This window comes from Acinetobacter geminorum, from assembly GCF_013009345.1.
Taxonomy (GTDB): Bacteria; Pseudomonadota; Gammaproteobacteria; order Pseudomonadales; family Moraxellaceae; genus Acinetobacter; species Acinetobacter geminorum.
On record NZ_JABELE010000007.1, the window covers coordinates 1 to 178,614 of the forward strand.

At 37.1% G+C, this 178,614-nt stretch carries 168 protein-coding genes and 4 pseudogenes; 109 read left to right on the forward strand and 63 right to left on the reverse strand.

All coding sequences use genetic code 11. From position 1 onward, the window contains the following. Positions 1–113 precede the first annotated feature (113 nt). A complete protein-coding gene (locus HJG58_RS07825; protein WP_170248489.1) occupies positions 114–1,661 on the reverse strand; it encodes a flavin-containing monooxygenase in 1,548 nt (515 codons plus the stop codon). Positions 1,662–1,782: 121 nt separating this feature from the next. On the opposite strand from HJG58_RS07825, the gene HJG58_RS07830 reads away from it, so the two are divergent. The 4 genes from HJG58_RS07830 to HJG58_RS07845 all read left to right on the forward strand — a co-directional run bounded on the left by HJG58_RS07830 (position 1,783) and on the right by HJG58_RS07845 (position 7,107). Continuing rightward, the gene (locus HJG58_RS07830; RefSeq protein WP_216076539.1) at positions 1,783–2,805 is read left to right on the forward strand and encodes an AraC family transcriptional regulator; all 1,023 of its coding nucleotides are present in this window, start codon (positions 1,783–1,785) and stop codon (positions 2,803–2,805) included. A gap of 77 nt (positions 2,806–2,882) precedes the next feature. Continuing rightward, the gene (gene zapE, locus HJG58_RS07835) at positions 2,883–4,025 is read left to right on the forward strand and encodes a cell division protein ZapE (protein ID WP_002117902.1); all 1,143 of its coding nucleotides are present in this window, start codon (positions 2,883–2,885) and stop codon (positions 4,023–4,025) included. Positions 4,026–4,393: 368 nt separating this feature from the next. Further along, positions 4,394–6,559: a malate synthase G gene (locus tag HJG58_RS07840; protein ID WP_170248490.1), complete on the forward strand. Its 2,166-nt coding sequence runs from the start codon at positions 4,394–4,396 to the stop codon at positions 6,557–6,559. A 98-nt stretch (positions 6,560–6,657) separates the two neighbouring features. Further along, positions 6,658–7,107 (forward strand): GNAT family N-acetyltransferase, encoded by a 450-nt coding sequence (locus HJG58_RS07845; protein WP_170248491.1) that lies wholly within the window; start codon positions 6,658–6,660, stop codon positions 7,105–7,107. 68 nt (positions 7,108–7,175) lie between these two features. On the opposite strand, the gene HJG58_RS07850 is transcribed toward HJG58_RS07845, so the two are convergent. The 6 genes from HJG58_RS07850 to HJG58_RS07875 all read right to left on the reverse strand — a co-directional run bounded on the left by HJG58_RS07850 (position 7,176) and on the right by HJG58_RS07875 (position 13,107). Then, entirely contained in the window at positions 7,176–7,589 is a 414-nt protein-coding gene (locus HJG58_RS07850; RefSeq protein ID WP_032057008.1) for an ExbD/TolR family protein, read from the reverse strand. A gap of 19 nt (positions 7,590–7,608) precedes the next feature. Beyond that, positions 7,609–8,031: an ExbD/TolR family protein gene (locus tag HJG58_RS07855; RefSeq protein WP_002118000.1), complete on the reverse strand. Its 423-nt coding sequence runs from the start codon at positions 8,029–8,031 to the stop codon at positions 7,609–7,611. Positions 8,032–8,046: 15 nt separating this feature from the next. Beyond that, positions 8,047–8,925, reverse strand: a complete 879-nt coding sequence (locus HJG58_RS07860) for a MotA/TolQ/ExbB proton channel family protein (protein ID WP_081309901.1) — start codon at positions 8,923–8,925, stop codon at positions 8,047–8,049. Between the two features lie 40 nt (positions 8,926–8,965). After that, on the reverse strand, positions 8,966–9,676 hold the full coding sequence (locus tag HJG58_RS07865; protein WP_170248492.1) for an energy transducer TonB: 711 nt from the start codon (positions 9,674–9,676) through the stop codon (positions 8,966–8,968). A 109-nt stretch (positions 9,677–9,785) separates the two neighbouring features. Further along, positions 9,786–12,473 (reverse strand): TonB-dependent receptor, encoded by a 2,688-nt coding sequence (locus HJG58_RS07870; protein ID WP_216076540.1) that lies wholly within the window; start codon positions 12,471–12,473, stop codon positions 9,786–9,788. Positions 12,474–12,993: 520 nt separating this feature from the next. Further along, positions 12,994–13,107, reverse strand: a complete 114-nt coding sequence (locus tag HJG58_RS07875; RefSeq protein WP_170248605.1) for a hypothetical protein — start codon at positions 13,105–13,107, stop codon at positions 12,994–12,996. Between the two features lie 139 nt (positions 13,108–13,246). Here HJG58_RS07875 and HJG58_RS07880 point away from each other — a divergent pair, with 139 nt between their 5' ends. The 7 genes from HJG58_RS07880 (at position 13,247) to HJG58_RS07910 (ending at position 23,526) form a co-directional block, all read left to right on the forward strand. Beyond that, positions 13,247–15,037, forward strand: a complete 1,791-nt coding sequence (locus tag HJG58_RS07880) for an ABC transporter substrate-binding protein (protein WP_170248494.1) — start codon at positions 13,247–13,249, stop codon at positions 15,035–15,037. A 15-nt stretch (positions 15,038–15,052) separates the two neighbouring features. Then, the gene (locus HJG58_RS07885) at positions 15,053–16,876 is read left to right on the forward strand and encodes an ABC transporter substrate-binding protein (protein ID WP_170248495.1); all 1,824 of its coding nucleotides are present in this window, start codon (positions 15,053–15,055) and stop codon (positions 16,874–16,876) included. Continuing rightward, entirely contained in the window at positions 16,877–18,910 is a 2,034-nt protein-coding gene (locus tag HJG58_RS07890; RefSeq protein ID WP_170248496.1) for a M3 family metallopeptidase, read from the forward strand. It abuts the gene before it with no gap. Between the two features lie 12 nt (positions 18,911–18,922). Next, complete coding sequence (locus HJG58_RS07895; protein WP_000881922.1) at positions 18,923–19,861, forward strand: ABC transporter permease; 939 nt, start codon at positions 18,923–18,925, stop codon at positions 19,859–19,861. A gap of 7 nt (positions 19,862–19,868) precedes the next feature. Continuing rightward, the gene (locus HJG58_RS07900) at positions 19,869–21,011 is read left to right on the forward strand and encodes an ABC transporter permease (protein ID WP_086264575.1); all 1,143 of its coding nucleotides are present in this window, start codon (positions 19,869–19,871) and stop codon (positions 21,009–21,011) included. 12 nt (positions 21,012–21,023) lie between these two features. Then, positions 21,024–22,757: an ABC transporter ATP-binding protein gene (locus tag HJG58_RS07905; protein ID WP_170248497.1), complete on the forward strand. Its 1,734-nt coding sequence runs from the start codon at positions 21,024–21,026 to the stop codon at positions 22,755–22,757. Between the two features lie 109 nt (positions 22,758–22,866). Beyond that, positions 22,867–23,526 carry an SOS response-associated peptidase family protein gene (locus HJG58_RS07910; RefSeq protein WP_170248498.1) on the forward strand — a complete coding sequence of 220 codons (660 nt, stop codon included), beginning with the start codon at positions 22,867–22,869 and terminating at the stop codon, positions 23,524–23,526. Between the two features lie 59 nt (positions 23,527–23,585). Here the strand turns inward: HJG58_RS07910 and HJG58_RS07915 are convergent, their stop codons facing one another. Beyond that, positions 23,586–23,954 carry a hypothetical protein gene (locus HJG58_RS07915; protein ID WP_005069482.1) on the reverse strand — a complete coding sequence of 123 codons (369 nt, stop codon included), beginning with the start codon at positions 23,952–23,954 and terminating at the stop codon, positions 23,586–23,588. Positions 23,955–24,249: 295 nt separating this feature from the next. On the opposite strand from HJG58_RS07915, the gene HJG58_RS07920 reads away from it, so the two are divergent. Then, on the forward strand, positions 24,250–25,107 hold the full coding sequence (locus tag HJG58_RS07920; protein ID WP_170248499.1) for a 3'(2'),5'-bisphosphate nucleotidase CysQ family protein: 858 nt from the start codon (positions 24,250–24,252) through the stop codon (positions 25,105–25,107). A gap of 57 nt (positions 25,108–25,164) precedes the next feature. Further along, the gene (locus HJG58_RS07925) at positions 25,165–25,899 is read left to right on the forward strand and encodes a histidine phosphatase family protein (RefSeq protein ID WP_002117975.1); all 735 of its coding nucleotides are present in this window, start codon (positions 25,165–25,167) and stop codon (positions 25,897–25,899) included. A 57-nt stretch (positions 25,900–25,956) separates the two neighbouring features. Here HJG58_RS07925 and rpsT read toward each other — a convergent pair whose 3' ends face one another. Beyond that, complete coding sequence (gene rpsT, locus HJG58_RS07930; protein WP_002117906.1) at positions 25,957–26,223, reverse strand: 30S ribosomal protein S20; 267 nt, start codon at positions 26,221–26,223, stop codon at positions 25,957–25,959. Positions 26,224–26,435: 212 nt separating this feature from the next. Here rpsT and HJG58_RS07935 point away from each other — a divergent pair, with 212 nt between their 5' ends. From HJG58_RS07935 to HJG58_RS07970, 8 genes are all read left to right on the forward strand, one after another. After that, positions 26,436–27,101 (forward strand): NAD(P)H-binding protein, encoded by a 666-nt coding sequence (locus HJG58_RS07935; RefSeq protein WP_032034910.1) that lies wholly within the window; start codon positions 26,436–26,438, stop codon positions 27,099–27,101. 12 nt (positions 27,102–27,113) lie between these two features. After that, entirely contained in the window at positions 27,114–27,620 is a 507-nt protein-coding gene (rraA, locus tag HJG58_RS07940) for a ribonuclease E activity regulator RraA (protein WP_060465720.1), read from the forward strand. Between the two features lie 24 nt (positions 27,621–27,644). Continuing rightward, on the forward strand, positions 27,645–28,424 hold the full coding sequence (locus tag HJG58_RS07945) for a glutathione S-transferase N-terminal domain-containing protein (RefSeq protein ID WP_170248500.1): 780 nt from the start codon (positions 27,645–27,647) through the stop codon (positions 28,422–28,424). A gap of 143 nt (positions 28,425–28,567) precedes the next feature. Further along, positions 28,568–29,500: a Dyp-type peroxidase gene (locus HJG58_RS07950; protein WP_170248606.1), complete on the forward strand. Its 933-nt coding sequence runs from the start codon at positions 28,568–28,570 to the stop codon at positions 29,498–29,500. Positions 29,501–29,580: 80 nt separating this feature from the next. Beyond that, complete coding sequence (locus HJG58_RS07955) at positions 29,581–29,937, forward strand: hypothetical protein (protein WP_086264580.1); 357 nt, start codon at positions 29,581–29,583, stop codon at positions 29,935–29,937. A 134-nt stretch (positions 29,938–30,071) separates the two neighbouring features. Further along, on the forward strand, positions 30,072–33,533 hold the full coding sequence (gene mfd, locus HJG58_RS07960) for a transcription-repair coupling factor (RefSeq protein ID WP_170248501.1): 3,462 nt from the start codon (positions 30,072–30,074) through the stop codon (positions 33,531–33,533). A gap of 201 nt (positions 33,534–33,734) precedes the next feature. Further along, positions 33,735–34,169: an HIT domain-containing protein gene (locus HJG58_RS07965; RefSeq protein WP_170248502.1), complete on the forward strand. Its 435-nt coding sequence runs from the start codon at positions 33,735–33,737 to the stop codon at positions 34,167–34,169. Between the two features lie 56 nt (positions 34,170–34,225). Further along, the gene (locus HJG58_RS07970) at positions 34,226–35,686 is read left to right on the forward strand and encodes an adenylate/guanylate cyclase domain-containing protein (protein ID WP_170248503.1); all 1,461 of its coding nucleotides are present in this window, start codon (positions 34,226–34,228) and stop codon (positions 35,684–35,686) included. 59 nt (positions 35,687–35,745) lie between these two features. On the opposite strand, the gene fdx is transcribed toward HJG58_RS07970, so the two are convergent. The 8 genes from fdx to HJG58_RS08010 form a co-directional block, all read right to left on the reverse strand. Beyond that, positions 35,746–36,084, reverse strand: coding sequence for an ISC system 2Fe-2S type ferredoxin (fdx, locus tag HJG58_RS07975; protein ID WP_002117947.1), 339 nt, complete (start codon positions 36,082–36,084; stop codon positions 35,746–35,748). 17 nt (positions 36,085–36,101) lie between these two features. After that, positions 36,102–37,961 carry a Fe-S protein assembly chaperone HscA gene (hscA, locus tag HJG58_RS07980; protein ID WP_170248504.1) on the reverse strand — a complete coding sequence of 620 codons (1,860 nt, stop codon included), beginning with the start codon at positions 37,959–37,961 and terminating at the stop codon, positions 36,102–36,104. A 37-nt stretch (positions 37,962–37,998) separates the two neighbouring features. After that, positions 37,999–38,517, reverse strand: coding sequence for a Fe-S protein assembly co-chaperone HscB (gene hscB, locus HJG58_RS07985; RefSeq protein WP_170248505.1), 519 nt, complete (start codon positions 38,515–38,517; stop codon positions 37,999–38,001). An 89-nt stretch (positions 38,518–38,606) separates the two neighbouring features. Beyond that, positions 38,607–38,927, reverse strand: a complete 321-nt coding sequence (gene iscA, locus HJG58_RS07990) for an iron-sulfur cluster assembly protein IscA (RefSeq protein ID WP_017386859.1) — start codon at positions 38,925–38,927, stop codon at positions 38,607–38,609. A gap of 30 nt (positions 38,928–38,957) precedes the next feature. Further along, positions 38,958–39,344, reverse strand: coding sequence for a Fe-S cluster assembly scaffold IscU (iscU, locus tag HJG58_RS07995; protein WP_002117907.1), 387 nt, complete (start codon positions 39,342–39,344; stop codon positions 38,958–38,960). 66 nt (positions 39,345–39,410) lie between these two features. Then, positions 39,411–40,628 carry an IscS subfamily cysteine desulfurase gene (locus tag HJG58_RS08000; RefSeq protein ID WP_170248506.1) on the reverse strand — a complete coding sequence of 406 codons (1,218 nt, stop codon included), beginning with the start codon at positions 40,626–40,628 and terminating at the stop codon, positions 39,411–39,413. 1 nt (position 40,629) lies between these two features. After that, a complete protein-coding gene (locus HJG58_RS08005) occupies positions 40,630–41,103 on the reverse strand; it encodes an Rrf2 family transcriptional regulator (RefSeq protein ID WP_002117915.1) in 474 nt (157 codons plus the stop codon). A gap of 109 nt (positions 41,104–41,212) precedes the next feature. After that, entirely contained in the window at positions 41,213–41,860 is a 648-nt protein-coding gene (locus HJG58_RS08010) for a hypothetical protein (RefSeq protein ID WP_170248507.1), read from the reverse strand. 208 nt (positions 41,861–42,068) lie between these two features. On the opposite strand from HJG58_RS08010, the gene HJG58_RS08015 reads away from it, so the two are divergent. The 3 genes from HJG58_RS08015 (at position 42,069) to HJG58_RS08025 (ending at position 44,963) form a co-directional block, all read left to right on the forward strand. Further along, positions 42,069–42,524, forward strand: a complete 456-nt coding sequence (locus HJG58_RS08015; protein ID WP_086264586.1) for a phasin family protein — start codon at positions 42,069–42,071, stop codon at positions 42,522–42,524. A 169-nt stretch (positions 42,525–42,693) separates the two neighbouring features. Beyond that, positions 42,694–42,966 carry an HU family DNA-binding protein gene (locus HJG58_RS08020; RefSeq protein WP_001043034.1) on the forward strand — a complete coding sequence of 91 codons (273 nt, stop codon included), beginning with the start codon at positions 42,694–42,696 and terminating at the stop codon, positions 42,964–42,966. Between the two features lie 131 nt (positions 42,967–43,097). Beyond that, positions 43,098–44,963: a SurA N-terminal domain-containing protein gene (locus tag HJG58_RS08025; RefSeq protein ID WP_086264587.1), complete on the forward strand. Its 1,866-nt coding sequence runs from the start codon at positions 43,098–43,100 to the stop codon at positions 44,961–44,963. Positions 44,964–45,011: 48 nt separating this feature from the next. Here HJG58_RS08025 and HJG58_RS08030 read toward each other — a convergent pair whose 3' ends face one another. Further along, the gene (locus HJG58_RS08030) at positions 45,012–45,956 is read right to left on the reverse strand and encodes a cupin domain-containing protein (protein WP_046812626.1); all 945 of its coding nucleotides are present in this window, start codon (positions 45,954–45,956) and stop codon (positions 45,012–45,014) included. 189 nt (positions 45,957–46,145) lie between these two features. Between HJG58_RS08030 and HJG58_RS08035 the strand changes: the two genes are divergently transcribed. Beyond that, complete coding sequence (locus HJG58_RS08035; RefSeq protein WP_170248508.1) at positions 46,146–47,369, forward strand: alkane 1-monooxygenase; 1,224 nt, start codon at positions 46,146–46,148, stop codon at positions 47,367–47,369. 111 nt (positions 47,370–47,480) lie between these two features. On the opposite strand, the gene HJG58_RS08040 is transcribed toward HJG58_RS08035, so the two are convergent. The 4 genes from HJG58_RS08040 to HJG58_RS08055 form a co-directional block, all read right to left on the reverse strand. After that, on the reverse strand, positions 47,481–48,686 hold the full coding sequence (locus HJG58_RS08040; RefSeq protein ID WP_033849928.1) for an acyl-CoA dehydrogenase family protein: 1,206 nt from the start codon (positions 48,684–48,686) through the stop codon (positions 47,481–47,483). A 23-nt stretch (positions 48,687–48,709) separates the two neighbouring features. After that, on the reverse strand, positions 48,710–49,993 hold the full coding sequence (locus HJG58_RS08045; RefSeq protein WP_170248607.1) for an acyl-CoA dehydrogenase family protein: 1,284 nt from the start codon (positions 49,991–49,993) through the stop codon (positions 48,710–48,712). A gap of 229 nt (positions 49,994–50,222) precedes the next feature. Beyond that, positions 50,223–51,596: an ABC1 kinase family protein gene (locus HJG58_RS08050; RefSeq protein WP_170248509.1), complete on the reverse strand. Its 1,374-nt coding sequence runs from the start codon at positions 51,594–51,596 to the stop codon at positions 50,223–50,225. A gap of 235 nt (positions 51,597–51,831) precedes the next feature. Then, positions 51,832–52,134 carry a hypothetical protein gene (locus HJG58_RS08055; RefSeq protein ID WP_005076193.1) on the reverse strand — a complete coding sequence of 101 codons (303 nt, stop codon included), beginning with the start codon at positions 52,132–52,134 and terminating at the stop codon, positions 51,832–51,834. Between the two features lie 189 nt (positions 52,135–52,323). On the opposite strand from HJG58_RS08055, the gene ybaK reads away from it, so the two are divergent. The 9 genes from ybaK to HJG58_RS08100 all read left to right on the forward strand — a co-directional run bounded on the left by ybaK (position 52,324) and on the right by HJG58_RS08100 (position 63,324). Beyond that, positions 52,324–52,788, forward strand: coding sequence for a Cys-tRNA(Pro) deacylase (gene ybaK / locus HJG58_RS08060; protein WP_046812631.1), 465 nt, complete (start codon positions 52,324–52,326; stop codon positions 52,786–52,788). Between the two features lie 160 nt (positions 52,789–52,948). Beyond that, a complete protein-coding gene (locus tag HJG58_RS08065) occupies positions 52,949–55,180 on the forward strand; it encodes a TonB-dependent receptor (RefSeq protein WP_170248510.1) in 2,232 nt (743 codons plus the stop codon). 566 nt (positions 55,181–55,746) lie between these two features. After that, positions 55,747–57,894 (forward strand): bifunctional mannitol-1-phosphate dehydrogenase/phosphatase, encoded by a 2,148-nt coding sequence (mtlD, locus tag HJG58_RS08070; RefSeq protein WP_328704527.1) that lies wholly within the window; start codon positions 55,747–55,749, stop codon positions 57,892–57,894. 104 nt (positions 57,895–57,998) lie between these two features. Then, entirely contained in the window at positions 57,999–58,625 is a 627-nt protein-coding gene (locus HJG58_RS08075; protein WP_170248511.1) for a 2'-5' RNA ligase family protein, read from the forward strand. Then, on the forward strand, positions 58,613–59,131 hold the full coding sequence (gene cobU, locus HJG58_RS08080; RefSeq protein WP_170248512.1) for a bifunctional adenosylcobinamide kinase/adenosylcobinamide-phosphate guanylyltransferase: 519 nt from the start codon (positions 58,613–58,615) through the stop codon (positions 59,129–59,131). Before HJG58_RS08075 ends, cobU begins: the two co-directional genes overlap by 13 nt. 2 nt (positions 59,132–59,133) lie before the next feature. Next, positions 59,134–60,189 (forward strand): nicotinate-nucleotide--dimethylbenzimidazole phosphoribosyltransferase, encoded by a 1,056-nt coding sequence (cobT, locus tag HJG58_RS08085; protein WP_170248513.1) that lies wholly within the window; start codon positions 59,134–59,136, stop codon positions 60,187–60,189. Continuing rightward, positions 60,182–60,781 (forward strand): histidine phosphatase family protein, encoded by a 600-nt coding sequence (locus tag HJG58_RS08090; protein ID WP_170248514.1) that lies wholly within the window; start codon positions 60,182–60,184, stop codon positions 60,779–60,781. The genes cobT and HJG58_RS08090 overlap by 8 nt, the downstream gene beginning before the upstream one ends. A 124-nt stretch (positions 60,782–60,905) precedes the next feature. Next, on the forward strand, positions 60,906–62,474 hold the full coding sequence (locus HJG58_RS08095) for a histidine-type phosphatase (RefSeq protein ID WP_170248515.1): 1,569 nt from the start codon (positions 60,906–60,908) through the stop codon (positions 62,472–62,474). Positions 62,475–62,580: 106 nt separating this feature from the next. Beyond that, positions 62,581–63,324: an adenosylcobinamide-GDP ribazoletransferase gene (locus tag HJG58_RS08100; RefSeq protein WP_108010442.1), complete on the forward strand. Its 744-nt coding sequence runs from the start codon at positions 62,581–62,583 to the stop codon at positions 63,322–63,324. A 74-nt stretch (positions 63,325–63,398) separates the two neighbouring features. On the opposite strand, the gene HJG58_RS08105 is transcribed toward HJG58_RS08100, so the two are convergent. Together HJG58_RS08105 and HJG58_RS08110 are read right to left on the reverse strand one after the other, a co-directional pair. Continuing rightward, complete coding sequence (locus HJG58_RS08105; RefSeq protein ID WP_081404725.1) at positions 63,399–64,508, reverse strand: 3-deoxy-7-phosphoheptulonate synthase; 1,110 nt, start codon at positions 64,506–64,508, stop codon at positions 63,399–63,401. A 96-nt stretch (positions 64,509–64,604) separates the two neighbouring features. Then, complete coding sequence (locus HJG58_RS08110) at positions 64,605–65,492, reverse strand: sulfite exporter TauE/SafE family protein (RefSeq protein ID WP_033849945.1); 888 nt, start codon at positions 65,490–65,492, stop codon at positions 64,605–64,607. Positions 65,493–65,553: 61 nt separating this feature from the next. Here HJG58_RS08110 and HJG58_RS08115 point away from each other — a divergent pair, with 61 nt between their 5' ends. Further along, positions 65,554–65,670: a hypothetical protein gene (locus HJG58_RS08115; protein WP_170248516.1), complete on the forward strand. Its 117-nt coding sequence runs from the start codon at positions 65,554–65,556 to the stop codon at positions 65,668–65,670. Here the strand turns inward: HJG58_RS08115 and HJG58_RS08120 are convergent. The 4 genes from HJG58_RS08120 to HJG58_RS08135 all read right to left on the reverse strand — a co-directional run bounded on the left by HJG58_RS08120 (position 65,645) and on the right by HJG58_RS08135 (position 69,997). Then, positions 65,645–65,926, reverse strand: a complete 282-nt coding sequence (locus HJG58_RS08120) for a hypothetical protein (RefSeq protein ID WP_033849947.1) — start codon at positions 65,924–65,926, stop codon at positions 65,645–65,647. The genes HJG58_RS08115 and HJG58_RS08120 overlap by 26 nt on opposite strands. Continuing rightward, entirely contained in the window at positions 65,923–67,479 is a 1,557-nt protein-coding gene (locus tag HJG58_RS08125) for a PepSY-associated TM helix domain-containing protein (protein WP_216076542.1), read from the reverse strand. Before HJG58_RS08125 ends, HJG58_RS08120 begins: the two co-directional genes overlap by 4 nt. Continuing rightward, positions 67,472–67,771, reverse strand: a complete 300-nt coding sequence (locus HJG58_RS19010; protein ID WP_174730491.1) for a hypothetical protein — start codon at positions 67,769–67,771, stop codon at positions 67,472–67,474. The genes HJG58_RS08125 and HJG58_RS19010 overlap by 8 nt, the downstream gene beginning before the upstream one ends. Before the next feature lie 66 nt (positions 67,772–67,837). After that, the gene (locus HJG58_RS08135; RefSeq protein ID WP_170248517.1) at positions 67,838–69,997 is read right to left on the reverse strand and encodes a TonB-dependent siderophore receptor; all 2,160 of its coding nucleotides are present in this window, start codon (positions 69,995–69,997) and stop codon (positions 67,838–67,840) included. 220 nt (positions 69,998–70,217) lie between these two features. Here HJG58_RS08135 and lpxB point away from each other — a divergent pair, with 220 nt between their 5' ends. Beyond that, positions 70,218–71,393, forward strand: coding sequence for a lipid-A-disaccharide synthase (lpxB, locus tag HJG58_RS08140; protein WP_170248518.1), 1,176 nt, complete (start codon positions 70,218–70,220; stop codon positions 71,391–71,393). Positions 71,394–71,428: 35 nt separating this feature from the next. Here lpxB and HJG58_RS08145 read toward each other — a convergent pair whose 3' ends face one another. Next, a complete protein-coding gene (locus tag HJG58_RS08145) occupies positions 71,429–72,298 on the reverse strand; it encodes a DUF2797 domain-containing protein (protein ID WP_216076543.1) in 870 nt (289 codons plus the stop codon). 39 nt (positions 72,299–72,337) lie between these two features. On the opposite strand from HJG58_RS08145, the gene HJG58_RS08150 reads away from it, so the two are divergent. Both HJG58_RS08150 and HJG58_RS08155 read left to right on the forward strand, forming a co-directional pair. Then, positions 72,338–72,799, forward strand: coding sequence for a DUF6231 family protein (locus tag HJG58_RS08150; protein ID WP_005069394.1), 462 nt, complete (start codon positions 72,338–72,340; stop codon positions 72,797–72,799). A gap of 99 nt (positions 72,800–72,898) precedes the next feature. Beyond that, entirely contained in the window at positions 72,899–73,492 is a 594-nt protein-coding gene (locus tag HJG58_RS08155) for a YidB family protein (protein ID WP_170248520.1), read from the forward strand. A 108-nt stretch (positions 73,493–73,600) separates the two neighbouring features. On the opposite strand, the gene HJG58_RS08160 is transcribed toward HJG58_RS08155, so the two are convergent. The 3 genes from HJG58_RS08160 to HJG58_RS08170 form a co-directional block, all read right to left on the reverse strand. Then, positions 73,601–74,719 (reverse strand): porin, encoded by a 1,119-nt coding sequence (locus tag HJG58_RS08160; RefSeq protein ID WP_170248521.1) that lies wholly within the window; start codon positions 74,717–74,719, stop codon positions 73,601–73,603. A gap of 255 nt (positions 74,720–74,974) precedes the next feature. Then, positions 74,975–75,388 carry an HIT family protein gene (locus HJG58_RS08165; RefSeq protein ID WP_005069390.1) on the reverse strand — a complete coding sequence of 138 codons (414 nt, stop codon included), beginning with the start codon at positions 75,386–75,388 and terminating at the stop codon, positions 74,975–74,977. Positions 75,389–75,405: 17 nt separating this feature from the next. Continuing rightward, complete coding sequence (locus HJG58_RS08170) at positions 75,406–75,675, reverse strand: YARHG domain-containing protein (protein ID WP_002122146.1); 270 nt, start codon at positions 75,673–75,675, stop codon at positions 75,406–75,408. Between the two features lie 738 nt (positions 75,676–76,413). On the opposite strand from HJG58_RS08170, the gene HJG58_RS08175 reads away from it, so the two are divergent. Further along, positions 76,414–76,878 carry a hypothetical protein gene (locus HJG58_RS08175; RefSeq protein ID WP_170248522.1) on the forward strand — a complete coding sequence of 155 codons (465 nt, stop codon included), beginning with the start codon at positions 76,414–76,416 and terminating at the stop codon, positions 76,876–76,878. Between the two features lie 113 nt (positions 76,879–76,991). On the opposite strand, the gene HJG58_RS08180 is transcribed toward HJG58_RS08175, so the two are convergent. Further along, a complete protein-coding gene (locus tag HJG58_RS08180) occupies positions 76,992–78,077 on the reverse strand; it encodes an alpha/beta fold hydrolase (protein WP_170248523.1) in 1,086 nt (361 codons plus the stop codon). Positions 78,078–78,214: 137 nt separating this feature from the next. Here HJG58_RS08180 and HJG58_RS08185 point away from each other — a divergent pair, with 137 nt between their 5' ends. The 7 genes from HJG58_RS08185 to HJG58_RS08215 all read left to right on the forward strand — a co-directional run bounded on the left by HJG58_RS08185 (position 78,215) and on the right by HJG58_RS08215 (position 83,811). Next, positions 78,215–79,402, forward strand: a complete 1,188-nt coding sequence (locus HJG58_RS08185; protein ID WP_216076544.1) for an O-succinylhomoserine sulfhydrylase — start codon at positions 78,215–78,217, stop codon at positions 79,400–79,402. Positions 79,403–79,570: 168 nt separating this feature from the next. After that, entirely contained in the window at positions 79,571–79,807 is a 237-nt protein-coding gene (locus HJG58_RS08190) for a hypothetical protein (protein ID WP_086398986.1), read from the forward strand. 263 nt (positions 79,808–80,070) lie between these two features. Further along, on the forward strand, positions 80,071–80,400 hold the full coding sequence (locus HJG58_RS08195) for a YbaB/EbfC family nucleoid-associated protein (RefSeq protein ID WP_002113538.1): 330 nt from the start codon (positions 80,071–80,073) through the stop codon (positions 80,398–80,400). Between the two features lie 9 nt (positions 80,401–80,409). Beyond that, positions 80,410–81,006, forward strand: a complete 597-nt coding sequence (gene recR, locus HJG58_RS08200; protein ID WP_130119142.1) for a recombination mediator RecR — start codon at positions 80,410–80,412, stop codon at positions 81,004–81,006. A gap of 332 nt (positions 81,007–81,338) precedes the next feature. Beyond that, the gene (locus HJG58_RS08205) at positions 81,339–82,469 is read left to right on the forward strand and encodes a ribonuclease D (RefSeq protein ID WP_170248525.1); all 1,131 of its coding nucleotides are present in this window, start codon (positions 81,339–81,341) and stop codon (positions 82,467–82,469) included. Positions 82,470–83,030: 561 nt separating this feature from the next. After that, positions 83,031–83,297: a hypothetical protein gene (locus tag HJG58_RS08210; protein WP_014206661.1), complete on the forward strand. Its 267-nt coding sequence runs from the start codon at positions 83,031–83,033 to the stop codon at positions 83,295–83,297. Positions 83,298–83,475: 178 nt separating this feature from the next. Then, positions 83,476–83,811: a hypothetical protein gene (locus HJG58_RS08215; protein ID WP_170248526.1), complete on the forward strand. Its 336-nt coding sequence runs from the start codon at positions 83,476–83,478 to the stop codon at positions 83,809–83,811. Positions 83,812–83,883: 72 nt separating this feature from the next. Here HJG58_RS08215 and HJG58_RS08220 read toward each other — a convergent pair. Next, positions 83,884–84,047: pseudogene (locus tag HJG58_RS08220) on the reverse strand (hypothetical protein). Positions 84,048–84,518: 471 nt separating this feature from the next. On the opposite strand from HJG58_RS08220, the gene HJG58_RS08225 reads away from it, so the two are divergent. The 8 genes from HJG58_RS08225 to HJG58_RS08260 all read left to right on the forward strand — a co-directional run bounded on the left by HJG58_RS08225 (position 84,519) and on the right by HJG58_RS08260 (position 91,929). Next, the gene (locus tag HJG58_RS08225; protein WP_032062314.1) at positions 84,519–84,824 is read left to right on the forward strand and encodes a YcgL domain-containing protein; all 306 of its coding nucleotides are present in this window, start codon (positions 84,519–84,521) and stop codon (positions 84,822–84,824) included. Further along, positions 84,817–85,203, forward strand: coding sequence for a hypothetical protein (locus HJG58_RS08230; protein ID WP_170248611.1), 387 nt, complete (start codon positions 84,817–84,819; stop codon positions 85,201–85,203). The genes HJG58_RS08225 and HJG58_RS08230 overlap by 8 nt, the downstream gene beginning before the upstream one ends. Before the next feature lie 29 nt (positions 85,204–85,232). Next, complete coding sequence (locus HJG58_RS08235) at positions 85,233–86,084, forward strand: AAA family ATPase (protein WP_002113662.1); 852 nt, start codon at positions 85,233–85,235, stop codon at positions 86,082–86,084. Positions 86,085–86,099: 15 nt separating this feature from the next. Then, a complete protein-coding gene (locus HJG58_RS08240; RefSeq protein WP_170248527.1) occupies positions 86,100–87,287 on the forward strand; it encodes a vWA domain-containing protein in 1,188 nt (395 codons plus the stop codon). A 36-nt stretch (positions 87,288–87,323) separates the two neighbouring features. Next, complete coding sequence (gene trpB / locus HJG58_RS08245) at positions 87,324–88,529, forward strand: tryptophan synthase subunit beta (RefSeq protein WP_170248528.1); 1,206 nt, start codon at positions 87,324–87,326, stop codon at positions 88,527–88,529. A gap of 237 nt (positions 88,530–88,766) precedes the next feature. Further along, a complete protein-coding gene (gene prmB, locus HJG58_RS08250; protein ID WP_002113580.1) occupies positions 88,767–89,774 on the forward strand; it encodes a 50S ribosomal protein L3 N(5)-glutamine methyltransferase in 1,008 nt (335 codons plus the stop codon). Between the two features lie 12 nt (positions 89,775–89,786). Next, complete coding sequence (aroC, locus tag HJG58_RS08255; protein ID WP_170248529.1) at positions 89,787–90,878, forward strand: chorismate synthase; 1,092 nt, start codon at positions 89,787–89,789, stop codon at positions 90,876–90,878. A 331-nt stretch (positions 90,879–91,209) separates the two neighbouring features. Further along, a complete protein-coding gene (locus tag HJG58_RS08260; RefSeq protein ID WP_170248530.1) occupies positions 91,210–91,929 on the forward strand; it encodes a hypothetical protein in 720 nt (239 codons plus the stop codon). Positions 91,930–92,244: 315 nt separating this feature from the next. Here the strand turns inward: HJG58_RS08260 and HJG58_RS08265 are convergent, their stop codons facing one another. Then, entirely contained in the window at positions 92,245–93,474 is a 1,230-nt protein-coding gene (locus tag HJG58_RS08265; RefSeq protein WP_086264619.1) for a GGDEF domain-containing protein, read from the reverse strand. Positions 93,475–93,794: 320 nt separating this feature from the next. On the opposite strand from HJG58_RS08265, the gene HJG58_RS08270 reads away from it, so the two are divergent. Beyond that, positions 93,795–94,547, forward strand: a complete 753-nt coding sequence (locus HJG58_RS08270; RefSeq protein ID WP_170248531.1) for an iron-containing redox enzyme family protein — start codon at positions 93,795–93,797, stop codon at positions 94,545–94,547. A gap of 50 nt (positions 94,548–94,597) precedes the next feature. Here the strand turns inward: HJG58_RS08270 and HJG58_RS08275 are convergent, their stop codons facing one another. Both HJG58_RS08275 and lipA read right to left on the reverse strand, forming a co-directional pair. After that, complete coding sequence (locus HJG58_RS08275) at positions 94,598–95,737, reverse strand: transcriptional regulator (RefSeq protein ID WP_170248532.1); 1,140 nt, start codon at positions 95,735–95,737, stop codon at positions 94,598–94,600. A gap of 156 nt (positions 95,738–95,893) precedes the next feature. After that, on the reverse strand, positions 95,894–96,880 hold the full coding sequence (gene lipA / locus HJG58_RS08280) for a lipoyl synthase (protein ID WP_170248533.1): 987 nt from the start codon (positions 96,878–96,880) through the stop codon (positions 95,894–95,896). A gap of 362 nt (positions 96,881–97,242) precedes the next feature. Between lipA and HJG58_RS08285 the strand changes: the two genes are divergently transcribed. Genes HJG58_RS08285 through HJG58_RS08310 form a run of 6 tightly spaced genes read left to right on the forward strand, consistent with a single transcriptional unit; the run spans position 97,243 to position 104,089 of the window. Continuing rightward, on the forward strand, positions 97,243–98,205 hold the full coding sequence (locus HJG58_RS08285; protein ID WP_170248534.1) for a thiamine pyrophosphate-dependent dehydrogenase E1 component subunit alpha: 963 nt from the start codon (positions 97,243–97,245) through the stop codon (positions 98,203–98,205). Between the two features lie 13 nt (positions 98,206–98,218). Then, the gene (locus tag HJG58_RS08290; RefSeq protein ID WP_170248535.1) at positions 98,219–99,238 is read left to right on the forward strand and encodes an alpha-ketoacid dehydrogenase subunit beta; all 1,020 of its coding nucleotides are present in this window, start codon (positions 98,219–98,221) and stop codon (positions 99,236–99,238) included. Between the two features lies 1 nt (position 99,239). Continuing rightward, complete coding sequence (locus HJG58_RS08295; protein ID WP_170248536.1) at positions 99,240–100,775, forward strand: 2-oxo acid dehydrogenase subunit E2; 1,536 nt, start codon at positions 99,240–99,242, stop codon at positions 100,773–100,775. A 10-nt stretch (positions 100,776–100,785) separates the two neighbouring features. Then, positions 100,786–102,189, forward strand: coding sequence for a dihydrolipoyl dehydrogenase (gene lpdA / locus HJG58_RS08300; RefSeq protein WP_170248537.1), 1,404 nt, complete (start codon positions 100,786–100,788; stop codon positions 102,187–102,189). 26 nt (positions 102,190–102,215) lie between these two features. Continuing rightward, positions 102,216–103,001: an acetoin reductase gene (locus tag HJG58_RS08305; protein WP_170248538.1), complete on the forward strand. Its 786-nt coding sequence runs from the start codon at positions 102,216–102,218 to the stop codon at positions 102,999–103,001. A 29-nt stretch (positions 103,002–103,030) separates the two neighbouring features. Beyond that, positions 103,031–104,089, forward strand: coding sequence for a 2,3-butanediol dehydrogenase (locus HJG58_RS08310; RefSeq protein ID WP_170248539.1), 1,059 nt, complete (start codon positions 103,031–103,033; stop codon positions 104,087–104,089). Between the two features lie 47 nt (positions 104,090–104,136). On the opposite strand, the gene HJG58_RS08315 is transcribed toward HJG58_RS08310, so the two are convergent. Then, positions 104,137–105,048 (reverse strand): bestrophin family protein, encoded by a 912-nt coding sequence (locus HJG58_RS08315; RefSeq protein ID WP_170248540.1) that lies wholly within the window; start codon positions 105,046–105,048, stop codon positions 104,137–104,139. Between the two features lie 69 nt (positions 105,049–105,117). Next, positions 105,118–106,389 (reverse strand): sigma-54 interaction domain-containing protein, encoded by a 1,272-nt coding sequence (locus HJG58_RS08320; RefSeq protein ID WP_170248541.1) that lies wholly within the window; start codon positions 106,387–106,389, stop codon positions 105,118–105,120. Positions 106,390–106,581: 192 nt separating this feature from the next. On the opposite strand from HJG58_RS08320, the gene HJG58_RS08325 reads away from it, so the two are divergent. The 4 genes from HJG58_RS08325 to HJG58_RS08340 all read left to right on the forward strand — a co-directional run bounded on the left by HJG58_RS08325 (position 106,582) and on the right by HJG58_RS08340 (position 110,935). After that, positions 106,582–107,277, forward strand: a complete 696-nt coding sequence (locus HJG58_RS08325; RefSeq protein ID WP_170248542.1) for an MBL fold metallo-hydrolase — start codon at positions 106,582–106,584, stop codon at positions 107,275–107,277. A gap of 9 nt (positions 107,278–107,286) precedes the next feature. Further along, the gene (locus HJG58_RS08330; RefSeq protein ID WP_170248543.1) at positions 107,287–108,942 is read left to right on the forward strand and encodes a bifunctional protein tyrosine phosphatase family protein/NAD(P)/FAD-dependent oxidoreductase; all 1,656 of its coding nucleotides are present in this window, start codon (positions 107,287–107,289) and stop codon (positions 108,940–108,942) included. 120 nt (positions 108,943–109,062) lie between these two features. Further along, the gene (locus HJG58_RS08335) at positions 109,063–109,854 is read left to right on the forward strand and encodes a sulfite exporter TauE/SafE family protein (RefSeq protein WP_086264631.1); all 792 of its coding nucleotides are present in this window, start codon (positions 109,063–109,065) and stop codon (positions 109,852–109,854) included. 109 nt (positions 109,855–109,963) lie between these two features. After that, entirely contained in the window at positions 109,964–110,935 is a 972-nt protein-coding gene (locus tag HJG58_RS08340) for a homoserine dehydrogenase (protein WP_170248544.1), read from the forward strand. Positions 110,936–110,998: 63 nt separating this feature from the next. On the opposite strand, the gene HJG58_RS08345 is transcribed toward HJG58_RS08340, so the two are convergent. Continuing rightward, the gene (locus HJG58_RS08345) at positions 110,999–111,916 is read right to left on the reverse strand and encodes a DMT family transporter (RefSeq protein ID WP_170248545.1); all 918 of its coding nucleotides are present in this window, start codon (positions 111,914–111,916) and stop codon (positions 110,999–111,001) included. Between the two features lie 166 nt (positions 111,917–112,082). Here HJG58_RS08345 and HJG58_RS08350 point away from each other — a divergent pair, with 166 nt between their 5' ends. Beyond that, complete coding sequence (locus HJG58_RS08350; protein WP_170248546.1) at positions 112,083–112,937, forward strand: helix-turn-helix domain-containing protein; 855 nt, start codon at positions 112,083–112,085, stop codon at positions 112,935–112,937. On the opposite strand, the gene HJG58_RS08355 is transcribed toward HJG58_RS08350, so the two are convergent. Continuing rightward, on the reverse strand, positions 112,934–113,329 hold the full coding sequence (locus HJG58_RS08355) for a winged helix-turn-helix transcriptional regulator (protein ID WP_086264635.1): 396 nt from the start codon (positions 113,327–113,329) through the stop codon (positions 112,934–112,936). The two genes, HJG58_RS08350 and HJG58_RS08355, sit on opposite strands and share 4 nt — an antisense overlap. A gap of 95 nt (positions 113,330–113,424) precedes the next feature. Here HJG58_RS08355 and HJG58_RS08360 point away from each other — a divergent pair, with 95 nt between their 5' ends. Continuing rightward, positions 113,425–114,033 (forward strand): FMN-dependent NADH-azoreductase, encoded by a 609-nt coding sequence (locus HJG58_RS08360; RefSeq protein ID WP_170248547.1) that lies wholly within the window; start codon positions 113,425–113,427, stop codon positions 114,031–114,033. A 320-nt stretch (positions 114,034–114,353) separates the two neighbouring features. Here HJG58_RS08360 and HJG58_RS08365 read toward each other — a convergent pair whose 3' ends face one another. Beyond that, positions 114,354–115,640 (reverse strand): MFS transporter, encoded by a 1,287-nt coding sequence (locus HJG58_RS08365; RefSeq protein ID WP_170248548.1) that lies wholly within the window; start codon positions 115,638–115,640, stop codon positions 114,354–114,356. A 516-nt stretch (positions 115,641–116,156) separates the two neighbouring features. Here HJG58_RS08365 and HJG58_RS08370 point away from each other — a divergent pair. Continuing rightward, on the forward strand, positions 116,157–118,373 hold the full coding sequence (locus HJG58_RS08370; protein WP_170248549.1) for a TonB-dependent siderophore receptor: 2,217 nt from the start codon (positions 116,157–116,159) through the stop codon (positions 118,371–118,373). 56 nt (positions 118,374–118,429) lie between these two features. On the opposite strand, the gene HJG58_RS08375 is transcribed toward HJG58_RS08370, so the two are convergent. Beyond that, the gene (locus tag HJG58_RS08375; RefSeq protein WP_170248550.1) at positions 118,430–119,848 is read right to left on the reverse strand and encodes an aspartate ammonia-lyase; all 1,419 of its coding nucleotides are present in this window, start codon (positions 119,846–119,848) and stop codon (positions 118,430–118,432) included. A 416-nt stretch (positions 119,849–120,264) separates the two neighbouring features. Here HJG58_RS08375 and HJG58_RS08380 point away from each other — a divergent pair, with 416 nt between their 5' ends. The 4 genes from HJG58_RS08380 (at position 120,265) to HJG58_RS08395 (ending at position 123,344) form a co-directional block, all read left to right on the forward strand. Beyond that, positions 120,265–120,447, forward strand: coding sequence for a hypothetical protein (locus HJG58_RS08380; protein WP_002113649.1), 183 nt, complete (start codon positions 120,265–120,267; stop codon positions 120,445–120,447). Between the two features lie 108 nt (positions 120,448–120,555). Continuing rightward, positions 120,556–120,777, forward strand: coding sequence for a hypothetical protein (locus HJG58_RS08385; RefSeq protein ID WP_080649678.1), 222 nt, complete (start codon positions 120,556–120,558; stop codon positions 120,775–120,777). Between the two features lie 546 nt (positions 120,778–121,323). Further along, positions 121,324–122,217: a LysR substrate-binding domain-containing protein gene (locus HJG58_RS08390; protein ID WP_170248551.1), complete on the forward strand. Its 894-nt coding sequence runs from the start codon at positions 121,324–121,326 to the stop codon at positions 122,215–122,217. 233 nt (positions 122,218–122,450) lie between these two features. Next, on the forward strand, positions 122,451–123,344 hold the full coding sequence (locus tag HJG58_RS08395; RefSeq protein ID WP_003651675.1) for a LysR family transcriptional regulator: 894 nt from the start codon (positions 122,451–122,453) through the stop codon (positions 123,342–123,344). Between the two features lie 49 nt (positions 123,345–123,393). On the opposite strand, the gene HJG58_RS08400 is transcribed toward HJG58_RS08395, so the two are convergent. From HJG58_RS08400 to HJG58_RS08420, 5 genes are all read right to left on the reverse strand, one after another. Then, entirely contained in the window at positions 123,394–124,566 is a 1,173-nt protein-coding gene (locus tag HJG58_RS08400; RefSeq protein WP_170248552.1) for a thiolase family protein, read from the reverse strand. Positions 124,567–124,631: 65 nt separating this feature from the next. After that, positions 124,632–126,041, reverse strand: coding sequence for a short-chain fatty acid transporter (locus HJG58_RS08405; RefSeq protein WP_170248553.1), 1,410 nt, complete (start codon positions 126,039–126,041; stop codon positions 124,632–124,634). A gap of 116 nt (positions 126,042–126,157) precedes the next feature. Then, positions 126,158–126,799, reverse strand: a complete 642-nt coding sequence (locus HJG58_RS08410; protein WP_014206696.1) for a 3-oxoacid CoA-transferase subunit B — start codon at positions 126,797–126,799, stop codon at positions 126,158–126,160. Between the two features lies 1 nt (position 126,800). After that, positions 126,801–127,505 carry a CoA transferase subunit A gene (locus HJG58_RS08415; protein WP_170248554.1) on the reverse strand — a complete coding sequence of 235 codons (705 nt, stop codon included), beginning with the start codon at positions 127,503–127,505 and terminating at the stop codon, positions 126,801–126,803. A gap of 245 nt (positions 127,506–127,750) precedes the next feature. Next, positions 127,751–128,632: a LysR family transcriptional regulator gene (locus HJG58_RS08420; RefSeq protein WP_170248555.1), complete on the reverse strand. Its 882-nt coding sequence runs from the start codon at positions 128,630–128,632 to the stop codon at positions 127,751–127,753. 560 nt (positions 128,633–129,192) lie between these two features. Here HJG58_RS08420 and HJG58_RS08425 point away from each other — a divergent pair. The 7 genes and pseudogenes from HJG58_RS08425 (at position 129,193) to HJG58_RS08455 (ending at position 134,393) form a co-directional block, all read left to right on the forward strand. Next, positions 129,193–129,546 carry a hypothetical protein gene (locus HJG58_RS08425; RefSeq protein ID WP_081037755.1) on the forward strand — a complete coding sequence of 118 codons (354 nt, stop codon included), beginning with the start codon at positions 129,193–129,195 and terminating at the stop codon, positions 129,544–129,546. 103 nt (positions 129,547–129,649) lie between these two features. After that, complete coding sequence (locus HJG58_RS08430) at positions 129,650–129,763, forward strand: hypothetical protein (RefSeq protein WP_170248556.1); 114 nt, start codon at positions 129,650–129,652, stop codon at positions 129,761–129,763. Between the two features lie 56 nt (positions 129,764–129,819). Continuing rightward, positions 129,820–130,221 (forward strand): J517_1871 family lipoprotein, encoded by a 402-nt coding sequence (locus HJG58_RS19165; protein WP_328704528.1) that lies wholly within the window; start codon positions 129,820–129,822, stop codon positions 130,219–130,221. Between the two features lie 109 nt (positions 130,222–130,330). Further along, positions 130,331–130,439: pseudogene (locus HJG58_RS08440) on the forward strand (hypothetical protein). Positions 130,440–130,837: 398 nt separating this feature from the next. Further along, entirely contained in the window at positions 130,838–132,259 is a 1,422-nt protein-coding gene (locus HJG58_RS08445; RefSeq protein WP_216076545.1) for a GntP family permease, read from the forward strand. A gap of 33 nt (positions 132,260–132,292) precedes the next feature. After that, positions 132,293–133,078, forward strand: a complete 786-nt coding sequence (locus HJG58_RS08450; protein ID WP_170248557.1) for a 3-hydroxybutyrate dehydrogenase — start codon at positions 132,293–132,295, stop codon at positions 133,076–133,078. 328 nt (positions 133,079–133,406) lie between these two features. Continuing rightward, positions 133,407–134,393: an AraC family transcriptional regulator gene (locus HJG58_RS08455; protein ID WP_170248558.1), complete on the forward strand. Its 987-nt coding sequence runs from the start codon at positions 133,407–133,409 to the stop codon at positions 134,391–134,393. A gap of 68 nt (positions 134,394–134,461) precedes the next feature. Here HJG58_RS08455 and HJG58_RS08460 read toward each other — a convergent pair whose 3' ends face one another. After that, positions 134,462–135,805: an MFS transporter gene (locus HJG58_RS08460; protein WP_170248559.1), complete on the reverse strand. Its 1,344-nt coding sequence runs from the start codon at positions 135,803–135,805 to the stop codon at positions 134,462–134,464. A 328-nt stretch (positions 135,806–136,133) separates the two neighbouring features. Between HJG58_RS08460 and HJG58_RS08465 the strand changes: the two genes are divergently transcribed. From HJG58_RS08465 to HJG58_RS08485, 5 genes are read left to right on the forward strand one after another with little or no spacing between them, the layout of a single operon-like run. Next, on the forward strand, positions 136,134–137,384 hold the full coding sequence (locus tag HJG58_RS08465) for a dienelactone hydrolase family protein (RefSeq protein ID WP_170248560.1): 1,251 nt from the start codon (positions 136,134–136,136) through the stop codon (positions 137,382–137,384). 12 nt (positions 137,385–137,396) lie between these two features. Next, positions 137,397–138,182: an SDR family oxidoreductase gene (locus HJG58_RS08470; RefSeq protein WP_170248561.1), complete on the forward strand. Its 786-nt coding sequence runs from the start codon at positions 137,397–137,399 to the stop codon at positions 138,180–138,182. A 40-nt stretch (positions 138,183–138,222) separates the two neighbouring features. Beyond that, positions 138,223–139,461, forward strand: a complete 1,239-nt coding sequence (locus HJG58_RS08475; RefSeq protein ID WP_216076546.1) for a styrene monooxygenase/indole monooxygenase family protein — start codon at positions 138,223–138,225, stop codon at positions 139,459–139,461. 28 nt (positions 139,462–139,489) lie between these two features. Next, a complete protein-coding gene (locus tag HJG58_RS08480; RefSeq protein ID WP_170248563.1) occupies positions 139,490–140,020 on the forward strand; it encodes a flavin reductase family protein in 531 nt (176 codons plus the stop codon). A 52-nt stretch (positions 140,021–140,072) separates the two neighbouring features. After that, positions 140,073–141,020 carry a SphA family protein gene (locus HJG58_RS08485; RefSeq protein ID WP_170248564.1) on the forward strand — a complete coding sequence of 316 codons (948 nt, stop codon included), beginning with the start codon at positions 140,073–140,075 and terminating at the stop codon, positions 141,018–141,020. A gap of 55 nt (positions 141,021–141,075) precedes the next feature. Here HJG58_RS08485 and HJG58_RS08490 read toward each other — a convergent pair whose 3' ends face one another. The 4 genes from HJG58_RS08490 to antA all read right to left on the reverse strand — a co-directional run bounded on the left by HJG58_RS08490 (position 141,076) and on the right by antA (position 145,549). Further along, positions 141,076–142,134 (reverse strand): AraC family transcriptional regulator, encoded by a 1,059-nt coding sequence (locus tag HJG58_RS08490; RefSeq protein WP_170248565.1) that lies wholly within the window; start codon positions 142,132–142,134, stop codon positions 141,076–141,078. 465 nt (positions 142,135–142,599) lie between these two features. Then, positions 142,600–143,634: an anthranilate 1,2-dioxygenase electron transfer component AntC gene (gene antC, locus HJG58_RS08495; RefSeq protein ID WP_170248566.1), complete on the reverse strand. Its 1,035-nt coding sequence runs from the start codon at positions 143,632–143,634 to the stop codon at positions 142,600–142,602. Between the two features lie 5 nt (positions 143,635–143,639). Continuing rightward, the gene (gene antB, locus HJG58_RS08500) at positions 143,640–144,131 is read right to left on the reverse strand and encodes an anthranilate 1,2-dioxygenase small subunit (protein WP_170248567.1); all 492 of its coding nucleotides are present in this window, start codon (positions 144,129–144,131) and stop codon (positions 143,640–143,642) included. 2 nt (positions 144,132–144,133) lie between these two features. Continuing rightward, the gene (gene antA / locus HJG58_RS08505) at positions 144,134–145,549 is read right to left on the reverse strand and encodes an anthranilate 1,2-dioxygenase large subunit (protein ID WP_170248568.1); all 1,416 of its coding nucleotides are present in this window, start codon (positions 145,547–145,549) and stop codon (positions 144,134–144,136) included. Between the two features lie 221 nt (positions 145,550–145,770). Here antA and HJG58_RS08510 point away from each other — a divergent pair, with 221 nt between their 5' ends. The 7 genes from HJG58_RS08510 to HJG58_RS08540 all read left to right on the forward strand — a co-directional run bounded on the left by HJG58_RS08510 (position 145,771) and on the right by HJG58_RS08540 (position 151,175). Continuing rightward, positions 145,771–146,121, forward strand: a complete 351-nt coding sequence (locus HJG58_RS08510; RefSeq protein WP_000664122.1) for a winged helix-turn-helix domain-containing protein — start codon at positions 145,771–145,773, stop codon at positions 146,119–146,121. Positions 146,122–146,309: 188 nt separating this feature from the next. Beyond that, positions 146,310–147,095, forward strand: coding sequence for a molybdate ABC transporter substrate-binding protein (gene modA / locus HJG58_RS08515; RefSeq protein WP_170248569.1), 786 nt, complete (start codon positions 146,310–146,312; stop codon positions 147,093–147,095). Further along, positions 147,092–147,784: a molybdate ABC transporter permease subunit gene (modB, locus tag HJG58_RS08520; protein WP_000971585.1), complete on the forward strand. Its 693-nt coding sequence runs from the start codon at positions 147,092–147,094 to the stop codon at positions 147,782–147,784. The genes modA and modB overlap by 4 nt, the downstream gene beginning before the upstream one ends. A gap of 4 nt (positions 147,785–147,788) precedes the next feature. Further along, entirely contained in the window at positions 147,789–148,409 is a 621-nt protein-coding gene (locus HJG58_RS08525) for an ATP-binding cassette domain-containing protein (RefSeq protein WP_170248570.1), read from the forward strand. Positions 148,410–148,768: 359 nt separating this feature from the next. Next, positions 148,769–149,539 (forward strand): SDR family oxidoreductase, encoded by a 771-nt coding sequence (locus HJG58_RS08530; protein ID WP_170248571.1) that lies wholly within the window; start codon positions 148,769–148,771, stop codon positions 149,537–149,539. Positions 149,540–149,606: 67 nt separating this feature from the next. Next, entirely contained in the window at positions 149,607–150,269 is a 663-nt protein-coding gene (locus tag HJG58_RS08535; RefSeq protein WP_032006183.1) for an isochorismatase family protein, read from the forward strand. A 504-nt stretch (positions 150,270–150,773) separates the two neighbouring features. Beyond that, positions 150,774–151,175, forward strand: a complete 402-nt coding sequence (locus tag HJG58_RS08540; RefSeq protein WP_005069251.1) for a transcriptional repressor — start codon at positions 150,774–150,776, stop codon at positions 151,173–151,175. A 67-nt stretch (positions 151,176–151,242) separates the two neighbouring features. Here HJG58_RS08540 and HJG58_RS08545 read toward each other — a convergent pair whose 3' ends face one another. Continuing rightward, a complete protein-coding gene (locus tag HJG58_RS08545; RefSeq protein ID WP_170248572.1) occupies positions 151,243–153,024 on the reverse strand; it encodes a bifunctional metallophosphatase/5'-nucleotidase in 1,782 nt (593 codons plus the stop codon). Between the two features lie 248 nt (positions 153,025–153,272). On the opposite strand from HJG58_RS08545, the gene pqqA reads away from it, so the two are divergent. The 9 genes from pqqA (at position 153,273) to HJG58_RS08590 (ending at position 159,611) form a co-directional block, all read left to right on the forward strand. Beyond that, positions 153,273–153,347 (forward strand): pyrroloquinoline quinone precursor peptide PqqA, encoded by a 75-nt coding sequence (gene pqqA / locus HJG58_RS08550; protein WP_001982218.1) that lies wholly within the window; start codon positions 153,273–153,275, stop codon positions 153,345–153,347. Between the two features lie 74 nt (positions 153,348–153,421). Further along, positions 153,422–154,333 carry a pyrroloquinoline quinone biosynthesis protein PqqB gene (gene pqqB, locus HJG58_RS08555; RefSeq protein ID WP_170248573.1) on the forward strand — a complete coding sequence of 304 codons (912 nt, stop codon included), beginning with the start codon at positions 153,422–153,424 and terminating at the stop codon, positions 154,331–154,333. A gap of 8 nt (positions 154,334–154,341) precedes the next feature. After that, positions 154,342–155,100, forward strand: coding sequence for a pyrroloquinoline-quinone synthase PqqC (gene pqqC / locus HJG58_RS08560; protein WP_060465641.1), 759 nt, complete (start codon positions 154,342–154,344; stop codon positions 155,098–155,100). After that, a complete protein-coding gene (gene pqqD, locus HJG58_RS08565; protein WP_004792407.1) occupies positions 155,097–155,381 on the forward strand; it encodes a pyrroloquinoline quinone biosynthesis peptide chaperone PqqD in 285 nt (94 codons plus the stop codon). Before pqqC ends, pqqD begins: the two co-directional genes overlap by 4 nt. Continuing rightward, positions 155,378–156,532 (forward strand): pyrroloquinoline quinone biosynthesis protein PqqE, encoded by a 1,155-nt coding sequence (gene pqqE, locus HJG58_RS08570; RefSeq protein WP_170248574.1) that lies wholly within the window; start codon positions 155,378–155,380, stop codon positions 156,530–156,532. Before pqqD ends, pqqE begins: the two co-directional genes overlap by 4 nt. Positions 156,533–156,547: 15 nt before the next feature. Then, on the forward strand, positions 156,548–157,600 hold the full coding sequence (locus tag HJG58_RS08575) for a dipeptidase (RefSeq protein WP_170248575.1): 1,053 nt from the start codon (positions 156,548–156,550) through the stop codon (positions 157,598–157,600). 577 nt (positions 157,601–158,177) lie between these two features. Further along, positions 158,178–158,354, forward strand: coding sequence for a hypothetical protein (locus HJG58_RS08580; protein ID WP_170248576.1), 177 nt, complete (start codon positions 158,178–158,180; stop codon positions 158,352–158,354). Positions 158,355–158,597: 243 nt separating this feature from the next. Next, positions 158,598–158,822, forward strand: coding sequence for a hypothetical protein (locus HJG58_RS08585; RefSeq protein ID WP_170248577.1), 225 nt, complete (start codon positions 158,598–158,600; stop codon positions 158,820–158,822). Positions 158,823–159,023: 201 nt separating this feature from the next. Beyond that, positions 159,024–159,611, forward strand: coding sequence for a uracil-DNA glycosylase family protein (locus HJG58_RS08590; RefSeq protein WP_170248578.1), 588 nt, complete (start codon positions 159,024–159,026; stop codon positions 159,609–159,611). 17 nt (positions 159,612–159,628) lie between these two features. Here the strand turns inward: HJG58_RS08590 and HJG58_RS08595 are convergent, their stop codons facing one another. Beyond that, on the reverse strand, positions 159,629–161,194 hold the full coding sequence (locus HJG58_RS08595; protein WP_170248579.1) for a phospholipase D family protein: 1,566 nt from the start codon (positions 161,192–161,194) through the stop codon (positions 159,629–159,631). Positions 161,195–161,419: 225 nt separating this feature from the next. Here HJG58_RS08595 and HJG58_RS08600 point away from each other — a divergent pair, with 225 nt between their 5' ends. From HJG58_RS08600 to HJG58_RS08610, 3 genes and pseudogenes are all read left to right on the forward strand, one after another. Then, positions 161,420–161,854: a GFA family protein gene (locus HJG58_RS08600; protein WP_170248580.1), complete on the forward strand. Its 435-nt coding sequence runs from the start codon at positions 161,420–161,422 to the stop codon at positions 161,852–161,854. Between the two features lie 193 nt (positions 161,855–162,047). After that, positions 162,048–162,503 (forward strand): hypothetical protein, encoded by a 456-nt coding sequence (locus HJG58_RS08605; RefSeq protein ID WP_170248581.1) that lies wholly within the window; start codon positions 162,048–162,050, stop codon positions 162,501–162,503. An 89-nt stretch (positions 162,504–162,592) separates the two neighbouring features. After that, positions 162,593–162,823 (forward strand): annotated as a pseudogene (locus HJG58_RS08610) (hypothetical protein); the annotation flags it as partial. Positions 162,824–162,908: 85 nt separating this feature from the next. Here HJG58_RS08610 and HJG58_RS08615 read toward each other — a convergent pair. Next, positions 162,909–164,066 carry a catalase family protein gene (locus tag HJG58_RS08615; RefSeq protein WP_170248582.1) on the reverse strand — a complete coding sequence of 386 codons (1,158 nt, stop codon included), beginning with the start codon at positions 164,064–164,066 and terminating at the stop codon, positions 162,909–162,911. 180 nt (positions 164,067–164,246) lie between these two features. Here HJG58_RS08615 and HJG58_RS08620 point away from each other — a divergent pair, with 180 nt between their 5' ends. Together HJG58_RS08620 and HJG58_RS08625 are read left to right on the forward strand one after the other, a co-directional pair. Next, entirely contained in the window at positions 164,247–166,118 is a 1,872-nt protein-coding gene (locus tag HJG58_RS08620) for a non-contractile tail sheath protein (protein WP_216076547.1), read from the forward strand. A gap of 229 nt (positions 166,119–166,347) precedes the next feature. Next, the gene (locus HJG58_RS08625; RefSeq protein ID WP_004792384.1) at positions 166,348–167,457 is read left to right on the forward strand and encodes an S-(hydroxymethyl)glutathione dehydrogenase/class III alcohol dehydrogenase; all 1,110 of its coding nucleotides are present in this window, start codon (positions 166,348–166,350) and stop codon (positions 167,455–167,457) included. 53 nt (positions 167,458–167,510) lie between these two features. Here the strand turns inward: HJG58_RS08625 and HJG58_RS08630 are convergent, their stop codons facing one another. The 7 genes from HJG58_RS08630 to HJG58_RS08660 all read right to left on the reverse strand — a co-directional run bounded on the left by HJG58_RS08630 (position 167,511) and on the right by HJG58_RS08660 (position 175,489). Continuing rightward, a complete protein-coding gene (locus tag HJG58_RS08630) occupies positions 167,511–168,485 on the reverse strand; it encodes a DUF4882 family protein (protein ID WP_087400653.1) in 975 nt (324 codons plus the stop codon). A gap of 112 nt (positions 168,486–168,597) precedes the next feature. Further along, on the reverse strand, positions 168,598–169,608 hold the full coding sequence (locus HJG58_RS08635) for a fimbrial protein (protein WP_087400655.1): 1,011 nt from the start codon (positions 169,606–169,608) through the stop codon (positions 168,598–168,600). Further along, a complete protein-coding gene (locus tag HJG58_RS08640; RefSeq protein WP_125518585.1) occupies positions 169,605–172,163 on the reverse strand; it encodes a fimbria/pilus outer membrane usher protein in 2,559 nt (852 codons plus the stop codon). Before HJG58_RS08640 ends, HJG58_RS08635 begins: the two co-directional genes overlap by 4 nt. Positions 172,164–172,221: 58 nt before the next feature. Continuing rightward, entirely contained in the window at positions 172,222–172,956 is a 735-nt protein-coding gene (locus HJG58_RS08645) for a fimbrial biogenesis chaperone (RefSeq protein ID WP_144618939.1), read from the reverse strand. 88 nt (positions 172,957–173,044) lie between these two features. Next, complete coding sequence (locus HJG58_RS08650) at positions 173,045–173,578, reverse strand: fimbrial protein (protein WP_170248583.1); 534 nt, start codon at positions 173,576–173,578, stop codon at positions 173,045–173,047. A 491-nt stretch (positions 173,579–174,069) separates the two neighbouring features. Further along, positions 174,070–174,360: a hypothetical protein gene (locus HJG58_RS08655; protein ID WP_170248584.1), complete on the reverse strand. Its 291-nt coding sequence runs from the start codon at positions 174,358–174,360 to the stop codon at positions 174,070–174,072. 925 nt (positions 174,361–175,285) lie between these two features. After that, entirely contained in the window at positions 175,286–175,489 is a 204-nt protein-coding gene (locus tag HJG58_RS08660) for a hypothetical protein (RefSeq protein ID WP_023188345.1), read from the reverse strand. Positions 175,490–175,618: 129 nt separating this feature from the next. Here HJG58_RS08660 and HJG58_RS08665 point away from each other — a divergent pair. From HJG58_RS08665 to HJG58_RS08675, 4 genes and pseudogenes are all read left to right on the forward strand, one after another. Further along, positions 175,619–176,386, forward strand: a pseudogene (locus HJG58_RS08665) (phage/plasmid replication protein, II/X family); the annotation flags it as partial. Then, a complete protein-coding gene (locus tag HJG58_RS19200; RefSeq protein ID WP_407925777.1) occupies positions 176,372–176,503 on the forward strand; it encodes a virulence factor TspB C-terminal domain-related protein in 132 nt (43 codons plus the stop codon). The pseudogene HJG58_RS08665 and the gene HJG58_RS19200, both read left to right, overlap by 15 nt. Next, positions 176,496–176,786, forward strand: a complete 291-nt coding sequence (locus HJG58_RS08670) for a DUF2523 family protein (RefSeq protein ID WP_170248586.1) — start codon at positions 176,496–176,498, stop codon at positions 176,784–176,786. Before HJG58_RS19200 ends, HJG58_RS08670 begins: the two co-directional genes overlap by 8 nt. Further along, positions 176,786–178,270: a P-loop NTPase family protein gene (locus tag HJG58_RS08675; RefSeq protein ID WP_170248587.1), complete on the forward strand. Its 1,485-nt coding sequence runs from the start codon at positions 176,786–176,788 to the stop codon at positions 178,268–178,270. The genes HJG58_RS08670 and HJG58_RS08675 overlap by 1 nt, the downstream gene beginning before the upstream one ends. The last annotated feature ends 344 nt before the right edge of the window (positions 178,271–178,614 follow it).

Consider the following 178,614-nt stretch of genomic DNA (forward strand, 5'->3'; position numbering starts at 1 on the left):
TTACGATTCAGTTCGATGATCGATTAAAAGATCATTTATAAAAAATGGAACTTACACAAAATAATTTACAGGCTCTAGATTGTTATTAACCTACCTATTATGTCTTGAACATTTTAAGCTGCATAGCTCTGTGAGCTTTTATTTAAAAGTAAGTAGTCATTGGGCTTAACTTTACGAGTTTCTAACCAATACTTCCATGTGTAAGTTGGCCATAGTGAAAAGTTTCTACCATCGGTAGATTGATACCAGCTACTACACCCACCAGCTTGCCATACAGTTCCTTGAAGCTGCTTTTGAACACGTTCGTTAAAAGCATCTTGAACATCTGGTTTGATCTCAATTGCTTTTTGACCAGACTCTTCTACTAACTGAATAAGCTGTAAAATGTAATTTACTTGAGATTCAATCATAAAAATAATCGAATTATGGCCTAGAACTGTATTAGGACCTACCAATTGGAATAGGTTAGGAAAGTTTTTGGTCATAATGCCGTAATAGCTTTCAGCACCATCTTTCCATGCTTGTTTTAACTCGATTTGATTACGTCCGATACATGTGAAATGTTTTAAATAAATACGTGGGTCAGTAATAAAACCTGTACCGTAAATTAAACAATCAATAGGGCGTTCTCGTCCATCTTTGGTAACAATACTGTTTTCTTTAATCTCTTGAATACTATCAGTGACTAGCTCAACATTTTTTCGGTTAAAAGTAGGAAAGTATTTATTTGAGATAAGAATACGTTTACATCCCATAACGAAATCAGGTGTAAGTTTTTTTGCTAAATCTTTATCTTTAACTTGAAAACGTATGAATGCTTCTGCCAATTTTTGGCCATACTTCATGATTTGAGGTTGAACAATGGGTACAACGCGAGATTCATTACTCCAGTAAAGTCGACTACGATGAAGCTGGCGATAAATATTAGAAGATTTGAATAATGCTTTACTTAAGCTTGAATATTTACGCTCATCTCGTGGTATTACCCATGCGGCTGTTCTTTGAAATACATAGAGCTGTTTAACATCTTTGGCTATTTCAGGAATATATTGAATTGCGCTACCACCTGTACCAATAGATGCGACTGACTTTCCGTTTAAGTCATAGTCATGTGCCCATTGTGAGGAATGAAATACTTTTCCTTTGAATTTCTCTATCCCCTTGATAGGAGGAATTTGTGGGATGTGTAGGGGGCCAGATGCAAAAACTATAAATTGCGCTTCTATAGAAGGTTGGTTGTTAAAATCTAGAGTCCACACATGACGTGTTTCATCATATTCGACATGAGTTACGTCATGGTTAAACTTGCAGTAATCTTTAATTTTATATTTCTGTGTAATGTCTTGAATATAATTAAAGATCTCTGGCCCCTCAGCATAGCGTTTTGTCCAATCTGTTTTTGGTGCAAAAGATAATGAATACATATGAGATTGAACATCACATGCTGCACCTGGATAACGATTTTCTCGCCAAGTTCCGCCGACATCGTTTGATTTTTCTAAAATAACAAAATCTTGCTGTTGATTTTGTAGTAAACGGATTGCCATTGCTAGGCCACCAAAGCCAGCACCAATAATAGCGATTTTAGTTTTTTGAATAGCATCTTGCTTTGTGTTTAGCATTGGAAACCCTGCATAAGCTGAAAAGAGGATTGCTCGCAAGACTAACGCTTTTTAATCAGTTTAAACATGATTGTAACGACGTGAAAATTGATAGATTCGGCAATTAATTTTCTTGCTTCTTTATAGTAAAACATTTCAGTCTAGGGAAATTGATAGAAGAATGAAACGGTCGATACTTGGTTTAATTTATTTAATTCAAGGAATGCGGAATGCTGGCATTGATGTCGACTCACGTTTGGCTGATATAGGTATTAAAGTTGATGCTTTAGACCCGAGTTCTACAATTCATGATCGCCTTGAATGGGACATTCAACAAATAATTAGTAAAAATGTAGAGCCTGAAAAGGGTTTATTTATTGGACAGCATTATGCTTTAGCCGGTTACGGCCCATTGCTTATGCTACTTGTCACAAGTAATGATATTCAAACTGCTTTAAATAAGGGTATAAAATATCAAAAGCTTACGCATTTATTTGGTAGCTTAGCTTTATACGAAACTGATGAGCGGACGATTTTAAATTATTTGCCTGTTGATTTAAAAACGGAAATTGGGCAGTTACGGGCACAATGTGAAGTCTCTGGAACTTATAAGTTTATTCAAGATATTTATACGATGATGGGATTACAAATGCCTACGATGCGTATAGAACTTCCATTTGAAAAACCTACTGATATAGAAACTTTGTCACGCTATTTTGCATATTATGGCGAAGATGTGCATTTTAATGGTAAATATGCGGCATTTAGCCTAAGTAAGGATGTACTTGAAATTCAAATTCCTTCTGCCGATATCATTACACATCGTATTTATGAATCAAAATGTATTGCAGAAATAACAAGATTAAATCAACAAGATCATCAAACTCCACATATCATACAATGTGTGCAAGATTATCTTGAATTGCAACAAGGAATTATCCCGAGCATGGCGGAAACGGCTTTTGCATTGAAAATGCCTGAAAGGACATTAAGGCATCAACTGCAACAGCTAAATACGAGTTATAAGCAAATTCGTGAACAAATTATCAAGAATAAGGCATTGAAGCTTATGGAATATAGGGAATACTCAATAGAAGTTGTTGCCGAATTACTCGGCTATTCTGAACCAGCGGCATTTAATCATGCATTTAAACGATGGTTTGGACAGAGTCCTCGACAATATGCAAAAGAGTCATCGTCGTAACTCTTGATGCTAAAAGCTAATGTGGTTGAACAAAATGTTCGCTATACTCTCATCAGTTAAAATTGAAATAAAACGATATGTTAAATTTAAAATCTTCTCATAGTACTGCATTCACACCTTCTTCCCCAGCAGAACGCTATGCTGAGGCTTTAGCTTCAGGTCAATTTATGGCAGATGAAGCGCAAGCACAGGCAGTGCAAGAATTAGATCGCGTATGGAAAGAACTTTTAAACCGTTATAAAGCTTCAAAAAAAGCTTTCCGTCGTTTTCGTCGCCAAACTTCACCTAAAGGTGTATATATGTGGGGCGGAGTAGGCCGTGGTAAAACTTGGCTTATGGATCAATTTTACGAGTCTGTGCCATTTCGCCGTAAAACGCGTATGCATTTTCATCATTTCATGCAACATGTTCATAAAGAACTAAATAAGCTTTCGGGCCAACGTAATCCACTTGAAATCGTAGCTGACCAAATCTATAAAGATGCTGTCGTTATTTGTTTTGATGAATTCTTTGTCTCAAACGTAACAGATGCAATGATTTTGAGCGATTTATTCCAAAAATTATTTGTGCGTGGTGTGACATTAATTGCAACATCAAACATTGCACCCGATGGCTTATATAAAAACGGTATTCACCGTGATCGTTTCTTGCCAACCATCGAAATGGTTAAAAAGAACTGTGCTGTTTTAAATGTAGATGCAGGTGTGGATTATCGTTTGCGTGTACTAAAACAAGCTCAATTATTCAAATCGCCATTAACGAATGAAGCACAAAGCTGGATGGCCGAACGTTTTAGTGCATTAACTCATACACAAGCTCATTCTCAAGAGCCGATTGTGATTAATAATCGTGTTGTCGAAACTCTGGGGCATACAGAAGATGTGTTGTGGTGTGAGTTTTCTGAACTCTGCTTTAAACCACGTAGCCCAGCAGATTTCATTGAAATTGCAAATATTTATAATACGGTTCTAGTCAGTAATGTTCCTCATTTGACAGATTTCTTGTCAGAAGGTACTCGTCGCTTTATTTATCTAGTCGATGAATTCTATGATCGTGGAGTGAAATTACTTTTAACGTCTCAAGATAGTATTATTGATATCTATCAAGGTGAAAAATTAGCATTTGAAATTGAACGTACGCGCTCACGTTTGCTAGAAATGCAATCTGATGAATATTTACACTCTGAACATCGTCATATTGATGCTACTAAAACTTCTTAAGAAAGTGGATATGAAAAGCGCTCTAAATTGGGCGCTTTTTTTACAACAAAAATTGATAAATTTAGTTAAATAGTGCTTTTTCACGCTGTAAAGTTTGATATAACTAAATACGCTTTAGAAAAACAAGATAGTGAAATTTTTTTGTCTGTTAACAAAAAGTCTAGTTTCGGTATCTTTAAATATTGAATAAATTGTTGGGAATCCTAGTTAGAATTATAATATTTCCTATATAGAAAACTTTATCTTTGTCAATAGTTTTGCAAGGGAAAATGCTTACTATTTAGGAATGTGATATTAGTATTCAGCTTAATTTAAATCGGTATACTAGGATTCTCTTGGTATAAAAAGTAGCAACTTCAGGAAAGACAATGACTGCACGTATTCAAAAAGGCAAGTTAGCGATTGCTAAAGAACTTTACGATTTTATCGAAAATGAAGCTTTACCAGGTTCTGGTTTAGATAGTGAAACTTACTGGAAGAACTTTGAGCAAGTTGTTGTCGATCTTAGCCCAAAAAATAAAGCATTATTGGCTAAGCGTGATGAATTACAAGCAAAAATTGATGAATGGCACCGTAACAACAAATTTGAATTAGGTGCTTATAAAGCGTTCTTAACTGAAATTGGTTATTTATTGCCAGAAGTTGAAGATTTTCAAATTACTACTGAAAACGTAGACGAAGAAATTGCGTTGTTGGCAGGACCACAGTTAGTTGTACCTGTACGTAATGCACGTTATTGCTTAAATGCAGCAAATGCCCGTTGGGGTTCTTTATATGATGCACTTTATGGCTTCGATGTAATTTCTGAAGAAGGTGGAGCTGAAAAGGGTAAAGGATATAATCCTGTTCGTGGTGCAAAAGTTATTGAGTTCGCTAAGAATTTCTTAAATGAAGTTTTCCCGCTTGCTCAAGGTTCACATGCAGATGCAACAAAATATGCAATTGAGCAAAATAAACTTGTTGTAACTTTGAAAGATGGTTCAAAAACAGGTTTAGCCCATGAAGCTCAGTTCGTTGGTTTTAATGGTGAAGAAGCAAATCCTTCAGAAGTTGTACTTTTAAGTAATGGTCTTCATGTCATTATCGAAATTGATGCAAATAGCCCAATTGGACAAACTGATTCAGCGGGTGTTAAAGATTTAACATTTGAAGCGGCAGTTACCACAATTCAAGATTTGGAAGATTCTGTTGCTGCTGTTGATGCAGAAGAAAAAGTTGAAGGTTACCGTAACTGGTTGGGTTTAATGAAGGGTACACTTCAAGAATCTATTGAAAAGAACGGTAAAACGATTGTTCGTGATCTAAATAAAGATCGCGAAATTAAAAACTTAATTGGTGGTACAACAAAACTTCATGGTCGTTCACTTATGTTACTTCGTAACGTAGGTCACTTAATGACTAACCCAGCTATTTTGGTAGACGGCGAAGAAATTTTTGAAGGTATTATGGATGCATTGGTAACTCCATTGTTATCAATTGCTGATATCCGTAGTACAAACGAAAATAAAAACTCTCGTAAAGGTTCTATGTATATTGTTAAGCCAAAAATGCATGGTCCTGAAGAAGTTGCATTTGCTGTAGAGTTATTTGAGCGTGCTGAAAAGGCGATTGGATTACCAACTAAATCGTTAAAAATCGGTATTATGGATGAAGAGCGCCGTACGTCTGTAAACTTGAAGAACTGTATTGCTGCTGCAAAAGACCGTACGATCTTTATTAATACTGGCTTTATGGACCGTACGGGTGACGAAATCCATACTTCTATGGAAGCTGCGCCAGTTGTTCGTAAAGAAGCGGTTAAAACACAAAAATGGATTGCTGCTTACGAAAACCGTAACGTTGCAATTGGTTTGAAATGTGGTTTACAAGGTAAAGCACAGATTGGTAAAGGCATGTGGCCAAAACCAGATAGCATGAAAGATATGTTAGCAACTAAAGCTGCACATCCAAATGCTGGTGCTTCATGTGCTTGGGTTCCATCTCCAACTGGTGCGGTACTTCACGCCATGCATTATCATCAAGTGAATGTAAAAGCACGTCAAGATCAGTTAAAAGCTGAAGAAATGTTGTCATTAGATGACTTGTTAACCCCGCCGTTTGCACCAGAAACAAACTGGTCAGCAGAAGAGATTAATAATGAGCTTGAAAATAACTGCCAAGGTATTTTAGGTTATGTTGTTCGTTGGGTTGACTTAGGTGTAGGTTGTTCGAAAGTCCCTGATATTAACAACGTGGGCTTAATGGAAGACCGTGCAACATTACGTATTTCTTCTCAACACGTTGCGAACTGGTTACGTCACGGTATTGTGACTCGTGAACAAGTTGAAGAAGTGCTTAAACGCATGGCAAAAATTGTTGATGAGCAAAATGCGAATGATCCATTGTATAAACCAATGGCAGCTAACTTTGAAACAAATATTGCTTTCCAAGCAGCTTCTGATCTTATCTTCAAAGGTTGTGAACAGCCTTCTGGTTATACTGAGCCTTTACTTCATGCTGCTCGTTTGAAGTTAAAGGGTTATACAGGTGATTAATTTCATCCTGTTTTGAAAAAAGCCTCTTCGGAGGCTTTTTTATTTTCGGTATATTTTGTGCTTATAGAAATGGAATTTATAGCTAAAAGGTTTTGAATTTGATTAGTCTAAAAGATCTCGATCGTGAGAATTGGCTTCTATGCGCAAAATTATCATTAGATGATTCTCAAAAGGACTATGTCGCATCAAATGTATATTCTATTGCTGAGTCTAAAGTCGAGGAACACTATTGCCCAAGAGTGATCTGTTTTAATGATGAGGTGGTTGGGTTCTTAATGTATTGTGTGGAAATTGATCCCCCTGATGAGACATTATTTTGGTTGTTTCGATTTATGATTGGCAAAGATCATCAAGCTAAAGGTTATGGTACCTTAGCGTTGCAAATGGCAATTGATGAAATGGCTGCAAAAGGAGCTAAGCGTATTCGAACAATGTATAAATCATCCAACTATGTGGCTGGAAAACTTTATAAAAGAAAGGGTTTTCAAGAAACTGGAGAATATGATGAGTGTGGAGATATTATTTTAGAGTTGAATATTTATAATTAAAAAAAACGCTAACTGAAGATTCAAGTTAGCGCAGGAGTTAATAGAATTAAATATATTGAAAAGCAATATTAGTTACTGCTCACAATTCCAATTTTAGTGACACCTAAACGTTGTGCTGTAGCCATGACCATCGCTACATTCTTATATTCAGCCATCTGGTCTGGTTTGAGTTTGATCTGGTCTTGATCTTTTTTAGCAACAACACCTTGAAATAAAGTCTCTAGTGCCTTTCGGTCAGAAACCTCTTGGTTATTCCAAAATACTTTGCCTACTGCATCAATTCTTACATCAATCACTTCAGGTGGCTTTTCATTTGTTGGTGGCGGTGTGCCATTTGGCAAATTAATATTAATCGCGTTGTTTGGTGTAGGTATGGTAATAATAAACATAATAATGAGTACCAGCATGACATCAATAAGGGGTGTCATGTTGACTTCCAACATCACATCATCATCATTATTTGAACCGACATTCATACCCATAAAATTCTCCTTAAGTTAATTACGGGGAAGCTGGAGGGGTAGTAACAAAAGCAATTTTGCCAATACCAGCTTCTTTGGTCGTACTAATGACCTGATCTATCGCTTCAAAATGGGTAAGCTGATCACCCCGGATATGAACTTCTGGCTGAGGTCGTTTTTGTGCAACTGCTTGAAGTTTTGCCAGCAATATTTCTTTACTAGGCACATAACTTTCGTTCCAGAAAATATCGCCTTTCTTATTTACTGACAGTTGAATATTTTCAGGCGTGGTTGCATATGGAGTATTTTTTTCTTCTGGTAGTTTCACTGGAACCGTATGTGTGACTACCGGAATAGTAATAAGAAAAATAATAAGTAAAACCAACATGACATCAACTAAAGGTGTCGTGTTAATTGTGCCAATCATTTCGTCATCATCTTCAGAACCAACACTCATACCCATAATGTTTGCTCCTGATTATTTAATACTGCGATTAACTGAATTATTGGTATTAATTTCACCGCTTAATAAAACCGCGTGTAAATCTGAACCAAATGAACGGACATTTTCCATAACTGCTTTATTGCGGCGAGTAAGCCAGTTGTAACCAAGTACAGCAGGTACTGCGACTGCAAGACCAATCGCTGTCATAATAAGAGCTTCACCAACGGGCCCTGCAACTTTATCGATAGATGCTTGACCTGAGATACCGATGGCTGTTAATGCATGATAAATTCCCCAGACCGTACCAAAAAGACCAACAAATGGTGCGGTAGAACCTACTGTTGCTAAAAAGGCTAAACCACCACCTAAATGATTTTGTATTTTCTCAATTGCGCGTTGAATTGAAATGCTCACCCATGTATTAAAATCGATTCGTTCAAGTAAAGAACCGCCATGTGATTTAGTTGAATTAATGCCTTTTTCTGCAATAAAGCGATAAGCGCTACTTTGTTCTAAACCTTCTGCAGCATTATCAAGGGAAGTCGCTTCCCAGAAATGTTTTTCAGCTTCTTTGCCTTGGCGTTTGACTTTACCTTGCTGCAATAGTTTAGAGATGATGATGTACCAAGTTCCAATCGACATGAGTACTAATATAAATAAAGTAGACTTAGCAACTAAATCACCTTCACGCCAAAGCGCTTCTAGGCCATATGGGTTTTTAACAGTTTCACTCGTTGCTGGCTTTGGTGGTGGAGTAGGAGTTGCAGCATTTGAAGTTGTCTCAGCGGTTGCTGTTGCAACTGGAGTATTAGTTTCTTCTGCAAAAACCGAGCTTAATGGAAGTAAAGAGCATGCTGCTATTAAACTTGCAGAAGCGAAACGAACTAAGGGTTGAGTTGATTTTTTCATCATATATCTCCAATATTTTTTAATTTCTTGCTAATTCAATTGTTTATTCAATTACAAATGGATATTCAATTTCATACCAGTCTTGCTGAGGTACGCCATCTTTCATTGCTGGTTTAAACGTACATAAGCTGTAAGCTTTAGTGGCCGTCTTATCTAAAATTTTGCTACCACTCGATTTTTTTACTTTGGCATCAATAACTTTGCCGGATGTATCAACTAAAACACGTATGCGCACCGTACCTTGTTCTTCATTCATAAGTGCTTCGCGTGGATATTCTGGTTTTTCACAGCCAGCTGAACCCTCTGAAACACCACGACTCACACCAGCTGGTTTTGGTGCCGGCGCAGCAGCCACTGGAGCAGGTGCAGCAACAGGGCTTGGAGATGGGGTACTAGGTGCCGCGGGAGCTGGGGTAGCCACTTTAGTTGGTTGAGTTACTGGAGTTGTTTTTTGTACAGGTATCACTTTTTCGACCTGTTTCACTGGCTCAGGAACCTTGGCAACTTTTTCTACCATTTTTGGTGGCTCAGGTGGTTTTTCCTTAGGTTTTGTCTCTTCCGGCTTTGGTGGAGGAGGTGGCTTAATATCCTGAATAATTTGTAATTCCACAGGTTTTTCTGCTGGTTTTTGAATATTGTTTGCTAAACCTGACATCAGAATATAGGCAACAAGAAGATGCAGAAAAATGACTGCAGCAATACCAATTAAGCGTTTGGCAGATTTATTTTCTATGTCTGTAAAAGTCATGCCCATAGTTACTCCTGAAACTGTAGACAAACAATTTTTAAAATGACTGTTTGGCTAAGAGTGAGTATTTGTTCTGCAAACTAACCGTTGAGAGTTATATTTGCAGAACAACCATTTAGAACTTATATGTACCTCGTACAAAGTAAGTACGTCCTAAAGGATCGGCATAACGTGGGTCATATCCCATTTGGAAGTTGTCACCAACATTTGACGCAGGAGGGTCTTCATCAAAGATATTCTTAATGCCTGCTGTAACTTCTAGATTTTTGAAACCTTTGTAGGTGCCTGAAATATTATAGGTTGTATAGTCGCTCACTTTGTGATTTCGATAGTCTGCCTTAACTGAAGAACTTGAATTTTGATCCTCATAACCGCGTGAAAAATTTTGTTGTAGGTTTAAAGCCCAATTCTCATAATTCCAATTTAGGTTTGCAGTATGTTTCCAGCGAAGAATAATAGCTTGGTAGTCTAGACCGCTATAAGTGCCTGCAACACTTTTCCATTCACCATTTTGCTCGGCTTGATATTTGTAATCCGTAATATATGTTCCATCGATATTGAAACCAAAACGACCTGTAGCAGTCATTGGAGAAACCCAACTTAAGCCCACATCGAAACCAGATGTTTTAATTCCACCTAAATTTTGTTGTGTTGTAATAATATAATCTAATGAACCATCAGGATTACGTACAAATTTGTCTGCATATTTCACAGGGTCATCAAAAATAGCAGTTTCTGAAAGCGTAGCAATTTGCTTGTCTACTTCAATATTGAAATAGTCGAGAGTCAAGGCTAAATTTTTAATTGGTTCAAATACTAAGCCAGCAGTAAAAGACTTTGACTCTTCCGGATCAAGACTTTTATTTCCCCCATTTTGTCTATCAAATTGCATATTACAATCACGTTCTCTTACACCACCTGGTTTTAATACATTACCTGGGCAGAGTACGGGATCATAATAGTATCCACCTGTATTGGTTACTGAGTTTGGTCCATTCACTTCCCAAAGTGTGGGAGCTCTGAAGCCCGTGCTATAAGTCGTACGGAACATTAACTGTTTAATAGGTTCCCAACGAAGTGCAAATTTTGGATTAAACGTATCGCCAAAATCGTTGTAGTCATCATAACGAGCAGCGATTTGAGCTTCTAAAGTTTTATGAAGGGGGATATGAAATTCGGTAAATACCGATTTAATATTACGATCGCCAGTATTTACTGGTTCATCAGGATCTACGCCTGTACTAGGTGCAACTCGGGCAACATCAGTAACGACTTTTGAGGTCCAATCTTCATAACGATAGCTTGCTCCAACTGCAAAAGCCACTTCTCCTGCTGGTAATTTAAATATAGGTCTACTTGCAGTGAAATCGACAGTAGTTGTATCTAGGTTAGCTTTTAAGTATTTACCTTCAACTCCTAACTCATTCCATACATTAGCATCTTCAGGGTTTTGTGGTCCGAATGGGTTTAAAATACCATTGTTTAAAGCTTCTTGTGTTTTATCAAAATTTAAATAGCCACTTACGATAGCATCCGATGCACTACTATGAGCATAGGTAACCCCGGAGTTAATATCCCAACCATGAGTTTCACCCTCAATACCCGCAAATAATCTATGTGATTGATTAATACTATTACTTACACGATTACCCGATTGTGAACGTAGATATAGAGGGATAGTTCCAGTAGCGCCTGCTAAAGCTGGAGTGATTCCTTTACCTGGATAATATTTACTACTAGGATCAAGCGTCAAATCAAAAAATACATCTGGTGCGACTGACGTTGTAACTTCATTTCTTGCATATAAATATTCTGCAATCGCATTAAAGTTATCGTTCAGTTTAAATGTAGCTCGGCCCATAGCTGAGATGTCTTCTGTCTCTGGAACAATACCAATTACTGCTTGGCTGTTATATTTACAAATTTGACCATCAGTCTCTACTAGAGGGTTATTACCACAACCTGTAGATGCATAGGGATTACCTAATCCAGGTACATTGGCAGGGAATGAACCACTACTAGTTTTATGGATTCCTAATTCAGGTAATATGCCTCCACGTCGACTAACTTTACGGTCTTTGGCCATGACATCACCGCCTTTGCGATAGTCCACAACACCAAAAACATTGTAGCCATTTTCATCTAAATCACCGAAGCCGCCAAAGATACTGTAGTCTTGTTGCTCACCGCCTTTTTGTTCTGGTTTTTGATAGCCAGCAGTCAGATTAAGTCCTGTAAACTGTTTTTTGGTAATGAAGTTAATTACCCCGCCAATTGCATCAGTACCATAAATGGAAGAGGCACCATCTCGTAAAACCTCAATACGGTCTAACATTGCGAGTGGAATAATATTTAAGTTGGTAACGCCACTGTCATAGGCGTTTGCAGCCAATCGACGGCCATTAAGTAAAACAAGTGTCTTATTGGCACCTAAGGCTCTAAGGTTCGCTGCTGAACCCACCGTCTTACTTGCGCCTACATTACTTGCAGTCACAAAGTTCGATTGGTTTGCACTGATCTTTGCTAATGCTTCCTCTGTTGTTGTTACCCCTTGTTTTAAGATTTCATCAACTTTTACGATGGTAATGGGGGAAGCACTTTGTGCTGCAACTCCTTTGATTGAAGAACCTGTAACGGCAACTTTTACGACTTTTGTTGGTTTTTCATCAGTATTTGATTGTTCAGTTTCTGCTGCCTGTGCCAGGGTAAGACACATCATACTTAAACTAAGGGTGCTTAATTTAAGAATTGTTTTGCTGATCTTGGGGGTTGCCTGAGATCGAACATTGTATTTTTTTTTCATCGTGGATTTGATCCCTTTTTGTTGTCGTTAGCGATATTGCTGGAAAGTTTTTAAGCAAAGCAAGTGCCAACTATATATTTTTCTTTTTTTAGTTTATGCAAGATATTGATATATATTGATTTTATTATGGTTTGGTAAGTCGATTCATCTTTTATTAAACAAAAATAAATTTTCCGTTTGGAAAATTTTTTAATGTTGGCTAAAAGTTTCAAATTTATTTGTGTAAAAAATATACATTACTAGACTCTTCACATGCTTATTAAATAAAAATGTATCGTTTTAGAGCCTTTTAAGATGTAATGTTATAATATTTATTGCTATGTCTTTGAGTTATATTTTTATTATAAATCAATATATTGAATGGTGGTTATGTATGGGGTTAGCTTGATCTAATGTGGAACATAATTAATTTTTAATGTATTTTATTTGTGCATTTAAGGTATTAGATGATTAACATATGCAAAGATAATTTTTGGCAAAAAGTTACTTTTATTTATATAGTTCAAACCATTTTAAGTACCTAATAAAAATATGAATTTCTAATATTATTAATTATTTTGTGATGAATATTAATAAATGGCATGAAATTCGCTTTATTTGCAGTAGTTACAAAAGATTGGGTTTCTGACTTTATTTTTCCATTTGTTCAAATAAAAAGGCTCATAGAAAAGTAAAGAATTAAGCCCAAATAGGCTTATCTGTTGAAAAAGAACTTTTCTTATGCAGATTTAGATGTTACTCAAAAGGATAATATCTTTTAAAAAACTAATTACGTGGGTATGAACTTGAAATTAAAATTTTTTAAGCTCGCCATTTTAAGTCTGGCTATTACATCAGTTCCTTGTGCTTACGCAATTACGCCAGCGCAACTAAACAAAATTTTGCATGTTGCCTATGAAGCCCCAGATGATGGCTTTGATATGGTTAAAACCACCAATTTCTATAGTGCTAATATTGCTGAAGCAATTTTTGAGCCTTTACTTAAATATGACTATCTAGCACGTCCATTACAGTTAGCTCCCTATACAGTAGAGAGCCTGCCTAAAGTGGAACAAGACGGTAAAGTTTATACTTTTAGAATTAAGCCAGGGATCTATTTTACCAATGATCCCGCTTTTAAAGGTAAACGCCGTGAGTTAGTGGCTGAAGACTATGTTTATACAATTAAACGTATTCTAGATCCTAAAAATAGAGCGCCGTCTGTTTCATTCATTGATGGTAAGTTACTAGGTGCTGATGCGGTTGTAGCCCAAGCAAAGAAAACTGGAAAATTTGATTATGCTGCTCCAATTGCAGGAGTTAAAGCGCTTGATCGATATACGCTACAATTTACCTTAACTCGCCAAGACTATAATTTTCCTTATATTCTTGCCTATATTACTTTTGGCGGAGTTGCTAAAGAGGTTGTTGATTATTACGGTGACCGTATTGGTATGCATCCCGTAGGCACAGGCCCATACATGTTAAGTAAATATGTACCAAGAAGTAAGGTCGAGTTGGTTGCCAATCCTGATTATCGTGGTTTCGTCTGGAACTTTAAGTCGACAGGAACACCGTGGGATAACGAGCTTGTTAAGGAAATGTCTGGAAAGAAAATGCCACAAATTGGAAAGGTGGTGGTCAGTATTATTGAAGAACAACAGTCAAGATGGTTAGCGTTTCAGTCGGGTCAACTAGACTTTGACAGACTTACCGCAGATGCTGTTCCTCAAGCTTTAGATGGAAATCAGCTTAAAGCTTCTTTTAAGAAGAGAGGAATTAAACACTTCCCATATAAGGAACCTGAAATTACCTATACGATGATGAACATGCGTGATCCGGTCATTGGTGGTTTTAGCCCAGAAAAGATAGCTCTTCGTAGAGCAATTACTTTGTCGTACAACCAAAAAGAAAGTATAAAACAGGCTTATAAAGGGCAAGCTGTTCGGGCTGAAATGTTTATACCTGAAGGTGTGAATGGCTATAATCCGAAATATAAAAGTAGCGTAGGATATAACCCGCTGCTAGCAAATAAATTACTTGATTATTATGGTTATAAAAAAGGTGCTGATGGTTATAGAACCCAGCCAAACGGGAAACCTTTGATTTTAAAAATCAATACAGAAAATAGCTCGGCCTCAGTTATTCACTCTGAACTCTGGAAAAAGAATCTGGATGCAATTGGCATTCGAGTTGACTTTAAGGTAAGTAATTTTGCAGATAACTTAAAAGCCGCAACTCAATGTAAATATATGATTTGGAGTGGGGCATGGATTGCTGACTATCCTGAAGGAGATAATTTTGCACAGTTGCTTTATGGACCAAATGCTGGGCAGGGGAACCATGCTTGTTATCAATCCAAAACGTATGATGCCCTTTATACTCAGGCCATTCATTTACCACCGCAACAACGCCTGCCATATTATGAAAAACTTAATCGCCAGATTGAAGCTGATAATCCATGGATCGTTCATCTAACCCGTATTCGTAACTGGTTAGTACGGCCACAAGTTCAGGGTTTTAAACCCCATCCTATGATGAATACAAACTGGCAATATCTTGATATTACTCCTATTAAAAAATAATTTTAGATAAAGATCATGATGACTGAAAATTTAATACAAAAGCTCAAGCACTGTAGTATCAGCTTGCTATTCGCTAGTATGGCCTTAACGGGATCTACAAGTATTTTTGCGAAAAGCCCAGCCGATCCGAATAAAGTTTTACGTTATGTATTTCCAACAGCTGAAACAGGTTTCGACCCGGCTTATATCCATGATTTATATTCTGCGCATGTAACCACATCGATATTTGAAACTCTATATACCTATGATTATTTAGCAAGGCCGGCAAAACTTATTCCGCAAATAGCAACCGCTATGCCAGAAGTCAGTGCCGATGGTTTGACCTATACCATTCGTATTAAGAAGGGAATTTATTTTACACCAGACCCTGTTTTTAAAGGCAAACCTAGAGAATTAACAGCCAATGATTATGCGTACTCTTTTAAGCGTTTATTGGACCCGAATCTGCGCTCTCCAAATAGCTGGTTATTAGAAAACAAAATTGAAGGTATGGATGCTTTAGTGAAAGCAGCCAATAAGTCCGGAAAATTTAACTATGATCAAAAGGTTAGTGGTTTACAAACACCTGATAAATACACTTTGGTGATTCGTTTAGTTAAACCAGACTATAACTTTCCTTTATTACTGGCCCATGACCCGACAGGTGCAGTGGCACGTGAAGTCATCGAAAAGTATAAAGACAAAGCTGGTTATGTAATGGGCCATCCTGTAGGTACGGGTCCTTATGTGCTGAGCAAGTGGGTACCAGCATCTCGTATTGTTTTAAAAGCGAATCCTGATTATCGCGGCTTTACTTGGAACTTTACTGCCAGCAGCCCTGAAGATCAGGCAATAGTAAAACGCCTTAAAGGTAAAAAAATGCCTCAAATCGGCACAATTGATATTCAGGTGATGGAAGAAAACCAATCGCGGTGGCTAGCATTTCAGCGTGGTGAGGTTGATATATTTCAGCTTGAAGGTCAATTGGTCGCAAAAGCGATTAAAGACGGCAAACTAAGACCTGAACTTGCTAAAGATGGTGTGCAGTTGTCTCGCATTGTTGACCCCGAAATTAGCTATATTTATTGGAATCTTAAAAATCCAGTTGTTGGGGGAATGAGTAAAGAAAAAATTGCTTTACGCCGTGCGATTGCGATGTCTCGTTCGATAGATCAAGAAATTAAACTAGTAAGAAATGATGATGCACAGCGTCTACATTTTCCAATTCCACCAGGTGTAGTGGGTAATGACCCTCAATACAGAACCAGTACCCCATATTCGGTGAAAGCAGCAAATTTACTATTAGATAGATATCACTATAAAAAAGATGCCTCAGGTTGGCGTACGCAACCAGACGGAAAACCTCTGGTCATTGAATATATGGCGCGTAGTGACAGTATTGGGCAGCAAAGCGCTGAGCTCTGGAAGAAAAATTTTGATAGCTTGAATATCCGTATGGTCTTTAAACCCATGCTCTTTGCAGATCTTATTCGTGCGCAAAAACAATGCGACGGTATGTTCGGGTCTTCTGCATGGATAGCCGATTATCCAGATGGGGATAATTTTATGCAGAATTTTTATGGACCTAATACACATATGACGAACTGGTCTTGTGGTTCTATTCCAGAGTTTGATCAGTTGTATCGCCAAACGCAACAAATGCAAGCAGGTCCTGAGAGAGATGCACTTTATCGAAAAATGACACGGTTGTTAGAAGTTTATATGCCTGTACAAATCGCTTATGCACGCTACCGGAATATGCTGGCTCAACCAAAAATCATTGGATATAAGAAGCATCCAATTTTACATGCAGAGTGGATGTATTTCGATATTGATACAAATACTAAATCTAATCATTAAATGAAAAAAATTGGAGATACGATGAAAAATAACGCACTGAAAATGACAACCTTATGTGTGTTGACCATGGGTATAAGTCAATTTGCAACGGCAGAGACAACACGTCCTACTTTGCCATTACTTAAAGCACAGCAACTTCCAGCATGGTGTGATGCGAATTTAAAAAATATTGAGAAAGAGATTTCAAATTTAGAAAAAACACCTGTGAAAGATAATGCAGCAGCGGCATTTATATTGGCAAAGTGGGATAAAATTTTTGCGCATTTTGAAGATTTCTCAGGTCCTATAAGTCTATATAGTAACGTAGACCCAGATGCAAAGTTACGTAAAGCAGCAGAAGACTGTGAAATCAAAATTAATCAGTTTCACACTGATATATTTCAGAACCCGAAGCTATATAATTTAATTAAAAATACACAAGCAACAGACCCAATTGACCAAAAATACCGTCAAGATATCTTAGATCAGTTTGAAGACACAGGGGTTCAACTTGAGCCAGTAAAGCGTGCAAGAATGAAGGCTATTCTGGATGAGCTGACTAAAATCGAACAAGAATATGCTCGTAACGTCCGTGATAATCCGGAGAAACTTGAGTTTACTCCTGAAGAGATGAAAGGCTTACCTCAAAGTTATATTTCAGCATTAAAGAAAAATGCTAAAGGCAATTATTTATTAGGTTTTGAGTATCCAGAGTATCGTCCTTTTATGGAGTTGGCAGATAATGATGATGCTCGAAAAAGATATCAAATTGCCTTTACTCGACGGGGTACTGAACAAAATTTAAAACTACTTAAACAGGCAATTGATTTGCGCTATGAGCTTGCACAGTTATTTGGAAAAGCAAGTTATGCAGATTGGGTTTTAAAAGACCGCATGGCAAAAACGCCCGAAGCTGTAAATCAGTTTTTGGCAGAAGTACAAAAAACAGTAGCACCACTAGAGCGTAAAGAAGTAGAAGAACTCCGAGCATTTAAAGCACAAACATTAAAAACGCCGTTAGAAAAAACTGAGATAACACGTTGGAGTGAAGCTTATTGGAGTGAAAAACTTCGTAAGAGCAAATATCAAATTGATCAGGAAAAGCTTCGTGATTATTTTCCAACTTTAGCTGCTCAAAAATGGTTGTTTGCCATTTCATCTGACCTTTATGGTATTGATTTTAAACCTGCCAAAGTTAAAGCATGGCAGGATGAAGTTGAATATTACGATGTAGTTGATAAGAAAACAGGAAAACTCCTTGGTGGCTTATATATGGATAAATTCCCTCGTGAAGGGAAGTATGGCCATGCTGCCGTTTGGGGAGTGTACGGTGGTAGTACATTAACAAACCGCTTACCAGTTTCAGCCCTAGTCACAAACTTTAATCGAAAAGGGCTAAACAGTGACGAGCTTGAAACTTTTGTCCATGAGTTTGGTCATGCTTTACACGGCATTTTGTCAAATACACGTTATGCGAGTCAGTCTGGAACCTCTGTAGAGCGTGATTTCGTAGAGGCACCCTCTCAAATGTATGAGGAGTGGGCTCGCCGTAAAGAAACCTTATCTAAAGTGGCCGATTATTGCGATCCAGCCTGCCCACGTGTTGACGATGAGTTAATTGCCCGTTTAAAAGCTGTACATAACTATGGTCGTGGCTTGCGTTATGCGCGTCAGACCCTTTATGCACAGTACGACATGTCATTGCATACTGCCGATGCATTAAAAGTAAAACCTTTAGAAAATTGGCAAAAAATGGAAGCTGCTACAGCTTTAGGTTATGTACCAACAACCGAATTTCCGGGACAGTTTGGGCATTTGATGGGGGGATATCAAGCCGGTTATTACGGCTATATGTGGTCTGAGGTTTTAGCTTTAGACATGCTTTCTGCTTATGGGGACAACCTTAATAACCCACAAGTAGGGCAACGTTACCGTCAAACGATCTTATCGCAAGGTAGCCAAAAACCAGCAGCTGAATTAGTTAAAGATTTCCTCGGTCGTGATCCTGACAATAAAGCATTCTTTAACGAAATTACCGGACAACGGGTTAAATAAGGAATTATCACTATGCTGGCATATGTTATTCGGCGTTTATGGCAGATGATTCCAACTATGTTGGGGGTAGTCTTACTTATTTTTATTCTTTTTAACTGGGTAGGTGGAGATCCTGCTTATATTTTAGCGGGCAAGATGTCTAATCCTGAGCAGATCGAAAACATTCGTAAGCAGTTAGGTGTCGATCAGCCTTATTACGTTCAGCTCTGGATTTTCATTAAACAAATACTGACTTTTGATTATGGTGCGAGTTGGAGTACTGGCGAACCTGTTTCTCAAATTATTTTAACCCGATTAGGACCCTCACTCACGCTTCTAATTCCACTGACTATTTTACAGACGGTTATTTCAATTATTTTGGCATTGGCTGTTGCTGCGGTGCGTGGATCTCTAACTGACCGCATGGTCATGATGCTATGCACTATCGGCATGTCGATCAGCATCTTAGTTTACATTATCGTTTTTCAATATGTTCTTGCGTATCAGCTAAGTTGGTTTCCTGTGCAAGGCTGGAGCGACACGTTTACTGATAATTTATTTAAGTTTGCTTTACTACCAATTCTAATCATGCTGGTGGTGAGTATTGCCCCGACTTTACGTTTATATCGTAGTTTTGTGCTTGATGAAATTAATCAGGACTATGTTCGAACAGCACGTGCTAAAGGTGTAGGTGAAAGCCGAATTTTAGGTGTACATGTACTGCGTAATGCTTCAATTCCTATTATTACCGACGTGATGTCAACTTTACCTGCATTGCTCATAGGCGCATTTTTAATTGAACGTTTTTTTGGTATTCCCGGGATTGGTCGAGAGGTGATTATTGCAGTTGAGCGAAGTGATTTTCCTGTTATTAAGGCAATTACAGTTTACATCGCCGCAGCAACTATGATTTTTAATCTGATTGCCGATTTGGTCTACAAAGTGGTTGATCCACGTGTACAGTTGAAGTAGGTGGGCTATGCTGAGCGTTTTATCAAAAAGAAAACAACAAACAAAAGCTGAAGCTCATTCATCTGGTTTGTGGAAACTTGCCATGCGACGTCTTCGGGCAGACAAGATCGCGATGTCATCACTAGTGATTGTATTGCTTTATTTTATTATCTTGCTTCTATCAATGACTGGTGTGATTGCATCTGACTGGAATAAAGAGGTTGCAGTCAGTTATGCACCACCGACATTTATAGGAGCTGATAAGACAACAGAAGCTGGACAAAATTCAGCAGCAATTGAGGAGGAATTACCAGAAAACCCAGTTGATCCTTTAAAAGATGTAATTAACAAGCTTAAGGCTGAAATTAAACAAGAAAAGAGTGCTGGAAGTGCAATTGATTATTATGGTGTAGTTGACCCATTAGCCGATGATATGAAAGCTATCGATCAGCAACTGGGCGGACATTTACTTGATCAGCAAGCAGAGCTTAAAAGTACCCTTGTCTTTGGAGCTGATAAATGGGGACAGGACGTTTTAAAGAAAACTATTAAAGGTGCTGAAACTTCAATTATTGTTGGGGTGATATCGGCTTTACTTGCAGTAGGGATTGGTACACTTTTAGGCGCAATTTCTGGATATTTCGGTGGTTGGGTGGATGATATTCTCAACTGGTTTTATAACATTTTTACCTCAATCCCATATTTATTATTAGTTCTCGCTATTGCTGCCGTACTTCAACAAAAAGGCATTTTATCCATTGTTCTGATTTTAGGTTTAACGGGCTGGACGGGTGTTTATCGTTTAATTCGTGCAGAATATATGAAGCATACTGCACGTGAGTACGTTCTGGCTGCTAAAGCAATTGGTGTTGGACATTTCCGTCGTATGTTCATTCATATTTTCCCTAATGTCAGCCATATTGCTTTGGTTCAGATGTCAATTTTGGTGGTGTCTTTTATTAAATCTGAAGTCATTTTGAGTTTCTTAGGCTTCGGTGTACCGGTAGGCGTAGTGTCTTGGGGGAGCATGTTAAATGAGGCACAAAGTGAACTTCTTTTAGGCAAATGGTGGCAGCTTGTAGCAGCCTCTGTCGCAATGGCTGTTTTAGTTACTGCATTCTCTATGTTTACTGATGCTCTTCGTGATGCATTAGATCCAAAACTAAAATAAGAGGAAACCCTAATGTCAAAACAAGAAAATAAGAATGTGCCATTACTTCACATTGAAAATTTACGTGTAAGCTTTAAAGGTGAAGACAAAAAGTATATCGAAACTGTAAAAGGAATCTCCTTTGATATTCCAGCAAATACCACAGTTGCTTTAGTTGGCGAGTCGGGTAGCGGCAAATCGGTTACTTCTTTGGCAACTATGGGATTACTTCCTGTCGGTCAGAGCAAAATTGATGAGCAAAGTAAAATTATATTTGAAGGAAAAGATTTACTGAGCTTATCCCGTAAAGAGATGCGACAAATCTGTGGTAAAGACATAGCCATGATTTTTCAGGAGCCGATGTCATCATTAAATCCTGTTTTTACGGTTGGCAATCAAATTGCAGAAGTTTTGTGTTTACACATGGGGTTGAGCCGTAAACAGGCTCGACAACGTGTTTTAGAGTTGCTTAAAGAAGTAGGTATTCCTTCACCTGAAACTAAAATTGATGCTTATCCAAATCAACTTTCGGGTGGTCAACAGCAACGTGTCATGATTGCTATGGCGATTGCTTGTGAACCTAAACTGCTGATTGCTGATGAGCCTACCACTGCACTTGATGTCACAATTCAAAAGCAAATTATTGATTTGCTCGAGTCATTGCGTAAGCGCCGTCAAATGTCGATGCTTTTTATTACCCACGATTTAGCATTGGTTGGTGAAATTGCAGATAAAGTCATTGTAATGCGTCATGGCGAGATTAGAGAGCAAGGTGCTGCTGATCAGGTCCTTGAACAGCCTAAAGATGTATATACGAGAGCTTTGTTATATTGCCGCCCGCAAATGTCACAACGACCTTATCGTTTGCCTGTGACGAGCGATTTTATGCGTCAAGAAGAAGATGTATTGGTCGAACAAAGTTTTGACGTTTCAGAAATTCCCGAGCGCAAACGTGGTTTAAATGGTGATGAGCAAATCATCTTAGAAGTAAAAGACCTGAAAAAAAGTTTTTATAGCCGTAAAGGCCTATTTGGCAAAGAAGAGTTTCAGGCCGTTAAAGGAGTTTCTTTTAAACTTGCTAAAGGAAAAACCTTGGGTTTAGTCGGTGAGTCAGGTTCAGGTAAAACGACCATTGGGCTATTACTCATGCGCTTACATCAGGCATCTGGTGGGCAGGCTTTTATCGAAGGTAAAGATATTCTTTCATTAACTGAAAAAGAGTTTGCTAAATATCAACGGAAAATCCAGATCATCTTTCAAAATCCTTATGCGTCTCTTAATCCACGCTTTACCATCGGGCAGATATTACTAGAGCCTATGCAAATTCATGGTATTGGTAAAGATGATGCTGAGCGCAAACAAATTGCGCTTAGTTTGCTTGAGCGAGTCAATTTACCTGAACAAGCTTACTACCGATATCCACATGAGTTTTCAGGTGGACAACGTCAACGTATTGCCATTGCACGCTGTTTAACGCTAAAGCCTGAAATTTTAATTTGTGATGAATCTGTTTCTGCGCTCGATGTTTCAGTTCAGGCACAAGTACTTAATTTATTGCAAGACTTACAAGATGAGTTTGGGCTGAGTTATATCTTTATTTCACATGATTTATCGGTCGTGAAATATATCTCTGATCAGGTTATGGTCATGAATCATGGCGAGGTTGTTGAAATAGCTAATTCAGATGAACTCTATGCACATCCTCAACATGATTATACTAAACGACTATTACAGGCGATTCCTCAAGGGATTCAACACGTTTCATAAGCGTAAAGTTATGTCGTTAAGGGCACTTTCGAGTGCCTTTTTATTTGGTTTATGTGGTAAATGCTTATAAAATAAAAAAGAAGTAAATGTAGAGTATTTTATTCTTGTTATGTGCGCTAATTTTAAACCTTCAACGCTTGCCCAATTACAGCAACTTCAGTTGCCTGTGGTCGGCTTTAGCTATGCCGAAGAGGTTTATCCTGCTGGAACAATGCCACTATTATTCAAATCATCACAAGGGCTTGAGTGGCGCGAAGTGATGTTTGGATTGGTTCCAAAATGGGCTGAAGATACAAACATAGCAAAACATACCTACAATGCCCGTCATGAGACTATTTTTCAAAAACCTAGCTTTCAAGAAGCCGCACTTAAATGTAAATTCGGTGTGATTCCAGTGAACGAATTTTATGAAAGTAAGTATATAAATGATAAACCTGAGCGGTGGGGTGTTCGCCGTAAAGATGGGCAGGCTTTTTTCATCGCAGCAATCTATGAAATTTGCAAAATTAATGAGACGGTTATTCGTTCTGCAAGCATGTTAACTATGGACGGCATAGACCATCCCATGATGAAAGACTTTCACGAACCAGGCGATGTTAAACGATCAGTTATTGTGATTCCACATGATCGACTAGAAGAGTGGTTAAGTTTAGAAACACCAGATATTTCCAGCTTCATTGAAGGTTTTCCAGTTGAAGAGTTTGAATGCTCTCATGTCCCAAAAGAAAAAGTTATAAAACCGACACCACAGTTAAGTATGTTTGACTAATCTATCTAAAATTAAGATGAGGTTATTGATGTCAAATTTGAATCAATAACCTATATCACTTATTCAATATTTTTACTTAATGTTTGTACTTCAGAATCTTCAGCTAAATAGCTCAATTCAATCGGTGAAATCACAAAAGTTGTATTATCTGAGGTCTGTTTAAATACAAAGCCATATTCAAAAGATTGGCTATTTTTACTTGGTAACCAGAATAGATAAGGGCAGCCTGTATAACTACCATCCCAACCCATTTCTCTAGCGAGAGCCAAAGCTGTATCAGATTTCGCTATGATTTCTTTGAGAGATTCTTTATCTCGTGTTGAAACATCACCATCATCATCTGCAAATGTTTGTAGAAACTCATTTAAGGGCTTAAGGTCTTCCCAGTTATGTTCTATTGTTGAGAAATGATATCCATATAGCATCATGTGCACTTTCTTCCATCTTGTTATTGTGTCCTTGAACATACCAAGAAATATATGAAAAGGAAATGGATAAATCTGATTTAAGTTGTTTATTTTTCATAACTTATAGATTGTTTTTTGTACGGAATAAAGACTTTTATAAATATTAAAATTATTCATATTACCTCAATAGCATAGGCGGAAAGTAACGATGCTAATGATTAGGATAAATGACTATTTTAGTAAATCAAACTGTTGGCGAATATAGAATTGTTCATAATTCACCTATAATAGAAATGAAACTATGTAGAGCATATTTATGTTTATAACAACTACGCGCCCACAAGATAATTTAATTAATCAACTTCTGCCGATTTTGGAACAGGCGAGTCAGATTTTACTAGAAGAATATCAAAACTATTCAGCGGGTTATGAGTTTACTATTCATGAAAAGCAAGATGATTCACCTGTAACCCAAGCAGATCTAAAGGTAAATAGATTTTTATTAAAGCATCTGGCCGAGATTACTCCAGATTTGCCTGTATTGTCTGAAGAAAGTGATTATAGTGCCCGTCATGACTGGTCTACTTGTTGGATGTTAGATCCGCTTGATGGTACGAAAGAGTTTATACATGAACGTGATGAATTTACGATCAATCTAAGCTTGATCAACGGCAAAGAAACAGTTTTCTCCGTTATTGCTGTGCCATGTGAACAAGTTGTGTACTTAGGATATCTGCAAGATTTACCTTTTAAATATAGCTTTAGCCAACAACAATGGTATCAATATCAGGTTAGTTCAACTTCGCTAGATGCACCTATACAAATAGGACTTAGTCACGGTAGTAAAAATCCAAAATACCAAAAATTTATTCAACCTATTGAAAAAGAACATCGTATTATTCGACGAGAAGCTGGGAGTGCCTATAAGTTTTGTATGATGTTAGAAGGTGAAATTGATATTTACCCACGCTTTCATCCTACTTCTGAATGGGATACCAGTTCTGGTCAAGGTCTGTTAGAAAGTATAGGCGGTGGTTTACTTACTCTTGATGGAAAACCTTTTGAATATAACCAAAGAAGCACGGTTTTAAATAAGGGCTTTATCGCTTTTCGTGATCAGGAAAGCAAAAAAATAGCATTTGAAGCATTAGCCCAATCAGGTGTTATCGATTGAGAGTTATGCCAGACATGTTATAGTGGCAAAGTATTGAAAAAAGATGACAAGATAAAGATGGCACTCGATTTATTGCCTAAAAGTATGTTTGAAGCAATTGATTTATTGCCCGATGCTTCAACTCCTGTAACCTTATTTACGCGCCATTCTTTAAGAGAACTTGTAGATGGGCAGGGCTTGGCTGGTTATGATCTCCAACTTACTCCTCAAGGACGTGAGCTTGCGCAGGCATGGGGTAATTACTTAATCAAAAATACAGATCGTGTTATTCAGCATTGTATTTCAAGTCCAATACAACGCTGTGTCGATACGGCGGCACTCATGATTGAAGGGGCTGACGATGTAAGTCCTCAATCAAATACTCATACGATTGAAATTATTGAGCAAGGGCTACTTGTTGAACCGGGTAGCTTTGTGTTGGATATACAACAAGCTGCTCCTTATTTTAAAAAGCAGGGCGCTTTAGGTTTTATTAATAGTTTTGTAAATAATGCATTACCTGGTATGAAACATCCCATTACTGGTGTTTTAGATGTACTAGAGCTTATTTACCGGACTCATCCAAAAACTAAAGGCGGTCTTAGTTTAGCCGTGAGTCATGACACGATTATTGCAGCAATTGTTGCTGTAATTTCTGGCGAGAATAAAATTAAGAAAGAAGACTGGCCGGAAATGATGGAAGGATTATTTGTCTGGTTTGAAGGTGAAGAGTTTCCAAATTGTAAATTAAAGTGGATTTGGAGAGGAAAGGCCTATGAGCTGAATGTAGCTAAATTTCATAAAGTGCTATAAGCTCAAAAACGATAGATAATAAAAAAAGCCCTATTGGGCTTTTTTTACATGTTCAAATTAGTTAGCTAACGCTTTAACTTGAGCATTTAAACGGCTCTTATGACGAGCAGCTTTATTTTTGTGGATGATGCCTTTATCAGCCATGCGGTCGATTACAGGAACAGCTTTTTTGTAAGCTTCTGTAGCAACAGCATAATCACCACCAGCGATTGCACTTAAAGTACGTTTGATGTAGGTACGAACCATAGAACGCAAGCTTGCGTTGTGTTTACGCGCTGTAACGTTTTGACGCGCACGTTTTTTAGCTTGAGCAGAGTTTGCCACTCTTGCACTCCTTGAAAATAAGTTGGTCTGGGCGGGCTGTGGTCAATTCAGTAAACTGGTGTAACCATCACCAGCCCGTAAACAAGTGCCATATTGTGATGAATCAACACCGTGAAGTCAAGCCTTGCGAGCATTTTAAGCGGTTTTAGGGGCTGCTAAAACGGTAAGAAAAGGTTAAATTTGATACAAACTTAAAGAGGGTTGGATAAAAAATGACTATAAGTACTAAAAAAGCAATTGTGATAGGTGCTACGGGGCTTGTGGGTTTAGCGCTTGTCGAACAGCTTGAGCAAACACCAGAATTTGAAGCGATTACTGTTGTGGTGAGAAAAGAATCACAACTACTTAATACATATAAAAAAGTTACTCAACTCGTTATAGAGGATTTTTTATTGCTCAATGATGAAGATGTGAATGGCCATACCCATGCATTTAGCTGTCTTGGAACGACATTAAAATTGGCAGGCTCAAAACAGGCTTTTTACGCTGTGGATTATGAAATCAATGCTCATTTAGCAGATTTAGTACAAGATAAACATATTCATCTATTGCTAGTGAGTGCCCTTGGAGCAAATGCAAATTCTCCAATTTTCTATAATAAAGTGAAAGGACAGTTAGAAGATTATATTGAGAGTTTAGAACTCGAAAAACTATCAATTTTTAGACCGTCTTTACTGATTGGTAAACGCAGCGATGTACGGTTTATTGAAGACTTAGGACAAAGTCTATTTAAACTTATCGAGAATAAATTTCAAAAGCCATTCAAATATAAGCCAGTAACTGCGGAGCAATTGGCTCATACGATGGTCGTAGCGGCGCTAACGCAAATTGAAGCCTTTAAACGATATGATAATCTGAGCATACAACAAACTCGATAAGGGAGTATTAAAGTGTCAACAGTACCATTTGTAACATGTGATTTATTAGATGATAACCCTGAAAAAGACTTACAGGTTGTAATCCCATCAATGGATGGCAAGTTCTTTCAAAGTTATGGAGCACGTAAAACTTTTGGGGGGCAGGTTGTAACAGTAAAGTGCTTTGAAGATAACTCACGTGTAAAAGAGTTATTGGCAACAGATGGTACAGGTAAAGTATTAGTTGTTGATGGTGGTGCATCTATGCGCTGTGCACTTATGGGTGATTTGATTGCTGAGTCAGCAGTTAAAAACAACTGGAATGGTGTAGTGATTTACGGTTGTGTACGAGATGTTGATGCAATTGCGACCTTAGATTTGGGAGTACATGCATTGGCTGCAATTCCGCAAAAAAGTAATCGTAAGGGCATTGGTGAGGTAGATATTAATTTGTATTTTGGTGGAGTCACAATTCAATCTGGTGATTTTATCTATGCTGATAATAATGGGATTGTGATAGCAAAAGAAAAATTAGTCTAATTCTCTAATATAAAGGAAGGCACGATGGTGATTCATCAAATTAAAGTACTTCAAGCAGTTGTATCTGCAATTGCTGAAGGTGGTAGAGGTGTTTCAGGAACAGCATTTCCGCAACAGCCTGTAAAGGCTTTGAAATTATATGAATTTGAAGGTTCACCATTTTGTCGTCGCGTTCGTGAAGTGATTACACTTTTGAATCTGGACGTTGAAATTTATCCATGTCCTAAAGGTGGAACAAAGTATCGTTCAGTTGTAAAAGAAAAAGGCGGTAAATTACAGTTTCCATTTTTAATTGATGAAAATACTGGCGATCAGCTATATGAATCACAGGATATTATTCATCATTTATTTAAACATTATGGTAAGACCGGGAAAACACCGCAGAAATTTTCGAGTTACCCAAACATGCCTTATGTTGCAGTTGCAGGAACTATATTAAATGGAGCTCGTGGAATATGGATAAATAAAAAAATTGTTAATAGAGCTTCACCTGAACAAAAACTTGAGTTATGGAGTTTTGAAGCAAGTCCGTATTCACGAATTGTAAGAAGTCTACTCTCTGAACTTGAGCTACCATATATTTTGCATAATGTGGCAAAAGAGAGATGGCAAGATATGGGACCTGCTATTCTTCGCTTAAAACCGGGTAAATATATACCTTTAGAAGGTGGAAAAAGGGAAAAGCTATTACCGATTATGCAGGATAAAATGCAGGTGCCGTATTTGGTAGATCCAAATACGGGAGTGAAGATGTTTGAGTCAGCTCAAATCGTAAAGTATTTAAAAAAGCAATATGGACGTTGAGTGAGGTTAATTTGAGTAAGAGTTTAAGGCGTTTTACTTAAACTCTTATTAACATCAGATTTCTTAACAGCTTGTATGAAAAAAATATGAGTATGCTAAATTAATAAGCTTAAATACCTAACAAGGCATATTTTATGGAATGTATGAGAATTCAACCTGTAACGAGTGCTGCTGGTGAAAATGCATTATTTATTGTATTGGGACTAGCTCAAGGTGATTCTGTAATAGAAGAAGTAAAAGATTTTGCTGCTAATTTTTCAGCACTAACCAGAAGTTTAACTAACCGTTATCCAGATAGTAAATTTAATGCTACTTTAGGTTTTAGCTCCAATGCATGGGATATATTATTTCCAGAGCAATCCAAGCCTCAAGAGTTACAACCATTTCAAGAAATTAGAGGTCCGAAATACACGGCTGTCTCAACTCCAGGTGATTTATTTTTTCATATACGTGCTGATCGTCAGACTTTATGTTACGAGCTGGGCAATATAATTAATCAACAGCTTGGTAAGGTAACTTATCCAATTGATGAAGTTCATGGTTTTCGTTATTTTGATGGGCGTGCAATTATTGGCTTTGTGGATGGGACTGAGAATCCTGAACCTGTTATTGCAGCGCAGTGGGCGTTAGTAGGCGATGAAGATCCTGATTTTATCGGGGGAAGTTATGCTTTTATCCAGAAATATACACACGATATGGACAAATGGCGTTCATTAACTGACGAAGAGCAAGAAAAAGTGATTGGCCGTAAAAAGTTCAATGATGTTGAGCTCGGCGATGATGAAAAACCTTTAACTGCTCATAATGTGGTTAGTAAAGCTCATGATGCGGAAGGTAATGAACTTAAAATTATGCGAGCTAATATGCCTTTTTCAAATCCTTCTAGAAATGAATATGGCACATTCTTTATTGGCTACTCGCGTAAATTTAGTACAACCCGACAAATGCTTGAGAACATGTTTCTAGGCAACGAGCATGGTAACCTAGATCGGTTACTTGACTTTAGTACTGCTCAAACAGGTACTTTATTTTTTGTACCGACTGTAGATTTTCTTGATGATTTGGGCGATGAATAGTCGTTAATTTAGAAGACTTAAATGATGGAAGGGACTAGATACTTCCATCATTTAAATTGAAATAAATATGATGTGATGAAATGTTTAAAAAGATAACGCAGCTTTTTCAAGGCTCGAAAGAGACACCTGAACAAATTTACTTGCAAGAGAACCAATTAAAATTTGATTCTGAACGTGGGCCTATCATTAATGATGTATTGATTAATCAGAAATGGTCAGAGCATCTGGAATATTTCTCAAACCGTAAATTACAGAATTTTGATAATCTTCAAAAGTTATTTCAAATTACGCCACAAATTAATGAAAAGATTGATCTAGAAATTGCAACACAGCGTTATGTTGCAAGATTAGAAAATACTCAAGAAAAACTACTTCAACTCAAAGCGATTATACAAATATTGAATCAATATTACGTTTTGTTTTTGCGTGATAAATAATCATAGTTGATTGATTAAAAAATATAAAAAGTAGGGCCAACTAGTAGTTTGATTTTCAAAAAAATAACTCATTTCACTAAAAACATCATGCTACTATTGAGCTCATATCTTCTTAGCTGATAAAAGCCATATACATGTTTCAACAAGAAATCTCTCAATTGAATTTACAACAGCTCAAAGCCGGTGAAAAGCGTTGGGTAGGGTCGTTATTAGGTTCATCTGCTGCATTATTATTCAAAGAAATTGCAATTCAGCATTCATCTTTGCTCGTTATAGTAGCTCGAAATAACCAACATGTTGCTCAGTTAGAAAGTGAACTTGAATTTTATGGCATAAAACCGACAATTTTCCCTGATTGGGAGATTTTGCCGTATGACCGTTTGTCACCTCATCAAGATATTGTTTCAGAACGTCTCGCGATTTTATCCAATATGCCGCAAAAAGGTGTATTGCTCATTTCAGCAAGTACTTTAGCTCAAAGAGTTGCACCCTATTCTTGGGTTTTAGGTGAGCATTTTGATATACGTGTGGGGCAAAAATTTGATTTAGAACAACAGAAGCTACGTTTAGTACAAGCTGGGTATCATTTAGTAGATACAGTTTACGACCATGGTGAGTTTGCTGTACGTGGCAGCATTATGGATATTTTTTCATCTGGTCAGGATGCACCTATCCGTATTGACCTGTTTGATGATGAAATTGATACATTAAAATTCTTTGATCCAGAAACACAAAGAACCACCACAACTTTAAAAAGTTTTACAGTTCTTCCCGCGAAAGAGTTCCCATTAAAAGAAGCTCGTTCCATTTTCAGAGATCGTTATTCTGAACTTTTTCCGACCGCAAATCCTAAGAAAAACCCAATTTACCAAGATGTTCTTGATGGAATCGCATCTCCGGGAATCGAGTTTTATTTACCGTTATTTTTTGATAAAACTCAAATGCAATCTCAAAGTACACTTACAACGTACTTTCCAAAGAATTGCATTGTAATTACAAATAATGATGTGGATACTGATTTAACCAGTTTTTGGAAAGAAGTTTTTCGTCGCTATGAAGATAGGCGCCATAACGCAGACCAGCCAATTCTCCCTCCTGATGAGTTATTTATTGCACCAAATAACTTACTAAGTGCCTTAAATCAGTTCCCACGTATGCTTGTGAGCGCTGAAGCAGTTGAAGAAAAAGTTGGGGCTCTAAATCTTAAGGTTGAGCAACCACCTAAGTTGCCAGTTGATCCGAAAAAAGACAAACCATTTGCGGTAGTTAAAAAATATATTGATGAAGCAAATCATCCTGTTTTATTGGTTGCAGAAAGTGCTGGTCGACGAGAAAGTTTAAGAGATGGTTTGCGTGCCAGTCTGGGAGATATTCCTAGTGTAGATAGTTTTGAGCAATTCCAGAAAAGTCAGTTTGCGATTGCGATTACGAATGCGCCATTAGACCGTGGTTTGCTTTTAACCGATCAATTGTCGGTTATTTCGGAAAATCAGTTATATGAGCATCGCGTAGTTCAACGTCGTCGTAAACGTCAGCAAGAAGTTTCAGAAGAGTTTCTAATTCGTAGTTTGACCGAATTAAGTATAGGCGCTCCTGTTGTTCATATCGATCATGGTGTTGGGCGTTATGCTGGATTAATTACTTTGGCAATTGAAGGCCAAGATTATGAATTCTTGCAACTAGACTATGCTGAAGAGGCAAAAGTTTATGTGCCTGTGACCAACTTGCATCTGATTAGCCGCTATAGTGGCGGGGATCCAGATTTAGCTCCATTACATAAAATTGGAACTGACGCATGGAGTAAGGCTAAACGTAAAGCTTTAGAACAAATTCATGATGTTGCAGCAGAGTTGCTACATATACAAGCACGTCGTCAGTCGAAACCTGGTTTTGGCTTTGAAGTCGATCAGTCGCTTTATATGCAATTTGCGAGTGGATTTGCGTACGAAGAAACACTTGATCAAGCCAATGCTATTGAAGCGACGCTTTATGATATGCAACAAGCTAAACCGATGGATCGACTTGTTTGTGGGGACGTTGGTTTTGGTAAAACAGAAGTTGCGATGCGTGCGGCATTTGTTGCGGTGCAAAATGGTAAGCAAGTCGCTGTATTAGTACCGACGACATTACTTGCTCAACAGCATTATGAATCTTTTAAAGACCGTTTTGCCGATTGGCCTGTTCGTATCGAAGTACTATCACGCTTTGGTTCAAATAAAACCCATACGAAAAATATTGAAGACCTTGCTGAAGGCAAAGTCGATATTGTGGTGGGCACCCATAAACTTTTACAAGAAAATGTACAGTTTAAAGATTTAGGCTTAATGGTGGTCGACGAAGAGCACCGTTTTGGGGTGCGTGATAAAGAGCGTATTAAAGCATTACGTGCAGATGTAGATATGTTAACGCTTACAGCTACACCAATTCCACGTACGCTTAATATGGCTTTTTCGGGAATGCGTGATTTATCTATCATTGCTACACCGCCAGCCCGTCGTTTAGCTGTTAAAACCTTTGTACAAGAACATACCGAAGCATCTATTAAAGAAGCGATCTTGCGTGAGTTACTACGTGGTGGTCAAGTATACTTCTTGCACAATGAAGTTGATACGATTGAGAGAGCAGCTGAAAATATTCGTGTGCTTGTCCCTGAAGCTCGTGTAGCCGTCGCACATGGACAAATGAGGGAAAGAGAACTTGAGCAAGTCATGCAACAGTTCTACCACAAAGAATACAATGTATTGGTATGCTCAACCATTATTGAAACCGGAATTGATGTTCCAAATGCCAACACTATTTTGATAGAAAGGGCTGACAAACTTGGTTTAGCTCAATTACACCAACTACGTGGCCGTGTAGGACGTTCACACCACCAAGCTTATGCCTACTTATTGGTTCCTTCCATAAAGCATTTAAAAGGTGATGCTGAAAAACGTCTAGATGCAATTCAACGTGCTTCAACTCTTGGTGCTGGTTTCATGCTGGCTACAGAAGATTTAGAAATTCGAGGCGCAGGTGAGCTTTTAGGTGAGCAGCAAAGTGGCTCAATGCAGGCAATTGGATATAGCCTATATATGGAAATGCTGGAAAAAGCTACTAAAGCGATTCAGCAAGGTAAAACACCGAATTTTGATGCGCCTTTATCATTAACTGCAGAAATTAATTTACACATTCCTGCACTGATTCCAGATGAGTATCTAGGTGACGTGCATCAGCGTTTATTATTCTATAAGCGTATTAGTAATACAGATACCCAAGAAAAGCTCGACAATATCCGTATGGAGCTTATTGACCGTTTTGGAGTTCCACCGCAATCAGTTAAACACTTATTTAGTGTTCACCAAATTCGACTGAAAGCTGAACAGCTAGGGATTACTAAGATCGATATTAATACGCAAGGTGGCAATATTGAATTCTCGCCTGATACACCTGTTCAGGCCATTAGTATTATTCAACTCATGCAAAAGCATCCAACCTATTATCGTATGGAAGGTGGTCAACGTTTAAAGGTTATGGTTCAGCTTGAAGAACAGGAAAAACGGATCCAATTTATTAATGATTTGTTAGCGAAATTATTGAATGAATTACATGCTTAAATAGTGTTTTAAAGTGATTTTCATTCCATATAAATTCTTTGTATGTTGATAACAGAGTTTTATGCACGATTTCTCGGTCTGTTGGGGTAATAAGTGCATAAAATCATTGTTATTTGTAATCAAACCAGACACTAGCAATACTCACATCAAAACTGATGTGATAGTATTAGCCATTATTGTTTATTGTCATTTATAAAAGATATGTTTAGTTTGCATCCACAACTTGCTCAAGATACTTTTTTTGTAGGCGATTTCCCGCTTTCAACATGTCGTTTAATGAATGATATGCAATTCCCTTGGCTGATTTTAATCCCTCGTGTGCCGGGAATCACAGAATTATATGAGTTGAGCCAAGCTGACCAAGAACAGTTTTTACGTGAATCAAGTTGGTTATCTAGCCAGCTATCTCGTGTATTCCGCGCTGATAAAATGAATGTTGCCGCTTTGGGAAATATGGTGCCTCAATTGCATTTCCATCATGTGGTACGTTATCAGAATGATGTTGCATGGCCTAAACCAGTATGGGGTACACCTGTGGTTCCTTATACAAATGATGTGCTGGCTCATATGCGTCAAACTCTTATGCTTGCGTTACGTGGTCAAGGTGATATGCCATTTGATTGGCGCATGGACTAAATCAATGCAATGCCACATTTATATGAATGTGGCTACATTGAGGTGTGGAGGATAGGGTGCAATTAGAGAGGTTTATCGATAGAGAGCCCAAGCAGTTTGCATATTTTCATCGTTTGATGGGATATTCAATTCTGTCCTTAATTTTAGTGATCTATGCTTTTACCTCACCTAATACAAATTATCAGATCTATGTTCCACCTTTTTTCCTATTCTTGCTTTTTATTAGTTCGAAGTTAGAACATTGGCTTCAGTACCAATTCGATAAAAAAACTCAAAAAAGTGTTTTCTTTGCAATCGATGCAATTGTTGTAGCTGTTACCTTAGCAGGTCTGCATCTCAATTTGGTGCCTACATTTATTGCACTTTTTGCATTATTTTATTCAGCAATTAATAGCCGTATTTCTTTCGCAGTCATTTGTTTGACCAGCTTGTTAGGCGCGATTATTTTTTATTTAAGTACATTCTTTTTATTTGGTTTTTATACATATTTTGAGCCTACTAGCCAAGAGTTGACTGTAATTACACTTCTTGGCTTGGTTATGTTTATTACCATCGGAAACTACTACCAGCATCGTTGGGTAAAAAAAATCAGTCAGCAGCGTCAACATTACTATGACCAAATGACCCGCTATATTGCTTTTGCTAATCAATTAAGCCGTTATGCGCCATTACAGTTATGGCAGTCTATTATGCGCGGTGAGGCTGAAGCAAAGATTGAATATAAGCGTAAAAAAATGACAGTGTTTTTTTCTGATATTCAGGGTTTTACAGAGTTATCAGAAACTTTAATTCCAGATGATTTAGCATTCTTGCTTAATGATTATTTAAGTCATATGACGGAAATCGCTAAACAGTATGAAGCCACAGTCGATAAATTTATGGGAGATGCCATCCTGATATTTTTTGGTGATCCAAATTCACAAGGTGTGGAACAAGATGCCAAAGCATGTGTAGAAATGGCAATCGCTATGCGTCAGCAAATGAAATTGTTGCGCGAGCGCTGGAAAAAGATGGGTTACTCAGCATTGCATATCCGAATGGGTATTAGTACTGGTTATTGCCACGTAGGAAATTATGGGGCAACCCATCGTATGGCTTATACGATTGTGGGTCGTGATGTAAATTTAGCGGCTCGTCTGCAATATGCTGCTGAAATAGATGAAATCTTAATTTCAGACGATACTTATCAATTAATCAAAAGTGATTTCCTCTGTGCTCCAAAAACACCGATTTATCTAAAAGGTATTCAAGGTGCGGTAAAGACATGGCAAGTGATGGAGAAATATACAGGGAATAAGTCAGATCATCAGCAATGGTTTGATTATGAGTATAAAGGCTTTCATTTGGTACTTAACTTAGAAGAAGTACAAAACTATGAATATCCTGAATTAGTAGAAGTGCTTGAGAAAATGATTCAACGAATTAAAGTTCAACAAACTTTAGTGAATACTCAAGGTATAGCGCAGTTAAGACTTGAAGATGAAGTTAAGCCTTTACAAATAGACCAACAAGATTAAGTTTAGAGTTTATAAAATATAAAAAAGCTGCTTTTAAAGCAGCTTTTTTATTAACACGATTAATGATTTTCTGAAGCATGGTTAATTGTATATTTAGGAATCTCAATTTCTAAATCTTCATCCACAACTTTTACTTGGCATGAAAGGCGAGAATCTGGTTCAAGACCCCAAGCTCGATCTAAAAGATCTGCTTCAACATCATCCATTTCTTCTAGGCTATCAAAACCTTTACGAACTACTACGTGACATGTTGTACAAGCGCATGACATGTCACATGCATGTTCGATTTTAATTCCTCGATCCAGCAAACTTTGACAAAGATTTGCATTCTGTTCAACTTCAAATTCTGCACCTTCAGGACAAAATTGAGCGTGAGGAAGTACTTTAATGCGGGGCATATTGATCACCTATACCTTTAGTTTGAATTTGACCAATCTTCAAGTTTTGTACCTTTTAAGGCGTGGTCAATATGTCGATTCATACGTAGTGCAGCAAAAGCATCACTATGTACTTTAAGTTGTTCTACAGATTTTTCAATCGCTTGAATATCATTGCCATCAAGTTGTACTTTAAGCATATTTTCAGCGGTTTTAAGTGCTTCGAGCTGCTCAGCATTGAGTAAATCAGCATCAACTTTCAAAGCTTGTTCTAATGCTTCAAGCTCACGTTGAGCTTCAACTTTGGTTTCTTTTAAATGACGCAGATTTTTGTCTTCTTCTGCGTGTTGGAAACCTTCAATTAATAAGCGTTCAGTGTCAGACTCTGATAAACCATAAGATGGTTTAATATCAATTTGAGCTTGTACACCTGAAGTTGTTTCACGAGCTGAAACGGTAAGCAAGCCGTCTGCATCTACCTGAAAGGTAACTTCAATACGTGCTTGACCAGCAGTCATTGGGGGAATGCCATGAAGAACGAATCTTCCTAACGATCGACAGTGTTCGACTAAATCTCTTTCACCTTGAACTACATGAATCAGCATGGCAGTTTGGCCATCTTGATAAGTAGTAAACTCTTGGCGGCGAGCAACCGGAATAGCTGTATTACGAGAAATAAGACGCTCTACTAATCCACCCATGGTTTCTAAGCCAAGGGAAAGAGGAGTAACATCTAAAAGTAGCGAACCGTCTTGGCTGTTTCCAATTAATTGATTTGCTGTAATAGAAGCACCAATTGCAACTACTTCATCAGGATTAATCGTGCAAAGTGGTTCTTGGTTAAACACATTACGAACTGCTTGCTGAACAGCATACGAACGGGTAGAGCCACCAACTAAAACAACATTTTGAATATCTGATAATTCAAGTTTTGCATCACGTAAAACACGTTTGCAAACACTGATTGTTTTGTCTAAAGCAACTTGAATAATGCTCTCAAAGGTTGAGCGATCAAGTGTTAGTACATTTTCAACTAGTTTTAATTGAACTGATTCTTGTGTAGAAAGTTGTTCTTTCGCTTGGCGAGCAGCAACAATAAATACTGCATAGCTCTCATCACTTAGCGTATCAATATTTAATTGTTTTTTAGCCCATTTAACAATGAGACGATCTAAATCATCACCACCTAAAGCAGTATGACCACCTGTAGCTAATACTTCAAAGACACCTTGTGAAAAACGTAGGATTGATACGTCGAAAGTACCACCACCTAGATCATAAATCACATAGTTATGATCTGTAGCTAAATTTGTTTCTTGATCTAAACCATAAGCCACAGCAGCAGCAGTTGGCTCATTTAATAGGCGTAATACATTCAAACCAGCCAGCTGTGCAGCATCGCGTGTTGCTTGACGTTGTGCTTCATCAAAATAGGCTGGAACAGTAATTACCGCTCCATTTACTGGGTTTTGTAAGCTTGATTCAGCACGTTCTTTTAGTTGTTTTAAAATTTCAGCTGAAATTTCAACAGGTGTTTTGCGGCCAGAGCGTGTCTCGAAAGCTGGCATCTCATTTTCAGAACCCACTAATTCATACGGGTGTTGAAATTTGATATCTGCTTTTGAGCGTCCCATAAAACGCTTTACAGAAACAATTGTATTTTTTGGATCAGCAATAATGAAAGGTTTCGCTTCTTCACCATAATGAGTGACATCATTTCCATAATGCACAATAGAAGGAAGAAGTCTTCTTTCTTTTTCGTCGTTAAGGACTTTTGGTTTGCCTGATAACACTGTCGCAACTAAAGAATGTGTTGTTCCTAGGTCGATACCAATCGCAATGCGGTGTTCATGTGGGGCACTGGATTGACCCGGTTCAGCAATTTGCAAAAGTGCCATGAGTTAAATCCTTTGAATATAAATTGGAAAAAGCAAATTAAAAATCATCATCTAAATCAAAGTTGTCTTCATCATCCAACATTTGATCTTCTGCTTTTTCAATATCGTTAAGAACGCGCTGAAAGAAACGTAATTTACGTACAGTATCTCGAGCTTCGCCCCAATCTTCATCTGAGTAGTCAATTTTAAATTCGCGAACTAAGCCCTCAATCCACTGAAAAACTTCTTGCTTAAGAGTACTTAAATGCTCTTGTGAAGTTGCTTCATCAAGTTGCTCACGAAGCTCTAGAGCTGATTGTAGGAACTCAAAATCGCTAATGGATTGATCAAGGTGGTGATCTTGCTTTTTTAACGCTAATAGATAAGCAGCGCGGCTATCTACTTGCGAAAGTATTTTAAAAGCTTGATTGATTTCACTTGATTTGATCAATGCCTGATCTTTATCTTCTGCTTTATCTGGGTGATATTGCTGCTGCAAACTTAAGAAACTAGATTTTAAGCTCGCCAAATCGATATCGAGTTCTACGGGTAAATTGAACAACTCAAAATGATTCATTAGAAAGGAGGTCCACATTAATTAAATACATTAAAACAGTGCTATAAAAAGTCACTGTTTTAATGAAAAGGATGTAAGGAGAGAGGGAGTTATACAGTGAAAGACTCACCGCAACCACATTCACCTTTTTTGTTGGGATTGTTAAATTCGAACCCTTCGTTAAGGCCATTCTTTACGTAATCCATTTCTAAGCCTTCTAAATAGACAAGACTTTTTGGATCTACAAAAACCTTAACGCCAAATTGTTCGAAAACTTGGTCATGTTCATCGACAGAATCAACAAATTCGAGAACATAAGCCAACCCAGAACAACCAGAAGTTTTCACACCCACGCGAATGCCTTCACCCTTACCTCGATTTTTAAGGTAATTGTTAATATGAGTCGCAGCATTTTCAGTTAAATGAATCATGAAAACTCCAACGTTTACAATGGTAACAAATTAAGCTTTAGATTTTTTACTGCGGTAATCATCAATCGCAGCTTTAATTGCATCTTCAGCTAGTACAGAGCAGTGAACTTTTACTGGAGGAAGAGCAAGCTCAGTTGCGATATCAATATTTTTGATCGCTTGAGCTTCATCAAGAGTCTTACCTTTTAACCATTCAGTTACAAGTGAGCTTGATGCAATTGCAGAACCACAACCATAAGTTTTGAAGCGTGCTTCTTCAATCACACCACTATCATTTACCTGAATTTGCAAACGCATCACGTCGCCACATGCAGGTGCACCCACCATGCCTGTACCAACATTTTCAGAGTTTTTATCTAAAACACCAACATTACGTGGGTTTTCGTAATGATCAATTACCTTTTCGCTATAAGCCATTTCGCTTCTCCAAACCTCGGGGTCAGCCTAATATTAATATGAGGGTTAAAACACTAATTTCAATAATTAGTGTTCTGCCCATTCAACTGTAGAAAGATCGATACCTTCTTTGTACATATCCCAAAGCGGAGAAAGTTCACGTAATTTCTCAACAGCGGCTTTGGTAATTGTAAGCACGTGGTCAATGTCTTCTTCAGTTGTGTATTTACCAAAACTAAAGCGGATTGAGCTGTGTGCTAGCTCATCAGATAAACCTAATGCGCGAAGAACATATGAAGGCTCTAAAGTTGCAGAAGTACAAGCAGAACCACTTGATACTGCAGCATCTTTAAGCGACATCATTAAAGATTCACCTTCAACAAAGTTGAAGCTAACATTTAAATAGTTTGCAACGTTTTGAGTTGGGTGACCATTTAAGAACACTTGTTCAAGGTCTTGTAAACCGTTCCAAAGTTTGTCACGAAGTTTACGGAGACGCTCTTGTTCTGCATGCATTGTTTTGCCTGCAATCTCAAAAGCTTCACCCATACCAACGATTTGGTGAGTAGCCAAAGTACCAGAACGCATACCACGTTCATGACCACCACCATGGATTTGTGCTTTTAGGCGAACACGTGGGCTACGACGTACATATAATGCGCCGATACCTTTTGGACCATAAATTTTATGAGCAGAGAAACTCATAAGGTCAATTTTCATCGTAGATAAGTCGATATCAACTTTACCAGCTGCTTGCGCTGCATCTACGTGGAAAAATGTTTTGTTGGCACGTGTTAATTCACCAATCGCCGCTACATCTGTAACTGTACCAATTTCATTGTTTACCATCATAAGAGAAACAAGAATAGTATCTGGGCGAAGGGAAGCCTTAACCATTTCAGGAGTAATTAAACCTGTTTGTGGTTCTGGCTCTAAATAAGTAATTTCAAAACCTTGTTCTTCTAATTCACGACAAGGATCCAGAACAGCTTTGTGTTCAATTTTACTTGTAATAATATGTTTGCCTTTAGATGCATAGAATTGAGCTACACCTTTAAGGGCAAGGTTATCTGATTCAGTTGCACCAGAAGTCCAAACGATTTCACGTGGATCAGCTTTAATTAAATTTGCTACTTGCTCACGTGCATATTCAACTTTTTCTTCTGCCTGCCAGCCATAAGCGTGTGAACGAGACGCAGCATTACCAAAGGTACCGTCGAAAGTTAAACACTCCATCATACGTTCTGCAACTTGCGGATCTACTGGAGTGGTTGCTGCGTAATCAAGATAAATTGGACGTTTCATATCAAATACCTGTACCCGATAAAAGAGCTGAATCTGTGCCAGTTACATTTTGGCGTAATGCAACAGTTTGAACGTTGTCTCGGCTAATGAGGTCGGCAAGAGAGATTTTTGCTAAATAGTCGGCAATATGATGAGAGAGTTCTTGCCATAAATCATGAGTGAGACACATTGCACCATTTTGGCAATTACCTTTATGGTCACAACGTGTTGCATCAACCGTTTCATTTACAGCTTCAATAATTTCTAACACAGTAATTTCATCAGCATTTCGAGCCAAATGGTAACCACCATTTGCACCACGAACACTAGAAACTAACCCATGACGCTTAAGTTTTGCGAATAACTGTTCTAAATAAGCAACTGAAATGGATTGGCGTGCGGCAATTTCGGCGAGCGTGATCGTTTGTTCAGTTGGCTGCAAAGCTAAATCAAGTAGAGCAGTCACTGCGTAGCGACCGCGAGTTGTAAGGCGCATGATTCGATACACATGTTAAGACTAGATAATAGGATTTTATGAATCCCGACTAAAATAGTCAAGTTTTTTTATTTTTAATTCAAGTGTAGGAACAAAATAGAAAAATAAATTAGGCAACCCACAAATTATATATGAAATAAACAATAAATATTAGGCTAATTATACCAAAGGAGAAGTTAATATTTCGTTGACGTCGTTGTAAGCGATTAATTCGATTTTGATATTGTTTAATTTCCACGTGAAGGGAGTTGATCTCTGATCTTTGTTGATCAATTTTCTCAAGTAATGGGGCGATTCGTTTACGTGAAGCAAGGGTTTCAGCTTCATCATCTGGGGTGTTAAACCACTGCTTCCAGTCAACTAGCAATTTTGGAAGAGTCACATGAGAAATTAAATCTAAAAGTTCCTTTTTCGTTTCCTCATCACCATCAATACGCATATTTTTTAGACTGCGTTGATTAGAAAATCCGAAAATTTTAATTAGATCAATAAGCGTACTATTGATCTCAAGATCAATACGTCTATCAAAAGAGTGAATATCGAATAACAAACCTTTTTCTGTAAATTGAACATAGAAATCAAAGAAAGGTAAATAGCTATTAATACGAATCGTTGTTTTGTTCAAAATAAACTTTTTCGCTTGCAAGCGAAGGGCACCATCGTGGGTGAGAATAAATGAAAAAAAAGTTTCTAAGATAATTAGAACAATATTTAGCAACAGACGCGGATGTTTTTGTCTTTGTTGCGTTTCACTCATAAAAGTTTATCCTTAGAAATAGCAATTAACTGAAGAATGGGACATCCTATCCCAAACTTAACACAATGTCGTGTTAAATATATTTACATGACTTATTTGCTTTGTAGAACAGTTTTGTAAATGGATCAAGTCTTTACTTTGATATTATAGAAATATTTTGTGGTCAAATCAGTCATCATTTCTCTCATCTGATTAGGAGTTTAGATTAATGGATAATGCAAATATAGATACCCAGATAGAAGAGTCGGAAGAAAAAAATAAATTAAAATCAAAAAGTTCAAGAAAATCAGCTTTGGATTTTAGGAAGTATACTAAGCAAATTTGGTTAGCTGGATTAGGCGCTTTTTCTCGTGCGGAAGAAGAAGGAAATAAGCTGTTTGATTCCTTAGTTAAAGTAGGTGAGGAGCTAGAATCAAAAACTGGAGACTTAGCAGACAATACTGTCGGTAAGGTCACAGAAAAGGCAAAAGAGTCTGTATCTGAAACAAAAGACAGAGTAGAAAAGATTCTTGATACGAGTGTTAATCACTCTTTAAATCGTATTGGATTGGTGACACCGAAGGATTTACAACATATCGAACAGTTGCTTGTACAACTGCATATTAAGGTGGATGCTTTAATAGAAGAAAATCAACAGTTGAAAGCAAAATTGAATAAAAAGTAAAAAAATGTTGGGATTTAGCAAATATATAACAGTTTTTTAGCATTTATTTTTGCTAAAAGCCCTGCTCTAGTATTGCGTTTTCCCCTAAAGCATTGCTATAAAGGCGTCATGGCCTTTTAAACTATAGCCTTGGACCTTAAACAAACGATATTAAGAGGATGTTTTATTCATGAATAAATCAGAATTAATCGATGCAATTGCTGAAAAAGGGGGAGTATCTAAGACTGATGCAGGCAAGGCACTCGATGCGACAATTGCGTCAATTACTGAAGCACTTAAAAAAGGTGACACAGTAACTTTAGTTGGTTTTGGTACTTTCAGTGTTAAAGAACGTGCTGCACGTACTGGTCGTAACCCAAAAACTGGTGAAGAGCTTCAAATTAAAGCAACAAAAGTACCTAGCTTTAAAGCTGGTAAAGGTCTTAAAGATTCAGTAGCTTAATCTTTTAAGATGAATAAACGCGCCAGAATAGGCGCGTTTTTTATTAAATATCTGAATTGACCAATATTGCTCATTCATTGATTGTGGTTTTTCAGTTAAAATTCTCCTCGAAATAAAATATTGGAATACTTATGGAATCGTTTCGTACAGTCATTAAGGGTTGGCTCGGCAAAGTCCTTCTAATTTTGTTTTTGACCCCTTTAGCACTTGTAGGTATTGAAGGATATTTTAATAGGGGAAACAAGGCTGATGTTGCTAAGACAGTAAATGGCCAAGAAATATCTAAAAAAGACCTTGAAACTTTAACTCAGTCTTACAAAGAACAATATTTAGCTGCTGTTAAAGGGGATGAGAGTTTACTCAATTTGCCTGTTATTCAGGCTAAGGCACTCGATATTTTAGTGTCACGTAATTTATTGATACAGCAAGCTGAAAAATTAGGTATCTCTCTGAGTGATGCTCAAATTGAGCAAATGTTAGCTCAACAGCCTAGTTTGCAAGAGAATGGTCAATTTTCACAAAAACTTTATGAAAACTACTTACGTTCGATTGGCATGACGAGTCAGGGGTTGATATCAAGCCTACGTCAAGATCATGCTTTGAAAATGTTAACATCAACATTTACTGACTACTCATTAGTAAGCAAAGTTGATCTCATGCAAATTGCGAATTTGCAAACTGAACAACGTACATTACATTTAGCTAGCATTAAATTAGATGCTTACAAAACAGGTTTAACTGCTTCTAATCAAGAAGCTACAGATTATTATAACAAGCATCAAGGTGAGTTTAAGCAACAGGCTTCGGTTGATGTTGATTATGTTGTATTGTCTCCTTCAATGATAGCGAAACCAGCCCCTGCAACTGAGGCTGAACTTCAGCAAGCATATGCTAAGTTTGTTGAAACTCAGAAAAAAGATGCTAAGCGAACTGTGAAGCATATTTTAATTACTACTGATGCTCGTGATGATGCAGCGGCTCAAAAACTGGCAAAAGAAGTTTATGCGAAAATTCAGGGTGGTCTTTCATTTGCACAAGCTGCGGCACAGTTCTCTGAAGATCCTAGTTCAAAAGCAAAAGGCGGTTTAGTTGAAGCATATGCACCAGGTGTTTTCTCGGATGCATTTGATAAAACTGTTTTAAGTTTGAAAAATGGACAAGTTTCACAGCCAGTAAAAACACAATATGGTTATCATATTATTGAAGCAGAAACTCAAGCTAACCAAATCCCTTCATTTGAAGCTGAGAAGGCTCGTTTAACTGCTGAGGTTGAGAAGAATAAAGTTGCGACCGTTTATTCAGATACCGTAAATAGTTTGAATGAAACGATTGTTGGCAATGATTCTTTAGAAGCTGTTGTCCAAGAAGTAAAAGGTACAAAAGTTGAATCATTAAATGGTGTAACTTTAGCTACTCAAAATCCATATTTAAGTGATCCAAGCGTCAAAATTAAATTATTTAATGATGATGTGAAGAATGGTGACCGTAATACTTCCTCTAATATTCAGTTAGCGAATGGTGATACGGTATGGGTTAAAGTACGTGATTACCACGCAGCTGGTGTAAAACCATTAGCGCAAGCGATGAATGAAGCAAAAGCAAAAGTTATCGATGAAAAAGCGCGTAAGGCTGCTCAAGCAAAAATTGCTACTATGTTGACTGAGTTTAAAACTCAACCTGCAGACCAGGTGGTTGCTAAAAACAAAGTCGCATTTGAGTCAGCTGGTGTGTTTACTCGATCACAAGGTTTAAAACGCGAAATTGAACGTGCTGCATTTAGTTTGGCTACACCTAAGCCAGGTATGTGGTCTGTTACAACAGCAAACTTACCAAATGAGCTTGTAGTAGTTGCAGTTTCAAATGTAAATTCATCAGCTGTAAATGCCATTCCTGCCGATCAGTTACAACAGTTAAAACAACTTTATCGCCAATCACGTGGTCAACAAATATTGGAAGATTACAGCCAATATTTAAAATCACATGCAAAAATTAAATAATAATTTGATCAAATAAAAAAAGCGCTTCGGCGCTTTTTTTATTTTCTATTAATCGAGATGATGTTCGATATATTGCTGTCGATATTGTTTAGGTGATAAATCAAAAATTCTTTTAAAGGCCTGACTAAAAGCAGTCTCGGATGAATAGCCGACTTTGTTTGATATTTGCTGAATTGAAAAATTACTTGTGCGTAGATATTGGCTAGCTAAGCGGAAACGGTAATGTTGCAAATAAGTGAGAGGTGGTTCCCCAATAATACTATTAAATAGATTTGCAAATTTTGAACGGGACATACAGCATTGTTCTGCTAAAGACTCAACTGTCCAAGCAACTTCTGGTTGGCTGTGAATAGCAGATAGGGCATTACTCAATTCAGGGTGGGTTAATGCACTTAGCCAGTTTTGTTGATCTGTCATTTGTTGAACATGATCACGAATGCATTCAATGAGAAGAATACTGACTAAATGATCAATAATTTTGTCATGTCCCGGCCTGATTTTTTGAGTTTCAATCGCTAAAAAATAAAGCCCAATTTGTAGCCATTCGGGTGGGTTGGTTTGATTTTCATGTTGAATATGCATGATAGAAGGCAATGCATTAATCAAAGGGCCTGCCATATGAGTATCAATCTGACAGCGCAAACAGAGCAATAAGGTTGTATCTTGAGAGGAGGTGCCAAACTCAATAGCGTCTTGTCTATGACCATTAAAAAACGAAGTAATATCTATTGAATCTACTAGTTTATTCGCTGTTGATTTTGAGTCAGTGGCACTATGTGCTTTTCCAGAAGGTATTAAAATAATATCTCCTGCTGTCGCAATTATTTTTTCTGAAGCATTAAGTTGAATATATACTGAACCAGTTAAAACAATATAGGCAAGTAAAGCAGATTGATCTTGTGTTTTAAAAGCCCATTCTCCTTGAGCTTTTAAATAGATGTATTCAGACTTATTGAGGTGAATATCATCAAAAAACTTACTTAGTGCATCCATGTTTATATGATCAATCATTATTTTATTAAAATTATAGTGAGCTATAAGAATAGATCAACATGTGTTTTTAGGACAAAAAAGTGGAAGAAAATGCCAAAGACTTTGAAATAGGTTTTTTGGACGGTTACTACTGTTAAGTAATTAGTATTTCTTTAACTATATAGATATATAGAAAAAGGAAATATGACTATGAATGCACCAGTAAATGTTCAGCAAGAACTTATGCCAGTGCTAGCGTCTATGCGTGAGATAGATCGTAAGCGCTATTTATGGATGATTAGTCCAGCTCTACCTGTAATTGGTTTAGGTATTTTAGCTGGTTACCATTTTGGTCCACGCCCATTAAAAAAAGTTTTCGCTTTAGGTGGTCCACTATTATTACATGTGGTGATTCCAGCAATTGATACGATTATTGGGAAGGATGCACGTAATCCAACTGATGAAGAAATTAAACTCCTTGAAAAAGATCCGTATTACTCACGTCTTGTGAAGAGTTTTATTCCACTGCAATATGCTGCAAATGTTTATGCATGTTATTTAACAAGCCGCAAAAGCACGTCATTTATTGATAAAATTTTGCTCGGTGTTTCGATGGGGGCGATTAATGGTATTGCGATTAATACAGCCCATGAATTAAGCCACAAACATGATCGTATTGATCATATTTTATCTCATCTTGCTTTGGTTCCTACTGGTTATAACCATTTCCGTATCGAACATCCTTATGGACACCATAAACGTGCAGCAACTCCTGAAGATCCTGCTTCTTCACGTATGGGCGAAACATTTTATGAGTTCTGGCCACGTACAGTTGTAGGGTCTTTTAAATCTGCAATTGAAATCGAGAAAAATCGTTTAAAACGTAAAGGAAAAGAGTTCTGGTCAGCAGATAATGAATTATTACAGGGCTGGGGAATGAGCGCTGCTTTCCATGCTTCTATGGTGGGAATTTTTGGTAAAAGCACAATTCCATATTTAGCGACACAAGCATTTTATGGCATTAGTCTTTTTGAAATTATTAACTACATTGAACATTATGGTTTACTACGTCAGAAAAAAGAAAATGGTCAATATGAACGTACAATGCCAGAGCATAGCTGGAATAATAACAACGTTGTAACAAACTTATTCTTGTACCAATTGCAACGTCACTCAGATCATCATGCTTATCCGACTCGTCCATTCCAAGCATTGCGTCATTTTGATGAGGCGCCAGAATTACCAAGTGGTTATGCAAGTATGTTACTGCCTGCGTTAATTCCTTCGTTGTGGTTCAAAATGATGGATAAACGAGTTTTTGATCACTATAAAGGTGATTTGAACAAAGCGAATATTTCATCAAAACGACGTGCAAAAATTTTTAAGAAATTTGGTGTGGTTGATAAATCATTAGAATCAACATCTACTGAATAAATAGAAAGTTTATTTCTTAAAAGTAAAAGCCCTTTAGTATTTTGACTAGAGGGCTTTTTAAATTTTGACTTATATAGAAAATAAAGGGAGCTTTGAAACTCCCTTTAGCTATTATTTTAACTCACTCGATGATTTGCCAAGCTCACGACGTGCAATAATCAATTGTTGAATCTGCTGAGTACCTTCAAAAATATCAAGGATTTTTGAATCACGTGCCCATTTTTCAAGTAACTCATCTTCGTTATAGCCAACACTTGCTGCTAACTCGACACATTTTAAAGTGATCTCGTTACCAACACGACCTGCTTTTGCTTTTGCAATAGAAGCTTCTTTAGAGTTTGGCTTTTTGTTATCAGCCATCCATGTTGCTTTTAACATGAGTAGGCGAGCAGCTTCCCATTCAGCTTCCATGCGATAGATTTGTGCTGCAAGGTTAGAAGCATGCAGATAGGGGGTAGAATAGTCAGGGTCAAGCTGATCTTTAAAGATCTCTTTAATACGTTCTAGTGAAGCTTTAGCGCAACCGATTGCCATTGCTGCGACCAAAGGACGAGTATTGTCAAAAGTTTCCATTACTCCAGCAAAACCTTTAGCAACATCTACTTCAGCATTGCCCAAAAGGTTCTCTGCAGGTACACGGCAGTCAATAAAACTAATCACAGCCGTATCTGATGCTTTAATTCCTAATTTATGTTCAAGGCGCTCAACCTTCATTCCAGGCGTACCTTTGGGTACGACAAATGATTTAATAGCTGCTCGCCCAAGTTTACGATCAAGCGTGGCCCAAACAACAACAGAATCAGCACGTTCACCAGAGGTCACAAAAATCTTTTCACCATTTAGAATGTAGTCATTACCATCTTTGGTTGCAGTGGTGCGGATCGCGGCAGAGTCAGAGCCGCATCCTGGTTCAGTAATTGCCATTGCTGCCCATGTTCCGTTGAACCGCTCTAATTGCTCATCATTTGCAACAGCAGCAATAGCTGAGTTTCCAAGACCCTGACGAGGCATACTCAGTAATAAGCCTGTATCGCCATAACACATCTCAATAATTCCAAGAGCGGTCGACATGTTGGTTCCGTTACGAATACCTTCATTGTCGGTATCACCGCGCTTTCCAGCTCCTGCAGCTCCAGCATTAATACCTTCGCCACCTTCATTCATGCCATCAATGAGAGAGGCAAGCATATCAAGTTCTTTTGGATATGCATGCTCAGCTTTATCATATTTACGAGAAATAGGGCGTAAAACATTGATCGCAACATCATGTGCTTGATCAATCATCATTTTGAATTTTTTAGGATTTTGTAAATTCATTAAAGTATCCTCTGATTGATCATTTAAGCATGTAAGCCAGATTGTAAAATTGCAGTAGCCCGTAAATCGCGGTACCAACGTTCAACTGGATGCTCTTTTGTGAAGCCATGTCCACCAAGAATTTGTACACCATCTGTACCAATTTTCATGGATTTTTCAGCACAAAGTATCTGTGCTAAGTAAGCTTCGCGGTGAAATGGTTTGCCTGACTCAGCAAGGCTTGCGGCATTTAAAACCAACATACGCATTGCATCAATTTCAATAGCCATATCTGCAATCATGAAAGCGACACTTTGTCGATGAGAAATAGGTTCACCGAACGCAGTTCGTTCATTGGCATATTTAATACAGTAAGCTTTTACAGCTTCACATGTACCTACAGCCATTGCACACCACATTAAGTTGCCTAAATCTACAAAGGCTGTGTAATCAAAGTCTGTTGCACCTAATCGTAGAGCAGGTGTGTGATTAAAGTGAAGTGTTGCTGTTTCTGTGGCTTTAAGCCCCATGGCTGAAGTGTTTTTAATAGAAATAGTTTCGTTGCTCTGCACGACAAATACATCTGGCTTACCATTAAAGTCTGCACTTACTAAAAATACATCAGCTAAATCACCTAAAATCACTAATGTTTTTTCACCATCAATAAAAAATTGATTATTTTCAAGTGATGCTTTGGTTTTTAAAGTGTAAGGATTAAATGCTGGAGTTGCTTCTTGTACAGCAAAGGTTGCTGTAATGTCGGAGTCTTCCGCAAAACATGCTAGATACATCGACTGAACTTCGGCAGACCCCCAACGTGTGATTGCATTGATAACGCTAAACGTACTGAGTAATCCTGCTGTAAGGCTAAAATCACCTTCAGCTAGTTTCTCAGCAATTAATAAGTTACTAACAATATTTTGTTCGGTTGCGACACCACCTAATGCCTCTGGAAGTGCATAGTAGTTAAGTCCTAAATCTTCAACATATTGCCAAAGACTTTCAGGAAATTGAGCTTCCTGATCAGCATCATGAGCCAACCCTAATAAAACTTCTTTAGCAAATTGAGACATTGCCTCAGCAGTCATTTGTTGTTCTTCAGTTAGACTTAAATCAAATAAATTTTTTTGTTGGCGAGGTAAACGTTGTTGTGAAATTTGCTTGGGCTTAAATGCTTTTTGAGTCTGCGTTAATGCTCTAAAGCCAGCTTTTGAACCTTGATAAAGAGATTTTTCAACAAATTTACGCAACTTGAGTTGATCAAGTACATCGCTTCCAGCCAATCTTGTAATCAGCGATAAACCCAAACCCTGAGCTTTATTGATCATACTTGTCATGATTATGGTGTCCTAACACATTGTTATTGTTTTATGCTGACACGCCTTATATTAAAAAACTATGTCGTTACTGACATTAGAAAAATGAGTAGATAAATGGTAAATACAAAATAATAAAAATATAAGTTTTTGATTTTATTTATTTAAAGTAATTTCAATATTGGGCGAGTCGAGAAGGATTGACTAGAATGACATGGAATCATTCTAGTCATTCATTAAATCAAGCAAAGTTACGAATCATACGTCGCACATTGGTTTTTGCATCAATAACCGTCATAAATGTGTAGGCTCCAATGAATTTACGGCTAATAAACATAAATTCTTTTGGCGGGACTGAAAAATAACGTGAAGCCATTGATTTACTGGCTTGTTGCATAACACGGCTATGGAGCTGGCTTTTCTTCCAGTCATAACGTTCGTGTTCATCCATAAGACCAGCAGGCATATCTGGGTTATTTCCAGGAGTACTGAATGCTTCCGTCGCAAGTAAAAAGACATCAGCCATACCTGGTTTAATACTTTCAGGCATTGCATCAAAGAACTCGTAACCAGTCATGGCCTTTACCATCGCATCTTTATTATGTTGATAACCTGCCTGAATGAGTTGACGGGCAACTGATAGCAAGTGTTCATCAAACTGGCGAATAGCACCAAAATCTAATAATACAATTTTGTCCTGAATATCTTGGCCATTACCTAAACGCACAAGGTAATTACCAAAGTTAGGGTCAGTCTGCATTTCGCCCCATTCAAAAATTTCACGAACCGCAATCTCTAATGATGCTTCACCGAGTTGATTACGACGTTCTTGAGGTAATGACAACATCACAGGGCTATTAATTGGCACACCACGTTCAAAAGTCATGCAGAGTACTTGATTTGTGCAATATTCATCTACAATTGTAGGAACAATATAGCGCTCATCATCTTTTAAGCGTTCACCAAAGCGACGAGTAGTGGCAGCTTCTACATCATAGTCAACTTCGCGATGCATCATTTCACGTACTTCATCAAACCACTGATCAAATTCACGAGTTTGTGGAACCATACGCGTCAGTTTAAGCATGTTTTTAAACAAGCTCATATCGGAGTCAATAGCATTTGCAACGCCCGGATATTGAATCTTTAAAACTAACTCTAAACCATCTGATTTACGCGTTGCACGGTGTACTTGTGCGAGAGAGGCCGTACCAATTGGCTCATGATCAATTGTTAAATCATTTAATTTAGCGCCCAATTGCTCTTGAAGGTGCGGCTTAATTGCAGGCCAATCTAAAGCAACTGTCTGGTTATTTAAGGTGTTTAATGCTTGTGTAATTTCTTCAGGTAAAAAATGTTCACCATAAAGGGCCATCATTTGGCCAATCTTAACAATAGAACCCTTAAGTTTACCTATTTCAGAAACCAGATAATTAGCTTGCTCGCTCATCGCTTTTTTGCGTTTCTTTTCTTTTTCTTCCTCATTAGAAAATAAAGAAGAGGCACTTGCAGTTGCCCAACGTGTTCCTGCAAGTAAAGAAGCTTTCGCGATTGATAAGCGTCGATCCATGGAAGAAGTTTTTAAACTCTTAAGCTTATCTTTCTGATTTGACATGAAAATAGAATCCTATGCGCATCATGCAGCCAAACGCTGGTGATCTAAAATTGTAACGAATATTACATGTTTTGAGCGTATTAAAATAGTTCTCTCAGACTGAATGATCAGTCGAAATGGCTATCTTTATTTCATTAACTTTAAAATAGCCTAAGCAATTTTAAAATTTAAGAAACTTACAGCGTTCAGGTGAGTAAAACTAGGGTAAAAAACGGATCTTTCACAAAAACTTAAATTACATTTTAAATTGGATCTTTAATTCAGACTTCTGCATTAAGTGAAGGCGATTGGACTGAATATGCTGTAATAACATTTGTTTGACTGAATCATGCATAAAACCAAGTGCATGAGCTTTTACAATAATAATGCTGGGTAAGGTATAGAAAAAATACTTAACATCCTCGAGTGTTGCGTTATTAAAGATGCCTTGTTCAATTAACGTCTGCTGTAAAAACTGCTTTTCATTTAAGACATAATCTGAAGATTCATCCCAAAAACGGTGACGCATAGCCATCAGATTGTTGTGTTTATAACTCATAAAATTGTCAGCTCAGACTTAAATTTAAATAAAATATATGGAGTCGAGCCATGAATATCAAGTTGAGATTATTTTTTATTCAGTTGCTGTTTGATTTTTTATGTAATTCTTGTAAATAGCCTAAGCAAATTTAAAAATTTTTCTAAAAAAACTATAATCCAAATAATTTCATCTATAACACTACTTATTATGACTCCTGCATGTAGACTGTTAAAAAGTAATAAAATCGAATTTTCTATTCATGAATATGAACATGATTCAAATGCCAAAAGTTTTGGATTAGAGGCAGCTGAAAAACTAAATTTAGATGTAAGGGAAGTATTCAAAACCTTAATGGTGAGTGATGATAAGAATTTTTTTGTTGCAGTATTGCCAGTTAATCACCAATTAAATTTAAAAAAAGTGGCTACGGCGTTTGGCTGTAAAAAATTGCAAATGGCCAATCCAAAAGACGCAGAACGTTTAACAGGGTATTTGGTTGGAGGGATTAGTCCGTTAGGTCAAAAGAAGCGCTTAAAAACCGTTATTGATGCATCTGCACAAGAGTTCAGCAAAATCTATGTGAGTGGAGGGAAACGGGGACTAGATATTGGCTTAAACCCTAAAGATCTAGCTCAACTCTTAAATGCTCAATTTGTTGATGTACTAGATTAGTAAAATAAATCTCTTTCTTATGTCATTAAATTAACTAATTTTAAGATAGGTAGTATTAAATCAAATTTTTTAATAAAAACAATTCTCATTATTATTTATATTTAGTATTATTCCGAGCCTTATAACTATCTAATAACTTTTGGGTTTGGAGAAAGGGAAAATGCATCACTACAAAAAGGTTGGGGTTAACTCGAATCATCTGATGTGTGCTGAATCACGGTATTTTAAATTAAAACCTTGTTGTATTGCTCTTGCAGCAGTATTTGCGCAGCAGGGTTATGCAAATACAAATATTGAAAAGGCAGCCCTTAATGATCAACCGGCACAAAAGCCTGTAGCTCAATTGCAAAAAATTATAGTGACGGCGACAAGGACGCCAAAAAATATTGCTGAAATTGCAGGCACAGTTCAAACGATTGAAAAGCGGCAAATTGAACAACAGGCAACTGCTGGACGGAAAATTGCCGATATACTGGCTCAGTTGGTTCCATCACTCGGGGTGAGTAGTGGAACGACTACCAACTATGGGCAAACAATGCGTGGTCGTGATGTCATGATTATGATTGACGGCGTATCACAAAATGGATCACGCGATGTTGCTCGGCAGCTAAATAGTATTAGTCCAGGCATGATTGAACGTATTGAAGTTCTTTCAGGAGCTACAAGTATTTATGGATCAGGTTCTACCGGCGGGATTATTAATATTATTACGAAACGTGCTGATTCGACTAAACCAGTAAGTTTTGAAACTAAACTTGGTATTACGTCTTCCGATACATTTCGGAGTGATAGTCTAGCTTATGAAATTGGCCAATCTATTTCATTTAATAAAGATAATGTAAATGGTTTCTTAGGGGCTAATTTCACTAGTCGCGGATCTCAGTTCGATAGCCATGATGATCGTATTGCTATAGCACCTATGCAAGGTAGCCGTCCTGATACTGATACAATTGATATTAATAGTCGTATAAATATAGGTTTAACTGATAACCAATCACTAAGTTTGGGTGCGCAATATTATAAAGATGAACAAGATACGAGTTATGGTCCTGATTATGGGAAAAATTATATTTATGGAGGAGCGCCTAACTCATATATTGGGAAGAAGGGTTTAGAAATACCTAATCAGCCTTTTACAGAGCGCTATGCATTCAACACTCAATACCAAAATAAAGATATTTTAGGTCAGGTCTTAAATTTAGAAGGATATTACCGTAAAGAAGATGCTCGTTTCTTTCCAGTCTTTTTAGGAGGAGAAGGTACAGAAGCAAAACAATCTCAATCTGAAATCGAAGTTGCTGGTCTGCGTTCAACAATACAAAGTGATTTAAATATTATGAATCGTGATCTTAATCTAACTTATGGCTTAGATTATGAACATGAAAAAGATCAACAACACTACGAGCATTTCACAGCATTTAATACAGGTTTGACCTATAAACCTACAGGTAAAACTTCCGATGCCGGTCCAAATACAACAATTCAAAGTGCTGGCGTTTTTATACAAGGTGATTACGCTTTAACAGACCGTATGAATGTCCAGGCTGGTACTCGTTATCAATATATTAAAGCTGAAACAGAACAGTACTCGACTAAAAATGGGATACAGCCAAGCGGATCTGTAAATGACGATGCTGTTTTATTTAATTTGGGAGCGATATATAAATTAACAGATGAGCAGCAAATATTTGCTAATTTCTCTCAAGGTTTTAGTTTTCCAGATGTACAACGGATGATGCGAGATGCATTTAATATCTCAACAGCGAATATCCAACCTATTAGTGTAAACAGCTATGAATTAGGCTGGCGTTTACAAGGAGAGCAGAGTCTAAATCTAGGTATAACAGGTTTCTATAATACCTCAGACAAAGTTGTTCAATTCTACAAGAACAGTAATAAAGAAACTGTTGCTGAGGTTATGGACAAAGACCAGCGTGTATATGGTGCTGAACTAACGGCGACCTACCCATTTATGGAAGAGTTTAAAGTTGGGGGAACACTGGGTTATACGCGTGGTCAATATAAAGATACGGATGGTAAATGGAAAGAGTTGAATGCTTTTCAAGTCTCACCAATTAAAGGTACGATTTTTGCCGAGTGGAACAGTGATGAAGGATATGGTGCTCGTGTGCAAATGCTTGCTATAAAAGGTACAAATGAAGCCGTAAAAGATGGCTCACTTTCAGCTGTAAAAATTAAAGGCTATAGCACGATGGATGTTTTGGCACATTTTCCAGCTTGGAAAGGACGTATAGATTTTGGTGTATATAATGTTTGGAATAGAGATTATCGAACTGTCTATAGTCAACAAGCAGAAAAAGTATACGGTCTTGTAGAAAGCATACCAGCCGAAGGACGTACTTACGGCCTCAGTTATACATTTAATTATTAATGTGAAGTGAGATAGGGAATATCTATAAATCATAGGTATTCCTTAATAGATTTTGAAAAATAATAAAATATGCTTGCATCAACAAATGAAAATGATTATCATTATACATATTGAAAGTTGAGGAACGTTCTAGTAATTAAATTTAACGCCTACTACTGTAAGACTAAGTTTTAAGACGATTTAAAGTTATACCAGAGACTCCAATAACAATGATGTTGAAAAAGATGAGTTGATTTCTGGTATGTGAGCGCCTGCAGGACATTATAAAAATAGGCAGGTTCAACTAGCGGTAAATGGAACAAAGAAAAATAAACATGATCAGCGCAACAAAAAGAACTAATCAAAAGCAGTAGGCGAGGATGGCCTGCTGCTTTTGTAGTTAAAATTAATTTCACAGTTATTTATATATTTCAACTCTTTTAGTTATTTAACTCGCCACAGTCACAGATCAAATGTGTTTTTTGATTAAAAAATAACCACTAATGTTTCATTTATTAACATTCTGTCTTTTTAGCTATTTTTTTGTATACCCTGAATAAAACATGATCAAAAAAAGAGGTAAAAACGTGCTTATTTTTCATGGAAAACCTGTTCACGGAGCTATCTTCGATATGGATGGGACAATGTTTGATACTGAGCGCTTGCGGTTTCAAACATTGCAACAGGCATCTCAAGAACTCATTGGACAGGAATTTTCACACGAATATTTAATGCAATGTCTAGGTTTAAGTGCAACTACTGCTGAGCAATTAGCGCAACGTCTATATGGCGTAAATGTTCCATATAAAGAAATTCGAAAAAAAGCTGATGAGATGGAACTCGAATATATTCGAAAACACGGCGTGCCTATTAAAAAAGGTTTGGTTCAAGTTCTAGAGCGTTTGCGAAAATCTGGTTTAAGAATGGCTGTTGCGACTTCAAGCCGTAGGGCAATTGCCGAAGAATATTTAATTAATGCGAATGTTTATAAATTTTTTGATGTGATTACCTGTGGTGATGAAGTAGAACAAGGTAAACCGCATCCAGAAATCTTTTTAAAAGCTGCTAGTCAACTTCACTTGGACGCTAACCAATGTTTAATGTTTGAAGATTCTGAAAATGGTTTAACTTCAGCTCACACTTCAAAAGGTTTAACGATTTTATTAAAAGATATTAAAGAACCAAATGACGAAATGTTGGAAAAAGCACATTTTTATTATGAACAAATGTATGACTTTTTAACCGATCTCGATCAATTTATCCCTGTTATGGACATGCCGGAAATGCAGGAACCTTTTCCACAAAGTCTCAACCAATTAACAGTTGGAATACATGGTTTCGGTGCGATTGGCGGTGGTTACATAGCGCAAATTTTGTCACATTGGGATGGATATACAAAACCAAAACGTATTATTGCATCAACACGAAATAGTCTTTTCCGCGAAGCTGTAAATGCGTTTGGAACCTATAGTATTCGCTATGGGCAATTTTCTTATGATGAACGTATTGAGAATATGACCATTGTTGATTCTGACAATGAACAACAAATGTTAGAGATGTATACTCATTCAAGTTTGATTGCATTATGTTTGCCTGAGCAAGCGATCGAACCTGAATCAAAGATAATTGCAAAAGGGTTATATGCGCGTTTTAATTCGCAACTTGAAACATGTATAAAACCTTTAACCTTTCTAATTATTTTAAATAAGGTTGGTGCGAAATATTTGGTTATGAAGCATCTTAAAGAAGCTCTACTAGAGTTAACCAACGATGAAGATGTAACCGAGCATATTTTAAAAGAGCATTACTTTTGCGACACCGTTGTAAACCGTATGGTTTCAAAACTTTCTAATCAGAATTTATATCGTCAACTTCGTATTAAGCATAATTTTCTTGAACAGCATTTAGAAGATGTGGAGCAAGAAGACCAAATCGAAATTGAAGACTGTAATAAACTAACTCCAGATCAACTAAATCAGGCTTCTATCTATGTTGATAACATGCGCCGTAAATTCCAGCCGGGACATATCTTACAAAGCATGGATTTAATCTTGTTCCATAGTGAAACTGATATGCCAATCTATGTAGAGAAAGGCAGTCCTTTACTTGAAAAGTTGCGTCAGGTGGTATTGGTTGACCAAATTACTGACATTCAACTCATTAAAAATCGTTTATGGAATGGTGTACATGCGATGCTTGCTTGGTATGCATCTTTAATGGGTTATGAATCTATTGGTGTTGCCATGGGTGATCATTCAGTTAAAGCATTTGCAGAGAACTTAATTGCAGAAGTGAAACAGGGACTTGCTATTGTATTACCTAACTATGCAAAAGATCTGGATCGAATGTCACAAAGTTTTCTAGACTCATGTGAATATGCATTTAAAGATCCTTGTCAACGCGTAGCTAGAGATCCACTACGCAAACTCAATCATAATGAACGTGTCATGGCTTCAATTGCTGTGAATATTCGTCATGATTTGCCTTATAAAAACTTATTAAAAGGCGCTGCTTTAGGTTATGCCTATGCGATTCAATTCTTAGAAGTTGAAGAGACTAAAGCAGTTGAACATCTGCAGCAGCAAATTCAGAACCTAGACTTGAGTACAACTCAAAGAAGACAGTTTGAAGCTGAATTGGTTCAACTTATCCAATATTTGTTTTCTGAACAAGGTAAACAACCTTTGGACATTAAGCTGAACAATACCAAAACTACATCAAATCAATATGTTTGAGTTTGCTTATTGAATTAACCTCAACAATTGAAAGACAAACATGTTTTAATACAAAATTTGAATAATTTTGAATTAAAACTGTGCTGTTAAAACCCTCCACACTCATGGTGCCAACACCTATACGGGATTATCCCGAATGGCACCTTGGGCGTCAAAATTACGCATTGTGGTATCTAGAAATTAATGATCAGAAATTAGTTCATTATCTAGATCAATTGCGTGCGCATTTTTCAGAATATCTAGTAGAACCTAATCACCGTCAATATCATGTCACGCTGTTTATATGTGGATTCTTGACCCATGAAAATAAAGTTCATGATGATGACTTTTGTTTTAGTGGCTTTGTGCAGCAAAGGGAAATTTTAAGAAAAGAAGATATTGCACCATTTCAATTAAAAATTGGTTCAGTTGATAGCTTTAGTAGCGCTTTATTTGTAGAAGTCCAAGACACCGAAAATAACTTATCTCTCATACGGCAAAAATTAGGTATAGTTTCTAATGAAATTGCCGCTTTAGATTATTGCCCGCACATTACATTGGGTTTGTATAAGAAAGACTATAGTAGTAATTTGATTTTACAAAAAATTTCTCAATTACCTGTACAATACACACAGGCTGAATTTGATCTTAAAGTTGAGCATTTAAGCTTTGGCTATTATCAAGCTCAAATTTTACAAGGTAAGTTATATCCATCTCAGCATTTGTTTTTAGGTGATTCATGTTGCAATTGATTTTAGGTGGTGCCCGTTCTGGCAAAAGCCGACTGGCTGAACAAACGGCAATAGATAGGCAATTAGCTGTCACTTATGTTGCAACGGCGCAAGCACTTGATCCTGAAATGCAAAGTCGAATAGCCCATCATCAAAAGCAGCGTCCTTCTCACTGGTCTTTGGTTGAAGAACCTTTATATTTAGCAAAAACTTTGCAAAAAATTGATCGACCTAATCAAATTATTCTGGTGGATTGTTTAACGCTATGGCTAACCAATTTGTTACTGTTAGAAGATCAGAGTGTTCAACAACTTGAGTGTGAACAACTATTAAAAGTTTTACCTACACTTCAGTCCGAAATTATTTTAGTAAGTAATGAAACAGGGTTAGGCGTTGTGCCACTCGGTGAGATTAGTCGCCGTTTTGTCGATGAAGCAGGCAGATTACATCAGGCTTTAGGACAAATTGCAGATAAGGTTGTGTTTTGTGTGGCTGGTTTTCCAATGATTTTAAAGGGTGAGAAGTAAAAATGAAATGGTGGTTAGAATCTGTACAGCAACCTGATTTGGAGGCAAAACAACAAGCTGAGCAACACCAACTCCAACTCACCAAACCTACAGGTGCTTTAGGTGATTTAGAACTGATAGCAGTTAAACTTGCCAGTTTACAGTCAAATGCTCACCCACAAGTTAACCATCCATGGATCACAGTTTTTGCTGGAGATCATGGCGTAGTTGAAGAAAATATCTCTGCGTATCCTCAAGCTGTTACCCGTCAAATGTTGCAAAACTTCACGACTGGTGGTGCAGCAATTAGTGTACTTGCTAAATATCATCAAGCTCATTTGCAAGTGATTGATTGCGGTACCGTAGGTGAAGCATACGAATATACCGGAGTTGAACGTCATTGTATTCGTGCCGGCACTGCAAATTTTGCCAAACAAGCCGCAATGAATGCAGATGAATGTCGTGCTGCTTTAGAGTTAGGAAAAAACAGTGTAGACACGGCCAAATCTAAAGGTGCAGATATTTATATTGCGGGTGAAATGGGAATTGGAAATACCTGTTCTGCTTCTGCCTTAGCATGTCTTTTATTAAATGATACTGCCGAGCAATTAACTGGCGTTGGTACGGGAATTGGTGCCGATCAGTTAAGACATAAAATTGAAGTGATTGAAAAGGCAATTGAACTTCACCATAAACATGTCATTGGTGATGTATTCAAAACACTTTGTGTTGTAGGTGGTTTGGAAATTGCAGCAATTGTCGGTGCTTACATTCGCTGTGCGCAAGTGGGCTTACCTATCATTGTCGATGGTTTTATTAGTTCGGTCGCTGCTTTATGCGCAGTACGAATGAATCCTAAAGTACGTGACTGGATGCTTTTTGGCCATCAATCGGCAGAATATGGCCACCAACGTATTTTGCAAGAACTCAATGCTGAGCCAATTTTAAAAATGAATTTGCGTTTAGGTGAAGGTAGTGGGGCTGGCGCTGCCTTAGCATTGGTTAAAATGGCTTGCGCTTTACATAACCAAATGGCTACCTTCGCTCAAGCTGCTGTAAGCGGGGATAAAATTGGGTAAATTTAGAATTGATTTACTCAGACATGGCGAAAGTCAATATAGCCATACTCTGCGTGGTCATTTAGATGATGAGTTAACAGCAAAAGGTTGGCAGCAAATGCAGTCAACCTTTGAGCAAGTGGCTAATCAGACATGGGATGTGATTATAAGTTCATCATTAAAGCGTTGTGCTTGTTTTGCTGAGCAACTTGCGAAGACAACTCAGCTGCCTTTAATTCTGAATCATGACTTAAAGGAAATGTATTTTGGTGATTGGGAAGGCGTCTCAACTCAGCAAATTTATGGAACTTCACCCGAATTACTTGCAAACTTTTGGCAAAAACCGAGTCAATATTGTCCACCTCGCGCAGAAACATTAAACCAGTTTCAAATAAGGGTTCTTAAAGGCTTTCAGGATTTGCTAGAACATATGCAAAAGCAAAACTTACAGCATGCTTTAGTTGTTACTCATGGTGGTGTAATTAAGCTATTGACTTGTTTAGCCAGACAACAGCCTCTAGATGACTTACTTAAAATGCCAGCAGAGCTTGGAAAATTATATTCACTCGAATTTTCTGAAACAGATGGTCAATTAACTTTTAAGTTAAGATAGTAGTTTTATATTTTTATACACTTGTAAGTTATTATTTTTAAAATGTTATTTTAGCCTGTGTAATAGAACTGTCATTGCTAGTATCTAAGCTATTGGCATTTCTTATTAATCACACATCTGGCTTATGAATATTTTATTTAAAACAACTGTGCTTGCAGCATCATTATTGCTCGCGGCTTGTAATAACAATGATGATCAAGAAGCTCAAACTGCACCATCTACAAACCAATCAAAATATTATCAAACAAAAACACCTTACCAACCTCAACAAGAAATAAAAAACTATGAACAAGTACCGAATGGATTCCAGCCAGTTTTTACAGAGCTAGTGGCGCGTCACGGTTCAAGAGGCCTCTCAAGTCTGAAATATGATTTGGCACTTTATAATTTATGGAAACAGGCAAAATCAGAAAATGCCTTAACACCTTTAGGTGAGCAATTAGGTGCTGATTTAGAAGCCATGATGAAGGCAAATATCTTATTAGGTTATGGCGTGGAAGGGATCCGCCAGTACGGTTATGGAAACGAAACCATGACTGGTATCTTAGAACACCGTGGCATTGCAGATCGCTTATTACAGCGCTTACCAACTCTTTTAAATACGCAGGCCTCTATATTGGTACAAAGTTCTGGGGTGGATCGTGCGGTAGATAGTGCTAAATTTTTCACTGCTGAACTTATAAAACAACAACCGCAACTGAAAGATAAAATTTTTCCATTGTCTTATACCAATTTATCAAGTGAGAGCGTGGCGAGTGTTGAAGATGGCGGCGTAGATCGTTTCAAACTCTATTTTCATAGTTTGAATGCAGACGAAGACTTAGCTCAACCCCTGAGTGCTAGCCAACAAAAAATTTATGATGCTAGTCAGGCCTATCAAGATTTTGAAGAAAATAATAAAGATTTAGCACAAAAGTTAGATGAGTTATCAAAAAATACTGAGGCTGAAAAAACAGCTCAAACAGTGCTCAGTCCGATTTTTAAAGCAGACTTTATTAAAAAACTGGGTACAACAGGTTATAGCTTTAGCAATACCGGATCTTTCACGGTAACCTCACCTAAAGGTGAGCAAATTACAGAAAAAGGTAAGGGTAAAAACACAATTGCCAGCGCAGTTGATGCAGCAGCTTATATTTATGAACTCTATTCAATTTCTGGTGGTATGAAAGATGAGTTAAAAGGTGTCGATTTTGATAAATATATGCCATTAGATGCTGCGAAATTCTACGCTGAATTTAATGATGCAAACGATTTTTACGAAAAAGGTCCAAGTTTTACAGAGTCAAATCAAGTCACAAGTGAAATTGCCCAAGGACTCAAACAGGATCTGTTCCAACAAGTTGACGCTGTGGTGAATAAAGCTCAGCCTTACAAAGCAGTTTTACGGTTTGCCCATGCTGAAATTATTATTCCTCTGGCAACTAGCTTAGATTTGCATAATATGATGCAGCCGTTACCACTACGCCAGACTTATAATTACTCGACAAGTGCATGGCGTGGTGAAGTAGTTTCACCTATGGCGGCAAATGTACAGTGGGATATTTACCAAAATAGTCAAGGCTCTACTTTGGTAAAAATGCTTTATAACGAAAAGGAAACTTTATTTAAATCTGCATGTGATTATGCACGTTACACACCAACCAGTTTTTACTATGACTACATGAAATTGAAACAGTGCTATCAAATGCAATAGATTTTCAGTTTTTGAAGTCTTTAATGGGAATAGGGATTGCTATTCCCATTTTTATTTCTTCATAATTCAATTTGTTTTTAGATATAGATCAGTTAGAGACTTGGATATGACACCTTTTTGGATAGCATTGCAATTTTTAACTGTTCTGCCTATTGAGTTAAAGACAATACCAACGGCGCAACAAAATGGTCGAGCTATTTTGTTTTATCCTTTGGTCGGGCTGATTATTGGCGGCATTCTTTTTCTTATCTCATGTCTTTTAGCTAAATTACCCGTTCTTTTGCTTGCTGCCATCATAATGACTTTATGGATTTGGCTGACAGGCGGATTACATTTAGATGGGCTAGCAGATACTGCAGATGCGTGGGTAGGTGGTTTTGGAGACAAACTACGTACTTTACAAATCATGAAGGATCCAAGTTGTGGCCCAATTGGAGTCCTCAGCTTAGTTATTATTTGTTTGCTCAAATTTGCACTGGTTTATGTATTGATTGAACAGCATCAATCTTTATTTTTAGTCTTTGTTCCTATCCTTGGACGTATTGTGCCATCTATTTTGTTTTTAACTACACTATATGTCCGTGAAAAAGGCTTAGGCCGTTCTTTGACAGACCATTTACCCAAAACTGCTTCATGGATAATAGCTGCGGTAGTTTTGTTATTGGCTTTATATTGGGAATGGCAAGGGCTCATCGCCATTATTGGCTTTTTAATCAGTCTGGTTTATTTAAGATATCTGTTTATTAAAAGAATTGGCGGTATTACAGGTGATACAGTCGGGGCAGCGATTGAGCTTAGTGAAACTGTACTGCTTTTTAGTTTTGTCGTAAGTTATTTTTATTTAGTTTGATATTGAATTTCACCCAAAAAAATAAAAAAACCCTCAAAAAATGAGGGCTTAATTTTCAATCTTAAAAAGATGAATTAACGGTTTGGTAAAACATCTTTTAAAGCTTCATGCATTTCAAGCAATGTCTTTTCAGTAGTTTCCCAATCGATACAACCATCAGTTACTGATTTACCATATTCTAAATCACAAAGATTATCCGGAATATCTTGGCGGCCGCCTTTCAGGTGACTTTCAACCATAATACCTACGATTGACTTATTACCATCTAAAATTTGTTCAGTAATATTTTTAAGAACAAGTGGTTGTAAGTACGGGTCTTTATTTGAATTAGCATGGCTCGCATCAATCATGATTTTGTTGCTCACTTTAGCTTTTGCTAAAGCATTTTCTGCTTCTGCAACCGAGCCTGCGTCATAGTTCGGTTTACCGTTACCACCACGTAATACAACGTGTGCATAAGGGTTACCATTTGTATTAATAATTGAAACTTGGCCGTCTTCATTTAGACCTAAGAAACTATGGCCATATTTAACAGATTGCATCGCATTGGTTGCAACAGTTAAACCACCATCTGTACCATTTTTAAAACCAACTGGTGATGATAAACCAGAAGACATTTCACGGTGAGTTTGGCTCTCTGTTGTACGTGCACCAATCGCAGACCATGAAATTAAGTCTTGGTAGTACTGTGGAGAGTTCGGGTCGAGTGCTTCAGTTGCACATGGCAAACCTTTTTCATTTAACTCAAGCAAGAGTTTACGGCCAATACGTAAACCTTTTTCGATATTAAATGAGTCATTCATATCAGGGTCATTGATTAGGCCTTTCCAACCAATAGTTGTACGTGGTTTTTCAAAATAAACGCGCATAACTAAATACAATGAATCTTTAACTTTTTCACTAAGTACTTTTAAGCGATCAGCATATTCGTGAGCAGCTTTGGGGTCGTGAATAGAGCAAGGACCAATAACGACAAACAAACGTTTATCTGAACCATCTAAAATATTACGGATAGTTTCGCGGCCTTTTAGAACAGTTTGCGAAGCAACGTCAGATAAAGGAAGTTCTGACTTAAGCTCAGCTGGTGTTACAAGAGTTTGAATGCTTTTAATATTAACGTCGTCGATATCTGGCTTTGAAACGGAATTTGAATGTGTAGTCATTGCTGTCACTGGTTCGATCATACTAAAGGTTGTTTTGTGTACTGAATATACCATGAAATAATTATGAAAATACTACATCTCATAGTATTTCAGATTGGAAAAATCCTATTGATTTTACTATCTTTCAGTCGAGTTGCCTGTTTTTTCGGCAACTACTGCTTGTTGTTGTACCACAGGTGCTTTCGGTTTTGCTTTGACTGGATGAACCATAAAGTTAACACCGAGGGCAAATAGGGTAATCCCTAGAATTTTTCGGATTAAACGTTCAGGCATACGAGAGCTAATTAATGTTCCAATAATAATTGCTGGAATCGAACCCACCAATAACCACATCAGAAGGGTAAAGTCGACGTTACCAGCACTCATGTGCCCAAGGCCAGCTACTAAGGTAAGTAATACTGCATGTACAACATCCGACCCAATAATTCGGATCATTGGCAAGTTCGGGAACATAATCACAAGTGCCATGATCCCAAATGCACCCGCACCAACTGATGAAAGGGTTACGAATACACCTAAAATGATGCCCATAATCACGATAAAGCTACGTTTTTTATGGATTGCCAACTGTTCATTTTCAGTTTGAGCGACTTCTTTATTCCTGAATTTATTAAAGAATTTCTCAATACGAGTACGGAAAATGATGGAAACACCAGTTAAGGTCAACATAAAGCCTAGTACCATAGTTAATACAGCTTTATAGTGTGTTGACTGGCTTAAATAATGCTCAAGTACCCATGCGGTGCCAAAAGATGCAGGAATACTACCTACAGCCAACCATAAAACAATTGGCCAGACAATATTGAGCTTTCTTGCGTGAACCATTGATCCACAAAATTTTGAGATTGCAGCATAAAGTAAATCGGTACCAATCGCGATATGAGGTTCAATTCTAAAAAGACCAATTAAAATTGGTGTCATTAATGATCCACCACCAACTCCTGTAATCCCTACACAGAAACCAACTAACATACCCGCTAAGATAAATTCAAAAGCACCAGACATCTTTATCGCCACTTATCACGAAACGCAGATATCTTATTCCTTTTAGAGATAAACAGTTGTCATGAATAATGATTTACTTATGCAAAAAAAAGCTAAGCAACGAAAATTTTGCTTAGCTTGTACTATTTTTCATCATTTTTTTAAGAAAATGATTATTTTGATGACTTTAGTGGGTTAATTAAAAGTATAAGAAGAAAAGTTAATGGCGTTGCAAAGATCCACCAACTGACAAAACCAATTGAAAATTTATATTGTTGAATAAGAATAAATGCACACAAACCAAATAATATAAATGCGGCTATTTTGAAATGTCGGTAATACTTTTGTGCTAACGATTTGAAATGACCTGTCGATTTCGGCGATCGATATTTTTCGCTCGCCATAAATAACAAGTACATACCTAATAAAATTAAGATGAACGCTATAAGAATCATGAGCTCACCTCAGTATTTAGTTTATTCAGCTTTTTTTGAATTTTTGCGACAGCTTTATGCTGGATAGGTTGAATTTTGCAGAATATAAAAATGGCTAAAGTTGCAAAGACCCACAAAAATACATCTACACGTGCAAACGTCCAATAATCTCTGAGGCTTTGAACATACTCATGTTTAAGTAAATAACTTAGATTTAAGATTGGAAGTGCAATACATAGCATAATAAAAACGCTAAGTTGAGTTCGCCACAAATGCTGTTTTTTAGTGATTAATGCAATGATTAAGCTGATTAGCCAAACGAAGAAAAAACTATAAATTTCATAATTGATTGTGCTTGAAGTGATTGTAAATAATCGATTAGCGCTTAAGTAGGCGACAGTTGCACAAGGTAAGCCAACAAACGTTGCAATATTTAAACGGTCAACTAAATAGTGTCCAAAGTGAAACTTACTGTTCTTATTTTGAATTTGGCGTTTAAGGCTCCAGAGTAGTAAACCAGAGGCAATCATGACGCAGCCTAAAATGCCAGAAAAGAACAAACCTAAGCGAAGTAAAGGCTGGGCAAATGTTGCCATGTGTAGACCGTAAACTCCTGCATTCAGCATTGCAATAGCACTATTATTACGTGTGTCTGCTAAGACTTTGCCTGTTGAAGCATTCAATGTAATTTGAGCCTGATTCCGGGTAATAGAGTGATCTTCTTTTTGAATAAAGGTAATTTGAGCTTGGTTCGTATTTGGATTTTTTACACTCATTGTTGATAAAGGTTGGTTACCCCAACTTTGTTGAACTTGGCTCAGCATCTTCTCAATAGCTAAGTTTTGAGCAGGTTGAATCGATTGATTCTCAAGCACAGTCTTTGTGCGGATTTCGGTAAAATATTGATAAGGGTTTTCAGGGTAAAGCTTTTGCATTCCCCAAGGCAGATATAAATAAGAGAAAATAGCTAAGCCTGTAAATGTAATAGTTAAAAAGAAGGGCAGAGCAACGACTGAAGAAATATTATGAAAGTCTAACCATGAACGCTGAGACTTAAATGTACGTAAAGTAAAAAAGTCAGTGAATATTTTTTTATGAGTAATAATGCCTGAAACCAAAGCAATCAGCATAATAAATGCGGCAAGACATACGACTAATCGCCCAACTATGATTGGAATTCCAAAAAGTTGGTAATGGAAGCGGTAAAAAAAATCGCCGCCTAGGGTCGCCGAAAGTTGAAGCTCTTTTCCCGTGTTAGCATCAAGTGTGGCATTGCCATAACTGCCGTCAGCTTTTTCCCAATACATGGTGTTGACCGGACTTTCTGGCGTTGCAACAGTTAAATACCAAGATTTAGCGTCTGGAGCGTTTTCTTGTAAATATTGATAGGCTGTTTTAATAGCAATATCTTGCTTTACTTCATATTGCGCAAGCGCCGGTTGCATCCATAAATTAATTTCATGGCGGTAGTAGGACAAACTTCCCATTAAGAAAATGGCAAACACAAGCCATCCAAAAATTAAGCCAGTCCATGAGTGTAGCCATGCCATAGATTGACGTATACCTTTATGCATAACCTACCGTCCGTGTCACAATAAAGAAAAGGGCTAATAGCGCGATTGATAGAATGGTCAGTCGCAATAATGATTGAATGCAGAACCCAACAATCACAAAGACTACGTAAAATAAAATCGCTATAAATGCTGAAAGATAGATAGCCTCAGCTTTGTCCAGATTCAAAAGGAAAATTCCAGTGAGTCCAAGACTTAAATACGTCATACAGGCAAAGCCCATACCGAAAACTAGCAAGAAACGATAGAAAACTTTTATACGATATGACACTGGGAGATTTACAGTTTTGGACATCTTTATTGGCACATAAACAAAGAATAATAAGTAAAGCCAATCCCTAAATTGAGATTGGCTACAGTATTAATATTTAAATTTTACAGCAACTGTATAGTTGGCTGGAGCTCCATAAAAAGCTTGCCCATCGGGGAAACTATTTAAATATTTCTTGTCAAAAATATTATTACCATTTGCTTGAAGCGTAATATGATCATTGACTTCATAGCTCGCCATTAAATTGACTAAAGCATATGCATCTTGTTTGATCGTACTGTTTACATTTGAATCATATAACTTTATCCCATCTTGCCATTGTAAACCTGCACCAACTTTCAGCTTAGGTAAAGCTGGCAGAGTGTAGGTGGTTAGCAAATTAAGCGTCTGGTTTGGATTATAAGTTCTTGCCTCGCCACCATTTTTGGTATCTTTAATACTAAATTGAGCATAACCGAAAGAAAGATTCACATTATCTGTGATTTGACCTGATAGACCAACTTCTACACCTTGTGACTCTAAATCACTAGTTGGTACTTTTCGATTAAGTGGATTTCCATCTGAACTGCGTAGTGGGTAATTATTTTGTTCAGTTTTAAATACTGAAAGTGTTCCTGTTAAACGGTCATCTAGCCATGAGCTTTTTACGCCCATTTCATAGCTTTTACCATCAATAGGTTTTAAAGCTTGATTGGTATTTTTATCAATACCAGTTTGAGGACGGAAAATTGAGGTATAACTCATATAACCTGTATATTCAGGTGTAAAGTTATAGGTTAGTCCAACATATGGTGAGACTTTACTTTCACTATATGACATTGGAGAACCATAACTTTCACCTTTACTTTCAGCCTGTACATAGTTTGCACCAAGTAAAAGTTTTAAATCTTCATTAAGATGTAAGCGCGTCGCAGCATAGATGGAGTTAATATTCTGTTTATAGTTTGCAGCTTCTGTAAAATCTGACCAAGTTATAGATTGCGGTGTCCAGCTTGCCCAATTTGTCGTGAGCTGGCGTAAATATCCTTGAGAGTAATCATTCAAAATATCAGCATCGTTAATAAAACCTGAAGATTGTTTATCTTGCTGATGGTTACGTACGTAGCTGTAGCCTAAAGTTGCCTCATGTTCTTGGTTAAAAAGCTTATAGCTCCCTTCAAGATTAAAATCGACAGCATGTTTTTCTTGATGTTCTTGTCCTCCCCAAGCTGTTAAAGCAACATCAGAACCATCAGCTTTGGGATATCCATAATAATAAAGAAGACGACTATTATGCTTGGTATCAAGATAGTTATAAGTCAGTTTAGCCGTCCATAGGTCATTAATTTTTTGTTTTAATTCAACAAAAGCATTTTGTGTCTCATTATCCCAGTGCGCCCAGTCAGGGTTTGGATTATATGAGCGGTCATATGAAATTTGTTTGCCATTTGCATCGAGTAAGGGCAGAGCACCCCAGTTATTCGCATTCGGTTTATTTTGTTCTTGGTTATAGCCTGCGGTGAGTAAAGTAGTATCTGTTAAGTCAGCTTCAACAATACCTGCGAAACCATTTTTTTCTGAAGAATATCGGTCAATGTAAGAATCACCCGTTTGCTCATAGCCCATAATACGGCCACGTACTTTTCCACTCGGTATAATTGCGCCAGAGACATCAGCTTCATAACGCTGCGTATCCCAAGAGCCATAACTTAGGCCGCCACTTGCCTGGAATTCTTGAGTTGGACGTTTTCGAATATTATTGATGGTTGCACTTGGGTCGCCGAAGGCGTTAGTTAAAGAATCAGCACCTTTAACAACTTCTACACGATCATAAAAGTAAGTATCAGGATTCGTATTGTTATAGTTATAACCTGAGAGGGGAAAGCCTACGCCGTCAGTTAAAATATTTGAAATCTCAAAGCCACGAGCCATATAAGTAGTTCGCTCGGTTTCTTGACTAGAGACGGTTACACCTGGGGTGTTTTTTAAAACATCGCGAGTACTAGTAAGACCAAAATCTTCTATTTGCTGACGAGTAACGACATTAATGGTTTGAGGAGTTTCTTTAGCCTCAATATTAAGCTTGGTTGCGCTACTCGAATTTTTAACATTATATGCTTTGGTTTGTTCAGAAGCCTGTTCAGCATTTGATGCTTTAACTTGAATCGTCTGTAAAGCTTGTACCTCTGAGTCTTGAGCATAAGAGAGGTTTGCATAACAAATCGCGCAGGCGATTACGGTAAGCTTAAATGGTCGAGGTGGGATATTCATAAGATTAAAGATAATGTAAATAATTCTCATTTATTTTATTGTTTGTAAATGTAAGCTACAATTCAAATTGCATTGTTAATTTAGATTAAAAGATGGTGAATGAGTGTAATTTTAGATAGCCTGTGCTGTGGCTGCTCTTGGTAAGTACATATAGATCAAGTTCAAGATTGATAAATCTCTATGCTAGAATGCATTATTTCAAATTCTTGGGTAAATCACCTTGGCAAACCGAAAACTTAAAATAGGCATTGTAGTTGGGGAAGTTTCTGGAGATACGCTTGGTGTGAAGCTTATGCGTAGTTTTCGAGAACAGGGAATCGATGCCGAATTTGAAGGAATCGGTGGTCCTCAAATGATTGCTGAAGGTTTTAACGGTTATTACCCAATGGAAACTCTGTCTGTGATGGGCATTGTTGAGGTCTTAAAAGACTTAAAAAAATTATTCGCCGTGAGGGATGGTTTAATCAGTCAATGGACTCAAAAACCAGTTGATATTTTTATTGGAATTGATGCACCAGACTTTAACCTCAGACTTTCTAAAAGTATTAAAGAAAAGAATCTTCCAATAAAAACAGTTCAATATGTGAGCCCATCGGTTTGGGCATGGCGTCAAGGGCGAGTACATGGCATCAAGCAAAGTATAGATTTAGTACTTTGCTTATTTCCTTTTGAAAAAGTTTTTTATGAACAATATGAAGTTCCAGCAGCATTTGTAGGCCACCCATTAGCTAAACAATTGCCACTTGAGAACCCAATTCAAATTGCTAAGCAACAATTGGGTATTAATGAAAATCAGAAACATATTGCCTTGTTGCCAGGGAGTCGAAAGGGTGAAGTAGAGAGACTTCTTCCTATGCTGTTGGGTGCTGCTAATATTTTGCATACCAAATATCCTGACATTCAATTTTTAATTCCGGCAATTAATGATGCTCGTAAACAACAGATTGAGCAGGGTGTTGAACAATTAGCGCCTCAGTTAAAAGCAAAAATTCATATTTTAGAAAATACGGATAGTGAATCAAAAATCGGTCGTATGGTCATGAACGCAAGTGATATTATCGCTTTAGCTTCTGGGACTGCAACATTAGAAGCAATGCTGATGCATCGACCAATGGTCACTTTCTATAAATTGCACTGGTTAACTTATTTAATTGCTAAATTCTTGGTGAAAATTCCTTATTATTCTTTGCCTAATATTATTGCGGGTAAAAAAGTGATTCAGGAGCTGATTCAAGCTGATGCAACACCTGAAAATTTAGCAGCTGAAATAGAAAAATTGATGAATGTAGAAACCGCTCAAATTCAAGTGATGCAACATTTAACCATGCATAAACAGCTTATTTCTGGAAATACAGAAGATCCAGTTCAAGCAATCCTAAAAGTACTTGGAAAGTAAAAAAAACCCCATTTTTAGGGGCTTTTTAGATCTACTTAAGCACGTACAATCAGCTCGTAACCCGTATATTTACGAATGTTGATAACACCAATATCAAAAATTAGATATTGACCTTTAATACCTTGTAAAACACCGCGAATTTTCGGTGTTTTATCGAGGTTTAGAGACTTAATTTTTTCAGGATATTGTTCAACTGGATAAACAAACTCACGTGGCAATTCACTTTCTAATAGCTCAACCGTTTCGTTAAATTCAAGGTTTTGACTAAATTCTTCACGAATAGATTGAATTTTAGGGGCGAACTCTTTGATTAACTGATCACGTTGTTCAACCATATTTAAAGGTTCAGCTTCACCCTTGAGGAGTTTACGCCAATCTGTTTTATCAGCAATTAAAGAACCAAACATGGTTTCAAGCTGACCAGATAAACGGCGTGATCCAACTTTTAAAATAGGTAAGGCTTGAGTTGCACCTTGATCTAACCAACGACCTGGCATATGGCTAACACGAGTAATACCCACTTTTAAAGCACTTGAATTTGCCAAATATACAATATGAGGTTGGAAACAAACGCTATGGGCAAAATCATCTTCACGACATGTGCCCAAATGATAGTGACATGTTTCTGGCTTCATAATACAAAGGTCACATTCCGCTTTAGTTTTAAAACATTTGAAGCAGTGACCTTGAGAATAAGACTTCGGTGTTTTAGCGCCACAAGAGGTGCAATAAATATTACCTGTCCATTCGATTTCTAGTTCTTGTCCTAAATTAAAAGGAAGATCAATTTCTGAACGGTCTAATACAAATTTGTATTCAACATTTGCCTTGGTTGTCTGTTGATCAGTTACACTAGCATCTTTTAGGCCTGCATGCATTTTATGGCAAATGCCTTGTAGTTCCATAAAGTTTAAACTCACATCTTTCAATTAAGGGTTGCAGTTATGGCTGAACAAAATGTCATCACTTCTATGCTAGACGATTTATCAAATGAACAGCCCATTCATACTGCACTTTGTATTGGCCAGAAAATTGACCAGAATAACGCAATTCAATGGCACTATTTTACCGTAACTGAGCTTTTAAGTCTGCCTTTTACTCAGCGTTATGATTTAGGTTTTGTACTGTTTGATACTGATGAAATGCAGAACATCAGCGATGTGCAAAAATCACAATTATTAGTAAAGCTAAGAGATTTATTAGCAAAAAGAATTGTTGTAGTAAGCAAGCGTAGTGATGAGCAGCTTTTGCGTTCTTTGGGTTTTACGCAATTGATTGATAAGACATCACATGATAGTGATTTCGCTTTATGGCAATTTAACATCTTGACCTATAAACATGTACCAGATTGGTTTAATTCAAAGTTCTGGGCAAACCCGGAAAATTGGAATAAATTCCGCTGGTAAAAGGGCTTTAAATCTCTTTCAAAATTTAACAATTTGGCTTTTGCTGTCTTAACAAGAATCCGCGTATGCTCATGTATAAACCATACATAAGAGTTACTCATGACAAATTTAAGCAACATTGTAGAAGTTTTGGCTAAACAGGCTTTAGGTGGAAATCAGCAAGCATCAGGTCAAGGCGGTTTAGGTGGAATTTTAGGTTCAGTACTAGGACAAATGGGGAGCAATACTTCTTCTGGCGCTCAAGGTGGCCTTGGAGGAGTATTAGGTTCTGTATTAGGGCAAGTGACAGGTAATAATAACAGTATACCTCAAGCAGGTGGCGGCGTACAAAGTTTATTGATTGCAGTTGTGCCTTTAATTTTGGGCTGGGTACAGCAACAAGGCGGTTTGCAGTCTGCTTTGGAAAAGCTAAAAGGTGCTGGTTTAGGTAGCCAAGTTCAAAGTTGGGTTGACCCAAATCAGACTAATAGCGAAGTTCCAACTCAACAATTGCAGAGTTTATTTAATCCCGCCGACATCGAGCAAGTTGCTGCTCAAGCTCAAGCGCCAAAAGAACAGGTTTATAGTGCAATTGCTTCCGTTTTACCTCAAGTCATTGACTCGTTAACACCTCAAGGTGATAGTACTGACCATCAAGAAGCCAACCAAGATATTCAAAACGTTATGAATCTGGTAAGTGGTTTCTTAAAGTAAGCTACAAGGTAAAAAAAGCCGATATAAAAATATTGGCTTTTTAAAACTGAATAATAAAATAAAAGGGCGTTAGCCCTTTTATTTTAGATTTGAATCAAACTTAACTTATTAGAAGTTATATTCGATACCAGTACCTACAACAGTTTGTTTGTCGTCTTCTTTAATCCAGTCGCGTTTTTGTTGAGCAACAATACCGTAGAAGCGAGCTTGTTTGTTGATTTGGTAATCAAGACCTAAACCGTACAAGTCGATTTTACGATCTTGTTTGCCACTTACTTGTGTTTCAGCAGAAGCGTATTCTGCTTTTACTTTAAGTTTAGTGTTTGGAATTTTATAAGCAGCTGTTACTGCATATGCTTCTTCTTCTAAACCTTTGTAGTTTGTATAAGTATCTGTAGTTTTATCAACACCATCTACACGCGTAGTTTTTGACGTTTTATAAGCAGTCAAGTCATCAGTAGGTTCAGCATGTTGCCATAAAGCACCTACTACAAAACCAGATTTAGCAATATCATAAGAACCAGTTACACGGTAAGCATCTGTATAGACATCTTTTAGACCGTAAGCTGCATATTTACCTTTAATACCAAAGTCACCAGCTGCAGCAATTGCTAAACCAAGGTCTTTGTTCTCGTAGCCAATTGAAGTTGATACAGAGTCAAAGCTATCATTTTTGCTGTCTTTACCAGTTTCCCCTTGTTTGCTATCAGAGGTGCTTTCACCAGTTTGAGCCATGATGTTGAACTTTAAACCAGCTAATAATTTAGGGTCTAATTCAAAACCGATTACGTTATCTAAACGGTTTTCACCATACATGATATTAGTAATATCTAAACGTGTATCGTCATTAAAGATGTCTTGGTTACCACCAGCAGCAGTTTTGAAGTAAGAATCATACTTACCTACTTTTAAGGTACCAACACCTTCAGTTTTTAAACCGATAAAACGGTTACGAGCACTAAGGTCAGTATCAGAACCTGAACCATCAGTAGAAATTGCCCATTCAGCTAAATAAACAGCAGATAACTTGTCAGTTAATTTCTCTTCGCCTTTTACCCCAATACGAGAAGAGTTTGAGTTAACTTCGGTAACGTCACTTTTACCATCGAAATTTTTATTATCAACTTGGTTAATAGAAACATTTAGTTTGCCATACAAAGTTGGCGCTGCTTGCACCGCGTTTACGCTCAAAGTTGCAACTGCGGCAGCGAGTAGCAATTTCTTCATTGAGATTTCTCCAAAACTATTTTAAAAATGGCGTATGCCTAGCTAACTATTTATTTTGTAGTTGACTTGTGTACAAAAAATTACAGAAGCTCACCAACTTGCTAAGCAGTATCGGTAAACTTTGTGACAGGGAAGTGAAGAATAAATGACAGTTTTATGACGTTTAAAATTTAGTAATAAATTAGTTTCTTTGCATTTTTATAGTTTGAAGATGAAAAAAAGCGGAGCCTAAACTCCGCTTTAACCATTTAAAAATCAAAGAGCTGCTTTAATTTTTTCAGCTAATTCTTTAATTTTTTCTTGATCTCCTAATTCAACAGCATGGCGTCCAAGATGATGCACATTTGTTGGAATTAGGTGAAAATGAACATGTGGAACAGTTTGTCCTGCTGCTGCTCCAGAAAGTTGCATCAATACAATACCTTCCAAATTGAGCGCTTTTTCCATTGCCTTAGCAATCTTTTGAACAATTTGTATAGTATAGGCTGCTGCTTCAGCAGGTAAGTCTAGCAGTGTTACAGCAGGTGTTTTTGGAATAACTAATGTATGACCATCGGCTTGAGGCATAATATCCATAAAAGCTAGAACTTGATCATCTTCATAGACTTTTATCGCTGGAAGTTCTCCACGTAAAATTTTTGCGAAGATATTTTGATCATCGTATGCCATGTATTATTCCTTTAAAATTATTTACATTTCAATTCTTTTTGACGTTCTTTAATCGCGTCAAGACGTTGTTGTTCTTTGTCAGAAAACTTTGGTTTTGTCGTATGACAGTTTTCATTACCATATTTTTCTTTAGCATCAGGATCTTTAAAACAAAAGCCTTTTGACGCATAAATCAAATTGTAATCATCTTGCAATTTTTGACATTCTTGCTCAGGTGTTGCAGCTTGTACGCCTAAACTAGCAATGCTCACCATGCCAGTAAAGACTGCAACCATAAATTTATTCATGAGCTTTTCCTCAGTTAAAGGTATGAACCTGTACTCAATATAAGGTTTCTTACCAATATTTCAATGACTATTAATTACTCAAGTGTCATTTTGGTTTAGAATTTGTTCAGAGATTGAATAAAGTTATTAAATATCAATAATTTAAAAAATATCAAATAAAACATAAGCTTAAGTGGTTATTTATATATTTTTCAATAATCTGATTCTTATCTAGCCCCTTATGACTCACAGTTTTGGCCGATATAAAATACTTGTGTTTTGTTGTAATGATCTAAAATTTGATGGAAGGGCTCAGGGTTTTTGTTTACTACTATAGAAGCCTTTTAGCATGTAATCTGGACAATGAAAAAACCAGTTATTAATAACATTATCAAAAGTATGAAATGTGATAATTATTATGTTTTAAATGAAAGATGTATTGATTTTGCATATTTTAACTTCTATTATAGTGCCCTTAATTGCTGCGTTTGATAGTTTTTGTTTTTATAGCCCATTTCTCCAAATGAAATGGGCTTTTTTTATTTAAAGTTATTTCTAATCATGAAAAATAAGCGGTTTAGAATGATATAAATTTTACACTATATTTTATTTTTTGTGATCGACTTGACATGGCACTTTCACAATTGATCTGGTAGTTACTTTCTACCCTCATACCCTTACACATAGTAATAGTATATTCATCATACTTCTTTAAAGGATCTAGTCGTTCGTTCAGACTAAATATTGAAGGAATAGGTGATGTCACAATTTTTACTAATTGCTGAAAAAGTTTATAAAAAGTTCGAAGAAGAAAAGCTTTTCTCCGAGGATGTAATTGGACACTTGAATAGCTTAGTCAGTATTATCCGGCAAGAGATAAAAGACACTTCATACAAACTAAAATATAACTTTATTGATTTTGAAGAATGTTTAAATAAACCTGCAAAGGAATGTTCAGTTAAACTCGATATCAGCTTAATGCCAATTTATAAGAATAAAAGTGAGTACATTATGTGGTTAGCGAGTTTTATCGAAAAAATTACTCTAGGTGGAAGAGAAAAGCTTCCACCGCTTACAAATAGTTTACTACCGAGCTGTATAGTGACTAATCCTTATGTAACAAAACTAGAGCAGGCAAAGGACTCTTCTGAAAAAAGTGCACAGATGATTGTAAATTACTTTAAATCATCCGATTATAAAAAAGTTAATAAAGTGCCTTCATAGTGAAAATAATAATTTTCTATTAAAACAATAATATTATTGGTAAATGCACCGTTATGCGATGGTTTATTCCATCCAAGCGAATAAAAGCAATAGATTGAATCATGAGCGTATTTTTAAATTTGTGTTGATCGTTCAGTGAGCCATTTTGCTAGTTGTGGCCAGAACTCCAATGCACTTGCCTGACTCGACATGAGGCCCAAATGACCGCCAGGGATGAGAGTAAACGTAACATCTTGGCTACTGGTTAATTGGCTTAATGGTTGAGCTGCATCAGCGGTAACCAGTTGATCACTACGACCAGCGCCCACTAAGAGAGAACAGTCAATATTTTTTAATTCTATTTTTTTATTTTTTAACTGGATAAAGCCGCGCTTCAATGGATTTTGCAACCAAACATTGAACAACATGTCCTGATTAATTCCGCCCGGGTAATCAATCATATTATTTAAAAAGTTACTTAAAGTGGCATGCTCTTGCACAAATTGTAGGTCATCAAGATTCTTTAGTAGTTGAATATGTCCATCAAACCAGCCTTTAGGATCAAGAATTTTGAAACCTAAAGAGTTTAAAATTCCAGGACTATGAATCAAACGTTTTGGTAGTCCAGAGTAAATACGGTCTTGAATTTTTTTATTGCGACCAATCGCGTTGTTTATAGCTCGGTAGAGTTTTCCAATATAACCAGAAGCATAACTGTCTATTGGACTACCAAGTACGATAAGGTTTTTAACATAATTGGGTTGATTTAAAGCGGTATATAAAGTGACAAATATGCCAGCCATACTCCAGCCATGAAGCGAGATTTGTTCACTTCCAGAATGTGTTCGGACAAGTTGTATTGCTTGAGGAATAAACCCTTCAATAAATGATAAAAAATTAAGATGTCTATCTTTAAAATTTAAGCGGCCCCAATCCACAAGATATACGTCAAAACCTACATTTTGGAAGTATTTAATAAGAGAGCGATAGGGATATAAATCATATATCGCCATATTAATAGCGAGTGGTGCAACAAATACTAACGGTTCTTTAAATTGTTTTTGAGTAGCTGCGTAATAACGAATACGAGTTTGATTGAATTCACCAATCACTTCATAAGGAGTGCTTTGTGACAAAACCAATGTTTTTGGGCGAAATAGTCGGGTAGAGAGGTGCTTGATTTGACTTTGTTCAGAGACAATGGACTTTAAGCGTTTCATCTTTCTTTTACCAACTATTTACTAAAGTTGAATAAAGTCTAAGCGATAATTTTAAGGTTTACCTTGACCTTAAATACCCTAGACACTCAAAATGATGATAGTTTTTTTAGTACATGACCAGTAAAGGCGAACATTTAATGAACCAGTCTGATGATTTAGAATACCAACTTGATACTTTAGCCATTCGTACCGGACATACTCGTAGTTTTGAAGGTGAGCATGGCGAACCGATTTTTTTGACTTCATCATTTGTATATGAAAACGCTGCTGAAGCGGCTGCAAAATTTTCTGGTCAGGTTCAAGGAAATATCTATTCTCGTTTTACCAATCCGACTGTATCGATGTTCGAAAAACGCTTAGCTGCTTTAGATGGAGCTGAAAGAGCTGTTGCGACAAGCTCGGGAATGGGCGCGATTTTGTCAGTTGCTATGGCATATCTAAAAGCGGGTGATCATGTTATTTGCTCAAGAGCAGTTTTTGGTTCAGTTGTTGCCTTATTTGAAAAATATATAGCCAAGTTTGGCGTAGATATTACATTTGTTGATTTATGTGATTTAGACGAATGGAAAAATGCCGTACGTCCTGAAACCAAACTTTTCTTTGTTGAGTCACCGTCTAACCCTCTAGCTGAGATTGCAGATATACAAGCTCTAGCAGATATCGCCCATGCGAATGGCGCATTACTTGCGGTTGATAACAGTTTCTGTACACCTGTTTTGCAGCAACCACTAAAGTTTGGTGCGGATCTTGTGATTTACTCTGCGACTAAATACTTAGATGGCCAAGGCCGTGCATTAGGCGGTGCTGTTGTTGGTAATCATCAGTTGTTAGAAGAAGTTTTCGGTGTTGTTCGTACGCTTGGACCATCAATGAGCCCATTTAATGCATGGGTTTTCTTAAAAGGTCTAGAAACTTTACGTTTACGTATGAAAGCACACTGTGAGAGTGCTCAAATTCTTGCAGAATGGTTATCTAGTCATGAAAAGGTAGAGAGGGTTTACTACGCTGGTTTACCAGCTCATGAAGGTCATGAACTTGCTGCTAAACAGCAAAATGGCTTTGGCGGTATTGTATCCTTCGTTGTTAAAGGCGAGCGTGAAGGTGCTTGGAAGGTTATTGATAATACTAAGTTTATCTCGATTACCGGTAATCTAGGTGATGTGAAATCGACGATTACCCACCCAGCAACCACAACTCATGGCAAACTTTCTGTTGAAGCAAAAGAAGCTGCTGGTATTCAAGAAGGTCTAATTCGTGTTTCTGTGGGTCTAGAAGATATTAATGACATTATTGGTGATATCTCACGTGGGTTAGATTTAATCTAATTAAGTTATGTTTGTTATGGAAAAGTCACATTCATTTTAATGTGGCTTTTTTTGTTACTTATAAGCAACAATAGCAATAAAAAGTCTACGTTTTGTTATAAAACAGTCTAAAATTTCAACGTATAAAAGCTCTAAATTTAATAAAAATAACAAAGAGAGTCTTTAGTCATGCTTAAACCAATAATTATTTTAGTTGCGATAGGGGCAATTGGTCTAGTTGGATATAGAGTATTTGCTCAAAAAGATGAACCAACACAGATGAGTGAAACTGTATTATTAATTAATGATGCAAACAAATCAGTTCAAAACGCTGATCTTTCAATAGAAAAAGCCAATACTTCTTTCAAGAATGTTCCTTTAAGTGAATATAAACCAAACAATAAAAGTCTACAGGCTGCCCAGTAACTTTTCTAAATTTTACTTTTTCTACTCATCAAAAGTTTTCTATATAAACGCTTTTAGTAGATTGACCATAGAAAATAGTTTCATAGATACCAATAGAAAACATTGATTTATTGTGTCAGAATTACGGATTAATTTTGATTTAAACGTACTAGCCTCAATGATCTTGATGATCTATATGGGGAGTAGAAAGAGTTTAAGTTTTGCAGTGTTATGTGACTATCAATAATACTTGAAATATTTGATAGAGATACGGAGTTAGGTTTATGAATATCAATATGCTTATGCAGCAAGCGCAGCGCATGCAAAAAGATATGGAATCAAATATAAAAAAGGCTAAAGAAGAGCTTGCTCAAACTGAAGTACATGCTGAAGCGGGCGGTGGTTTGGTTAAAGTCACAATGACTGGCCGTTATATCGTAAAACGTATCGAAATTAATCCAGAATTACTTCAAGATGAACCAGACATGATTGAAGACTTAATTGCTGCTGCAGTAAATGATGCTGTACGTCAAGCAGAAGTGATTTCTGAAGAAAAAATGCAAAAAGCAAATTCTGGTATGGGTTTACCACCTGGCTTAGCGGGCATGTTCTAAGGAAATTCAGTGTTTAGCGATAGATTTGAACAACTCGTTCAAGCTTTACGTATATTACCAAGCGTTGGTCCGAAGTCGGCTCAACGTATGGCTTTACATCTTTTGATGAAAAATCGAGAAGGGGCATTTGCATTAGCTCATGCTTTACATGAGGCTTCAAGTTATATACATGAATGTAGTGTCTGCCATTCTTTGACTGAAAATGAAGTTTGTGATATTTGCGCCTCAACTGACCGAGATGATCAGTTATTGTGTGTAGTTGAATCACCAGCTGATGTGATGGCGATTGAGCAAAGCGGTAGCTTTCGTGGGAAATATCATGTTTTAGGTGGTCACCTTTCTCCATTAGATGGTATTGGTCCAGAAGAAATTGGTATTCCTTACCTAATTCAGCGTCTAAGCCAAGGTACTATTGAAGAAGTCATTTTGGCAACTAATGCGACTGTAGAAGGACAAGCGACAGCTCATTATTTGGTAGAGGCGACTAAACATTTACCAATACAAATGACGCGTATTGCTCAAGGTGTACCTCAGGGTGGTGAACTCGAATACGTAGATAGCCATACTTTAAGTCAGGCAGTACATAATCGCATGAGAATGAAATAAGCATTTCGATGCTTATTTCATTAATGAATGCAGTATCAATTTGATTAAATTTATTAATTAAATTCAGTTATTAAACATAAATATTATTTTGTCTTTTATTATTAAAGATAGTTTAAATAAAATATGAATATAAGCATGAAAAAGATCTTATAAATTTTAAATAAAGAACATTTGGAGATAAATTTAAAAAGTACAAATAAAAGATCAAAAAATTATCTATTTTCGAAAAATTGTTCAAAAATAGAGTATTCATAAAGGTTTAAGTGGCATTTTTCTGCTTCTATGTTATATATACCAGAGTTTAAAGCACTCTTTGCAATACTTGAGAAAGCATGTTTCAGTTTATCCAACAGCAAACCGAATTGGTTGATGTTCTTCAAAAAATGGATCAATGTTCAATATATGGACTTGATACAGAATTTATTAAGGTTGACACACTCTGGCCTAAACTTGGAGTATGCCAAGTCAATGTAAATGGTGATGTCTATCTGTTGGATGGTGTTTCATTAGATCTAAGTCAGTTTTGGAAAAAGATTTTCCACGCGCAGCAAAATATTTTTCATGCATGTGGAGAAGATATTGATTTAATCTATCATTACGCTGATCAAGAAGATCTCCTTAATGTATTTGATACTCAAGTAGGTCTGTCTTTTTTAGGTCATGGCCTGCAAGTGAGTTACCAAGGTGCTTTAAAACTTTGTCTTGATATTGATATTGATATTGAAAAAGATCAAACCAGATCTGATTGGTTGGCTAGACCTTTATCGCCTCAGCAACTTTGTTATGCTGCTAACGATGTTTTGTATCTAATGAAGTTAGCTAGTCATATTCAAGAACAGCTTAAGCAGAAAGGGCTTTATAACTATGTTCTTGAGGACTGTAGTAGTCTAACTAAAGAAATCATTAGTGAAACACCGACCGAATTACTATATACCGATGTGGGAAATTATCGTCATTCACGTCGTCAGTTAATGCAGTTGCAAAATTTAAGCGAGTGGCGTGAATATATTGTAAAAGCAACGAATCAGCCACGCAGTTTTATTCTTAGAAATTCAACCATGATTGATATGGTTGAAAAGAACCCGCGTAATAGCTTTCAACTTTCGCAAGTGAAAGATATTCGTCCAAATGTAGTTCGCGAGTACGGCAAAACGATTTTAGAACTTCTTAAAGATTTACCAGTCGAAAGTAAGTGGCCATCAAAGATTGCAAAACCATTTAAGGTTACGTCTAAAGAAACTTTAAATAAAATGGATATGGTGCTTGCTCATGCAATAAATGAGACTTCTATTCCTAAAGAAGTGTTGCTGAGAAAAAAATGGTTAAACGCCATTCATCAACATGTTCTATCTCGAGGGGATGAACAGGATTTACCTGACTATCTGTTAGGATGGCGTTATGAGTTATTAACTCAACCATTAATCCAGTTGTTTCAAGAAGAAAAACAAAGTTTATCTATTTAAAATGAATAGATAATTAGAAATTTAGAGGCTCATCATGCGATGAGTCTTTTAAATAAAGAATAATCGTTGTGTTAAGTTTTTATTTAAAAAAGGAGTTAATTTCAATATTTAAGTATATAAAAATAAGATTTTTTGTAGATTATCTAAATAATTATTTAGTCTGATAAAATTCATAAAATAATGTAATAAAGTAAATATAATTTGAAAATTCAATAATGAATTAAATTAACTTATATCGTGAGAAAAATTCAATTGATTAAACATACAGGTCTGTATATTCTTGGATTTAAGAAAAACAATTTCAACTTATATAATATATAACTATAAGTTTGTTTCGGTGCAGAAATGAAAAGCCTACCCAATAAGGTAGGCTTTTTTATTTTTTAGTGATATAGCTTAGTTGAAATGTCTTAATTTTTTAAATTTAAAAATGAATATAAAAATCTACAGATGTTATCTATATGAATCAGTAAGTTGTTTAGACACAAGTACACAACTCTAAAACTTATAACGTCTTTTTATGCTATAAAATTATATAGATTAATAATTAGAGAGATAAATATGCTAAACAACTTTAATGCTGAACAAGCTCGTCAAAATGCTAAAAACTTTAAAATAAATCAAGACGTCATATTGGAAAAAATTTTAACTGGTACTGAGTCTGAATCTAAGGAGGGGAAACGAAAAGCAACTTTCTGGTTTCCTGTTGATGCTATAAGTCCTGATCATCTTACTCTGGTTGAAGAGGAGCTTAGAAGCAGAGGTTTTAATGTGTCAACTGATATTGAGCACTCCGGTACCACGATCACAATTGAAATAAGCTTCTAGTGAATGAGTGTTTTAACTAAACCACTCTTAAAAAGAGTGGTTCTTTTATTGCATGATTTATCGTGAGCTAAAAGAAGTTAAATATAAATTTATTTACAATTAAATTTATATTAATCAGGATATTATTTGACAGGTTCTATCTTGTTCTGTAGCTTTACTTTTTGAGTGGAATATGGATATGAACTTCCAAACAATACTTTTCTCTTTCAAAAATCAATCTACTGGTACAGACGCATTTAAAGCTTTAAAAAATGCTTGTGAACAGTCTCTTAAAGAATCTCAAGATACAAAAGAAAAAGTAGCAGTTTACCTAATTTATGGTTTCGCACGTAGTTATGTAATCTTATATGAAGATGAAGCCGTAACGACCGAATTTTCTCATACCTCTAAAACTCAACTCATCGCTTATATGGAAAGTCTTAATGAGGCATTATTAAGTCAAGATGATAGCGCTATTTTGAATGCCTTAAATCAAGTAAGCCATGATTATATTAAAAGCTCTCGCGTTTTCTAGAAAAAAATTAACACGTCCTTAAATAAAAAATACTTCTTTAGTTTGGGCTAAAGAAGTATTTATTCTAATATATTAATGGGACTTTTTCTTACCGCCACCATCTTGTTTATTGACGGTAGACCATGCAATTCGTTCGGCTTCTTCTTGAGAATGGCCTCTATCTACTTCACTCTCAACAATATGTTTGGCCTGACGTTTTGCTTGGTTGTATAAGCAGTTTTATCACCACGAGGCATAATTTCATCCTCCATATCTATGAACAAGATACTTAATATTTAAACATGTTGAGAATTTAAACCAGTTCAGTAATGTCTCCCAATGTGTATTAAGTGCTTAGAAATTTTACTCAAATGTGAATTTGAAAAGGTAATACCTGATTGTAATATGATAAATTTCATAGAATTAAATCGTGAAATTATTAAAGATAGATCACAAAAAGTACTCAGTAACGAACATTTTTTCTTTTTTCCTAAAAATTGTTTTATTTTATTAAAGTTGAAAATTATGTTTAATTATTTAAAATCAAATATTTATTAATTTTATATGGAACCTTGTTTTTAACAGGAACAAAGTTATTATCGACCTTAATCAATGTTGTAGGTTAATATTTCTCAAGAATAAAAAAAACGACTGATGCGTAAACAAACCTGCGTGTGTGAGTCGTTTTTTTTCATGTATGCTGTCCTTAGTTCAAGAGTTGATTTGAAATGCACTGTGATATTTATAGATCGAGCAAAAAAGATGAAATGTACATGTATATTGCTCGTCCAAACTATCCTGACAATGCGGAGCAAGCTGATCCGTTTGAAAATGTTCCTGAAGCTGTTTTACAAGCGTTTGGTCGTGCAACGTTTGTCATGCATTTAGAGTTAGCTCCAACACGTAAATTGGCGCGTGTTAATGTTTTACATGTTTTAGACTCATTACAAACAAAAGGTTTCTTTATTCAGATGCCGCCAGAAGGGTTAATTAACCCGAATGCAGTTGAACCAGAGGGCTTACGTGGTGCATGAAGATCAAACTGGAATAATGAATCAATTATTTTCTTTTTTGGATGTTATTCCTGAAGGCGTTATTGCTTTAACAGCTTATGGAATAGGCGCTATTATTGCTTTGTGGTGTTGGTGGCGATTAATGCGCCGTCTTCCTACTACTTTGGGTGCAATTAGCTGGCTGATTGTATTTGCTATTTTAGTTACACCAACAGTATCTGAAGGACCGAATGCATCTGTAGCACCTGCTATTTTTGGACTTCTTTTTGGTGTTTTAACTAAAGACAGTCCGTTAATTTGGTCAAATTTATCTTTAATTCTGTTTGTAGTTGGTCTAGGTTTGGTGATTGGATATTGTTGGTCAAAATATTCAACAAACAAAAACATGCGTTCCATCTAACCATTGAAATAGAAAAATAAGGTCTTTACATGTCTGCTGATACCCAACATTTTACCGGTACAGATCAATATATTGCGACTGATAGTCTTAAGCTTGCTGTAAAAGCAGCTCGTGCTTTGCAAAAGCCTTTACTGATTAAGGGTGAGCCGGGCACGGGTAAAACTTTACTTGCTGAACAAGTAGCACAAAGTTTGGGTTTAAAACTGATTACTTGGCATATCAAGTCTACAACTAAAGCGCAGCAAGGGTTGTATGAATATGATGCAGTTTCTCGTTTAAGAGACAGCCAGTTAGGTGATGACCGAGTCTACGATATTAAGAACTACATTAAACCCGGTAAACTGTGGGAAGCTTTCACCAGTGAAGAGCGTTGCGTATTATTAATTGATGAAATTGATAAGGCCGATATTGAGTTTCCAAATGACTTATTGCATGAACTCGATAAAATGTCTTTTTATGTTTATGAAACGAATGAAACAATTACGGCAACGCAACGCCCAATTGTAATTATTACTTCAAATAATGAAAAAGAATTACCAGATGCTTTCTTGCGTCGTTGCTTCTTCCACTATATTGAGTTTCCAGATGAAGCCACAATGCGAGAAATCATTGCGGTTCATTTCCCAAATATCTCCGCAACATTGGTGAACGAAGCTTTACAAGTTTTCTTTAAACTACGTGAAATTCCTAATTTGAAGAAACCACCATCAACCTCTGAGTTAATTGATTGGTTAAGCTTACTCATGGCAGATGATATGCCTGAAGATGTATTACGTAATCGAGATACATCTAAAGCTATTCCACCTTTATATGGGGCTCTCATCAAAAACGAGCAAGATGTACAACTTCTCGAACGCTTGGCTTTCATGTCGCGACGTTAAAGGAGGGAATAACCCATGTTTGTGCGGTTATTTTACACCTTACGTAAATATGGTGTTCCAGTTACCACGCGTGAACTCATTGACTTAAACAGTGCGGTGAGTGAAGGCTTGGTTTTTGCTGACCAAGATGAGTTTTATCAACTTGCTAAAACTATTTTAGTTAAAGATGAGCGCTTTTTTGATAAGTTTGACCGTGCTATGAAAGATTACTTTGATGGCATTGAAACTTTTGATATCGATGAGTTGCTTAAACAAGTTCATAAATTACCAAAAGACTGGTTCGATTTAGAACTTCTCGAAAAACATTTAACTCCAGAGCAAAGAGCTGAACTTCAAAAAGCGGGTTCTTTAGAAGAACTAATGAAAATGCTGGAAGAGCGTTTACGTGAGCAGCATAAGAAACACCAAGGTGGTAACCGTATGGTTGGCACAGGTGGAACTTCACCTTTTGGTGCTTTTGGTGACCATCCAGAAGGTGTGCGAATTGGTGGACCGGGCCGTAAACGTTCGGCAGTTAAAGTCTGGGAACAGCGGAAATATCAAAATTTAGATGATGATCAAGTTCTTGGTACTCGCCAGATGCAAATTGCTTTACGACGTTTACGCAAATTTGCTCGCCAAGGTGCAGCTGAAGAGTTAGATGTTGACGGAACTATTCGTGAAACAGCCAAACAAGGTATTTTGGATGTTCAGATGGTACCTGAACGTAGAAACCGAATAAAAGTGCTGATGTTGTTCGATGTGGGCGGTTCGATGGATGCTCATATTGCTCAATGCGAAAAACTCTTTAGTGCTGCTAAAAGTGAGTTTAAGACACTCGAATACTTTTATTTTCATAACTGTCTTTATGACTATGTTTGGAAAGATAACCATCGAAGAACAGCTACACGCATGAACACATGGGATCTATTTCATACTTATGGACGAGACTATCGCGTAATTGTCGTAGGTGATGCCAGTATGGCACCTTATGAATTAAAATCGGTAGGTGGTTCTGTGGAATATATGAATGATGAGGCTGGTGAAGTTTGGTTACGTCGCTTACGTCAACATTTTGATAAAACAGCATGGTTAAACCCTGAAACAGAAGGGTATTGGCATTACACTCAAACCATTGGTTGGATTAAAGAGCTTTTTGAAAATCATATGTACCCGATGACTCTAAAAGGCATTGAGGATATGACGCGATACCTTTCTCGATAAACTTGATAACTTTAATAATTTAAAAAGAGGGATGATATGCAACATCAAATTAATGGTATTGCTTTGCCAAATGAACAGGGATTTTTTGGTGAATATGGAGGCCAATTTATTCCTCCGCATTTAAAAGAAGCAATGGATGAAATTAATGTTGCTTATGAAGAAATTCGCCATACACCTGAATTTCAAAATGAATTATCGGACCTCTTTTCAAATTATGTAGGTCGTCCAAGTCCCTTATTTCATGCAAAACGTCTTTCTGATCAGTTAGGCGGTGCGCAAATTTATTTAAAACGTGAAGACTTAAATCATACAGGTGCTCATAAGATCAATCACTGTTTAGGTGAGGCTCTACTTGCTAAATATATGGGTAAAAAGAAAGTAATTGCTGAGACTGGTGCAGGACAGCATGGTGTCGCTCTAGCAACGGCTTGTGCTTTAGTTGGTATTCCATGTGAAATTCACATGGGTCAAGTAGATATTGAAAAAGAGCATCCAAATGTCGTTAAAATGAAAATTTTGGGCGCTCATTTAGTTTCAGTAACACGTGGTACAGCAACCTTAAAAGATGCAGTTGATAGCGCTTTTGAAGAATATTTAAAAGATCCTAAAAACTTTATTTATGCGATAGGTTCTGTGGTTGGACCACATCCATTTCCAAAAATGGTTCGAGATTTTCAATCGATTATTGGCAATGAAATTAAAGAGCAGACCCATCATCGTTTTGGGAAAAATCCGGATTATGTTGTCGCATGTGTTGGTGGCGGTTCAAATGCAATCGGTGCGTTTACAGCATTTTTAAATGATTCAGATGTGAAGTTGGTTGGGGTTGAACCAGCAGGACATGGTTTAGAAACTCACATGCATTCGGCAACCTTAACTTTAGGTAAGCCAAGCCAAATTCATGGTATGGCGTGTTACGTGCTTGAAAATGAAGCTGGTGAACCATTGCCAGTGCATTCTATTGCTTCAGGATTGGACTATCCGGGTGTTGGGCCACAGCATAGTTTCTTAAAAGATTTAGGTCGTGTGGAATATAGCACTGCAACTGACCAGGAATGTTTGGATGCTTTTATGACCTTATCTCGTGTAGAAGGAATTGTTCCTGCGCTTGAAAGCTCACACGCTGTCGCATGGGCAATACGAGAAGCACCAAAGCTGTCGAAAGAAACCATGATTGTGGTTAATCTTTCTGGTCGTGGAGACAAAGATTCGGATTATGTGGCAGAAAAACTTAAGCTTTAAACCAACTAAACACAAAAAGCGGTCAATATTTAAAGACCGCTTTTTTTATTTCGTAGACGAAATCTATCCCTTGTTAAAAGTTCATTATTTCTTAATTAAAACAAAGTATTCTGATTTTAAGCTGTGATTGTTAGAGATAGGTGTGTAAAACACTGCTTCACAAGGCAAAGCGTTGCGTTGCTTTGTCTCACTCAGTAGAATAGTCACTTTGCAAAATTTGCCTTTGGAGACGCCTAAGTGGAGCGACCGACGATTAGCCCTGAACATTTACAGGAAGCTGCTGAAAATTTATCTACAATTCGAGATTTTATTCGCTTTGGGGTATCAGCATTACGTCAACATGATGCACATTTAGGACAAGGTACTGAAGATTATTTTGCAGAAAGTTCTGCATTAGTTTTACAAACCTTATCTCTTGAATGGTCAGCAGACTCAGAGATTTTAGATGCTAAGCTTTTGCCAAGTGAAAAAGCAGAATTCTTAAGTTTGTTAGAACGTCGTATTAATGACCGTATACCGACTTCTTATTTATTAAATTTAGCTTACTTCTTTAATAAGCCATTTTATGTGGATGAGCGTGTACTTATTCCGCGTTCACCAATTGCAGAATTAATTGAACAACGTTTTGCACCATATTGCTTGGATGAAAATGGTCAAATGCGTGAAGCACTTAACAACCTGCCAGAAAATGCAAAACCTAAAACTCCACAGCGTATTTTAGATATGTGTACAGGTTCTGGTTGTATTGCTGTTGCTTTGGCTTATGCATATCCAGATGCGGAAGTGGATGCAACGGACATCTCTAAAGAAGCTTTAGAAGTAGCATCGATTAATGTTGAACACCACAATAAGCAATATCAAGTTGCGTTACTTGAATCTGATTTATTTGCCAAGATTCCAGCTGAAAACCAGTACGATTTAATTGTAAGTAATCCTCCGTATGTTGATGCTGAAGATATGGCTGACTTACCAGAAGAGTTTTTACATGAACCTGAACTTGCATTGGCAGCAGGCCAAGACGGTTTAGATCTCGTGCGTAAAATGCTTGCTCAAGCGGCAGATTATTTAACTGAAGATGGTTTAATTGTCATTGAAGTGGGTAACTCTGAATGGGCTATGCGTCAGAACTTCAATACTATTGATTTCAACTGGCTTACTTTCCAAAAAGGTGGTTCTGGCATTTTTGCTTTAACCGCAGAACAATGTCGTCGTTATAGAAAACTATTTGAACAGCAACAAGCATAAGGAGTTGTACATATGGCAGGGAACAGTATTGGACAACTCTTTCGTGTAACGACATGTGGCGAGTCTCATGGCGTTGGCTTAATGGCAATTGTTGATGGTGTGCCACCTGGTCTTGAGTTAACCGAAGAAGATCTACAAAAAGATCTGGACCGCCGTAAGCCGGGTACATCAAAATTTGCGACTCAGCGCAAAGAACCTGATCAGGTTGAAATTATTTCTGGTGTGTTTGAGGGCAAAACTACTGGTACGCCAATTGGTTTACTCATTCGTAATACTGACCAAAAATCGAAAGATTACGGCAATATTGCTCAGACTTTTAGACCGGGTCATGCGGACTACACCTATACACAAAAGTATGGTTTCCGTGATTACCGTGGTGGCGGTCGTTCGAGTGCACGTGAAACTGCTATGCGTGTTGCAGCGGGTGCTATTGCGAAAAAATATTTAGCAGAAAAATTTGGTGTATTGATTCGCGGTCATGTGACAGAAATTGGTAATGAAGTTGCCGAAAAACTGGATTGGAATGAAGTTGCAAATAATCCATTTTTCTGTGGTGATGTAGACGCTGTTTCGCGTTTTGAAGCTTTGGTGACTTCTTTGCGTGAACAAGGAACAAGCTGCGGCGCAAAGCTAGAAATTTTAGCTGAAAAAGTCCCTGTAGGTTGGGGGGAACCCGTTTTTGACCGCCTAGATGCTGATATTGCACATGCGATGATGAGCATTAATGCAGTTAAAGGTGTTGAAATTGGTGATGGTTTCGCAGTTGCTGGGCAGTTTGGTCATGAAACACGTGATGAGCTAACTAGTCATGGTTTCTTAGCAAATCATGCGGGTGGTATTTTAGGTGGTATTTCAAGTGGTCAGACGATTCGAGTCGCCATTGCATTAAAACCTACTGCAAGCATTACAACACCAGGTAAAACGATTAATTTAAATCGTGAAGATACTGATGTGTTAACTAAAGGCCGTCATGATCCGTGTGTAGGTGTTCGAGCAACTCCAATTGCTGAAGCAATGTTAGCAATTGTCTTAATGGATCATTTTTTACGTCATCGTGCTCAAAATGCAGATGTTGTTCCTCCATTTGCTCCGATTGAACCCTAGTCATAATTTATGACTATAGTAAATAAAGCCCCAAATTTAAGTTAAATATGGGGCTTTAATTTTTTATTAGATTATGATCTATTAAATTTTAAATTATTTTCTTGTCTTATAATCTCTATATAAATATAATACCGGCGATTTATTTTTGAATATATTTATCTTTTGGCTTTTAAAATTAAAGCTTTATTAATTTACTTAGTACATCAGATATCTATATTATTTCTTAAAACTGATTTTAGTAAAATTAGTTTTATATGACTTTTTTACATTTTAAATTTTATTACTTTAGCAAATACTTTTTTAAGTCATCATTGAAATTGGGGAAATATCAATGAATCAATGTACATATAGAATTGCCTGTATGTCAAAAGATAAGCTATTGCCTAAAAATTTACAGGCAATGATAAGAGTTATTTATGACCTATCCTTGTCATCTGAGCTATCTGGAAACTGGATATATAGTGATAATGATCCAGATATACATATTATTGATTTAGACAGTGGCTATACCAATGTTCTTATTCCAAAAAAAATTAAAATTGTATTGAGTAATAACCCTAACCTTTTAAAAGGTTATCAATATGGGTTAAAGAGACCATTAAGATATCAGGAGCTTTTAAAAATTTTATTAGAAATTGAAAATAATGAATATTTTCAGAAGACTTACCAAGAGCGCATAGTTAATCATAAAAATATAGTTTATAGAAATTCTTCTGAAACAAAAATTTTATATAAACTCGTTTGTTATCCAAATTTTAAAAAAATTCATGCCGAGCAGATTGTTAACGTAACTAGAGTTTGTAATTTATTATCTATTGAATCAAAAACAGCACAAGAAATTAAGAGGTTCTTAAACTTATCTGTAGATGAGATACAAAGAACAATAGAGATTATTAAAAAAGAGGCTTATCCAAACTATGAAACGATACATGAAAATGTTGTTTCCATACTCCCATTTAAAACTGAAGCAACCTCAGTTAGACAAAAAAAGGGAGGTCAAAATCTATTATTTTATTTTATAAATAAATTGTGGAGAAAGTTAAAAAGATAACTCTAATAAATTGTAATGCTTTTATATTAGCAAATATATTTGTTAATTTATTTAAAGAAATTTCTGTGTTTAAAGGTAAAGTGTTTTGTGAATTTAGATAAATTTATAATTTGGTTCATTGCTTTTATAAAATTTATTTTAGGCTTTAACTTGAAGATAAATTAAAAAGGAACTCAATTATTGGCTCTAAATTATATTTTAGCTTTTACCATGGATGGAAAAGCTAATTATAGATTGCTTGTCATATTAATTTGAAAGGAGCTATAAAAAAAAAGAAGACAAACGATGTAAGTAGTATTACAAAGTAATTTAACTTTAAGTTAAATCTACTATTTGTTCTTCGTTTACAGCAATTTTATATTGATTACGTCCATTAGTTTTTGCTTTATATAAAGCATGATCAGCTCGTGCAACAAAAGCGGAAATTGAATCATTTAGACGGGGAGTTGTGGTCGCCACACCTACGCTAATAGTGACATGTGGTGAAACATCACTACATGGATGCTTAATCGCAATCTTTTTAATCGCACTCATTAAGCGCTCGACTTGTATCAAAGCTTGCTGAGCATTCGTCATAGGGAATAGTAATAAAAACTCTTCACCACCATAACGAGCAACTAAATCGCCACTACGAGCAGCAATAGAAGAAATAGCAATTGCGATTTCTTTTAAACATTCATCACCTTTGAGATGTCCTAGCGTATCATTGTATGCTTTAAAATAATCGATATCGACCATCATAATGGTGAGTGGTGTTTCATGTCGTAATGCACGGCGCCATTCATTATCAAGAGTTTCATCTAGATAGCGTCGGTTCGCTAAACCCGTGAGCGCATCTTGCTGTGAAAGTAAGGATAACTGCTGTGCTTGTTGCATAAGCTCAATACGATTCAGCTCAATCATACAGTTTTGTAGATAATTTTCTCGATGTTGACGATCAGTTGCGTAGGCAAGCGTCATCCCTAAAAAACTACTGAAGGTATAAGTACGGTTTAAAAAGGTCCAGTCAATCACGCCATTCAAGTAGTTACTTACTAAAATTCCAACCAATCCGCCCATCCATCCAGCAAATATGGCGGTATAGAAACGCATACCTACTGCACCATAAATAATGACGATTGCATACATCATCGCAGCATGAAAAAGGACATTATCTTGTCCATTTTCAATAACGTTAATTAAAATAAAAGTAATTGCTACTGCTAAAGCTGAACCAATGCCTACATAATAATCAAAATACTGATTTAATTTTTTAATAAATGATAAAATCCAAGCAATAAGAACAATCACACCTACCCAAGAATAATAACTAAACCAGGGTAAAACTTGCTCAGTTGGTAAAACTTGGTATATACCAAAGCTTAAAAATATATATAATATTAAAATAATAGGTGCCCTATAGCGAAACTCATAGGCAGCACCGTTTTGGTATTGAAAACGATAAATCGTTTCAAGCTGTTTTGGAAACCACACGAAATTTAATCCTCGTGTGGTTAATAAATCTATTTGTTCTTGTCCCAATATATTGGAACCTTGCAACTTCATAATTAATGCTCTCTATATTGGAAGTTGTCATAAAATGAGACTTATTTTAAGTAAAGTTCCATCTAAAAATATTGATTATATAATGTGTGGTTTATTCAAAATAATAATACAGTTTTTTTAAAAAAGTAATTATTTTTATCAGTGTTAAATGTGATAAAAATCACGACATTTCAATGATTAGCGTAATAATTATCTAAAGCTCTTCAATCCATCGAAAAAAGTTACAAATGGTCGATTAACGATTGTATCTTTATCATTTTCGGATAGACTTATAGCGTGAAACACAGATGATTGCTGTCATATAAATAGGAAAATTAGCAATGACTGCTCTAAATCAATATGGAATGAATTTAGAAATTACACCGCATAATGAATGGTCACAACGGTTCTGGGACGACCTGTTACCAGCGAAAGAACGGGTGAGCAAACATCCATTTTTTACGGAAATGGCCAATGGGGGATTGAGCCTAGATAGTTTTCGTTATGCTTTACTTAATTTCTATCCATTGGTTGCCCACTTCCCGTCATATATGGCTGGAGCACTAGGGAAAGCGACTGGGTTTTCTGAACCAGGAGTAACAGAAGCACGAGATTGGTTAATCCAAAATATTAAGGTAGAAGAGCGACACTTAAAATGGTATCGCGATTGGGCTGGAGGTTTTGGCTTAACAGTTGAAGAACTTGACCATGTACGTCCACCAGCTGCTATGAACGCGGTAAACCATTTTCTATGGAATATGAGTCATCGAGGGAATTTGGCAGAATGTCTAGCTGCAACAAATTTGGCGATTGAATGGGCAACTGGAGATTGGTCTATTCAGGTGTATAAAGGGATTCATACTTATACTGATCATCCTGAAGTAACTATTGATAAGCGTTCTTTAGCTTGGTTACGTGCACATGCACATTATGATGATCTTCATCCTTATGAAGCCATGGAACTGATTAAGCGCTTATGCAATGATCGTCCTGACTGGCAGCAAAAAGCATTTCATGCTGCTGAAGAAGGACTGCGGTATTATGAGTTAGCTTTAGACGATTGCTATAAGGTACAGCTTAAAGCCTCTGCTTGATCTTATCTTAAAAAAAGGGAGGATATCGTATGGATATTCTCCCTTTTATTTTATTCGAGCAACTTTAAGAGTTTAGTTCGATAAGGTATTTCTTCGGGTAATAATTCAAGTAAACGTTCCACAGCATCTACACGGTCTGGTACACGACTGACTACTCGCAATAATTGATCAATATCTTCAATTTGATAAATCACATGGCTCAAACGAGCGTCAAAACAATCTCTCCATGCGCATAAAAAAGGACTTTCTGATTTGGCTAAGAAACTTCCTCTATAAAGTGTAAGCGTAGTTGATGTAAAACCTAGGTTTAATGCTTGTTCAGCCATTAAAAAATCACATTGAATTTCGCAGTTAAGTCTATATGGTCGTGACTCGATAACATCAGGTATTAAGTTTCTGAGTTGAGAAAGTTCTGCTTTTAAAGTGGTGGTACTTACAGGCCGATCACCATATAAAGCATAGTGAAGTTCTTCAAGATTAATCCCTTCGGGACAAAGGGTTAGAATGCACAGAATTTCAATTTGGCGTTGAGTCAATGTAAGGCTGTGTTGGTTATATTGAACTTTAGGAGTGCCGAAGGCTTTAATATATAAGATATTTTTCTGATGAAGCTGAATTGCTTGTTTAACAATGTCAGCACAACGCTCTACTGCTAAAACTCCAAGTGAATTATGTTTTTGATATTTGGTCGATAAATTCATAATTCCATAAAACTGACCTGTATTCGCATCGGTAATCGGTGCTGCATAACAGACCCAATCTCTGACACTATTCATCTGGTTTTCGTGTGAGTAAACACAGCTTGCAGAATGTGTATTTAATGCTAGACCAATGGCATTTTGACCTACTGCCTGAGTAGACCACTGACCACCCTCAACAAAGTGTACTTGCTCAGCCGATGAGCGCATAGGGTGACTACTCCATGTCCAAAGTAGAGTGCCATGTGGGTCGGTTACCCCAATGGCCATATCGGCATCTTCAGCAATATGCATTAAGTTGCGATGGCATTCATGAATCGAACGACCAAATAATGAATGTTCCCATTCCTCACCCAGATCAAATAAAGGTGCTGCATCAAGGTCAAGTGACGGCTTTTTTCCTAATTGTGTAGAATGAGATGAGGACTCTGGACGAAATAAGGACAGAGTAGTGTCTATTAAAGGCGATGATAATTGTTCTGACATATCCATATCGAAATTCCTTTATCATTGAAATGGCGTATCCGTAGCCGCTCAACATCTATAACTTTCTTATTGTGACTATTTCCTAGTTATCTCCTTACCTTAAATAATTTTATAAGTCTTGACCATTATCCTATTGGATAAGTTTTGTTAATTGCCTAATCATTAAGATAAGACATCTTGTCGGCTGAAAGGCTTTGGCACTTCTTCTCCGAAATATTGTCGATCAGCAAAATAGCTAGAACGAACCATAGGTGCACTCCAAATATTATTAAAACCTAATCGCTTACCGTGTCGGGTATATCGTTCAAATTCTTGTAAATTTACAAACCGATGAATCAGCGCATGTGATTTTGAAGGCTGAAGATATTGACCAATCGTGACAAGATCGACTTGATAGTCTTTTAAATCGTTGAGTAGGGCAAGCACTTCAGCCTCTATTTCTCCTAATCCAACCATCAGACCAGACTTAGTTTTGATATCGGGACAATATGCTTTAAAGCGTTTAAGTAACTCTAGTGAATGTTGATAATCTGAACCGGGGCGCATCGCTTTATATAAACGAGGAACCGTCTCAATATTATGATTAAACACATCTGGAGGAGATAAGCTCAGAGTCGAAAGCGCTGTCTCTAAACGACCGCGAAAATCTGGTACTAAAATCTCAATCAATGTTTCTGGACAACGTTTCCTAATTTCTTCTATACACTTTACAAAATGTGCAGCGCCGCCATCATGTAGATCGTCGCGGTCTACAGATGTAATCACAACATATTTTAAGTTTAGGTTAGCGACTGTTTCTGCCAGATGTTTAGGTTCATCTTCATCTAGCGGTTTTGGGCGACCATGAGCGACATCACAAAATGGGCAGCGACGAGTACAGATATCGCCCATAATCATGAATGTTGCCGTACCACCGCCAAAACATTCAGGTAGATTTGGACACGCCGCTTCTTCGCAAACACTGTGTAACTTCTGTTGGCGTAGCAAATTTTTTATGCGATTAATTTCTTCAAAATCGGTTATTTTGGCTCTAATCCAGTCAGGTTTAGTCGGTAACTCTTCTGTAGGTAAAATTTTAATCGGAATGCGAGCAACTTTATCCGCTCCTCTTAATTTAATACCAGTTTCTATTTGCCTTTTTAAGTCCATATATAAAATTCCATTTTATATTAAATAACTTTTAACTAGACTCTATATAATAAAAATCCTTATAATTTAAATAAGGGACATGGAGTCTATTAATGAGCGTAGTACACAGCTAATATTATAAATTAATAAAGGTTGGTTAAAGGTTTGTTTCGCAAGCTAATGAAATGTATTAAAATTTTTTAATTTTATTTTTGCTGTGCAAGTTTTTGAAAAATAAAAAATAATAGCCATAAAAACCACTTAAAACTTTTTAGTCTAATAGTATATTAAATTAAATTGAGCTTTATTATTTATAGCGAAATATATAACTCTCGCTGAAACTTGGTTGATTTTTAATAATCAAGATAATAAAGGAAAAGGATATGCAATTAACGGAAGAGCAATTACTCGCAGCATATAAACGCATGCGCGATATTCGTGAATTTGAGGATCGACTTCACGAAGAAAATACCAATGGTGATATTCCTGGCTTTATTCACTTATACAGTGGTGAAGAAGCTGTAGCAGTCGGGATTTGCGAAAATTTAACCGACAAAGACTATATCACTTCAACACACCGTGGACATGGACACTGTATTGCAAAAGGCTGTGACATTCACGCTATGATGCTGGAAATTTTCGGTAAAGATGACGGGCTATGCCGTGGAAAAGGCGGTTCTATGCATATTGCCGATTTAGATAAAGGTATGCTCGGTGCCAACGGGATTGTGGGTGGTGGACCTCCTTTAGCAATTGGTGCAGCTTTGACAGCAAAAACCTTAAAGACTGGTGGCGTCGGACTGTCTTTTACAGGCGATGGTGGTTCAAACCAAGGCCTTACTTTTGAAGCGATGAATATGGCTGTTGTGCTTAAACTTCCAGTAATTTTCGTTTTCGAAAATAACGGTTTCGGTGAAGGTACTGGTCATGATTACGCAGTAGGAAGCAAAGACATTGCTGGTCGTGCAGCAGGTTTTGGTTTACCGGCAGTTAAAGTTGACGGTACAGACTTCTTTGCCGTCTATGAAGCCGCTCAAACTGCCATTGAACGCGCGCGTCGAGGTGAAGGTCCAAGCGTGATTGAAACCATCACAAACCGTTTTTATGGCCACTTCGAAGGTGACCCTGGCTTGATTCGTTCTAAAGAAGAAGTCGAGTTCATTAAAGAAAACAAAGATCCTTTGAAAGTTTTCCGTGAAAAAGTCAAAGGCAAAATTGATGAAGCCAAACTAGACGAGATTGATGCAGCTTCAAAGGCAAATGTTGATGACGCCGTTGCTAAAGCCCGTGCTGCGGCATACCCAAAACCAGAACAACTCCTTACTGACGTCTATGTCTCTTACTAAAGGAATAGTAAAGATGCCAAATAAAAGTTTTCGTAATGCAATTAAAGAAGCCATTGAATCAGAAATGCGCCGTGATCCAACCGTATTTGTTGTTGGTGAAGATGTTCGTGGTGGGCACGGCGGTAAAAACACTGAAGAAAATCAGTTAGAAGGTTTCGGTGGTGTATTGGGCGTAACCAAAGGTTTATGGACAGAGTTTGGTTCGGAACGTGTTATTGATACCCCAATTACTGAGTCTGCAATTATCGGTATGGCCGCCGGTGCTGCTGCAACAGGTTTACGTCCTGTTGCAGATCTAATGTTTATGGATTTCTACGGCGTGTGTCATGACATGCTCTATAACCAAGCCGCTAAATTCCGTTATATGTTTGGTGGAAAAGCAAAAGCGCCAATGGTTGTACGTGGCATGATCGGCGCAGGTTTTTCTGCGGCAGCTCAGCATTCTCAGTCACCGTATAACGTATTTGCTGCGGTTCCGGGCTTAAAAGTTGTAGTTCCATCTAGCCCATATGATGTGAAAGGACTATTAATTCAGGCTATTCGAGATGACGATCCTGTAGTGTTCTGTGAGCATAAAATGCTTTATGACATTAAAGGTGACGTTCCTGATGAAGCCTATACCATTCCTTTTGGGGTAGCAAATTACACCCGTGAAGGTACAGACGTAACCATTATTGCTTTAGGTTTGATGGTACACCGCGCTAATGAAGTAGCAGATAAACTAGCAAAAGATAGTATTTCGGTTGAAGTTGTAGACCCTCGAACAATTTCTCCTCTTGATGAAGAAGGAATTTTAGAGTCTGTGGCATCAACTGGACGCGTGGTCATTGTGGATGAATCAGCAGCACGCTGTGGTTTCGGTCATGATGTTGCTGCATTGGTTGCACAGAAAGGTTTCCATTATTTAAAAGCACCTGTTGAACTCGTAACGCCACCACATACGCCTGTTCCATTCTCACCAGTTTTAGAAAAAGAATGGATTCCAAGTGTAGAGCGTATTGAGCAAGCTGTGCGAAAAACATTGGAGGCTTAGGATGAGCGAAATTAAAACGCTGGAGATCCCGAAATGGGGATTATCCATGGAAGAAGGCACGATTGCCCAATGGTTGATTAAAGAGGGTGATGGCTTTAATAAAGGCGATGAAATTTGTGAAATTGAAACCACAAAAATCGTCAATGTATTAGAAGCGCCTTTTGCTGGAACGCTCCGTAAAATTTTAGCGAAAGATGGTGATACTTTACCTGTTGGGGGTCTTATTGCCGTATGTGCTGATAGTGAAGTTTCTGATGCAGAAATTGAAAAGTTTATCGCATCACTAGGCGGTTCAGCAGCTAAAGCCCCTGAAGCACCTTTGGAGCAAAGTAAAGCAGAAACATCTGCACCTGTTGCTGAAAAAGCAGAACAACCACAGACTGTAGTAGCTAGTGTTTCAGCCCCTGCAAAGGTAGCGAAAGGTGACTACGTTGTACCGGAGTCATTACAAGGCTATCAAACATCTGATGATTTGTTTGCAACACCACATGCGTTAAAGCTTGCAGAAAAGCACAATGTAAACTTGGCAAAAGTCACAGGTTCTGGTCGTGAAGGACGTATTAGTGTTCAAGACATCCAGAAGGCTGTACAAGCTGCTGGTGGTCAGTGGCCTGATGTTAAGCAGCAAACCCAGACTAAAGTAGTTAAATCTACAGCCGATGATAGCCAAGTTCTAGCAACGCCTGTAGCACGTCGTTTAGCAAAGCAGTGGGGCATTAACCTAAATGACTGCCGTGTTTCAGGTACTCGTGGCCGTGTCTGTAAAGAAGATGTTGAGGCAGTTTACTATCGTAATAACCCAACATCGGTAAATGAACAACCTGTGCAATGTGCAGCTCAACCACAATCGAGAATTACGACTGTGGCGATGAATGGGATGCGTAAAGCGATTGCCTCACGGTTACAGGCTGCAAAACGTAACGCACCGCATTTCCGCTTAGTAGTCGATCTCAACGTAGAGGCTTTGCAAAAACTACGTAAGCAGATTAATGAGACTGTTCCACAAGTGAAACTTTCTATTAATGACATGCTCATTAAAGCAGCTGCTGCGGCACTGATTAAAGTACCTGAAGTGAATGTTCAGTTTGATGAAGCTACACAATCGATTCTGCAATTTTCACAAGCAGATATTTCAGTGGCTGTGGCGATTCCAAACGGTTTAATTACACCAATTGTGAAAGCCGCCAATCAGAAGTCTTTAGCACAAATTTCCGATGACATGCGTGATTTGGCAACCCGTGCCAAGACTGGCAAGTTACAACCTGACGAGTTTCAGGGCGGCAGCTTTAGCATTTCAAATTTAGGAATGTTAGGCATTAAGCAGTTCGACGCCATTATTAATCCACCGCAAGGTGCAATTATGGCATTAGGTGCTTCTGAATCACGTGCTGTTGTTGAAAATGGTAATGTCGTGGTTCGTGAGATTGTCACAGCAACGTTGTCATGCGATCACCGCGTCATTGACGGTGCGGTTGGGGCGAAATTCTTGGCCAGCTTTAAGCAGTTTGTTGAAAACCCTGCTTTAATTTTGGTGTAGGAGAACCCGCATGTCAGAAGCTCAATTTGATTTAATTGTGATTGGCGCGGGACCGGGTGGGTATGTGGCTGCAATTCGTGCAGCCCAGCTCGGGTTAAAAACCGCAATTGTAGAAGAGCAACATTTAGGCGGAATTTGTCTAAATTGGGGCTGTATTCCAACTAAAGCTTTGCTTGCAGGGGCAGAGCTCGCAACCCAGTTTAAACATGCCGGACAGTTTGGTTTTCAAGTATCTCAACTCGATTTTGATATTCAAAAGCTTGTGCAACATAGCCGACAAGTGTCAGCTCAGCTTGTACAAGGTATTGATTACTTGCTGAAAAAGAATCAGGTCACTGTTTTTAATGGTCGTGCTCAGCTTACGGCTAAAGAAAAAATTGAAGTGACCGATGCTCAAGGTAAAAGTCAGGCTTTGAGCGCACCTCATATTATTTTGGCAACTGGAGCTAAAGCTCGACATGTTCCTCAGCTTCCTGTCGATGGAACATATGTCTGGAGCTATAAAGAAGCGCTTGTGCCAGAGCAGTTACCGAAAAGTTTACTGGTTGTAGGTTCAGGTGCAATTGGTAGTGAGTTTGCTAGCTTTTATCAAGACTTGGGTTGTCAGGTCACGCTTATTGATTTAGCCAAGCAGATTTTACCAACTGAAGATGCGGAAGTTGCTCAATTTGTCAGAAAACAGTTTGAACAAAAAGGAATGAAAGTCTTAACCGATGCTGTCGTTCAAAGTATTCAAATTGAAAATGGTCAAGTTCACTGTGTGGTTGAAACGGCGAATGACATTCAAATGCTTGTTTTTGACCGCGTGCTTTCGGCAATTGGTGTGCAGCCGAATACCACGGGGCTAGGATTAGAACGTTTAGGTGTAGAACTCAATCCACAAGGTTTTGTGGCAATTGATGACTATTGTAAAACCAACGTAGCAGGGCTTTATGCGATTGGTGATGTGGCTGGTGCACCGTGTCTTGCCCATAAAGCAAGCCATGAAGCCATGATATGTGTCGAGAAAATTGCTGGTGTGAAAAACGTCCATTCACTCGATCGTAGCCAGATACCCGGTTGTATTTTTACGCATCCACAAGTGGCTAGTATTGGTTTAACGGAAAATGCAGCAAAAGCTAAGAATCTACCTATACGAATCGGTAAGTTTTCTTTAACTGCAAATGGTAAAGCTTTAGCAATTGGAGATGCATCAGGTTTCGTTAAAACGGTGATACATGCAGAAACGGGTGAATTACTTGGTGCACATATGGTGGGTCATGAAGTGACCGAACATATCCAAGGCTTTGCTATTGCCAAATACCTAGAAGCAACTGATGAAAGTTTAGCTCAAGTGATTTTCCCACATCCAACATTATCAGAAGCCATGCATGAATCCATTTTGGCTTCAATGCAACGAGCGATTCATATGTAGAAATTCTACATTTACAGGAGTTGAACATGGTTAAGGGATTAAAAAATAAAGTCGCTTTAGTGACTGGGGCAGCTCAAGGCATTGGCCGTGGGATTGCCCTGCGCTTGGCGCAAGAAGGGGCACATATTGCATTATTTGATATGAAACAAGATCGACTGAACGATGTGCAGCAGGAAATTCAAGCTTTAGGTGTAAATGCGAGTACATTTATTGCTGATGTAAGTGACCGCGAGCAAGTATATGCTGCTATAAATCATGCTGAGCAGACACTTGGTGGGTTTGATGTCATGATTAATAATGCTGGAATTGCTCAGGTTCAGGCTATTGCAAATTCAACACCAGATGAATTCCAAAAAATTGTTGATATCAATATTGGTGGTGTACTGTGGGGAATACAGGCTGCCGCCGAAAAATTTAAGCAACGTCAACATAAAGGTAAAATCATTAATGCTTGCTCAATTGCAGGCCACGATGGGTTTGCTTTACTTGGTATTTACTCGGCAACCAAATTTGCAGTACGAGCACTCACCCAAGCTGCGGCAAAAGAATATGCCAGTCACGGTATTACGGTAAATGGATATTGTCCTGGAATTGTCGGAACGGACATGTGGGTTGAAATTGATAAACGTTTTGCTGAAATTACTGGTGCCGCAATTGGTGAAACTTATAAAAAGTATGTGGAAGGCATTGCCTTAGGTAGAGCCCAAACGCCAGATGATGTAGCCGCATTAGTTGCTTTTCTGGCAAGTGAAGATTCGGACTATATTACGGGTCAATCCATTTTAACGGACGGCGGAATTGTCTATCGCTAAAACAACATCCTGATTTGAGGGAGATAATAATGAAAGCAGCGCGTTTTTATGACAGAGGCGATATTCGTATTGAAGATATCCCTGAACCAGAAGTCACTCCCGGCACTGTAGGTATTAAGGTGGCTTGGTGTGGAATTTGTGGTACAGATTTGCATGAGTTTATGGAAGGGCCAATTTTTATTCCACCGTGTGGACATCCGCATCCTATTTCAGGTGAATCTGCGCCGATTACCATGGGACATGAATTTTCAGGTGTGGTCTATGCCGTAGGTGAAGGTGTTGATGATATTGAAATTGGTCAGCATGTGGTCGTAGAGCCTTATATTGTGGCCGATGATGTACCAACTGGACCGGGCGATAATTATCATCTTTCCAAAAATATGAACTTTATTGGTTTAGGCGGTCGTGGCGGTGGTTTGTCGGAAAAAATTGCAGTTAAACGCCGTTGGGTACATCCAATTTCCAATAAAATCCCACTCGATCAGGCAGCCTTAATTGAACCGTTATCGGTTGGGCATCATGCTTTCGTACGTAGTGGTGCAAAGGCTGGTGATATTGCACTGGTTGGTGGTGCAGGGCCAATTGGTTTATTGCTTTCGGCAATTTTAAAAGCGAAAGGACTTAAAGTCATCATTACTGAGCTGAGTGCAAAACGTAAAGAAAAAGCCAAAGAGTCGGGAGTCGCAGATTATATTTTAGATCCATCAGAAGTTGATGTGGTTTCTGAGGTTATGAAAATCACCAATGGTGATGGCGTCGATGTTGCATTTGAATGTAGTAGTGTTAACAAAGTTCTAGATACTTTGGTTGCGGCCGTGAAACCAACAGGCGTGATAGTGATTGTTTCGATCTGGAGCCATCCAGCATCAATTAATGTGCATAGTGTGGTGATGAAAGAGCTGGATGTACGAGGTACAATTGCCTACGTCAATGACCATCAGGAAACCATTAAGCTGGTTGAAGAAGGTAAAATAAATCTTGAACCTTTTATTACCCAGCGTATTCAACTTGATGATTTGATTTTACAAGGTTTTGAAACCTTAATTCATAACAATGAGTCAGCCGTTAAGATTATTGTACATCCATAAACAGACACTTAAACCTATAAAAAAGAGCGATAATTCGCTCTTTTTTATTAAAGTAAATTGTTGTTTTGAGCTTCAATAATAGGGGGTAATGGCTGCCCTAAAGAACTTAACGACTCTCGTTCAATCAAACGAACAATTGAATCAAGCGGTAAATCATTTTCTTGCAAACCGAAAGGTTCTTCAATTTGAGCACTTAAAGCATCTAAACCTAAAAACATATAAGCAATTAAACCCACAATAAGCGGTGTCCAAATGCCTAAAGCTGCTTCAAGGCTAAACGGTAATATGAAACAGAAACAATAAACGGCACGATGTAAAAGTACTGAATATGAGTAGGGTAAAGGTGTCCCAGCAATACGGTCACAACCTGCTTGAATATTGCCTAGCTCAACAATATGGCGCGTCAATGTGCTGTAGATAATGTCGCTAATTTCGCCATCTTTTAAAGCTTTGACTAAATCTTTTTGAATATTTTCGAGTACAAACTGTGGTGCATTAATATGCTCATTTAAATAATTAAGTGAAGAATTATTTAAATAGGCATGTTCAAGAAATTTTGTGGGTTCGACTGTTTGTTGACGTAAACGATCACGCAATAAATTACTAAAAATTAAGACCTGATGAATCAAATGTTCACGTTGCTCATTAGATAGAACATGGCTGTCTCTAACAATATGTCTGGCATTTGCAATTAAAGCGCCCCAGAGCTTGCGGCCTTCCCACCATCGGTCATAACATGCGTTATTTCTAAAGCCTGTACAAATGGAAAGAATCACGCCAAAGATGGTAAATCCGATCGCAGGTACGGTAGGAATTTGAATCCAATGATAATAAGAGAGCCAAACCACACATCCTGAAATAAGTACAACAAAAGTCAGTGCAGGTAAAACCTTCGGCAAAATTGTTCCTTTCCAAGCAAATAATAATTTAAATACATTGCTTTTATCGCGAACAATCATATAAAGCCTTTGAACTAATGAACCTAACCAAGTGCAATATGATACGCCTTAGACGAGCTAAATACCTAGCTAAAGCTTATGCTTTTGTCTGAATCGCCAAAGCGTTGTACGGCTAATACCAAAAATATTCGCGACCATATTCAGGTTATGGTTATATTTTTCTAAAGCGGCTTGCACATTTTCTGGACTAAGTTCTGTATTTGTCTCGGGTAATTTAACATAATCCTCTGCATTTAAGAGCTCATTCGGTAAGTCTTCGACTTCAATTTCATCCTTACCATTTGCCATGGTTAACGCATAAAGCAGGGTGTTTTTAAGCTCACGAACATTTCCTGGCCAGTCATAGTTTAATAAAACTTGCATGGCTTTTTGATTAACATGGCGAGGCATCGTGTCGAGTTGAGTTGTACTTTCCTTTAAAATCTGATCGACAATAAGAGGAATATCGACCTTTCGTTCTCTGAGTGGTGGTATAAAAATTGGAATCACACGCAAGCGATAGAGTAGATCATGGCGGAAACGTCCAGCCTTAGCTTCTTCGCGTAAAGCTTTATGTGTTGCTGTAATAATGCGGACATTGGCTTGAATAGGTTTTTCACCACCTACAGGAGTAAACTCACCTGTTTCTAACACCCGTAATAATTTAGCTTGAAGTTCTAAAGGAATCTCGGCAATTTCATCCAGAAACAGCGTTCCACCAACGGCACGTTCAAACACGCCTTTATGGTCACGAATTGCTCCTGTAAAAGCACCTTTCACATGTCCAAAGAGTTCGCTTTCTAAAATATTAGAATTTAAAGCTGCACAGTTAATCGCTACAAAAATCTTGTTTTTACGTTGGCTATAATCATGAATTGCTTTTGCCACAAGTTCTTTACCGCTACCAGATTCGCCGCGTACGAGCACTGGAAACTCAGTAATTGCTACTCTCTGAATAATTGAAAACATACGAGCCATTTCTGGTGAACAGCTATTAAAAACTTTAGCCAAGTCTTGCAATTGTTCTGTTAGCTCTACTTGATCAGCAATATCATTATCTATGCTAACGGGTTGTAAAATATGTAGTTTCCCGATAATGCGATGCTCGGCAATGTAAATATCATTTTCCTGATAGATAAATCGCTTTCTCATTTTAGGAGTATTAATTTCAAGATACTGGTTATGATGATCTTGAATAAGCGCTGCCATGCTCTCAACAGAAATGTCATCTGTATTAAATTTATAGTGAATTGCTTGAGTCGTTGTGTCTGCTAAAAACAGACTCGCATGTGGGAATAAAGCTTTTAATTGCTCGAATAAAATAAAGAAATCCTGTTCTGACTCAAAATTTAAGTTTGCCATTGTCTGTGTTTCATAATAGTTTCATTGAAACATACTTGAGTTTCAAAGGAACATCAAGCTGAGTTTGTTTTCTAACTTTAATTTTAATTATTCTTTTAAATTTTTGATTTTTATATTTATTATTTAATTTTAAATAATTGGCATCTTATTTGCAAAATATAGGAAAGAAATAAATTATTGGGGATATAAACCATGTTCTTTAAACAGTTTTTTGAGCAAGAAAGTTCGACTTATACATATATGCTTGCATGTGAAGAAACACGAGAGGCCGTTTTAATTGACCCAGTTGCATCAGATATAGAAATTTATGCAAAAGAATTAGAGCAGCATCAATTTACGCTCATCTATACCTTAGATACTCATGTTCATGCAGACCATATTACCGCTGCAAATTTACTTCGTGAACGTTTCCATTGTAAATCGGTTTTACATAGAAACTCAGACGTAAGTTGTGGAGATATTTTAATCACTGATGGTTGCATGCTTAAACTGGGAAATTTCAGTATTGAAGCCCATTATACACCAGGCCATACCAATGCTTGTACGAGTTATTTGGTGGGAAATATGGTTTTTACTGGTGATGCATTGTTAATTGATGGTTGTGGTCGAACTGACTTCCAGCAAGGTAATGCCGGCACACTTTATGATAGTATTCATAAACAACTATTTAGCTTGCCTGACGATACTATTGTGTACCCGGGACACGACTACAAAGGTCGTTTATCTTCAACGATTGGCAATGAACGTTTAAATAACTCACGTTTAGGTCAGAATCGTTCAAGAGACGATTTTATTGAATTAATGAATAATTTAAATCTGCCATACCCAAAACAAATCGATAAAGCACTTCCTGCCAATCAGGCTTGCGGCTCAATTTCACAATTATAAGGTGGCAATATGGAACTTAAACGAGTTAATCAAGAATTTTATGTTGCGGGCCAGATTACTGCCGATGATGTCGTAAAAATTGCAGGCCAAGGAATAAAAACACTGATATGTAACCGTCCAGATGGAGAAGGTGCAGATCAACCCAATGTAATTGAAATTGAAGAAGCAGCTCAACAATATGGCCTAAACGTAATCTATCAACCTGTTACCAGTGGCAAAATTACCGATCAACAAGTTGCTGAGTTTAAACATCTTTATCAGAATGCTCAGAAACCTGTTTTAGCGTATTGCCGTACTGGTATGCGTGCAATCAGTTTATGGGCTTTGGCTGAAATTGACCCAAAAGATGCAACACTGTTAGTTGAATCGGGTAATAAGCTTGGGTTCAACTTAAAAGGCTTAGTGCCACGTATTTTAAAACGTGACCATGAACCAGCCACTATTCCTTGTTATAGCGTTGTGATTGTGGGCGCTGGAGCAGCAGGAATTTCTGTAGCGTCTAGTCTTTTATGTCGTGAACCTCATTTAGATATTGTCATTATTGATCCGGCAGACACACATTATTATCAACCGGGCTGGACCATGGTCGGTGGCGGTATTTTCAAACCACAAGTAACCGCACGGTCAATGGCAAGTGTGATTCCTTCAAAAGTGAAATGGATGAAAGCAGCTGTTGCCGGATTCGACCCTGAGCATAATCAGGTTATTTTGGAAGGATGCCAACCCATACAATATAAAGCGTTGGTGGTATGTCCGGGTTTAAAACTGAATTGGCATGGTATTGAAGGTTTAGTCGAAACCTTAGGTAAAAATGGAGTGACGTCTAACTATCGTTATGATTTAGCGCCGTATACATGGGAACTGGTGCAACAGCTAAATGGTGGAACGGCAATCTTTACTCAACCACCTATGCCGATTAAATGTGCCGGTGCTCCTCAAAAAGCAATGTATCTTTCTGCTGACTACTGGTTAAAGCAAGGCAAACTCAAAGATATCTCTATCCATTTTTATAACACTGGTGCTGTTCTATTTGGTGTGAAGGAATATGTACCTGCACTAATGCAATATGTCGAAAAATATGACTCTGAACTTCATTTTAACCATCAACTTGTCAAAGTAGATGGGCCTGCAAAAAAAGCATGGTTTAAGGTCATGAATGATGAAAATGCAGCATTGGTCGAGACTGATTTCGATATATTGCATGTTGTTCCACCGCAACAAGCGCCGGATTTTATTCGTGCCAGTACGCTCACTGATGAAGCAGGCTGGGTGAGTGTGAATCCTCAAACCTTACAACACACCCAGCATGCCAATATTTTTGCTTTAGGTGATGTGATGAATGCGCCTAATGCCAAAACTGCTGCTGCCGCACGTGCACAAGCTCCGATCGTTGCTGTGAATGTTATAGCCCAGCTCAAAGGTGAGCAAAACTTTTGTGAATACAACGGTTATGGTTCATGTCCACTCACCGTAGAGCGTGGAAAAATCGTTCTGGCTGAGTTTGGTTATGGTGGAAAATTACTTCCAAGTTTTCCAAAATGGGTGATTGATGGGCAAAAACCATCTCGTTTGGCATGGTTGCTTAAAGAACAGATTTTACCGCCGATTTACTGGCAAGGCATGCTCAAGGGACGTGAGTGGATGGTCAAACCTGAGCGAGGATAAGTAAAGATTAATAATCTTTACCCTGAGAAGAGACTAAAGCTTCGTAAGAAGATGAGATCTACTCACTCATTAACCAGCAGTCTACTGCAAACGATGTATAGGCAATTTTAGGCTTTTAATATGTTATTACTTGTCGTTGAAGGCATTGTGATTGGCTTTTTACTTGGTCTTACCGGTGCGGGTGGCGGTATTCTTGCTGTACCTGCGCTCATGACCAGTCAAGGCTGGAGCGTGGCTCAAGCTGCACCGATTGGGTTATTGGCAGTTGCGCTATCTACACTCATTGGAACCATTGAAGGCTTATTTAAAAAGATAGTTCGTTATCGTGCTGCTATTTGGATTGCTTTAATTGGTGCTCCTATGGCACATATCGGCATTTTAATAGCTAACATGATTTCACCTGTCTGGCTCATGTTAATGTTTAGCTTGGTCATGTTTACAGTGGGTTATCGACTCATTAGTAATCGAGTATCAGACTTTCATAACCCGCCGTGTCAGGTCAATCCAAGTACGGGACGCTTTATCTGGAATTTTAAAACGGGAAGCGTTCTTGCCAGCATCGGGATTATTGCGGGGCTTTTAACTGGCATGCTCGGTGTTGGTGGCGGCTTTGTAATTGTGCCAGCGCTTAGAAAAGTCACAAATTTGGATATGCATAGCATTGTTGCAACCTCACTTATGATTATTTTTCTCATTAGTGGCATAAGTATTGTTATGCATATTGCAGAGGGTTTTCACTATCCAGTAGCAATCACTAGTGCGTTCGCACTCGCATGTGCATTCGGTATGTTATTAGGACGCCGAGCTATTCGTTTTATTCCGTCTGCAATTGTACAAAAAGTCTTTGCTTTAATGGTTTTTGCTGTCGCAATTTATATGGTAATTAAGATTGTTAATCTAACAAATATCTAAGAGATATAGTATTTTTACCATCTCTATAATTAGCAATTTTCCCAAGATGAGATGTTAAAACCATCTTTGGAAAATTGATTTAAACCATTTAAATTTTTGAGAAAATGAAATGAAGCGAATTAATGTGGCAATTTGTGGTTTTGGACGGATTGGGCAACAAATTGCAGAGCTTCTTTTAAATCGATCAGCATACTATAAACAAAAATATCAAATTGATGCCCGTTTAGTGGGTATCTGCAACTCATCATCAGGCTTAATTGACCAAGAAGGTTTACAAGCTGCAAAGTGGCTAGATAAAACACAGTATCAAGAAGGAGTAACTGAGCAAAAGTTTTTAGAACAGGTTCAAGCAGATGTCATTATTGAGACAGGGCCAAGTGACTATGTGACAGGTGGAAAGGGTCTATTTTATTTAGATTATGCTTTAACACATAGCATGAATGCGATTGCGGTATCTAAAGGTGCTTTAGTCGTAGAAGGCAAAAAATTAATTAACTTGGCAAATAAGCAGAATAAAAAACTATTTTTTAGCGGTGCGACGGCTGCGGCCTTACCAACTGTTGATTTGTTTGAATATAACCTAGCTGGCTGCCAAATTTTAGAAGTTGAAGGTGTTTTTACGGGCACCACAAATTTTATTTTAAATGATATGTTGCAACATGAATGTGCGTTTGCAGAATCTCTTGAAAAAGCTCAAGCAAAAGGTATTGCGGAACCTGACAGTTCTTTCGATGTAGATGGATGGGATACTGCTGCAAAAATTACGATACTAGCCAATACTGTTTTGGGAGCTGATATAAAAATTCAAGATATTCCAAGACAAGGAATCAGTCATGTGACTGCCGATCATATCCGTGATTGGAAAAAAGAAGATTTAATTCCTCGTCTGGTTGGTTTTATTCATCTGAAAAATCAGCAAATTCAAACAGGTGTTGAGTTACGTTTAGTTCCGATAAATCACCCTTTTGCTCATCTGCAAGGTTCTAATAAATGCATTCGGGTGTTAACGCAAGAAATGGGTGAATTTGTAGTAAGTGGAGGGGCATCTGCACCTTTAGCCACAGCAGCCGCGGCTTTATAAGATTTTGAGTTGATGATAAAAATGGGCTGCTAAAAATTAATCATGATTTATAAAAAAGCAGGCTTATGCCTGCTTCTCAAAACTTTTTTGACTATTAAATAGCTTCTTTCCAATTTCAAACTTACTAAACATTAAGTAGTTGCCGAGTAAAATTAATAAAATTCCAAAGACAGCATTTAAAGTCCATACATATCCTTCAAAGAAAGTAGAAACTGTTAAAGCAACTAAAGGGAAGAGCAACGTGCTATATGCTGCTTTGGCTGCGCCAATTCGTCCAACCAGAGAAAAATAAGCAGAGAACCCAATAATAGTACCAAATATAGCCAAGTAAAGTACCGAGCTTAAAAATGGGAAATTCATTGGCGGCATTAAATCTTGGCCAGTAAATAACGCTAGACTTAACATCACCAATGCACCATAGGTCATTGCATAACAGTTTGTTGAAAAGATATTTAGGCCACGTTTTTGATGTCTAACACTAATCATATTACCTAAAGAAAAACCGTAAGTGCCTATTGCACATAGACCGATACCCATTAGTAACTGTGCATTAAACTGACTATTAACCAGGTCATGCCAGAACAGTAAAACAATACCTATGAGTCCTAAAATTGCAGCTGGGGCAAAATTTGGTGATGGTTTTTGCTTAAAAAAGATAAGCGCATTAATAGCATTAAAGAAAACGGCCATCGAAAAAATAACGGACTCTAAACCGCTGTTTACATATTTAACTGCGGTATAAAAACAAATAAAGTTTAAGCCGAAAACACAAAGACCTTGTAGTATACAAAACAAATGATCTTTTAAAGCAATTCGCTGTAATTTTCCTGAAAATAGTAAAACAACCCAAAGTAATAAGGCTGAAATAGCAAAACGCCATAAAATTGCGACAACGGGTGTTGCATAATGGCTTTGAACGGCAATTCCAATCCATGTTGTTCCCCAAATCAACACCACCGCAACATAGAGTAAAATATTCATAACTTCATCCTCGATTACCAAGCTTAAGTATCTAGGAATGCTTCATTTTTCACGTATATATTCTTGTGTTGTACATGCAAGATCTTGCGTTTTTTATATGACTGAACTAGCTGAATTTTGCTGAATATGGTTAACTTAAGCTCAATGATATTCGTTTTAATTTTGCATGGTCTATCAAACTTTAGAACATCTACAGCAATCTAAAGCCAAGCTTCACGAAACTGTGGTGCTTGATGAAAATATGCAACTTGCATTTTGGTCTAATCAGCAAGATCGTGTAAGTGTCTGTAGCGATCATCACACTCTAAGTCTTTATATTCAAGATGGCTATGAAAGCTATCAAAAAACACCTGCAGGCTGGAAAAATGGTGGCGGGCCGGGTCGTTTTTGCTTATTGCCTGAACATCAGGAGTCGACTTGGGATATCCGAGGTGGACTTAAATTCGTTCACTTGTATTATACCGACCAACACTTGCGTGATGTTGCCGAAAAAATATGGGACAAAGAACCCAATCAAATTGAACTAAACGAAGTTGTGTTTAATGACGATGAACGGATTCGAGCGTTATATCAATTCTTCTTGCTAGATTGTGATTGGAAAGATTCTTCAAATCATTTGCAAATGAGTACAACAGCAAGTTTATTGTTGAATCATTTAATTCGAAGATATAGCAACGTGAAGTGGCAGCAACCCGTCATTAAAGGTGGGCTGGCGCCTCATAGACTCAAATATATTCAAGACTGGATTGAAGGGCATCTAGACCAAGCATTGACTTTGTCTGACTTAGCAAATGTTGTGAATTTAAGCGAATATCATTTTGCCCATATGTTTAAACAGTCCACGAATATGGCGCCTCACCAATATGTCATGCAAAGACGCTTAACTAAGGCAAAGGGGCTAATTCAGTCATCTCAGCTTTCTTTGCAAGATATTGCGCTAGTATGTGGGTTTAGCTCAGCAAGCCATTTAAGTCATCGCTTTAAACAGTTTTATGGCATGAGTCCTTCGCAGTTACGTTAAGTGTCTAATGTAATTGGTTTCTCCTGAGCTGCATCAAAGGCAGCTCTTGCTGCATCAATATCAGCAATATGCTGCTGCGCCCATTGGCCTAAAGCAATTACAGGTTCTGTAAGTGAATGGCCTAGTGGAGTTAATTCATATTCAACATGAGGTGGAACTACAGGATAAACTGTACGTTTAACTAATCCATCTCTTTCTAAACCACGCAAGCATAAGGTAAGCATACGTTGTGATATTCCATTGATATTTCTCTTTATTTCAGAAAAACGATGTGGGCGTGATGCAAGTGTCATTACGATGAGGATGCTCCATTTTTCACCAACCCTAGCCAAGACTTGACTGACTCTTTGACAATCTGAACTCTGGATATCATGAGGTATGGTTACAGTCATATTACTTGGTTCCCTAAATGTGCCTTCTTGTGCATAAGAATAATAGTAGTAACATAATTAGTTCAAGTAACAATTTTATACTATGGGTATAAACGATGAAACTACTTCAAATTGACACAAGTATATTAGGTGAGCAGTCTGTTAGCCGCCAACTCACCTCATCTGTTGTTGGAAAGCTCAGCACAGCTTATCCAAATGCAGAAATTATTCATCACGATTTTGCTTTAGAACCAATTCCTCATTTGTCTGATGCTGAGTTTTTGGCATGGCAAGGAATTGAACCTAATAATGAAACAGCGCAGCAACGTGTTGCACAAAACACCCAATATTTGGATGAGTTCTTATCGTCAGATATCGTTGTAATTGGCGCACCTATGTATAACTTTAGTTTTCCATCACAGTTAAAAGCGTGGCTTGACCGCCTATCTGTTGCCGGGAAAACATTCTGTTATACGGAAAACGGCCCTCAAGGTTTAGTAGAAGGTAAACGTGTCATTATTGCTTCTTCGCGTGGTGGTGTGTATTCAGAAGGTTCACCAGCCGAAGTTTTAGACTATCAAGAAACTTATATCAAAGCGTTTTTCAATTTTATTGGTGTTACTGATATTACTTTTGTGCGTGCGGAAGGGATCGCTTTCGGCCCAGAAGCACGTCAAGCTGCCTTAGATAATGCAGCTGCGCAAATCGCACAGTTAGCAGGTTAATATATAAATAGCCGAACAGTAATATGACTGTCCGGCCTTAAAGAGATTTTGATTTTAAGGAGTCAATTAAATCAGCAAATAACTAAAAGAAAGATAGCCAATTTAACCTCAAGCCAATCCATCAATCATTTGAGTAGGTGAAAGCCATCAAAAAAATTGATTCATACGGATCAAGAACATCAAAAACTAGTAACTTTTAGTTAATTGAATCAGTGAGATGTGCTAGGCAGCTATAGCATACAGAACAAAAATGACTTTCTTATTTTTTTAAAAAGATATTCTTCTAAAAAATCTCTAGAAGAATACCTTTCTTTTACTTTTTAATGATCATGTTCTAAATAATCAGGTTTTTTCGGAAGCGCAAGGCTACATAAGAAACATATAATCAGCATGATAATTACATATATAAAGAAGGTGTTTTCAATTCCGGCAGCTTTAAACTGTAAGGCAACTGAAGGTGCAGAACCACCAAACAGAGCATTACCTACTGCATACGAAAAACCTACGCCTAAAGCTCGTACATGAGGTGGGAACATTTCAGCTTTTACCAAACCACTGATAGATGTATAGAAACTGAGTAACATCATCATAAAAATAAGTAGCAAGGCAATAATGATCGGCGAATCAATATAGGCACGCATCCCGATCACCATGACTGGGTAGATAAAAATCGCAGACAATAAGCTAAAGGCCAGCATTGAAGAGCGTCGCCCAATACGGTCGGAAATAGCACCAAATACAGGTTGAGCACACATATAGACAAATAGGGCAAAGGTCATGATATAACCAACAGTTTTTCCATCCATCCCTAAATTGGTTAGATAGGTTTTTGAATAAACGGTCTCTACATAAAACGTTAATGAACCAGCAGAAGTGTATCCAACCACTAATAAAAAGGTTTTCCAATGTTTCTTAAAGAGTTCTCTTAAGCTGCCAGATTCTTTTCGTTCGCTGTCTTGATGAGAAAGCGTTTCTTCTAAGCGACTACGTGCAAGCAAAGAAAAAATTGCTGCAATACCACCAATAACAAACGGAATACGCCATCCACCATCATGTAATTGTTGTTCACTTAAGAACGTTAATAAAATTACACCAAGTAAGCTTGCGAGTAATTGACCACCAGAGAGTGTGACGTATTGAAAAGATGCATAAAAACCACGTTGACCTTTTAAGCCTAATTCACTCATATAGGTTGCTACAGCGCCATATTCACCACCAACCGATAAGCCTTGAAGTAAGCGCACTACAAGTAAAAGGAAAGGGGCAAATAAGCCAACTTGGTCATAAGTAGGTAGGGCTGCAAATAGAAAAGAACTCAAAGCCATCAGACAAATTGAGATGACCATCGACTTTTTTCGACCATGTCGGTCTGCAATTCGTCCAAATACCCAACTACCAATAGGACGCATAAAAAAGCTTGCAGCAAACACACCCCAAACATAAATAGACTTGGTCGTACTATCCATATCAGGTGCTGTTAGCGCTTGAGTAAAGTAGGCAGCAAATACTGCATAGATGTAAAAGTCGAACCATTCAACTAAATTACCAGAGGCTGCGCCTACAATTCCACGTATTCTGCTACGTTTTTCTTCCTGAGTGTATGTCATATTTCTTCCATCATTTTGCAGACAAAAATGAGGAATTTATAGATATGCTGGATAGAAAATGAATGAAACTTTAAATATCACTCGAGCCTGAGCACTTCCTTAAATTCCTAACCATTCATTTTTTCTAATTTTAAAATTCGATTCTAGAGAGATTACGTCCTTTTGTTCGATTTAAAGAGATTTTCCCCAATGATCGAACACTTCCTTTCGTTTAACTTCATAATTAATTGTATTGAAAACCAATCAGCTAATTTAACAACGGTATTTTTTTATTTTATTTCTCCTTTTAAGTTCCATTTTGAGCTTAAGTTTATTTTGAATATTTGGTAATACTTAAAAAGTTATAGTGTCAATTCCTAATAAAATAAATGAAATTTATATAATGATAAGTTCATAAAAGTTGTATCACATTCATTTAATCGAAAAAGTACAGAATGTGTTGTTTCTCAATATATGTAGCTGTATTCTTGCGTGGCTAAAAATAGACTCCGCACTCATTTCTAGCGCTTTAGAATTATGCACGGTATGGCAGGTAGTTATTCAATGGAAAGACATTCGTTAAATCTTCACTTCATGACATGCTCTAAAACAGCATTGGCTTCATCTATTGCACTCATAACATCTGTCGTCTATGCAAATGAAGTGGAGGTTTCGCAGCTCCCAACCATTACTGTGAATGCTACACAATATAGTGATGAGTTATATACATCTAAAAAAGTGAGTTTATCTGGTTTTCAAACTGGTGATATAAAGAAAGTTCCTGCATCTATTACCACCATTACAACTGCGCGCATAGCAGACCAACACGCAAAAACGTTAACTGATGTTATTAAAAATGATTCATCGTTAGGCGATGGCTACGCTCCTATTGGCTACTATCCAAACTTTGTAGCACGTGGTTTTGCGCTTGACTTAGGTTCGAGTTATCTCATTAACGGCCATACCATACGTGGCGAGCAAAATGTGGCTCTAGAAAATAAAGAACAAGTTGAAATCTTAAAAGGCATTTCTGCAATTCAAAGTGGAATGTCGACACCAGGCGGTGTTGTTAACTATGTCACCAAAAGACCAGCCGATGTTAAAAACATTACTGTAGATGCAAATTCAGAAGGCGGCTATACACTGGCAACAGATGTTGGCGGCTTTGTTAATGATAGTTTTGGTTATCGAATCAATTTAGCCCATGAAAGCATCCATCCAAATGTTGATCACGCAAATGGTAAACGAGAGTTTGGTTCAGTTGCTTTAGACTGGAAAATTAATAAGCGTTCTAAATTATTGTTTGATATTGAAGCTCAGCATCAAAGTCAACGTTCAGTACCAGGTTATCAACTGCTTGATGGACAAGAAGTACCAACAAATGTAGATCAAGACCGTTTATTGGGTTACCAGTCTTGGAGTAAACCTGTTGTAAATAACAGTGTAAATGCGAGTTTGAAATATCAATATGCATTTAACGAGCAATGGAATGGTAGCTTAAGTGCGTCTCAAAGCCGTGTTGTGATTGATGATTATATTGTGTTTCCTTATGGAAGTTATTATTCATCGGGTAATCCACTTGCAGTATTTGACAAAGATGGAAACTATGATCTTTATGACTATCGTAGCCCAGATGACACACGTATAACTAATCAGTTTTCTGCTGGGTTAGAGGGTCAATTCAATACTGGCAATATTCAGCATCAGGTAGCTTTTGAATTGCAAAATACACGTAAAAACCTGAAGCGTTATGATCCGAGTAATCAACTTATTGAGAATGAAATTGGCAATATTTATACTGATTCATCAGATTTTAAAATGCCACCAGAAAAATTAGGCAATCGCTTTAAAGCTCTAGAAAGCGATCAGACTGCTTTTACCATATCTGACCGAGTTCAGTTTAACGATCAATGGTCAACTTTATTGGGTGGAAAACTTATTCATCTTGACGAACAAGCCTATAAGCCAGATGGCCATCAAAGCCGAGACACAGATTTAAATAAGTTCTTACCACAATTAGCGCTTATGTATAGCCCAACTGCTAAGACTAATCTTTATGCTTCATATGCCAAAGAATTATCGGATGGTGGTGAAGCACCTTGGTATACAAACAATGTCATGTATGGCACTGGTCCCCAGATATTATCACCTAGAAATTCTGAACAATATGAAATTGGTGTTAAGCAACAAATACGAAACTTCTTATTAACAGCAGCTATTTTTGATTTAAAACAAGACAATCAATATAGCAAAGTAAATGCTGATGGAACTTTCGATTTTATTGAACAAGGTGAACAGCACAATCAAGGTATTGAATTAGGTTTAACTGGTGCATTAACCGATACAGTTGACGTAAGCTCTGGCATTACCTATACCAAATCTCGTCTAGTTGATATTGATAGTGATAGCTACAAAGATCATCAAACTCAAAATGTACCGAAAATACGCGCAACTGCACAGTTATCTTATAAAGTACCTTCAGTTGAAGGATTAAGATTGCTCAGTGGCATGCAATACAGTAGCAGTAAATATGCAAACAAAGAGGGAACTGTAAAAGTAGGCGGTTACAGCGTTTTTAATGTTGGTGCTGCCTATAAAACAAATTTTGCTGGGCATGACACAACTTTTAGATTCAATATTGACAACTTATTTAATAAGAAATATTGGCGTGATGTAGGCGCATTTATGGGTGATGACTATCTATTCTTAGGTAATCCACGTACAGCTCAGCTCTCTACAACTTTTAGTTTTTAAAAGTTATAGAGCAAATAAAAAAGGAGCTTTTCAAAGCTCCTTTTTTATTTCAGGAATTAAGCCGACATTTTTGGTTTAACCATATTATTAATCGACAAGATATCATCAAGCACTTGTGCCGATAATAAACCTTCATTTTGAACTAAAGCCAATACGCTTTGTCCAGTTTCGTTTGCAGTTTTAGCAATACGAGTTGTAGTTTCATAACCTAGATATGGGTTAAGTGCAGTCACGATACCAATCGAGTTTTCAACCAAAGCTTTACAATGCTCAGGGTTCGCCGTAATTGTATCAATACACTTACTTTGGAACATTGCCATTGCCTTACCAAGCAAATCCATAGATTCAAACAGTTTGAATGCAATAAGTGGTTCCATTGCATTTAACTGTAATTGGCCAGCTTCAGCAGCTAAAGTTACAGCTAAGTCATTTGCAATGATTTGGAAACAAGCAAGGTTCATCGCTTCAGGAATAACTGGGTTTACTTTACCCGGCATGATCGAGCTACCCGGTTGACGTGCTTCTAAGTTAATTTCATTAATGCCAGTACGTGGACCACTTGAAAGTAAACGTAAGTCATTGGCAATTTTTGAAAGTTTAGTTGCAGTACGTTTTAATAAACCAGATAAAAGAACAAAGTCACCCATATCTGAAGTTGCTTCGATTAGATCAGGAGCAGACTTAATTTTCTTACTAGAAATTTTTGCAAGTGCTTGAATAGCGAGTTCACGGTAACTATATTCAGTGGTTATTCCCGTACCAATCGCGGTACCACCAAGGTTCATATAAGCTAGAACATTTGGAATAAGCGTATTAATTTGTTCAAGATCTTTTTGTAGAGTTACTGCAAAAGCACCAAACTCTTGACCTAATGTCATAGGAACCGCATCTTGTAACTGCGTACGGCCCATTTTTAGGATGTGAGCAAATTCTTGAGATTTATTGCGGAAACTTAAGATTAAATTGTTAAAAGGAAGATTTAGTTCATCTAAGCTTAATAACAAACCTAAGCGAATCGCAGTAGGGTACACGTCATTTGTTGACTGTGACATGTTAATGTCGTTATTTGGATGTAGATATTGATATTGACCTTTAGAATGTCCCATATATTCTAAAGCAACATTCGCCAATACTTCATTTGCATTCATATTGGTTGAAGTACCAGCACCGCCTTGCATCATATCAATCGGGAACTGGTCATGAAAATTACCGCGAATTAGCTGATTACAGCTGTATTCAATTGCTTCAAATTTAGTCTGATCTAAGCTTTTGAGATTATAGTTCGCTTCAGCGCAAGCAAGCTTTACCATTGCTAAAGCTTTAATAAGGTGAGGGAAATTTCCGACCTTGCTTTGAGTTAAATTAAAGTTTTCTAGAGCACGTAATGTTTGAACTCCGTAGTAGTCGTTATTATTGATCTCTCTATAACCAATAAGATCCTTCTCAATACGGGTGGTAATTTCAGCGTTCATCATTAAACTTCGAATTAGTAAAGAAGATAATTCATATTAGATTTCGAAATGCTTCACTTCTAATGCATTTATCAAGTTAATTATGCATTTTTTGCATATCAAATTTTTAATGTTATAGAGAACTAACGAGGAGATTTAACTTACATCTCCTAATTTAACTTAAATTTTATTATTTAAATTAATATCTTAATATTAAGATAGGGTTAATTAAAAAAATTGCTTGATACAGTGAAATGTCATCTAATTTTTGAGAAGAAACCTATTACAAAATTTAAGACTGATTAATTTAAGTGAAATATCAACTTAATTATCTTTATTATTAGCTTTTAAAGTGGAGCTTATCTAACAAATTTACATAAAAATGTGATGCATTTCACATAAAAACCACTATAATATGAAAAAATTTTAGTTTTAAGTTTATGTTAAAAGTCACAGCCGCATTAATTATCTTGGGAAGTTTTACATACTATGTACTTTTCCATGGTGAAGAGAAAAGTGAGTCTAAAACTTCTCGTCTGCTTAAAGAAGCAGAGCAATCTATCGCTTCTGCTGAAACTTCTGTAAATAAGGCCAATAGTATTGTACCCATATCTTATAAGTAGCTACAGCTCTTAGGTTAATCTTTTATATCTTTCAACAAAATATTGTTTTACTTAGACTTTTTTAAGTTTAGGTAAAAGACTGTATGTATAGAGACAAAATTCATGAGAATGAAGTTTATCGCCTATGATCCCAATTCTGGGGAAAAATTAAACTTAAAAGAGCATATTCACCACATGGATAAATACACTACTTATATCTTTTTTAGTGATGAAAAAGACAATATGGTGTTCAATCCACAGAAAAAGCAAGTTTTTGAAATTACTCAATATACTTCTAATATGATGGTTGAAATTTCAAGAAAGCTATATTACCTCATTGGTGAATATTAGAAATTCATATGTATTCAGTCTTAGGTTAAATACTTTAGTAGAATAGTCAGGTTTTTTGGGTTGAGCTATACTGCAAGCATATCTTCTGATTTAAATGAATTTATTAGGTCAGAGAGCTTAAGTCCTAAAATAGACAAGATATTAATTTTTCTGTTTTACAGTCCGTATTCTTCCCCAAGGTGCGGACTTTTTTTATTAAAAATAAAACTTGAGTAAATCTTGTGATTATTTCTGTTTTTTATTAAGGGGAAATTGGTTATTTACTTAAGTTATATTAACCTTACTATTTGATTTAAAATAATTTTTAGAACAATAATTTTATATTTGTTTGAGTTATTGAGTTAAATCAAAGTCTTTTATTCTCTTACGCTCGTTTCTATGTCAGAATTATTCAATACTTATTTTTATTGTTTGGCTTTGCCAATCCTCCATCGCATTTTTGCAGGTACTCCCATGTTTTATAATTTTTATTCATCGATTCAGCTATTTATTCAGCTTCCCAACCAGACAAATTAAGGACATAAATATAAAAAGGGAATGCATAAAATGAACTTAGAAGTACGTTGGGTAGAAGACCTTTTAACACTAGAACGTGAGCGTTCTATTTCAAAAGCAGCCGAAAAACGATTTATTAGTCAATCTGCGTTTACGCGTAGAATTCAGCAAATAGAAGAGATGATTGGAGCTGAAGTTATTATTCGAAATAATAAAAATAATATTGAATTTACTGACATTGGGCGAATTATGCTGGTGATGTCTAAAAATATTGAGAAGCAGGTAGAAGAAACAGCCAAGCTGATTAAAAATATCAAAAATGAAACCGAATCTACGATTCGTTTCTGTGTTGTTCATTCATTAGCATCGGGTTTTTTGACCACTTTTTTAAAAAAATTCCCAACATTTATGCGTGATTTAAAAATCGAAATTGTCGCAACGAATAGTGGAGAAGGCTTATCTCTTTTAAAAGAAGGAGCCTGCGATTTTATGATTTGTTATGCAGATCGATCTAATATTAATCGAGTTGGTGATGATATTTTAAGTGGTATCAAGATCGCCGAAACAGAAATTGTTCCTGTGTCAGCTACCGAGGCTGACCATACGCCTAAGCATACAATTCAGAGTAACTTTTCATTACTTGCTTATAGTAAACATGCTTATTTACGCAAATTGGTCGATCAATTGATTGAAGGTAAACTGATCTATAAAACCTTATATGAAACTGACAACGCCACCAACTTGAAAGAGCTTGTATTACAAGGTTTAGGTGTGGCATGGATTCCAAAAATTAATGTAGAGGAAGATCTCGCTACCGAAAAATTGGTTATGTTGGACCATAACGAATATTGTCTGCCACAGGATATTTATATTTTTAAAAATAATTTGAGTGATAACAAATCAGTTCAGCAAATCTGGAAGGGCTTCCAAACTCAGCATGATTAAAATTTATAATGATATGTGATGTCTTCAAGATATTTACATACAAAGTAATCAATTAAATAACTCGTACCTTTGTCTTTGTGATGAAAGGCTTTATAAAGCATTGCTCATGGTCTAGATTCTTTGTTAATTTAGACCATATATCAATAATTCAGAAATTTAGTAGGCATTTTTATATATGCTGTACCTGATTTTATTCCTTTTGAATGGATTATTTGATCCAGACGGAGACAATTTTGTTTGATCTAGATAGTAGATTACTAAATATTTTTTATCATATTTATCGGTTTAAAAGTGTTTCAATGGCTGCTGATGCGATTGGCCTTACACAACCGAGCGTTAGTAATGGACTGAACAAAATCCGTCAGCATTTTAATGATCCACTTTTTATTCGTGTTGGGAATGAAATGATTCCAACTGAATTAGCAAAGGAGATTTTTCCACTCATTAGTGAAGTTATTGATAAAGTAGAAAGCATTAATAACTTTAGTGTGAACTTTGATCCGCTAACTTCAGATCAGCTTTTTACAATTGCGATGACAGATGTATCTCATCTGGTTTTATTACCGCAATTAACAAACTATTTAAAAGAGAAAGCCCCTTTAATTCGCTTGAATATTAGGCCGATTACGCCAGAAACTAGCTATCAAATGGCAAATGGTGAGATTGATCTTGCAATTGGCTTTTTACCGCAGTTAGAAGAAGGCTTTTATCAACAAAAGTTTTTTAAACAACATTATGTTGTGATTAGCTCTAAGAGCCATCCTCGTTTAGACCCAAATAATTTTACTTTAGATGATTATATGCGCGAGTATCATATCGATATTGATGCGGGAATCGGGCACTACCATATTAAAAATGAATTACAGAACAAAGGATTGGATCGAAATATTTTAATTCGATTACCGAGCTATCTTGGAGTGGGATTAGTCGTTCAAGAAACAGATGCGATCGCAACCGTGCCTTATTATTTAAGCCAAGTCTTATTGGTGAGAGAAAATTTACAGATTTTACCAGCACCTCTAGACTTCCCAACTTATGATGTTAAACAACATTGGCATATGTCTTGCCATCATAAAAGTAGCCATAAATGGTTCCGTCAAACCTGTTATGAACTTTTTAAAGTTTAAAAAAAGAAGGGGTAAGAAAAATTCTTACACCTTCTGCGTGGTTTGATTTTTAGACTTCAATTGCGACAGCTGTAGCTTCACCACCACCGATACATAATGCAGCAACACCTTTCTTTTTACCAAGGCGTTTTAAAGCATAGATAAGAGAAAGAATAATTCTTGAGCCAGTTGCGCCAATTGGATGGCCTAAAGCACAAGCACCGCCATGTACATTTACTTTTGCTTCATCAATGCCGAGTTCATGAATCGGTGCCATTGCTACCATTGCAAAAGCTTCATTAATTTCCCAAGCATCTACTTCATCAACAGACCAGCCAGCGCGCTCAAGTACTTTCTGAATTGCACTAATCGGAGCAATGGTAAATTCGCTTGGATGTTGTGAGTGAGTAGAAGTTGCAACAATTTTTGCCAAAGTATTTAAACCATGACTTTGAGCATATTCTTCAGTGGTGAGTACTAACGCAGCAGCACCATCAGAAATTGAGCTTGAGTTTGCAGCTGTAATTGTACCGTCCTTGCTAAAAGCAGGACGTAAAGTCGGAATTTTCTCAAGATTTGCTTTTAATGGTTGCTCATCTTGATCGATAACTTCGACACCCTTACGTGTTTTGACTTCAACAGGAACAATTTCTTCTTTGAAGTAACCTTCGGTAATGGCAGTTTGCGCTTTTTTAAGTGAAGAAATCGCAAAGTTATCCATTTGCTCACGGGTAAAGCCTTTGGTATTTGCCATGTCTTGAGCAAAAGAACCCATTAAACGGCCTGTTTCTGCATCTTCAAGGCCATCTAAAAACATATGGTCCTTAATCTCACCGTGACCCATACGGTAACCACCACGAGCTTTGGGTAAAATATAAGGCGCATTGGTCATAGATTCCATACCACCAGCCACAATAATATTGGCACTGCCTGCTTTTAGAGTATCTGATGCCATTAACACCGCTTTCATGGCAGAGCCACAAAGTTTATTAATGGTGACAGCGCCGACATGATCAGGTACACCAGCTTTACGCATCGCCTGACGAGCAGGACCTTGGCCAATACCCGCACTTAATACGCAACCAAAAATAACTTCATCTACTTGTTCAGGTTTAACACCTGCACGTTGGATCGATTCACGGATAACAGCAGCGCCAAGTTCTGGTGCAGTTAAAGCCGATAGGCTGCCTTGAAAACCGCCCATTGCAGTACGGCTACCTGAAACTATAACAATTGAACTCATCTTAATATCTCTTATTAATGTATTTGCTAAATTTGCCTTTAGCCGAAACTAAAGGCGCCGGTAAATTAAAAAGTAGGTGGGGTATAGCTAAGCGTTCTTCCAAAGAACCATAATAAAAATAAAACTAACGGAAAATGCACAACGAGTTGAGTGACTGTAAAACCAATCACATCTTTTGCTTTTAGTTTTAGAATGCCTAACATTGGAAGCATAAAGAATGGATTAATTAAGTTCGGTAAAGCTTCGGCTGCATTATAAATTTGTACAGACCAGCCTAAATGAACTTTCAAATCATTGGCTGCTTGCATAACATATGGGGCTTCAATAATCCATTTTCCACCACCAGACGGTACAAAGAACCCAAGAATCGCAGAGTAAATCCCCATCACGATTGCAAAGGTTTCTTTTGAAGCGATTGAAACGAAAAACTCAGCTATATAATGCGACAGCGATAAATCTTGACTGTTTAAAGCTTGCGTCATAATAAAAGCGATGCTTCCATAAAGTGGAAACTGAATTAAGATTCCTGATACAGCTGGAACTGCCTTTGAAACAGCATTTAAGAAGTTTCTTGGTGTTCCATGCAAGGCTAACCCAAGCATTAAAAACACAAAGTTGTATGTGTTTAAACTTGAAATAGCAATGATTGGATTGCTTTTTGAAAATTCAAAAAACATCCAGATTAAGCCTAATACGACCACAATAATCGTTAAGATAGGCGAGTTTTCTAACCAATCACCCGGACGCGTCGATTTTTCCTCATGTGGTTTGTCTTCTTCAAATTGAACATCAAAACTATCAATTGTTTTAACATTATTGCCTTTTGGAGCTGACCAGTAAGCGATTGCGATAGATACAATGACCAAAATAATGGTCATCGCAATTGATTGCCAAAGGAAAATCGTTTCGGTAAATGGAATAACCCCTGTTAGGTTATAAATTGACTCAGGTAAACTGGTTTTATTCGCTTGAAGCTGTGCTGCCGAAGAGCTAATTCCAAGTGCCCAAGTTGCTCCCATACCAATAATTGCCGCCGCCGCTGCTGCACGGTAATCCATGTTCAGCTCTTTACGTTTTGCTAATGCAATCACTAAAAGTGCAGTAAGAATCGTACTTACTGCCCAATTGACTAATGAAATTAACAAGCTGACAGTTGCAACTAAAACAATAGCACCACGTCCAGAATTTGGAATACGTGCCATTTTTTGGATTAGGAATTTTACGGGCTTAGATACAGAAACGACATAACCCACAATAATGAGCATCGTCATTTGCAGGGTAAAGGGAATAAGATTCCAGAAACCGTTACCGAAGGAAGTCGCGACATCGTGAATAGGTGCACCAATACCTAAAGAGGCAACTGACACGATAATGACGCCAAGTAATGCAAAAATATATGAATCAGGAAACCATTTTTCAGACCAGTCACTAATCCGAAGGGCAAATCTTTCAAAAATTCCTTGTTGTTTTTCCATAGCTGAAAAAATCCTTCTCGTTCTTATTTATAAACAGCACATCCGGTGCTTAAAAGGGCTAAGACTTAAGCTAACTTTGTAACTTAAGTCTTATCTGGCTAACTAAAAATTAGAATTTACGCAACTAAGGTTTTATAAAACTCGACACCTGTAGCAGCTTGAATCTGTTCAAGCGTGACATCTTTAGCAAGTTCAATGAGCTCTACACCTTGAGGTGTAATGTCCATTACGCCTAAGTCAGTAATGACGCGGTGAACCACACCTTTACCTGTTAAAGGTAGGCTACAGTTTTTCACGATCTTTGGCGTACCATCTTTTGCACAGTGTTCCATAAGCACTACAACTTTTTGGACACCAACAACCAAGTCCATTGCACCGCCCATACCTTTGACTTTCTTACCCGGAATCATCCAGTTCGCTAAGTCACCATTTTCGGAAACTTCCATTGCGCCTAAAATTGCAATGTTGACATGGCCACCGCGAATCATGGCAAAAGATTCTGAACTTGAGAAAAAAGCAGCACCAGGGCGAGCTGTAACAGTTTGTTTACCGGCGTTAATTAAATCGGCATCGACAGTTTCTTCTGTCGGAAATTCACCAATACCTAATAGGCCATTCTCAGATTGAAGCCAAACATTAATATTTTCAGGAATATAATTAGCAACGAGGGTAGGTAAGCCAATACCTAAATTGACATAAAAACCGTCTTCAAGTTCTTTTGCAGCACGTTGTGCCATTTCATTACGTGACCAAGCCATTTTATACTGCCTCCGTGCTTAAAGTTTTATGCTCAATACGTTTTTCAGGTGACGCATTAAGTACAATGCGGTTTACATAGATACCCGCTAAATGGATCTCATCTGGATCTAATTCACCAATTTCAACAACCTGTTCAACTTCGGCGATTGTAATTTTGCCAGCCATCGCACATTCAGGGTTAAAATTCTGAGCAGTTTTACGGAATACTAAGTTACCGGCCTTGTCTGCCTTATAGGCCTTAACAAGAGCTACATCTGCTGTTAAAGATTCTTCTAAAATGTAGTTTTTGCCATTAAAGGTACGTTCTTCCTTACCATCAGCAATGAGTGTACCTACGCCAGTTTGTGTGTAGAATGCTGGAATTCCAGCACCTCCAGCACGTAACTTTTCTGCTAAGGTGCCTTGTGGGGTTAGTTCAACTTCTAATTCACCATTTAAATATTGGCGCTCGAACTCTTTGTTTTCACCAACATAAGAAGAGATCATTTTTTTGATCTGTTTGGTTTGAAGCAATATACCTAAACCAAAATCATCTACACCAGCGTTATTTGAAATACATGTGAGACCAGTCACACCACTTTGTTTAACTGCAACAATCAGGTTTTCTGGGATTCCACATAGACCAAAACCGCCTACGGCAAGTGTTTGATTATCTGCAATAACGTCTTTTATTGCTGCCTCTGCATTGGCATAAACTTTATTCATTCTATTGTTATCCTATATCCCTTAGTAATCTTAGTTTTAGCATCACATTTTGCGTTATAGAAGTTAATTTTTTTAAAGGATTAATGAGTATATTCAATGAATGCTATCAAATTAACAACAAAAAATTAGATGTATAGAATGCTAAAATCTTCATGAATTTGCATTAATGTATTGAAAGTTATAATAATTAATAAACTTGGTTTAAGCGTATGCTTAGCACATCCTAAAATGCAGTCTTTAATTTTTTAAAATTTATATTGCACCAAAGCCTCAATAAATTGAGTCGAAATATTTGAAATTTCAAAATTCTTTTTATAAACAATTCCCACAGTTTTATGAATAGCTTCATCCTTTAATTCAATGAGGACGTTATGTTCTTTATCAATGTGTTTAGCAAAATGCCTTGGAATCGCACTTACCCCAATTCCATAAGCAACGAAACTTGAGAGTGATGAAATTTGATGACATTCAACTTTTAAATCGAGCGTTATATTATTTCGCAAACAATTTTGTTCAACTAAATATCGAACAATTGAAGGTTTTTGCAAGGTCACGAATGGGTTTGAACAAAGCTCCGACCATGTAATAGAAGGTGATTGAGCAAGTGGGTGAGTCTTAGGTAATAGAGCTAAGAAATCTTCTTCAAACAAAGGTCTAAATTCTAAGCCTTCGGTGAGATCAGGTTCAAAGCAGATACCAAGCTCGAAAATACCATCTTGTACTTTTTCTATAATGTTCTCGTTGGGAATATCGTGAATTGAAAAGTTAAGATTGGGATGAAGTTCTAAGAATTGATGAATCACCTCAGGCAAAATTGCATGAGTCACAAAGGGCATTGAAGCAATACTTAATGTTCCTCGATTGAGTTTAAAGCGTTGTTTAACGTCATTCTCCATTTCATCCCAATTGGCAAGTAACTTTTTAGCATAGGGAATGAGAGATTTGCCTTCCTGTGTAAGCTCAACTCGGCGTGTATTACGATTAAATAATTTTCCGCCTAATTCTTCTTCTAGGCTTTTGATAGTGAGGCTTAAAGCAGACTGGCTTAGATGTAACTCTAAGGAAGCATTGGCATAGTTGAGGGTACGCGCAAGAGCTAAAAAAGCTTTTAATTGTTTAAGCGTCATTTCTTTCCTTTGGATTGCCCAACTCATCTAGAAGGGTAATTTATACGAAAATTTGTCTAATATGATGTTTTTTGAAAAAAATTAAGAAAAAGAAATAAAGAGCAATAAGATGAGCTACTTCAGTAAATTTTCCCAACAGAACTCATCTGTGTTATTAGCAAAATATAGAGCCATTCCAACTAAATGAAAAAATAAATGACCTAACCAGATTGCTTGACGAGCAACTTTTAAGCCTTAATGAGTGAACGGCACTTTTATAATTTAGTTAGTAAGTATCAAAAGAATATATTAATTTTTACTATTTTGAGATAAGGCTTTATAAAAATCATATGAAAGGTTTGAACATGTCATTGCCATTGGTTTTTGATTCATTTGAGTAAGGCCTAAATTGAATATTTTTTACTATCAATTAAACTATCATTTTGTATATAAATTACTGTAATTAGATGGCTACAACTACACATAGTTCAATATATATTTCACGTCCAAGTAATTACGAGGGAGATGGAACTGACGATAAAGAAGAATTTATTGAGACATGCAATATCCATTTTAAAGATATGTTTAAAGATCAAAAATCAATCTCCACACTGTCTGAAATTGAAAAAAAATACTTTGAAAAGTGTGTTTCAGCTTCAAATGATAAATATGCTGCTGAGGAAGTTATTTATGATATTGGAGTTGGTTTTGCGGTACTAATTGTTTTGCTGGGTATAGGCTGGGGATTCTATGAGGCAAAAAAATCTTTAAATACCCCAATGATAATTAATCCCAAGGAAAACACTGAGAATGATACCAATGGAGACCATATCACTAACGGAGTCATCATAGTCCTTTTTTCCGTAATTATTGCTGCATTTATTTATCTAATTTTTAGTTTTGTTTCCGGAATATGGATATCAATTAAATATTAAATTTTTCAGAGATATATGTGGGCTGGAAAAGGATAAGCCGATTAGTTCTAGTCTTGGTGTGGCAAAATAAGTAGAAGATGAAGATAAGGTAAAGAAAATCACTATGGAGGTCGTGCAATCTTTTGTGGTCTCTATTGTAGGTATTGATGCATATCAAACATCTCATATTGGTTCAATCAGTTCTAGTGTGTATGGAGTAGGGTGCTATATGAACTGATAGTTTTTTATTTTCTGAACTGTTAAGTTTTAGTCATAATTAAAAGGAGTAATTTCATGAAAAAGATAATTTCATTAAGCTTAATTTTTTCATTAAGTGGATGTGTAACCCCAACAACTCAAATCATTAATAATAAATTTAGTGAAGTACAACCATCAATACCTTCGGTATCAGGTATATGGACGTTTTCGATCGACCCTAACATATCAACAATAAGACTTGACTCAGACGGTAATGGAATACTTTGTGAAGATACTAGCGGTCATATTGTATTAAACAAAGTTAAGTATGCAAATAATATGATTTACATTCAAAATGGTATGGTTCTAGAAGTTAGGTTACTTAACAAAGATATACTCGAAGCGAGAACAATTTTAAGTGCCTCCACTTCAAATATGATCTACGAAGCCGATGATGACTTAAAGGCAGCTTCATTAAAGTGTGTCAAAGAGTTATAGAGGCCTCTTTGTTATTAGCTATCATAGGCTTTTCCATGCAAGATAACATTAATAGTCATTAAACAAGCTAAGAGTTGTATTTTCATATAAGCTTTTTTCTTTACTTTTAATAAACCAAACGCCGTTTTTGAGTAAAGATGAGACTATTAAAAAACACGACTCTATATTCCTGTTCTAATCTTTTGATGATTAAGCTTCAAATTGATTTATTCAAATAAAGATAGAAAATTATCTGCGTAATATTTCAAAAGAATAAGATGAATTATATTTATCAAATTATTTTAAAAAATATATTATTTAATTGTCTTTATTAAATAATGTAGAGATATTAATTTAATTTACTCAATAATTAATAAGTTTTATTAAAAAGTAATGGCTTTTAAAATGCTGGTATTCTACCATTTAAATAATATAAGTCATTGTATTTTATTGTTATTTTAAAATTTAAATAAATTACATTGTTTTTAAATATTTTAGTGATATTTTATTTTTAAGCTCATTTACCTATTACCAATCATAGATGTTGTGATTTTTATCATTATAGGTTTGGGATAACCTAAATATCTTTTGGTAATTTTATTGAACCTAATATCTATTCTTTAGGGAGAAAGAATATATGTGGGAATTATTTGTAATTCTACTTTCACTTGGGCTGTTAATGTATACAGCTTACAAGGGCTTTTCTGTCATTCTCATGGCACCCATTTGTGCCTTACTTGCTGTTTTACTCATTAACCCAGCCAATGTCTTACCGTTTTATTCGGGTGTATTTATGCCCAAAATGGTGAACTTTATTAAAGATTACTTTCTTGTGTTTTTGCTCGGGGCAATTTTCGGTAAAGTTGTTGAAATGTCAGGAATTGCTGAGTCTATTGCACGAACCATTGTGAGATGGATTGGAGCAAAAAAAGCAATTTTAACCGTTGTATTGTTAGGTGCAATTTTAACATATAGCGGTGTAAGTTTATTTGTTGCTGTATTTGCCATTTATCCTTTTGCTAACCAGCTTTTTAGACAAGCAAACATTCCCAAACGCTTAATTCCGGGAACCATCGCGCTCGGTGCATTTACATTTACCATGGATGCTTTGCCGGGTACGCCACAAATACAGAACGTAATTCCAACTACATTCTTTGGCACCAATATTTATGCCGCACCCTTTCTAGGAATTATCGGTGCAATTTTTGTTCTATGCATGGGTTTGGCTTACTTGGAATGGCGTCGCCGTGCAGCTGTAAAAGCTGGTGAGGGATACTCTGGTTTTGGTATAGATAATACGCCGTCTCAAGAGATTGAAGCCGATATGAACTTGCAAAATAATGGAAGTACGGCTCGTCAGTTTTTAGCATTTGTACCCCTCATTCTTGTTGCTGTAATGAACAAATATTTGTCTAAAGCAATCAAAGAGTGGTATCCAAATGGCTTTGATTTTGCCGCAGTTGGTCTTGCTGATTACACCGTAGATGTTGCAAAAACTGGTGCAATCTGGGCGGTGGGCCTTGCGCTTATTGTCGGGATTATTTCTGCAATTTTATTTGATTATCAGCGTGTAGTGACGAACTTCAAAGAAGGCATTAATGCCAGTATTGGTGGTTCACTTTTAGCGGTGATGAATACAGCTTCTGAGTATGGTTTCGGTGCAATTATTGCGTCATTACCAGGCTTTGCCCTGATTAGCCATGCAATGAGCAGTACCTTTACAAATCCTTTAGTGAATGGGGCTGTGACCACAACCGTTTTAGCAGGTATTACCGGTTCCGCTTCTGGTGGTATGAGTATCGCTTTAAGTGCCATGGCTGAACAATATAACGCCGCGATTTTAGCCGCGGGTATTCCACCAGAAGTCATGCACCGTGTGGTTGCAATGGCATCGGGTGGTATGGATACCTTACCGCATAATGGTGCTGTTATCACTTTACTCGCTGTTACGGGTTTAACCCATAAACAGTCGTATAAAGATATTTTTGCAGTTACGGTAATTAAAACGGTAGCGGTATTTGTGGTGATTACGGTCTTTACCGTAACGGGTATTGTTTAAGTCAGCACGTTATAAGTATTAAGGAGTAAATAAATGACAAAACTTTTAGACGGTAAGGTCGCTTTTATTACAGGTTCTGCAAGTGGTATCGGTCTAGAGATTGCTAAGAAATTTGCTCAAGAAGGTGCCAAAGTTGTTATTTCTGATATGAATGCTGAAAAGTGTCAAGAAACGGCGAACTCACTTAAAGAGCAAGGTTTTGATGCATTATCTGCACCATGTGATGTGACCGATGAAGATGCTTATGAACAAGCCATTGAGCTCACTCAAAAGACCTTTGGTACAGTTGATATCTTAATTAATAATGCTGGTTTCCAGCATGTTGCGCCTATTGAAGAGTTTCCAACTGCTGTTTTTCAAAAGTTAGTTCAAGTCATGTTAACGGGGGCATTTATTGGAATTAAACATGTTCTTCCAATTATGAAAGCTCAAAAATATGGCCGTATTATTAATATGGCTTCAATTAATGGCTTGATTGGTTTCGCTGGAAAGGCAGGTTATAACAGTGCTAAACACGGCGTAATTGGCCTAACAAAAGTTGCAGCTTTGGAATGTGCACGTGATGGTATTACGGTAAATGCTTTATGTCCGGGGTATGTAGATACACCATTGGTCCGTGGTCAAATTGCAGATTTGGCTAAAACCCGTAATGTGAGTTTAGACAGCGCACTTGAAGATGTAATTTTGGCAATGGTTCCTCAAAAGCGTTTGCTATCTGTTGAAGAAATTGCTGACTATGCGATTTTCCTTGCGAGTAGCAAAGCAGGTGGGGTAACAGGCCAAGCTGTTGTTATGGATGGTGGTTACACCGCCCAATAATTTAAGTATTTTATAAAAGCCGCTTATTTAAAATAGGCGGTTTTTTTATTCGTTAAAAATTTACGATAGTCTCCTGTTCAAAATAATGATTTATCTCTACTCTATTTGCTTATAAAAAATCTAATAAAATAAATTCGTTAAGGTATGAAATTATACTTTAAAGGTATTTAACTTATTTCTATTTTTAAAATTTAATAGAGTATGAGAAAGTAATCTTTACTCTCTTTCTTGATTCGATATTTTTCAGGAAAACTCGTCAATTAAAGGATATTAATTGGCATACAAGTTGCTTTTTAAGCAATAAGTTATTTAGCTAGGTGAAAAGGATATGATATCACTCAGCCAACAGATGGAACTCAATCATTATTCACGCAAAGCTGAATTTGCGCAGAATTTGATGTCCACAATTTGTGGTGAACACCGTCTAGACACAATTTACAAAGACACTCTCGATTTTCACTATGACGGAATGCGTTTGCCTAATAAAAAAATGGCGATCGGTACAATCAGTTATGGTGCAAACGTTGCCATCAACATCTCAAATTTAAAAGCGTATAGCATTAGTTTACCTATACAAGGTCGACAAGCTCTTAATATTCGTGGCGCTCATTATCAATCTGATGAAAACAGGGGCCTTATTGTTTCTAATAACGATCAGCAAGATTTGATTATCGATAAAGATTGCAGAAAATTTCAGGTGGTTATTCCTGAGCGAAGTATGCAGATTGTTCTTGCAGATCTACTGAATAAACCTATAGAAGCTCCCATTATTTTTAATCCTGAAATGCACTTAGACTCTGAGCAACTTATTGGTGCGTGGTGGAAAAATATTCAGAATTTTTTACAGCTAAAATCGCAATATAGTAATTTTTATGGTTTGCAGATGTTATCTGAAGACTATGAAAATTTTGTAATTAAAGCGTTATTGTTGTCTCAAGAAAACAACTATTCTGAAGCTTTAAAGTCACTTTCACATCAGGATGAGCCTGCTTATATCCGTAAGGTTCGTAATTTTATTATTGAACATGCACATGAAGAAATCTGTGCAGAAGACTTGCAGCGTCTGGCTGGGGTTTCAAAATCAAAATTGTATGATGAATTTCAACAATACTATGGCACCAGCCCAATGTCGTATTTAAAAAAATATCGCCTCCAACAAATTTACAAAATCCTGAGCACAACAGGTGTAGATAGAAAGGTTTCTATTTCAAAGCTTGCCTATGACTGGGGCTTTAACCATTTAAGTCGTTTTTCTCAAGAATATCGTGAAGAGTTTGGTGAAAATCCAAGTGAGACCAAAGGCAAAATTTTCTGATATTTAATTTTCCCATTAAAAAAACTGATTTAGTTGCCTAAATCAGTTTTTTATTTATCGATTGATATTTATAGACTTTTTTCTAGCTTTAACACTTGTTTGTTTTTAGATTTCTCATAAATCACTTTCAGGCTAAGTGCAATAAATGAGATGAAGGTTGGTAGTGCGAGAATAAAGAAAATACCGCTTAAGCTTAAGTTAAAAGTGAAAATGAGCGAGCCAAAGAAAGCGCCTAAAATTGCACCGATACGACCAATACCATGCATCCATGAAACACCAACTGCACGACACACTGCTGGATAGAACATAGCTGCAAGTGGCAGTAATGAAGATTGAGCGCCTGCGAGTAATGCACCAATTAAGAAAATAGTAAGACCTAATAATAAAATATTTGAGCTTACTAGACCTGCAACAATGAATAGGCCGAAGGCAATCAGATATGAATATTTAATGACTGTGGTTGGATTCAGTTTATCCATATACCACCCCATAATGGTTGCGCCAATCACACCACCAAAAGGGAAAATCGCAGCAATTAAACTAAACTGTTGAGTACTAAAACCTGCTGTTTTTAAAATCGTTGGCATCCAGCTTGTTAAAAGATAGAACACCAAAAGACTGGTAAAGCAGCAAAGCCAAAGCATGCTTGAACCCCACAGATATTTTCCTAAAACCACTTTAACCGGATTTTCATCTGATGCAGTTTCAGCTTGAGTTATAACAAGTTTTACCGGCTCTTGAAAAGAATGACCTTGAATATTCTCTAATATACGCTGTGCTTTGTCTTGTTGATGACGTGTGATTAAGTATTGAGTTGATTCAGGTAATTTAAACAACAAAGCAACCACTAAAATTAGAGGAATGCTTCCGCCAACAATAATCACTTTTGCCCAGCCATAGCTTTCTAACAGATAAGCTGACAGGACACCGCCACAAGAAATACCCAGCATAAATCCACAGCCAGCAAGGCCTGTAAGGAATGCTTTACGTTTTACAGGCATATACTCAGAAACAATCGTACTGATGTTGGGCATGGCTGCGCCTAAACCAATACCTGTAATAAAGCGATAAATCATTAAGTCTTGAGTTGAATTAGCAAAGCCACACAAAATCGTAAATATGGAAAATAAAAGGCTTGTAACAACAATAACGCCTTTACGGCCAAACTTATCGGATAGAGGCCCAGAAATAATTGCACCAATCGACATACCAACTAAAGCAGCACTTAAAACTGGAGCAAGCTGAGGCTTGGTAATTCCCCAATCGTCGAGCAATGCTGGAGCAACAAAACCAATAATTCCTGTATCTAGACCATCACAGAAGAAGACAAAAAAGCCTAGGATAAAAACCATCCACTGTAATGGAGACAGTTTTTCGCGATTGATAATCGTGTTTGCATCTATCGTTTTCATATGTATTCCTTCTTAAAATTATTTAATTCCCTGAGTAATTCAATGTATTCGTTACAAAACCTGTATCTTTGATTGAACTATTTTTAGCCAGTCTTCACTATCCAATAAGTCCTAATCTTCATCCATATTTTCCAAATTAGATAAAAAGCAGTAATTTAATTTTTTAATTTAAGTTTTGAAATATAGATGTTTCTTTGTTTCTAATTTTTATCCAGTTTGATTGATTTTGATAATTGCGCAGAGATTGGATAATGATTGCAGCTTTTGGACAGTCTAAAAAAAATTTCAGATAGAAGATAAAGCCATAACAATGTCAGGAGTTGACAATATGGCTGGTCAAACCATTCAAATTAAAACTGCATCTGGAAAGCAGTTCAGTGCATATCTAGCGACGCCAGAAACAGGAAAAGGACCTGGAGTGGTGCTTTGTCAGGAAATCTTTGGGGTGAATGCAGCAATGCGGGAAAAGGCAGATTTTCTTGCAGAAGAAGGCTATACCGTTTTAGTACCTGATTTATTTTGGCGTGTAGCACCTAATATTGAACTGGGTTACACACCAGAAGATTTTCAAAAAGCTTTTGAACTTTATCAGCAATATGACGAAAACCTCGGTGTTGAAGATATTCAAGACAGCTTAGCTTTTTTAAAGACACGACCAGAATGTGATACCTCTACAGGTCTCGGCGTGGTGGGCTATTGTTTAGGTGGAAAGCTAGCTTACTTGGCAGGCTGTCGACTTTCTGAAGTAGCATGTGCCGTAGGTTATTACGGTGTAGGTATTGAAAAAGCCTTAGATGAGTTAGCTAACGTAAAAGGGCGTTTGGTTTTACATATTGCAGAACTGGACCAATTTACACCGCCAGATGCGAGACAAACGATTGTCGATGCAGCTAACCGATATTCAAATGTACAAGCTTATGTTTACGAAGGTGTTGATCATGCCTTTGCACGACCAAAAAGCAACCATTACCACAAACCTTCAGCACGCTTTGCTCACGAGCGTACAGTAACAGCACTACATGAAACGATTGGGCCGAAATATGACCTAGTGGCGCTATGGGAAGAGCATATTCGTCATGAGTTCGATACGCGTGATGTCCCAGCAACCATGGCAACAATGGTCGCAGAACCTTATGTCAACCATATTCCAACCTTAACTGGTGGTGTAGGCCAAAGCCAGCTTGCTCGTTTTTATCAATATCATTTTGTTCACCAAAACCCGAAAGATATGAAGATCACCTCGATCTCTCGTACGGTTGGCTCAACGCAAGTAGTAGACGAGTTCATTATGAGCTTTACCCACGACGCTGAAATTGACTGGTTATTACCGGGTGTAAAACCAACCGGTAAATACGTCGAGATTCCAATGTTAGGTGTGATCCAGTTTAGAGGGTCAAAGTTGTGCCATGAGCATATTTACTGGGACCAAGCGTCTGTACTTGTTCAAATTGGTTTATTAGACCCAACAGGCTTACCAGTTGCAGGTGTCGAGACAGCACGAAAACTTCTTGATGAAGATCTTCCTTCCAATACGTTGATGCCATCTTGGTCAAGTAGCGAAGGCAAGCCAGTCAATTAAGGAGTATTTGCAATGAATATAAATTTAAAAGGAAAAGTCGCTGTAGTGAGTGGCGGTGCAACACTCATTGGCAAAGCCGTTGTACAAGCCTTGGTGAGTGCAGGTGCTCATGTCGCTATCTTAGATATTGATGCCAAAGGCAAGGCAATTGCAGAAAGCTTTAACCATGATGTGATGTTTATTCAAACAGATTTAACCAGCGATGCAGCCATTCAACAAGCTGTGGCGGATATTCACCAACATTTAGGTGAAGTGAGTTACTTGGTGAATTTGGCATGTACATATTTAGATGACGGTTTTAAATCTTCACGTCAGGACTGGTTACAAGCACTCGATCTTAATTTGGTCTCTAACGTTGAGATGAGCCGTGCTTTATACCATGACCTAAAAAAGCAACAAGGTTCAATCGTTAACTTTACTTCAATCTCGGCCAAAGTGGCGCAAACAGGGCGCTGGTTATATCCAGTTTCCAAAGCCGCAATACGTCAACTCACACAAAGCATGGCAATGGATTTTGCTGCCGACGGTATTCGCGTCAATTCTGTTTCACCGGGTTGGACATGGTCTCGTGTGATTGCAGAAGTCAGTAGCAATAACCGTGAAAAAGCCGATAGCGTGGCAGCCGATTATCACTTACTAGGCCGATTAGGTCATCCCGAAGAAGTCGCCAATGTGGTTCTGTTTTTATTGTCACCTGCTGCGAGTTTTGTCACCGGAGCAGATTATGCGGTCGATGGCGGATATTCAGTAATGGGCCCTGAAGGATCACAGCCCGCTATTCCACGTTTAGCCGAATAGCACAGCGTTTTAACACATTTAGAAAATTATGGAGAAGATTATGCGCCGTATTGCAATTGTTGGAGCAGGACAGTCTGGTTTACAGCTTGGTTTGGGCTTATTAGATACAGGTTACGACGTGACAATGATCACTAACCGAACTGCCGATGAAATCCGTCAAGGTAAAGTTATGTCAAGCCAATGTATGTTTCATACCGCTTTACAAACTGAACGTGACTTAGGTTTAAATTTTTGGGAAGAAAAATGTCCAGCGGTGGAAGGCATTGGGCTGGCTTTAGTTAACCCTGAAAATGGTGGTAAAGCATTTGAATGGAGTGCTCGTCTTGAGCGCTACGCTCAATCGGTCGATCAACGCGTCAAAATGCCATATTGGATGGAAGAGTTTGAACGCCGTGGTGGTCAATTGGTGATTCAGGATGTGGGTATAGAAGAGTTAGAACAACTTGCAAACGACTACGAGCTTGTATTACTCGCGGCTGGTAAAGGTGAGGTTGTTAAGCAATTTGAGCGTGATGATGTAAGAAGTGTTTTTGATAAGCCTCAACGCGCTTTGGCTTTGACCTATGTCAAAAATATGAAGCCAATTTCACCTTATTCACGTGTGACTTTTAATATTATTCCTGAAGTCGGTGAGTACTTTTCTTTTCCGGCACTGACTATCAATGGACCCTGCGACATCATGGTGTTTGAAGGAATTCCAAATGGGCCAATGGACTGCTGGCAAGATGTCAAAACACCTGAACAGCACCTGCAATGCAGTCTGAACTTACTCAAGAAATTTGTGCCTTGGGAATATGAACGCTGCACAAATGTTGAGTTAACCGATGCCGGTGGATATTTAGCAGGGCGTTTCCCGCCGACCGTACGCAAACCCGTTTTAACCTTACCGTCTGGCAAGAAGATTTTTGGCATGGCAGATGCCTTAGTGGTCAATGACCCGATTACCGGTCAAGGCTCAAACAATGCGGCTAAGTGTAGCAAGATCTATTTCGATGCCATTTTAGCCAATGATAATCAAAGCTTTAGCGAACAATGGATGGTTCAAACTTTTGAACGCTATTGGGCTTATGCAGAAAAAGTCGTGGCTTGGACCAATAGCTTGTTGTTACCACCAGAGCCTCATGTTGTTGATCTATTAGCAGCTGCAAGCCAAAACCAGAGCATTGCTTCAATTATGGCCAATAACTTTGATGACCCACGCGCTTTTGCTCCTTGGTGGTTTGATGCAGACCAGGCTCAGACATTCTTAGCGTCAAAAACCGCAGCAAAAGTCGCTTAAGGTCAAAATATCAAAGGGAGATTTAAAAATGGTCAAAATTGAAACTTTAGCTTTGCAAGCGATTAATACTGAAAACCCAAGAGAAATTCGTAACTTGCTTGGTCAGTTTGCAACTGGCGTTACCGTGATTACAACTCGTGGAAAAGATGGCCGGAAAATAGGTATGACAGCCAATTCATTTTCATCGCTGTCTTTAGATCCACCATTAATTTTGTGGAGTCTTTCAAAAACAGCGCCAAGTTTGTCTGATTTTGTAGAAGCTGAATATTTTGCCATTCACATGTTGGCACAAGAGCATCATCAGCTTTCGGGGCATTTTGCTCGAGGTGCCGAAGACAAATTTGCAGGCATTGCCCATCAACAATGCAATGCTGGCGTTCCAATTTTGACCGATGCACTCGCAACCTTGGTTTGCCGCAATGTAAATCAGTATGAAGGCGGCGATCACCTGATTTTTATTGGCCAAATTGAACAGTACCAACAATGCCAAGGTGAGCCTTTGGTATTCCACGCAGGAAAGTATCGGATTGTTGCTGAGCATCCAGAATTAGCCCATTAATTCACCACAATCACGATCAATCCGGTCGTGATTTTTTATAGGAAATAAGAAGATGAAAAGCACTTTAATTAAACATGGATTTTTAGCAGGGACATTGTTGGGTTTGCCATTGGTTACACATGCCTATGATTTACCGACCGTAAACTTAGGTATGACCAGCTTTCTCGATGGCGGTTTACCCGCAGGGCCCGGCTGGTATGCTCAAACCTATTTTCAAAATTACGATAGCAGTAAACTGGTCGATGCCAATGGACAAAAACTCAGTTTACCTAAAACTGATTTAAATTATCAAGTACTGGTTGAGCAGATTAGTTATTTATCGAATGTCCGAGTAAAAGATAAAGCCAGCCTAGGTATAAATTTTTTAATTCCTTTTGTCAGCAAAATGGATATGGATGATGGCTTGAATAATCTTGCAATTAAGGCCCAAAGTGGCTTTGGGGACATTATGATTGGACCTTTTATTCAGTTTGATCCAGTCATGGGGGCACAAGGGCCGAAGTTTGTACATCGTTTTGAGTTTCAGGTGAATTTACCTACTGGGGAATACGACCAGCAAAAAGATATTAACCCAAGTAATAACGCTGTCTCATTTGATCCTTATTGGGCTGCAACATATTGGTTTAATCCAAAATGGACAGCTTCAACGCGTATCCATTATCTCTATAACTTTAAAAATAATGACCCAAGCTATGCGTTTGCCGGAGCAAATGATATGCAAGCTGGGCAAGCAATTCATGTAAACTTTGCAACCGACTATGCCATTACCGAACAGTTCCGCTTGGGACTAAATGGTTATTGGCTAAAACAAGTGACCGATACAGAAGTCGATAGTGAAAAAGTCAAAGGTCGACGTGAGCAAGTCTGGGCGATTGGTCCGGGTGCGATGTATAGTTTTTCTAAAAATGATCATCTAGTCGCAAATGCTTATTTTGAGCAAGATGCTGAAAACCGCCCAGAAGGAACACGACTACAAGTTCGTTATGTCCATCATTTCTAAGTCATAAAAAAAGCCTTTTATATCAACAAATATAAAAGGCTTTTATCTATTTGTTTTAAGAAAACATTGAAGTAATTAAGCCTAAACCTTCACTGTGACCAGAGCGGCGAGTAGAAGAAGGTAACTCACCATAACGGCGTTTATATTCTTGAGAAAAACGGCCTAAGTGAGTAAATCCCCATTTAAATGCAACGTCAGTGACAGAGATATTTTCATTGTGGATCAGCTCTAAATGAGCCTGTTCAAAACGTAATTCTTTAAGATAAGACATTGGGGTTGTCCCCAAATAATTTTTAAAACCAGTAAATAAGGTTCTTACGCTCACGCCTGCATGTTCAGCTAAAATTTCGACATTAAGCGGCTCATGTAAGTGTTCTTTAATGTAGGCTTCTGTACGCTTCACGAAATAAGGAGAGACTGTTTTTTCTTTATATTGTTCAAGCTTATGTAACGCATTATTGGGTTGGCCATAAATAAGTGCATTAAACAAATTTGACTCAAATTGTTTAAAGGCTAAAGGATGATGAAGCGGGTGCTGATCACATGCTAAAGCATCCATCAATGTTCTAACGAGCTGTAAAAAATAGGCTCCACTTTGTGTAGAAAAGTCTAATTTGGGGTCAAAAATGAGTAAGTTGTTTTCTGAATCAGCAATGTGTTGACGGCAATGGTAAGTAAAATCATCTTTTGAAACTTTTAAAATGAGCTGCGGTGAGTTCGCGTGCCAGCGCATACGTAACGATTGCTGAGGAGAAATAAGAGATGCAACTTGAGAATAAGAAATAAACCTTTGTGAACCAAACTCGATTTCTGCATAGCCTTGAGTTGGAATTTGAATTAAGTAAAAGTTATCAAGGTGATCTGGTTCAATAATGACATCCGCACCATATTCCAAGCGACTAATAGACAGGGCACCTGTTTTAACATGGTGCATGGTTGCACTGAAATCTCGCTTCTGTTGAGAGATTTTAAGATCATGCGGTTTAAAAATTTGCCCAACATTTCGGCAGGTTTCGCTTAAATCGTGATGATCAAACACCAAATTATGATTGGTAAAGATAGACTCATTTTGAAAATGACGTCCACTGAGTTCGTGGGAGTTGGCTTGGTTCATATTTATCCCTTTTGGCTCACTCCTGTATTTACTTGTGTTTCAGAAGCCTTAAAACTTCACTATGCAGCAAGTAAATACGGCACTTAAAAAATTAAGTTACTCGCAAATTACAATGAGATATAAGCAAAATACAGACCAATTTAACCGCTAATTAATGTGATTTTCTCAAATTTTTAGTTCGGATCTAGTCCATCAATTTAATACATTCGAGAAAGAGAATAGAGGGATATAAAAGGTGCTATAAGTTAATCTCATCATGATCTTATTCCTTAAGATCTATCAAAATTTATAGCAAATCCGAGTGAGCTGGTCAATTTATTTTGTCGGAATTTATTATTTTATGTGATTGAATATAAAAGACTTTTAATTTAAATGCAAAAATTCAATATACCCCTTGCAGAGTATATTGAATCATTTCAGGTTTTAGTGGTTTTTAAATTATTTGCACTTAAGCTATTTATATTTTCAACGTGATGTATTGCTCTGTAAAAACTTCTCGCTGTAGATCCGATAGTTTTGCAGAGCTTGTTCATCTAACCAATTTTTTACGGCTTCAATCATTGGCGGTGGGCCACATAAATACATATCAAAAGCCTGTTCAGCCAGTTGATCTTTATTTAAGTGCTCATGAATATAACCCGCTTTACCTTGCCAAGCCTCGGTTGCTTTAGTCACAATCGGGTGATAGCTAAAGTTTGGAAGCTGTTCTGCGTAGGCATGTAAACGCTGTTGTTCACACAAATCGGTTTCACTATTTACGCCGTAATACAACTGAACTGCAGGTGAGTTTGGTTGATCAACCAAGTTATCAAGCATTCCCAAGAAAGCTGATAGTCCTGTTCCACCAGCAACAAAAACCAATGGTCGCTGTACTTCGCGTAAATAGAAACTACCAAGTGGCGCTTCGATGAATAGGCTTTGTCCAACCTGACAGCGATCACGCAAGTAATTGCTCATAACACCGTCTGGCAATAGACGAATTAAGAATTGCAATTGATTGGTTGCGTTCGGTCTATTGGCAAAAGAATAAGAACGCCAATCTTCAGTATTCGGTATTTGCAAACGAGCATATTGACCCGGTAAAAACTGAAGTTGCTCAGCATGACTGCTTGCATCAAGATGCAAAATTGCTGTCGTTTCAGAAACCAGCTCAACAGCGGTAACTTTGGTTTCAATTTTTAAGGTATCGCCAGCATTGCAAATAGCTGAATCATGATCGAAATAAAAAGCCGCATCTGATTTTACTCGTGTCTGGCAAGCTAACATTTTTCGCTCGGCCAAATCACGTTCGCTTAATGCATCTTCATCAACATATTCTTGTTCATAAATACCAGTTTCACACTGTCCCTGACAGGTACCACAAACACCTTCACGGCAGTCTAGCGGTAAGTTAATTCCTTGGCGAACTGCTGCATCGAGCAACAATTCGTCGTTATTTACCGAAATGAAAAAGGTTTTGCCATCGGCAAAGTTAAGTGCAACTGAATGTCCCATTTTCATTCCCCTTAAACGTGATAGAAGTCTAAAACGGAATCAATCTTGTCATTAAGCAAAATGCTGTGCTGACGACGAATGCGGAAACCATCTGCTGTTTGGCGTAAAAGATAAGTAGCGTGTCCGTAAAAACAGCCTTGTAAACCTTGACAGTTATACAGTGTTTGCCATGCAACTTTTGCTTCAATTAGACCATCATCAAGTGTTTTAACTCGAATGTTATTCATGCTGTGTAAAGTGCGTGGTAATGGCGTTGCCGAAGCTGCTTTTCCTGTACGAATACGGAATACACGGTCTTCGAGTCCAGTGCGGTCTGCGTAATAAATATAAGACAAACCCTGATTCGGATCTTGAACATAGTTATGGTCATCAATCCATTGTGGAATATGATATTCACTATCTTCATCGTAAAGTTCTAAATAGGCATCCCAGTCATAAGCATCACAAAGTTCTGCTTTTTTGTACAAAAACTGAGATACAGCAAAATATAGTTCTTGTGACATGGTTACACCTCATCCATTACGACATTGTTTTCGAAAGTAATATCCTGCATTTTCAGCGCTTTCTTGTTTAAGCCATCGAGCATTAGACGTTGCCAGTGTCCATGTTGATTTACATAGAGCCCTTCATGGGTAAACTCACGGCCAGTAATGACAGGTTGAATGCCTAAGTCTTGTGAGTTTTTGGTCGCTCCATATTCCCAAGACTGACAACCACGAGAAATATCGCTCCAGGGTTCAAGTCGTGCCTGAAAGCCTTTTTGCTGTTCACGGAATTCGACTAGATCATCTGGTGTACCAAGGCCTGACACGTTAAAGAAATCTTCGAACTGGCGAATACGGTTACGGCGTGCTTCTGCAGATTCACCTTTAACACCAATACATTGACTAATGACTTCAGTTTTATTCCATGCCACAGGGCGAACAATACGAAGCTGTGAACTAATTTGGTCCATAAAGAATAGGCTAGGGTACAAGTTTAAGTTTCTTAAACGATGCATTGCCCATTCAGCATATTTGTCGCCATATTTTTCGACTAAATAAGGCATAACGGTGCTGTAACCCGGACGAACTGTTGGATTCGGCATATCACTAAACAGCACACTATGACCATTTTTGAAGCTGAACCAGCCATCATCAGTCTCCGAATCACCCGCACCTAACTTACTGTAATCGAGTGTGTCGAGTTCTGCACCTTTTGATGCATTCACTTGTTGGCGGTGTTGAACTGTAGAGACATAGTTATAGTGAACAGTACTTACATGGTACCCATCTAAGCCATTTTCATTTTGTAGTTTCCAGTTACCTGCAAAGGTGTAAGATGACTTGCCTTGTAATACTTCGAGCTCACCCGTTGGTGACTGGTTAACCATTAAATCAAGAAACAGTTTTGCATCGCCCAAAAAGTCTTCTAGCGAATCTGTTGCTTGAGTATCAAGGCTTACAAATACAAATCCACGATAGCTAGCAATACGGCCTTGCTTTAAGCCACGGCTTGATTTATCAAAATCTTCGCAATATTCACTCGGTGCTTTTACTTTGACCAAGCGGCCATCTGACTTGTAGCACCACGCATGGAATGGACAAGTAAACGTAGACTGATTGCCTTTAGCAACGCGTGTTAATGTCGCGCCGCGGTGCTCACAAGCATTGACCATGGCGTGTAATTCGCCTTTACCATCACGGCTCACAATAATCGGCTGACGACCAATTTGAACCGTGAGGAAATCATGATTGTTTGGAATTTCACTTTCGTGACATGCATAAATCCAGACCTTTTCAAAAATGAATTCCATTTCCAAATCAAACAGCTCAGGCTCGGTAAACATATTGCGTGCGATACGAAACACGCCATCTTTAGGACGGAAGTCGATACATCCATCTACAAAATCATTCCATTGTTTTAAATTAGATGAGGTCATTTGCTCAATCCTTTATTCATTCAGCTTTTAACTGATTGAACCGCGATTAGACCTTTAGCTCTATCCGTTTTTTCCAGATCTTTATCCACTTTGTGCAGTTTTGATTTTTTAATAAGACTATTTTTAAGATGTAATCGCATTTTAAAAATGTATATGTCCTATCTTGTTAAACTTCCATATAATCTTAACCAGAATAAAATCAAATCTTGTGAATTAAGCCTATGAAAGAACAAAACTTAAAATTACAAATTAGAATTCTTTTAGAGCAAAACATCGCATTTGGTCCAGGTAAAGCAGACTTACTTGAAGCAATTGAGAGAACTGGTTCAATCTCACAAGCTGCAAAATCTATGAATATGAGCTATCGCCGTGCATGGCAGTTAGTCGACACCATGAATCAATGCTTTGAAACAGCTTTAGTGGAAACACAAACGGGGGGAACACATGGTGGTGGGGCAGCTGTTACAGCATTGGGACAAAAAGTCTTACAACATTACCGTCAAATGGAAATCAACGCTCGACAAGCCTTAGAACATGATTATCAAATTATGAGTAGCTATTTAAAAGGTTAAGATAAAAGATTGCTTAGGGATGAAATCTTTTAATTTGGTATAGCTTTTTCTTAATCCAAAGTACATGCTGAAAAGCACTGCTGCATTACAGTCATCTATATTTAACGAATTATGCTTTTCATAATCTTCGTGTAGCGCTATATTCTTGGGTATATATCGCTGCAAAAAACGACAAAAAGGTAAACATAATGGTAAGTGATACGAAGATAAAAAAGTTGGCTTTAGCCTGTTCGGTACTCAGCATAGGATTGGTCTTTAATGTTCCAGCCAAGGCTGAATCGGTTACCGTTTATGCAGCAGCGAGCTTAACCAATGCAATTAACGATTTAGAAAAAATTTACGAAAAACAAAATAAAGTAGAAGTTAAAACCTCATATGCTGGCTCATCGACATTAGCGAAACAAATTGAAGCTGGAGCACCAGCCGATGTATTTATCTCTGCTGATACCCAGTGGATGGATTACCTGCAAAACAAAAAATTAGTTGCAGCAAATGACCGTATAAATTTATTAGGCAATCGTTTGGTGCTAATTACTCCTAAAGGTCAGTCACTAAAAGTAAAACTAGATAAAACGATCGATCCAAAGAAAGTGTTTAAAGGCAAGATTTGTACAGGGGATACCAAAAGTGTGCCTGTAGGTAAATATGCTAAACAAGCTTTTATCAATTTAGGTTGGTGGAGTCGTATTGAGCCAAAGTTAGTTGAAACAGAAGATGTTCGAACGGCATTAAACTTTGTTGCGCGAGGTGAATGTCAGGTTGGGATTGTCTATGCAACCGATGCAGTGATTAGCAAAGACGTGAAAGTAGCTGGTGTATTTCCAGAAAATACCCATTTGCCAATTATTTATCCTGTAGGATTGATTAAAAAGAACTCAAACTCAGCAAAGTTCTATCAATTTTTACAAAGCAATCAAGCCAAAGCTGTCTTTAAAAAGTATGGCTTTAGCGTGTTGGCTCCAGTCAAGCCATGATGTTTTCTTTAACCCCAGAAGAGCTCAGCGTGCTACAACTTTCTTGTAAGGTGGCAGCGAGTTGTCTTGTAGTTAGTATTATTCCTGCGATTTGTGTGGGATGGTTTCTGGCACGTAAAGAGTTCTGGGGTAAGTCATTCATTGAAACGTTGGTGTTTTTACCTTTGGTGCTACCTCCTGTTGTACCTGGTTATTTGCTTTTACAAGTTTTTGGCAGCCGCGGTATCATTGGGCAATATTTGGCACCGCTTGGAATTGATTTTGCATTTAACTGGAAAGGCGCCGTTCTTGCTTCAGCAGTAATGGGTTTCCCGTTATTGGTGCAATCTATTCGACTAGCGATTGAACTGGTCGATCAGCGTTTAGAAATGGCAGCAAAGACATTAGGTGCTTCATCTTTAGGGGCATTTTTTCATGTCACTTTACCTCTTGCTAGCAGTGGTATTTTAATTGGTGCTATTTTATGTTTTTGCCGCAGTTTAGGTGAGTTTGGTGCCACCATTACCTTTGTGGGTAATATTTCAAATGAAACACGTACTTTACCTTTGGCCATGTATAGCCTAATGCAACAACCCGATACTGAGGCTGCTATTCAACGGCTTATTGTTTTATCGTTAAGTGTGGCTTTTTTAGCGCTATGGTTTGCACAGTGGTTTCATCGTTATCAAAAGAAGCGTTTAGGACGGTAAGGTTATGTTGATTGATTGCCGTTTTCAGCTACAAATGGGCCAATTTCATATTGAACCTAGTTTTCAGTCAGATGCTTCTGTTATTGGATTATTTGGTGCATCAGGTTCAGGTAAAACATCGATTTTACATGCCATTGCAGGGCTGAACAATCCGCGTAGTGGACTCATTAAAATACAAAACCAAACATGGTTTGATTCAGATCAAAAAATTAATTTAAACACGCAAAAGAGGCATGTTGGATTGGTTTTTCAAGATGCTCAGCTTTTTCCCCATAAAACGGTAAAGCAAAATTTATTATTTGGCCTTAAGCATCTTTCCCAACAAGAACGTCACTTTGAAGCAGATTACATTATTGAGTTATTAAAGTTAGGGCATTTATTACAACGTATGCCTATCAAACTGTCAGGTGGTGAAAAACAGCGCGTGGCACTGGGTCGGGCGTTGTTATATTCACCTAAGCTTTTATTGCTTGATGAGCCATTATCGGCACTAGATGCGAATCATAAAGCTGAAATTATTCCTTTTTTTCAGAAGGTAAAAGAGGAAATAAAAATTCCGATGATTTATGTGAGTCATGATATTCAAGAGATTAAACAACTGACCGAAACTATGTGGATTTTATAATTTTTCATTTTTTATATGCATTTCCAAACTTACAAGAGTCGGAATTATAGAGAACTCATTCTGGGCCTGCGGGAGATTGAACCCTAAAAAGTTACTAGGTTTGATAAAACATAAATTTGATTTTAGCCGAATAAATCAAAACCTGCCTTATTGGAAATGATTATTAATAATAAAATACTCTTGACCTTTAAATTTAATAAAATCAATATAAAACAATACCTTAATTCATAATCCTAAGCTGTAACTCATTTTTATACGATCATAAATTAATCTTTTATCTTAATTTGCTCTTGATAAGAATGATAATTATTTGCAATTATATTTATAGATTTCTTTATAATATAAATTGGAGTATCCACATGCGCTCTACCATCGTGGTCACAGGTGCTGCAAGAGGGATAGGAGCGGCTATTGCCAAGCAACTACTAGATCAGGGCTATCATGTTATTGGTATTGACCGACAAGAAAATCCTAAACAATGGGATATCTGCAAAACAATAACGCCAGATCAATCTTCACAATGGCAGGGCATCTCACAAGACATTACCCATCAGCAAGAAACGCAAACTTTAATTTCAGAGCTTTTAGAAAGATACGAAATTACGGGGTTAGTAAATGCAGCAGGAGTATTAATTATGCGCTCCATGCTTGAAGCCAAAACGGAAGATTGGGAAACACTTTTTGCGGTCAATGTCATGGCGCCTATTGCGATCAGCCAACAAGTTGCTAAACATTTTTGTGCAAAAAGGCGGGGTAGCATTGTCACTATTAGTTCAAATAGTGCGCGTATGCCACGTATGCAACTTGGTATGTACGCCACCACTAAGGCTGCACTGAGTCATTTTTGTCGCAATTTGGCACTTGAAATCGCACCTTATCAAGTCAGGCTGAATATCGTTTCACCTGGATCTACTCTCACTCAAATGCAGCAACAACTCTGGACTGATAATGCACCTCCACCTGCAGTAATTGATGGTGATTTGAGTCAATACCGAACAGGTATTCCTTTAAGAAAACTCGCGCAACCAGATGATATTGCCAATACCGTGAGCTTTTTACTTTCGGACCGAGCGGCCCAAATTACGATGCAAGAAATAGTGGTAGATGGGGGAGCGACACTTGGGGTCTAAAGATTACTTCAGCACAACAACCATCTGAAATTAAAAATATTTTGAAAGATAGAAAAGGAAAATACTAATGAGTATTCCAAAGATTGCAAGTTACAGTATGCCCCAAGCCCATGAATTTACTCCCAACAAAACAAATTGGCCATTGCATACCAATCGAGCTGTTTTATTGGTTCATGATATGCAGCAATATTTTTTAGATTTCTATGACTTAACTCAAGAACCTATTCCAGAACTCATTAAAAACACCAAAGCATTAATTGACGCCGCTCATCAATCTAATATTCCCGTTGTTTATACAGCACAACCGGGCAATCAATCACCTGAACATCGGCAGTTATTAACTGATTTTTGGGGACCTGGTTTAAAGAACGAGCCGAGCTTTACTCAGATTTTGCCAAAAATTTCACCTCAAAAAAATGATACGGTTCTTACCAAGTGGAGATATAGTGTTTTTAAATTTTCTCCGCTCGAACAGCTCATGCGGGAGTCTGGTCGCGATCAACTGATTATCTGCGGGGTATATGCACATATTGGTTGTCTTATGAGTGCTGCTGAAGCTTTTATGCTAAACATCCAACCATTCTTATGTGGTGATGCACTAGCTGACTTTAGCCGCGAAGAGCACGATATGGCATTAAAATATGCTAGTACACGATGCGCTCAAGTCATGACAACACAACAAGTGATTCATGCATGGATGCAAGAACAAGATGCACTATCCTTAGCATAATAGTGATTTAACTTATTCTACTTAAAATATAAAAAGCAGATCATCTATCTGCTTTTTATATGGGTGGAAATGAATACTTATAATAGAGAATGAAGGCAACTCATCATCATTTAATCATTAATATATAATGGTTATCATTATGTATTTGATAATTACTTAATATTGAATATTAAAACTTATATGTATATGATACACCGCTAAACACAAATGATAATATTTATCATATGTTAATCATTATATAGAATAAGGTCGGAAAATGACTTAATGAAGAGGGTCGCCATATGGTTCAGCTCAAGAATGCTTTTATTCACCAAGCGCGTACATGTAGATAGTGAGGTAGGAATAATATTAAATTATTCAGAAACTTATAATCAGCTCAAAGCTTATTTATAGGGTAATAAGCTCTGATTTATACATCAAATCATTTCCATAATTTTCAAGTAAGTATAGACAAAATAATTTTAAAAAATTTCTATATTTTTTCAACATTAAGGTTAATTAATCATGACAGCAACTTCAAAATCATTATTAAATGGACTACCCATAAAAAAATCGAGAATACAGGTTTTTGAAATTTTAAATCAAAATCCACAAGGCTTAAGTGCTGTGAGTATTTATACGCAAATTAAAAATGAACATAAAATAACGCTAGGAACGATTTATCGAATCTTGTCGGAATTTGAAAACCGTAAACTCATCAAAAGGGTGTTTTTAGGTAAAAGCAAAAGTATTTATAAGCTTAGAAAAGACAAGATGAGTTGTAACCTCATTTCGCTCAAAACCTCTGAAGCCTTGAACTTTGAACATGACAAAGTTAAAGAATTACTTCATGAAGTTACTGATATTATTTTTGCAAATACCGGAGTCGATATCAGTAGTGTTGAGCTCAATCTATATACCGAATAAAAATCTTTTAAACTGCCATAAAAAATAAAGGACAGCATCATACTGTCCTTTATTTTTATAAAATCAGTTATTTGATAACTTTAATTCGAGTCGTAGCTGGAATAGTTAAAGGTGAATTGTTAGCAACATAAGTTTCAAGCGCATCAATATCTTGACCACCACCGACACGGTTTTGGCCTTCTTTTAATACCGTAAAGTTGTCACCACCATCTGCCAAGAAGCTATTTACCGTCACGCGATACACTTTAGTGTCAACTAACGGCGAACCAGCAACCATAATATTACTTGCTCGTGGTGAAAAAGATGTATTTGCTGCATATTGGTAACTCAACTCTTTAGATGGCTGTAAAATTCTAGGTGAATTTGCATTTGCACCAGACCATTGCTGTTCAAGCACATCTCTAATCTGTTTGCCAGTTAAGCTCAACGTCACAATAGAGTTACCAAATGGTTGAACTGCAAAAACATCGCCAAAGGTAATCTGGTTACTACTATTAATAAGTAGATCAGCACGCACACCACCTGGATTCATTAACGTAAAGTCTGAGCCTTGATTACTTGCTTTTAAGGCAGCCGCTTGTTGAGCATCGGCAATCATAATACCTAGCGGACTTTCACCACTTTCGACTTGAGTACGGCTCACAACGGCAGTAGATGTACCAACCACACGACTTGAAATGGTGGTCACAGCTTGGCGGTATTTATCTAAGATTGCTTCAATGCTTGGGGTTTTACTAAATTTTTGATAGAGATCGGTAAGGCTTACCGTGGTTGTACCAGATGTATATGCTTCACTTTGTACAGGAACCTGTTTCGCATCTTTTTTAATGACATCACCAGTTTTACCATCTAATTCAATCTTGATGTCAGTAATGAGCGTGCCATATTGTCCAGCTGAAGTAAGTAAGAATGGTTTAGCCGGATTTTTTGTTGCATAGTCACAAATATAAGATTGATGTGTGTGACCTGAAACAACAATATCAACTGCTGGATTAAGCTTATCCAAAATTCCTAAAATCGGACCACTTAAACCATCACATGTTTTTTGATTGAGCTTCGTACTTGGCGCTGCACCTTCATGTACCACAACAACAATTGCTTCAATGCCTTGTTTTTGTAACTCAGGAATCAAGGCATTTACCGTATCAGCTTCATCACGAAACTCAACGTCTTTAATACCCGCCGCAGAAACAATACTTGGCGTCGCTTTAAGGGTTAAACCAATAAATGCGACTGGAATTCCACCATAAGTTTTGACTTTATATGCAGGAAAGATTGTTTTACTAGCGTCATTTTTCATTGCTACGTTAGCAGCAAGGAAATCAAATTTTGCACCACTAAACTTTTTATTAATTTGACAAGGGACAGTGCTGGTATATTGCTGACATCCACCGTTTTTTAAACGGCGTAATTCATCTGTACCACGGTCAAATTCATGGTTACCCACAGCATTAAAATCAATTTGAATATCATTCATGACTTCAATGGTCGGTTCATCTAAAAATAAAGAAGAGGTGAGAGGAGAGGCACTAATTAAATCACCCGCCGAAACTACAGCATTATTTGGATTTTCTGCTTTAAGTTTTTTAATCGCATCTGCAAAGTAACTCACTCCACCGACAGGAATACGAACAGATTGAGCAGCATCATTTGGATTTGGTGCCTCGACATAACGCTTAGGGGGCTCAAGATTTCCATGAAAGTCATTAAAAGCTAAAATATTTACGGTTTGATTGCTTCTTTGGGCAGGTGGTGCTGTGTCATTATCATCATCGTCATTACATCCCGCCAATAACGCTACAGCCAGAGAAAGTGTTGTTACTTTAAAAAGTATTGTTAAATTTTTCATTTTTTTATCATTTGATCAATTAAGACGGATAAAAAATACGCTTTTAGTATGAATATTTGATGAAACACCCAATAAGGAAATATGTTCGAAATATTAAAATTTGGACAAAAAACACAATTATCGAACAATATCTTAGCTAGGGGTGGTCTACAAACCCAATTTTTTTATTTAGAATAAATTTTTAATTGCCTTATAAATCTTAATCAAGTGATTCATTTCATAAGATTAATATGAACCGGAGATAATTTATGCAATGGACTAAACCAGCTTTTACTGATTTACGCATTGGTTTTGAAGTTACTATGTACTTTGAAGCACGTTAATCAGTTTCATCAAATATGTCATAAGCCCTAGTCTTGTTCTAGGGCTTATCTCTTTCTAATAAGATATTAATTTTATGTATATTTATGTTTTAGGTTCAGCTGCTGGAGGCGGATTCCCGCAGTGGAATTGTAATTGCCCGAATTGTCATGGTGTGCGCACAGGCACAATCCAAGCCAAACCCCGTACTCAATCATCAATTGCTGTTTCTGAAAATGGAACAGACTGGGTTTTATTAAACGCATCACCTGATATCCGTCAGCAACTCTTCGAATTTAAAGCAGCTCAACCAGCGCGTAAATTGCGTGATACAGGAATAACAAGCGTTATTTTAATGGACAGTCAGTTAGACCATACGACTGGGCTTTTAACCTTACGTGAAGGTTGCCCAATGAATGTATGGTGTACAGAAATGGTCCATCAAGATTTAACGAGCGGTTTTCCAGTTTTTAATATGCTCAAACACTGGAATGGTGGTCTTCAATACAACCAAATTAATCCTAAACAAGCTTTTAAAATTGATGGTTTCGAAAATTTAGAGTTTGTGCCTTTAATTATTAAAAGTGCTGCGCCGCCATATTCACCACATCGACATGACCCACATGACGGCGACAACATTGCCTTAGTTATCAAAGACCATAAAACACAAAAACAGTTATTTTACGCACCAGGTCTTGGAAAAATTGATGATCAAATCATGCAGATTATGCAGAGTTCAGACTGCGTCATGATTGATGGAACACTCTGGACAGATGATGAAATGCAACAAACAGGGGTTGGAACTAAAACTGGTCGTGAAATGGGTCATTTATATATTAGTGGCGAAGGTGGTTCACTCTCTTATTTAAATCAGCTGAGTACACCTAAAAAAGTGCTCATCCATATTAACAATACCAATCCAATTTTAAATGAAAACTCTAGCCAGTTTGCTGAGCTTAAAGCAAATGGTGTAGAAGTTGCCTATGACGGCATGCAGATTGAACTCTAAGGTGAAACATGACTCAAACACCTGAAGCTTTAACGACTGAACAATTCAAACAAGCCATTATCGATAAAGGCCAGTATTATCATATCTATCATCCATTTCATGTGATGATGTATGAAGGTAAAGCCACCCAGCAACAAATTCAGGCTTGGGTTGCAAACCGCTATTACTATCAAATTAATATTCCGCTTAAAGATGCGGCGATTATGGCAAATTGCCCCGACCAACGAGTCCGTCAAGAATGGATTCAACGCATGATCGATCAAGATGGTGAATATCCTGATGGAGGTGGTCGAGAAGCATGGTTACGGTTAGCCGAAGCTGTGGGCTTGAGTCGTGAACAGGTTATTTCTGAAGAGTTAGTTTTACCTGGTGTACGCTTTGCGGTAGATGCCTATGTAAATTTTGCACGTCGTGCTTCATGGCGTGAAGCAGCAAGCAGCTCTTTAACTGAACTTTTTGCCCCACAAATTCATCAGTCACGACTTGATTCATGGCCACAGCACTATCCATGGATTGATGATAAAGGCTATGAGTACTTTCGTTCTCGTTTGAGTCAGGCACGCCGTGATGTTGAACATGGTTTAACAATTACGCTTGATTCATTTACAACTTTTGAGCAACAAGAACGAATGCTGGAAATATTACAGTTTAAGCTGGATATTTTATGGAGCATTTTAGATGCTTTAACACTTGCACATGTTCACAATGAAGCACCGTATCACAGCGTGACAAGCAAACGAGTTTGGCACAAAGGACTATTTAAATGAATAAAGAGCAGTTTGATTTAAATCTTGTACCAACCTGGCGACAAGGTTACCGTTTTCAGTTCGAGCCAGCTCAAAATGGTTTTGTGATTTTATATCCTGAAGGCATGATCAAGTTAAATGAAAGTGCAGGGGCAATCGGACAATATATTGATGGGCAGCAAAATGTTTCTGCAATTATTGCCCAGTTAAAGCAAAAATTTGGTGATATTGCTGAGATTGATCAAGATGTAGTGGATTACATGCTGGTCGCAAAACAGCAACACTGGATTGATTTAGTATGACAGAAGGTGTTGGCCTACCTTTATGGTTATTAGCGGAACTCACTTATCGTTGTCCGCTACAATGCCCATATTGCTCAAACCCATTAGACTACGCGCAGCATAAAAATGAACTGACCACGCAAGAGTGGTTTGACGTTTTTGATCAGGCACGTCAAATGGGTGCTGTTCAACTCGGCTTTTCTGGTGGTGAACCACTGGTACGTCAGGATTTAGAACAACTCGTTGCACATGCTCATCAGCAAGGGTTTTATACCAACTTAATTACCTCCGGTATGGGCCTTACCGAACAACGCATTGCTGATCTAAAGCAAGCGGGCCTAGACCACATTCAAGTGAGCTTTCAAGCTAGCGATCCTGTGGTAAACGATGCATTGGCAGGTTCAAAGCATGCTTTTGAACAAAAGTATGAAATGTGCCGACTGGTTAAGAAATACGATTATCCGATGGTGCTTAACTTTGTTATTCATCGACATAACATTGACCAGATTGAAAAAATTATTGAACTTTGCCTTGAGCTCAATGCAGACACAGTCGAGCTAGCAATTTGTCAGTTTTATGGTTGGGCTTTTTTAAACCGCCAAGGTTTATTACCCACACAAGAGCAACTGACACGTGCAGAACGGATTACCAATGAATATCGAGAAAAATTAAAAGCGCAAAATCATCCTTGCAAACTCATTTTTGTAGTGCCTGATTATTATGAAGAGCGACCAAAAGCCTGTATGAATGGCTGGGGTAAAATCTTCTTTACGGTTGCTCCAGATGGTATGGCACTACCTTGCCATGCAGCACGACAACTGCCCATTTCGTTTCCAAACGTCCGCGAACATAAATTGTCAGATATTTGGTACAAATCAACTGGATTTAATCATTTCCGTGGCGATGCATGGATGCCAGAAGGGTGCCGTAGCTGTCCAGATAAAGACCGCGACTTTGGCGGGTGTCGTTGCCAAGCCTATATGTTGACTGGAGATGCGGCTAATGCCGACCCTGTATGTGGGAAATCGCCGTATCATCAAATGATTGAACAGGCACGTACAGAAAGTCAGTTGGCTGCACCTTTGCAAAATTTAGTATTCCGTAATAGTAGAAACTCTAAATCTTTAAGCGCCACACAAAATATTCCAGTCCACACGATTACAGATATATAGCAAGTAGGAATACTCATGAAGCCTAGCCATATTCCAGTTTTTGATGGACATAATGATGCATTAACACGCTTATGGCTAAGTGATCATCCAGATCCTGTACATGCTTTTGTTCATGAACGCCTATCAGGCCATCTGGACTTAAAACGCTGTCAAGAAGCTGATTTTATGGGGGGGATGTTTGCGATTTTTTTACCCCCATACAACTATGTTAAGCAGCATCATCCCAATAAATTATTTGATCCGAATGCTTCTGATTTTACCCAACAGCAAATTGAACAAATTTGTTTAGAACAACTCGATTTAGCTCACCAACTTACTCAGTATTCTAAAAATATTAAAATCTGTACCTCGGTTCAAAATATTCAGGATTGTTTAGCAGAGCAAAAGCTAGCAATTGTATTGCATATGGAAGGTGCAGAAGCTTTACAACTCAATCCTGATTTACTCGATGTATTTTATGAAAGAGGCTTACGTAGTATTGGCCCCCTCTGGAATAGACCTAGTCGTTTTGGACATGGTTTAAATGCTACGTTTCCTCACTCACCCGACACAGGAGCAGGTCTCACGAGTGATGGCAAAGATTTTGTAAAGCGCTGTGCTGATAAAAAAATGGTGATTGATGTTTCACATATGAATGAACAAGCTTTTTGGGATACTGTAAAAATATTGCAGCAGCCAATTGTAGCAACCCACTCTAATGTACATGCTTTATGTCCTCAAGCCCGTAATTTAACTGACCCACAACTCAAAGCAATTCGAGAAAGTAAAGGGATGGTCGGGGTAAATTTCGATGTCGCTTTTTTACGATCGGATGGACAACGAAATGCAGATACATCCATAGATGTAATTTTGGAACATTTAGAATATTTAATGGATCATTTAGGCGAAGAACATGTGGGCTTTGGTTCGGATTTTGACGGTGCACTCATTGGTACAGAACTTCAAGATGTGTCTGGCCTATATCGCTTAATTGATCGTATGCAACAGCGTGGTTATTCTAAAACACTGATTGAAAATATATGTCTTAATAATTGGGTGAGGGTACTTTATAGAATTTTTGGTCAATAATGAATGACTAAACAGAGTTAATCTACAGAATCATAACTGTTTTTTTATTGGCCGAAATGACTAAAAAAAATACAAATAGTTTAATTGTCAACCATTCGGTATATTCACTACACTCAACCTTACTGAATGTAAGAACATTTGGTATTTCAGGTCTTTTGTGGTTTTCACATCACCCATTTCTTCATGAGAAGTAGAAATGGGTTTTTTCTTATCCTAACAATATAATGTGATGATCATCACAAGAATCACCAATTATTAGTAAAATCACTCAATCCTATCTTGACTAAAAGTTCAGCATTAAATACATTTGTAGTGTATTTAAAGATAATAAGATTGCTTAAAGCAATTCATAATACTGCTTAATCCTGAAATACAGTAAAAAGCCTATTCATAAAACAGAATAGGCTTTTTGCTTTGTATCAAAAGTTATTTTTACGGATTATAAGATTATTCAATTAACATAAAAATTAAACACATTACAAAACCGGAGCAAATGAAAGCCCTTAAATAACAAATTTTGTGCTAATAATTTAAGTTAATTTCTCAAAAGTTACTCCGTTAATCGAAGAGGTGCAAAATGTTAAAGTCAATTATAGTCTTAGGAACAGGTATTGCGATTGGGATGTGTATGTACAAGAAAAAGCAAAAGAACATTAAGAGTTTTAACAGAGATAACGATACTGATTCAGTGATTAGTAAAGACTCTGCTAAAGACAAAGATGATGGTTCACTTGATAATGCAGTACACGTTTAGATCTAAATAAAATTAGGGTTCAGGCCATGAACCCTTTTACTTTTATTAAGAATAAAAGCCATAATTATTTTGAATTAAATTAGCTTAGAGATAATATTTAAATTAAATAATCACTCAACTATTCATTTAATTATTACAAAAGTATGATTAAAACAAAAAAAACACTTTGATTGTTAAAATTTACATAATGTATCAGTCGAGCCTTTATTATTATCGATACGAATAATAAAAAAGGAGACTAATATGTCAAAACGCCATATTTTAAAAGAAGTGAATGCTAAAAGTATGTGTGGTATGGAAATCGTTGTTGAACAAATTTATGAAAAAAACTTTGTTGATGCTGCAGTAGAGCAGAATTGGTTACCACTTTCTAAAATTGTGATTTCAGATAAGGTCATTAATTTAGATCAGGATAATAGCTTTGCTCATCCAAGAACAGGCAAAGTCTTTAAAGTCCTTAATTCCTAATGGTTCGTAGCCAGCAAGTAAGCTTTTATATATCTAAGTGATGGAGGCGAAATATAGATATATTTCGCTTCAATGCATTAACTGAAAGCTAATTTTCTGACATACATGATTTAATTGAGAGAAATTGCATTTCTTAACTCGTGATTAGTCTTCGAATAGGTTAATTTATTTATGAAGTTTTTAACTATGTACTGATTTTTTATGTTAATTGAGATAGAAACTCATCCACTTGAACCATTTTTACCCCCAAATGCCCGTTTATTAATGTTGGGTAGTTTTCCACCACCGCGTAATAAATGGAAGATGGATTTTTTCTATCCAAATTTCCAAAATGACATGTGGCGTATTTTTGGTTTGATCTTTTTCCAAGATAAAAACTATTTTTTAAGCGAAAACCAAAAAAATTTTAATGAAGAACGTATTCGAAGCTTCTTAATTGAAACTGGTATTGCAATCTTTGACACGGCTTATCAAATTAAGCGATTGAAGGGGAATGCCGCAGATAAATTTCTTGAAATAGTAACACCGACAGATCTTGCTACTTTGCTACAGCAGATACCACTTTGTCAGACCATTATGACCACTGGCGATAAAGCGACTGACACTTTAATTTCAGTTTTACCAGAACACACCGAAAAACCTCTTATAGGAACTTCTACGTCTACTTACTTTGCTGAACGAAATATTGATTTATACCGTCTACCATCTTCTTCTAGAGCCTATCCATTAGCGCTAGAAAAGAAAGCAGAGGCTTATCAAAAATTCTTTAAAGAGATTGGTATTCTATAAATAAAACCAAATTACTCTCACATCATCCATTCAACCGGCAAATATGAAACTGCCTTAATCATGGTACGTTGGAAAAGACTCGTATCTGGGTCTTTTTCGTATTCAACCACTTTTCCATTAGATTGATAGTCTAACCAAACAATTTGGCCTTCACTATTTAACTTAAGTTGATAGGCGACTTGAGGTAAATGTTGATCAAGCATGACTGAAATTTGAGCTTGTAATTGACTCGACTCAATAACAAGACCGACCTCAGTATTTAAGTAAGTTGAACGTGGATCGAAGTTAAACGAACCAATAAACACTTTTCCGTCTACATCAAAAAATTTGGCATGCAAGCTCGATTTATTTTTACCTTTTGCAGGGATTACACTTCCAGTCACCACTTCATACCATGTTCTGCGTCTGCGTTCTAAAAATGGCTTAAACTCAAATAGTTCCACTCCGCTTTTAAGCATTTCAACTCGATATTGACTATAAAAAGCATGCACAATTGCCACGTCATTTGCAGCAAAAGAATTGGTTAAAACTCTGACTTTAACACCTTGTACCTTGAGTTGTTTTAAGTAGTAAGTGCCTTGTTGTGTAGGAACAAAATAAGCTGAAGCCAATTCGATATGCTGCTTTGGTTCCCCCATAATCTTCATGACTTGGCCATAGAGCATCTCTTCTTTGGAGGCTAGCCCTAATATTTTTTTAGGCGAATCTGCAACAAAGTGCGCTTTTGACCACTGGATTGGATAGTGCTCTAAAAGTTCTTTTAAATAGCTTTGAGCATCGTAAAGCTTATCTTCGGTTTGAGTATGATTTTCACTTTCATGAATTAAATCATGGTAGTGCTGCCGTAATGATTGTAAGTGATGTATGGCACATGTACCCACTAGCTCAGTAGCATTTTGGCTTAAATCACTTTGCCAAAAATCATTAAAGACGGACTGTGCATGTTGTACAGTATGTCCATAAAATAAAATATCTAAATCTGTAAACTGAAACTTACTACTTGCGTCAAAATATTCACTACTAATATTTCGACCACCCGTTACGGCAATCACACCATCTGCAATAATTAATTTATTATGCATGCGATGGTTCACTTTCTTGAACCGGAAAATATAGTCTAAAATTCTTAAATATCTAAACTTGTAGGGATTGAATAATCGAATTTCAAAGTTAGGATGGTGTAGAAGGCTTCTTAGAACACCATCAAGTTTTACTCCATTCTGATCGTCAATGAGTAACCGAACTTTTACACCACGATCTGCCGCCGTTAGTAACTCGTGCAGCATTAAGTTTCCAACAAAATCATTTGTCCAAATATAATATTGTAAATCGATTTTTTCTTTTGCATTTCTAATGAGATACATACGAGAAGCTATACTGATAAAGGCATCATCTAATGCCACAAAAGCAGTCAGTCCTTGTTCTGTTTTTTTTGTAGCTTGCTCATCATTTAACCAATTAAAGCTATTCGTCACTGTATCATTCTCATCAGGGTCGTATGTACCTTTATACGATGGTGTATTTTTAAAGCCCCAAGCATCTAATGCCATACTACTGTAATGCTGATATAGTTGATTAATCATGTAAGCTTTGAAGTCGCATCCAAGATAAACACATCACAGCATTTTTATATTCAATTTATATGTCAAAATTTATATTAAACTCTACAAATACTATCAGCCGAGCCTCAACGCTAGCAATTCCATAATATTTATAGGAGGTTCTAAGAAAACATATCCATTTAAAAATATAAAGTTAAATTTAACCATTTTAAACCTAATGCTATATTTAATATTATTTTTCTAAGGATGCTTGAGATGAGTCACGTGGGTTCTTGTCTATGCAATGAAGTTAAATTTTCAATTACTAATAAAATAAACACAGTCTATCACTGCCACTGTAGTCTTTGCCGTAAACAAACCGGAACCGGGGCAAATGCAGCAACATTAGTAAGCAAAGATAAATTTGAGTGGTTGTCAGGTTTAGAACTTGTCCGCACTTATAAAAAAGAAACAGGCTTCACATCTTCATTTTGCAGCCAATGTGGATCACCAGTGCCTAACTTAGTAGGTAACACTCAGTTTATGTGGATCCCTTTAGGTCTTTTAGATCAAGAGCTTACCGTATTAAAAAAACTTAACTTTTGCATTGTTTCAAAGTCAAATTGGGCCAATACAATTGCGGCTAATGAATCTTATAATCAACTTCCAACTTTGGATGAACTAAAAATATTTTTTGGTTAATGTAGTTTTCATCTACAAAATGAGACTTAGTTTGCATTATTTTGATTTTTTTCGGGTGGTTATGCTTGCAGCTTTCACAAAAACACATTAATTACAATTGGCACTACAACAATTACATTAGCAAACATGATATCTATCATACTTCCTTAATAGGCTGAGTGAGTAGTTTAACGATAAAAGGGAGAAAATAGAGATGCCACAATATTTAATCATCGCTGAGAATGTGTATAAAAAAATTGAGGACAAAAATTTATTTTCAGAAAGCTCAGCAGAGAACTTAAATCATTTAGTTGGTGCAATCCGTAACGAAATTAAAGGAACCAAGTTTGAACTTAAATATAATTTTATAGATTTTGAAGAATGCTTAACCAAACCATTAGAGGAATGTGCCATAAAGTTAGACATGAGCCTGATGCCAAAATATAAAAATAAAGATGAATATATTCTTTGGCTTGCGGGTTTTATTGAAAGAATCACAACAGGAGGTGAGGTGAAACTTCCCCCAATCTCAAAATTTATTCCTCCAGATTTTAAGTTTACTTATGAAGAACCCCTCAAAGTATCATCTTCTACAGGGGATGATGGAGAGATGATCATTAATTATTTCAAGTCAGATGCTTTTACTAAAATTATAAAAGAAGAAAAGTAAGTATATAAAAAATATAGAAGTGATCATCCACTACACTTCTATATCTCGCTGTAAATTCAGCATCCGCCTACTGGGGCGGTTTTTTTTAAAACTTAAATAACCTCCTTATGGAAATCAAAAAAGCTATTGCAGGTACTGAGCTAAAGTTTTTATATAACTTTGTCAACTTCGAAGGTTCTATTGTTAGTATAAAAAATAAACTACCTATTAGATTAGATATGAGCTTGATTCCGAAGCATAAAAGCGAAGATGATTTTATCTTATGGCTGGCAGACTTTATTGATCGCATCACTATAGATACAAGCAAAGGTATTCATTAAAGAAAGCTTATGCTCAGGCAAAAGTATTTGAGAACAATCATATTTAAACTTATTTTCAATCACCAAATCGTAATAGATAAAGCATCTAAGGTTCTTGTCTAGTGGCTGAATTCATATCATGCCGAACTCTGCTTATATTTTCATAAATGACTTTACGCATTCTATTTACTGCGCCTAATGGCTTATGCTCAGGTAAAGCATGCCACGGTGTAAAAGATAAATTTTCGCAGAAGTTGTTTTGTTCTGGTGTATCAAAGTCTTGCTTTGGTATGTGAATAGTCGCCACTTGATAAAAAGGAGCTTTATTTTCATCCCATTCTGTCATTGCATCTTCTACCAACATTTGACTTGAAATACGTGGCTGAATAAGAAACTCCATACAGGCATCGGTATTTTGCAAAGTATTCTTTAAAGCTTCTCTTAAGAAATCATGACTAGGATTTTTAGGTAGATTATTTGGCTGCATTGAACAAGCACGAACTGAATATTTAACCGCTTTTCGGTCATTACCTAGCCCTAACTGATAGGGAACCATAGACCAGTAACGCGCATAGAGTGGGTTTGCGATTTGTGAATTACGTGCTCCGAGTGCATTCACAGTTCCTTTAATACCTAATGCAAATGGAATATGAAATTTTCTGATCATATTATGGCTATTCACATCATTCATAAAAGAAAGATATCGTTTAGCATCATTCGCAAAAAAGACCGGATGATTAATCATAATAAAATCTTGCGTGGTTGCTTGTTTTTCACTTTCTAAAATTTTCTGTCCTGATACACCTAAAATTTTTATTGCTATTCCGCGTGCATCTTTGTCTATGTCGGCACTAGAGGCGTCATTAGAAGCATTTGAAAAGCGAATCCATGCTTGATAATTTTGATCTGGAATAAACATTCCTTTAGCAAACTGAGCTGGCATATTTTTTAAAACATGAAATTCAGCACGAACGCACCCATGTGCTTTAGGGTGAGCGTCACGCAAAGCATTTCCAGCCGTATATTGTTCACGAATTGACTTTTCAATAACTTGAGATATGTTATGGGCTATTGCTTCTTCATTAGGCTGTAATTTTTCTCCTAATGCTGGGTCGATCTGCGTATAAGAGATACTTTCTGAAGAATTCTTTACCAGTGGCGTTGTTTGGGAATATAAAGTTTCACTACAACCTGATAATACAAATGCAAGAGGAGTAAATAAAAACAAACCCTTAAAATTTATAGGCTGCATGAAATTTTCCATTTATTATCTCCTTAGTACAAAAATATTTTAGAATAATATTAAGTATCCTGTGTAAATTTATTTTGGCCTTTATAAAAAATAAACTGTAAATAATTTAAATGTCATTGTTACTTATCTGAACAATAAAATAAAAATTATTATTTAATATAAAACCTCTTAATACATTAAGAGAATGACGTCATGATAACTAATCGACAAAATGTGCAAAATAATACTAACACATCACTTCATCCAATCACTCAAAATACACTTATTGATCGGTTTAGTCCTATTTATTGGAGAATAGACGGTCCACAAACAATGTCTTTTGCTATTACCAATTATGGAAATGGATTTGAAGCATCTTTTAGATCACGCATGACAACGGATTTGGCAGGAATTACTTGGGATTCTTATGATTCTAAAGATCATAAATTTTTAGCGTATGAAACCAAGTATAGCTATACAGGTATGGTATGGGACTTTGATATTGAACTGTCTCCCTCTATGCCTGTTTTAAATAATGGGGCACTAACCCCAACTTTAACGGTTTACTATAACGACAATGGCGTAGATAAAATTGCATATATTGTTCTATTTAATTACGCAAATAATCCTTCATCACGAACGGCACATATTCATATTAACTGGGATACAGTAAAAGCAGGCTTCTCTGCTACAGATAGCTTTCCAGTTACCAATATTCAGCGAATTTCATTTTCAGCTTTTACAAGCAGCTATAACGCACACTCATCATTGCCTCTCAGTCAAGCAGAAGATGGCTATATTCGTATTACCAATTCAGTTGTAACAGGGGCAAATGCCAAGTTAAATCTAAGCCAAGTTGTAGTACCACAGCATAATTATGGCATCTGTACAAGCTATGATGACCACTATGATTTAAATCCTCAGCGCTTAGTCAACAATATGGTGACTTTGGGATATAAAGATTTGGTCAATCACTATTGTGGAATGTCGCACTATCCTGAAATGACGTGGAAAAGCGATATTAATAAATGGCAAATACCAGATACATTGGTGACAGGCGAGACGGTTGTTAATTCATGTACTCGTAAATGGCATGAAAAATATGCCCAAGCTTTGCATAATGCCAGTATGCAACCTATCTTTGGGGTCAGCTTTGAAATGTATTCCTTGGGAGCTAATGAATATTGGGCACAGCGTGACTGGAACAGTAATTTAGGTAAAACAGGCTATCAACCACCGAGCTATTTTTTTAGTTTAAGTCATCAAAATGCTTTGGCATATCTACATAAAGTCTTTATTGAGTTTGCAGATGCAATGGTCGTAGGGGGATGTGATGTAAACATGCAAATTGGTGAACCTTGGTGGTGGTATAACACTGACACCAATCTACCTTGTGTGTATGACTACCCAACAAAATTGGCTTTTAATGCAGATACAGGTTTATATGCACCAGATTTGGGTACAATTTATGAAGCAATGAATAAAACAGGAACGCCATATGATGAGTTTAAAACATGGCTTAGAAATAAGTTAGGACAAACCTGTCAAAATATTCGTACCGTGATCAAAGCAAAATATTCTAGTGCTAAAGTTAGTCCTCTTATTTTCTTTCCTTCCATTCAATCTCCAATTCAGACATTAGCTACTTATATTAACTATCCAACCCAGCACTACTTATATCCTAATTTTGATTACATGATGACAGAAGCTTATGACTGGTTGCTAGAAGCTCGCTTAGACTTGGCACATCAGGCAGTTTCCCAAATTCCTATACAAGGGCTAGGCTATCCTGCCAATAAAGTCATTTATTTATCTGGTTTTGTTCCCGATGCCTCTATTGCCTATATTTATGGTTTTGATAAAACCAAGCCATATCGAACACCGATCTGGCAACGAATTTTTGGTGACATGAAAAATAATGTTTCTCTTGGGTTGATGAAGCAATTTATCTGGGCCTATCCACAAGTTATGTTTGATTCGATTACGATCGATACCACTCAAGCCCCAAATGGCTTCTTTGTTGAAAATACGCTTTATTCGCCAATTAGTGATAACACACCATATCCACCAGATATTTACCTATAAGTAAACACAAACCATTTATAAGATAAGTGATTTGATAGAAAACCTCTTCAAGTAAGAGGTTTTCTTCTTTTTGAAACATAGGCTTGCTTAGACGTACCTGACTGGCTATGCTGTGATGGATTGTCATGAAAGCCAATTTTAATTTAAGCAAAATTAAACTCTTGTATTAGCGTTACATAATCTATTTTGCTCGACTATAAATACCGAATGATTTAAAGGAAACCCAAAGATGAAATCTCGTGCAGCTGTCGCCTTTGCCCCAGGAAAACCTTTAGAAATTGTTGAAGTTGATGTTGCACCACCTCAAGCTGGTGAAGTTTTAATAAAAATTACCCATACAGGCGTATGTCATACAGATGCTTTTACATTATCTGGCGATGACCCAGAAGGTGTTTTTCCTGCCATCTTAGGTCATGAAGGCGCAGGTGTTGTGGTTGAAGTGGGTGAGGGCGTAACAAGCGTTCAACCGGGTGATCACGTAATTCCGCTTTATACAGCCGAATGTAAAGAATGCTTATTCTGTAAATCAGGTAAAACTAACTTATGTGTTGCGGTACGTGCTACTCAAGGTAAAGGTGTAATGCCAGATGGCACCACACGTTTTTCATATAATGGCGAACCGATTTATCACTACATGGGGTGTTCAACCTTTAGTGAATATACGGTAGTTGCTGAAGTATCTTTAGCTAAAATCAATCCTGAAGCGAATCACGAACAAGTTTGCTTACTAGGTTGTGGCGTAACTACAGGTATTGGTGCCGTACATAACACAGCTAAAGTACAAGAAGGTGATTCTGTTGCTGTATTTGGCCTAGGCGGTATTGGTTTGGCTGTTGTACAAGGTGCACGTCAAGCGAAAGCAGGGCGTATTATTGTCGTAGATACAAACCCAGATAAATTTGAACTAGCTAAACAGTTTGGCGCTACAGATTTCTTAAATCCAAAAGATTATGACCAACCAATTCAGCAAGTGATTGTAGAAATGACAGGCTGGGGCGTTGATCATTCATTTGAATGTATTGGTAACGTCAATGTTATGCGCTCGGCTCTAGAGTGCGCACATCGTGGTTGGGGGCAATCTGTTATTATTGGTGTAGCTGGTGCCGGTCAAGAAATCTCGACACGCCCATTCCAGTTGGTTACTGGCCGTAAATGGCTAGGAACAGCATTTGGTGGTGTAAAAGGCCGTTCACAACTTCCTAAAATGGTTGAAGATGCCATGAAAGGTGAGATTCAACTTGAGCCTTTTGTAACGCACACTATGCCTTTACAAGACATTAATACCGCTTTTGATTTAATGCATGAAGGTAAATCAATTCGTACTGTCATTCATTTCTAAATAAAATAAAAAGGGCTGTGATTCAGCCCTTTTTTACGATTTACAGTTTTATCTTAAATGGCATTACCGCACATGTCTGTTGTGCCCTGAGGGTAGCTAAACTGTAGCGCATTACGGTCAGTAATGAGTTCATTAGACAACTCTTGTCCAAATAATTGTTCAGCATCTATTGATATAGCACTTGAGACAGAAAAGCTTATATTCTCAAGTGGAGCGGGTAAAGTAGATTTATATCCCTGATCAACACCGTTTACGATAAAGCCAACCTGCTTAGTGTTTTGATTAATATATATGCCTAATCTCTGGTATCCATTTGAACTATTTGTCATGTTTTGACCCTTATAATATGGATTGTCAGGCCCGCTATTATCACTAAGTCGATAAGCTACAGAATAGTATAATCTAGCAGGATTCTCACCAAAATCTGGATCATAAGTGCCCATATTAAACCAATAGTTGGACCTAACTGTATAGCCATTATTTGTTACGCCATTAAAACCAATGGCAGAGGAGTAATAAGCAGAATTACCAAGTGATGAGTTCCCAAGAGCTGAGGTTGGAATCTTAAGCTCCATTTCAAATGCAATAATCCCTGTGTGAGGTATTATTAAATCACCAATGTCATTAGTCGAATTAAGGCTAGCTTTACTTCTAGCTACATACTCTACAGTACCATACTCATTTTCTGGCATAGGCTCTACTTTAAGACTAAATTTTTGGCCCGTTACCAATGGGAATATTTTCATAGACCAATAGTCAGAGTGTTCATTATTCCAAAGATCATAATCTTCTTGAGTCGCGTCAAAATTATATTTGCAGACTGGGGCAGAGGAATTAAGGGAATTCGTTTGAGCTAATAGCATCTGTGGTGCTAATTTTTCATTCTTTGTAGTGGATGAAATGCTTTTAGATGCTACTTTTTGGCTAGATTCATTACCCAGTGCTGTATTGGTATTATCAGAAGATACTTCATACATTGCCCAACATAATGTCACTGCACTAACAGCAATTAAGCCTATTTTTTTCATAAATGTTCCTATCGAGTTAAGTATTAAATTTTTAGAAAGTAGCGATAAAGCAAAATTTATTATTAATATTTAAATATTTGAAATTATGAAGTTTATAAACTATTGAATATGATTAATCATATTCAATAGTTACAGTAGCCATTGCACGCACTTTACCAGCAGTCACATTTGTTGCTGTTTGATAGTAGCGAGCAGTCATCGGTACGTTATATTGAATTGTCTGGTTAGAAGACAATGTACCTAAGGCTAATTTGTCACCTTTTTTGATGACCTGATTTTTATTTTGATAATTCCAGAGTAACTGTACACCTACGCCGTTTGCTTTTTCAGATGCGGCAGCCGTATTTGCCAATACCTGATTGTTTGTTCCATCTTGGGTAAAGTCGTAAGTTAAACTAATGAGATTTTTCTCTTCGTAACCTGTTGGGTTGATACCGCCATTACAGAGAATGTTCATATCAAAGGTTTGTTCACCTTGAGTAGAACCAACACCTTTGAAGCCAGCCTTTGTAACTGTTGGTAATTGTACAACTTTATTAATATTACCTTGAATTTCACATGAAGATGATGCAATTGTAATGGCATTGGCATTGACAGTACTTGTTAAGAAGGGTTGATTAGGAAAGCCCCGAATATAATAACTACTATACCTGCCTGGTACTAAGGTTCCAGAACCTGTTTGTGGGGCAATTTTAATAATTTCTACCACAAAGTAACCTGATGCTAAATAACGTCTACCAGATATTCCTCCACGTACATAAGGATAATAGCCAGAAAAATTAGTATTATTCTCGGCTTCACGATATAGGCGAATACCAATACCGGGAATATTAGTAGTATAAATGCTATTGCCTAAAGGGCTTAAAGGATAAGCTTGGGTTAATTCTGCAACTACTGCATCACTATAGTCACAGTACCAAGCTTCTGTACTAGTACGACTAATAGGAAAAGTCGCTTTTCTTAAAATAGCACCGACTGGGTCGCTTGGACGCACAACAACACGCCCCACAGCCATAAGGACGTCATTTTTTTCATAATCATATATACGACAGGCAGCCTTAGCCTCGCCATAAATCCCAAGACCAGCGGTAAATAGAGCACCCGTTAATAATATTCTTTTCATTTGCAGACAGCCTCAGTCATTACCATGCTTTGTTGCTTATTTTGCAACTGATTACTGATGTTGTACTCAACAGAACAACGTTCATTGCTTTCATCGCCCCATTTCACATAGAGACGATCTTGAGCAAGTGGAGTACGTAAGTAAATCATACTACCTTGTGCAACAATACCGACAGCTTCATCTTTTTGGTTAAAGACTTGAGCTGCAAACGGTAAACTATTGCCATCTACAGTTTTACTATTAATGTAAACTGCATAACCAGTTTTAGTCGCAAAATCTACTTTAGCAATTGCGCCAGCAAAAGGTGCGATACGTTGACTTGTTTCTTCAAGCTCTACTTGGCTCGACATTTCTTGTGGGTCAAGGGTAATGTCATTAAGACGGTACGGAGTAACATAAGGAACTACCGCATAACCCGCTTTATTCACGCTCAAACCAACAGCATTATTAACTTTTGCTCCTGCAGCTTCTGGCGCATGCACAAGTACCATCGTTTGGCCTTGCTCAGGTCCAAATAAAATACCTTCTGAGTGTGCAACCACACTACCAGTTAAGCTAACCATTGCTTGTTGGTAAGAATCAGCCACACTATAAGAACCACCAACAGTTGTATAGTTGGTACGATAACGTCCATTTACGTTAAATGATGGATTTGAATAGTCCTGATGTGACATTGAAGCGCCGTAACTAAAGCGATCTCCAACCATACCACTTGCACCAACAGTACGACTGTCTTCAGAAGCAGTAACGTTAACGTTAACTGAATTCTTTTTGAAATCAATCGGGAACGATAATGTCATTAAATATTCAGTATCGTGTGTTTGATTGGTTGAGCCATATTCAACTTTACGGTTAATTGCAGATAAACCATAAGTTAAACCATGGAAGTTATTACTGTAACCAACCTGATATTGTTTAGTACTTTCACTACGGTTCCAATAATCAACCCAAGAACCTACTACATAGAAGTTACCCCAACCTTCAGGTAAACCTTGGTTTAAGGTAATTTGGAATTCACTACGTTGACGACCAGCAGAGTAGGTATTAATACCTTTTTCTTCAAAATCACGAATCTGTAGAGCATCACGTAATTTATAGAAGTTTTCTGTTGAGTAACGATAAGCTGCTAGTGTTAAGTTTGTGTTGGTTGGAGTAATTAACTTGCTATAACTTAAACGGAAACTTTGTCCTGACTGTGAAGACTGTTTTTCAAATTCAGCTTCAGAGTGGGTTACATCTAACGCCACGGCACCAATTGGTGTAGCAAAAGCGGCACCCAACAGTATAGCGGCATAATTTTCAGTTGCTTGTATGCCTGTATAACCTGTTAGGTAATTATTAATCCCTTGTTGATATTTACCTTGAACAACCCAAGGATCAATATCAATATCTGAATCACGGAACTGACCAATAGTTAAAGCATAACGATTCATGCCAGGACGAAGCATCTGCACAACAGATGCATAAGGCACAGCAAATTTCTGTATTTCCCCATTCGCTTCGATAACAGAAACTTCAATTTCTCCACCAAAACCAGTAGGGTAAAGGTCATTAATTTCAAAGTTACCTGGTGCTACTGTTGTTTGATAGATAAGTTGGCCTTGTTGACGAACTTCAACTTTTGCATTGGTTTTAGCATTACCACGAATACGTGGAGCATAACCCACCATACTATTTGGTAACATACGATCATCACTTGAGAAATCAATACCGCGATAACCATATGAATCAAATATTTCGCCGTTTGTAAAATTATCACCTAGTGTTAAGACACCTCGGTATTTCGGAAATGCTCTTTGTAAATATGTACTCGTTTCTTCGTAGCTTGACTTAGATTGATTTTCAGCAGGGGTATCCTGCCATTGCCACTGACCATTATGACGTAATTGCCAACCACCTAAATTCAACCCAGCAGTCACTCCCATAAACGCATTTGATGTTTCGCGTATATCGCCAGATTGATTAAAAGTCTTATAAGCACTACCGTTATAAGATAAAAATCCAGCATTAATACCACGATCCCATACACTTGGGTCGACATAGCCTTGCGCATTTTTTTGCAAAGCAACTTGCGGAATAGAAATATCTACACGTAAACGAGAGGTATCAAACTCATAAAATGCATTTTCAACCCACTCTTCAATTTTATAACAACTATTATTTTCTTTTTGAAGGGTAGTGTGTTTAGACAAAACATCTTGTTTAACGCCGTACTCAAGCAGGTTTGTTCCTGTGAAACAGGTTACAGCATTTTTATTTGGATCTAATGCTTTAAAGAACATACGACGTTTGCCAAACCATTGGCCATTTACATAAACGTCAACATTATATTCACCTGGTAAAACAGGATTACCATATTTAAAACGTGAAATATCAACTTTTTGAGCATCACCAATTAAAAAAGCAGAATCAAATTCAGCTTCCACTGGTGCACTCGCGGTTGTTTCTTCAGCATGCACGAATACGGGCATTGTCATTGTGACAACACCAGAAGCCAAGTAGTAACAAATATGGCGTTTTAATAATTTATAAGATTCTTGCCTTTTTTTTGGCATAACTAAGTCCGCCTACTCACATAATAGGTGCTTAAATTTATTAAAAAGATAAATCTGATTACTGAAGTTTTATTTGGTGTTCGACTCGACCACCATAGTCATTGACATTCATAAAACTCATATCTTGAAGATTGCCATTCTTAAGCTGAACAGACTCTTCAGAAAAAGGTTTAATCATTAAACCTTGAGGTAATAAATCAACTTTTTTATCACCTGCCTTTTGGTAAACAGAAGTCATCGTAATGTGGAAAGGAGTTGGATTTTTTACCGTTAAATTCTGACCAGATTTAACCCATTGAAGCTTATCTGCTGCTAAATTCGCATCTTCTTTAATTGAAGCCGGACGATAGAAGAATTTGATCCGGGAACGAATTGCAAGTTGTAAGAAGTTATCAGGTGTCGTATCTGCATTTTTTGAGGTAGGTCTTGGTGGAATATCCAAAACGTTTAACCACAAAACAGTTTCTTGCTTCTGGTTAAATTGAGAAGCATTTGGAAGGGCAGTAATACGAAGCGTCTGACTTTTTGTCGCTTCAACACGAGAAATTGGAGGAGCAATCATAAAAGGAACTTTTGATTGATCCGGAGTACTTTTTGGATCACCTTCATCAATCCAAGCTTGGACAAGTGCTGGTTTTGAACCGTTATTGCTAACTTGTAGCGTAACTTCTCTAGCATCCGACGGATAAATTACACGGGTGCCATGAATTACAATTTCTGCTTGAGCGGCAGGAGCAGCAACAGATGAAGCAAACGCCAAACCTAACAAAAAATTATAACTGTTCAATTTCATTTTTCGAGTTCTCAACCAAGAAAGATTCAGGAAAGTGCTACACAAAACAGGGTTTCCATGCGGACATAGAAACCCCGCTATCAATTAATTATTGATAGATAATTGTGTATTGAACAGAAGTAGTTACTTTACCAGCAGTAGAAGCACCAGTTGCATAGTATTCAGCATAGTAGTTAAGGTCAGCACTTGCACCTTCAGCTACGTCAACCCATTGAGAGTTAGCTTGAGCACCGTTTGCACCAGCAGCAAGTACTGGGATGAAGTTGTTGTTGCTACCTAAAAGTTGAACGTTAACGTTTTTAGCACCAGTAGCGTCTGTGTTAAGTAAACGACCAGTATTAAAGTCAACGTTAGCACCTGGTTCGAAGTAAGTAGCTACTTTACCTTCAGAACAGTTAGCTAATTTAATTTGGAAAGGAGTACGACCAGCAACATCCCCAGCAACAGCTAAAGTTTGTTTAGAAACAGTTGGAAGAGTAACTGTCAAGTCTTTACCACCGTTATTAACGATGTCACAAGTTTTGTCTGTAACTAAACCATTAATTGTAATTGTACCATCAGCAGCTTGAGCATTCGCAATCCCTACAACCGAAAGAGCAGCGATCAAAGCAAGTTTTTTCATAGTGTTTTCTCAAAGGTCTGGATAAAAGTTTAATTCCTTACTTTTCCAGTGTTTGACATCTTGAAAAGTAATGCCGCAATATTAACACTTCTTAAACAAAATGCAAACTACATCACATTATTTTTTCATATTTTTAATTTTAACACACAATTTATTTGGAATGTAGAGCTAGTATTTACAACTTATGCAGCTGTTTATAAAAGTTTTTTTGTTTTCTGAAAGAAAGATGCTATGTAAAAAAGTAAGTTACATAAGAACACTATGAAAATTGAAAAGAATTAAACAATTTATGTGAAAAATAAGCTTAAACTCTTAGAATACAATTATATAGAATAAACTGTGTATATGTATACAAAAAAATAGACAAATAGTCATTTTTGATGAAAAAGAGCTAACAAATCATCAATTCATAAAAATGTGCGATGAATTCGACAAATCACTCTTTTATCCAAGCTTACTAATGAAATAAGCTCAAATATTCTAGTTATAAGTTAGTGATAATTGATAAGTACAACCTTGTGATTAGAACCTATACTTTCAATACTAGTGTCCATTTTCTCAGTGTGTTGAGCTAATTTAAAAAGACTATCTTTATTTAAATATTCATTATCAAGTTTAATATTTAAATTATTTACATCAACACATTCTATCTCACTATGTTCTCTTGAACACGTATCTTCAACAATATTTCCTCTTATCATTATTGTGTTATTTGCATAACAAAATAGTGGGGAAGCGGAAAGCACCATCAAAACAAGAAGTTTAAATATATTATTTTTCATTTTATATACCTATTTATAAAATAGCTTATATATAGTTGATACATTATTTTTAATTTAAAAACAATCATTAAGCTTAAAATAATAAAAATTATTAATTTTCACGTGATATAAATCACATTAACCATTTTAAATAATGTAATAGTTAAAATTCTTAAACCATATTAATCCATGTAATTAGTTAAAAATTAAATAATTAATATAAATTATTGATATTTAATTAATTTTTAAAAAATAGATTAATAAATCAACTAAATGATATATGATTAAACATATAATTTACTTATTTGATTTATAATTTATGTTTCAAAATTATTACCGAGAAATAAAATATGGATTTTAATAAAAATGTGACCAAATATACATTATCGAAGCAATGTGTAATTAAATTTGCTTTATATTGTAGATCCTGAGTATATAAGATCTAATGAATTAGAATTTAGCATACACTTTAAATATTTTAGGAAAATGAACTAACGAAATATAATTCGTAGATTCCTTTGGATTTAGGTAGGAGAAAAGTTCAATAAAAATCAAACAAGCGATTATTAGCCGAACCTAATCATAATTTCTATTTAATTAGATTTATGAATACTATTTATTATGCATCAATAGCAACTTCAGAAGATGCTAGTGCTGAATTTAATTAGAATAAAGATTCATTCCACATAGCTAAAACGTACCACAATAGCTAGAAAGAGAAATAAGTACTACAAACAAATGAAGGATAGCTACCAAGCTATGGGTCAATATTGAATTATATGACTGTTCGTATAATGTGATGCACAGATTATGTTACTAAGCCCCAGTGAGAACATTGTTAGTCTCACGGGGCTTTTTAACATCAATCTGCATTATGCGAATTTGAAGCCGAGGCGGGGAGTCCACGTCTTCTAATGGTGGACTCTAGTCCGAAATTTCGGAATTTTTATAGATCTTTTGCGTTTCTTACAACTACTTTTCCATGTGCTGATATCTCAACATTTTCTATAGCTTGATCAAGGATGATGTGTACAAGCTCACTATCCTTGATCGGCTGTAGATTTTTATTGATCAGAATTTTATTGAGCTCTACACACTTCTTTCGTAGAGATTCTTGCTCTTTGTCATTTAAACGAACTGTTACTGCCATTTTCGTCACATTTTCGGGTTATTAACTTGCATACAATATTACTTGTATATCTGTTATATGTGCTTGCTATTCATGTGTAATTGTATTAAATTCCGCTTAATGTTATTTGTATACATGCGTAATTAGACCATGCTAGATCATATTTGCATAAATGCGCCTTTTGAATCCAGCTTCTACTCAGTAGATGCGGAAGGGCGTTATTTTTTTGTAGATATCGATCTTCACAGTATAGAAATACCGCTTGCTTCTCGTTCTGTTCATAAGAATGACGATGGTTCAATTTCTGCTGCTGCGTTATTCCATCCGTTTGAGTCGGTTCCGACTCATTACACTGGTATGGCAATGAAAGTTTTTTTTGATTCTTCGTATGAACCTTTTGTACAGATCAAGGCTTCTCCTGCGAAATTGCTGCAAGGGCATAATGTCTTTGGCAGCGACAACATAGAGCAGGGTGCTATGGAAATGATCGGCTTCTTACATGAAGCTTATCCGCTTCTTGCAAGGATGCTAGATTGGCCTCGTGCATGGGTTTCACATATTGATGTGACTTACTCAGTACGATTGAAAGACCAGAACACAGCTAAAAAAGTTTTGGATTTCTTGAGCAATGTCAGCAATGGCCAGACTCGTTTAAGTAACAAGCGTTTCGACAGTTCAGTATATTGGGGAGGTCAGACTTCAAGACTTGTGAATCACAAGTGTTATATGAAGCATGACGAATTTATCGCTCAATTTGAGGAGTATAAGCAACTTGCAAAGAAGAACGATAAAGCAGCTCAACGAGTTGTTGATGTCATGTCCAATTCGGATCTGATTAACTGGACTGTCGGTCTTTTACGTTTTGAATCACGTTTAAAAAAACGTTGGCTTGAACGTAATGGAATTCCTACCAATCTCAGTTATGAAACCTTTTGTTTAGGGGCCTCTTATGCTCGACCGTGGATTATTTTTGTAGGCATGTTAACTGCCTTCTTCATTGTCACTGGACATTATCGAGGGGGTAGTAATGATTAGAGGATTAATATTTTTATTGATGTATGTAGGCGAGAAATTCTTAACTACTGCATTTAAAAAATTATTGGCTGGTGCAGGTTTGGGACTTGTTTCATTTGCAATTTCACAGTCAGTTTTTTCAATTTTACTTAACTATGTAAACAATCAATTTCAGCAGCTTTCAGGTCTATTTTATTTAATTGACCTTGCGGGGGTTGATGTTGCTATCAGCTATATTTTGTCTGCAATTTCAATACGCATAACAATGAACGCGGGCAAATTATCGATTAGGAAACTACAATAATGTTATACGCTATCATTGCAAAGCCTGGTCAGGGGAAATCATATTTTGCTGTTGTTCGTATGTATGAAGAGCAGCAAAAAAATTTAGAAAATCTTAAAAAGAATGCTCCTATTTTTGAAGAAAATAGAAAGTTACTAGAAGATCGTGATCTACTAAAACGTGATTTTACGTATACCTATGAGCTAGGTGATAAAACACTTCAAAAAACCTCTAATCATGAAGATTTCGATGTGTTGGAGGATGCGGAGCAGTTTGAGGAATATTTCGAATATTACTTTTTTTATAATAAATATATTGAGCAGATTACCAAAGAGGAAGGAATTGCATTAACTGCATTGCTTCCAGTAAGGCAAATTTATTCAAATATTAACGGTTTAAAAATTGCAGGTGTTTTGCCATTTCCAGATATTGACTGGCGTAAAACTCCGATGGGTTCTATTCATTACATTGATGAGATTCGTAGACGTCCTCCTTACAAATGGGAAGGCCGAGTACCATCTCAAGATCCAATTATTTTAGGTATGTCTGAGGTGCGTCATACCGATAAAGATGTATGGCTTATTTCTCAAGATGCAGAAGATTTAAACTATTCGCTTAGACAGTTAATCGATAAGCTGTATTTTGTTAAAAGACCACCTCAAAACCCACAGGCTTGCGGTATTTATGTATTCGATAAATATCTTAGTCGCCCACGTGATGCAGCAGATTCACAACGCGATCCGAAGAAGTATGTTGATTATTTTCTGTTAGTTTATAAAAAGAAATTTCAACGCATGTATGTTAGTGCATCTTCTCATACATCAATGAAATTCAGGATTTCGCCAAAAGTATTTGCATACATATTTTTGTTTTTTGCCATATTAACGATTGCCATTGTCGGCTTTATGAAAATACCTATTTTTCAAAGTTTTGGCAGTGCAATTAAGCAAATGACAGGACAGGAAAAAGATGCATTTAGTCAATTACAGTCGGGACCTCAAGTTGCTGATGACAAGTCGAAATCTATGGCTGACAAATTAAAATATGAAGCTGAGTGCGGTACTTTAACACCAGAACAATGTGCTGATTTGAAGAATCCAGAAGTCAGAAATAATCAACTACAGCAAGTAAATGATGTTCGTATGGAGACAATTGCAGTCAAGTACAATCCGAATAGGCCTTATGATGTTGATACTTCAAAGATTGAGTATCAAGTGACGTCTAAGCCTGTATTTGCGGGCTGTATGAAGAAAAAAGGTAGATATGTTGCTTACACTGAACAGGGCACAATTTTGCATGATGTGAGCCAGTCAGACTGTGCGAAACTGATTGAAGATAATGACCGTCCGTACAACTACTTTAAGCAGCAATCACAAGGTTTTTCGCAACCACAGCAGGCACAACAATTGCCACAGCAACCACAACAAGCTGATTACCCGTCTCGATATAAAGAGGCTGAAATTATCGCTAAGTACGAGGCAGCAAAACAGCAAGGCTTAATTTAAATTTCTTCTCTTTGATTACAAAAACCGTCTATTTGATGTAACGTAGCTGTATAGAAAAGTGTCTTCAGGGGAATTGAGACACATCGAGTAAACACTTAAATCTTGTACAATTTTTGCGTGTCTCAAGGCGTAGTCTAGACACTTTGGCGGGTGGGATATATGACAAATGATGATATTGCTTTAGTACTTTTTTTGATTTTTATCTTTTTTGCAGCCCTCTACTATGTTTTGAAATCCATTAAAGAAACTTCGCTCTGAAAGTTCGCATAATGTGATGCACAGATTATGTTACTAAGCCCCAGTGAGAACATTGTTAGTCTCACGGGGCTTTTTAACATCAATCT

Bases quoted from the DNA above. Each gene is read 5' to 3' on its own strand.
- HJG58_RS07830 (WP_216076539.1), top strand. From the start codon at position 1,783: ATGAAACGGTCGATACTTGGTTTAATTTATTTAATTCAAGGAATGCGG.
- zapE (WP_002117902.1), top strand. From the start codon at position 2,883: ATGTTAAATTTAAAATCTTCTCATAGTACTGCATTCACACCTTCTTCC.
- HJG58_RS07840 (WP_170248490.1), top strand. From the start codon at position 4,394: ATGACTGCACGTATTCAAAAAGGCAAGTTAGCGATTGCTAAAGAACTT.
- HJG58_RS07850 (WP_032057008.1), bottom strand. From the start codon at position 7,589: ATGGGTATGAATGTCGGTTCAAATAATGATGATGATGTGATGTTGGAA.
- HJG58_RS07855 (WP_002118000.1), bottom strand. From the start codon at position 8,031: ATGGGTATGAGTGTTGGTTCTGAAGATGATGACGAAATGATTGGCACA.
- HJG58_RS07860 (WP_081309901.1), bottom strand. From the start codon at position 8,925: ATGATGAAAAAATCAACTCAACCCTTAGTTCGTTTCGCTTCTGCAAGT.
- HJG58_RS07865 (WP_170248492.1), bottom strand. From the start codon at position 9,676: ATGGGCATGACTTTTACAGACATAGAAAATAAATCTGCCAAACGCTTA.
- HJG58_RS07870 (WP_216076540.1), bottom strand. From the start codon at position 12,473: ATGAAAAAAAAATACAATGTTCGATCTCAGGCAACCCCCAAGATCAGC.
- HJG58_RS07885 (WP_170248495.1), top strand. From the start codon at position 15,053: ATGATGACTGAAAATTTAATACAAAAGCTCAAGCACTGTAGTATCAGC.
- HJG58_RS07890 (WP_170248496.1), top strand. From the start codon at position 16,877: ATGAAAAAAATTGGAGATACGATGAAAAATAACGCACTGAAAATGACA.
- HJG58_RS07895 (WP_000881922.1), top strand. From the start codon at position 18,923: ATGCTGGCATATGTTATTCGGCGTTTATGGCAGATGATTCCAACTATG.
- HJG58_RS07900 (WP_086264575.1), top strand. From the start codon at position 19,869: ATGCTGAGCGTTTTATCAAAAAGAAAACAACAAACAAAAGCTGAAGCT.
- HJG58_RS07905 (WP_170248497.1), top strand. From the start codon at position 21,024: ATGTCAAAACAAGAAAATAAGAATGTGCCATTACTTCACATTGAAAAT.
- HJG58_RS07910 (WP_170248498.1), top strand. From the start codon at position 22,867: ATGTGCGCTAATTTTAAACCTTCAACGCTTGCCCAATTACAGCAACTT.
- HJG58_RS07915 (WP_005069482.1), bottom strand. From the start codon at position 23,954: ATGATGCTATATGGATATCATTTCTCAACAATAGAACATAACTGGGAA.
- HJG58_RS07920 (WP_170248499.1), top strand. From the start codon at position 24,250: ATGTTTATAACAACTACGCGCCCACAAGATAATTTAATTAATCAACTT.
- HJG58_RS07925 (WP_002117975.1), top strand. From the start codon at position 25,165: ATGGCACTCGATTTATTGCCTAAAAGTATGTTTGAAGCAATTGATTTA.
- HJG58_RS07935 (WP_032034910.1), top strand. From the start codon at position 26,436: ATGACTATAAGTACTAAAAAAGCAATTGTGATAGGTGCTACGGGGCTT.
- HJG58_RS07945 (WP_170248500.1), top strand. From the start codon at position 27,645: ATGGTGATTCATCAAATTAAAGTACTTCAAGCAGTTGTATCTGCAATT.
- HJG58_RS07950 (WP_170248606.1), top strand. From the start codon at position 28,568: ATGAGAATTCAACCTGTAACGAGTGCTGCTGGTGAAAATGCATTATTT.
- HJG58_RS07955 (WP_086264580.1), top strand. From the start codon at position 29,581: ATGTTTAAAAAGATAACGCAGCTTTTTCAAGGCTCGAAAGAGACACCT.
- mfd (WP_170248501.1), top strand. From the start codon at position 30,072: ATGTTTCAACAAGAAATCTCTCAATTGAATTTACAACAGCTCAAAGCC.
- HJG58_RS07965 (WP_170248502.1), top strand. From the start codon at position 33,735: ATGTTTAGTTTGCATCCACAACTTGCTCAAGATACTTTTTTTGTAGGC.
- fdx (WP_002117947.1), bottom strand. From the start codon at position 36,084: ATGCCCCGCATTAAAGTACTTCCTCACGCTCAATTTTGTCCTGAAGGT.
- hscA (WP_170248504.1), bottom strand. From the start codon at position 37,961: ATGGCACTTTTGCAAATTGCTGAACCGGGTCAATCCAGTGCCCCACAT.
- hscB (WP_170248505.1), bottom strand. From the start codon at position 38,517: ATGAATCATTTTGAGTTGTTCAATTTACCCGTAGAACTCGATATCGAT.
- iscA (WP_017386859.1), bottom strand. From the start codon at position 38,927: ATGATTCATTTAACTGAAAATGCTGCGACTCATATTAACAATTACCTT.
- iscU (WP_002117907.1), bottom strand. From the start codon at position 39,344: ATGGCTTATAGCGAAAAGGTAATTGATCATTACGAAAACCCACGTAAT.
- HJG58_RS08000 (WP_170248506.1), bottom strand. From the start codon at position 40,628: ATGAAACGTCCAATTTATCTTGATTACGCAGCAACCACTCCAGTAGAT.
- HJG58_RS08005 (WP_002117915.1), bottom strand. From the start codon at position 41,103: ATGCGCCTTACAACTCGCGGTCGCTACGCAGTGACTGCTCTACTTGAT.
- HJG58_RS08010 (WP_170248507.1), bottom strand. From the start codon at position 41,860: ATGAGTGAAACGCAACAAAGACAAAAACATCCGCGTCTGTTGCTAAAT.
- HJG58_RS08015 (WP_086264586.1), top strand. From the start codon at position 42,069: ATGGATAATGCAAATATAGATACCCAGATAGAAGAGTCGGAAGAAAAA.
- HJG58_RS08020 (WP_001043034.1), top strand. From the start codon at position 42,694: ATGAATAAATCAGAATTAATCGATGCAATTGCTGAAAAAGGGGGAGTA.
- HJG58_RS08025 (WP_086264587.1), top strand. From the start codon at position 43,098: ATGGAATCGTTTCGTACAGTCATTAAGGGTTGGCTCGGCAAAGTCCTT.
- HJG58_RS08030 (WP_046812626.1), bottom strand. From the start codon at position 45,956: ATGGATGCACTAAGTAAGTTTTTTGATGATATTCACCTCAATAAGTCT.
- HJG58_RS08035 (WP_170248508.1), top strand. From the start codon at position 46,146: ATGAATGCACCAGTAAATGTTCAGCAAGAACTTATGCCAGTGCTAGCG.
- HJG58_RS08040 (WP_033849928.1), bottom strand. From the start codon at position 48,686: ATGAATTTACAAAATCCTAAAAAATTCAAAATGATGATTGATCAAGCA.
- HJG58_RS08045 (WP_170248607.1), bottom strand. From the start codon at position 49,993: ATGATCAATAAAGCTCAGGGTTTGGGTTTATCGCTGATTACAAGATTG.
- HJG58_RS08050 (WP_170248509.1), bottom strand. From the start codon at position 51,596: ATGTCAAATCAGAAAGATAAGCTTAAGAGTTTAAAAACTTCTTCCATG.
- HJG58_RS08055 (WP_005076193.1), bottom strand. From the start codon at position 52,134: ATGAGTTATAAACACAACAATCTGATGGCTATGCGTCACCGTTTTTGG.
- ybaK (WP_046812631.1), top strand. From the start codon at position 52,324: ATGACTCCTGCATGTAGACTGTTAAAAAGTAATAAAATCGAATTTTCT.
- HJG58_RS08065 (WP_170248510.1), top strand. From the start codon at position 52,949: ATGCATCACTACAAAAAGGTTGGGGTTAACTCGAATCATCTGATGTGT.
- HJG58_RS08075 (WP_170248511.1), top strand. From the start codon at position 57,999: ATGGTGCCAACACCTATACGGGATTATCCCGAATGGCACCTTGGGCGT.
- cobU (WP_170248512.1), top strand. From the start codon at position 58,613: ATGTTGCAATTGATTTTAGGTGGTGCCCGTTCTGGCAAAAGCCGACTG.
- cobT (WP_170248513.1), top strand. From the start codon at position 59,134: ATGAAATGGTGGTTAGAATCTGTACAGCAACCTGATTTGGAGGCAAAA.
- HJG58_RS08095 (WP_170248515.1), top strand. From the start codon at position 60,906: ATGAATATTTTATTTAAAACAACTGTGCTTGCAGCATCATTATTGCTC.
- HJG58_RS08100 (WP_108010442.1), top strand. From the start codon at position 62,581: ATGACACCTTTTTGGATAGCATTGCAATTTTTAACTGTTCTGCCTATT.
- HJG58_RS08105 (WP_081404725.1), bottom strand. From the start codon at position 64,508: ATGATCGAACCAGTGACAGCAATGACTACACATTCAAATTCCGTTTCA.
- HJG58_RS08110 (WP_033849945.1), bottom strand. From the start codon at position 65,492: ATGTCTGGTGCTTTTGAATTTATCTTAGCGGGTATGTTAGTTGGTTTC.
- HJG58_RS08115 (WP_170248516.1), top strand. From the start codon at position 65,554: ATGAATAATGATTTACTTATGCAAAAAAAAGCTAAGCAACGAAAATTT.
- HJG58_RS08120 (WP_033849947.1), bottom strand. From the start codon at position 65,926: ATGATTCTTATAGCGTTCATCTTAATTTTATTAGGTATGTACTTGTTA.
- HJG58_RS08125 (WP_216076542.1), bottom strand. From the start codon at position 67,479: ATGCATAAAGGTATACGTCAATCTATGGCATGGCTACACTCATGGACT.
- HJG58_RS19010 (WP_174730491.1), bottom strand. From the start codon at position 67,771: ATGTCCAAAACTGTAAATCTCCCAGTGTCATATCGTATAAAAGTTTTC.
- HJG58_RS08135 (WP_170248517.1), bottom strand. From the start codon at position 69,997: ATGAATATCCCACCTCGACCATTTAAGCTTACCGTAATCGCCTGCGCG.
- HJG58_RS08145 (WP_216076543.1), bottom strand. From the start codon at position 72,298: ATGGAACTACAAGGCATTTGCCATAAAATGCATGCAGGCCTAAAAGAT.
- HJG58_RS08150 (WP_005069394.1), top strand. From the start codon at position 72,338: ATGGCTGAACAAAATGTCATCACTTCTATGCTAGACGATTTATCAAAT.
- HJG58_RS08155 (WP_170248520.1), top strand. From the start codon at position 72,899: ATGACAAATTTAAGCAACATTGTAGAAGTTTTGGCTAAACAGGCTTTA.
- HJG58_RS08160 (WP_170248521.1), bottom strand. From the start codon at position 74,719: ATGAAGAAATTGCTACTCGCTGCCGCAGTTGCAACTTTGAGCGTAAAC.
- HJG58_RS08165 (WP_005069390.1), bottom strand. From the start codon at position 75,388: ATGGCATACGATGATCAAAATATCTTCGCAAAAATTTTACGTGGAGAA.
- HJG58_RS08170 (WP_002122146.1), bottom strand. From the start codon at position 75,675: ATGAATAAATTTATGGTTGCAGTCTTTACTGGCATGGTGAGCATTGCT.
- HJG58_RS08175 (WP_170248522.1), top strand. From the start codon at position 76,414: ATGTCACAATTTTTACTAATTGCTGAAAAAGTTTATAAAAAGTTCGAA.
- HJG58_RS08180 (WP_170248523.1), bottom strand. From the start codon at position 78,077: ATGAAACGCTTAAAGTCCATTGTCTCTGAACAAAGTCAAATCAAGCAC.
- HJG58_RS08185 (WP_216076544.1), top strand. From the start codon at position 78,215: ATGAACCAGTCTGATGATTTAGAATACCAACTTGATACTTTAGCCATT.
- HJG58_RS08190 (WP_086398986.1), top strand. From the start codon at position 79,571: ATGCTTAAACCAATAATTATTTTAGTTGCGATAGGGGCAATTGGTCTA.
- HJG58_RS08195 (WP_002113538.1), top strand. From the start codon at position 80,071: ATGAATATCAATATGCTTATGCAGCAAGCGCAGCGCATGCAAAAAGAT.
- HJG58_RS08205 (WP_170248525.1), top strand. From the start codon at position 81,339: ATGTTTCAGTTTATCCAACAGCAAACCGAATTGGTTGATGTTCTTCAA.
- HJG58_RS08210 (WP_014206661.1), top strand. From the start codon at position 83,031: ATGCTAAACAACTTTAATGCTGAACAAGCTCGTCAAAATGCTAAAAAC.
- HJG58_RS08215 (WP_170248526.1), top strand. From the start codon at position 83,476: ATGAACTTCCAAACAATACTTTTCTCTTTCAAAAATCAATCTACTGGT.
- HJG58_RS08225 (WP_032062314.1), top strand. From the start codon at position 84,519: ATGCACTGTGATATTTATAGATCGAGCAAAAAAGATGAAATGTACATG.
- HJG58_RS08235 (WP_002113662.1), top strand. From the start codon at position 85,233: ATGTCTGCTGATACCCAACATTTTACCGGTACAGATCAATATATTGCG.
- HJG58_RS08240 (WP_170248527.1), top strand. From the start codon at position 86,100: ATGTTTGTGCGGTTATTTTACACCTTACGTAAATATGGTGTTCCAGTT.
- trpB (WP_170248528.1), top strand. From the start codon at position 87,324: ATGCAACATCAAATTAATGGTATTGCTTTGCCAAATGAACAGGGATTT.
- aroC (WP_170248529.1), top strand. From the start codon at position 89,787: ATGGCAGGGAACAGTATTGGACAACTCTTTCGTGTAACGACATGTGGC.
- HJG58_RS08260 (WP_170248530.1), top strand. From the start codon at position 91,210: ATGAATCAATGTACATATAGAATTGCCTGTATGTCAAAAGATAAGCTA.
- HJG58_RS08265 (WP_086264619.1), bottom strand. From the start codon at position 93,474: ATGAAGTTGCAAGGTTCCAATATATTGGGACAAGAACAAATAGATTTA.
- HJG58_RS08270 (WP_170248531.1), top strand. From the start codon at position 93,795: ATGACTGCTCTAAATCAATATGGAATGAATTTAGAAATTACACCGCAT.
- HJG58_RS08275 (WP_170248532.1), bottom strand. From the start codon at position 95,737: ATGGATATGTCAGAACAATTATCATCGCCTTTAATAGACACTACTCTG.
- lipA (WP_170248533.1), bottom strand. From the start codon at position 96,880: ATGGACTTAAAAAGGCAAATAGAAACTGGTATTAAATTAAGAGGAGCG.
- HJG58_RS08285 (WP_170248534.1), top strand. From the start codon at position 97,243: ATGCAATTAACGGAAGAGCAATTACTCGCAGCATATAAACGCATGCGC.
- HJG58_RS08290 (WP_170248535.1), top strand. From the start codon at position 98,219: ATGCCAAATAAAAGTTTTCGTAATGCAATTAAAGAAGCCATTGAATCA.
- HJG58_RS08295 (WP_170248536.1), top strand. From the start codon at position 99,240: ATGAGCGAAATTAAAACGCTGGAGATCCCGAAATGGGGATTATCCATG.
- lpdA (WP_170248537.1), top strand. From the start codon at position 100,786: ATGTCAGAAGCTCAATTTGATTTAATTGTGATTGGCGCGGGACCGGGT.
- HJG58_RS08305 (WP_170248538.1), top strand. From the start codon at position 102,216: ATGGTTAAGGGATTAAAAAATAAAGTCGCTTTAGTGACTGGGGCAGCT.
- HJG58_RS08310 (WP_170248539.1), top strand. From the start codon at position 103,031: ATGAAAGCAGCGCGTTTTTATGACAGAGGCGATATTCGTATTGAAGAT.
- HJG58_RS08315 (WP_170248540.1), bottom strand. From the start codon at position 105,048: ATGATTGTTCGCGATAAAAGCAATGTATTTAAATTATTATTTGCTTGG.
- HJG58_RS08320 (WP_170248541.1), bottom strand. From the start codon at position 106,389: ATGGCAAACTTAAATTTTGAGTCAGAACAGGATTTCTTTATTTTATTC.
- HJG58_RS08325 (WP_170248542.1), top strand. From the start codon at position 106,582: ATGTTCTTTAAACAGTTTTTTGAGCAAGAAAGTTCGACTTATACATAT.
- HJG58_RS08330 (WP_170248543.1), top strand. From the start codon at position 107,287: ATGGAACTTAAACGAGTTAATCAAGAATTTTATGTTGCGGGCCAGATT.
- HJG58_RS08335 (WP_086264631.1), top strand. From the start codon at position 109,063: ATGTTATTACTTGTCGTTGAAGGCATTGTGATTGGCTTTTTACTTGGT.
- HJG58_RS08340 (WP_170248544.1), top strand. From the start codon at position 109,964: ATGAAGCGAATTAATGTGGCAATTTGTGGTTTTGGACGGATTGGGCAA.
- HJG58_RS08345 (WP_170248545.1), bottom strand. From the start codon at position 111,916: ATGAATATTTTACTCTATGTTGCGGTGGTGTTGATTTGGGGAACAACA.
- HJG58_RS08350 (WP_170248546.1), top strand. From the start codon at position 112,083: ATGGTCTATCAAACTTTAGAACATCTACAGCAATCTAAAGCCAAGCTT.
- HJG58_RS08355 (WP_086264635.1), bottom strand. From the start codon at position 113,329: ATGACTGTAACCATACCTCATGATATCCAGAGTTCAGATTGTCAAAGA.
- HJG58_RS08360 (WP_170248547.1), top strand. From the start codon at position 113,425: ATGAAACTACTTCAAATTGACACAAGTATATTAGGTGAGCAGTCTGTT.
- HJG58_RS08365 (WP_170248548.1), bottom strand. From the start codon at position 115,640: ATGACATACACTCAGGAAGAAAAACGTAGCAGAATACGTGGAATTGTA.
- HJG58_RS08370 (WP_170248549.1), top strand. From the start codon at position 116,157: ATGCACGGTATGGCAGGTAGTTATTCAATGGAAAGACATTCGTTAAAT.
- HJG58_RS08375 (WP_170248550.1), bottom strand. From the start codon at position 119,848: ATGATGAACGCTGAAATTACCACCCGTATTGAGAAGGATCTTATTGGT.
- HJG58_RS08380 (WP_002113649.1), top strand. From the start codon at position 120,265: ATGTTAAAAGTCACAGCCGCATTAATTATCTTGGGAAGTTTTACATAC.
- HJG58_RS08385 (WP_080649678.1), top strand. From the start codon at position 120,556: ATGAAGTTTATCGCCTATGATCCCAATTCTGGGGAAAAATTAAACTTA.
- HJG58_RS08390 (WP_170248551.1), top strand. From the start codon at position 121,324: ATGAACTTAGAAGTACGTTGGGTAGAAGACCTTTTAACACTAGAACGT.
- HJG58_RS08400 (WP_170248552.1), bottom strand. From the start codon at position 124,566: ATGAGTTCAATTGTTATAGTTTCAGGTAGCCGTACTGCAATGGGCGGT.
- HJG58_RS08405 (WP_170248553.1), bottom strand. From the start codon at position 126,041: ATGGAAAAACAACAAGGAATTTTTGAAAGATTTGCCCTTCGGATTAGT.
- HJG58_RS08410 (WP_014206696.1), bottom strand. From the start codon at position 126,799: ATGGCTTGGTCACGTAATGAAATGGCACAACGTGCTGCAAAAGAACTT.
- HJG58_RS08415 (WP_170248554.1), bottom strand. From the start codon at position 127,505: ATGAATAAAGTTTATGCCAATGCAGAGGCAGCAATAAAAGACGTTATT.
- HJG58_RS08420 (WP_170248555.1), bottom strand. From the start codon at position 128,632: ATGACGCTTAAACAATTAAAAGCTTTTTTAGCTCTTGCGCGTACCCTC.
- HJG58_RS08425 (WP_081037755.1), top strand. From the start codon at position 129,193: ATGTTTAAAGATCAAAAATCAATCTCCACACTGTCTGAAATTGAAAAA.
- HJG58_RS08430 (WP_170248556.1), top strand. From the start codon at position 129,650: ATGGAGGTCGTGCAATCTTTTGTGGTCTCTATTGTAGGTATTGATGCA.
- HJG58_RS19165 (WP_328704528.1), top strand. From the start codon at position 129,820: ATGAAAAAGATAATTTCATTAAGCTTAATTTTTTCATTAAGTGGATGT.
- HJG58_RS08445 (WP_216076545.1), top strand. From the start codon at position 130,838: ATGTGGGAATTATTTGTAATTCTACTTTCACTTGGGCTGTTAATGTAT.
- HJG58_RS08450 (WP_170248557.1), top strand. From the start codon at position 132,293: ATGACAAAACTTTTAGACGGTAAGGTCGCTTTTATTACAGGTTCTGCA.
- HJG58_RS08455 (WP_170248558.1), top strand. From the start codon at position 133,407: ATGATATCACTCAGCCAACAGATGGAACTCAATCATTATTCACGCAAA.
- HJG58_RS08460 (WP_170248559.1), bottom strand. From the start codon at position 135,805: ATGAAAACGATAGATGCAAACACGATTATCAATCGCGAAAAACTGTCT.
- HJG58_RS08465 (WP_170248560.1), top strand. From the start codon at position 136,134: ATGGCTGGTCAAACCATTCAAATTAAAACTGCATCTGGAAAGCAGTTC.
- HJG58_RS08470 (WP_170248561.1), top strand. From the start codon at position 137,397: ATGAATATAAATTTAAAAGGAAAAGTCGCTGTAGTGAGTGGCGGTGCA.
- HJG58_RS08475 (WP_216076546.1), top strand. From the start codon at position 138,223: ATGCGCCGTATTGCAATTGTTGGAGCAGGACAGTCTGGTTTACAGCTT.
- HJG58_RS08480 (WP_170248563.1), top strand. From the start codon at position 139,490: ATGGTCAAAATTGAAACTTTAGCTTTGCAAGCGATTAATACTGAAAAC.
- HJG58_RS08485 (WP_170248564.1), top strand. From the start codon at position 140,073: ATGAAAAGCACTTTAATTAAACATGGATTTTTAGCAGGGACATTGTTG.
- HJG58_RS08490 (WP_170248565.1), bottom strand. From the start codon at position 142,134: ATGAACCAAGCCAACTCCCACGAACTCAGTGGACGTCATTTTCAAAAT.
- antC (WP_170248566.1), bottom strand. From the start codon at position 143,634: ATGAAAATGGGACATTCAGTTGCACTTAACTTTGCCGATGGCAAAACC.
- antB (WP_170248567.1), bottom strand. From the start codon at position 144,131: ATGTCACAAGAACTATATTTTGCTGTATCTCAGTTTTTGTACAAAAAA.
- antA (WP_170248568.1), bottom strand. From the start codon at position 145,549: ATGACCTCATCTAATTTAAAACAATGGAATGATTTTGTAGATGGATGT.
- HJG58_RS08510 (WP_000664122.1), top strand. From the start codon at position 145,771: ATGAAAGAACAAAACTTAAAATTACAAATTAGAATTCTTTTAGAGCAA.
- modA (WP_170248569.1), top strand. From the start codon at position 146,310: ATGGTAAGTGATACGAAGATAAAAAAGTTGGCTTTAGCCTGTTCGGTA.
- modB (WP_000971585.1), top strand. From the start codon at position 147,092: ATGATGTTTTCTTTAACCCCAGAAGAGCTCAGCGTGCTACAACTTTCT.
- HJG58_RS08525 (WP_170248570.1), top strand. From the start codon at position 147,789: ATGTTGATTGATTGCCGTTTTCAGCTACAAATGGGCCAATTTCATATT.
- HJG58_RS08530 (WP_170248571.1), top strand. From the start codon at position 148,769: ATGCGCTCTACCATCGTGGTCACAGGTGCTGCAAGAGGGATAGGAGCG.
- HJG58_RS08535 (WP_032006183.1), top strand. From the start codon at position 149,607: ATGAGTATTCCAAAGATTGCAAGTTACAGTATGCCCCAAGCCCATGAA.
- HJG58_RS08540 (WP_005069251.1), top strand. From the start codon at position 150,774: ATGACAGCAACTTCAAAATCATTATTAAATGGACTACCCATAAAAAAA.
- HJG58_RS08545 (WP_170248572.1), bottom strand. From the start codon at position 153,024: ATGAAAAATTTAACAATACTTTTTAAAGTAACAACACTTTCTCTGGCT.
- pqqB (WP_170248573.1), top strand. From the start codon at position 153,422: ATGTATATTTATGTTTTAGGTTCAGCTGCTGGAGGCGGATTCCCGCAG.
- pqqC (WP_060465641.1), top strand. From the start codon at position 154,342: ATGACTCAAACACCTGAAGCTTTAACGACTGAACAATTCAAACAAGCC.
- pqqD (WP_004792407.1), top strand. From the start codon at position 155,097: ATGAATAAAGAGCAGTTTGATTTAAATCTTGTACCAACCTGGCGACAA.
- pqqE (WP_170248574.1), top strand. From the start codon at position 155,378: ATGACAGAAGGTGTTGGCCTACCTTTATGGTTATTAGCGGAACTCACT.
- HJG58_RS08575 (WP_170248575.1), top strand. From the start codon at position 156,548: ATGAAGCCTAGCCATATTCCAGTTTTTGATGGACATAATGATGCATTA.
- HJG58_RS08580 (WP_170248576.1), top strand. From the start codon at position 158,178: ATGTTAAAGTCAATTATAGTCTTAGGAACAGGTATTGCGATTGGGATG.
- HJG58_RS08585 (WP_170248577.1), top strand. From the start codon at position 158,598: ATGTCAAAACGCCATATTTTAAAAGAAGTGAATGCTAAAAGTATGTGT.
- HJG58_RS08590 (WP_170248578.1), top strand. From the start codon at position 159,024: ATGTTAATTGAGATAGAAACTCATCCACTTGAACCATTTTTACCCCCA.
- HJG58_RS08595 (WP_170248579.1), bottom strand. From the start codon at position 161,194: ATGATTAATCAACTATATCAGCATTACAGTAGTATGGCATTAGATGCT.
- HJG58_RS08600 (WP_170248580.1), top strand. From the start codon at position 161,420: ATGCTTGAGATGAGTCACGTGGGTTCTTGTCTATGCAATGAAGTTAAA.
- HJG58_RS08605 (WP_170248581.1), top strand. From the start codon at position 162,048: ATGCCACAATATTTAATCATCGCTGAGAATGTGTATAAAAAAATTGAG.
- HJG58_RS08615 (WP_170248582.1), bottom strand. From the start codon at position 164,066: ATGGAAAATTTCATGCAGCCTATAAATTTTAAGGGTTTGTTTTTATTT.
- HJG58_RS08620 (WP_216076547.1), top strand. From the start codon at position 164,247: ATGATAACTAATCGACAAAATGTGCAAAATAATACTAACACATCACTT.
- HJG58_RS08625 (WP_004792384.1), top strand. From the start codon at position 166,348: ATGAAATCTCGTGCAGCTGTCGCCTTTGCCCCAGGAAAACCTTTAGAA.
- HJG58_RS08630 (WP_087400653.1), bottom strand. From the start codon at position 168,485: ATGAAAAAAATAGGCTTAATTGCTGTTAGTGCAGTGACATTATGTTGG.
- HJG58_RS08635 (WP_087400655.1), bottom strand. From the start codon at position 169,608: ATGAAAAGAATATTATTAACGGGTGCTCTATTTACCGCTGGTCTTGGG.
- HJG58_RS08640 (WP_125518585.1), bottom strand. From the start codon at position 172,163: ATGCCAAAAAAAAGGCAAGAATCTTATAAATTATTAAAACGCCATATT.
- HJG58_RS08645 (WP_144618939.1), bottom strand. From the start codon at position 172,956: ATGAAATTGAACAGTTATAATTTTTTGTTAGGTTTGGCGTTTGCTTCA.
- HJG58_RS08650 (WP_170248583.1), bottom strand. From the start codon at position 173,578: ATGAAAAAACTTGCTTTGATCGCTGCTCTTTCGGTTGTAGGGATTGCG.
- HJG58_RS08655 (WP_170248584.1), bottom strand. From the start codon at position 174,360: ATGAAAAATAATATATTTAAACTTCTTGTTTTGATGGTGCTTTCCGCT.
- HJG58_RS08660 (WP_023188345.1), bottom strand. From the start codon at position 175,489: ATGGCAGTAACAGTTCGTTTAAATGACAAAGAGCAAGAATCTCTACGA.
- HJG58_RS08670 (WP_170248586.1), top strand. From the start codon at position 176,496: ATGATTAGAGGATTAATATTTTTATTGATGTATGTAGGCGAGAAATTC.
- HJG58_RS08675 (WP_170248587.1), top strand. From the start codon at position 176,786: ATGTTATACGCTATCATTGCAAAGCCTGGTCAGGGGAAATCATATTTT.